General features: G+C 66.2%; 206 protein-coding genes and 7 tRNA genes (2 of these 213 running past the window's edge). 128 read left to right on the top strand and 85 right to left on the bottom strand.

Translation table 11 applies throughout. The annotated features are described in order from the left end of the window. Window positions 1-730 carry the 3' portion of an NAD(P)H-dependent glycerol-3-phosphate dehydrogenase gene (locus J7U46_RS05885; protein WP_282823886.1) on the top strand. It extends 281 nt beyond the left edge of the window, so 730 of the gene's 1,011 nt are visible here — the last part of the coding sequence; the start codon falls outside the window, past its left edge; the stop codon is at window positions 728-730. A gap of 9 nt (window positions 731-739) precedes the next feature. On the opposite strand, the gene trmL is transcribed toward J7U46_RS05885, so the two are convergent. Next, window positions 740-1,210 (bottom strand): tRNA (uridine(34)/cytosine(34)/5-carboxymethylaminomethyluridine(34)-2'-O)-methyltransferase TrmL, encoded by a 471-nt coding sequence (gene trmL, locus J7U46_RS05880; RefSeq protein ID WP_282823885.1) that lies wholly within the window; start codon window positions 1,208-1,210, stop codon window positions 740-742. Window positions 1,211-1,214: 4 nt separating this feature from the next. After that, complete coding sequence (locus tag J7U46_RS05875) at window positions 1,215-1,952, bottom strand: ComF family protein (protein ID WP_282823884.1); 738 nt, start codon at window positions 1,950-1,952, stop codon at window positions 1,215-1,217. Between the two features lie 94 nt (window positions 1,953-2,046). On the opposite strand from J7U46_RS05875, the gene J7U46_RS05870 reads away from it, so the two are divergent. The 7 genes from J7U46_RS05870 (at window position 2,047) to J7U46_RS05840 (ending at window position 7,910) form a co-directional block, all read left to right on the top strand. Then, a complete protein-coding gene (locus J7U46_RS05870) occupies window positions 2,047-2,886 on the top strand; it encodes a biotin synthase (RefSeq protein ID WP_282823883.1) in 840 nt (279 codons plus the stop codon). A 251-nt stretch (window positions 2,887-3,137) separates the two neighbouring features. After that, complete coding sequence (gene coxB / locus J7U46_RS05865; protein ID WP_282823882.1) at window positions 3,138-4,334, top strand: cytochrome c oxidase subunit II; 1,197 nt, start codon at window positions 3,138-3,140, stop codon at window positions 4,332-4,334. A 28-nt stretch (window positions 4,335-4,362) separates the two neighbouring features. After that, complete coding sequence (ctaD, locus tag J7U46_RS05860; protein ID WP_282823881.1) at window positions 4,363-6,000, top strand: cytochrome c oxidase subunit I; 1,638 nt, start codon at window positions 4,363-4,365, stop codon at window positions 5,998-6,000. A gap of 5 nt (window positions 6,001-6,005) precedes the next feature. Then, window positions 6,006-6,122: a cytochrome oxidase small assembly protein gene (locus J7U46_RS05855; RefSeq protein ID WP_282823880.1), complete on the top strand. Its 117-nt coding sequence runs from the start codon at window positions 6,006-6,008 to the stop codon at window positions 6,120-6,122. Between the two features lie 3 nt (window positions 6,123-6,125). Beyond that, a complete protein-coding gene (locus J7U46_RS05850; protein ID WP_282823879.1) occupies window positions 6,126-6,746 on the top strand; it encodes a cytochrome c oxidase assembly protein in 621 nt (206 codons plus the stop codon). Continuing rightward, window positions 6,743-6,976: a DUF2970 domain-containing protein gene (locus J7U46_RS05845; protein ID WP_282823878.1), complete on the top strand. Its 234-nt coding sequence runs from the start codon at window positions 6,743-6,745 to the stop codon at window positions 6,974-6,976. The genes J7U46_RS05850 and J7U46_RS05845 overlap by 4 nt, the downstream gene beginning before the upstream one ends. Before the next feature lie 49 nt (window positions 6,977-7,025). After that, window positions 7,026-7,910, top strand: a complete 885-nt coding sequence (locus J7U46_RS05840; RefSeq protein WP_282823877.1) for a cytochrome c oxidase subunit 3 — start codon at window positions 7,026-7,028, stop codon at window positions 7,908-7,910. Window positions 7,911-7,979: 69 nt separating this feature from the next. Here the strand turns inward: J7U46_RS05840 and J7U46_RS05835 are convergent, their stop codons facing one another. Beyond that, window positions 7,980-8,198, bottom strand: a complete 219-nt coding sequence (locus J7U46_RS05835; RefSeq protein WP_282823876.1) for a DUF2909 domain-containing protein — start codon at window positions 8,196-8,198, stop codon at window positions 7,980-7,982. Between the two features lie 33 nt (window positions 8,199-8,231). On the opposite strand from J7U46_RS05835, the gene J7U46_RS05830 reads away from it, so the two are divergent. Genes J7U46_RS05830 through J7U46_RS05810 form a run of 5 tightly spaced genes read left to right on the top strand, consistent with a single transcriptional unit; the run spans window position 8,232 to window position 12,262 of the window. Beyond that, the gene (locus J7U46_RS05830; protein ID WP_282823875.1) at window positions 8,232-8,945 is read left to right on the top strand and encodes an SURF1 family protein; all 714 of its coding nucleotides are present in this window, start codon (window positions 8,232-8,234) and stop codon (window positions 8,943-8,945) included. A gap of 7 nt (window positions 8,946-8,952) precedes the next feature. Next, on the top strand, window positions 8,953-9,612 hold the full coding sequence (locus tag J7U46_RS05825; protein ID WP_282823874.1) for a hypothetical protein: 660 nt from the start codon (window positions 8,953-8,955) through the stop codon (window positions 9,610-9,612). Between the two features lie 19 nt (window positions 9,613-9,631). Then, window positions 9,632-10,723 carry a COX15/CtaA family protein gene (locus J7U46_RS05820; RefSeq protein WP_282823873.1) on the top strand — a complete coding sequence of 364 codons (1,092 nt, stop codon included), beginning with the start codon at window positions 9,632-9,634 and terminating at the stop codon, window positions 10,721-10,723. 11 nt (window positions 10,724-10,734) lie between these two features. Continuing rightward, on the top strand, window positions 10,735-11,655 hold the full coding sequence (cyoE, locus tag J7U46_RS05815) for a heme o synthase (RefSeq protein ID WP_282823872.1): 921 nt from the start codon (window positions 10,735-10,737) through the stop codon (window positions 11,653-11,655). A 10-nt stretch (window positions 11,656-11,665) separates the two neighbouring features. Next, window positions 11,666-12,262: an SCO family protein gene (locus J7U46_RS05810; protein WP_282823871.1), complete on the top strand. Its 597-nt coding sequence runs from the start codon at window positions 11,666-11,668 to the stop codon at window positions 12,260-12,262. Between the two features lie 98 nt (window positions 12,263-12,360). Here the strand turns inward: J7U46_RS05810 and rpoH are convergent, their stop codons facing one another. The 4 genes from rpoH to ychF all read right to left on the bottom strand — a co-directional run bounded on the left by rpoH (window position 12,361) and on the right by ychF (window position 18,305). Next, window positions 12,361-13,272, bottom strand: coding sequence for an RNA polymerase sigma factor RpoH (gene rpoH / locus J7U46_RS05805; protein WP_282823870.1), 912 nt, complete (start codon window positions 13,270-13,272; stop codon window positions 12,361-12,363). A 119-nt stretch (window positions 13,273-13,391) separates the two neighbouring features. After that, window positions 13,392-13,919 (bottom strand): chemotaxis protein CheW, encoded by a 528-nt coding sequence (locus J7U46_RS05800; protein ID WP_282823869.1) that lies wholly within the window; start codon window positions 13,917-13,919, stop codon window positions 13,392-13,394. A gap of 33 nt (window positions 13,920-13,952) precedes the next feature. Continuing rightward, the gene (locus J7U46_RS05795) at window positions 13,953-17,117 is read right to left on the bottom strand and encodes a CHASE domain-containing protein (protein WP_282823868.1); all 3,165 of its coding nucleotides are present in this window, start codon (window positions 17,115-17,117) and stop codon (window positions 13,953-13,955) included. 96 nt (window positions 17,118-17,213) lie between these two features. Continuing rightward, window positions 17,214-18,305, bottom strand: a complete 1,092-nt coding sequence (gene ychF, locus J7U46_RS05790; RefSeq protein ID WP_282823867.1) for a redox-regulated ATPase YchF — start codon at window positions 18,303-18,305, stop codon at window positions 17,214-17,216. A gap of 112 nt (window positions 18,306-18,417) precedes the next feature. On the opposite strand from ychF, the gene J7U46_RS05785 reads away from it, so the two are divergent. The 7 genes from J7U46_RS05785 to J7U46_RS05755 all read left to right on the top strand — a co-directional run bounded on the left by J7U46_RS05785 (window position 18,418) and on the right by J7U46_RS05755 (window position 25,003). Continuing rightward, complete coding sequence (locus J7U46_RS05785; RefSeq protein ID WP_282823866.1) at window positions 18,418-19,545, top strand: FAD-dependent monooxygenase; 1,128 nt, start codon at window positions 18,418-18,420, stop codon at window positions 19,543-19,545. Between the two features lie 67 nt (window positions 19,546-19,612). Then, window positions 19,613-20,278, top strand: coding sequence for a DsbC family protein (locus tag J7U46_RS05780; protein ID WP_282823865.1), 666 nt, complete (start codon window positions 19,613-19,615; stop codon window positions 20,276-20,278). Next, window positions 20,278-20,718, top strand: a complete 441-nt coding sequence (locus tag J7U46_RS05775; RefSeq protein WP_282823864.1) for a DUF3429 domain-containing protein — start codon at window positions 20,278-20,280, stop codon at window positions 20,716-20,718. The genes J7U46_RS05780 and J7U46_RS05775 overlap by 1 nt, the downstream gene beginning before the upstream one ends. A 3-nt stretch (window positions 20,719-20,721) precedes the next feature. Further along, the gene (locus J7U46_RS05770) at window positions 20,722-22,458 is read left to right on the top strand and encodes a PDZ domain-containing protein (RefSeq protein ID WP_282823863.1); all 1,737 of its coding nucleotides are present in this window, start codon (window positions 20,722-20,724) and stop codon (window positions 22,456-22,458) included. Continuing rightward, window positions 22,443-23,579, top strand: a complete 1,137-nt coding sequence (locus J7U46_RS05765) for a DUF3108 domain-containing protein (RefSeq protein WP_282823862.1) — start codon at window positions 22,443-22,445, stop codon at window positions 23,577-23,579. Before J7U46_RS05770 ends, J7U46_RS05765 begins: the two co-directional genes overlap by 16 nt. Further along, window positions 23,576-24,367, top strand: a complete 792-nt coding sequence (locus J7U46_RS05760) for an enoyl-CoA hydratase (protein ID WP_282823861.1) — start codon at window positions 23,576-23,578, stop codon at window positions 24,365-24,367. Before J7U46_RS05765 ends, J7U46_RS05760 begins: the two co-directional genes overlap by 4 nt. A gap of 183 nt (window positions 24,368-24,550) precedes the next feature. Then, the gene (locus J7U46_RS05755; protein WP_282823860.1) at window positions 24,551-25,003 is read left to right on the top strand and encodes a hypothetical protein; all 453 of its coding nucleotides are present in this window, start codon (window positions 24,551-24,553) and stop codon (window positions 25,001-25,003) included. 76 nt (window positions 25,004-25,079) lie between these two features. Here J7U46_RS05755 and lysS read toward each other — a convergent pair whose 3' ends face one another. Then, the gene (gene lysS / locus J7U46_RS05750) at window positions 25,080-26,594 is read right to left on the bottom strand and encodes a lysine--tRNA ligase (RefSeq protein WP_282824995.1); all 1,515 of its coding nucleotides are present in this window, start codon (window positions 26,592-26,594) and stop codon (window positions 25,080-25,082) included. Between the two features lie 76 nt (window positions 26,595-26,670). Here lysS and J7U46_RS05745 point away from each other — a divergent pair, with 76 nt between their 5' ends. The 13 genes from J7U46_RS05745 (at window position 26,671) to J7U46_RS05685 (ending at window position 38,718) form a co-directional block, all read left to right on the top strand. Then, window positions 26,671-27,729 carry a Gfo/Idh/MocA family oxidoreductase gene (locus tag J7U46_RS05745; protein WP_282823859.1) on the top strand — a complete coding sequence of 353 codons (1,059 nt, stop codon included), beginning with the start codon at window positions 26,671-26,673 and terminating at the stop codon, window positions 27,727-27,729. 2 nt (window positions 27,730-27,731) lie between these two features. Beyond that, a complete protein-coding gene (locus J7U46_RS05740) occupies window positions 27,732-28,340 on the top strand; it encodes an acyltransferase (RefSeq protein WP_282823858.1) in 609 nt (202 codons plus the stop codon). Window positions 28,341-28,342: 2 nt separating this feature from the next. Further along, window positions 28,343-29,431 (top strand): DegT/DnrJ/EryC1/StrS family aminotransferase, encoded by a 1,089-nt coding sequence (locus J7U46_RS05735; RefSeq protein WP_282824994.1) that lies wholly within the window; start codon window positions 28,343-28,345, stop codon window positions 29,429-29,431. A 7-nt stretch (window positions 29,432-29,438) separates the two neighbouring features. Next, window positions 29,439-30,665, top strand: a complete 1,227-nt coding sequence (locus J7U46_RS05730; protein WP_282823857.1) for an oligosaccharide flippase family protein — start codon at window positions 29,439-29,441, stop codon at window positions 30,663-30,665. Beyond that, window positions 30,662-31,255, top strand: a complete 594-nt coding sequence (locus J7U46_RS05725) for an acyltransferase (RefSeq protein WP_282823856.1) — start codon at window positions 30,662-30,664, stop codon at window positions 31,253-31,255. The genes J7U46_RS05730 and J7U46_RS05725 overlap by 4 nt, the downstream gene beginning before the upstream one ends. Next, window positions 31,252-32,322, top strand: coding sequence for a glycosyltransferase (locus tag J7U46_RS05720; RefSeq protein ID WP_282823855.1), 1,071 nt, complete (start codon window positions 31,252-31,254; stop codon window positions 32,320-32,322). The genes J7U46_RS05725 and J7U46_RS05720 overlap by 4 nt, the downstream gene beginning before the upstream one ends. After that, window positions 32,319-33,533 carry a glycosyltransferase family 4 protein gene (locus J7U46_RS05715; RefSeq protein ID WP_282823854.1) on the top strand — a complete coding sequence of 405 codons (1,215 nt, stop codon included), beginning with the start codon at window positions 32,319-32,321 and terminating at the stop codon, window positions 33,531-33,533. Before J7U46_RS05720 ends, J7U46_RS05715 begins: the two co-directional genes overlap by 4 nt. Before the next feature lie 10 nt (window positions 33,534-33,543). Then, window positions 33,544-34,242, top strand: a complete 699-nt coding sequence (locus tag J7U46_RS05710) for a class I SAM-dependent methyltransferase (protein ID WP_282823853.1) — start codon at window positions 33,544-33,546, stop codon at window positions 34,240-34,242. 101 nt (window positions 34,243-34,343) lie between these two features. Continuing rightward, entirely contained in the window at window positions 34,344-34,598 is a 255-nt protein-coding gene (locus J7U46_RS05705; RefSeq protein ID WP_282823852.1) for a hypothetical protein, read from the top strand. A 3-nt stretch (window positions 34,599-34,601) separates the two neighbouring features. Continuing rightward, window positions 34,602-35,033: a TA system VapC family ribonuclease toxin gene (locus J7U46_RS05700; RefSeq protein WP_282823851.1), complete on the top strand. Its 432-nt coding sequence runs from the start codon at window positions 34,602-34,604 to the stop codon at window positions 35,031-35,033. Window positions 35,034-35,054: 21 nt separating this feature from the next. Beyond that, the gene (locus J7U46_RS05695; protein ID WP_282823850.1) at window positions 35,055-36,236 is read left to right on the top strand and encodes a DegT/DnrJ/EryC1/StrS family aminotransferase; all 1,182 of its coding nucleotides are present in this window, start codon (window positions 35,055-35,057) and stop codon (window positions 36,234-36,236) included. Window positions 36,237-36,240: 4 nt separating this feature from the next. Then, on the top strand, window positions 36,241-36,828 hold the full coding sequence (locus tag J7U46_RS05690) for a sugar transferase (RefSeq protein WP_282823849.1): 588 nt from the start codon (window positions 36,241-36,243) through the stop codon (window positions 36,826-36,828). Window positions 36,829-36,843: 15 nt separating this feature from the next. Next, on the top strand, window positions 36,844-38,718 hold the full coding sequence (locus J7U46_RS05685; protein ID WP_282823848.1) for a nucleoside-diphosphate sugar epimerase/dehydratase: 1,875 nt from the start codon (window positions 36,844-36,846) through the stop codon (window positions 38,716-38,718). Here J7U46_RS05685 and J7U46_RS05680 read toward each other — a convergent pair. Next, a complete protein-coding gene (locus tag J7U46_RS05680; protein WP_282823847.1) occupies window positions 38,702-39,796 on the bottom strand; it encodes a glycosyltransferase family 1 protein in 1,095 nt (364 codons plus the stop codon). The genes J7U46_RS05685 and J7U46_RS05680 overlap by 17 nt on opposite strands. A gap of 171 nt (window positions 39,797-39,967) precedes the next feature. Between J7U46_RS05680 and J7U46_RS05675 the strand changes: the two genes are divergently transcribed. The 5 genes from J7U46_RS05675 (at window position 39,968) to J7U46_RS05655 (ending at window position 44,943) form a co-directional block, all read left to right on the top strand. Next, window positions 39,968-41,230, top strand: a complete 1,263-nt coding sequence (locus J7U46_RS05675) for a hypothetical protein (RefSeq protein ID WP_282823846.1) — start codon at window positions 39,968-39,970, stop codon at window positions 41,228-41,230. A 73-nt stretch (window positions 41,231-41,303) separates the two neighbouring features. Then, entirely contained in the window at window positions 41,304-41,804 is a 501-nt protein-coding gene (locus J7U46_RS05670) for an acyltransferase (protein WP_282823845.1), read from the top strand. Continuing rightward, window positions 41,801-42,469: a class I SAM-dependent methyltransferase gene (locus J7U46_RS05665; RefSeq protein WP_282823844.1), complete on the top strand. Its 669-nt coding sequence runs from the start codon at window positions 41,801-41,803 to the stop codon at window positions 42,467-42,469. The genes J7U46_RS05670 and J7U46_RS05665 overlap by 4 nt, the downstream gene beginning before the upstream one ends. Then, window positions 42,466-43,716 (top strand): hypothetical protein, encoded by a 1,251-nt coding sequence (locus J7U46_RS05660; protein WP_282823843.1) that lies wholly within the window; start codon window positions 42,466-42,468, stop codon window positions 43,714-43,716. The genes J7U46_RS05665 and J7U46_RS05660 overlap by 4 nt, the downstream gene beginning before the upstream one ends. Window positions 43,717-43,779: 63 nt before the next feature. Then, window positions 43,780-44,943 carry a glycosyltransferase gene (locus tag J7U46_RS05655; protein ID WP_282823842.1) on the top strand — a complete coding sequence of 388 codons (1,164 nt, stop codon included), beginning with the start codon at window positions 43,780-43,782 and terminating at the stop codon, window positions 44,941-44,943. Between the two features lie 33 nt (window positions 44,944-44,976). Here J7U46_RS05655 and J7U46_RS05650 read toward each other — a convergent pair whose 3' ends face one another. The 11 genes from J7U46_RS05650 to J7U46_RS05600 form a co-directional block, all read right to left on the bottom strand. Continuing rightward, on the bottom strand, window positions 44,977-46,881 hold the full coding sequence (locus tag J7U46_RS05650) for an acyltransferase family protein (RefSeq protein WP_282823841.1): 1,905 nt from the start codon (window positions 46,879-46,881) through the stop codon (window positions 44,977-44,979). 56 nt (window positions 46,882-46,937) lie between these two features. Further along, entirely contained in the window at window positions 46,938-49,355 is a 2,418-nt protein-coding gene (locus tag J7U46_RS05645; RefSeq protein WP_282823840.1) for a secretin N-terminal domain-containing protein, read from the bottom strand. Next, window positions 49,352-49,876: a hypothetical protein gene (locus J7U46_RS05640; RefSeq protein ID WP_282823839.1), complete on the bottom strand. Its 525-nt coding sequence runs from the start codon at window positions 49,874-49,876 to the stop codon at window positions 49,352-49,354. The genes J7U46_RS05645 and J7U46_RS05640 overlap by 4 nt, the downstream gene beginning before the upstream one ends. Next, the gene (locus J7U46_RS05635; RefSeq protein ID WP_282823838.1) at window positions 49,873-50,358 is read right to left on the bottom strand and encodes a hypothetical protein; all 486 of its coding nucleotides are present in this window, start codon (window positions 50,356-50,358) and stop codon (window positions 49,873-49,875) included. Before J7U46_RS05635 ends, J7U46_RS05640 begins: the two co-directional genes overlap by 4 nt. Window positions 50,359-50,471: 113 nt before the next feature. Beyond that, window positions 50,472-51,557 (bottom strand): hypothetical protein, encoded by a 1,086-nt coding sequence (locus J7U46_RS05630; RefSeq protein WP_282823837.1) that lies wholly within the window; start codon window positions 51,555-51,557, stop codon window positions 50,472-50,474. Then, entirely contained in the window at window positions 51,526-52,539 is a 1,014-nt protein-coding gene (locus J7U46_RS05625) for a type II secretion system protein GspK (protein WP_282823836.1), read from the bottom strand. The genes J7U46_RS05630 and J7U46_RS05625 overlap by 32 nt, the downstream gene beginning before the upstream one ends. Then, window positions 52,536-53,261, bottom strand: a complete 726-nt coding sequence (locus J7U46_RS05620) for a type II secretion system protein (RefSeq protein ID WP_282823835.1) — start codon at window positions 53,259-53,261, stop codon at window positions 52,536-52,538. The genes J7U46_RS05625 and J7U46_RS05620 overlap by 4 nt, the downstream gene beginning before the upstream one ends. Continuing rightward, window positions 53,173-53,607, bottom strand: a complete 435-nt coding sequence (locus J7U46_RS05615) for a type II secretion system protein (protein ID WP_282823834.1) — start codon at window positions 53,605-53,607, stop codon at window positions 53,173-53,175. The genes J7U46_RS05620 and J7U46_RS05615 overlap by 89 nt, the downstream gene beginning before the upstream one ends. Continuing rightward, entirely contained in the window at window positions 53,604-54,134 is a 531-nt protein-coding gene (locus J7U46_RS05610) for a type II secretion system protein (protein WP_282824992.1), read from the bottom strand. Before J7U46_RS05610 ends, J7U46_RS05615 begins: the two co-directional genes overlap by 4 nt. Then, the gene (gspG, locus tag J7U46_RS05605; protein ID WP_282823833.1) at window positions 54,121-54,543 is read right to left on the bottom strand and encodes a type II secretion system major pseudopilin GspG; all 423 of its coding nucleotides are present in this window, start codon (window positions 54,541-54,543) and stop codon (window positions 54,121-54,123) included. Before gspG ends, J7U46_RS05610 begins: the two co-directional genes overlap by 14 nt. Window positions 54,544-54,599: 56 nt before the next feature. Continuing rightward, window positions 54,600-55,796: a type II secretion system F family protein gene (locus J7U46_RS05600; protein ID WP_282823832.1), complete on the bottom strand. Its 1,197-nt coding sequence runs from the start codon at window positions 55,794-55,796 to the stop codon at window positions 54,600-54,602. A gap of 359 nt (window positions 55,797-56,155) precedes the next feature. On the opposite strand from J7U46_RS05600, the gene J7U46_RS05595 reads away from it, so the two are divergent. From J7U46_RS05595 to J7U46_RS05580, 4 genes are all read left to right on the top strand, one after another. Then, on the top strand, window positions 56,156-58,042 hold the full coding sequence (locus J7U46_RS05595) for a hypothetical protein (RefSeq protein ID WP_282823831.1): 1,887 nt from the start codon (window positions 56,156-56,158) through the stop codon (window positions 58,040-58,042). A gap of 217 nt (window positions 58,043-58,259) precedes the next feature. Further along, the gene (locus J7U46_RS05590; RefSeq protein ID WP_282823830.1) at window positions 58,260-58,922 is read left to right on the top strand and encodes a hypothetical protein; all 663 of its coding nucleotides are present in this window, start codon (window positions 58,260-58,262) and stop codon (window positions 58,920-58,922) included. An 80-nt stretch (window positions 58,923-59,002) separates the two neighbouring features. Continuing rightward, complete coding sequence (locus J7U46_RS05585) at window positions 59,003-60,700, top strand: GspE/PulE family protein (protein WP_282823829.1); 1,698 nt, start codon at window positions 59,003-59,005, stop codon at window positions 60,698-60,700. 106 nt (window positions 60,701-60,806) lie between these two features. Beyond that, window positions 60,807-61,901, top strand: a complete 1,095-nt coding sequence (locus J7U46_RS05580; RefSeq protein ID WP_282823828.1) for a glycosyltransferase — start codon at window positions 60,807-60,809, stop codon at window positions 61,899-61,901. 34 nt (window positions 61,902-61,935) lie between these two features. On the opposite strand, the gene J7U46_RS05575 is transcribed toward J7U46_RS05580, so the two are convergent. The 7 genes from J7U46_RS05575 to J7U46_RS05545 form a co-directional block, all read right to left on the bottom strand. Continuing rightward, window positions 61,936-63,039 (bottom strand): glycosyltransferase family 4 protein, encoded by a 1,104-nt coding sequence (locus J7U46_RS05575; RefSeq protein ID WP_282823827.1) that lies wholly within the window; start codon window positions 63,037-63,039, stop codon window positions 61,936-61,938. A gap of 159 nt (window positions 63,040-63,198) precedes the next feature. Continuing rightward, window positions 63,199-65,157: an asparagine synthase (glutamine-hydrolyzing) gene (asnB, locus tag J7U46_RS05570; protein WP_282823826.1), complete on the bottom strand. Its 1,959-nt coding sequence runs from the start codon at window positions 65,155-65,157 to the stop codon at window positions 63,199-63,201. A 74-nt stretch (window positions 65,158-65,231) separates the two neighbouring features. Then, a complete protein-coding gene (locus J7U46_RS05565; protein WP_282823825.1) occupies window positions 65,232-66,239 on the bottom strand; it encodes a glycosyltransferase family 4 protein in 1,008 nt (335 codons plus the stop codon). Next, entirely contained in the window at window positions 66,208-67,464 is a 1,257-nt protein-coding gene (locus tag J7U46_RS05560; protein WP_282823824.1) for an O-antigen polymerase, read from the bottom strand. Before J7U46_RS05560 ends, J7U46_RS05565 begins: the two co-directional genes overlap by 32 nt. Window positions 67,465-67,466: 2 nt before the next feature. Further along, window positions 67,467-68,942: an oligosaccharide flippase family protein gene (locus tag J7U46_RS05555; RefSeq protein ID WP_282823823.1), complete on the bottom strand. Its 1,476-nt coding sequence runs from the start codon at window positions 68,940-68,942 to the stop codon at window positions 67,467-67,469. 19 nt (window positions 68,943-68,961) lie between these two features. Continuing rightward, window positions 68,962-69,999, bottom strand: a complete 1,038-nt coding sequence (locus J7U46_RS05550; protein WP_282823822.1) for a Wzz/FepE/Etk N-terminal domain-containing protein — start codon at window positions 69,997-69,999, stop codon at window positions 68,962-68,964. 123 nt (window positions 70,000-70,122) lie between these two features. Next, window positions 70,123-72,042, bottom strand: coding sequence for an SLBB domain-containing protein (locus tag J7U46_RS05545; RefSeq protein ID WP_282823821.1), 1,920 nt, complete (start codon window positions 72,040-72,042; stop codon window positions 70,123-70,125). Between the two features lie 211 nt (window positions 72,043-72,253). On the opposite strand from J7U46_RS05545, the gene J7U46_RS05540 reads away from it, so the two are divergent. Further along, entirely contained in the window at window positions 72,254-73,402 is a 1,149-nt protein-coding gene (locus tag J7U46_RS05540; protein WP_282823820.1) for a glycosyltransferase, read from the top strand. Window positions 73,403-73,428: 26 nt separating this feature from the next. Next, window positions 73,429-74,910, top strand: coding sequence for a DEAD/DEAH box helicase (locus J7U46_RS05535; RefSeq protein WP_282823819.1), 1,482 nt, complete (start codon window positions 73,429-73,431; stop codon window positions 74,908-74,910). Between the two features lie 9 nt (window positions 74,911-74,919). Here J7U46_RS05535 and J7U46_RS05530 read toward each other — a convergent pair whose 3' ends face one another. After that, window positions 74,920-75,684 (bottom strand): SAM-dependent methyltransferase, encoded by a 765-nt coding sequence (locus J7U46_RS05530; protein WP_282823818.1) that lies wholly within the window; start codon window positions 75,682-75,684, stop codon window positions 74,920-74,922. Then, window positions 75,681-76,280 (bottom strand): Maf family nucleotide pyrophosphatase, encoded by a 600-nt coding sequence (locus J7U46_RS05525; RefSeq protein WP_282823817.1) that lies wholly within the window; start codon window positions 76,278-76,280, stop codon window positions 75,681-75,683. Before J7U46_RS05525 ends, J7U46_RS05530 begins: the two co-directional genes overlap by 4 nt. Before the next feature lie 42 nt (window positions 76,281-76,322). On the opposite strand from J7U46_RS05525, the gene J7U46_RS05520 reads away from it, so the two are divergent. The 18 genes from J7U46_RS05520 (at window position 76,323) to acpS (ending at window position 92,514) form a co-directional block, all read left to right on the top strand. Beyond that, window positions 76,323-76,877, top strand: coding sequence for a DUF177 domain-containing protein (locus tag J7U46_RS05520; protein WP_282823816.1), 555 nt, complete (start codon window positions 76,323-76,325; stop codon window positions 76,875-76,877). Between the two features lie 243 nt (window positions 76,878-77,120). Then, window positions 77,121-77,306, top strand: coding sequence for a 50S ribosomal protein L32 (gene rpmF / locus J7U46_RS05515; protein ID WP_198100908.1), 186 nt, complete (start codon window positions 77,121-77,123; stop codon window positions 77,304-77,306). 248 nt (window positions 77,307-77,554) lie between these two features. Further along, the gene (gene plsX / locus J7U46_RS05510; RefSeq protein ID WP_282824990.1) at window positions 77,555-78,640 is read left to right on the top strand and encodes a phosphate acyltransferase PlsX; all 1,086 of its coding nucleotides are present in this window, start codon (window positions 77,555-77,557) and stop codon (window positions 78,638-78,640) included. After that, window positions 78,637-79,626, top strand: coding sequence for a beta-ketoacyl-ACP synthase III (locus J7U46_RS05505; protein WP_282823815.1), 990 nt, complete (start codon window positions 78,637-78,639; stop codon window positions 79,624-79,626). Before plsX ends, J7U46_RS05505 begins: the two co-directional genes overlap by 4 nt. A 23-nt stretch (window positions 79,627-79,649) precedes the next feature. Beyond that, a complete protein-coding gene (gene fabD / locus J7U46_RS05500; protein ID WP_282823814.1) occupies window positions 79,650-80,594 on the top strand; it encodes an ACP S-malonyltransferase in 945 nt (314 codons plus the stop codon). 7 nt (window positions 80,595-80,601) lie between these two features. After that, window positions 80,602-81,339, top strand: a complete 738-nt coding sequence (gene fabG, locus J7U46_RS05495; protein WP_282823813.1) for a 3-oxoacyl-ACP reductase FabG — start codon at window positions 80,602-80,604, stop codon at window positions 81,337-81,339. A 145-nt stretch (window positions 81,340-81,484) separates the two neighbouring features. After that, window positions 81,485-81,724 carry an acyl carrier protein gene (gene acpP / locus J7U46_RS05490; protein WP_282823812.1) on the top strand — a complete coding sequence of 80 codons (240 nt, stop codon included), beginning with the start codon at window positions 81,485-81,487 and terminating at the stop codon, window positions 81,722-81,724. 73 nt (window positions 81,725-81,797) lie between these two features. Then, a complete protein-coding gene (gene fabF, locus J7U46_RS05485) occupies window positions 81,798-83,042 on the top strand; it encodes a beta-ketoacyl-ACP synthase II (protein WP_282823811.1) in 1,245 nt (414 codons plus the stop codon). A gap of 13 nt (window positions 83,043-83,055) precedes the next feature. Then, window positions 83,056-83,517, top strand: a complete 462-nt coding sequence (locus tag J7U46_RS05480; RefSeq protein WP_282823810.1) for a hypothetical protein — start codon at window positions 83,056-83,058, stop codon at window positions 83,515-83,517. A 167-nt stretch (window positions 83,518-83,684) separates the two neighbouring features. Beyond that, window positions 83,685-85,169 carry a Do family serine endopeptidase gene (locus tag J7U46_RS05475; RefSeq protein WP_282823809.1) on the top strand — a complete coding sequence of 495 codons (1,485 nt, stop codon included), beginning with the start codon at window positions 83,685-83,687 and terminating at the stop codon, window positions 85,167-85,169. Between the two features lie 495 nt (window positions 85,170-85,664). Then, window positions 85,665-87,473: a translation elongation factor 4 gene (gene lepA, locus J7U46_RS05470; RefSeq protein ID WP_282823808.1), complete on the top strand. Its 1,809-nt coding sequence runs from the start codon at window positions 85,665-85,667 to the stop codon at window positions 87,471-87,473. Window positions 87,474-87,481: 8 nt separating this feature from the next. Then, window positions 87,482-88,447 (top strand): signal peptidase I, encoded by a 966-nt coding sequence (lepB, locus tag J7U46_RS05465; protein WP_282823807.1) that lies wholly within the window; start codon window positions 87,482-87,484, stop codon window positions 88,445-88,447. A gap of 37 nt (window positions 88,448-88,484) precedes the next feature. Next, window positions 88,485-88,850 (top strand): DUF4845 domain-containing protein, encoded by a 366-nt coding sequence (locus J7U46_RS05460; protein WP_282823806.1) that lies wholly within the window; start codon window positions 88,485-88,487, stop codon window positions 88,848-88,850. Between the two features lie 13 nt (window positions 88,851-88,863). Further along, window positions 88,864-89,568 carry a ribonuclease III gene (gene rnc / locus J7U46_RS05455; protein ID WP_282823805.1) on the top strand — a complete coding sequence of 235 codons (705 nt, stop codon included), beginning with the start codon at window positions 88,864-88,866 and terminating at the stop codon, window positions 89,566-89,568. 38 nt (window positions 89,569-89,606) lie between these two features. After that, entirely contained in the window at window positions 89,607-90,539 is a 933-nt protein-coding gene (gene era, locus J7U46_RS05450) for a GTPase Era (RefSeq protein ID WP_282823804.1), read from the top strand. After that, window positions 90,539-91,321, top strand: coding sequence for a DNA repair protein RecO (gene recO, locus J7U46_RS05445; protein ID WP_282823803.1), 783 nt, complete (start codon window positions 90,539-90,541; stop codon window positions 91,319-91,321). The genes era and recO overlap by 1 nt, the downstream gene beginning before the upstream one ends. A 13-nt stretch (window positions 91,322-91,334) precedes the next feature. Next, window positions 91,335-92,117, top strand: coding sequence for a pyridoxine 5'-phosphate synthase (locus tag J7U46_RS05440; protein WP_282823802.1), 783 nt, complete (start codon window positions 91,335-91,337; stop codon window positions 92,115-92,117). Between the two features lie 4 nt (window positions 92,118-92,121). Next, window positions 92,122-92,514: a holo-ACP synthase gene (gene acpS, locus J7U46_RS05435; protein ID WP_282823801.1), complete on the top strand. Its 393-nt coding sequence runs from the start codon at window positions 92,122-92,124 to the stop codon at window positions 92,512-92,514. Between the two features lie 21 nt (window positions 92,515-92,535). Here the strand turns inward: acpS and J7U46_RS05430 are convergent, their stop codons facing one another. Then, window positions 92,536-94,041, bottom strand: a complete 1,506-nt coding sequence (locus tag J7U46_RS05430; protein WP_282824988.1) for an oligopeptide:H+ symporter — start codon at window positions 94,039-94,041, stop codon at window positions 92,536-92,538. A 152-nt stretch (window positions 94,042-94,193) separates the two neighbouring features. Then, window positions 94,194-97,229, bottom strand: coding sequence for an Rne/Rng family ribonuclease (locus J7U46_RS05425; protein ID WP_282823800.1), 3,036 nt, complete (start codon window positions 97,227-97,229; stop codon window positions 94,194-94,196). A gap of 758 nt (window positions 97,230-97,987) precedes the next feature. On the opposite strand from J7U46_RS05425, the gene J7U46_RS05420 reads away from it, so the two are divergent. From J7U46_RS05420 to J7U46_RS05405, 4 genes are read left to right on the top strand one after another with little or no spacing between them, the layout of a single operon-like run. Beyond that, window positions 97,988-98,917 (top strand): RluA family pseudouridine synthase, encoded by a 930-nt coding sequence (locus tag J7U46_RS05420; protein ID WP_282823799.1) that lies wholly within the window; start codon window positions 97,988-97,990, stop codon window positions 98,915-98,917. After that, window positions 98,914-99,579 carry an HAD-IA family hydrolase gene (locus tag J7U46_RS05415; protein ID WP_282823798.1) on the top strand — a complete coding sequence of 222 codons (666 nt, stop codon included), beginning with the start codon at window positions 98,914-98,916 and terminating at the stop codon, window positions 99,577-99,579. The genes J7U46_RS05420 and J7U46_RS05415 overlap by 4 nt, the downstream gene beginning before the upstream one ends. After that, a complete protein-coding gene (locus J7U46_RS05410) occupies window positions 99,572-99,964 on the top strand; it encodes a Rieske 2Fe-2S domain-containing protein (protein WP_282823797.1) in 393 nt (130 codons plus the stop codon). The genes J7U46_RS05415 and J7U46_RS05410 overlap by 8 nt, the downstream gene beginning before the upstream one ends. A 37-nt stretch (window positions 99,965-100,001) precedes the next feature. After that, window positions 100,002-101,024 (top strand): S49 family peptidase, encoded by a 1,023-nt coding sequence (locus J7U46_RS05405; protein ID WP_282823796.1) that lies wholly within the window; start codon window positions 100,002-100,004, stop codon window positions 101,022-101,024. A gap of 9 nt (window positions 101,025-101,033) precedes the next feature. Here the strand turns inward: J7U46_RS05405 and J7U46_RS05400 are convergent, their stop codons facing one another. From J7U46_RS05400 to J7U46_RS05355, 10 genes are all read right to left on the bottom strand, one after another. Continuing rightward, window positions 101,034-102,086, bottom strand: coding sequence for a collagen-binding domain-containing protein (locus J7U46_RS05400; RefSeq protein ID WP_282823795.1), 1,053 nt, complete (start codon window positions 102,084-102,086; stop codon window positions 101,034-101,036). A 155-nt stretch (window positions 102,087-102,241) separates the two neighbouring features. After that, window positions 102,242-103,672, bottom strand: a complete 1,431-nt coding sequence (locus J7U46_RS05395) for an aldehyde dehydrogenase family protein (RefSeq protein ID WP_282823794.1) — start codon at window positions 103,670-103,672, stop codon at window positions 102,242-102,244. A 64-nt stretch (window positions 103,673-103,736) separates the two neighbouring features. Then, a complete protein-coding gene (locus J7U46_RS05390) occupies window positions 103,737-105,017 on the bottom strand; it encodes a DUF2325 domain-containing protein (RefSeq protein ID WP_282823793.1) in 1,281 nt (426 codons plus the stop codon). A 29-nt stretch (window positions 105,018-105,046) separates the two neighbouring features. Beyond that, window positions 105,047-105,703: an energy transducer TonB gene (locus J7U46_RS05385; protein WP_282824986.1), complete on the bottom strand. Its 657-nt coding sequence runs from the start codon at window positions 105,701-105,703 to the stop codon at window positions 105,047-105,049. Then, the gene (locus J7U46_RS05380) at window positions 105,703-106,500 is read right to left on the bottom strand and encodes an ATP-binding cassette domain-containing protein (RefSeq protein ID WP_282823792.1); all 798 of its coding nucleotides are present in this window, start codon (window positions 106,498-106,500) and stop codon (window positions 105,703-105,705) included. The genes J7U46_RS05385 and J7U46_RS05380 overlap by 1 nt, the downstream gene beginning before the upstream one ends. After that, window positions 106,500-107,573, bottom strand: a complete 1,074-nt coding sequence (locus J7U46_RS05375) for an iron ABC transporter permease (protein ID WP_282823791.1) — start codon at window positions 107,571-107,573, stop codon at window positions 106,500-106,502. The genes J7U46_RS05380 and J7U46_RS05375 overlap by 1 nt, the downstream gene beginning before the upstream one ends. Before the next feature lie 8 nt (window positions 107,574-107,581). Beyond that, window positions 107,582-108,436, bottom strand: coding sequence for an ABC transporter substrate-binding protein (locus J7U46_RS05370; protein WP_282823790.1), 855 nt, complete (start codon window positions 108,434-108,436; stop codon window positions 107,582-107,584). Next, on the bottom strand, window positions 108,430-109,530 hold the full coding sequence (locus tag J7U46_RS05365; protein ID WP_282823789.1) for a ChuX/HutX family heme-like substrate-binding protein: 1,101 nt from the start codon (window positions 109,528-109,530) through the stop codon (window positions 108,430-108,432). Before J7U46_RS05365 ends, J7U46_RS05370 begins: the two co-directional genes overlap by 7 nt. A 20-nt stretch (window positions 109,531-109,550) precedes the next feature. Further along, window positions 109,551-111,752: a TonB-dependent hemoglobin/transferrin/lactoferrin family receptor gene (locus J7U46_RS05360; RefSeq protein ID WP_282823788.1), complete on the bottom strand. Its 2,202-nt coding sequence runs from the start codon at window positions 111,750-111,752 to the stop codon at window positions 109,551-109,553. A gap of 76 nt (window positions 111,753-111,828) precedes the next feature. Further along, a complete protein-coding gene (locus J7U46_RS05355) occupies window positions 111,829-111,966 on the bottom strand; it encodes a hemin uptake protein HemP (protein WP_282823787.1) in 138 nt (45 codons plus the stop codon). A gap of 49 nt (window positions 111,967-112,015) precedes the next feature. Here J7U46_RS05355 and J7U46_RS05350 point away from each other — a divergent pair, with 49 nt between their 5' ends. The 3 genes from J7U46_RS05350 (at window position 112,016) to J7U46_RS05340 (ending at window position 112,992) form a co-directional block, all read left to right on the top strand. Then, window positions 112,016-112,165, top strand: coding sequence for a hypothetical protein (locus J7U46_RS05350; protein ID WP_282823786.1), 150 nt, complete (start codon window positions 112,016-112,018; stop codon window positions 112,163-112,165). Between the two features lie 18 nt (window positions 112,166-112,183). Continuing rightward, complete coding sequence (gene bfr, locus J7U46_RS05345; protein ID WP_282823785.1) at window positions 112,184-112,660, top strand: bacterioferritin; 477 nt, start codon at window positions 112,184-112,186, stop codon at window positions 112,658-112,660. A 95-nt stretch (window positions 112,661-112,755) separates the two neighbouring features. Next, window positions 112,756-112,992, top strand: a complete 237-nt coding sequence (locus tag J7U46_RS05340; protein ID WP_282823784.1) for a (2Fe-2S)-binding protein — start codon at window positions 112,756-112,758, stop codon at window positions 112,990-112,992. A 22-nt stretch (window positions 112,993-113,014) separates the two neighbouring features. Here the strand turns inward: J7U46_RS05340 and ureG are convergent, their stop codons facing one another. Further along, window positions 113,015-113,668 (bottom strand): urease accessory protein UreG, encoded by a 654-nt coding sequence (ureG, locus tag J7U46_RS05335; RefSeq protein WP_282823783.1) that lies wholly within the window; start codon window positions 113,666-113,668, stop codon window positions 113,015-113,017. Window positions 113,669-113,777: 109 nt separating this feature from the next. Between ureG and J7U46_RS05330 the strand changes: the two genes are divergently transcribed. Then, window positions 113,778-114,167, top strand: a complete 390-nt coding sequence (locus J7U46_RS05330; RefSeq protein WP_282823782.1) for a VOC family protein — start codon at window positions 113,778-113,780, stop codon at window positions 114,165-114,167. Between the two features lie 2 nt (window positions 114,168-114,169). Here J7U46_RS05330 and J7U46_RS05325 read toward each other — a convergent pair whose 3' ends face one another. The 6 genes from J7U46_RS05325 to J7U46_RS05300 all read right to left on the bottom strand — a co-directional run bounded on the left by J7U46_RS05325 (window position 114,170) and on the right by J7U46_RS05300 (window position 119,296). Further along, the gene (locus J7U46_RS05325; RefSeq protein ID WP_282823781.1) at window positions 114,170-115,387 is read right to left on the bottom strand and encodes a hypothetical protein; all 1,218 of its coding nucleotides are present in this window, start codon (window positions 115,385-115,387) and stop codon (window positions 114,170-114,172) included. Further along, on the bottom strand, window positions 115,384-116,103 hold the full coding sequence (locus J7U46_RS05320; protein ID WP_282823780.1) for an outer membrane lipoprotein-sorting protein: 720 nt from the start codon (window positions 116,101-116,103) through the stop codon (window positions 115,384-115,386). Before J7U46_RS05320 ends, J7U46_RS05325 begins: the two co-directional genes overlap by 4 nt. A 10-nt stretch (window positions 116,104-116,113) precedes the next feature. Then, window positions 116,114-117,346, bottom strand: coding sequence for an FtsX-like permease family protein (locus J7U46_RS05315; protein ID WP_282823779.1), 1,233 nt, complete (start codon window positions 117,344-117,346; stop codon window positions 116,114-116,116). Then, window positions 117,343-118,026, bottom strand: coding sequence for an ABC transporter ATP-binding protein (locus tag J7U46_RS05310; protein WP_282823778.1), 684 nt, complete (start codon window positions 118,024-118,026; stop codon window positions 117,343-117,345). Before J7U46_RS05310 ends, J7U46_RS05315 begins: the two co-directional genes overlap by 4 nt. Next, window positions 118,026-118,562, bottom strand: a complete 537-nt coding sequence (locus J7U46_RS05305) for a hypothetical protein (protein WP_282823777.1) — start codon at window positions 118,560-118,562, stop codon at window positions 118,026-118,028. Before J7U46_RS05305 ends, J7U46_RS05310 begins: the two co-directional genes overlap by 1 nt. Before the next feature lie 257 nt (window positions 118,563-118,819). Then, complete coding sequence (locus J7U46_RS05300) at window positions 118,820-119,296, bottom strand: hypothetical protein (RefSeq protein WP_282823776.1); 477 nt, start codon at window positions 119,294-119,296, stop codon at window positions 118,820-118,822. A gap of 157 nt (window positions 119,297-119,453) precedes the next feature. Here J7U46_RS05300 and J7U46_RS05295 point away from each other — a divergent pair, with 157 nt between their 5' ends. The 4 genes from J7U46_RS05295 (at window position 119,454) to J7U46_RS05280 (ending at window position 124,160) form a co-directional block, all read left to right on the top strand. After that, window positions 119,454-121,088, top strand: coding sequence for a gamma-glutamyltransferase family protein (locus J7U46_RS05295; protein ID WP_282823775.1), 1,635 nt, complete (start codon window positions 119,454-119,456; stop codon window positions 121,086-121,088). Between the two features lie 2 nt (window positions 121,089-121,090). After that, window positions 121,091-121,951 (top strand): GNAT family N-acetyltransferase, encoded by an 861-nt coding sequence (locus J7U46_RS05290; protein WP_282823774.1) that lies wholly within the window; start codon window positions 121,091-121,093, stop codon window positions 121,949-121,951. Window positions 121,952-122,256: 305 nt separating this feature from the next. Continuing rightward, entirely contained in the window at window positions 122,257-123,579 is a 1,323-nt protein-coding gene (locus tag J7U46_RS05285) for an MFS transporter (RefSeq protein ID WP_282823773.1), read from the top strand. Window positions 123,580-123,581: 2 nt separating this feature from the next. Next, a complete protein-coding gene (locus J7U46_RS05280; RefSeq protein ID WP_282823772.1) occupies window positions 123,582-124,160 on the top strand; it encodes a GNAT family N-acetyltransferase in 579 nt (192 codons plus the stop codon). Here the strand turns inward: J7U46_RS05280 and ugpQ are convergent. Then, entirely contained in the window at window positions 124,147-124,881 is a 735-nt protein-coding gene (gene ugpQ, locus J7U46_RS05275; RefSeq protein WP_282823771.1) for a glycerophosphodiester phosphodiesterase, read from the bottom strand. The two genes, J7U46_RS05280 and ugpQ, sit on opposite strands and share 14 nt — an antisense overlap. 254 nt (window positions 124,882-125,135) lie before the next feature. Here ugpQ and J7U46_RS05270 point away from each other — a divergent pair, with 254 nt between their 5' ends. Continuing rightward, the gene (locus tag J7U46_RS05270; protein ID WP_282823770.1) at window positions 125,136-129,053 is read left to right on the top strand and encodes an FAD/FMN-binding oxidoreductase; all 3,918 of its coding nucleotides are present in this window, start codon (window positions 125,136-125,138) and stop codon (window positions 129,051-129,053) included. Window positions 129,054-129,065: 12 nt separating this feature from the next. On the opposite strand, the gene J7U46_RS05265 is transcribed toward J7U46_RS05270, so the two are convergent. Further along, window positions 129,066-130,085, bottom strand: a complete 1,020-nt coding sequence (locus J7U46_RS05265; RefSeq protein WP_282823769.1) for a zinc-binding alcohol dehydrogenase family protein — start codon at window positions 130,083-130,085, stop codon at window positions 129,066-129,068. Window positions 130,086-130,179: 94 nt separating this feature from the next. Between J7U46_RS05265 and J7U46_RS05260 the strand changes: the two genes are divergently transcribed. From J7U46_RS05260 to J7U46_RS05195, 14 genes are all read left to right on the top strand, one after another. Then, a complete protein-coding gene (locus J7U46_RS05260) occupies window positions 130,180-131,097 on the top strand; it encodes a LysR family transcriptional regulator (protein WP_282823768.1) in 918 nt (305 codons plus the stop codon). 61 nt (window positions 131,098-131,158) lie between these two features. After that, on the top strand, window positions 131,159-133,495 hold the full coding sequence (locus J7U46_RS05255) for a Tex family protein (RefSeq protein WP_282823767.1): 2,337 nt from the start codon (window positions 131,159-131,161) through the stop codon (window positions 133,493-133,495). Window positions 133,496-133,609: 114 nt separating this feature from the next. Next, window positions 133,610-135,817 (top strand): TonB-dependent receptor, encoded by a 2,208-nt coding sequence (locus J7U46_RS05250; RefSeq protein WP_282823766.1) that lies wholly within the window; start codon window positions 133,610-133,612, stop codon window positions 135,815-135,817. 29 nt (window positions 135,818-135,846) lie between these two features. Then, window positions 135,847-136,917, top strand: a complete 1,071-nt coding sequence (locus tag J7U46_RS05245; protein WP_282823765.1) for a phospholipase — start codon at window positions 135,847-135,849, stop codon at window positions 136,915-136,917. A 221-nt stretch (window positions 136,918-137,138) separates the two neighbouring features. Next, complete coding sequence (gene thrS / locus J7U46_RS05240; protein WP_282823764.1) at window positions 137,139-139,046, top strand: threonine--tRNA ligase; 1,908 nt, start codon at window positions 137,139-137,141, stop codon at window positions 139,044-139,046. A gap of 70 nt (window positions 139,047-139,116) precedes the next feature. Further along, on the top strand, window positions 139,117-139,662 hold the full coding sequence (gene infC / locus J7U46_RS05235) for a translation initiation factor IF-3 (RefSeq protein ID WP_282824984.1): 546 nt from the start codon (window positions 139,117-139,119) through the stop codon (window positions 139,660-139,662). Between the two features lie 122 nt (window positions 139,663-139,784). Next, a complete protein-coding gene (rpmI, locus tag J7U46_RS05230; RefSeq protein WP_282823763.1) occupies window positions 139,785-139,988 on the top strand; it encodes a 50S ribosomal protein L35 in 204 nt (67 codons plus the stop codon). Window positions 139,989-140,017: 29 nt separating this feature from the next. Continuing rightward, a complete protein-coding gene (gene rplT / locus J7U46_RS05225) occupies window positions 140,018-140,374 on the top strand; it encodes a 50S ribosomal protein L20 (protein WP_282823762.1) in 357 nt (118 codons plus the stop codon). Window positions 140,375-140,500: 126 nt separating this feature from the next. Next, window positions 140,501-141,538 carry a phenylalanine--tRNA ligase subunit alpha gene (gene pheS, locus J7U46_RS05220; RefSeq protein WP_282823761.1) on the top strand — a complete coding sequence of 346 codons (1,038 nt, stop codon included), beginning with the start codon at window positions 140,501-140,503 and terminating at the stop codon, window positions 141,536-141,538. Window positions 141,539-141,587: 49 nt separating this feature from the next. Beyond that, entirely contained in the window at window positions 141,588-144,002 is a 2,415-nt protein-coding gene (pheT, locus tag J7U46_RS05215; RefSeq protein ID WP_282823760.1) for a phenylalanine--tRNA ligase subunit beta, read from the top strand. Between the two features lie 23 nt (window positions 144,003-144,025). After that, complete coding sequence (locus J7U46_RS05210; RefSeq protein ID WP_282823759.1) at window positions 144,026-144,400, top strand: integration host factor subunit alpha; 375 nt, start codon at window positions 144,026-144,028, stop codon at window positions 144,398-144,400. 34 nt (window positions 144,401-144,434) lie between these two features. Next, window positions 144,435-144,842, top strand: a complete 408-nt coding sequence (locus J7U46_RS05205; protein ID WP_282823758.1) for a MerR family transcriptional regulator — start codon at window positions 144,435-144,437, stop codon at window positions 144,840-144,842. A 36-nt stretch (window positions 144,843-144,878) separates the two neighbouring features. Beyond that, window positions 144,879-144,955, top strand: a tRNA-Pro gene (locus J7U46_RS05200). Window positions 144,956-145,603: 648 nt separating this feature from the next. Next, window positions 145,604-146,290, top strand: coding sequence for an SOS response-associated peptidase family protein (locus J7U46_RS05195; protein ID WP_282823757.1), 687 nt, complete (start codon window positions 145,604-145,606; stop codon window positions 146,288-146,290). Between the two features lie 125 nt (window positions 146,291-146,415). Here J7U46_RS05195 and J7U46_RS05190 read toward each other — a convergent pair whose 3' ends face one another. The 19 genes from J7U46_RS05190 to J7U46_RS05100 all read right to left on the bottom strand — a co-directional run bounded on the left by J7U46_RS05190 (window position 146,416) and on the right by J7U46_RS05100 (window position 167,312). Further along, on the bottom strand, window positions 146,416-146,955 hold the full coding sequence (locus J7U46_RS05190; protein WP_282823756.1) for a hypothetical protein: 540 nt from the start codon (window positions 146,953-146,955) through the stop codon (window positions 146,416-146,418). Between the two features lie 117 nt (window positions 146,956-147,072). Further along, window positions 147,073-147,585 (bottom strand): hypothetical protein, encoded by a 513-nt coding sequence (locus J7U46_RS05185; RefSeq protein ID WP_282823755.1) that lies wholly within the window; start codon window positions 147,583-147,585, stop codon window positions 147,073-147,075. Further along, window positions 147,569-147,733, bottom strand: coding sequence for a hypothetical protein (locus tag J7U46_RS05180; RefSeq protein ID WP_282823754.1), 165 nt, complete (start codon window positions 147,731-147,733; stop codon window positions 147,569-147,571). Before J7U46_RS05180 ends, J7U46_RS05185 begins: the two co-directional genes overlap by 17 nt. Further along, a complete protein-coding gene (locus J7U46_RS05175) occupies window positions 147,730-148,038 on the bottom strand; it encodes a helix-turn-helix domain-containing protein (RefSeq protein WP_282823753.1) in 309 nt (102 codons plus the stop codon). Before J7U46_RS05175 ends, J7U46_RS05180 begins: the two co-directional genes overlap by 4 nt. Window positions 148,039-148,047: 9 nt before the next feature. Continuing rightward, complete coding sequence (locus J7U46_RS05170) at window positions 148,048-148,278, bottom strand: helix-turn-helix domain-containing protein (RefSeq protein ID WP_282823752.1); 231 nt, start codon at window positions 148,276-148,278, stop codon at window positions 148,048-148,050. 122 nt (window positions 148,279-148,400) lie between these two features. After that, a complete protein-coding gene (locus J7U46_RS05165) occupies window positions 148,401-149,024 on the bottom strand; it encodes a hypothetical protein (protein WP_282823751.1) in 624 nt (207 codons plus the stop codon). A gap of 92 nt (window positions 149,025-149,116) precedes the next feature. Beyond that, window positions 149,117-150,568 carry a site-specific integrase gene (locus tag J7U46_RS05160; RefSeq protein WP_282823750.1) on the bottom strand — a complete coding sequence of 484 codons (1,452 nt, stop codon included), beginning with the start codon at window positions 150,566-150,568 and terminating at the stop codon, window positions 149,117-149,119. A gap of 257 nt (window positions 150,569-150,825) precedes the next feature. Next, window positions 150,826-151,470: a transporter substrate-binding domain-containing protein gene (locus J7U46_RS05155; protein WP_282823749.1), complete on the bottom strand. Its 645-nt coding sequence runs from the start codon at window positions 151,468-151,470 to the stop codon at window positions 150,826-150,828. A 147-nt stretch (window positions 151,471-151,617) separates the two neighbouring features. After that, window positions 151,618-152,802, bottom strand: coding sequence for a family 10 glycosylhydrolase (locus tag J7U46_RS05150; RefSeq protein WP_282823748.1), 1,185 nt, complete (start codon window positions 152,800-152,802; stop codon window positions 151,618-151,620). Window positions 152,803-152,867: 65 nt separating this feature from the next. Then, a complete protein-coding gene (locus J7U46_RS05145; protein WP_282823747.1) occupies window positions 152,868-155,768 on the bottom strand; it encodes a TonB-dependent receptor in 2,901 nt (966 codons plus the stop codon). A 309-nt stretch (window positions 155,769-156,077) separates the two neighbouring features. Beyond that, the gene (locus J7U46_RS05140; RefSeq protein ID WP_282823746.1) at window positions 156,078-156,941 is read right to left on the bottom strand and encodes an aldose 1-epimerase family protein; all 864 of its coding nucleotides are present in this window, start codon (window positions 156,939-156,941) and stop codon (window positions 156,078-156,080) included. Further along, on the bottom strand, window positions 156,932-158,041 hold the full coding sequence (gene ugpC, locus J7U46_RS05135; protein WP_282823745.1) for a sn-glycerol-3-phosphate ABC transporter ATP-binding protein UgpC: 1,110 nt from the start codon (window positions 158,039-158,041) through the stop codon (window positions 156,932-156,934). The genes J7U46_RS05140 and ugpC overlap by 10 nt, the downstream gene beginning before the upstream one ends. A 10-nt stretch (window positions 158,042-158,051) precedes the next feature. After that, window positions 158,052-159,605 (bottom strand): FAD-dependent oxidoreductase, encoded by a 1,554-nt coding sequence (locus J7U46_RS05130; protein ID WP_282823744.1) that lies wholly within the window; start codon window positions 159,603-159,605, stop codon window positions 158,052-158,054. Beyond that, window positions 159,602-161,074 carry a DUF4127 family protein gene (locus J7U46_RS05125; RefSeq protein WP_282823743.1) on the bottom strand — a complete coding sequence of 491 codons (1,473 nt, stop codon included), beginning with the start codon at window positions 161,072-161,074 and terminating at the stop codon, window positions 159,602-159,604. The genes J7U46_RS05130 and J7U46_RS05125 overlap by 4 nt, the downstream gene beginning before the upstream one ends. After that, on the bottom strand, window positions 161,071-163,509 hold the full coding sequence (locus J7U46_RS05120; protein ID WP_282823742.1) for a hypothetical protein: 2,439 nt from the start codon (window positions 163,507-163,509) through the stop codon (window positions 161,071-161,073). The genes J7U46_RS05125 and J7U46_RS05120 overlap by 4 nt, the downstream gene beginning before the upstream one ends. Continuing rightward, window positions 163,506-164,321, bottom strand: a complete 816-nt coding sequence (locus tag J7U46_RS05115; protein ID WP_282823741.1) for a carbohydrate ABC transporter permease — start codon at window positions 164,319-164,321, stop codon at window positions 163,506-163,508. The genes J7U46_RS05120 and J7U46_RS05115 overlap by 4 nt, the downstream gene beginning before the upstream one ends. After that, the gene (locus tag J7U46_RS05110) at window positions 164,321-165,190 is read right to left on the bottom strand and encodes a sugar ABC transporter permease (protein ID WP_282823740.1); all 870 of its coding nucleotides are present in this window, start codon (window positions 165,188-165,190) and stop codon (window positions 164,321-164,323) included. Before J7U46_RS05110 ends, J7U46_RS05115 begins: the two co-directional genes overlap by 1 nt. Beyond that, window positions 165,187-166,080, bottom strand: coding sequence for an ROK family protein (locus J7U46_RS05105; RefSeq protein ID WP_282823739.1), 894 nt, complete (start codon window positions 166,078-166,080; stop codon window positions 165,187-165,189). Before J7U46_RS05105 ends, J7U46_RS05110 begins: the two co-directional genes overlap by 4 nt. Next, complete coding sequence (locus J7U46_RS05100) at window positions 166,077-167,312, bottom strand: extracellular solute-binding protein (RefSeq protein WP_282823738.1); 1,236 nt, start codon at window positions 167,310-167,312, stop codon at window positions 166,077-166,079. The genes J7U46_RS05105 and J7U46_RS05100 overlap by 4 nt, the downstream gene beginning before the upstream one ends. Before the next feature lie 214 nt (window positions 167,313-167,526). On the opposite strand from J7U46_RS05100, the gene J7U46_RS05095 reads away from it, so the two are divergent. From J7U46_RS05095 to J7U46_RS05045, 11 genes are all read left to right on the top strand, one after another. Continuing rightward, window positions 167,527-168,255, top strand: coding sequence for a GntR family transcriptional regulator (locus tag J7U46_RS05095; protein ID WP_282823737.1), 729 nt, complete (start codon window positions 167,527-167,529; stop codon window positions 168,253-168,255). Continuing rightward, window positions 168,248-168,952, top strand: coding sequence for a putative N-acetylmannosamine-6-phosphate 2-epimerase (locus J7U46_RS05090; protein WP_282823736.1), 705 nt, complete (start codon window positions 168,248-168,250; stop codon window positions 168,950-168,952). The genes J7U46_RS05095 and J7U46_RS05090 overlap by 8 nt, the downstream gene beginning before the upstream one ends. 240 nt (window positions 168,953-169,192) lie before the next feature. Next, complete coding sequence (locus J7U46_RS05085; protein WP_282823735.1) at window positions 169,193-171,787, top strand: TonB-dependent receptor; 2,595 nt, start codon at window positions 169,193-169,195, stop codon at window positions 171,785-171,787. A gap of 52 nt (window positions 171,788-171,839) precedes the next feature. Next, the gene (locus J7U46_RS05080) at window positions 171,840-173,123 is read left to right on the top strand and encodes a serine hydrolase domain-containing protein (protein ID WP_282823734.1); all 1,284 of its coding nucleotides are present in this window, start codon (window positions 171,840-171,842) and stop codon (window positions 173,121-173,123) included. Further along, a complete protein-coding gene (locus tag J7U46_RS05075) occupies window positions 173,120-174,433 on the top strand; it encodes a DUF5009 domain-containing protein (protein ID WP_282823733.1) in 1,314 nt (437 codons plus the stop codon). The genes J7U46_RS05080 and J7U46_RS05075 overlap by 4 nt, the downstream gene beginning before the upstream one ends. After that, a complete protein-coding gene (locus J7U46_RS05070; RefSeq protein ID WP_282823732.1) occupies window positions 174,421-175,713 on the top strand; it encodes a hypothetical protein in 1,293 nt (430 codons plus the stop codon). The genes J7U46_RS05075 and J7U46_RS05070 overlap by 13 nt, the downstream gene beginning before the upstream one ends. Then, window positions 175,710-176,783 (top strand): SGNH/GDSL hydrolase family protein, encoded by a 1,074-nt coding sequence (locus J7U46_RS05065; protein ID WP_282823731.1) that lies wholly within the window; start codon window positions 175,710-175,712, stop codon window positions 176,781-176,783. Before J7U46_RS05070 ends, J7U46_RS05065 begins: the two co-directional genes overlap by 4 nt. A 2-nt stretch (window positions 176,784-176,785) precedes the next feature. After that, window positions 176,786-178,003, top strand: coding sequence for an AGE family epimerase/isomerase (locus tag J7U46_RS05060; RefSeq protein WP_282823730.1), 1,218 nt, complete (start codon window positions 176,786-176,788; stop codon window positions 178,001-178,003). Next, window positions 178,000-178,911 (top strand): carbohydrate kinase, encoded by a 912-nt coding sequence (locus tag J7U46_RS05055; RefSeq protein WP_282823729.1) that lies wholly within the window; start codon window positions 178,000-178,002, stop codon window positions 178,909-178,911. The genes J7U46_RS05060 and J7U46_RS05055 overlap by 4 nt, the downstream gene beginning before the upstream one ends. A 127-nt stretch (window positions 178,912-179,038) precedes the next feature. Then, on the top strand, window positions 179,039-179,662 hold the full coding sequence (mobA, locus tag J7U46_RS05050; protein WP_282823728.1) for a molybdenum cofactor guanylyltransferase MobA: 624 nt from the start codon (window positions 179,039-179,041) through the stop codon (window positions 179,660-179,662). Between the two features lie 58 nt (window positions 179,663-179,720). Beyond that, window positions 179,721-180,533, top strand: coding sequence for a hypothetical protein (locus J7U46_RS05045; protein ID WP_282823727.1), 813 nt, complete (start codon window positions 179,721-179,723; stop codon window positions 180,531-180,533). A 19-nt stretch (window positions 180,534-180,552) separates the two neighbouring features. Here the strand turns inward: J7U46_RS05045 and J7U46_RS05040 are convergent, their stop codons facing one another. Together J7U46_RS05040 and J7U46_RS05035 are read right to left on the bottom strand one after the other, a co-directional pair. Further along, window positions 180,553-181,380 carry a J domain-containing protein gene (locus J7U46_RS05040; protein WP_282823726.1) on the bottom strand — a complete coding sequence of 276 codons (828 nt, stop codon included), beginning with the start codon at window positions 181,378-181,380 and terminating at the stop codon, window positions 180,553-180,555. 111 nt (window positions 181,381-181,491) lie between these two features. After that, complete coding sequence (locus J7U46_RS05035; RefSeq protein ID WP_282823725.1) at window positions 181,492-183,672, bottom strand: sodium-translocating pyrophosphatase; 2,181 nt, start codon at window positions 183,670-183,672, stop codon at window positions 181,492-181,494. Between the two features lie 230 nt (window positions 183,673-183,902). Between J7U46_RS05035 and ppa the strand changes: the two genes are divergently transcribed. Continuing rightward, a complete protein-coding gene (gene ppa, locus J7U46_RS05030; RefSeq protein ID WP_282823724.1) occupies window positions 183,903-184,442 on the top strand; it encodes an inorganic diphosphatase in 540 nt (179 codons plus the stop codon). 45 nt (window positions 184,443-184,487) lie between these two features. Here the strand turns inward: ppa and J7U46_RS05025 are convergent, their stop codons facing one another. Beyond that, complete coding sequence (locus J7U46_RS05025) at window positions 184,488-185,675, bottom strand: GNAT family N-acetyltransferase (RefSeq protein WP_282823723.1); 1,188 nt, start codon at window positions 185,673-185,675, stop codon at window positions 184,488-184,490. Between the two features lie 11 nt (window positions 185,676-185,686). On the opposite strand from J7U46_RS05025, the gene J7U46_RS05020 reads away from it, so the two are divergent. Next, on the top strand, window positions 185,687-187,369 hold the full coding sequence (locus tag J7U46_RS05020) for an NAD+ synthase (protein WP_282823722.1): 1,683 nt from the start codon (window positions 185,687-185,689) through the stop codon (window positions 187,367-187,369). A gap of 40 nt (window positions 187,370-187,409) precedes the next feature. After that, window positions 187,410-187,748, top strand: coding sequence for a P-II family nitrogen regulator (locus J7U46_RS05015; RefSeq protein WP_233369985.1), 339 nt, complete (start codon window positions 187,410-187,412; stop codon window positions 187,746-187,748). 4 nt (window positions 187,749-187,752) lie between these two features. Here the strand turns inward: J7U46_RS05015 and J7U46_RS05010 are convergent, their stop codons facing one another. Genes J7U46_RS05010 through J7U46_RS04990 form a run of 5 tightly spaced genes read right to left on the bottom strand, consistent with a single transcriptional unit; the run spans window position 187,753 to window position 190,489 of the window. Next, window positions 187,753-188,133, bottom strand: a complete 381-nt coding sequence (locus J7U46_RS05010; RefSeq protein ID WP_282823721.1) for a diacylglycerol kinase — start codon at window positions 188,131-188,133, stop codon at window positions 187,753-187,755. Then, window positions 188,130-188,639, bottom strand: a complete 510-nt coding sequence (locus J7U46_RS05005) for an RDD family protein (protein ID WP_282823720.1) — start codon at window positions 188,637-188,639, stop codon at window positions 188,130-188,132. Before J7U46_RS05005 ends, J7U46_RS05010 begins: the two co-directional genes overlap by 4 nt. Next, window positions 188,636-189,421 carry a DUF3106 domain-containing protein gene (locus J7U46_RS05000; RefSeq protein ID WP_282823719.1) on the bottom strand — a complete coding sequence of 262 codons (786 nt, stop codon included), beginning with the start codon at window positions 189,419-189,421 and terminating at the stop codon, window positions 188,636-188,638. The genes J7U46_RS05005 and J7U46_RS05000 overlap by 4 nt, the downstream gene beginning before the upstream one ends. A gap of 13 nt (window positions 189,422-189,434) precedes the next feature. Beyond that, window positions 189,435-189,926, bottom strand: coding sequence for a DUF3619 family protein (locus tag J7U46_RS04995; RefSeq protein WP_282823718.1), 492 nt, complete (start codon window positions 189,924-189,926; stop codon window positions 189,435-189,437). Next, window positions 189,923-190,489 (bottom strand): RNA polymerase sigma factor, encoded by a 567-nt coding sequence (locus tag J7U46_RS04990; RefSeq protein WP_282823717.1) that lies wholly within the window; start codon window positions 190,487-190,489, stop codon window positions 189,923-189,925. Before J7U46_RS04990 ends, J7U46_RS04995 begins: the two co-directional genes overlap by 4 nt. A gap of 255 nt (window positions 190,490-190,744) precedes the next feature. Between J7U46_RS04990 and J7U46_RS04985 the strand changes: the two genes are divergently transcribed. From J7U46_RS04985 to pbpG, 7 genes are all read left to right on the top strand, one after another. Further along, window positions 190,745-192,535: an acetolactate synthase 3 catalytic subunit gene (locus tag J7U46_RS04985; RefSeq protein WP_282823716.1), complete on the top strand. Its 1,791-nt coding sequence runs from the start codon at window positions 190,745-190,747 to the stop codon at window positions 192,533-192,535. Between the two features lie 164 nt (window positions 192,536-192,699). Then, on the top strand, window positions 192,700-193,191 hold the full coding sequence (gene ilvN / locus J7U46_RS04980; protein ID WP_282823715.1) for an acetolactate synthase small subunit: 492 nt from the start codon (window positions 192,700-192,702) through the stop codon (window positions 193,189-193,191). 48 nt (window positions 193,192-193,239) lie between these two features. Further along, the gene (gene ilvC, locus J7U46_RS04975; protein WP_282823714.1) at window positions 193,240-194,256 is read left to right on the top strand and encodes a ketol-acid reductoisomerase; all 1,017 of its coding nucleotides are present in this window, start codon (window positions 193,240-193,242) and stop codon (window positions 194,254-194,256) included. Window positions 194,257-194,337: 81 nt separating this feature from the next. Next, window positions 194,338-195,183, top strand: coding sequence for a CDP-diacylglycerol--serine O-phosphatidyltransferase (gene pssA, locus J7U46_RS04970; RefSeq protein ID WP_282823713.1), 846 nt, complete (start codon window positions 194,338-194,340; stop codon window positions 195,181-195,183). A 221-nt stretch (window positions 195,184-195,404) separates the two neighbouring features. Then, window positions 195,405-197,093, top strand: coding sequence for a 2-isopropylmalate synthase (leuA, locus tag J7U46_RS04965; protein WP_282823712.1), 1,689 nt, complete (start codon window positions 195,405-195,407; stop codon window positions 197,091-197,093). An 11-nt stretch (window positions 197,094-197,104) separates the two neighbouring features. Beyond that, window positions 197,105-198,646, top strand: coding sequence for a 2-isopropylmalate synthase (locus J7U46_RS04960; RefSeq protein ID WP_282823711.1), 1,542 nt, complete (start codon window positions 197,105-197,107; stop codon window positions 198,644-198,646). Window positions 198,647-198,727: 81 nt separating this feature from the next. Then, window positions 198,728-199,756, top strand: coding sequence for a D-alanyl-D-alanine endopeptidase (pbpG, locus tag J7U46_RS04955; RefSeq protein ID WP_282823710.1), 1,029 nt, complete (start codon window positions 198,728-198,730; stop codon window positions 199,754-199,756). A gap of 22 nt (window positions 199,757-199,778) precedes the next feature. On the opposite strand, the gene J7U46_RS04950 is transcribed toward pbpG, so the two are convergent. The 4 genes from J7U46_RS04950 to hpnC are packed head-to-tail and all read right to left on the bottom strand — an operon-like array spanning window position 199,779 to window position 203,555. Next, entirely contained in the window at window positions 199,779-200,546 is a 768-nt protein-coding gene (locus J7U46_RS04950; protein WP_282823709.1) for an IclR family transcriptional regulator, read from the bottom strand. Then, the gene (gene hpnE, locus J7U46_RS04945) at window positions 200,543-201,892 is read right to left on the bottom strand and encodes a hydroxysqualene dehydroxylase HpnE (RefSeq protein ID WP_349239482.1); all 1,350 of its coding nucleotides are present in this window, start codon (window positions 201,890-201,892) and stop codon (window positions 200,543-200,545) included. The genes J7U46_RS04950 and hpnE overlap by 4 nt, the downstream gene beginning before the upstream one ends. Further along, complete coding sequence (hpnD, locus tag J7U46_RS04940; protein WP_282823708.1) at window positions 201,856-202,704, bottom strand: presqualene diphosphate synthase HpnD; 849 nt, start codon at window positions 202,702-202,704, stop codon at window positions 201,856-201,858. Before hpnD ends, hpnE begins: the two co-directional genes overlap by 37 nt. Continuing rightward, on the bottom strand, window positions 202,701-203,555 hold the full coding sequence (hpnC, locus tag J7U46_RS04935) for a squalene synthase HpnC (protein ID WP_282823707.1): 855 nt from the start codon (window positions 203,553-203,555) through the stop codon (window positions 202,701-202,703). Before hpnC ends, hpnD begins: the two co-directional genes overlap by 4 nt. Window positions 203,556-203,729: 174 nt before the next feature. Here hpnC and J7U46_RS04930 point away from each other — a divergent pair, with 174 nt between their 5' ends. From J7U46_RS04930 to J7U46_RS04875, 12 genes are all read left to right on the top strand, one after another. Continuing rightward, on the top strand, window positions 203,730-204,875 hold the full coding sequence (locus tag J7U46_RS04930; protein ID WP_282823706.1) for an efflux RND transporter periplasmic adaptor subunit: 1,146 nt from the start codon (window positions 203,730-203,732) through the stop codon (window positions 204,873-204,875). Between the two features lie 15 nt (window positions 204,876-204,890). Beyond that, the gene (locus J7U46_RS04925; protein ID WP_282823705.1) at window positions 204,891-208,031 is read left to right on the top strand and encodes an efflux RND transporter permease subunit; all 3,141 of its coding nucleotides are present in this window, start codon (window positions 204,891-204,893) and stop codon (window positions 208,029-208,031) included. A gap of 109 nt (window positions 208,032-208,140) precedes the next feature. Continuing rightward, a tRNA-Leu gene (locus tag J7U46_RS04920) sits at window positions 208,141-208,227 on the top strand. 23 nt (window positions 208,228-208,250) lie between these two features. Further along, entirely contained in the window at window positions 208,251-209,564 is a 1,314-nt protein-coding gene (gene tig, locus J7U46_RS04915; protein ID WP_282823704.1) for a trigger factor, read from the top strand. A 179-nt stretch (window positions 209,565-209,743) separates the two neighbouring features. After that, window positions 209,744-210,352 carry an ATP-dependent Clp endopeptidase proteolytic subunit ClpP gene (gene clpP / locus J7U46_RS04910; RefSeq protein WP_282823703.1) on the top strand — a complete coding sequence of 203 codons (609 nt, stop codon included), beginning with the start codon at window positions 209,744-209,746 and terminating at the stop codon, window positions 210,350-210,352. Window positions 210,353-210,466: 114 nt separating this feature from the next. Beyond that, window positions 210,467-211,732, top strand: a complete 1,266-nt coding sequence (gene clpX / locus J7U46_RS04905; RefSeq protein ID WP_282823702.1) for an ATP-dependent Clp protease ATP-binding subunit ClpX — start codon at window positions 210,467-210,469, stop codon at window positions 211,730-211,732. A gap of 92 nt (window positions 211,733-211,824) precedes the next feature. Next, on the top strand, window positions 211,825-214,236 hold the full coding sequence (lon, locus tag J7U46_RS04900) for an endopeptidase La (protein WP_282823701.1): 2,412 nt from the start codon (window positions 211,825-211,827) through the stop codon (window positions 214,234-214,236). A 129-nt stretch (window positions 214,237-214,365) separates the two neighbouring features. Further along, window positions 214,366-214,441 (top strand) — tRNA-Gly (locus J7U46_RS04895). 79 nt (window positions 214,442-214,520) lie between these two features. Continuing rightward, window positions 214,521-214,594 (top strand) — tRNA-Cys (locus J7U46_RS04890). A gap of 8 nt (window positions 214,595-214,602) precedes the next feature. Next, window positions 214,603-214,678, top strand: a tRNA-Gly gene (locus J7U46_RS04885). Between the two features lie 49 nt (window positions 214,679-214,727). After that, window positions 214,728-214,803, top strand: a tRNA-Gly gene (locus J7U46_RS04880). Between the two features lie 90 nt (window positions 214,804-214,893). Further along, a tRNA-Leu gene (locus J7U46_RS04875) sits at window positions 214,894-214,980 on the top strand. Window positions 214,981-215,000: 20 nt separating this feature from the next. On the opposite strand, the gene J7U46_RS04870 is transcribed toward J7U46_RS04875, so the two are convergent. Both J7U46_RS04870 and J7U46_RS04865 read right to left on the bottom strand, forming a co-directional pair. Next, window positions 215,001-215,573, bottom strand: a complete 573-nt coding sequence (locus J7U46_RS04870; RefSeq protein ID WP_282823700.1) for a GGDEF domain-containing protein — start codon at window positions 215,571-215,573, stop codon at window positions 215,001-215,003. A gap of 94 nt (window positions 215,574-215,667) precedes the next feature. Then, window positions 215,668-216,969, bottom strand: a complete 1,302-nt coding sequence (locus tag J7U46_RS04865) for an amidohydrolase family protein (RefSeq protein ID WP_282823699.1) — start codon at window positions 216,967-216,969, stop codon at window positions 215,668-215,670. 122 nt (window positions 216,970-217,091) lie between these two features. On the opposite strand from J7U46_RS04865, the gene J7U46_RS04860 reads away from it, so the two are divergent. Then, window positions 217,092-218,375, top strand: coding sequence for an MFS transporter (locus J7U46_RS04860; protein ID WP_282823698.1), 1,284 nt, complete (start codon window positions 217,092-217,094; stop codon window positions 218,373-218,375). 10 nt (window positions 218,376-218,385) lie between these two features. Here J7U46_RS04860 and murI read toward each other — a convergent pair whose 3' ends face one another. Further along, a complete protein-coding gene (gene murI, locus J7U46_RS04855) occupies window positions 218,386-219,177 on the bottom strand; it encodes a glutamate racemase (RefSeq protein WP_282823697.1) in 792 nt (263 codons plus the stop codon). A 186-nt stretch (window positions 219,178-219,363) separates the two neighbouring features. Here murI and J7U46_RS04850 point away from each other — a divergent pair, with 186 nt between their 5' ends. From J7U46_RS04850 to J7U46_RS04830, 5 genes are all read left to right on the top strand, one after another. Next, window positions 219,364-220,113, top strand: coding sequence for an electron transfer flavoprotein subunit beta/FixA family protein (locus J7U46_RS04850; RefSeq protein WP_282823696.1), 750 nt, complete (start codon window positions 219,364-219,366; stop codon window positions 220,111-220,113). A gap of 1 nt (window position 220,114) precedes the next feature. After that, the gene (locus tag J7U46_RS04845; RefSeq protein ID WP_282823695.1) at window positions 220,115-221,047 is read left to right on the top strand and encodes an FAD-binding protein; all 933 of its coding nucleotides are present in this window, start codon (window positions 220,115-220,117) and stop codon (window positions 221,045-221,047) included. A 77-nt stretch (window positions 221,048-221,124) separates the two neighbouring features. After that, window positions 221,125-222,912: an acyl-CoA dehydrogenase gene (locus J7U46_RS04840; RefSeq protein ID WP_282823694.1), complete on the top strand. Its 1,788-nt coding sequence runs from the start codon at window positions 221,125-221,127 to the stop codon at window positions 222,910-222,912. Window positions 222,913-222,935: 23 nt separating this feature from the next. Next, window positions 222,936-223,892 (top strand): nitronate monooxygenase family protein, encoded by a 957-nt coding sequence (locus J7U46_RS04835; protein ID WP_282823693.1) that lies wholly within the window; start codon window positions 222,936-222,938, stop codon window positions 223,890-223,892. Between the two features lie 69 nt (window positions 223,893-223,961). After that, the gene (locus J7U46_RS04830) at window positions 223,962-225,017 is read left to right on the top strand and encodes a hypothetical protein (RefSeq protein WP_282823692.1); all 1,056 of its coding nucleotides are present in this window, start codon (window positions 223,962-223,964) and stop codon (window positions 225,015-225,017) included. Here J7U46_RS04830 and J7U46_RS04825 read toward each other — a convergent pair. Then, on the bottom strand, window positions 225,014-226,210 hold the 3' portion of the coding sequence (locus J7U46_RS04825) for an ABC transporter substrate-binding protein (protein WP_282823691.1). The gene runs 378 nt beyond the window's last position; the window shows 1,197 of its 1,575 coding nt (coding positions 379-1,575); its start codon lies off the right edge, out of view; its stop codon occupies window positions 225,014-225,016. The two genes, J7U46_RS04830 and J7U46_RS04825, sit on opposite strands and share 4 nt — an antisense overlap.

Genomic DNA, 226,210 nt, shown 5'->3' with positions numbered 1-226,210 from the left:
CGTGATGTGGCTTTGCAAGGGCTTCGAGGCCGGCACCGGGCTCCTGGGCCACGAGATCGCCCGTGCCGTGCAGCCTCGGCTGCGCGTGGGCGTGCTCTCCGGCCCCAGCTTTGCACAGGAAGTGGCGGCCGGGCAGCCCACCGCCCTGGTCTCCGCCAGCGAGGATGCGGCCCTGGCCCAGCTCGGCTTGGAAGCCTTCCACGGCGAGCGCATGCGCGTCTACAGCTCAAACGACCCGGTGGGCGTGGAGGTGGGCGGGGCGGTCAAGAACGTGATGGCCATCGCCGTGGGCATTGCCGATGGCCTGCGCTTGCGCGCCGAGCGCCTGGGCAATGCCTCGCAGGCGCCGGGGCTCAACGCCCGTGCGGCCCTGATCACCCGGGGCCTGGCCGAGATGCTGCGGCTGGGCCAGAGCCTCGGCGCGCGCACCGAGACCTTCATGGGGCTCTCAGGCATGGGCGATCTGGTGCTGACCGCCACCGGCGACCTCTCACGCAACCGCCGGGTCGGCCTGATGCTGGCCGAGGGCCTGGACCTGACGCAGATCCTGCAGCGCCTCGGGCATGTGGCCGAGGGCGTCTACAGCGCGCCGACGGTGCTGGCGCGGGCCCGCAGCAAGGGCGTTGAGATGCCGATCACGGCCGCCGTGGTCGAGGTGCTGGAAGGGCGCTTGAGCGTGCTCGATGCCGTCGACGCCTTGATGGGCCGTCAGGCGCGCTCGGAGCACTGAAAGCCGGCTTCAGGCGGCGCCCTCGTAGTCGTTCTGACGCCAGGCCTCGAACACCGCCACGGCCACGCTGTTGCTGAGGTTGAGGCTGCGCTGGTCCGGCCGCATCGGCAGGCGCACGCGCTGCTCGGGCGGGAAGCTGTCGCGCAACGCCGGCGCGAGCCCGGCGGTCTCGGAGCCAAACACGAGGAAATCGCCGGGGCGCCAGGTCTGTTCGGCGAACGGATGACTGCCCTTGGTGGTGAAGGCGAACAGCCGCGCCGGATCGGGCTTCACGGTGTCGAGAAAGGCCTGCCAGCTGGCGTGACGCAGCACGGCCGTGTACTCGTGATAGTCGAGCCCGGCGCGCTGCAGCAGCTTGTCTTCCATCGAGAAGCCCAGGGGCTCGATCAGGTGCAGGCTGCAGCCAGTGTTGGCGGCCAGGCGGATCACGTTGCCGGTGTTGGGCGGGATCTCGGGCTGTACGAGGACGATATGGAACATGCCCTCATTGTGCCGGCGTGCGCGCCAGCACCCAGGCTTCGACGCGCACGGCGCCGGCCTGGCGCACGACGCGAGCCAGCTCGAGCAGCGTGGCGCCGGTGGTCATCACGTCGTCCAGCAGGGCGATGCGCGCGCCTCGCACCTCGGTCAGGCGCTCCGGGGCCACGGCGAAGCTGTGCTTCACATTGGCAGCTCGATCAGCAAGGGGTAGGCTGCTCTGCGATGGTCCTTGCTGCAGGCGCATCAGCAGGCCGGCATCGCAGCGCAGGCCGCGCCGGCGTGCCAGGCCCCGGGCCAGCTCGTGGCTCTGGTTGTAGCCGCGCTCGCGCAAGCGCTCCTGGCTGAGGGGCACGGCAAGCAGCCAGTCGGGCCTCTCGGCCAGTGCTGCGTCGAGCGCTTCGTCGAGGCGATCCAGCAAGGGGCGGCGCAACGCCAAATCTCGATGGAACTTGAAGCGCTGCAGCAACTGGTTCCAGGGGAAGGCGTAGTCCAGCGCCGCGATGCTCCGGTCCAGCGGCGGTGGCTGGTGCAGGCAGGGGGCGCATTGGCGCAGCGGGCCGAGCTCGGGCAGCCGGATGGCGCAACGCTCGCAGCGCTGGCCCGGGCGAACATGGGCTTGGAGGCAGGCAGCACAGATGCGCGTGGGCGACCATGCATGGCAGACCGCACATTGCCCCGGGCAGCGCGCCAGCAGCCGCTCCAGCGCTGCGGGTTTGCTGGGGGCGAGGGGCTCGGCCGGCATCGCCTCAATATACTTCCGGCCTATGACGGCGCCCCTGGTTTCTCCCCCCTCCGAACTAGCGACTGACAAGACGGTGGGCATTGATTCGTTGGCGGTGCGACATCAGCGCCGCCGCCTGCTGAAAGCGGCCGAGGCGCCCTGGCTGAATCGCGAGGTGTCGGGTCGGATGGCGGAGCGGCTGCAGGTGATCAAGCTTCAACCCGCCACCGTCATCCAATGGTCCGCCTGGCTCGGCGGCAGCCATGATGATCTGGCCCAGGCCTATCCGCAGGCGCGCCAAGTCTGGGTCGATCTGGATGAGTCCCGTGCGCCGCAAGCCGGCTTCGTGGACAAGCTGCTGCGCCGCAAGCTGCCTCAGCAGCTCCGGCCTGAGCAGGTCGAGCCCGGTGGTGCGGAGCTGCTGTGGGCCAATATGTGCCTGCACGGCAGCAGCCAGTTGCCCGCCTTGTTGCAAGCCTGGCAGCGTTCGCTGGCCGTGGACGGCTTTCTGATGTTCTCCTGCCTGGGGCCGGACAGCTTCGTCGAGCTGCGGCCGCTCTACGCGCGGGAGGGCTGGGGTGAACCGGCGCCGCCCTGGATCGACATGCACGACATCGGCGACGAACTGGTGCAGGCCGGCTTTGCCGACCCGGTGATGGATCAGGAACTCTTGACCCTGACCTGGAGCAGCCCCGAGAGCCTGCTGGCCGACCTGCGCGCGCTGGGCGGCAATGTCTCGCCCAAGCGATTTGCGGGCTTGCGCAGCCGGGCCTGGAAGCAGCGCCTCTTGCAGGCGCTCGAGGGGTTGCGCGGGGCGGATGGCCTGTTGCGGGCCAGGGTCGAGCTGATCTACGGTCATGCCTTCAAGCCGGCGCCAAGGGCCCGGCTGGCGGCCGAAACAGCGGTTTCGCTGGACGATATGAGGGCGATGGTGCGCAAACCAGGAAGGCGCTGAGCCATGTCAAGGGCTTCAAGACCACGTTGTGCTCATGGCCGTGGGCTAAAATGCGCGGCTGACCATTTGTGCGCCTCGCTGGACGGGTCAAGACCTGGCACGTCAGTCGGCATGTCGACCGGTAAATCAGCAGGGCGCCGCACGAGACAAAGAAGCCTCCTTGGGGCACCCTAGACGACGGATGTCGCTGTGGCCATCATGCATGGCCGCAGCGGCCTTCTTGGCTTGAAATTGAAACTGAAGTGACGACCATGAAAATGATGAACGAGCGAGTGCATCAAGTTGGGCGCCGGATCGGTCAGCTGGCGCTGGCCCTGGGCTGCACGCTAGCCGTCCAGGCGGCTCTGGCAGGCCCTGCGGTGAAAGACCTGCCGGGCGGCCCGGCCGTCAATCAGCTCAATCTGCATCCGCCGGTCACCAAGATCGCGACCGAGCAGATGTGGCTGCACAACTTCATGCTGATCATCTGCGTGGCCATCTTCCTGGCCGTGTTCGGCGTGATGTTCTATTCCATCTTCAAGCACCGCAAGAGCAAGGGCGCCGTGCCGGCGACCTTCCACGAAAGCGTGGCGGTCGAAGTGGCCTGGACCGTCGTGCCCTTCGTGATCGTGATCCTGATGGCCCTGCCGGCCACCAAGGTCGTGGTCGCCATGAAGGACACGACCAACTCGGACATCACCATCAAGGCCACCGGCTACCAGTGGAAGTGGGGCTACGACTACATCAACGGCGAAGGCAAGGACATCTCCTTCCTGGCCACGCTGGACACCGCCCAGCGCGTCGCCTCCGACTCCGGCAAGCCCGAAGCCGTCGACAACTACCTGCTGAAGGTTGACAACCCGCTCGTGGTACCGGTCAACAAGAAGGTGCGCATCATCACCACGGCCAACGACGTGATCCACGCCTGGATGGTGCCGGCCTTCGGCGTCAAGCAGGATGCGATCCCCGGCTTCGTGCGTGACACCTGGTTCAAGGCCGAGCAGATCGGCGACTTCTACGGCCAGTGCGCCGAGTTGTGCGGCAAGGAGCATGCCTACATGCCCATCCACGTGAAGGTGGTGTCCGCCGAGGACTACACCAAGTGGGTCGATGGCAAGAAGAAGGAAATGGCCGCCAAGGCAGATGATCCGAACAAGGAATGGAAGCTGGAAGAGCTGCTCGCCCGCGGCGAGAAGGTCTACGCTGCCAACTGCGCCGCCTGCCACAAGCCTGACGGCAAGGGGGCCGGCCCGATCAAGGCCCTGGACGGCTCTCCGGTCGTGCTGAGCGACGACAAGAGCAAGCAGATCGGCGTCCTGCTGAACGGTCAGAACAACCTGGCCATGCCCTCGTGGAAGCAGCTGAGCGACACCGAGATCGCCGCCGTGATCACGTACACCAAGAACAACTGGTCGAACAAGACCGGTCAGGTCGTGCAGCCCGCTGAAGTCGTGGCCGCCCGCAAGTAAGAACACCGGACGTCTTTAAGGAATCGACATGTCAGCAGTGCTTGACCCCCACGGTCACGACTCTCATGCCCACGGCCATGATCATCACGATGATCACCACGCCCCCACGGGCTGGCGTCGCTGGGTGTTCGCCACCAACCACAAGGACATCGGTACGCTGTACCTGCTGTTCGCCTTCACGATGCTGATGATCGGCGGCGTGCTGGCGCTGTGCATCCGTGCCGAGCTGTTCCAGCCCGGCCTGCAGTTCTTCAATCCGGAGCTGTTCAACCAGTTCACGACCATGCACGGTCTGATCATGGTGTTCGGCGCGATCATGCCGGCCTTCGTGGGCTTCGCGAACTGGATGATCCCGCTGCAGATCGGTGCCTCCGACATGGCCTTCGCGCGGATGAACAACTTCAGCTTCTGGCTGATGATCCCCGCCGCCATCATGCTGGTCGCCTCGTTCTTCATGCCTGGCGGCGCCCCCGCTGCCGGCTGGACGCTGTACGCACCGCTGACGCTGCAGATGGGACCCTCGATGGATGCCGGCATCTTCGCGATGCACATCCTCGGCGCCTCGTCCATCATGGGTTCGATCAACATCATCGTCACCATCCTGAACATGCGCGCGCCTGGCATGACGCTGATGAAGATGCCGATGTTCGCCTGGACCTGGCTGATCACCGCCTACCTGCTGATCGCCGTGATGCCGGTGCTCGCCGGCGCCATCACGATGACGCTGACCGACCGCCACTTCGGTACGAGCTTCTTCAGCCCGGCCGGCGGCGGCGACCCGGTGATGTACCAGCACATCTTCTGGTTCTTCGGTCACCCCGAGGTCTACATCATGATCTTGCCGGCCTTCGGCATCGTCAGCCAGATCGTCCCGACCTTCGCTCGCAAGCGCCTGTTCGGCTACGCCTCGATGGTGTACGCCACGGCCTCGATCGCCATCCTGTCCTTCATCGTGTGGGCCCACCACATGTTCGCCACCGGCATGCCGGTGACTGGCCAGCTGTTCTTCATGTACGCGACCATGCTGATCGCGGTGCCCACCGGCGTGAAGATCTTCAACTGGCTGGCCACGATGTGGCGCGGTTCGATGACCTTCGAGACCCCGATGCTGTGGGCCGTGGGCTTCATCTTCGTGTTCACGATGGGCGGCTTCACCGGCCTGATCCTGGCCATGGCGCCTATCGACATCCAGGTGCAGGACACCTACTACGTGGTGGCCCACTTCCACTACGTGCTGGTGGCTGGCTCGCTGTACGCGCTGTACGCCGGCGTGTACTACTGGGGCCCCAAGTGGGCCGGCGTGATGATCTCGGAGACACGCGGCAAGATCCACTTCTGGGGCTCGCTGATCACCTTCAACATCACCTTCTTCCCGATGCACTTCCTCGGCCTCGCCGGCATGCCGCGTCGCTATGCCGACTACCCGATGCAGTTCGCCGACTTCAACGCGATCGCTTCGGTGGGCGCCTTCGGTTTCGGTCTGATGCAGGTCTACTTCTTCTTCGCCGTGGCCGTCCCTCTGATGCGCGGCAAGGGTGAGAAGGCTCCGCAGAAGCCTTGGGAAGCGGCCGAAGGCCTGGAATGGGAAGTGCCGTCGCCGGCGCCGTTCCACACCTTCGAGAACCCGCCCAAGCTGGACCGCACGGCCACCAAGATCGTCGGCTGATCCCCATGGCCCAGACCCCTGAGCAACGTCGTGCCAACCGCCGCCTGGCTTTGATCCTGGCGTCGGTGGCCCTGGTGTTCGCGGTCGGTTTCGTGACCAAGATCGCCCTGTACGGTTTCTGAGCGATGGACAAGCGACCGCCCCAACGAAGCTGGCTTGAAGCCCTGCGCAGAGCGAATCTGCAGCTGGTCGGCAAGTTGTCAGTCGTGGCGGTGCTGATGTTCGGCTTCGCCTACTCGCTGGTGCCGCTGTACAACGCCATCTGTTCGGCCCTGGGCATCAATGTGCTGTCGCTCTCGGAGCGCCAGCACGCGGTCAAGGCCTCGGACCTCAAGAACACCCAGATCGACTACAGCCGCACCATCAGCATCGAGTTCGATGCCAATGCGCGCGGCCCCTGGGAGTTCAAGCCGGCCGTCAGCCGCCTGGAGGTTCATCCGGGCGAGCTGGCCACGGTGATGTACGAGTTCAAGAACGTGCAGAACCGCGTGATGTCGGCGCAGGCCATTCCCAGCTACGCCCCGAAGCAGGCCACGGCCCACTTCAACAAGCTGGAGTGCTTCTGCTTCAACGAGTACACGCTGGCGGCCGGTGAGGGCAAGCAGTGGCCGGTGGTCTTCGTCATCGACCCCAAGCTACCCAAGGACGTCAAGACCATCACCTTGTCCTACACCTTCTTCGAGGTGGCGGGCAAGAAGCAGGCGGCAGCGCCTGTGCTGAATGCGGCCAAGGGGCAGAAGTCGTGACGCAGGATCTGAAGGAAGCCACGCAACGGCGCGGCTCGTTTTTCCAGACGGTCAAGGCGATTGCCTGGGCCTTCTTCGGCGTGCGCCGTGGCGCCGACTATGACAAGGACGTGGCTCAGCTGAATCCGGTGCATGTGATCATCGCCGGCATCATCGGAGCCGTATTGTTCGTGCTGGCCCTGGTGCTGATCGTCCAGTGGGTGATCGGCAGCAGCGTGGCTGGCAGCTGAATTTGCAGTTTGATTGAACTACTGAAGCTTTAGTTCGAGGAGAAGAAAAATGTCGGCAGCGACCACCCACGGGAAAGCCCCGTACTACTTTGTGCCCGGACCCTCGCGCCATCCGGTCATGGCCGCCATCGGCCTGTTCTTCGTGATCCTGGGCGCTGGCCAGTGGATCAACGGCCACGACTGGGGCATGTACTCGCTGATCTTCGGTCTGCTGTGGTGGGCCTTCGTGCTCAAGCAGTGGTTCGGCGATGCCATCCGCGAAAGCGAAGGCGGCCTGTACAGCGAGCGCATCGACCTCTCCTTCCGCTGGAGCATGGGCTGGTTCATCTTCTCGGAGGTGATGTTCTTCGGTGCCTTCTTCGGCGCACTGTACTGGGCCCGCAACCACGCGGTGCCGGCCCTGGGCAGCCTGGACAACGCCATCCTGTGGCCCAACTTCAAGGCCCTGTGGCCCAGCGTTGCGGGCGCCGGCACGGCGGCTCCGGCCGGCATGGTCGAGGCCTTCCAGACCATGGGCCCCTGGCCCATCCCGACGATCAACACCGCGCTGCTGCTGACCTCCGGCGTCACGCTGACGATTGCCCACCACGCCATCCTGGCCGGCAACCGCAGCAAGACCATCACCTGGATGTGGGCGACCGTGATCCTCGGCATCGTGTTCCTGATCCTGCAGGGCTACGAGTACCACCACGCCTATGCCGAACTGAACCTGAAGCTGACCTCGGGCATCTTCGGTTCGACCTTCTTCCTGCTGACCGGCTTCCACGGCTTCCACGTGTTCGTCGGCATGCTGATGCTGCTGTTCATCACGCTGCGCCTGCACAAGGGCCATTTCACGCAAGACCGCCACTTCGGCTTCGAAGGCGCTGCCTGGTACTGGCACTTCGTGGACGTGGTCTGGCTGGGCCTCTACATCGTCGTCTACTGGATGTAATGCAGCTTCGAGTCTGCAATGAAGAAGCGCCGCATCTAGCGGCGCTTTTTTCATCGTGGGGCCGTCGGGCTATTTCGCCAGCGGCACGCCGGTCGGCTGAATCCAACCCATCAGATAGGCCAGCCAGATGAGCAGGAAAAGCAGCACCGACACGGCCACCCGCACCGCCAGCGCGCGCGCCATGCGGGCATCGCGGCCGGCGGTATTGCCCTTGCGCAGCATGAAGAAGCCGGCAGAGGCGAGGGCGCCCAGCACGGCGAGGAGGCCGATCACGATCAGGTATTTCATGGCTGCGGATTATTCCATCGAGGCTGAATCAATATGAGCGACAAACGGCGCTGGGTGGTGCTGGCTGCGACCTTGCTCGGCGTGGCCTTGACCGGCCGGCTGGGTTGGTGGCAACTGGACCGCGCCGCCGAGAAGCGCGCACTGCAAGCCTCGCTGGAGGCCGGCGAGAAGTCTGCGCCGCTGCCTGCCAGCGCCTTGCTGGAGTCGCCGCCGCCGCTGCAGCGCCGCGTGCAACTGCGCGGCCACTGGCTGGCCGACCGCACGGTGCTGCTCGACAACCGGCCTATGCAGGGGCGCAGCGGCTTCTACGTCGTGACGCCGCTGCAACTGGAGGGCCGCAAGCAGGTCGTGCTGGTGCAGCGTGGCTGGCTGGGCTTTGATGCTCAGCAGCGCAACCGCGCGCCCGAGGTGGCCACGCCGTCCGGCATCGTCGAGATCGAAGGGCGGGTGGCGGTTGCGCCGGCAAGGCTTTATCAGCTGGGTGAGGCCGCCACCGGAGCGATCCGGCAAAATCTCGACCCGGCCGCCTATGCCCGCGAAACCGGCCTGCCCATCCTGCCTTTGGCGGTCTGGCAGACCGTGGCCAGCGATGCAGCCGACACGCTGCCGCGCGAGTGGGCGGCGCCCGACCTCGGTCTGTCCAAGCACTACGGCTACGCCTTTCAATGGTTTGCGCTTGCCGCGCTGATCCTTTGTCTTTATGTCTGGTTCCAACTCCTCCGTCCCCGACGCCAGCACCATGTCTGAGAAAGCTATGAGCGACGAGCCCCTGAGCATGACAGTGCACAGCGCGCCGCAACCCGACCAGCGAGCCGCCATGACGCGCCGCGGCCGCTGGCAGGCCTTTGCCGTCATCCTGATCTGCGCGATGCCGGTGCTGGCCTCGTACTACAGCTTCTATGTGATGGGCCTGAGCGGCAAGGCCTACGGCGACCTGATCGTGCCCACGGTCGACATCCCCGAGGCCATCAGCCTGCGCGACCTCGAAGGCCAGCCCGTGACAGCCGCCAGCCTGAAGGGCCAGTGGCTGCTGACCGTGGTTCAGCCGGCTGCCTGCGACAAGGCCTGCGAGAACCAGCTCTACATGCAGCGCCAGCTGCGCGAGATGCTGGGCAAGGAGCGCGACAAGGTCGACAAGCTCTGGCTGATCCCCGACGACGAGCCGGTGCGCCCCGAGCTCCGCGAGATCCTGGCCAAGGGCGAGCCCGTGCACCTGCTGCGCGCGCCGCGCGAGCAGATCGCGGTCTGGCTGAAGCCGGGCAAGGACACGCAGCTGCAGGACCATCTCTACATCGTCGACCCGGTCGGCCGCTGGATGCTGCGCGAGCCGGCCAATCCAGACCCGGGCAAGATCAAGAAGGACCTGGACCGCCTGATGAAGGCCAATGCCGGCTGGGACAAGCCGGGCCGCTGAGCACCCGTCCGCATCAAGCATGTCCGGTTTCGATCTCTCTCCTTTGCTGAAGCTGCTGCTGGTCGGCGCCTTGCTCGGCGGCCTGCCGCTGCTCTGGCTGTGGCGGCGCCAGCGTGGCGTGGCCTTCGGCTCGCGCGCCTGGTTGCATGGCCTCGCCTTGCTGACGCTGTTCCTGACCTTTGACCTGGTGGTGTTCGGCGCCTTCACGCGGCTGAGCGATTCGGGTCTCGGCTGCCCGGACTGGCCGGGCTGCTATGGCCATGCCAGCCCGCTGGGCGCCAAGGAGCAGATCCATGTCGCGCAAACGGCGCAGCCCACCGGCCCGGTGACCCATGGCAAGGCCTGGGTCGAGATGGTGCACCGCTACCTCGCGAGCGCCGTCGGTTTCCTGATCCTGCTGCTGGCCGTCTTCAGCTGGCGCGGGCGCGCGAAATTCCAGCTGCCGCGCGCCGCGCCCTGGTGGGCCACGGCCACGCTCGTCTGGGTGCTGGTGCAGGGCGCCTTCGGTGCGCTCACAGTGACGATGAAGCTGTTCCCCGCCATCGTCACACTGCACCTGCTGTTCGGCCTCGGCCTGCTGGTGCTGCTCGCGGCGCAGGCCCAGCTCTATGCGCCCAAGCAGGTGGTGCTGAGCAGCGGCCTGCGGCGCGGGCTGATCGTTGCCTGGCTGCTGACCCTGGCCCAGGTTGCTCTCGGTGGCTGGGTCAGCACCAATTACGCGGTGCTGGCCTGCAGCGACTTCCCCAGCTGCCGGGCTGGCGACTGGTGGCCGGCGACCGACTTCTCGGCCGGCTTCACGCTCTGGCGCCACCTGGGTGTTGGTGCTGATGGAGACTGGCTTCCGTTCGAGGCACTGACCGCCATCCACCTGAGCCACCGCATCGGCGCCCTGGTGCTGACGCTGGCCCTGCTGGCCCTGATCTGGCGCCTGGCCGTGGCCGGCCAGGGCCGCTGGTCACGCCGGCTTGGCCTGGTGCTGGCCTTGCAGATCGCCACCGGCCTGTCCAACGTCGTGCTCGACTGGCCCATTGCCGCCGCCCTGATGCACACCGGCGGCGCAGCCCTGCTGCTGTCCCTGCTGAGCGTGCTCCTGATGCGCACAAAACAATAGACTCACGCCCTATGTCGTCCACCTCGACCTCCGCTGCCGCACCGGCCCTCAGCTCGCGCTGGCAGCAGTTCTATCAACTGACCAAGCCGCGCGTGGTGCAGCTGATCGTGTTCTGTGCCGTCATCGGCATGGCCCTGGCCGTCCCGGGTCTGCCGCAGGGCGCTGAATGGCTGACGGCGCTGGCCGCCACCGCCGGCATCTGGCTGGTGGCCGGCGCGGCTGCCGCCTTCAACTGCCTGATCGAGCAGCAGATCGACGCCAAGATGAAGCGCACCGCCTGGCGCGCTACCGCCAAGGGCGAGCTGAGCCGGGTGCAGACCCTGACCTTCTCCGCCGTGCTCTGCGGCATCGGCTCGGCCATGCTGTGGTTTTGGGTCAACCCGCTGACCATGTGGCTGACGTTTGCCACCTTTGTCGGCTATGCCGTGATCTACACGGTGATCCTGAAGCCGCTGACGCCGCAGAACATCGTCATCGGCGGTGCCTCCGGCGCGATGCCGCCGGTGCTGGGCTGGGCGGCCATGCGGGGCGACGTCGGCTCCGAGGCCCTGCTGATGTGCCTGATCATCTTCCTCTGGACGCCGCCGCATTTCTGGGCGCTGGCGCTGTACCGCACCGAGGACTACCGCAAGGCCGGCCTGCCCATGCTGCCGGTCACGCATGGCAGCGAGTTCACGCGGCTGCAGATCGTGCTCTACACCTGGATCCTGCTGGCCGCGACGCTGCTGCCCTTCCTGACCGGCATGAGCGGCAAGATCTATCTGGTCGCTGCGGTCGTGCTGGGCCTGCGTTTCTGCCATTACGCCTGGCGGTTGCGCAAGCAGTACTCCGACCAGCTGGCCCGCCAGACCTTCCTCTTCTCGATCTGGCATCTGTCGCTGCTGTTCGCGGCCCTGCTGATCGACCACTATGCGCAACTCTGGATCAGCTGAGACCTCACCCATGCATGCCAAGCGTCGAATGATTCTGGCCCTGGCGGCCGCAGCCACCTTGGGCCTGGCTGCCTGCCAGCCGGCCAAGACCGCCTTCCAGGGCGTGGACCTGACCGGCGCCGACTACGCGCAGGACCTGAAGCTGCCCGACGTCGATGGCCGCGAGCGCTCGCTGGGCGACTTCAAGGGCAAGGTGCTGGTGATCTTCTTCGGCTACACGCAATGCCCCGACGTCTGCCCGACGACGATGGCCGAACTGGCCCAGGTCAAGAAAGCCCTGGGCCCGGACGGCGAACGGGTGCAGGGCATCTTCGTGACCGTTGACCCGGAGCGCGACACGCCCGAGTTGCTGCGCGCCTACCTGGCCAGCTTCGACAAGAGCTTCGTCGCGCTGCGCGGCAGCCCGGAGCAGGTCAAGGAGGCGGCCAAGAACTTCAAGGTCTTCTTCGCCAAGGTGCCCGGCAAGCAGGAAGGCAGCTACACCATGGACCACACGGCCGCCAGCTTCCTGTTCGACGCGGCCGGCCGCGTGCGTGTGTTCTCGCGCTACGGCTCGGGGACGCAGGCCTTGACCGAAGACCTCAAGATCCTGTTGGCCGAGAAGTGACCCACCCCCGTACCGGCTTCGCCGGCCCCCTCAAGGGGGCACGCCCCTAGGCCCGGCAAAGCCGGATCCTGGGGCGCCGCTTGGTAAGAAAAGGATGGTCAGGCCGCCTCGGCCAGCGCCTTGCGCATCTTCTTCATCGCCGCGGCCTCGATCTGGCGGATCCGCTCGGCGCTGACGCCGTACTCGGCGGCCAACTCGTGCAGCGTCATGCCGCCGGACGAGTCGTCGTTCACCTTCAGCCAGCGTTCCTCGACGATGCGGCGGCTGCGGTCGTCCAGCACGGCCAGGGCGCGGGTGATGCCGTCGCCAGCCAGGGCGTCGCGGGCCTTGGACTCGATCACGCGGGTCGGTTCCTGGCTTTCATCGGCCAGGTAGGCGATGGGGGCGAACGTCTCGCCGTCATCGTCGGTTTGCGGCTCGAGGGCCACATCGCCGCCGGACAGGCGCGTTTCCATCTCCAGCACTTCTTCGCGCTTGACGTTCAAGGTGCTCGCGACCTGATCGATCTCGGCTTCGCTCAGCGTGTTGCGATGGGTCTGCTCCGCGCCTTCCTTCATGCTGTGCTTCATCGAGCGCAGGTTGAAGAACAGCTTGCGCTGGGCCTTGGTCGTGGCGACCTTGACCATGCGCCAGTTGCGCAGGATGTATTCGTGGATCTCGGCCTTGATCCAGTGCATCGCATAGCTGACCAGGCGCACGCCCTGGTCCGGGTCGAATCGCTTGACCGCCTTCATCAGGCCGACATTGCCTTCCTGGATCAGGTCGCCGTGCGGCAGGCCGTAGCCCAGGTACTGGCGGGAGATCGAGACCACCAGGCGCAGGTGCGAAAGCACCAGCTTTCCGGCGGACTCCAGGTCACCCCGTTCGCGCAGGTTGCGGGCGAAGCGGGACTCTTCTTCCGGCGTCAGCAGCGGAATGCGATTGACGGCCGTGATGTAGGCATCGAGATTGCCCAGCGAGGGCAGCAGGGCCCAGGGGTCGCGGACGGTGATGGCGTGGTTTGCGGTCATCTGAAGGGCCTCCTCTGAAGAGTCTTGGCACTAGGTTCCGCAAATATTAGCACTCTTCCGAGATGAGTGCTAAAGCCGGTGCGCCCCCGGGGCTTCGCCGGCTTGAAGCCCGTCAAAAACTAGTCAACCAGCCCGAAATCCGGGCTGGCGACCATGCCCTCGATGTCCATCAGGATCAGCATGCGCTCGCCGATCTTGCCGAGGCCGGTGATGTAGCGGGTGTCGATGGCGGCGCCCACCTGCGGCGGCTCCTTGATCTCGTCGGCCTGCAGTTCCAGCACATCGGAAACCGAATCGACCACGATGCCGACCACCCGGCCGATCACGTTCAGCACGATGACGACGGTGAACGGCGTGTACTCGGCTTGCTGGCCGAGGCGGATCCGCAGGTCGACGATGGGCACGATGACGCCGCGCAGATTGACCACGCCCTTGACGAAGCTGGGGGCGTTGGCGACCCGGGTCGGCGGCTCGTAGGAGCGGATTTCCTGGACCTTGAGGATGTCGATGCCGTATTCCTCGGCGTCGATGCGGAAGGTCAGGAATTGCTGGGAGGCCGCGCTGGCGGCCGCAGCACCGGAGGCGGCGGCCGCAACATTGGCGACCGCGCGCGAGGCTTGAGTGGTCAGTTCGGTAGACGAGCTCATGTCCTGTCGGGAAAGAAGTGGCCGTAAGAGCCCTTATTGTGAAGCAAGCGCAGGCCCGGCCAGCAGGCGGTCGAGCAAGTCCAGCAGGGCTTGCACATCGACCGGCTTGGTCATGTAGTCGGCCGCACCCGCGGCTTTGCAGGCCTCGATCTGCTCGGGCAGGGCATTGGCCGAGAGCACGACCACCGGCATGGTGGCGCCGGCGGCGCGCAGCCGCTGCAAGAGCTCCAGACCATGGATGTCGGGCAGCTGCAGATCCAGCAGCAACAGGTCGGGCTGCTCGCTCAGCACCGTTTCCAGGCCGCTCTGGCCGTCCACGCAAAGCTCCCAGCTGATCTGCGGCCGCTGCGCCAGGATGCCGCGCATCACCTCGGCATTGGTCGGGTTGTCCTCGATGTAGATCAGCCGACGCTGCTGGTGGTAGCGAGTGACGGCCAGTGCGTCAGGTGCCTTGGGTGGCGCGCTGGCTGCGCTGCTGGCTACCGGCAGCGTGAGTGTGAAGCGGCTCCCCAGGCCGGCGCGGCTCGTGGCCTGCAAGCTGCCGCCCATGGCCTCGGCCAGGCGCTTGCAGATCACGAGGCCGATGCCGGTGCCGGCCACCGTGCTGTGCTCGCGGCCCAGCCGGTTGAAGGGCTGGAACAGGCCGGCGAGTTGTTCGGCGGTGAGGCCGATGCCGCTGTCGGACACGCTCAGCGCCACCTGCCCGCCGGCCTGCAGCTCGCTGCGGATCTCGATGCGCCCGCCCTCGACGTTGTACTTGACGGCATTGCTGAGCAGGTTGATCAGGATCTGCTTGATGCGCGTGGCGTCGCCCTCGGCATGGCGGGCGTTCTCGGCCAGTTGTAGGTCGACCACCAGGCTGCGTTGCGCAGCGCTGGCTTGAACCATGGCCAGCGCCTCGTCCAGCAGGCGGTGCAGGTCCTGCGGCGCCAGCTCCAGACGCAGCGCACCGGACTCGATGCGCGAGAGGTCCAGCGTGTCATCGATCATTTCCAGCAAATGCCAGCCGGCCTGCTGGACCTGGGCGGACCAGCCCTGCTGGCGCGGGCTGAGCGGATGCTCCTGGTCCATTTCCAGCAACTGGGTGAAGCCCAACATGGCGTTCAGCGGCGTACGCAGCTCATGGCTCATGCGCGACAGGAAGTCGTTCTTGGCCCGGTTGGCCGCTTCGGCCGTCTCGCGGGCGCGCTCCAGTTCTTCCATCTTCAGCTGGTCGGTGATGTCTTCCACCACGCCAACGAGTCGCCGGCCCGCTTCTGCGCCGGCTTCCAGCGCCGACACGGTGACGCGCACATGGATCTCGTGCCCCAGCTTGTGCAGGTAGCGTTTGTCGCGCCGGTACATGCCGAGCTTGCCCTGCAGCAGCAGCCGGCCGAGGCGCAGGTCCTCGGCCCGGTCCTCCGGGTGGGTGAAGTCCACCGTGTGCAGGTGTTGCAGCTCTTCCAGCGTGTAGCCGACCAGCCGGCAGAAATGGGGATTGGCCTCCAGTGCGATGCCTTGCGCGTCGGCAATCACGAGGCCGATGGGCGTGGTGTCGAAGATGTTGCGGAAGCGCTGCTCGCTGTCCAGCAAGGCGGCGGCCGCCTGCTGGCGCTGCAGAACTTCCCGCTTGAGTTCGGATGTGCGGGCGCGCACCAGGTCCTCGATGCGCCGGGCGCGGCCGGTCACCGTCAGCAGCAGCAGGCCAAGCAGGGCCGTGCAGACCAGACCAATCAGGGCGAAGGGCAGGCCGCCGCCGCCCTCGACCACCGGCAGGCCTTGTGGCGCAAAGCCGATGATCTGCCACTGGCGGCCGCCGAAGCTCATATTGCGCAGGGTCTGGGGCATGGCTGGCGTCAGCTGCTCGCAGGCGGCCGGTCCGGCCAGCAGGCGGCGCGGCGCCAGCGGATCGGCATCCAGCAGGCACAGGCCGAGGTACTCGGGCAGCGGCGGCAGGGCCTTCAGCACCAGGTCGGGCCGCAAGGTCACGAAGGCGATGCCGCGCAGGGCCGCGCTGCGCTCGGCAGGGCTGTTCAGACTGCCGGAAGCGCCTTCGTACAAGGCCTGGTAGAGCACCACGCCGGTACTCGTTTCGGTGTCTTGCGAGAGCTGGAAACCGGCCGTGGCGCTGGCCAGACCACTGGCCTCGGCACGGGCCACGGCCTGGCGCGGGCCGGAAATGGAGCGGATGTTGACGCCCAGCGCGCCGCGATTGCGCGCCAGCGGCTCGATCAGGCGAATCGCCAGCATGTCCTCGTCGGGCGGCGTTTGCAGATCCCCCGGGCGGCCCCGGTCACGGGCCTGATAGCTGTCCAGGCCATCGGCCCTGGCGCTCTGCTCGAAGCCGGCCAGTTGGCGGCGCGGCACCCGTGGGGCCCAGCCAATGGCCAGCAGCGGGCCATTGCTCAGGAAGCCCTGCGTGCCGCGCTCGAAGTCTTCGCGGCCCATGCGGGGCGCCACCGTCATCAGCCCGCGCACGGCCTCGAGCGCCATCAGCGGTTCGCGCAAGCGGGCTTCCAGGGCATTGGAGGCATTGGCAGCCTCGCGCTCGAACAGGTTGCGGCCACGCTGCGCATCCCATTCCAGCACGCGCGTGGTGGCGGCAGCGAGCAGCAGGGTGCTCAGCAGCATGGGCAGGCCCACGCTCAGCCGGCGTGGCCGCCAGGCCTTGCGCGGCTGGCCGAGCAGGCTCAGGGCCATCGGCGCGGCGATCAAGAGGCCCAGCGTGTCGCCCAACCACCACGAGGACCAGGTATGGCCCCATTGGGCTGCCTCGATCCCGCCTATCAGCAGCAGGGCGCCGCTGCCCACCGTCGGGCTGATCAGGCAGGACAGCAGGCCGAGCAAGTAGAAGCGGACCAGGTCTGGCGGTTCGGACAGCACCAGCGGCTGCGCCACCCAGCGCCTGACCATCCAGGCACCGAGGCCGGCCTGCAGCATGGCCCCGAGGCTGATCAGGGCCGGCGCCAGCAGCCAAGGCAGGCCACGCTCCTGGCTCAGCATCACATTGGCCGCGAAGGCGCCCAGCGCCACGCCGGGCAGCATGCGCGGCCCCCAACCCAGCACGGCAGCGAGGGCGAGACCCGTGGAGGGGTAGAGCGGCGACGCGTACTCGGGCGGTATCGCCAGCTGCAGCGAAGCCAGCGCGACGATGGCGTAGGCCACCGCCAGGCCCAGCAGGCGGGCGAGGTCCCGGGGCAGCGTCTTGCGGTGGGGCATCGAGTGAGGCGGGCGCAGGTAGGAACTGTGCCGGAGCCTACACAAAAAAAAGCCGGCGCGAGGCCGGCTTTTTAGGCTGAAACGAGGCTTTGTTCGTCAGACGTTGAACAGGAAATTGAGCACGTCCCCGTCCTTGACCACGTAGTCCTTGCCTTCGGCGCGCATCTTGCCCGCGTCCTTGGCACCCTGTTCGCCCTTGAACTGGATGAAATCCTCGAAGGCGATGGTCTGGGCGCGGATGAAGCCGCGCTCGAAGTCGGTGTGGATCACGCCGGCGGCCTGCGGTGCGGTGTCGCCGATGTGGATGGTCCAGGCGCGCACTTCCTTCACGCCAGCGGTGAAGTAGGTTTGCAGACCCAGCAGCTTGAAGCCGGCGCGGATCAGGCGGTTCAGGCCCGGCTCGTCCTGGCCCATCTCGGCCAGGAACAACGCGCGATCCTCGTCTTCCATCTCCGACAGTTCGGCCTCGGTCTTGGCGCAGATGGCGACCACCGGGCCGTTCTGGGCGGCAGCGTATTCCTTCAGGCGCTCCAGGAAGGGGTTGTTCTCGAAGCCGTCTTCCGAGACGTTGCCGACGAACATGGCCGGCTTGGCCGTGATCAGGCACAGCGGCTTCAGGATGACCAGCTCTTCCTTGCTGAAATCGATGCCGCGTACCGGCTTGGCCTGGTCCAGCGCCGCCTGGCACTTCTCCAGCACCTTCACCAGCGCAATCGCGTCCTTGTCGCCAGCGCGGGCCACCTTGTTGTAGCGGTGCAGGCTCTTCTCGACGGTGCCGAGGTCAGCGAGACACAGCTCTGTCTGGATCACCTCGATGTCGGAGATCGGGTCGACCTTGCCGTTCACGTGGATGACGTTCGGGTCCTCGAAGCAGCGCACCACGTTGACGATGGCGTCTGTTTCGCGGATGTGCGAGAGGAACTGGTTGCCCAGGCCCTCGCCCTTGGAGGCGCCCGCCACCAGGCCGGCGATGTCCACGAACTCGACGATGGCCGGCACGATGCGCTCGGGCTTGACGATCTCCGACAGTTGGGCGAGGCGCGGATCGGGCAGTTCGACCACGCCCACGTTCGGCTCGATGGTGCAGAAGGGGTAGTTCTCGGCGGCGATGCCGGCCTTGGTCAAGGCGTTGAAGAGGGTGGACTTGCCGACGTTGGGCAGGCCCACGATGCCGCATTTGAGGCTCATGGCGGGGCTTTCTGGATGTCGGCTGCAGCCGATACGGTGACGCACAAGCTGCGCGAAGCCGGAGATTTTAGCCGCCCGGGCCGGGTTTCCCCGCCTGCCTACAATGGCCCCCATGGAAAGCAAGCAGCGATTCGGGGTTCTGGTGCGGGGAGAAGGCGCGGTCGGCCGCAGCCTGGCCCTGGCCCTGGCCGCCCAGGGCTTGCAGGTGGCCCTGCTCGGAGCGGACGAAGCCCCGGCGCGGCCCGATGACGTGCGCACCTATGCGCTGAACGCCGAGGCGGTGGCGCTCCTGAAGGACATCAAGGTCTGGGACGCGCTGCCGGCCGAGGCCCGCACGCCGGTCTACGACATGTGCATACGAGGCGACCAGGCCGGCGCCCAGCTCGATTTCTCGGCCTGGCAGCAGGGCCGCTCGGAGCTGGCCTTCATCGTCGACGCGGCGGCGCTGGACCAGCAGCTGTTGACGGCCCTGCGGTTCTCCCCCCACATCCAGCGCGTCAGCCAGCCGGTGCCGGCCGAACTGGAGGCGATCTGCGAAGGCCGCCACTCCAATGCCCGCGCCGCCCGTGGCGTGCAATTCGATCTCAAGCCCTATGCCCAGCATGGGGTGGCGGCGCGCCTCGTTTCGAGCCGGCCGCACCAGGGCATCGCCCATCAATGGTTCCGTGCGCCCGAGGTGCTGGCTCTGCTGCCGTTCGACCGGCCCGAGCCTGAGCACAGCTTCGGCCTCGTGTGGTCGGTGGCGCCCGAGCGCGCGGCCGAACTGCTGGCCATGGACGATGCCAGCTTCGAGCTGGCGCTGAACGAGGCCAGCGGCGAGGCGGCCGGCTGCCTGCGTCTGGCCAGTGCGCGCGCCGCCTGGCCGCTCAATCTGGCCCAGGCCTCCGAGGTCAGCGGCGAGGGTTGGGTGCTGCTCGGCGATGCCGCCCATCTGGTCCATCCGCTCGCTGGCCAGGGGCTCAACCTCGGCCTGGCCGATGTGGCGTGCCTGGCTCGTGTGCTGGCGCTGCGCGAGGCCTGGCGCTCCCTCGGCGATGCCCGCCTGCTGCGCCGCTACGCCCGCGAGCGCCTGTTGCCCACGCTGGCCATGGGTCACATGACCGACGGCCTGCAGCGCCTGTTTGCCAGCGAGGCGCCGGCGCTGCGCGTGCTGCGCAACGAAGGCCTGCATTTTTTGAACAAGCTGCCCCTGGTCAAGCGACTGCTCATTGACAAGGCCCTGGGGAATTTGACGACATGAGGAGATCGATTTGAAGTTCAAGCATGTAGTGGTTGCCGCGACCTTGGCCCTGATGGGGACCGGCGCCATGGCGAACGAGGCAGTCATTCGCAAGGCCTTGGCCGAACGCCTGCCCGATCTGCCCAAGCTCGATGAGGTCCGGCCGACCCAGATGCCCGGTCTGTGGGAGGTCCGCATCGGCCACGAAATCCGCTACACGGACGCCCAAGGCCAGTTCTGGATCGAGGGCGCGCTGATCGACCTCAAGAGCAAGAAGAACCTCACCGACGAGCGCCTGGCCAAGCTGATGCAGATCGACTTCGATCTGCTGCCGTTGAAAGATGCCATCGTCTGGAAGTCCGGCAATGGCAAGCGCCGAATGGCGGTGTTCGCGGACCCGAACTGCGGTTACTGCAAGCGCTTCGAGCGTTCGCTGCAGGAGATCAAGGATGTGACGGTCTATACCTTCGTGATCCCCATCCTCGGCGGCGACTCGCCGGACAAGACGCGCGCCATCGTCTGCGCCAAGGACCCGATGAGTACCTGGCGCAACTGGATGCTGGATGGCGTGGCTCCCGCCAAGATTGCGGCGGGCTCCTGCGACGAGGGCGCGGTGCAGCGCAATATCGCGTTCGCGCGCAAGCACCAGATCAGCGCCACGCCTGCGCTGTTGTTCGAGGACGGCGTGCGCGTGCCCGGCGCCATGTCGGCAGAGCAGGTCGAGCGCCGACTGCAGGCCGCGCCGAAGTCCTGATGACGGGCTCGCCGCTCAACCCGATTGCCACCCGCCTGGGCAATCTCGGGCTGGTCCCCTTCGTGCTGGGCATGGTCCTGGTCTGGCTGCTGCTGGACTACAACGAGGAGGCCCACACCTACGCCACCCTCGCGCTGTCGATCTACGCCGGCACCGTGGTGTCCTTCCTCGGCGGCATCCACTGGGGCCTCGGCATGCGGCAGGGCGTGCCCTCGCCGCAGCCCTTCGTCTGGGGCGTGGTGCCCGCCATCGTGGCGGCCATCGCGACCCTGATGCCGGCCTATGCGGGCCTCGTGGTGCACGGCGTGATGCTGATCGTCTGCTACCTGGTGGACCGACGGACCTATCCGGCGCTCGGTGCGGGCAGTTGGCTCACGCTGCGCTTCCGGCTCAGCCTGGTCGCGTCTCTGTGCTGTTTCATCGCTGCGGCCGGCGTCTGAACGATGGTCGACTTCCTGATCTCGGTCGAGGATGTTCGCAGCCACTATTTCCAGGTCGAGCTGAAGCTTGCGGCACCGCTGGCGCAGCAGGGCTTCAGCCTGCCGGTCTGGATACCGGGCAGCTACCTGGTGCGCGAGTTCTCGCGCCACCTGAGCGGCCTGCGCGCCGAGCAGCAAGGCCGGTCCATCGGCCTGCGCCAGCTCAGCAAAAACCGCTGGGAGGCCGACTGCCTGGCGGATGAGCCGCTCAAGCTCAGCTACCGGGTCTATGCCTTCGACACCTCGGTGCGTGCGGCCTACCTCGCGGCCGAGCGTGGCTTCTTCAACCCGAGCAGCCTGTGTCTGCGCGCCGAGGGCCATGAGGCCGAGCCGCAGCGCCTCAGCCTGCGTGGCCTGCCCGAAGGCTGGCAGGTCGGCACGGCCCTGGCCTTTGACGGCCAGCATTACCTGGCGCGCGACTACGACGAGCTGGTCGACCACCCGTTCGAGCTCGGTGCGTTCTGGCGCGGGCAGTTCGAGGTCGAGGGCGTGCCGCATGAGTTCATCGTGGCCGGCGCGCTGCCGGTGTTCGATGGCGACAAGCTGCTCGAGCAGGCGCGCCGCATCTGCGCCGCCCAGATCGCCTTCTGGCATGGCAAGCATCCCAAGCGGGCCGAGCTGCCGTTCCAGCGCTATGTCTTCATGCTCAACGCGGTGGAGGAGGGCTACGGCGGCCTCGAGCACCGCGCCAGCACGGCCCTGATTGCGCCGCGCCGCGACCTGCCGCGCCTCGGCAGCAGCGAGCTCAGCGATGGTGTGGTGCGCCTGCTGGGCCTGGTCAGCCACGAGTATTTCCACAGCTGGAACGTCAAGCGCCTGCGCCCCGCCGAGTTCGCGCGCTACGACTACGACGCGGAGAACTACACCGAGCTGCTGTGGTTCTTCGAGGGCTTCACCTCCTACTACGACGAGCTCTTCCTGGTGCGCGCCGGCCTGATCGACGAAGCCCGCTACCTGAAGCTGCTGGCCACCGCCATCAGCGGCGTGCTCGCCACGCCGGGCCGCCAGGTGCAGAGCCTGGCTGAGGCCAGCTTCGAGGCCTGGACCAAGTACTACCGGCCCGACGAGAACACGCCGAACGCGACCGTCAGCTACTACACCAAGGGTGGCTTGCTCGCGCTGGCACTGGACCTGTCGATGCGCGAGGCCGGCCATGCCAGCCTGGACGAGGTGATGCGCCAGCTGTGGGCGCAAAGCAGCGGCGGGCCCATCAGCGAGAACCAGATCCTGACCGTTGTGGCTGAACTGGCCGGTACCGAGTTGGCGGAGCAGCTGCGGCAATGGGTGCATGGCCATGCCGACCTGCCGTTGGCTCCGCTGCTCGACGTCCTGGGCGTGCACTGGGGCCTGGAGGCCGCGCCGCTGGCCCAGCGCCTCGGGCTGAAGCTGGGCGAGGGCCTGCAAGTCAAGCAGGTGCTGGCCGGCGGTGCAGCCCTGGTCGCCGGCCTGTGTGCCGGCGACGAGCTGATCGCCTGCAATGGCTGGCGGCTGCGCAAGCTGGACGACATCCTGCAGTTCCTGGATCCGCACGATGCGCTGCGGCTCACGCTGCTGGTCGGGCGCGAGCAGCGCGTGCTGAGCCTCGCGCTGCGCATGCCCGAGCCCAGCATGGCGCCGCCGACGGTGGTGAACCTCAGCCTGGCCGACAAGGCGCCCGCCGCCCGCGCCGAGACGCTGCGCCACGCATGGCTGGGAGGCTGAGCCGGCCGGCGCTGCGTCGCTGGGCTTTTGTGGCCTTGCTGCTGCTGGTGCTGTGCCTGCACTGGCGGCTGATCGATGAAGTGCAGGCCCTGCATCAGCGCTGGGCCGAGATGGAAGCCATGCCGCCGCGCCTGCAGGTGGCCTTTGTGCGCGAGCTGAGGGTGGCGGCGCCGCCTGCTGTCAAGGCCGTACGCACGCCGCTGCCTCAGTCGACGCCAGGTGTCGCGCCCGCGCTGCCAGCAGCTGGTGCCAGTGCGCCGTCGCTGGATGCACCGCTGGCCGACGAGCTGCCTGTGCCCGCGCCGCTGTCCGCGCCCGAACTCCTGGCATTGCCCGCCAGTGCCGTGGCGGCCGCCCCCGTTCCCGCTTCCAGCCCGGCCTCTGCCGTGGCCTCGGATGAGCCCGGCCCCGAATGGCCGGCCTCCACGCGGCTCAGCTACAGCCTGTTCGGCTACCGGGGGGGCGACGTGCATGGCGATGCCCAGGTCGAATGGATGCGCCAAGGACGCCGCTACCAGGTGCACCTGGACGTGGGCATTGGCCCGCGCCTCGCGCCGCTGGTCAGCCGCCGCATGAGCAGCGAGGGCGAGCTCGGCGCACGCGGCATCTCGCCACGCCGCTTTGACGAGGAGACGCGGGTGCTCTTCCTCGAGCGCCGCCGTGCCAGCCTGCTGTTCCAGCGCGGCCAGGTGCAACTCGCCAACGGCCGCAGCGAGGTCGCGCCGGCCGAGGTGCAGGACGCCTCCAGCCAGTTCGTGCAGCTGACCTGGCTGTTCCTCACCGGCCGCGAGACGGCGCGCCCCGGCCACCAGGTCCTGATACCGCTGGCCCTGCCGAACCGCCAGTACCCCGGCTGGCGCTACCAGGTGGTCGGCGAGGAAACCATAGACACGCCGATGGGCGCCTTGCCCACCTGGCACCTGCGCCCGGTGCAGCCGGTCGTGGGTGGTGATTTCAGCGTCGAGATGTGGCTCGCGCCTTCGCTGCAATGGCTGCCGGTGCGCCTCTTCATCCGGCAGGACGAGAAGACCTGGGTCGACCTGTTGCTGAAGGGCCCGCCGCTGCAGTCGGCCGCCCCGGAACCTATAGTTCAGCCCACCCCAAAGGAGAACCCGCGATGAGCAGCTATGAATGCATCCTGACCGAGGTGCGCGGCGAAGGCCCGCGCAAGACCGGCCTGATCACCCTGAACCGCCCCAAGCAGCTGAATGCGCTGAACGATCAGCTGATGGACGAGCTGGGCCAGGCCCTGCTGGCCTTCGATGCCGACGAGGGCATTGGCTGCATCGTACTGACCGGCTCCGAGCGCGCCTTCGCCGCCGGTGCCGACATCCCGACCATGCTGCCGCACAACTTCATGAGCGCCTTCAAGAGCGGCCTGATCTCCAAGAACTGGGAGACCATCCTGCAGGTGCGCAAGCCGGTGATCGCTGCGGTGGCCGGCTTCGCCCTGGGCGGCGGCTGTGAGCTGGCCATGATGTGCGATTTCATCATCGCGGCCGACACCGCCAAGTTCGGCCAGCCCGAGATCAAGCTCGGCATCGTCCCCGGCGCCGGCGGCACGCAGCGCCTGCCGCGCAATATTGGCAAGAGCAAGGCCATGGACATGCTCCTGACCGCCCGCATGATGGACGCCGCCGAGGCCGAGCGTGCCGGCCAGGTCTCCCGCGTGGTGCCGGCCGACAAGCTGCTCGACGAAGCGCTGGCCGCCGCCGAAACCATCAACGGCTTCAGCGGCCCCTCGGTGATGCTGATCAAGGAGCTGGTGAACCTGGCCTTCCAGGGCCCGCTGACCGACGGCGTGGCCATCGAGCGGCGTTATTTCCACGCGCTGTTCGGCACCGACGACCAGCGCGAAGGCATGACGGCCTTCCTCGAGAAACGGGCGCCCGGTTTCAAGCATTCTTGATTGCCAGAGCAGGGCGCCGCATTTCAACCCCGGGGATTGTTTGCGAATGTGGAATGACTACTTCCATTCTTGCTAGTGTTTTCCCGTAGGTCGGTTTTTTACAGTCTGGGCCATGGACGAAGCGAAGTCGCCGAGTTCAACAACCCAAAGGACCTGAAGAGGGTCCATGTAAAGGATTCGATCATGAGCAAGCTTTCGCAAATCACCGTCGCCGCCGCTGCCGCCCTGCTGTTCGCCGGTGCCGCTTCCGCACAAACCACCCGCGCCGAAGTCGTGGCCGAGCTGGCCCGTGCACAGGCGTCTGGCGAACTGGCTGCCCTGCAAGCCGGTTCGGACGGCCTCGGCTACCTGCAACCCCTGTCGACCAAGTCGGTCAAGACGCAAGCCCAGGTCGCCGCTGAACTGCAAGCTGCCCGCAAGAGCGGCGAACTGGCTGCCCTGCAAGCCCAGCAAGCCGGCGCTCCCCAGCCGCTGAAGACCGCCAAGCAAGTCGGCGGCCGTACCCGTGCCCAGGTCGTTGCCGAGTTGCAGCGCGCCCGTGAAACCGGCGAACTGGAAGTCCTGCAAGCCGAAGTCGGCGTGGGCATGCCGGCCCTGCGTGGTCTGAGCAGCACCCCGGTGGTTGCCGGCAAGTAATCAGCATCAGCCAGCGCTGAAATGAGAAAAGGGCGACCCGCAAGGGTCGCCCTTTCTGTTTTGGGGCTGTCGGTGATCAGCCTTCGCGGCGGAGTGCGGGGAACAAGATCACGTCGCGGATGCTGGGCGAATCGGTGATCAGCATCATCAGCCGGTCGATGCCGATGCCGCAGCCGCCGGTCGGGGGCATGCCGTATTCCAGCGCGCGGATGAAGTCGGCGTCGAAGAACATCGCCTCCTCGTCGCCGGCATCCTTGTTCGCCACCTGCGACTGGAAGCGCGCGGCCTGGTCTTCGGCGTCGTTCAGCTCGGAGAAGCCATTGGCGTACTCGCGGCCGGTGATGAAGAGCTCGAAGCGCTCGGTGATCTTGGGGTTGGTGTCCGAAGCACGGGCCAGCGGCGAGACCTCGACCGGGTAGTCGATGATGAAGGTCGGCTGCCAGAGCTTCTCTTCCACCACGGCCTCGAACAGGCCGAATTGCAGCTCGGGCAGGCTCCAATGGGCATGGACCTGCTCGCCAGCGGCCAGGATCTTTGCCTTCAGCACCTCGGCATCATCGGCTTCAGCGGCCGAGAGGCCGGCCACCTGGATCAGCGAATCGCGCACCGACAGGCGGGCGAAGGGCTCATCGAGGTGCACGTCCTTGCCGGCGTAGGTGACGCGGGCATTGCCGGTGGCAGCACGCGCGGCGTGGCGCAGCACCTCCTCGGTGAAGTCCATCAGATCATGGTGCGTCCAGTAGGCCGCATAGAACTCCATCATCGTGAACTCGGGGTTGTGGCGGACCGAGATGCCCTCGTTACGGAAGTTGCGGTTGATCTCGAACACGCGCTCGAAACCGCCCACCACCAGGCGCTTCAGGTAGAGCTCCGGCGCGATGCGCAGGTACATCTCCTGGTCCAGCGCGTTGTGGTGCGTGATGAAGGGCTTGGCGTTCGCGCCACCCGGGATCGGGTGCAGCATCGGCGTCTCGACCTCCAGGAAGCTGTGCTCGACCATGAAGCTGCGGATCGAGGACACGGCCTTGGAGCGGGCCACGAAGCGGGCGCGGGCGGCCTCGTCGGTGATCAGGTCCACATAGCGCTGGCGGTACTTCTGCTCCTGGTCGCTCATGCCATGGAACTTGTCCGGCAGCGGGCGCAGGCTCTTGGTCAGCAGACGCAGCTTGCTCACGCGCACCGACAGCTCGCCGGTCTTGGTACGGAACAGGGTGCCTTCGGCGCCGACGATGTCGCCCAGGTCCAGGTGCTTGAACTCGTCGTAGCTCTCTTCGCCGACACCGTCCTTGGTGACGAAGAGCTGGATGCGACCGGTGGCGTCCTGCAGCGTGCCGAACGAGGCCTTGCCCATGATGCGCTTGAGCATCAGGCGGCCGGCCACCGTGACCTTGACTTCCTGGGGTTCCAGTTCTTCGTTCGCCAGGTCGCCATAGCGCTGCACCAGGGGCAGGGCGCGGTGCTGGGGCTTGAAGTCGTTGGGGAAGGGAACGGCGGTCTTGGCGCGGATGGCGGCCAGTTTCTCGCGGCGCTCAAGGATCAGCTGGTTTTCTTCCTGAGGGGCAGGCGTATTCGGGGCGGTTTGCTGGGTCATCATCAACTCATTGAATTTGCAGCGATTTTAGGGCCCCCTCGTAGAATCTCCGGCTTCGCCTTCCCGTGGCCCTCGCATGAGCCCCAGCCTGCCCATCCTGAACCGACCCATCCGCTTCGCCCTGGTGGGCTGTGGCCGCATCTCAAAAAACCATATCGAGGCGATCACAGCTCATGGAGACGCAGCGCAGTTGGTGGCGGTTTGCGACAACAAGCCGGAGGCTTTGCAAGCTGCCGTGGCGCTGACCGGCGCCGCTGGTTTCACCTCGCTGGACGCCCTGCTGGCCGGTAGCGACGCTGACGTGATCGTGCTGGCCACGCCCTCGGGCCTGCATCCGCAGCAAGCCATCCAGGTGGCCCGCGCCGGCCGCCATGTGCTGAGCGAGAAGCCGATGGCCACCAAGTTCGAGCAAGGCATGGCCATGGTCCAGGCTTGCCGCGATGCCGGCGTCAAGCTCTTCGTGGTCAAGCAGAACCGGCTCAATAGCACGGTCCAGCGGGTCAAGAAAGCCATCGATGAAGGCCGATTCGGCCGCATCTACATGAGCACGGTCAACGTGTTCTGGACCCGCCCACAGGCCTATTACGACGCCGCCCCCTGGCGCGGCCGCTGGGACCTGGATGGTGGTGCCTTCATGAACCAGGCCAGCCATTACGTGGACCTGCTCGATTGGCTGGTCGGCCCGGTCGACAACATCCATGCCTACACCGCCACCCTGGCCCGCGACATCGAGGCCGAAGACACCGGCGTGATGAGCCTGCGCCTGCGCCACGGCGGCCTGGCCTCGATCAACGTGACCATGCTGACCTGGCCGCAGAACCTGGAAGGCTCGATCACCATCCTCGGCGAAAAGGGCACGGTCAAGATCGGCGGCACGGCCGTCAACAAGATCGAGCATTGGGCCTTTGCCGATGCACGCCCGGAAGACGCCGAGGTGCTGAGCGCCAGCTACGAGACGGGCAGCGTCTACGGCTTCGGCCATCCGCTCTATTACGACAACGTCATCAAGACCCTGCGTGGCGAGGCCAGCGCTGAGGTCGATGGCTACGAGGGCCTGCGCTCGCTGGAGATCCTGGTGGCGGCCTACCGCAGTGCGCGCGACGGCCAGCGTGTGGGCCTTCCCCTGGTGTTCTGAAGATGACTTTCTGGAAGCATGAATCTGCCATCGTCGATGACGGCGCACAGCTGGGCGAAGGCACCAAGGTCTGGCACTTCGCCCACGTGAGCCCAGGCGCCCGCATTGGCGCGGGCTGCTCGCTGGGGCAGGGCGTCTACGTCGGCAATGACGTGAGCATCGGCGACAACGTGCGCATCCAGAACAACGTCTCGGTCTACGACGCGGTGACGCTGGAGGACGATGTGTTCTGCGGTCCGTCCATGGTCTTCACCAACGTCTACAACCCGCGTGCCGCCGTGGCCCGCAAGAACGAGTACCGCCGCACGCTGGTGAGGCAGGGCGCCACGCTGGGTGCCAACTGCACCATCGTCTGTGGAACCACGATTGGCGCTTATGCATTCGTCGGCGCTGGTGCTGTCGTCAATGCGGACGTTGCGCCATTTGCCCTGGTGGTCGGCGTGCCTGCACGCCAGATTGGCTGGATGACCCGGCATGGGGAGCGGCTTGACCTGCCTCTCGCTTTGCCCACCGACACGGACCTTTGCTATGCCGAGTGCAAGCAGACCGGCGATGTTTATCGACTGGGGCCTGATGGCGTGGCCCTGGCTCGCCAAGGAGATCGTTCTTGAGCATTCCCTTCATCGACCTCAAGGCCCAGTACCAGGCCTTGCGCGATCCCATCGCCGACCGCATGCAGAAGGTGCTGGACCATGGCCAGTACATCATGGGCCCCGAGGTCAAGGAGCTGGAGGAGAAGCTCGCCGCCTTCGTGGGCGTCAAGCACTGCATCACCGTTTCCAGTGGCACGGAGGCCCTGCTGATCGCGCTGATGGCGATGGACTTCAAACCTGGCGATGAGGTGATCACCACGCCTTTCACCTTCGCCGCGACGGTTGAGGTCATCGTGCTCTTGGGCGGTGTGCCGGTCTATGCCGACATCGAGCCCGACACCTGCAATATCGATGCGAGCAAGATCGAAGCGCTGATCACGCCGCGCACGCGAGCCATCATGCCGGTCAGCCTCTACGGCCAGGTCTGCGACATGGACGAGGTCAATGCCATCGCGGCCCGCCACGGCAACATCCCGGTGATCGAGGACGCGGCACAGAGCTTCGGCGCCAGCTACAAGCACAAGAGGAGCTGCGGCCTCTCGACCTGGGGCGCCACCAGCTTCTTCCCCAGCAAGCCCTTGGGCTGCTATGGCGATGGCGGCGCACTGTTCACCGACGACGACGCGCTGGCCCAGGCGGCCCGCGAGATCCGCATCCACGGCCAGAGCCAGCGTTACACGCACACGCGCGTCGGCGTTGGCGGCCGCATGGACACGCTGCAATGCGCCATCGTGCTCGCGAAGCTGGAGCGCTTCGAGTGGGAGTTGCAGCGCCGCCGGGAGATCGGTGCGCGCTATCAACAGCAGCTCGCCAGCCTGCCGCTGCAGCGCCTGGCCGTGCGTGCCGACCGGGACTGCGTCTGGGCCCAGTTCACCGTGATGGTGGAGGGCCGTGCGGAGTTGCAGAAGGCCTTGACCGCCGCCGGCATCCCCACCGCCATCCACTATCCCAAGCCGCTGCACCAGCAGCCGGCCTACGCGCGGCCCGACCTCAGCCTGCCGCAGTCCGAGGCTGCGGCCGCCCGCGTGATGAGCCTGCCCATGAGTGCCGACCTGAGCGAAGCCCAGCAGGACGCGGTCATCGCGGCCCTGGCGCAAGCCCTCGGTTGACTTGCCGATGACAGAGAAGGGGCTGCTGCGCAGCACGCTGACCCTGCTGGCTGGCGGTGCCTTGGCGCAGTTGCTGCCGCTGCTGCTCGGTCCTTGGCTGACGCGCCTGTATTCGCCGACCGAGTTCGGCCAGTTCTCCTTCGTCTGGACCCTGGCGACCAACCTCGCGGTGGTCGGCTGCGCGCGCTATGAATTCGCGCTGCCGCTGGAGCGCGAGGCCGGCCCCGCCGCCTTGCTGATGGGGCTGTGCGCGCGCGTGTTGCTCGGTGTGCTGGCCGTGTCTGCCGTGGTGGCCGGCGTGCTGCTGCTGGTGCAAGACCTGAGCCTGGCTTGGTGGCTGCCGCTGGCCGTGGCGGCCGGTGCGCTGACGCAGTGGCTGACGCTGTGGGCCACGCGGGCCGAGCGCTTCAAGGCGCTGGCGGCGGCGCGTGTGCTGCAGTACGGCGGCGGCTCGGCCGCCCAGGTCGTGCTGGGCCTCTTGCAGGCCGGCGCTCTGGGTCTGCTGCTCGGCCCCATCCTCGCCGCGCTGGCGGCCGCGCTGATGCTGAGCCGGCCCAGCCCCGAGGGCGGCTGGGCTGCGGTGTGGAAGCAGCCTGGCGAGGCCCTGAAGGCCATGGCGCTCAAGCATCGCGACTTCCCTCTGCTCAACACGCCGCACGCCTTTGCCGGCGCGCTGCAGGACAGCCTGGCCCTGATCCTGATCACCGCCTGGTCGGGCGAGGCCTCGGCCGGTTACTGGGCCTTGGCCCTGCGCTATCTGAAGGCGCCGGCCGGCCTCGTGGGTGGCGCCCTGTCGCAGACGCTGTACCCGCGCCTCGTGAGCGCTGCCACGCCGGCCGAGGGCCTCTATGCCGTGCGCCGCACGATGGCGGTGCTGATCGGCCTCGCCCTGCCGCTGATGATCGTGCTGCTGCTGTGGGGGCCCTGGCTGTTCGCCCGCGTGTTCGGCGAGCGCTGGGTCGATGCCGGCATGCTGGCGCGCGCGCTGGCGCCCTACATCGCCATGCATTTCATCGCCTCGCCGCTGTCGGTCGCCACCATGGCCTGGGGCGCGCAGGGCTGGGCCCTGCGGCTTGCGCTGGTGGGGCAGCTGATGTTTGTCGTCGGCCTGGCCGCAGGATTGAAGATCGGCGGCCTGATCGGCGCGGCCTGGGGCGTGTCGGCAGCGATGCTGCTCTACTTCAGCTACTTTTTCTGGTCGCTGGCGCATTGGAGGCATGAGGAACGAGCATGAGAGCGATCCTGAACCGTTGCCGGCGCCTGCTGTGGCGCAGTCTTTTCTACCGCATGGTTTTCGGCGAGCGCGGCGCGCGCGGCGAGTACCTGCCGCACACGCGCGTGGCGCCCAGTACCTGCATCGATGGCGAATCGGGCCTGCGGCTGGCCGACCATGTCTTCATCGGCCAGTTCAACTTCATCGACGCCACGGCGGGCCTGGACATCGAAGAGGGCGTTCAGATCACCAACTTCGTCTCCATCGTCACGCACAGCTCGCACCGTTCGATACGTCTCTTGGGTCGGGCCTATGTGGAGCACACGGGCCCGCCGCCCGGCTATCTGAAGGCACCGATCCGCATCGGCGCCTACAGCTTCGTCGGCCCGCACAGCCTGATCGAATCGGGCGCCAACATCGGCAAGGGCTGCGTGATCTGCGCCTATTCGCAGGTGCGCGGCGAGGTGCCTGATTTCGCCATCATGCAGGGCCAGCCGGCCGTGCAGATCGGCGATGTGCGCCACCGCGATGCCGAACTGCTGGGCCGCTATCCCTGGATGGCCGCGCACTACGAGGCCTGGGCCGGCGAGCTGCCGGACCTCCATCGATGAAGCTGGTCCTGATCGGTGATGGCGAGAGCCCGCACCTGCTCAAGTGGGCGCGGGCGCTGCAGCCGCGCGTCGAGCTGTGGGCGGCGTCGTCGCGCGGCTTCACGCCGGAGTTCGAGGCCCTGGTGCCGGCCGAGCGGCGGCTCGCCATGAACACCGATCCGGCCCACCGAGGCGGCAACATCGCCGTGCTGGCCAAACTGCCGATGCTGGGGCGGTGGTTGGCCCGGGTCGATGCAGACTGGCTGCATGCCCATTACCTCACCTCGCACGGCACGCTGGCCTGGGCGGCCAAGCGCGGCTGGCGGTTGCGCGCGCGCATCGCCGGCTCGGCCTGGGGCAGTGACATCCTGGTCACGCCCTGGCAGGGCGCCGCCTACCGCTGGCTGACGGAGCGCGTGCTGCGCGCCTGCGCGATCACCACCTCCGATTCGCGCCACATGGCGGCGCAGATGACGGTGCTGGGTGCGGGCGAGGTGATGACCTTCCCCTTCGGCCTGGAAGCCCTGCCCAAGCAGGGCGCGAAGAAGCAGCCCTGGCTGTTCTTCGCGAACCGGGGCCTGGAGCCTATCTATGCGCCCGAGCGTGTGATCACCGCCTTTGCGGCCGTGGCCGCGCTGCAGCCCGAGGCGCGTCTTGTGGTGGCCAATGACGGCAGCCTGCGTGGCCAACTGGCGCAGCAGGTGCGCGACCTGGGCCTCGCGGCCAAGGTCGAGTTCGTCGGCCGGCTCGATGCCAAGACGCAGGGCGGCTTCTATGCCCGTTCCTGCTGGTACCTGAGCCTGCCGCAGAGCGACTCGGTGGCGGTCTCGGTGCTGGAGGCCATGGCCCATGAATGCCTGCCGATACTCTCGGACCTGCCGGCCAACCACGAGCTGGTGGGCGAGGGTGCCGGCCAGGGCCTGATCCTGCGCGACGATGCGGCCCTGCCTTCGCAACTGGCGAGCCTGGCGGACCCGGCCGCAGCGGGCGCTGCCAACCGTGCCTGGGTGGCCGAGCACGGCCTGTTCGCCCCGGCCGTCGACCGATTTCTTGAACGTCTGAAGCACATCGAAGGGAAAGCCCCTTGAGGCTCTTGCTGATCAATCACTACGCCGGCTCACCCGAGCTGGGCATGGAATACCGGCCCTACTACCTGGCGCGCGAATGGGTGCGCCAGGGCCACCAGGTGCTGATCCTGGCGGCCTCGTTCTCGCATGTGCGCAGCACCCAGCCGAGCAAGATGGGCGAGGAGATCGACGGAATCTCCTACTGCTGGTATCCGACCCCGAAGTACCAGGGCAATGGCCTCGGCCGCGTGCGCAACATCTGGTCCTTTTGCCGCCAGGTCAGCGGCGACGCCGAAGCACTGGCGCGCGAGTTCCGGCCCGATGCGGTGATTGCTTCCTCGACCTATCCGATGGACATCTGGGTGGCGCGCAAGGTCGCGCGGCTTGCCAAGGCCAAGCTGGTCTACGAGGTGCACGACCTCTGGCCACTGTCGCCCATCGAGCTCTCCGGCATGTCACCGCGCCACCCGTTCGCCATGCTGTGCCAGAAGGCGGAGAACGATGCCTACCGTGACGCGGACCTGGTGGTGTCCATGTTGCCCAAGGTGCATCAGCACATGGCCTCGCATGGCCTCGATTTGAAGAAGCTGCACATCGTGCCCAACGGCATCACGCTGGACGAATGGGAAGGCGAGGGCGAGCCGCTGAACGCCGAGCTGGCGGCCCACCTGGCCACCCAGAAGGCGGCCGGCCGCCTGGTGCTGGGCTATGCCGGCTCGCATGGCCTGCCGAATGCGCTGGACGTGCTGCTCGACGCTGCCAAGCTCTTGAAGGACGCGCCGATCAGCCTCGTGCTGGTGGGCGGCGGCCATGAGAAGGCGCGGCTCGAAGCCCGCGTGCGTGACGAAGGCCTCACGAACGTGGCGATGTTCGCGCCCATCCCCAAGCGCCAGATCCCTTCCTTGCTGCACCACTTCGACATCGCCTACATCGGCTGGCAGCGCACGCCCATCTACCGCTTTGGCATCGCGCCGAACAAGCTGATGGACTACATGATGGCCGAGCGCGCCGTGCTGCACTCGGTCGAGGCTGGCAATGACCCGGTGGCCGAGGCGGCGGCCGGCCTGACCGTGCCGCCCGAGGACGCGCAAGCCGTGGCCGAGGGCGTGCGGCGTCTGGCGGCGCTGAGCTCCGAGCAGCGCGCCGCCATGGGCCTGCGCGGCCGTGCGTTTGTGCTGGCCAATCACACCTACCCGGTGCTGGCCCAGCAGTTCCTCAATGCCTTGAACTAGGCCCGACCCAATGAATCAAGAGCGCCAGCAGGAGATTGCCGCCATCGCCGAGCGCTATGCGCGCCGCGACGCGGGCGACCGCTACAGCCTGCTCAGGCCCGAGGTCTGGCAGATGCTGCAGGAGCGCGAACGGGCGCTGCTGAAGCAATTGGCACAGCGCCCTGGTCGGCCGCAGGACTGGCGGCTCACCGAGGTCGGCTGCGGCGCCGGCGGCAATCTGCTGGAGCTCTTGCGCACCGGCTTTGCGCCCGAACATCTGTGCGGCATCGAGCTGCTGCAGGAACGCTTCGACATGGCGCGGCGCGTGCTGCCGCCGGCCGTGCAATTGCGGCTCGGAGATGCCACGCAGGCCGGCATCGCACCGGCCAGCCAGGACTTCGTCTTCCAGTCCACCGTCTTCTCCTCCATCCTCAGCGATGCCGTGCAGCAGCAACTGGCCGACGCCATGTGGCGCTGGCTGAAGCCCGGCGGTGCCGTGCTCTGGTACGACTTCATCGTCGACAATCCGCGCAATGCCGATGTGCGCGGCGTGCCGCTGCGCCGGTTGCGCGAGCTGTTCCCTGACGGCCGGGTCAGCAGCCAGCGGCTGACGCTGGCGCCGCCGCTGGCGCGCCTGGTGTGCCGCCTGCATCCGGGCGCTTACACCGTCTTCAACAGCATTCCCTGGCTGCGCACCCATGTGCTGGCGATCTTGCAAAAGCCCGAGTAGCCCGAGTAGCCCGAATAGCCCCAATGACCCGATTGGCCTGAACGGCCCGGACGCTAGAATTGCATCAGTGCATCACCGCATCAGATGCAGGAGAAGGCCTCATGCGCACCACACTCGAGATTGACGATGACCTGCTGCGAGCCGCCAAGGAGCTGGCCCGGCGCGAGGGCGCGACCGCCGGCCAGGTGGTTTCGCGGCTGTTGCGCATGTCGCTGACCGGTGCGGCTCCGGCTGCTCCGGGCAAGAAGGCCGGGCGGCGCACGGTGGTGGCCGGCTTCGAGCCCTTTGCCGCCAAGCCGGGCGTTGTCACCAGCCTGGAGCAGGTGCAGGCCCTGCGCGATGCGGAAGGGCTCTGAGCCGTGCGATCGCTGCTGGACGTCAACATGCTGGTGGCCCTGCTCGATGCGGGCCATCTGCACCATGGCCCGGCCATGGACTGGTTTGCCGCCAACCACGACAAGGGCTGGGCCTCCTGCCCGCTGACCCAGAACGGTTGCCTGCGCGTGCTCTCGCTGCCGGCCTATCCCAACAGCCAGCCGGCGGCCCAGGTGGCCGCGCGCCTGGCCCAGGCCGTGGCCCATGGCTCGCATGAGTTCTGGCCCGATGCGCTGAGCCTGCTCGATCCGACGCTGCTGCAATGGGATCGTGTGCTGAGCTCGCGCCAGGTGACGGACCTGTATCTGCTGGCGCTGGCCGTGTCGCGCAATGCGCGCCTGGTAACGCTGGACCGCAGCATCCCGCTGCAGGCCGTGCGCGGTGCTCAGAAAAAGCACCTGCTCGCGCTGGACTGACAAGAATCGAGAAGACCCGCCATGAGCGACACCCCGGCACAACCTTTCCTGCCTTTTGCCCTGCCCGAGATCGGCGAGGACGAGATCAACGAGGTGGTTGACACCCTGCGCTCCGGCTGGGTCACGACCGGCCCCAAGGCGCGCAAGTTCGAGCAGGACTTTGCGGCCTTTCTGGGTGAGCCGCAGCTCGAGTGCATCTCGGTCAACTCGGCCACGGCGGGCCTGCACCTGGCGCTGGAAGCCATCGGCATAGGCCCCGGCGACGAGGTGATCACCACCACCCACACCTTCACCGCCACCGCCGAGGTGGTGCGCTACCTGGGTGCCGACGTGGTGCTGGTGGACATCGACCCGGCCACGCTGAACATCGACCCCAAGCTGGTCGAGGCCGCGATCACGCCGCGTACCAAGGCCATCGTGCCGGTGCACTATGCGGGCCTCGCGGTGGACATGATTGCCATCCTCGACATCGCCCGCAAGCATGGCCTGCGTGTGGTCGAAGACGCCGCCCATGCCCTGCCCACCACCATGGAGAAGGAGCTGATAGGCACCATGGGCAGCGATGCCACGGTGTTCAGCTTCTACGCCAACAAGACCATGACGACGGGCGAGGGCGGCATGCTGGTGACGCGCAATGCCGAGCTGGCCAAGCGCGCCAAGGTGATGCGCCTGCACGGCATCAACCGCGATGCCTTCGACCGCTTCACCGCCAAGGTGCCGAGCTGGTACTACGAGATCGTGGCGCCGGGCTTCAAGTACAACCTGACCGACATCGCCGCCGCGCTGGGCATCCACCAGCTCAAGCGCATCCCGGCCTTCCAGGCCCGGCGCGAGCAGATCGCGCAGCAGTACCTGGAGGCTTTTGCCGATTTGCCGCTCGTGATGCCACCTCTGCCCATCGAGGGCGACACGCATTCCTGGCACCTTTTCGTGCTGCGCCTGGCGGACGATCTCGAGATCGAACGCGATGTCTTCATCGAGCAGATGTATGCCCGTGGCATCGGCTGCAGCGTGCACTACATCCCGCTGCACCTGCAGCCCTACTGGCGCGACCGCTATCACTTGCGTCCCGAGCAGTTCCCGCATTCGCAGAAGGCCTACGAACGCATGCTGAGCATCCCGCTCTACACGGCGATGACGGAGGCCGACGTGCAGCGCGTGATCACGGCCGTGCGCGAGATCGTGCAGGGCGCCGGCGCCTGAGGCCATGGCCAAGCGAGGCTTCGACATCGTCTGCGCCGCGTTGGGCCTGGCGCTGCTGGCGCCGGTGCTCGTCGCGCTCGCGCTGTGGGTCAAGCTCGATTCGCCCGGCCCGGTGTTCTTCAGGCAGGAGCGGGTGGGTCGCCATGGCCGCAACTTCCTGATCCACAAATTCCGCACGATGCGCGTGGACAACGCCGGCCCGCAAATCACCATCGGCGCCGACCCGCGCATCACCCGCAGCGGTGCCTGGCTGCGCCGCTACAAGCTCGACGAGCTGCCCCAGCTGTGGGACGTGCTGCGTGGTGCAATGAGCCTCGTGGGCCCGCGGCCGGAGGTGCCCAAATACGTGGCGCTGTATCCGGAGGAGCTGCGTCGCCTGGTGCTCTCGGTGCGACCCGGCATCACCGACCCGGCCTCGCTGCGCTATCGCAACGAGAGCGAGCGCCTGGCGGCGGCGGCCGACCCGGAGCGCGAATACATCGAGGTCGTGATGCCCGCCAAGCTGGCGCTCGCGGCCGACTACGTGCGCGAGGCCAGCCTCGGTGGCGACCTGCGCCTGATCCTCTCGACCCTGGCTGCGCTGCGGCGCTGACCGAAGAAGCAACCCATGTTCTGGCTCTCCCTCGACGCCTTCCTGACCCGCATCCGCCGCTGGCGAGAGCCGCTGTCGCTGCTACTGGACGCGGCGGTGATCGCGCTGGCCTGGCAGGCCACCTATCTGTTCCGCCTCGGCTTCGAGCGCTGGCTGTCGGCCCGCCCCGGCTATGACGCGCGCGTGCTGGCGGCCCTGGTCCTGCTCTATGTGATCGTGCTGTGGAGTCTGCGCGTGCCCAAGGGCATGTGGCGGTTCAGCGGCTTCGGCGAGGTCAAGCGATTGCTGCTGGCCTGCGCCATTGCGGGCGGCCTGGGTGCCGCGGCCGTGCAGATGCTGGAGCTGCGCGCCGTGCCGCGCTCGGTGCTGGCCTTGCATCCGCTGTTCTGCGCCATTGGCCTGGCGATGATGCGGCTCGGCTACCGCATGCTCTACGAACACATGCGTGGCCGCATCAGCGGCAGCGCTACCGAGACCCGCCGTGCCCTGGTGATGGGCGCTGGCGATGCCGGCCGCCTGCTGGTGGCGGGCATCCAGCACCAGGGCTGGGTGGTGGTGGGCCTGCTGGACGATGACGCCGCCAAGCGGGGCATGCGCGTCGGCGGCATTCCGGTGCTGGGCCGGCTCGATGAGGTGCAGGCGCTGGCCGAGCGCCATGGCATCACCCACGTGGTCGTTGCCATGCCGGGTGCCGAACTGGCTCAGCGGCGCCGAGCGCTGGATCTCGCAGGGCGCACCGGCCTGCATGTGCTGACCGTGCCCAGCAGCGTCGAGCTGCGCCAGGGCAGCAAGCCCGAGCAACTGCGCGACATCGAGCCCGAGGATTTGCTCGGCCGCGAGCCGGTGCAGCTGGACGAGGCCGGCATCAGCGAGGCCATCTCGGGCAAGGTGGTCCTGATCACCGGCGCCGGCGGCAGCATAGGCGGCGAGCTGTGCCGGCAGGTGGCGCGCTTCGGGCCGGCCCGTATCGTGCTGTACGAGCTGAGCGAGTTCGCGCTCTACACGATAGAGCAGGAGCTCTCGCAAAGCTTCCCGCTGATCTCGCTCACGCGCCTGGTCGGCGACGTCAAGGACCTGGACCATCTGCGCCTGACCTTCAAGCGCCAGCGGCCGCAGATCGTCTTCCATGCTGCGGCCTACAAGCATGTGCCGCTGATGGAGCAGGACAACGCCTGGGCCGCACTGCGAAACAACACACTGGGCACGTATCACGCGGCGCTGGCGGCGGCCGAGGCGGATGCCGAGCGCTTCGTGCTGATCAGCACCGACAAGGCGGTCAACCCGACCAATGTGATGGGCGCCACCAAGCGCGCGGCCGAGCTGGTGATCAGCCAGCTGGCGCGCCAGGGCCACAAGACCCGCTTCATGGCGGTGCGCTTTGGCAACGTGCTGGGCTCCAGCGGCAGCGTGATCCCGAAGTTCAAGGAACAGATCGCCAAGGGAGGGCCGGTGACCGTGACCCATCCCGACATCACCCGCTACTTCATGACCATCCCCGAGGCGGCGCGCCTGGTGGTGCAGGCGGCTGCTTTGGGCGAGAGCGGCCAGGTCTATGTGCTGGACATGGGCGAGCCGGTGAAGATCGTCGACCTGGCGCGGGACATGATCAGGCTGTCGGGTCACGGGCTGGACGAGATCCGCATCGTCTTCAGCGGTCTGCGGCCCGGCGAGAAGCTCTATGAGGAGTTGCTGGCCGACAGCGATACCAGCGTGCCCACCTCGATTCCCCGCCTCAGCATTGCGCGCCTGGACCAGCACGCAGTCGGTGTGCCGGTGCTGGACTGGCTGTCTGGAGTGACACGGGCCGCCGCCGATGCAGGAGGCATCGAGGACGCCCGGGTGCGCGACCTGTTGTGTGTGGTGGTGCCCGAGTTCAGCTCGCCGAGGTAGGCGACAGCATTTGCCGCAGCTTCTTCGCGCTGCCTTGCCAGGAAAAGCGACCGGCGCGGGCCAGGCCGGCGCTGCGCAGACGAGCGGGTAGCCCAGGGTCTGAACAGAGTGATTCCATGGCGTTGCGAATCGATACCTCATCAAGCGGGTCGACGAGCATGGCAGCGGCGCCGCAGACCTCGGGCAAGGCGGCGCTGTTGGATGCCATCACCGGGCAGCCGCAATGCATGGCCTCAAGCGGTGGAATGCCGAAGCCCTCGTAGAGTGAAGGAAACACCAGTGCCGTGGCGTGCTGGTACAGGCTTCTGAGCTCCTCGTCGGAGACCGGACCGCAACGCAAGAGGCCCGGTTCGTCGGCCTCCGCTTCGCTCGATCGGAAGACCAGCGAGTTGCTTCCGCCAACCAGCACCAGCGGGACTTGATCCCTGCCACGCCAGGCCGCGTGCGCGCGTAGCAGGCGCGACAGGTTCTTCGTGGGGTTTGCACTGGCTACCGCCAGGAAGAAGGGGCGCCCGAGCAAGCCGAGCCGTGCGACGAGCCTGTCGTCTGCACTGAAGCCCAGGATGTGCTCACCGCTCCCGGGAACGACCTCGAATCGAGCTTGCCCCAGCCGTTCGCTCAGCCGTGCGGCTGAGAACGCAGAAGGGGTGAGCAGGCCGTGGGCCTTTCTGCTCAACCGACGAAACAGAAATCGGTACCAGGTGGCAAAGGCCCGTGTATAGGCCTCCGGGTGGTCGAACACCGCAGCGTCGTGCAGCATGCAGACCTGCCGCCTGCCGAAGCAGGGTGCCGATCCTGCGAGGCTCAGCAGTCGACCGTCGCGTGCGGCCCAGGGCAGCGCTACCTGCTCCCAGGCATGCAGGCTGCGCACGAGTGGCCCACCCAGTCGGCGCAACTCGATGAAACGCAGGGCGGGCAGGTTCGGGCTCCCGTGCGGTACCAGCAGCACCCACCGTTGCGCTGGTTGCTCCAGGTGAAGCAGCTGATCCAGTGCCAGGACCAGATTCAGGGCGGCACGCTGCACGCCCGTCATCTGCTGCGCAGTGAATTTTCCGTTGATGTAGATGATGTCGGCCATCGTTGCAGCGGGCTCAGGTGGCGGCCCTGGTGCCCATAGAATGCGGGTCGTCGTTGGTGTCGCGGTTCGCTCAGATGCCGCAGCGCAGCAGACGAACAAACTCCAGCCCCTGCTCCCCCGGGGGAACAGGCCGGCTTTCGGCGGTCCGTCAGCGCGGCTGCCATACAACCCATGACGATTGTTGCAGCGCGCATCAGCAGTACCCGCTCCGGCATGATATGGGGACTGCTACTGTTCTTCCTGGAGGCCGTTCAAGGCTTGCTCCTGCCCTCGCTGTTCAGGCTCGTGCTGGGCCCGGATGCTGCCGCTGCCTGGATCGTGCTGGCCAGCAGCACTGCGCTCATCGCGCTGGCATGTGCCGCTCACGGGCCCGCTGTTGTCCGCGGCATTTCTGCGCGACTGGGCGCCGGTGTCCAGGGCGGCTTGCTGCCTGCCAATTGGTACCAGTTGCGCCGCCGTCTGGCGCTTGCGGGAATGGGTTTGCTCCTGGCCGCACAGTTGCTGTTTCTGGCCTTGGGCGCCGATCCGCTGGAACACCTGGGTCAGCACGGCGGGTTGGCATTGCTGCTGCTGTTCCTCGGCCAGCATCTTCGCCTGCTCGCCTTCAACAACTTCATGGCGTTGAACGGCCTGCGTGAGACCGGTCGCGACAAGCAATTGCTGCTGACCGCCAGCGTTTCCGGCCTGATATTGATTGGCTTGGTGGCCTGGTGCCGTCCGTCGGTCCTGTTGTTCGGCCTGGGCTATCTGTGTGTGCAGGCCTGGCTGCTGTGGGCCTCAAACCGCGCTTTGCAGGGGCGGCTGGATTCCGGGGGGGCGGTCAGCCTGGCTGGAAGACGGGAGGCTGCGGGCCTGCTGCTGCTGGCCTTGGCGGGCTACCTCAACATGGGGTCGGATGTGCTGGTTGGATCACATCTGCTGCAGCCTGAGGAGCAACTGCGCTACGTGGTGGTGTCGCGGGCCTTCTATGTGCCGGTGGCCGTGGTCGGCCTCTGGTGTCAGCTGCGCTTTCCGTTCTGGAGTGCTCTCGATGCTGGCTGGGCCGCCTGCCTGGCCGAGATCCGGCAGATCGCCGGGCTGTTGTTGTTCCCCATGATCCTCATGCTGGCGGCTGCCATTGCGTGGCTTGAGCGTGTGTCTGAACCGGCTGACGAGCTGAATGCGATCTGGGTGTGCGGGGTGCTGTTCGTGTGCAGCTATGCGGCCAGCTTGACCGTCTGCCTGGGTCAGGTCTTGCTGGCGCGAGGTCGAAAGTCCTTCGTCTGGTTCGCTGCGCCTGCGGGCTGCCTGGCGCCCGTGCTGGCGGCGGGAGCAGCGCAGCTTTGGGGTGCGGGAGCATTCGTGTCGGGATATCTGGCCAGCAATCTCATGTTGCTGCTGGTCCATGCGGGCTTTGCCATGGCGGCAGGAAAGGGGATGTCGAGGCATGCTTAAGTGGGTACTTGGCGTGGGCCGCAGCTTGCTATCAAGGCCCCGGGGACTGGCGTCCTGCGGCGAGGCGGCGCGCATGAATTTCCCCCGCCGCTTGCGCGGTCGTACCGGCATCAGCTTCGGCGACCGCGTCCGGGTCGACAGTCACGGCTGGATCGAGGCCATCCATTGCTACGGAGCGCAGCGTTTCCGGCCCCGCATCGCGATTGCGCGCGACGTCGCGATAGGGCGGCATGTGACCATCACGGCCGTGAATGACATCAGCATTGGCGAAGGCTGCCTCCTCAGCGAAGGTGTGTACATTTCCGACCACTTCCACGACGTCATGACGGCGGGGACCAGCCCTCTGGTCGAGCGGCCGCTCGTCGAGCGGGGGGCGGTTCACATCGGGCCGAGATGCTTCATCGGTTTCAGAGCCTGCGTATTGCCTGGCGTCACCTTGGGGGAGGGCTGTGTGGTCGGGGCGCAGGCCGTGGTGACCCGCTCCTTTCCTGCAGGCAGTGTGCTGGCTGGCAGTCCGGCTCGACTGCTGCGCACCCTGTCGATGGAACCCCTGCGAGGCCATCAGAATCCATGATCAATTCATCCATTGCCCCGCAATCAGAGGCCTTTGACGGCTACTACCAGACAGCCCGGCTCGAGTTGCTGGATCTGTTGGGGGAACACGGGCCGCTTCGGGCGCTCGAAATCGGCTGTGGCGCAGGTGCCAATCTGGTGGAGCTGAAGCGGCGCTGGCCCGACTGCACCATGACGGGCCTGGAGTTGCGCCCCGATGCAGCGCAGATTGCGCAGGCCTCGGGCGCGATCGATCTTGTGTTGCAGTCCAACGTTCTGGATGAGCGGCTCTCGCTTGATGAAGGCGGCTTTGACCTGGTGATACTCAGCCATGTGCTCGAGCATTTCGCGCAGCCTGAGTTGGTACTTGAGCGGGCGCAGCGCTGGTTGGCGCCGGGCGGCCGGCTGCTGATCGCGCTGCCCAACGTTCGGCACATCTCGGTCCTGTTGCCGCTGGCTCTGAAGGGGGAGTTCCGCTATCAGGCCTCAGGCATCCTGGACCAGACGCACCTGCGCTTCTTCACCCGGCGCAGTGCCGAGCGCTTCCTGACGGCGCAGGGCCTGCGGCTGTTGCGCACGGCCCCGGAGTTTGGTGGCAGCAAGTCCCGGTGGCTTCAGCGGCTCAGCCTGGGCGCGGCCAGCGATCTGGCGGCCTATGCCTACAACTTCCTGGCGGTTCGGGCATGACGACATCCTGCTGTGTCACCGTGGTCGCCGGCAACTACCTGGCCTATGCAGCGGTTCTGGCTGCCTCGCTCAGGCAGCACGACGAGGCTTGGCAGTTCCAGGTTCTCGTGGTCGAGCGGGCCAGCCCGGGCCTGCGCGCGCTGGCCGCGTCGCTGAATCTGTCGGTGGTCTTCGTGGACGAACTGGGCCTGCCAGATCTGGAACGCCTCGCCTACAAGTACGACATCCTGGAGCTGAGCACGGCGCTCAAGCCCAGCTTCCTCAAGCGGGTGTTCTCCCAGGGGTTTGACCGGGTCGTCTACCTCGATCCCGACATCCGGCTCTACGGCGATCTTGGCCCCGTTCGGGAGGCGCTTGACGGAGCAGCCATCGTGCTCACGCCGCACATCCTCAGCCCCTTGCTGGATGGACGTCGCCCCTCGGAAGTCGATTTCCTTCGCAACGGGGTATTCAATCTCGGCTTCATTGGCCTGGCCAAACATGAGCAGACCTCAGCCATGCTCGACTGGTGGGAGGCCCGATGCCTGGGTTTGGGCTTCAACGATCCGGGCTTCGGCACCTTCGTGGACCAGAAGTGGGCGGACCTGATGCCCGCACTGTTCGAGGCGACGCGGATACTGCGCCACCCTGGCTGCAACGTCGCCTACTGGAATCTTCACGAGCGGCAACTGGCTCGGGCCGCCTCGGGCGTTCTGGTGAATGGCCGCCCGCTGGTCTTTTTCCATTTCAGCGGCGTCGATGCCGCACAGCCTGAGCATCTGTCCAGGCATCAGGATCGATTTGATCTGGTGGCCGGAACGCCGCTCGCGGAGCTGGTGGGCGGTTATTGCGAGGCGCTGCTGGCCGCCGGGCATGCGCAGTTGCGCCAGCACCCCTACAGCTTTGCCTGCCTAGACGACGGTACGCCGATCAGCCCCACGATGCGCCGCGCGCTACTGTGCAGCGTGGGGCAGGGCGAGGCCCAGCCCTTCCGTACTGCCAGTGAGTTCCAGCGTCGCTTGCGTGCCAGCGGCATCGCGCATCGGGGCGATGCAGGCAAGCCCGAGGTCGTGAATACCCGCAACCTGCATCGCCAGGCGGGACGCCAGCGATGGGTGGACCGGTCGGTGCGCTTGCTGGCGCGGCTGTTCGGCCCGGAGCGAACCCTGATGCTTCTGCGCTACGCGGCCGTTCTCACGCGGGAGTCTCATTTCGCCAGCGTGCTGCTGGGTGTTGCCCAGAGCTACGAGCATCGCGAGAAGCGCTAACCCCCGAACGCAGGCCTGCGGCCGGACCGGAAGGCAGCCGGAACGGCCACATACAATGTCCGCTTGCCCCTGAAACCCTTCATGTCCTTTTCAATTCGGCCTCTGCACGTCGGCAAGTTTGTTCCTCCGCCCTACGCTGGCATGGAGACTCATGTCGACACCCTGCTGGATTCGATCAGCGGGCAGTCGCAGGCCACCCTGGTCGCGAGTGAGCCGAGCGCGGGCATGGGGCGTCCGTCTGAGCCCACGGCCTACAAGGTCATCCCGGTGCCCTACTACGCCATGCTGGCGTCGGTGCCAATCTGCCCTGGCATCCTGGGGGTTGTTCGCACTGAACTCGAGTCCGGGCGCTCCAACCTCCTGCACGTGCATGCACCCAATCCCTGGGGCGATCTTGCGGCGATCCGGGCGCCAAAGAGCACGCCGGTGGTCATCACATGGCACAGCGACATCGTGCGCCAGCGTGCATTGCTGAAGCTCTATGGACCTATTCAGCAGCATGCCTTGCGTCGTGCCGATCGCATCGTGGTGTTCACTCCCAAGCATTACGACAGCTCGCAGCAACTCAGGAGCGAGGAACTGCGCCGCAAGGTTCGGACGGTACCCATCGGCATCGACTTCTCCAAGCTCGACGCTGTGGCGCCCGACGCTGAAGCGATGGCATCGTTGAAGCAATGGATCAATGGCCGCGCGGTGGTCCTCAGCGTTGGCCGCCACGTCTACTACAAGGGCTACCAGTACCTTCTGGGAGCGCTGGCACGCCTGCCCAGCGACGTCGCCCTGCTGATGGTGGGCGCGGGGCCGCTGACCGGGGAGCTGGTTCGTTATGCGGAACAGCGCGGGCTTTCCGGGCGTGTCAAGTTCCTGGGTGAGGTGAAGCAACCGGCCTTGGTCGCGGCACTGACCCTTTGCGACGTCTTCTGCCTGCCCTCGATCGAGCAGTCCGAGGCCTTTGGCATCGCCAGCGCGGAAGCCATGGCCTTCGGCAAGCCGACGGTGGTTTGTGAGCTGGGCAATGGCGTCAACTATCTCAACCGCGATGGAGTGACCAGCCTGGTCAGCCCGCCGCGAGACGAGCGGGCACTCAGTGATGCACTCGCTCAGCTGCTGCGTGACGACGGCATGCGGTTGCGAATGGGTCAGGCCGCACGCGAATGGGTGCGCGCCGAGTTCGGCGTTGAGGCCATGCGCGACGGCACGATCGACCTGTATCGCGAACTGCTTTGAGGCTTGGGCCGCTGCGTCCGATCAGGCGAGGCCCTACCTGCCGGCCTGACGCCCGGCCTCCGAATCGATCAGCGCCTTGACCAGTACTACAGAGGCCGGCCCCGTAAGGTGAGCGCTGTCCCAACTGGTCGGCAGGGTCGCGCCGTCTTCACCGATGACGCTGAGGCAGCCCTCCGAATTGCAGAGTGCGTCCAGCGCTGAAAAATAGCTCAGACCCAGTTGTCGGGCCTGGCTCTTCATGAGCCGCTCCGCTGTCATCACACTGGCATCCCGTCCAAGCGGGATGCGGCTGGCTGCTTCGCCTCGCGAATCAAGCGTGGCGGCTGCGAGTCCGGGAAGTCCACCTGGCCAATACGGTACGGGGCCCACGAGGACGATCTGTCTCACGCCCAGGGCGCGCAAGCGGGCCACCGTTTGCGTCAGTTGAATTCTTGGATGCCGGCGCCAGTCGGCCGCCAGCAGAACCCGCTGCGGAGCGAACTGCTCGATGCGCTGCAGCAGGTGGGCATTCGCTGCGGCGCAATCCGGGTGTTGCGCGCTGCGGTAGTTGAGGACCGGCGGGCATCCTGCGGTCGTGATCTGCAGCAGCTCCGCCCATTGCTCGCTGCGAGCTTGCAGGCCGGGCCAGAGGTGGGCGGCATGCGAATCTCCCCACAGCAGCCATCGGTCTTGACCCTTGCCCTCGGCGATGCATCGGCCCATGCGGGAACTCGGGTCCTGAGGGTCCAGGAAGCAGCTGCCAAGGCGGTAGGCCGAGCGGTAGTCGAATTCGAACTGGAGCAAGGCCTTCTGTGCCGGGGTGGCCGGGCGCATCAATCCGTGGTTGAGGTAGCCAAGCGTGGCGGCAATGAGCAGGGGCACGCTGACGAGGGCTGCAATCCGGAATGTCCGCTGCGGCGTCCAGGCAGCGCGCCGGACAGGCATTTCAACCCAGCGTGTCGTCACCAAGCCCAGGCCGACGGCAGCCGTCAAAAGCAGCAGGGTGAGGGGCCAGGCCAGCTCGGCCTGGTCGAACCGAACATGGCCCAGGCTCAGGATGGGTTGATGCCACAGGTAGATGCCGTAGGAGGCCGCGCCCAGCGATGTCAGCGGCCGTATCGACAGAAGGCGGCTCGTTGCTTGCCCCGGAGCCGCGCACAGCAGCAGCAAGCTGGCCCCGAGCACGGACAGCAGCATGAAGGGCAGTGGCCGGTGGGCTTCGGCGTTGTAAAGAACCAGCGTTGCCACGATGAGCAGCAGGCCGACTGCCGCTCCGATCGGCGCAATACGCATCATGCGTAGCCGCCACTCACCTGGTGTGCCCGTTCCTGACAGGGCAACGGCCACCAGGGCGCCTGCCATCAACTCCCAGGCCCGCGTTGGCAGCAGGTAGAAGGTCGGCACGGGCTTGGCTGTCCAGCCCACAACCGACAGCGCGAGTGAGCCGCCGGCAATGAGCGACAGCAACAGCAGGCGCCTTGACCTGGCCCACGAGGCGGTGCCGATCAGCAGCAGGGGGAACAGGAGGTAGAACTGCTCCTCGACACCCAGGCTCCAGGTGTGCAGCAGCGGCAGTACCTCGCCGCCCTGCGAGAAATAGTCGGTCTGCCGCCAGAACCAGAGGTTGGAGCAGAAGCCCAGCACCGCGAGCATCGAGGCCCAGTAGGCGCGCAGCTCGCCCGGTGTCAGCCAGAGGCAGGCGAACAGGGTGGTGGCCATCACGACCAGCAGCAGCCCGGGCAACAGACGGCGCAAGCGGCGCGCATAGAAGCTGCCAAGCCCGAAAACGCCGCCCGACTGGTCGGCCAGGATCATGCCCGTGATCAGGTAGCCACTGATCACGAAGAACACGTCCACGCCCAGGAAGCCGCCGGTGAAGCCGGGAACATCGGCGTGGAACAGCAGCACGGCAAGCACGGCAATGGCCCGCAGGCCATCGATTTCGGGGCGATGCTTCACAGCAGATCCTTGCATGGGCAGCACGGCAGCCGAAGAGGGGCGCCGGTTCCGAACGGCTATTGCTTGGGCTTGCCCAGCAGCTTCTGGATCTCTTCAAGGACCTTGGGGTCCGTGACTACCTTGCCACTCGCCCCGGCCGGGAGTGGCTTGCCAGCAGCCGCAGGCGCTTCGGTCCCAGGTTTGTCCTGGGGCTTGCCAGCTTCGGTGCTGCCGCTGCTGCCCGGCGTTGGCGTAGCGGGCAGGGTCTGCGTGGGACGGCTGGTGATCACGCCATCGTCGACCGGGCCCGGCGCCGTACCGGGCTTCTTTCCTGGCGCAGGCTCCTGCGCTGGCTTGGCGGGCTGGGCCTGCTGCGGCTGCGCCGGGGTGCTGTCGCGCGCTTCCGAGGCCGACGGTGCAGCAATGGGTTCCTTGGCAACCCGCGCCGTCTTCAGGTCCTTGGCCCAATCGCCGAAGGTGGCTTGAATCGCCTGCGTGATTTCCTCCGCCTCGTAGTCATCATTGACGACATAGGGCGTGATCATGACCAGCAGCTCGGTCTGCTTGGCGTTCGCGCTCTGCGAGCGAAACAGGGCACCGATGCCCGGGATGTCCTTGAGCAGCGGCACGCCGGAGGTCGAGTCGCTTTCGTCCTTGGAGATCAGGCCTCCCAGCAACACGGTGGAGCCGTCACGCAGGGAGAGCTTGGTCTCGATGCGCCGGGTGGAGATCGTTGGCGATGCGGAGACGCCGGTCTGCGTCGTGGCCGCCGAGCTGACTTCCTGCGACACCTCGAGGTCCAGCCGGTTGCCGGAATTGATGACCGGGCGCACCTTGAGGATCACGCCGGTCTGCTTGTATTGCACCTGGTTCAGCACGCCGACCTGCTGAGAACTGCCCGCCCCAGGGAAGCCGCTGGTCACACCGGTCGTCTGCTGACTGGTGATGATGGGCACCTCGTTGCCGACCTGGATGGTGGCCGTCTCGCCGTTGCGTGCCAGCACCTTGGGGTTGGAAAGAATGCGCGCCTGAGAATTGGTAGCCAGGGCGTCCAGTGCTCCGAGAACCTGCCCGGCGCCGTTGATGTAGGCGAGATTGAGACCGTTGCCACCAATCTTTGCCGATTGCGTGGGCACGCCCACCCCAGACTTGTTCAAGGTCCATTGCACGCCGAGGCTTTCCAGGGCGCCACGCTGAACTTCGGCGACCACGACCTCGATCATCGCGGACTTGGTCGGCCGGTCGAGGTCGCGCAGCAGGTCCTTGATCTGCTGCTGCTCCTCGGCCGTGCTGCCCTTGAAGATCAGGGTGTTGGTCGCGTTGTTCACGACCACACGTCCATAGGCTCGCTGCGTGGCCGCCCCTGCGGTGCCGGTGGCCTGGGCGCTGCTACCGCCCAGCAATTCGCCCAGCGTCTTGGCAAGCTCCTGCGCGTCGGCGTACTTGACGGGGTAGGTGAACAAGGCATTGGAACTGGCGCCGGTCGGTGCGCGATCCAGCTCCTTGGCCCACTGCTCGACGTGAGTCATCACGGCGTTGGAGCCGGCGAAGACGAGCACGCTCGATATGGCCGGTATCGGCATCACGACGACCGCAGCGCTGCCCGTGCTGCCGCTGTTGGTCACCGCGTAGCCTTGGGCTGTGAGCACCTCAACCAGCCGGTTGGACAGGTCGGTGGCGCTGGCATAGGCAGGGGTGATGCGGCGCGCTATCCGGCCACGCATGCGCGGCTGATCGAATGACTCGATCAGATCCAGTGCGGTGCGCAGGTCGGCCTGCGTGCCCGACAGCAGGAAGGCATTGCGCGCAACGTCCTCCTGCAGGGTCACCTTGGTGCCGAGGATCTGGCGCAGCCACTGCGACATCTCCGCGGGGCGGACGGTATCGAGCTCGACGTACTGGAACGCGGGTCGGAACGGGTCCGAGCCTTCCGGCACCGATTTGCCCAGTTGGACGCGCGTGGACGGATTGCTCGCGTTGGCTTCGGGCGTGACGCGAATCAGCCCGTCGAAGTCGACCACGCTGAGGCCATAGGTGCGCAACAGGCTGGTGGCAACGCTGAGCATGCGGCGCTTGGTCAACGGCCGGGATGTCTTGAAGGTGACCGGGTCCGTGCGCGAGGTGACGGCCGGGTCCAGCGAGTAGGCGCGCTTGAGCACATTGCCGTACAAGATCTGGAGGAACATCGGCAGCGGCGTCTGCTCGATGGCAATCGAGACCTCCTCATCGTCACCCTGGAGCGTACCGCCGGCGGGCTGGGCCTCTTCACGCGAGGGCACGGCGGCAGGTGGCGTCGGCATCGCGGTAATGCCGGTCGAGGTGGCCTGCGCGGCAATCTTGGTGGCGCTCAGGCTGCCATCGGCCTTGGGGCTGTGCTTGAACTCGACCGGCCCCGGAAGACTGCTGGGCTGAATCGCACAGCCACCGAGTAGCAGCGTCAGCAGGCTGGGAACCGCCAGGCGCTTCGGGGCAAGGGGGCGAAGTGGAGATTTCATCTTGACGCAATGTAGGAGAGCACCAGTTCACGACGGCCACGTTTGAGCGTGACATCTTCTTCGGAAATGGCTTCGATGCGGTAGTCGCCGGGCAGTTTGTCGCCGACGCGGAAAAACTCAGGCTCGCTCTTTCCCTCGCGCAGCACGATGAGGCGCCAGGCGCCCCCGGTTGCACTGGCGCCGATCAGCCGCCAGCTTGGCGGGGTCAACGGTGGATCCCTGGGCGCAATGGGCTCGCGCAGGCGGAACTCCCACAAAGGCCAGGTTGCCTTCGCAGCGGCTTCAGCGCCGGCAGGCTGGGGCTGCGCGGGGCGCGCTGCCGCCTTGGGGGCGGAGGCCGAACCCGCGGAAGTCGTGACCGGTTCGGCGCTGCCGGTCGGGCTGCGCGTCGCCAGCAGGTAGCCGCCGGCCGCCGCTGCCGATGCGGCCAGCGCCAGGGCCAGGAGATAGCCGCGGAGCCAACGGCCCTGCACGCCGGTGTCGTCTCCGCTCACTGCGTCTTCATTCATGGTGCCGGTCATGACTTGGTCGGTGGCCGCATGACCAGTCGTTCAACGTCCATCTCGAAGCTGTTGCCCTTGACCACGACCCCGTTGACCTTCCATTGCATGCTGGTATCGGTGGCGAAGCCCTGGTACAGAGCCTGGACCTCGTCTGTCTTGAAGCTGCCTTGCAGGATGGCCCTTGCCCTTGCTACGCCCAGCGCGGCGAGCTCGTCGCCGGCCTTGCCCTGCTGGCTGGCTGAAAGATTGGCCGAGCCCGTCTGCTCCGCCAGCCTGATGGTGCAGCTGAGGTGGGCGAGCTCACATTTCTGGCGCAGGTCGTACACCAGCTTGGCCCGCACCATCTGGTCGCTATCACCGTTGAGCAAGCGCGCCTGCAATTGCTGCCTGGCGGCCTCCAGCAGCCTGGCCTCTTCCTTGCGCGCGCTGATCTCGACGGCCGATCCGCGCTGCACGCGCGCGGCGGCAGCCTGCTGTTGAAGTTCAAGCGGTTCCGTCATCAGCCGCAACTCATCGGCGCCTACCCACAGGCAGATGGCTGCAGCCAGGGCGATCAGGCGCCAAAGACCCGCCCCCGAATTCGGCGTTGCGGTGGATTCGTGCATGCTCGAAATCACTTGATTGGGGTGCGCGCTGGCTCGCGCGCCTCGGGGGGTGGGGACAGCAGGGCCATGAAGCCGGGCGCCTGGAAGTTGAAGGTTGCTTGCGACAGGTCGACGTTATCGCGCAACTGCACGTCGTTGACGCCCGGTATCGCGGTGAGTCCCGAGAGCAGTCTGGGCAGATCGATCTCACCACCCGCCGAGCGAGCCGCGACCCGCACCTCCTGGCCCCGAATCTCGAGCTCGGAGATCACCACGCCGTTCTGCTCCAGAACCAGCCCTAGCTTGTCCAGCAGCGTGTCCAGGCGAATGCCCGCGCCTTGCTTGGAATAGCTGTCTATCCAGTGGGAATCCGTCGAGTTCGACTTGCTCAGCGACAGCAGGTTGCCCAGCTTCCTGTCGGCTTCTTCGGCCTGGCTTTCCAGCTCGGCCACCTGACGCACCATGCCCAGGTAATTGCCACCTCGGAATGCGGCATACGTGGTTGTCAAAAGCAGGGCCAGGCCGCAAAGCATCGATCCGAACTTCTGCGCATCGATGCTGCGCGTGATCTGTTCCGCAGTGGCACCCGCCAGGCCCGCCCCGCCCAGAAGCTCTCTTGCCCAAGGGCGCAACTGCAGGGGCGGGTCGGACTCGGGCGAGCTTGGCTTCTGAGCCGGCGCCCAAGTGGACCCGACGATGGCGCCGTTCGAGATCGTGAGACGGTCCGTGCCGGCGCTGCTTTGGACCTCGTGCACACCGTCGCTCACAGGCGGCTTTGTCAGCAGTGGCTCGACGATGCGCTTGAAATCCTTGTCCCCCAGGCCTGCCGCGTGGAGTGCGTCGGACACCTCGGTCTCGTCCCAGAACCAGAGCATCAGTTGTGAGCCGACGACCGCAGCGTTGCAGCCATAGCGCGCGAAAGGCGCCAGGCGGGCAGCCTGCGTGCGTGCGAACTTCGAGCGCTCATGCCAGGCGAGCCCTGTACAGGGCACGGACTCGAACACGCACAGGCTGCGCGACAGTATCAGCGTGGGCCGCCAGGTCTTGCGCGGCAGCGGTGACAGGCGCGCGCCTTCCTGGGCGTCAGTTCGCAAACGGTAGGCGAGATGCAGCATCTAGGTTGGTACGGTCACGTTCCGGAATTCGAAAATCAACGGCGGGCATGCGTGCGCCCGGGCGGGGCCTGTCGGCCAATCTGCTCGGATAACGCAATTCGTGAATACGCCAGGGGCCGCCGTTGCGCTGAGGTGTCAGCTCCAGCTCGTACTCGAGCGTCCATTCTACCGAAGCCTTCTCGTGATGAACCCGCAGGACTTCCCCTGCAAACCCGCCGCCGACGATGTTGAAGGGGTTGGACGGATCCGCGCCCTCGGTCTGGATTTCCAGGCTGGGCAGGCCGTCGGCACGGGCGTTGACCAAGGCCCGTGCTGAGGCCTCAGTCAAGCCATCGGCCAGCAGCAATTCGTAGGGCGACGTGTTGCGATTGGCAAAGCTGTCGCCGCGGACGGTGACGAAGTTGTCGCATCCGGCAGCGTTCCAGCGCGGCCTGATCTCCGCGAACCCGAACACCCGCCACAGCTCGTCGCGGCTGAGCAGTTCGGCATTCCTGGGCGCGACGAGGTCGCGGCTTCGGTATTCGAAAGTCTCGGCACCGTTGATCCGTTTCAGCGAATCGGCATCCACATAGTCGGCCAGCGCGTCGGCCAGCGACTGAGCCTGGGCTTCGCTGGCTCCGCAGCGCTGCAGCAGTTTCAGTAGGCGCTGTGCATTCGGGCGATTCAGGTTGACCAGCCCGCGCGTGTCCTGCAGGGTCACCCACTCCGTGTCCGAGACCTGCGTGAGGCGGCCGTCGACGAACAGTCGGCCACGCTCGCTGTCCAGGGAGCTGCGCTGAGGCGCGGCCGTCGATGCAATAACGGCGATCCGGCTGCTGGTGCTGATGAAGGCCTGTTCGGCTGACAGGCGGTCGCGCAACAGTCGCACATTCAGTGCCATATTGCGGGTCAGCGTGGCGACAGAAACGGCGATCACGGCAAGGCCTGCCAGGACCCAGAGCACGATGACCAGGGCGAAGCCGCGCCTCTTGCGTGCGTTCACTTCTGGAACTCCCAGATTGGCTTGGCCGGCCCTTCCTGCTTGGCGGTCTCGCCCTGGAATCCGTACCAGATCAGCACCTCACCGCTTTGCGGGTTGCGGATCAACATGGCTCTGGGTAGCACCTCGGCATCGACCCCGACGGTCGGCCCGGCCGGCCATTGCCCCAGCGTCTGGCCGGCGCGGTTGACGAAGGCGAACTCGGCGGCGCCGTCAAAGCGGGCAACGACCTGGTTGCTGCGGCCGCCTGCATCGAGTCGCAATTCGGTGAGTGGCTGCTGCCCTGTGCTCGAGCTCACGCCGATATCCGGCTGGATGCGCGTCAGGCTGAGGCCGAACTCAGCGACCCCAACGGACTGCGAATCGATGCCTAGCGTGCTGAAACCCTTGATCCGGTCGCTAGTGCCTGTCAGCGGGGGGGTGTTTGTTTCAAATGGGGCCGTCAGGTTCGCAAGCATGTTCGACAGGGACCAACCCGCTGCCCAGCGTCCATGCAGGGCGCTGGATGAGGCCTGCGACGCGCGGACGATCTGGGTGACCTGATTGACGGCCTGGGAGACCAGGGTCATCAGCAGGCCGAGAATCATCATGGCTACCAGCAGCTCGACCAGGGTCATGCCGCGAGCGCGCGAGCGCCTACTTGAAGGGCATGTCACGCCGGACCTCCGTGGTCTGTCGCCAGCCGGCGAGGTACAGCGTCTGCCGCGTAGGTGCCGCGCGCTCATGCGCCATCAGGACCTCGACCTTGTAGAGCTGGACAACGTAGTTGCCTGTTCCGCCCGCTGCGCGGCGCACCGGCGCTTCCACGCCTTCCGGCTGAGACTGCCAGCTCAGTTTCACGCCCTTCAAGCCAATGCTTCCGCTGGGGTTGGACATGGGGTTCAGGCCGCGCAGGAACTCCATCGCGCTCAGTTCGCCAAACAACTGCTGCTGCTCGACGTTGAGTCTGGCCAGCCGGCTCGCCGTCTGGCTGACCCAGTCGAACAGGACGACCGCGCTGGTGCTGAAGATCACCATGGCGGCCAGCACTTCGATCAGGCTGATGCCGGCCTGACGGCGAGCTTTGATCATCGCTGACGTCCTGTGCCCGATGTGGCGGGCGCGCTCGGGTCAGGTGCCCAGTTGATCCGGCAAATCGGCCCGTTGATGCTGACCACCAAGCGGGCTTCATGGGAGGTCTTCAGCGCCACGAGGCCGGGTTCGCAAAGCCCGTCCGCCCGGAAGACGGCGGGCGAAATCCGGGAGATGGACCAACCGGCAGGCAGGCTGACCTGGGCGCGCGTCTGGCCCAGCGGCGTGGGGCGCAGTGCTATTGCATCGCCCGGTGAAAAGCTGGTGGCGTCAAGCTGCAGCGTCCGCTTGCTGGCGCCTGCGGAAAAGGCGGCGGCCTGCAATGCCTCGACCACGGCACTGGCTTCCGACTGCGCGAGCAAGGAATCATGCCAGCGCTGCATGGCTGGCAAGGTGACACTGGTGATCATGCCAAGCAGCACCATGACCACGACGATTTCCAGCAAGGTGAAGCCCGCCTGGGCCGTGTTGGCGGCCGCTAGGGGCCAGGGGCTCGAGCGAAAGCGTGCCTGTTCAAAGAGACACATCGGCATTGATGCCTTCGCCACCTTCCTTGCCGTCGGCTCCCAGGGACATGATGGTGTAGGGCTGCCCCGCTTCGCCAGGGACCTTGTAGATGTAAGGCCTGCCCCAGGGGTCCAGGGGGAGTTTGCCGGTGAGGTAGGGGCCTCGCCAGAGAGAGCGCTGCGGTTCATTGGCCGGTGGCTCGACCAGCAGGTTCAGCCCTTCGCTGGCGGTCGGCAGCATGCCGATATCAATCTGCAATATGCCCAGGGATGTCGACAGCGACTTGATCTGCGTCTTGGCGGTCTGCACCTTTGACGTGTCAACCCGGCTGAACAGGCGCGGCCCGACGATGCCGGCCAGCAGGCCGATGATGACCATCACCACGAGCATCTCGATCAGCGTGAAGCCGCTGGTGCGCTGGCGGCGCAAGGCGGCAGTGAGACGGGCGCGTGCGGCGGAATTGGAGTTCGGGTAGGAGAGATGCATCAGAGCACGTTGGTGAGGCTTGTAATGGCAAGCATGACGGAGATCATGATACCGCCCAGCACTATGGAGATCGCGAGGATGGTGATCGGCTCCAGCAGCACCAGAAAGCGCTTCAGACGCAACTGGCTCTGGTTGGTGTGGATGCGGGCGAGCGAGGTCACCGTCTGCGGCAGTGAGCCCGCGCGCTCGCCCACGCGAATCAGATTCAGGCCGGCGGCATCGAGCAGGGTGTGGTCGGCCAGGGCCTGGCTGAGTGCCTTGCCGCCCCTGACATCGGCAAGCGCCAGTGCGGCCTGTGCCCGCATGCTGCGGTGTCGCAGCGTCTCGTTTGCCTGGGCCAGGGCCATCAACAGTGGCACCTTGCTGGTCAGAAGTACGGCAAACAGGGACGACCAGCGCGACAGCTCGGCGTGCAGGGTCCATGGGCCGAGCACGGGCATCCGCCCGGCCTGCTCCCAGGCCCAGTCGCGCATGTGTTTCTGCCGGGCGGCCCAGGCGAACCCGAACACCAGGGCAGCCAGTGCCAAGCCGACCAGGACCTGATGCTGTGTGAGCCACATGCCGGTGCCCAGCACCCAGCGGCTCAGGGCGGGCAGTTCGGCCTTGGGGTTGTCCAGGATGGAGGCGAAGCGGGGCACGACGAACACAAACATCACCAGCGTCGAGAGGATCCCGCTGCCCACCAGCACCATCGGGTAGAGCATGGCATTGCGCGCCTCTTGCTGGAACTTTTGCTCGGCCTCGAGATGGGTGGCTGCCGACCTGAGCGCGGCGGCGAGCTTCCCGGTGGCCTCACCCGACCGTATCAGCTGCACCGCGAACTCGGGCAGCTTCAGTCCGCTGCTCTCCAGCGCCTGCGAGAACGCCATGCCGCTGCGAATGCTCCGCAGCGCCCGCGTCAGCGGATGGCTCTCGGCCTGCGACTGCGCCAGCGTGGCCACCGCCTCGGCAAGCGGCACGCCGGCGTCGAGGAGCGTGGCGAGCTCGTCGACCAGCCGGACCAGTGCCGCCGCGTTGAGCTTGACACCGGCGGGCGACGCGCCATGAGTGCTCTTGTTGCCCGCAGCCTTCACCGAGACGACCTGCAGTTGCATGCCCTGCAGCTGCTCGACCGCGGCTTGCTCTTGCGGGGCGCGCAAACTGCCCGTGCGGCGCTGGCCATTCGAATCTAGGGCGACGTAGCGAAATTCCTGCATGGGTCAGGTGGTGGCGCTGCAAAAACTTGGAGAGGGGCGCAATGGTAAGGCCTGCCCGATACTCCCAGGCGGCGGCCAGGTGGCCCCTGGCCTGTTGTCGTTGTGCAACGATGCCCCGGTTGAAAGCCAGAAATTTGCAGGACAAACCCGCAGAATGGGCCCGGCCTAGGGTTCGCTCCTTGAATTTTTTGCACTGTGGCTTGCCGGCTCCCAAAAATCTGGCATAGACTCGCCGCCGACAACGCACTCATCAATCAACTACTCCGTGTAGATTGAAGGCGGCTGTTGAAAGCGGTAGAGCTCACCGAGTGGGGGGGCACCGTTGTTTAACCAAACATGAGGTTCATCTAATGAAGCCAATGAAGAAACTGCAAGTTGCCGTCGCTGTGACCGGTCTGTTTGCTGCTACCGGTTCCGTGATGGCTGCGTCCATCAGCCAGTCGGGCGTGACGATTGCTCGGGAAGTGATTTCCAAGACCAACAACGCCCAGAAGCTGCGCGCTCCGTCGGTCACGTTCAACTACGACAACGGCCCCACCGCCAACGCCGCTTCGAGCCAGGACTTCAACGTCACGCTGCAACTGGGCGGCGCTGGTACCCCGACCTGGGACGCGACCCAACTGCCGACGCACAAGTCGATCTCGGCTAACCGTCGCAACAACGGCGGCACCAACGTGATCATCACGGCCGCTGGCGGCACCGCTGGTGGTGCATCGGGTCTGGAACTGCTGGGCGTTGACGTCGTCACGGCCAACACGCTGCGTTATCGCTTCCGCCTGGTGAACAACACTGCGGCGTCGGTGAACCTGGGCGACCTGCAGATCGCTTTCAACACGGTCAACCCGCTTGACGCTCCTGCTGCCACCGACTACGCCCAAGTCACGACTCTGAGCAACTCGATCAATGCGATCGTCGGCTCGACCATCGGCACCGGCGGCACCTCCACCGGCGCTTGCGGTAACGAAGACACCAGCATCACCGTCACGGCCCGCAACTACATCGGCTCCGGCGATGGCGTGATCGGCGAGTCCACCGCTGCTGGCGTGCTGAACAACGGCTACATCCTGTTTGCTCAAGCCCTGAACATCCAGGTCGGCAAGGGCGTGGCGGTCAACCGCTCGACCAACCCCAACCTGTCGAACAACGTTCTGACGACCGACGCCGCTGGCTTCGGTACCACGACCGTGATGCCCTTGGGCTTCGTGAAGTTCACGAACAAGGCTGGCCTGGACGCTTGGGATACCTCGATCGCTGGCAAGTACTACAAGTTCCGCGACAGCGGCAACGCTGCTGACGCTGGTGAACTGCCGGCTGCCGTGGCCCTGAATACCGATGGTGACATCGACCTGCCGGACACCGGCACCGCCCTGCAAGTCAAGATCCCCTCGACGGTTGGCTTCGCTTCCGGCTCCGTGTTCTCGATCACCAACAACCCGTACTGCACGACCGGTGCATCCGGTGCTGCTGGCACGAGCTCGGGTGCCAATGGCGCCGTGACCTACTCGGCTGACGGCTTGCTGGCTACCGTGACTTTCACGGCTGCCAACCTGTCGGCTGCAGCCAACAACGTCGTCACGACGCTGCTGGGCTCGACCGGTGCTACCGGCGCGGCTCCTGGCTACGTTGCCACGACCGACCGTTACTACGTCTGCATGACCGTGCCCGGCAATGCGCTGATCCCGAACTCGGCCTTCAATGGCGTGACCGCCACGCTGCTGAAGCAAACGACGTCGGACGAGCAGGCCAACGTGTCGTGCCCGGGCGACTTCGCCAGCCTGGGTGGCGGCATCAAGATCGACGTGCGCAACTACCTGCCGTACAACGGCGCGACGACCGAATGGACCAGCTTCGTTCGTATCATCAACAACAGCGAAACCACCACCGCAGACCTGACCGGCCAGTACATCCGTGCTGACGGCAAGTACGGCCTGTGGGGCTCGCTGGGTAGCCTGCCGGCCCGTGGCGCCAAGTACTTCAGCGCCAAGGAAATCTCGGACGCACTGGTGAACGCTTCGACCGAAGCCGGCGCCGACAACACCGGCCCTGGCGGCATCAACGGCAACAATACGCGTCTGCGTATCTCGTCGGCTGCTGCCTCGACCCTGCGCGTGCAGAACTACTTCTACAACAACCGTACCGGTCAGTTGCTGGAAGCTTCGAGCGCCCAAGGTGCTGACTTCGTGAACATCGAAGCTTCGAGCCGCGACCACATCGACCAAGATGCGCAAACCGGTATCAAGAAGTAATCGATAGCTCATGTTTGGTTTGGAAAGGGGGGCTTCGGCCCCCCTTTTTTATTGCCTGTCTGTTTTGAGCTGAACCCCGGTTAGGTATGCCACCCGCTCGCTTTCAAGGCGCGGATGCGCGGCCTCAATCCGCATCGGGTGCCGTGGTGTAATAAGCGCCTATTCATGCAGTTGCAGGGTCATGCCCTGCCCGGACAAAGGTGCCCCTGGCGTGAGAATGAATGTTTTGCTGACTCGCCGAGCGCTGCTGCGAGTGCTTCGACGTGCCTTGCTGCTTGGCTTGATGCCGGGCTTCGCGGTTGCCCAGGTTCTGCCGCCGGCGGTGGCGACCGCCAGCAATGTGGATGGCGTGTATTCGGCCCTGGGCGCGCTCAAACCTGAGGCCTCGGGACATCTCAGCCTTGATCTTCCGGAACTGGCGGTTGCCGGACCGGTCAAGGCGCGCGTGTCCAGCGAGCTGCCCGGCACGGTCTGGCTGCTTCTGCTGCGGGGCCGCAGTGGGGCGGCCGCTCAGGGGGGGGCGGCGGCTGAACCGGCCCTGCTGGCCGCGCTCCCGTTCAAGGCGGGTGAAGCGGCGCAAGGAGAGCTTGAAATTCAGCTGAACAAGACTGAGAGCTTCACCCTCATGGCGCAGGTACGCGGGCGCTGGTTCGTGACCCATCGGCAGGTCAAGGTCGGCCTGCCACCGGCGAAGGCACGCGCCGCCAAGAGCGATGCAGCGGCGCGGGTTGCCCAGGCAACCAAGCCGGACCCGGCAAGCACCGCTGCGCCGGCATCGCCTGCGCCTGCGGATGCCGCCCAACCATCAGCCGCAGCACCAACTGCTGCACCAGCTGCTGCGCCAGCCGCCGCATCGGCTGTCGCGTCGGCACCGCGCTGACGCCTCATATTTTTGCCTCGCCTATGTCCGTAGATTCCCCCGTGCAGTCCCCGAATCAAGCAAGCCTTGGTGCTGCAGCAATGCCGGCACGACCGGACGGCGAGTTGCTTCTTCAATCATTGCTGTCCTCAGGGCTTGTTTCCAGCGAGGCGGCAGAACGCGCCAGGGTGCTCGGTCGAGAGGCCGGCCTCAGCCTTGCGCAGGCGATGCTGCGGCTGAACGCTATTGCGGAGTTGCCGCTCTATCAGGCGCTGTCCGCTGCGGCAGGCATGCCCCTGTTGGATGAAGAGCCCTGGGAGCCGGCGCGGCTGGCCCAAGGCATGACCTCGGCGGTCGAGGCGCTCGGTTTGTCGAGGGCCTGGCTGGAGCTCAAGGGGGCGCTGGTGATCCGCTCGACCGCTGCGAGCGGGGAGGGGTGGCTGGTCGCGCTGCGGGATCTGCCGCAGGATGAAGTGCGCGAGGTATTCAATCGGAAGGCCCGAGCGCTGGCCGTACCTTTCGAATGGCGCTTGATACTGCCTTCCCAGTACGAACAAGTGCTGCGCAGCAAGAGCCTGGGTGACGAAACTTCGGTGGGCGGCGACGACCTGCGGGCCCTGCGTGAACTGGCCGAGGAAGGGCCGACCGTCGAGCTGGTCAATGGCGTGCTGTCGCAGGCAGTGACGCAGCGTGCCTCCGACGTGCATTTCGAACCAGGTGAGCACGAGTTCGTGGTGCGCGTGCGGGTTGACGGCGACATGCTCGAGCAGGCCCGCTACGGGAGGGACCGTTTTGATGCGGTTGCCTGTCGCTTGAAGATACTGTCCAGTCTCGATATTGCCGAGCGGCGCCTTCCGCAGGATGGCCGCATCAGTGCCAGGGTCAACGGCGAGAGTTTCGACATCCGCGTCTCGGTCTTGCCTGGCGCTACAGGCGAGTCCATCGTGCTGCGACTGCTGCGCCAGGAACGCAAGCCCACCCGGCTTCAGGACCTGGGCATGACACCTGCGCATGCGCGCATGTTCGAGTCCTGGAGCAGCATGCCTAACGGCATCGTGCTGGTGACAGGGCCGACCGGCTCCGGCAAGAGCACGACCCTCTATACCGCTCTCGAGCTGGCCAACGACCGCAGCAAGAAGATCATCACCGTCGAGGATCCGGTCGAATACAAGATCAAGGGCATCACGCAGCTGCAGGTCAATGCCGACATCGGCTTCACTTTTGCAGCCGCACTGCGTTCGATTCTTCGGCACGACCCGGACACGATCTTGCTGGGGGAAATTCGCGACGAGGAAACGGCACGGATCGCCATTCAATCGGCGCTGACGGGGCACCTGGTGCTGTCGACGCTGCACACGAACAGCGCCATCGGCGCCATCACCCGGCTGGCGGACATGGGCATCGAGCCGTTCCTGTTGGCAGCGAGTATTCGCGGGCTGATGGCTCAGCGCCTGGTGCGACGTCTTTGTGAACACTGCGCGCTCCCCGATGAGCAGCCGGACGAGGCGCTGAGGGCATTGCTGGCCCGCACCGGGCTGGCTGAAGGGGCAAAACCTCGACGGCCCGTGGGATGCGTGCAATGCGCGGGCACCGGGTATCTGGGGCGGCTGGCGGTGTACGACTTGATCGAGGTCTCGCCCCAGCTGGCCCACCTGATCGCTCAGGGTGAGCCTGAATCAGCGCTGCTCGCAGCGCTGGGCCGAGGCGGAGAGGATGGCCTGTTGGTCAGCGGCATCGAGATGGTGGCGCGAGGACAGTCAACGCTGGCCGAGGTTCTGCGCGCAAGCGGCGGCGCCTAGGGGCACGGTCGACTGTGGTTGCAGCAGGTTGCGCCGGCCTGGGCGGCAACCGAAAGGGCCCCTGTCGTCCAAGGAGGCTGCACGACCCTCGGCAGAGATATTGCAAATGAAGTTACTGATCGCGATCAACAGCCTCGCCACCGGCGGCGCGGAAAAGCTGTTGCTGGACTCGATTCCCGAGTACATCCGGCGGGGCGTCGAGGTCGATCTGCTGCTGCTCGACGGCACGGACTCGGCCTTTCTGGGTGAGCTCAAGCTGCGCGCTCCGCATTGCCGAGTGATCTCTCTGGGGCATGGCAGTTGCTACCGACCCTGGCTCGTGCTGCAGATCGTGCCCATCCTGCGTCGGTACGACATCGTCAACGTCCATTTGTTCCCGGCCTTGTACTGGGTCGCCTTGGCCAAGTTGCTGAGCCGTTCGGCGACGAAGCTGGTCTACACCGAGCACAGCACCTCGAACAAGCGGCGCAACGGACGGCTGCTGGGGGCAATCGACCGCTTCATCTATCGCCGGTACGACCGGGTGATCTGCATTTCCACCAGCGTGAAGGACGCACTGCGCCAGCACCTACGGTCGGGTGATGCAAAGCTGGTCACCATTCCGAATGGTGTGGACCTGGGCCAGCTGCATCGCGCTCAGCCCTTTGCCGCCGCAGAGCTCCCGCTGCTGGCTGCCGGCAAGCGGTTGCTGCTCCAGGTTTCCAGCTTCATCTATCCCAAGGACCAGGCCACGCTGATTCGGGCGCTGCCCCTGCTGGCGGAATCGGTCGAGCTGGTGCTGGTTGGCGTCGGAGCGATGCAGGACGAATGCAGGCAACTGGCCATGCAGCTCGGGGTTGCCCATCGCGTGCATTTCCTGGGCGTGCGTCTGGATGTCCCGCGTTTGCTCAAGTCCGTCGACGTCGTGATCCTGTCGTCGCGGCATGAGGGGCTTTCGCTGTCCTCCATCGAGGGCCTGGCCTCGGGCAAGCCGTTTGTGGCGTCGGATGTGCCGGGGCTGGCGGACATCGTGGCCGGGGCCGGCGTCCTGTTCCCGCAGGGCGATGAGCGTGCCTTGGCGCAGGCCATCACGGCGCTGCTGGATGACGACGTTCACCGAGCGGCCGTGGTCGCGGCTTGTGTCGAGCGCTCGCGCCCCTATGGCATCGATGCGATGCTGGAGCAGCACCTCGCCCTGTACGCCATGGCCGCAGATTGGTGACCGGACGGCCTGTCCGTTGCGCCAGCAAGCCGGCCTACGGCTCGCCGAGCAACTGGACGTAGGTCCGCAGCACCAACTGCTCGTCGAAGTTCTCTTCGACGAAGCGCCGTCCCTTGCGGCCCATCAGCAGGCGCTGCTCCGGCGAGAGATTGAGCATGCGTCGCATCGCCGCCTCCAGGGCGCCCGCGTCGCGAACCTTGCACAGAAAGCCGGTTTCTCCGTCGAGCAGGGTGTCGCGGCAGCCCGGCGCATCCGTTGTCACCACGGGCTTGCCCATGGCCGCGGCTTCGAGCAGGCTGCGAGGCACGCCCTCGCGATAGGACGGCAGCACGACGCAGCTGGATCGCTGCAATTGCGGCCTTACGTCGTCGACCTGTTCAACGTGCTGTATCACCCGCTCGGCCAGCCATGTGTCCAGCTGCTTGCGGCTGATGGCCGCAGGATTGTTGGAATGCGATGAGCCGAGCAGGGCGAATTCAACTTGCGGGTGGTCGCCAGCGATGCGCCGCGCGGCATCAACGAACTCGACCACGCCCTTGTCACGCAGCAGCCGGCCCACAAACAGGAAGCGAAATGGCTGGGGCTCCTCGGCGCTGGCACTGGCGGTGAATCTCTCCAGATCGACGCCGGAGCCCGGCACGCGCACGCTGCGGGCCACGGGCACGATGCCGCTGCCCACGAAGCGATTGAGGTCGTCCGAGTTCTGAAACACCACCCGGCGGGCATGGCGGAACGCGATCCGGTACAGCACGCCAACGATGGCCGTCAGCGGACTTGGCTGGATGAAGGCGCGGCCGAGGCCGGACACGTTGGGAATGAAGCGAATCGGCAGTCCGTAGGTCGCCAGCCCGCTGTAAATGTTGGCCTTGGGGGTGTAGGACAGCACGGCGTCGATCCGCTCGGACCGCAGCAGGCGGCGCAGCGTGACGATGCTCGAACTGTCGGCAATCGGGTTCCTGCCTGCACTGGAGAGCCGCCAGGGGCGGAACTCAAAACCGGCGGCCTTCAACTTGTCTTCGTAGCCATCGGAGGGGCCGATGAAGATCGGCACATGCCCGCAGCTGCTCAATTCGCGCGCCAGGGCAAGCCGGAAGTTGTGCAGATACCAGGCGGAGTTGGCAACGATGGCGACTCTCAACGCAATCTGCCCCCGCTATGCAGTGGGCTGGGCCAGCGGCTGCAAACGGCATCGTCTGCTGCAGCGCCGATCCAGGCGGTGTTGCAGTGTTTGGCGTTGGTGTGGCGGACCATGTTCATGCGGACTGCATCGTTGCTGAATTGTGCCATCGCGGCTCGGCTAGGCCGCGCTACCGAGCTCGGCAGCGTCGATCCAGGCCTGCAGCATCAGCACGTCCCAGAGCAGGTGCTGCCAGTTGCGGCGGCCGTCCACATGCTCCTGCCACTTGGCGCGCACCTGGACAACGTTCAGCAGGCCCTGACTGCGCAGGCGCTCGGGTGCCAGCAGGTATTCGGCCCAGTCGCGCAGGGGCCCGCGCAGCCATTGATCCAGCGGCACGCTGAAGCCCTGCTTGGGCCGGTCGATCAACTCGCGTGGCACGTGCCGGTACAGCACCTGGCGCAGCAGCCATTTGCCCTGGCCATCGCGCAGCTTCATCGACATGGGCAACTGCCAGGCGAACTCGACCACACGGTGGTCCAGGAAGGGCACGCGGGTTTCCAGGCTGCAGGCCATGGCCGCCCGGTCCACCTTGGCCAGGATGTCGTCCGGCAGGTAGGTGAGCTGGTCCAGCAGGCACATCTGCTCGATGGGGCTGGCATCGCGCTCCAGCAGGCTGTGGCTGTCGAGCTGGCTGCTGGCCTCCACGCTGCCCAGCACCAGCTCACTCGGGCGCTGCCAGTGCGAGACCAGGGCGCGGTACATCTCGTCGATGGAGCGGCTCGGCAGCACGCTGCCGGCGAACTTGTGGATCTTGTCCCCGAAGGCTGCATGATTGCGCAGCGAAGGCTTGGCCATGGCGGCCACGTCGCGGACGCGGTCCCAGCCCGCCGGGCTGATCTGCAATGCCAGTGCTGCGGCCGCCTGCCGCAGCGGCACCGGGATTCGCGACAGCTTGTGCCACACGCGATCCGCCAGCAGGTAGCGGTTGTAGCCGGCGAACAGCTCGTCGCCAGCGTCGCCCGACAAGGCCACGGTCACGTGGCGCCTGGCCATCTGGCTCACCAGGAAGGTGGGGATCTGCGAGGAGTCGGCGAAGGGCTCGTCGTAGAGCGTGGGCAGCCGGGGGATGACGGCCAGGGCATCGGCCGGGCTCACATAGAGCTCGGTGTGATCGGTGCCCAGGTGAGCCGCGACGGCCTTGGCGTGCACGGCTTCGTCGTAGCCATCGGCATCGAATCCAATCGAGAAGGTCCGCACCGGCCTTGTGCTTTGCGCCTGCATCAGCGCGGTGATGGTCGATGAATCGATGCCGCCGGAGAGAAAGGCACCCAGCGGCACATCGGCCACCATCTGCGAGCCGATGACCTGCTTCAGCAGGGACTCCAGCCTGTCGGTCGCCTCGGCGTCGCTCAGCCTGCTGGGCTGCTCACGGCCCGCCTTGGCGACCGCTTCCAGCGACCAGTAGGCCTGCGGCTGCGGCACCTCACCCGGCTTGAGGGTCAACCAGTGGCCGGGCATCAGCTTGAAGATGCCCCGGTAGATGCTATGCGGCGCCGGCACGGCGTTGTGCCGCATGTAGAGCGCCAGCGCATTGCGGTCGATCTCCGCCTGCCAGCGCGGATGAGCCCTCAAGGCCTTCAGCTCCGAGCCGAAGACGAAATCTCCGCACGGCAGCTGGCCGTAGTAGAGCGGCTTCTCGCCCATGCGGTCGCGTGCCAGTATCAGTTGCCGATGTTCGTGATCCCAAACGGCGATCGCGAACATGCCAACGAGGCGGCCCAGCGTGCTGCCGACGCCCCAGCGGCTGAAACCGGCCAGCATGGTCTCGGTGTCGGAGTGGCCGCGCCAGTCATGGGGTGCCAGTTCCTTGCGGAGCTCGGCGTGGTTGTAGATCTCGCCGTTGTAAATCAGCGTGTAGCGACCGCAGGCCGAATGCATGGGCTGGGCGCCTTGAGGCGACAGGTCGACGATGGCGAGCCGCCGATGGCCGAGTGCCACCTGCCCGGTGCTGTCGGCCCAGGCGCCGCCGCTGTCGGGCCCGCGGTACGTGATGGCCGAGGCCATTTGCTGTGCCTGGTCCAGCAGTTGATCCTGGGGCCCGGGATGGCGGGCGATGAGTCCTGCGATGCCACACATGAGATTCAGCTAGCTAGTAAAGGACGAGGTCAGCGTTGAAGGAAAGGGCGTCTGGCAGGCCGATGCGGGCGCTGTCAGCGCAGGCCGTGCAACAACTCGGCCAGCCTGGCGCTGATCACGGCGCGCGAATAGTGTCGCTGAACCACCTGCCGCCCCATGCCGCCCATGCGAGTCCGCTCTGCCTCGGAGCGCAGCAGGCTGTCCATCGCCTGCAGCCAGTCGTCGCTCGAGGTGGCGGCAAGCCCGCTCTGCCCCAGCGCCAGCACTTCGGAGTTCATGCCCACCGGCGAAACGACCACCGGCAGGGCGCAGGCCATGTAGGTCAGCATCTTGAAGCTGCACTTGCCGCGGGCCCAGAGGCTGTCCTCCAGCGGCATCAGGCCGATCGAGAGTTCCTGCAGCGACTCGACCTCGGTGGCCGGGCTCCAGCGCACGAACTCGACGCGCTCGGCAGGCAGGCTGCTGAACGCCGGCGGCCGGTCGGCGATGACACGCAGCGTCAAGTCAGGATGCATCTGCAGCAGGGCCTTCAGAGCGGGCTCGATGGCGTACAGGTACGGAAATCCGCTCGAGCTGCCCGACCAGCCGATGAGGGGCCGCGCCGGCCTGCTCGCGCCCGGCACGAAGCGCTCGGTGTCGACGGCTGTCGGCAGCACGGTCACGGGGCCGTGCTGGCCAAAATGCTCGGCAAGAAACTGGTTGCCGCAGATCGTGAGAGCGGCCCGGCGCGAGATGCGCGTGGCGGAGCTGCCGCGCGTGCCGAGGAAGATGGCATCGTCCACGTCGAAGACCATGCGCTCGGGCAGCAGGTACTCAGCTGTCACCAGCGTGGACACCAGGTGGCGCTGCAGCAGGCAGAGGTCGGCCTGGCTGCGGGCCTTCAGGGCCCGGGCGGTCGCATCGGCCAGTGTGGCCAGCCCCCAGAACGGCCGCTGCAGCCGGCTGCGCGGCGGGTAGGCACCGAAGCGGGCGTGCAAGGTTTCGACCCGAAAGCCAGCGTTGGACAGAGCCTCGACGTGCTGCGTCCACCGGAAGCGTGTACTGGGGGCATCAACGCCCTGCGTCAGGCCCAGCAGTCTCACGTTTGCTGCGGAAGATTCGGGGGAGGAGTACACAGACGAGCCAGGTTTTGATGACGAAGTTCAGCAGCGGCAGGAAGCTGTCGAGGAAGATGCTGAGCACGACGGCGCCGAACAGGAAGCCGGCCAGCACCGCGTGGTACAGCCGGCCATCCTGCCTGAAGCGCTGGTGATGAAAGGCCGCCCAGGCACCGCAGAAGCACAGGATCAGCGCCGTGCCGAGCAGGCCGTACTTCGGGTAGGTCGAGAAGAAGATCGAGTAGACGTTGCCGATCCGATCGCCGGTCCCGAAGAACAGGAAGTCCTGGTGCAGCGGGCCCGGCTCGCACAGGCCGAAGCGCTCCAGGGCCAAGCAGGGCACGCGGAAGGGGTCCCAGCTCGGCGTGACCAGGGTCGGGTTCTCGAAATAGGCCGAGAACAGGATGGGGCCCTGAAGCGCGTAGTCGAAGAAGTTGAGCATGATCAGCTCGGCCACTTCGCCCACGGACACCGACTCGTCGATGCCGCCCTTGCCGACCAGCACGGCGCCGCCGCCGAAGATGAGCAGGAACATGCCGGCCAGCGTCATCGCCGTCTTGAGCGTGATGCGGGGTCCCAGCATGAGCCGGAAGTAGATCAAGGCCAGCACCAGCTGGACCAGGGTCGAGCGGCCGTTGGTCAACAGGTTGGTGACGACCCAGGGCGCGCCCACGAGCAGGGCCCATCCGCCGTGCAGGCGCTTGGACAGCACGCCCACTGCGAGCACGGGAATGACGATCATGCCGAGCACCAGGTAGTTGCCGACCAGGGAGCCGGTGGTCACCTCGTCGTAAACGCTCTTGATGCGCAGCTGGTAGGCGATCACCAGGATGTCGTCGGTGTCGCCGGCGATGGCCTGGATCTCGCTCAGCCACAGCGGCAGCATCACCACATGGATGAGCAGGGCGCAAATGGCGAGGGCGCGGTAGTTGACCTGCAGGCGTTCTGCAAGCGGCGCAGCTCGCGGGCCGATCTCGGTCGCTAGCCTGGAGCCGAGGCAGGCACCGGCCGAGAAGATCAGCACGCCGCTGAGAAACAGCAGCAGCGAGGCCGGTGCCACCGGGTAGAAACCAAAGGGCTGCGCGATCTGCACCAGGACCAGGGTGACGCCCCAGACGCTGGGCATTGCCACGGCAGGGTGCAGGCCGTCGCGCAGGACTCGCCACAGGACCAGCGCAGACAGGAGCAGGATCAGTCCGACGATGGCCATGCTCATCCCTCCACGGGACCGCTCGGCTGAGCGTTGGCGCGGGACCGCAGGCCCGCCAGATCAACGATCCAGGCCGTTGCCAGGAAGGCAGGCAGACAGGCCGCCAGGCCCATCAGACCCGCGATCAGCGAGGGGCCTCGATCCCCGATGGCCAGCGCGGCCGAGACGGCAGCGCCGGCGCAAAGCAAGGCCTTGAGCACCTCGGCACCCAGGGCCGGCATGAGGCCTGAACGCCGGCCCAGCCCATAGCTGAGGCAAGCCGCGAGGCTGAAGGAGGTCAGGGCCGCCATGGCCGCGCCACGTGCGCCCTGGCTCGGGACCAGCAGCAGGTTGAGCGCCACGTTGCTGGCCATCATGACGATGTTGACCGCGAGCTGCGTGCTGGTGCGCTTGAGCAGCTGAAAGGGAATGTCGAGGACAAAGCTCTTGAACCCTGCCACCGCCACGGCAGCGGCGACCCAGGGAACGATGAGCCCGGCGTCGCCACGCATCTCGGCGCCGAACAGCACGGCGGCAATCTGCTGGGCCAGCACGATGAAGAGGCTTGCGATCAAGGCTGCGGCCAGCAGCAGGCGGCCTGCCAGCTTGCCCAGACCTGGGCGCGCGGCGTCTGCGCCAGCTCGCTCCCAGGTCGCCGCCAGCATCGGGAAGGCGGCCAGATAGAAGGCATTGAGCGCCGCGCCGGCGGTTTGCTGAGCGAGGTCGTAGCCGGCCGCGTAGCCGGCCACAGCGGCCGGCCCGTGCCAGGCCGCGATGATGAAGCGGTCCGTGTAGTCAGTGGCCATGGTGCAGACATAGGTCATGGCCAGCGGCGCGCCATAGCGCAGGAACTGCCCCTGCAGGCCCGGACCCTGGGTTGCCGTACGAAGAGCACCAAGCACCGGCACACCCAGCGCCAGGCAGACGAGCAGGGCTGCCGCGGCATAGGCAGCGAGGGCGAATCCAGTGCCGCCACCCGCGAGCAGCAACGCGGCTGTCAGCATGAGCGCCCCGGCTGCGCGTGCCGTTGTCAACTTGCCGTAGCGCCCAGGCTCGCCACGCGCATTGGCCAGCTGAAGCTGAAGGTTGAACCAGCCCATGCTCAGTACGCCCACAGCGAGGACGAGGACGAAGAGCCCCTGCTCCTGGCGTCCGAGTACGGCCAGGCCGCCCGCGAGCAACAGTGCTGGCAAGCCGGCGACTGCCGCCACCATCAGCCATTGGCGGGCGACGCCGGCGACGAGCACCTGCGGTGCCGCAGCATGGGCCGCATAGAACCGGCTGGCGGCCGTGTTCAACCATTGAAACAGGACGGTCGAGGCCGCGCCGATGATGGCGATACCCAGCGCATAACGCCCGTATTGCTCGGCCGAAAGCAGGCGGCTCAGCACGGCCAGGCTGGCCAGCGCGAGAACGCCGTTGACGGCGCGCACACCCAGATAGGTGATCGTGTGCCGCAGCGCGTCGCCGTGACCGGCGTTGTTCTTTGGACGGGGCATGGAGAGGCGAACGCCCCGATCAGTTCTTCCGCCGGCGCAGTGCCTTGCTCGTCAGCAATTCGAAGGCGCACAAGACCACGAGGGCGCCGAGCGTCGACAAGATGCCGACCACCGAGCGCTTGGGCTTGGACTTGCGCTCGGGAGGCGTGGCCGAGTCGATGACCTGGATGAGGACCCCGTCCCGGCTCTCCTCGACCTTGGCCACCTCGTACTGCTTCGCGAACATCTCGACCAGCAACTCGTTGTACTTGTAGTCGCGATAGGCGTTGATGTAGGTCGGCTGACGCTGTGCGTTGCCGGGGGCCTCCAGACGTGACAGCTGCTGGCGCAGCGTAGCGACAACACTGCGCTGTTGTCTCACTTCGGGGGCCGCATCGGTCATCGACTGGCCGAGTGCCATCAGCTTGGCTTCTGCCGCCGTCAGTTCCGTCTGGAGGCGCGCATAAGACTCCGCAGCGGCCTTGGGCTCGGAGCGCAGCACGCCTTCGGTGAACCCGGTGGCGTGCAGGGCCTCCTGGGCCTTGGCCAGTCCGTCGCGGGCTTTCAGCAATTGCTTCTCGAAGAAGGCCCGCTTCTGCTGGGCTTCGGTCAGGTCCATGCTCGAAGCCATGGTCCTGAGCTCGTCCACAAAAGCGTTGGCCATGCGCGCGGCGCGCGCAGGATCATGGTCGTCCACTTCGAGCGTGATCAGGCCGTCCTTCTTGCCAACGGACATGCGCACATTGGTGCTCAGCTCCTTGCGCGTATCGACCCGGTATTTCTCGTCGTAGAGCGACATCAGCTCGAACTTGTCGATGATCTTGTCCATCACCGTCACGCTCTGCATCAGGCTGATGTACTGATCCGCAGGGGTCTTGAGCCCGGCGAACGAGCCGACGAGACCGGACAGCGCTCCCATCGAGGCCATGGCGGCCAGGCCGGCGCTTTGTTGCGGCTGTGGCGGCAGGAACTGCGTGCGCGCGGTGAAGGTTGGCGGGACGATGAAGCTGATGCCCAGGCCCACGACGCCAATGGCCAGGGACTTGGCTGCGAGGCCGCGCCACTTCGGCAGCAGCACAGCGGCAACATCGCCCCAGCTAATGCTGGGCAGGCTGGGGGATGGGGCTTTGACGGAGTCCGTCGCTGTTTCAGCGGAAGTGGCCACGGCTGTAGTTGGTAGGTGTTGCGTTGCGGGCCGCTATCAATTGCGGAACGACTTGAGCGCGGCGGCGCCGATGCCGAACTGATACAGGATCTGCGTCCATTCCTTCGCGTCCTGCACGAAGGTCGTCTTGTTGAGTTCCTCGGGCACGAAGATGGTGTCACCTGGATGGGCCTGGATGGCCTCCAGGGCCGACGAGCCGCTGAACCATCCGCTGCTGCGCTGGCGGGCGCTCACCACGCTGCCGTTCGGTCGCACCACGAAGATGCTGGAGGTGTCGGCGCCACGTGTGGGGCCGCCGGCCAGGCGCAGGAAGTCGCCAATCGAATGGCCGTCCTTGAACAGGAAGCTGCCACCGTTGAACACGCTGCCGAACACGCTGATCGAAGTCGGCTGCGCCGGCAGCAGGATGCGGTCACCGTCTTCCAGCGGCAGGTTGGGCAGTGTCGTCGAGGTGGGCGTCAGCTGCAGCACGATGCGGCCGTTGGGGCGGGCTTCCCGCAGTCGCGCGAGCAGCAGATGGGAGCCTTGGGCGCGGTTGGACTGCGCTGCAGCCTCTTCGGCACCCATGGTCTTCTGCGTCGTGGCAGAGCGCGCAAACTCCGTCTCCAGGTCGCGCAGGGCCCGCTCGTAGTTCTCCTGCTGGCTGAGGCGAACACTCTCGCGATTGAACTCGGTGCCGAAGACATAGGCGTTGGCCGTGAATCCGCCGGCGGCGGCGACGGCGTCATTGATGCTGCTGCCGGGCGGCAGGATGTATTCGCCCGGCCTCGCCACCTCGCCCTCGACGCGCACGCGCTTGTTCTGCCGCTGCTTGGGCAGCGCCACCTCGATCGCGCTGTAGGCGCGCAACAGGTCGCCGTCGCGCAGTTCCAGCTTGCCCTTTGCGGGCAAGGCCAGCTCGACGATGCGGGTGTCGCTGCGGCTGTCGAGGCGTTCAACGCTCAGTCGCGAGCGATCAGCGACGGCCGTGAAGCCGCCCGCCATCTGCAGCAGGTCCTCGACGGACTCCCCCGGCCTGAGCTCGAAGATGGCCGCCTTGTTGACACTGCCTATCAGCGCGGCCTGGGGGCCCACCGGCGCGATGTAGATCACGTCTCCGGCCTGCAGCGTGCGGTCGGCCGAGCTGTCACCCTTGATCAGCAGGGAGTAGAAATCGAAGTGAGAGATGGTCTTGCCTTGCCGGCGTAGCTCGATGTTGCGGAAGCTTCCTGCGTCGGAAGGGCCGCCTGCATTGATCAGGGCTTGCGTCAGCGTGCTCAGGCTACTGACGGTATAGGCACCCGGGCGGGTCGTGAACCCGGTCATGTAGATCTTGATGCTGCGGAGCCGGTTGAGGCTGGTGCTCAGCTGGAAGTTCTTGAAGACCTTGGCCACCTGCCGCGAGATGACGTTGTCGAGCTCGGCATAGCTCACGCCCGCAACCAGCACCGGCCCCACACGGGGAATCGTGATGCGCCCCGAGCGGTCGACCTGCAACTGCAGATCACCTTCGACCGAGCCCCAGAGCGTGAGGGTCAGTTCGTCTCCCGGCGTGATCAGGTAGTCGGGCGGAATCTGCGGTGAGGCTTCCTGCATCTGGCTGCCGCTCTCGCGGTCGCGGTCGCGGCCGACCAGCATGAGCTCGCTGCCAAATCTGCGAATTTCGGGCGCGCCATCGGCCAGGTCGCCAGCGGCTTGCTGGACGTACTTTTCGAAGTCGCTGCGCGGCGCAAAAGCATCCCGCTGAAGCGGGTCCTGGCTGTTGCGGCGATTGCCTTCGCCCTGACCAAACTTGCGCTCGCGGTCGTTGCCTGTTTCTGAGCGTTGGCGTCCTGGGGCGCTCGTGTCGTCGCTGGAGCGCGAGCCGGTCTGCCGCTGCGTGCTCGTTCCGAGCTTGACCGGACCGCTTCCCGAGGTTTCTGCGCTCGTCCCCGTGGACCGGCTCGACTGCGCCGAGGCGCCGCAGACCATGGTCATGACGGCCGTTGCCAGCAGCAATGCGCGGACGCCAGGCACGCGCCACGCGGCCCGTTCGCCGCTTGCCGACGATGCACTCCGGTGCGTTCGCGAACGCACGGAATCAAACAGATGGGTAGTGGTCACGGGCAGCAAGTCACTCGGTTGAAGGCTGCGCATTCTAGCGGCCGCCCGGCTGGTAATCAGTGGCTCGCCGCTACACTCCGGGCCGATGCTAAATGTGCTTTTCCCCTTCTTGGTGGCCGCTGTCGTCACTCTGCTTGTCGTCAGGTCAGCCAGAAGCCACGGGCGTTTTTCGGCCGATGCCGATCTGTCCGGACCGCAGAAGTTCCATGCGCGTCCGGTACCTCGGGTCGGGGGCATCGGGATCCTGCTGGGCATGCTGGCTTGTGCGGTCTACATGTGGCTGACCGCCGCACCCGAGCAGGCATGGTTCGGCCTTGGGCTGGCCCTGTGTGGACTTCCCGCGTTCGCGATGGGCTTGACCGAGGACTTGACCAAGTCGGTGTCGCCGGCCAAGCGCTTGCTCGCCACCGGCTTGTCGGCGGGGTTGGCCGCCTGGTTCCTGGGTGCGCAGATCACCCGGACCGATTTGCCCGGCCTGGATTGGCTGGTGGGCTTTGTGCCGGGCGCCATCCTGATCACCGTCTTCGTGATCGCTGGCGTGGCGAATGCGTTCAACATCATCGACGGCTTCAATGGGCTGAGCTCGATGTGCGCGGTCCTGATCCTGCTGGCGATAGCACTGGTCGCCCATGACGCTGGCGACGCGGTGCTTGCGGCCTGGGCCCTGGCGGGCGTCGGGGCCATCCTCGGCTTCTTTGTCTGGAACTTTCCGGCCGGCTTGATCTTTCTTGGCGATGGTGGGGCCTACTTTGTCGGCTTCCTGGTCGCCGAGCTCGCGGTGCTGCTCATTCATCGCCAGCAGCAGCTGTCGCCGCTGTTCGCCCTGATGGTCTGCATATATCCAGTGTTCGAGACGGTCTTCTCGATCTACCGGCGCAGGTTCATTCGCGCGGTCCCGCCTGGTCTGCCGGATGGCATTCACCTGCATTCGCTGGTTTACAGACGCGCGGTTCGCTGGGCGGTGGGCGCGCGCGACGCCAAGCTGGTGACGCGCCGCAATTCGCTCACTGCGCCTTACTTGTGGATGCTTTGCATTGCATCCCTGGTGCCCGCCGTGCTGTTCCGGCATTCGACGCCGCTGTTGGCGGCCTGCATTCTCCTCTTTGGTTGCGTCTATGTGGCCATCTATTGGCGCATCGTGAGATTCAGGACGCCGCGCTGGCTCGTGCTGAGCCCGGTGGTGGGCCGTCGCCGTGCCTTGAAGCGGCGCAGGACGCGGCCCGAAGGGCCCTGAAATCTCGTTACGGCGATAATGCGGGCATGCTCAATGCCCAAACCCCTGGCGAGGCCGATGTGCCCGTGCCCGCGCGCTTCGACACGCTGCCCCTGGATCCCAAGCTGCTTCGCGCTGTAGCCGACTCCGGCTACCTGATGATGACGCCGATCCAGGCCAAGGCGATTCCCATCGTGCTGGAGGGGCGCGACGTGATGGGCGCAGCCCAGACCGGCACCGGCAAGACCGCCGCGTTCTCGATCCCGCTGCTGCAGCGCATGCTCAAGCATGAGAACAGCAGCGCCTCGCCGGCCCGCCATCCGGTGCGCGCCCTGGTGATTGCCCCGACGCGCGAGCTGGCCGACCAGGTGGCCAACAACGTCAAGGCCTACGCCAAGCACACCAACCTGCGCTCGGCCTGCGTGTTCGGCGGCATCGACATGAAGCCGCAGACCCTGCAGCTGAAGGCCGGCGTCGAGGTGCTGATTGCCACGCCGGGCCGGCTGCTGGACCACATCGAGGCCAAGAACTGCGTGCTCAACCAGGTCGAGTACGTGGTGCTGGACGAAGCGGACCGCATGCTGGACATCGGCTTCCTGCCGGACCTGCAGCGCATCCTGAGCTACCTGCCCAAGACCCGCCAGACCCTGCTGTTCTCGGCCACCTTCTCGCCCGAGATCAAGCGCCTGGCGCAGAGCTATCTGCAGGACCCCATCCTGGTCGAGGTGGCCCGCCCCAATGCCACGGCCACCACGGTGGAGCAGCGCTTCTTCAGCGTTGCTGAAGACGACAAGCGCCAGGCCGTGCGCCAGATCATCAAGGAGCGCTCGCTGACGCAGGCGATCGTGTTCGTCAACTCCAAGCTGGGTGCCGCTCGCCTGGCCCGCTCGTTTGAGCGCGATGGCCTGCGCACCGCCGCCCTGCATGGCGACAAGTCGCAGGACGAGCGCCTGAAGGCCCTCGAAGCCTTCAAGCGCGGTGAGGTCGACCTGCTGGTCGCTACCGACGTGGCCGCCCGCGGCCTGGACATTGCCGACCTGCCGGCCGTCTTCAATTTCGACGTGCCCTTCAATGCGGAAGACTATGTGCACCGCATCGGCCGTACCGGCCGCGCTGGCGCCTCGGGCCTGGCCGTGACCCTGGTGGATCGCGACGATGCACGCCTGGTCGCCGACATCGAGAAGCTGACCAAGCGCAAGATCGACCTCGACCCGCTGGAGATCGAAAGCGAGCGTCCGCGCCGTGCGCCGCGCCGTGATGCCGAGGAGCGGGAGTACGCCGCAGCAGCGCCGTCGCCTGTGGCCTCCGCGCCGCGCAGCAGCTACCGCGCGCCCTCGGCGCCGCGTGATGCCTTCTTCGACAAGCCCTACGAGGCCAGCGCCAGCAACGAGCCGCCGGCCTGGGAGAAGAATGCGGCGCAGCCAGCCGTCAAGGGCGTGTCCAGCAATATCAAGCCGAAGAAGAAGGTCGCCGCCCTGTTCGGCGCCAAGAAGCCGACGCTGGCCGAGTCGAGCCCGGAAACGGCCTGATCGGCCCGATCAGGCCAGCAGTGCGAAGACTGCCGGCACCTTGTCCGGCAATCCGCGTGGCTGTTGACGCCATTGCGCCACGGTGGCGCTGCGGGTCCAGCCCCCCTTGAGGCTCAAGCCGCAGCTGACCGAGAGCCGCGTCTGAGGTTTCAGGCTGGCCAGCAGGGCCTGCAGGAGGGCCTCATTGCGGTAGGGCGTCTCTATCATCAGCTGCGTCTGCGACTGGCGCTGCGAGAGTTGCTCCAGCTCGCGGATACGCGCCGCCCGTGCCGACGCTTCGACTGGCAGGTAGCCGACGAAGGCAAAGCTTTGGCCGTTCAGGCCGCTGGCCGACAAGGCCATCAGCAGCGAACTTGGGCCGCTCAGCGGCACGACCTCGACGCCTGCGGCATGGGCGGCCGCCACCAGGCGCGCGCCCGGGTCGGCCACCGCAGGCAAGCCTGCCTCCGAAATCAAGCCCAGGTCATGACCTTGCAGGGTCGGCGCCAGCAAGGCCTGCCAGGCCGCGCTGTCGTCGCCGGCCGGCTTGCCACCGCCCTTGGATGGGCGCGGCAACTCGTTGATCTGCAGCTCCTGCAGCGGCTTTTGAAGCGGACAGATCGCGTCGACCCGCTTCAGAAAGGCGCGCGTGGTCTTGGCGTTCTCAGCTGCCCAATGGGCGATGCCGGCAGCCTGCTGCAGGGCCAGGTGCGGCAGCACGTCCTGCAGCGGCATCTCGGCGCCCGGCACGCCGAAATCCAGCGTGTTGGGCATCAGGATCAGGCAGCCCTTCATGTGCTGGCCAAGGGGTTGATGCCAGCCTCGCGCAAAAGTGCGCAAGTGCGTATCAGCGGCAGGCCGATCAGGGCGGTCGGGTCGTCGGATTCGATGGCGCTCAGCAGGCTGATCCCGAGGCCCTCGGACTTGGCGCTGCCGGCGCAGTCATAGGGCTGCTCGGCGCGGAGGTAGGTTTCGATTTCTGCGTCCGTCAGGTCCCGGAAGCGCACCACGACTGGGGCCAGGTCTTGCCCCGCAAAGCCTCGCGACTGGCAGACGACAGCAACGGCCGTCTGGAACACGATCTGCTTGCCGCGCATGGCTTGGAGCTGGGCCACGGCCCGCTCATGCGTGCCGGGCTTGCCAATGGGCTGGCCGTCGAGATCGGCAACCTGGTCCGAACCGATCACGACGGCCTCCGGATGCAGGGCTGCCACGGCACGGGCCTTGGCCAGTGCCAGGCGCACCGCCATAGCGGCGGGCGCTTCACCGGGCAATGGGGTTTCATCGACCTCGGGCGATTGAACGGTGAAGGCAATGCGCAGGCGCTCGAGCAATTCGCGCCGGTAGCGCGAGGTCGAAGCGAGGATCAGGGCAGGGGGGCTTTGGAGCATGGGCGGATTCTCCCATCGGGGTCGCGCTCTTACACTTGAGGCATGAAAGAACGAGTTTTTGATCCCCGCAAGCTCGACGTCGCCGCCTTCGCGCGCGATGCCGCCAGCCTGCAAGGCGAATGGCCTGCCACCAGCCTGGAGCGCCTGGCCGATGCCGCTGCCGCCGAGGCGCCCGCGAGCCAGTGGCCGGCCGTGAGCTGGTCGGTCGAGGGCGAGCTGCGCGAAGTGCGTGGCGAGAACCAGCCCTGGCTGCATCTGAAGATCGGCGCCAGCGTTCAGCTGACCTGCCAGCGCTGCCTGAAAGCGGTGGGCGAGACGCTGGCATTGGAGCGCAGCGTCCGCTTCGTCAAGGACGAGGCTTCGGCCGCCGAACTGGACGTAGACAGCGAGGAAGACGTGTTGGCCCTGCAGCGTCACCTCGACCTGGCCGAGCTGATCGAGGACGAGTTGCTGCTGGCCCTGCCGCTGGTGCCTCGTCATGAGATCTGCCCGCAGCCGCTGCCTGTTCCCGCCGAGGACGCTGATCTGATCGAGGAAGAGAGGCCCAACCCGTTTGCCGCCCTGGCAGCGCTTAAAAAAGGCGGTGGCACGCAGTAGCGAATGGGGCAGGGCTTTGGGATCATCCGAAGCCGTGCTAGAATCGCGGGCTTTCCCGGGTCCTAGAGTCATGGGTTTCAGCAAGAGCGGCAAAAGCCGGCCTTCTTGAAGCCGCCAGCGCATAGTGCGCAAGGCAATGAACAGGGGTCCGGAGTTGCCCAGGCGACGGTGGCAGGCAGAGTTGCCAAACCAATCGTGTTGCCAACAGTACCAGCCTCAAACCGCTAGCCGCAGGAGAAATTCATGGCCGTTCAGCAAAACAAGAAGTCGCCTTCCAAGCGTGGCATGCACCGCTCGCACAATGCCCTGGTGAACCCGGGCACCGCGATCGAGCCGACCACCGGTGAAGTGCATCTGCGTCACCACATCAGCCCCAATGGCTTCTATCGTGGCCGCAAGGTCCTGAAGACCAAGGCTGACGCCGCCTGATCTGACTTTCGTCAGCCTTGCGCGCTTTCGCGCGCAAGGCTCATGAAGCGGTTCATTGGCGAACAACAAGACCCGGCCTGCTAGCCAAACAGCAGGGCTGGGTTTTTGTATTTCTGGCCCCATCCTCGATGCGGGTGGGCCCGCTTGCCGCAGCACTGACGCTCGCGTAAGGTCTGCGGCTTCGCGGGCCAAGCTTCCGCGCTGACAAGATTTCGATGAACTCAATGGTGGATTCAAGCGCAGGCGGCGTGGTGCGCCTGGCGGTCGACTGCATGGGCGGCGACCACGGCCCCTCGATCACGCTGCCGGCCTGCAAGGCCTTCCTGGAGCGCCATCCGCAAGCCGAGTTGCTGCTGGTTGGCAAGCCCGAGGCCTTGGCCGAGGCAGCCGGCTGGCCGCGCTGCCGCATCGTGGCGGCCAGCGAGGTCGTCGAGATGGACGATCCGGTCGAGGTGGCCCTGCGCCGCAAGCGCGACTCCTCGATGCGTGTGGCCATCAGCCAGCTCAAGCTCAGTGATGACGGTACGAGCGCTGCTCAGGCCTGCGTCTCGGCTGGCAACACGGGCGCATTGATGGCCGTGTCGCGCTACGTGCTCAAGACCATGGACGGCATCGACCGCCCGGCTTTGGCCACCGTGATGCCCAACCAGAAGGGCGGCTTCACCACGATGCTGGACCTCGGCGCCAATGTGGATTGCGAGGCCGAGCACCTGCTGCAATTCGCCATCATGGGATCCGCCCTGGTGCAGGCTGTCGATGGCAAGGTCGATCCGAGCGTGGGCCTTTTGAACATTGGCGAAGAGCAGATCAAGGGCAGCGAGACCATCAAGCGTGCCGGCGAGATGCTGCGTGCGGTGTCGGCGGCGGGCCAGTTGAACTTCTACGGCAATGTCGAAGGCAATGACATCTTCAAGGGCACGGCCGACATCGTGGTCTGTGACGGCTTCGTCGGCAATGTCGCCCTGAAGACGGCAGAGGGCCTGGCCTCGATGTTGGTCGGCTTCATCAAGGAAGAGTTCAAGCGCGGTGTTTATGGCAAGTTGGCGGCCGTTGTCGCCCTGCCGGTGCTGAATCGCCTGAAAGCCCGCGTTGACCACCGCCGCTACAGCGGCGCGGCCCTGTTGGGTCTGCGCGGCCTGGTGTTCAAGAGCCATGGCTCGGCCGATGCCTTCGCCTTCGAGACGGCCTTGAACAGGGCTTATGATGCGGCCCGCAACCGGCTTTTGGACCGGGTTCACGATCGCGTGGTCGAGACGATGCAGGCCTGCCCCAAGCCGGCAGCCGCCGCCGACAGCGCTGGAGACAAGGCGGCCTCCGCCGCCCACCCCGCATGACATCACCGCTTCCTCGCTATTCCCGTGTGCTCGGCACGGGCAGCTACCTGCCTCTCCAACGTGTCACCAATGCCGACCTGGCCCAGCGCCTGGCGGCCGATGGCATCGAGACCTCGGACGAGTGGATCATCGAGCGCACCGGCATCCGCGCTCGCCATTTCGCCGAGGCTGGTGTCACCTCGAGCGAGCTGGCGCTGCCGGCGGCCCTAGCGGCCATCGAGGCGGCGGGCGTCACTGCCGACGAGATCGACCTGATCATCGTCGCCACGTCCACGCCGGACATGGTGTTTCCGTCCACCGCCTGCCTTTTGCAGGCCAAGCTCGGCATCGCTGGCTGCGCGGCCTTTGACGTGCAGGCCGTCTGCTCGGGCTTCGTCTATGCAATGACTGTGGCCGATTCGATGATCAAGAGCGGCGCGGCGCGCAAGGCCCTGGTGGTCGGCGCCGAGGTGTTCTCGACCATCCTCGATTTCAAGGACCGCACGACCTGCGTGCTGTTCGGCGATGGCGCCGGTGCCATCGTGCTCGGCGCGAGCGAGACGCCGGGCATCCTGGCGACCGAACTGCATGCCGATGGCCGCCATGTCGACCTCCTGTGCGTGCCTGGCCAGGTAGCCGGCGGCGTTGTGACCGGCCATCCCTTCCTGAAGATGGACGGGCAGGGCGTGTTCAAGCTGGCCGTGGGTGTGCTCGACAAGGTGGCCCGCTCGGTGCTCGAGAAGGCCGGCCGCACCGAGGCCGACATCGACTGGCTGATCCCGCATCAAGCCAATATCCGCATCATGCAGGGCACGGCGAAGAAGCTGAAGATGTCGCTGGACAAGCTGATCGTCACTGTGGACGAGCATGGCAATACCTCGGCTGCGTCGATCCCTCTCGCACTGGACGCTGCCGTTCGAAGCGGCAAGGTCAAGCCAGGTGACACCGTGATGCTGGAAGGCGTGGGCGGTGGCTTCACCTGGGGCGCTGTGCTGCTGGACCTGTAATAAAAGTTCGAGAAGATACCGATATGAGCGCTGCTGCATTTGCATTCGTCTTCCCCGGCCAGGGTTCGCAGGCCGTGGGCATGCTGGACGCCTGGGGCGACCATCCTGAGGTGGCCCGGACGCTGGCCGAGGCCTCGTCTGCGCTGGGCGAAGACATCGGGGCGCTGATCAAGAACGGCCCCAAGGAACAACTGGACCTGACCACCAACACCCAGCCTGTGATGCTGACCGCCAGCATCGCCTGCTACCGCGCCTGGATCGCCGAGACGGGCCTGGTGCCTGCCGCCGCCGCTGGCCATTCGCTCGGCGAGTACACGGCTCTGGTGGCCTCGGGCGCGCTGAGCCTGGCCGATGCGCTGCCGCTGGTGCGCTTCCGTGCGCAGGCGATGCAGGAGGCCGTGCCGGTGGGCGTGGGCGCGATGTACGCGATCCTGGGTCTGGACGGCGAAGCGGTCCGCGAAGGCTGTGCCAAGGCCGCGGCCGAGAGCGGCGAAGCGATCGAGGCCGTCAATTTCAATGACCCGAAGCAGACCGTGATTGCCGGCAGCAAGACCGGTGCCGAGAAGGCCGCCGAGATCCTGAAGGCCGCTGGCGCCAAGCGCGCGCTGCCGCTACCGGTATCGGCGCCTTTTCACTCGAGCCTGATGAAGCCGGCCGCCGAACGGCTGCGCGAGAAGCTGGCTTCGGTGAATTTCGGCGCCCAGGCTTTCCCGGTGATCAACAACATCGACGTGGCCGTCACCGGCGATGCCGATGCCCTGCGCGACGCGCTCTACCGCCAGGCCTTCGGCCCGGTGCGCTGGGTCGAGGTGGTGCAGGCCTTGAAGGCCCGTGGCCTCACCCACATCATCGAATGTGGCCCCGGCAAGGTGCTGGCTGGCATGGCTAAGCGCATCGATGCCGAGCTCGTCAGCGCCACGGTGCTGGACCCGGCTTCGTTGATCGAGGCCAAGAACCTGCTGGGTTGAACCGAACATGACAGACACCAAACAAGTCGCGCTGGTCACCGGCGCCAGCCGTGGCATCGGCCGCGCGATCGCACTGACGCTCGCTGAGCGTGGCTACACCGTCATCGGCACGGCCACCACCGAATCGGGCGCGGCTTCCATCAGCGAGGCCTTGGCTGTTCATGGCGGCCGCGGCATCGCGCTGAACGTGAACGACGCGCCGGCCGTGGATGCCGCCATCGACGAAATCGTCAAAGCCCATGGCGGCCTGCAGGTGCTGGTCAACAACGCCGGCATCACCCGCGACACCCTGGCCATGCGCATGAAGGACGAGGACTGGGACGCCGTCACGGACACCAATCTGAAGGCCGTGTTCCGCATGAGCCGCGCCGTGATGCGCACGATGATGAAGCAACGCTATGGCCGCATCATCAGCATCACCTCGGTAGTGGGCGCCTCCGGCAATGCCGGTCAGGCCAACTACGCGGCGGCCAAGGCTGGCGTGGCGGGCATGACCCGCTCGCTTGCCCGTGAACTGGGCAGCCGTGGCATCACCGTCAATTGCGTGGCCCCAGGCTTCATCGCCACCGACATGACGGAAGTTCTGCCCGAGGCCCAGAAGGCAGCGCTGCTGGCGCAGATCCCGGTCGGCCGCCTCGGCGAGCCCAAGGAAATCGCCGAAGCCGTGGCCTTCCTGGCATCGCCAGCCGCCGCCTACATCACCGGCACCGAACTGCATGTCAATGGAGGCATGTTCATGAACTGAGGCGGGCGCATTCCGCGCCTGCCCACCGGTTTCTGCCCGGCCGGTGAAGGGCTCTTGCTGGCAGCGTTCCCCTTGAACTAGGGGCGTGCCTCTAGAGGCCTTAGAATCCCGGGCTGTTCCTTTGCAAACCCCTCCTGGAGGAGTCATGAGCGATATCGAAGCACGTGTCAAGAAAATCATTGCCGAGCAACTCGGCGTGCCTGAAGCGGATGTGACCAATGAGAAGGCCTTCGTGGCCGATCTGGGCGCCGATTCTCTGGACACCGTGGAACTGGTGATGGCTCTCGAAGACGAGTTCGGCATCGAGATCCCCGACGAAGAAGCCGAGAAGATCACCACCGTGCAACTGGCGATCGACTACGCACAAAAGGCCCAGAAGGCCTGATGAAGCAAGCCGGCTGCGCGCGAGGCCGCTTCGCGCGGTGGCGCAGCCAACCGTCAACTGATTTCCGTACCGCATGAGCCGTCGTCGCGTTGTCGTTACCGGACTTGGTCTGATCAGCCCCGTGGGTATCACGGTCGCTGAGGGCTGGGCCAACATCCTGGCGGGCCGCTCCGGCATTGACCGCATCACCCGCTTCGATCCCAGCAACTTCGCCTGCCAGTTCGCCGGCGAGGTCAAGGGCTTCGACGTGGCCGCCTACATGACGAGCAAAGAAGCTCGCACGATGGATACCTTCATCCACTACGGATTGGCGGCGTCCATTCAGGCGGTGCAGGACGCGGGCTTGCCCACCAGGGACCAGTTGACGGAAGAGCAGGCCGAGCGCATCGGCGTGCTGGTGGGATCCGGCATCGGCGGCCTGCCGATGATCGAGGAAACGCACAGCGAACTGGTGAACCGCGGCCCGCGCCGTGTTTCGCCGTTCTTCGTGCCGGCCTCGATCGTCAACATGATTTCCGGCCATGTCTCGATCAAGTACGGCTTCCAAGGCCCGAACCTTGCCATCGCGACGGCCTGCACCACCGGTCTGCACGCCATCGGCGAAGCGGGCCGGATGATTGAATACGGCGATGCCGACGTGATGATCGCCGGTGGCGCTGAATCAACTGTTTCGCCGCTGGGCATCGGCGGGTTCGCGGCCGCTCGCGCGCTCTCTACCCGCAATGACGACCCCAAGACCGCGTCCCGTCCCTGGGACAAGGATCGCGACGGCTTTGTGCTGGGCGAGGGCGGCGGCGTGCTGGTGCTCGAAGAGTACGAGCATGCCAAGAAGCGCGGTGCCAAGATCTATTGCGAACTGGTCGGCTTCGGCATGGGTGCTGACGCGTACCACATGACCGCGCCCAACGTGGACGGCCCCAAGCGCTCGATGAAGGCCGCGCTGCGCAACGCCGGCCTCAATGCCGATCAGGTCCAGTACATGAACGCGCACGGCACTTCCACGCCGCTGGGCGACGTGAACGAAACCAATGCGATCAAGTTGGCCTTTGGTGACCACGCCAAGCAGATGGTGGTCAGCTCGACCAAGTCGATGACCGGCCACCTGCTGGGCGGCGCCGGCGGCATCGAGTCGGTCTTCACCGCGCTGGCGGTGCACAACCAGATCGCTCCGCCGACGATCAATATCTTCAACCAGGATCCCGAGTGCGACCTGGACTACTGCGCCAACGAGGCGCGGCCCATGAAGATTGAATATGCCGCCAAGAACAACTTCGGCTTCGGCGGCACCAACGGCACGCTGATCTTCAAGCGGGTCTGATGCCCCGACGGCGATGCAGCCCCTGCTGCGCCACCCGCCTTCCTTTTTGCTGACGCCTGGCCGCGATCCTGCCTGGAGCCTGCTCAATGCAGGCTGTGCCGGCATGGGCGCGGCCGCACTGTTGTTGGCCTTGTCCCTGCACTGGGGCGCTGGCGTCTGGTGGGCTGCGCCCCTGGTGCCGCTGATAGCGGCAGCCTGGTGGCGCTGGGCTGCGCCGCGCGTGCGCCATCTGCGCTGGGATGGAGAGGCCTGGCAGTTGCAAGCCCGCTCAGGCGAAGAGATCGTGGTGCAGGTCATCCCGGCGCTGGATTTCGACAGCTGGCTGCTGTTGCGTCTGGCCGGCCCGGGCTGGCGTGCGGCGCTGGTGCCGCAGTATCTGGCGCTCAGCCAGCACCGGCATGCGGCCGAGTGGGGGCTGCTGCGCGCGACCTTGCATGCCGAACGTGCGACCAGCAAGGCCGGAGCGGTGCTGTGACTAACGACCCATCCGGAGCCTGGTGCGATGCTGGCTTCGGCCGCCGCCTTGCCCCGTCCTTTTCCGGTTCCCTCATCGTGCTTGCATCACCGGCAACAAGGCAGCAACGCTCAACCGCGACAACCGTGCCTCATCCCTCAAGCTCCAGTCCTGAACCCTGCAAGACGATGAAGACCAGCCTCGACACCCGTACCGCCGGCAAGCCCTGGGGCCTGGCCCTGGCGCTTTCCGTGATGACGCTCGCCGCAGCACTGACGGCGCTGCCCGGCACCAGCCATGCGCAGCGGGCGGGCCTGCCCGATTTCACCGAGTTGGTCGAGAAGACCGGGCCGGCCGTGGTCAATATCAGGACCACCGAGAAGGCGCGCACCGTCGAATCGACCGAGACCAGCGAGCTCGTGCAGGAGATCAACGAGCTGCTGCAGGAACTGCAGCGCCGCAACGGCGGGCAGTCGCCCAAGCAGCGCCGGGGCAATCCGCGAGGGGAGGACGAGGATCAGCCGCAGCGCAGCGGCGTGGCTTCCGGCTTCATCCTCAGTGCCGACGGCGTGGTGATGACGAATGCCCACGTGGTCGAGGATGCCGACGAGGTGCTGGTCACGCTCAACGACAAGCGTGAGTTCAAGGCCCGCGTCATCGGCGTGGACCGCCGCAGCGACGTGGCCGTGCTCAAGATCGAGGCGAGCGGCCTGCCGACCGTGAAGATCGGCGATGTGGGCCGGCTCAAGGTTGGCGAATGGGTGATGGCCATCGGCTCGCCATTCGGCCTCGAGAACACGGTGACGGCGGGCATCGTCAGCGCCAAGTCGCGCGACACCGGTGATCTGCTGCCGCTGATCCAGACCGACGTGGCCATCAACCCCGGCAACTCCGGCGGCCCGCTCTTGAACATGCGTGGCGAGGTGGTGGGCATCAACTCGCAGATCTACAGCGAGTCCGGCGGCTTCATGGGCATCTCGTTCGCCATCCCCATCGACGAAGCCATGCGCGTGGCCGACCAACTGCGCAGTGGCGGCAAGGTCAGGCGCGGCCGCATGGGTTTGCTGCCGGACGACATCAGCAAGGAAGTCGCCGAGGCCATCGGCTTGGGCAGCAAGGCCCGTGGCGCGCTGGTGCGCAATGTCGAGCCCGGCAGTCCTGCCGAGAAGGCCGGCATCGAGGGCGGTGATGTGCTCACCAAGCTCGATGGCAAGCCCATCGAGCGCGCCATCGAGCTGCGCCGCATCGCCGCCGCCACCCAACCGGGCAGCAGGGTGGCCGTCCAGGTGTTCCGCCGTGGCGCCTACAAGGATCTGCAGGTGGTGCTGGGCGAGGTTGATGACGACGATGCAGCCAACAGCAAGCGTGAGGCCAGCCCCGAAGCTGGTGGACCTGTCAACGCGCTGGGCCTCAGCCTCGGCGAGATCGGCGAGAGCCAGAAGCGCGAGCTCAAGCTGCGCGCCGGTGTGCGGGTGGAGTCGGCCGAAGGGCCGGCAGCGCGCGCCGGCCTGCGCGCCGGCGATCTGATCCTCGCGGTCGACAACGTCGAAGTGAGTGGCGTCAATCAGCTCCAGCTCCAGTTGGCCAAGCTCGACAAGGCCAAGACGATCAGCATGGTGGTGCGCCGGGCCGATACCGTGGCCATCATCCTGGTCAAACCAGGCAAGCCCTGAGACTGGCCGTCCTGGTGCCCGACAACCCAGCGCGGCGCCGGGTCTTTCCATTTCGTGGGAGTGGCTGGATCCAGATTCAAGTTGGCATGCGCTTACATCCCAAGGCGGCGGACCGTGATTCCTGCCTTGATCAGCTAGAATTGGTGCCTTTGGAGCCGCCATATGCGGCTTCTCGTCGCAATCCGCGACCGTTCCAGCGCAATTGGCGGCCTGCGCGCCAGCTTGTGAATAATCTGTGGATAAATTTGCTGTTGGCGGCCTGCAACGGCGGGAAATCCGGGTTCTGCGCGGTTTCCAGCCCAGGCCTTTTGGCTACAATGAAGGCCCAACAAGCAGTTGCCATTAGTTTTGTTGGAAGGCGCGTCACCGTTTCGACGTGCCTTTTTTTTATGTTCGGCGCGGCCCTTTCAGGGCCTTCACATCGCCTCGCGATATGAGCCTTCCATGCAACGGCCAAGCCGTTGAAGCTCCAGCTCACGCGTTGCTCAAGTGTCCATGAATCACATCCGCAATTTCTCCATCATCGCCCACATCGACCACGGCAAGAGCACGCTGGCGGACCGGATCATTCAGCGTTGCGGTGGCCTGTCGGACCGCGAGATGGAGGCGCAGGTGCTGGACTCGATGGACATCGAGCGCGAGCGCGGCATCACCATCAAGGCGCAGACCGCTGCGCTTCAGTACAAGGCCAAAGACGGCAAGGTCTACAACCTGAACCTGATCGACACGCCGGGGCATGTGGACTTCTCGTATGAAGTCAGCCGCTCGCTGTCGGCTTGCGAAGGCGCGCTGCTGGTGGTGGACGCCTCGCAGGGCGTGGAAGCGCAGACGGTTGCGAACTGCTACACGGCGCTGGACCTCGGCGTCGAGGTCGTGCCGGTGCTGAACAAGATGGATCTGCCCAACGCCGATCCAGACAACGCCAAGGCCGAGATCGAGGACGTGATCGGCATCGACGCCGACGACGCGATTCCCTGCAGCGCCAAGACCGGCATGGGCATCGACGAGATCCTCGAAGCCGTGATCGCCAAGATGCCGCCCCCGAAGGGCGAGGTCGAGGCGCCCTTGCGCGCCATGATCATCGACTCCTGGTACGACGCCTATGTGGGTGTGGTGATGCTGGTGCGCGTGGTCGACGGCACGCTCAGGAAGGGTGAGCGCATCCGCATGATGGCCTCCGGTGCCGTCTACCCGGCCGACAACCTGGGGGTGTTCTCACCCAAGTCGGAGAGCCGTGACGCACTGCATGCAGGCGAGGTGGGCTTCATCATCGCCGGCATCAAGGAGCTGCAGGCCGCCAAGGTCGGCGACACCATCACGCTGGAAAAGAAGCTGCCCAACAACCTCGGCCCCGCCGAAGAGGCCCTGCCTGGCTTCAAGGAAATCCAGCCCCAGGTTTTTGCCGGTCTGTACCCGACCGAGGCGAGTGAGTACGACTCGCTGCGCGACGCGCTGGAGAAGCTCAAGCTGAACGACTCCTCGCTGCGTTACGAGCCCGAGGTGTCGCAGGCGCTGGGCTTTGGCTTCCGCTGTGGCTTCCTGGGCCTGCTGCACATGGAGATCGTGCAGGAGCGCCTGGAGCGTGAGTTCGACCAGGACCTGATCACCACCGCACCCAGCGTGGTTTATGAGGTGGTGATCGGTGACGGCACGGTGATCGAGGTCGAGAACCCGAGCAAGATGCCCGAAGTCGGCCAGATCCAGGAGATCCGCGAGCCCATCGTCACCGTGCATCTCTATATGCCGCAGGACTATGTCGGGCCGGTGATGACGCTGGCCAACCAGAAGCGCGGCCAGCAGATCAACATGGCCTACCACGGCCGCCAGGTCATGCTGACCTACGAGATGCCGCTGGCCGAGATCGTGCTGGACTTCTTTGACAAGCTGAAGAGCGTGTCGCGCGGCTATGCCTCGATGGACTACGAGTTCAAGGAGTACCGCGCCTCCGACGTGGTCAAGGTCGACATCCTGATCAACGGCGACCGCGTCGACGCGCTGTCCATCATCGTGCACCGCGCGCAAAGCCAGTATCGCGGCCGCGCGGTGGCAGCCAAGATGCGCGAGCAGATCCCGCGCCAGATGTACGACGTGGCGATCCAGGCGGCCATTGGGGCCAACATCATCGCCCGCGAGAACATCAAGGCGATGCGCAAGAACGTGCTGGCAAAATGCTACGGCGGCGACATCACGCGCAAGCGCAAGCTGCTCGAAAAGCAAAAGGCCGGCAAGAAGCGAATGAAGCAGATCGGTACCGTCGAGGTGCCGCAAGAAGCTTTCCTGGCCATCCTCCAAGTGGACGACTGATCAACACAATGACAGCCCTGACCGGACTTCTCTACGCCGTCTTGATCGCCTATGTGGGCGGCTGGCTGGCGGGCCAATGGACCGCCAATTTCGCCCTGCTGTTGTTCCTGCTGACCTCGGTCACCGGCCTGTACTGGCTGGCAGAGCGCTTCTACTTCAAGCCCGGCCGCGAGCGTGCGGCAGCGCAGTTGCTCGCCAGCGATGCGCAGCGGCGCGAGTCGCTGGCGGCTCAGGGCATCCAGCGCGTCGATGGCGATGTGGAAACCGCCCGTCAGGAAATCCTTCGCCAGCCCTGGTGGCTGGACTGGACCGCCGGCCTGTTCCCGGTGATCCTGGTTGTCTTCCTGCTGCGCTCCTTCCTGGTCGAGCCGTTCAAGATCCCGTCGGGCTCGATGGTGCCGACGCTGCGCGTCGGTGATCTGATCCTGGTGAACAAGTTCCACTACGGCATCCGCCTGCCGGTGATCAACAAGAAGATCATTGCCAACCACGATGTGCAGCGCGGCGATGTCATGGTGTTTCGCTTCCCACCCAATCCCAGCATCGACTACATCAAGCGCGTGGTCGGCGTACCTGGCGACGAGATCGCGTATCTCAATCAGAAGCTCTATGTGAACGGCAAGCCCGCGGAGGTTCAGCCCAAGGGTGATTTCTACGACGACGACGCTGCTGTCTACCGCCCGCACTTCAACGAGATGCTGGGCCCCGTGAGCCACGAGATTCTGGTCGACGCCGCGCGGCAGCATGCTTTCATGCCGAAGGGCGCCTTCCCATTCCGCGAGAATTGCCGCTACACCTTTGAAGGCGTCACCTGCAAGGTGCCTGAGGGCCATTACTTCATGATGGGCGACAACCGCGACAACTCTGAAGATTCGCGCTACTGGGGATTCGTGCCCGATGAGAACATCGTCGGCAAGGCCTTCTTCGTGTGGATGAATTTCGGTAACCTCAAGCGCATCGGCAGCTTCCACTGAAGTGCCGACCCCTATGCAACAGAAAGGAACCCGCTCGATGCTGCAGCGTCATTCCGGTCGTCGTCAGCGAGGCATCAGCCTCTTCGGCCTGCTGTTCTGGGGCGTCTTCCTGGCCTGCGCCGCCGTGGTCACGGCCAAGGTCGTGCCGACGGTGATGGAGTACTACACGATCCAGCGCGCCGTCGACAAGATCGCGGCCGGCAACCCGGCGACGGTGCCCGCGGCGCGGGCCGAATTCGAGCGCATCAAGTCGGTCGAGTACTCGATCCAGAGCATCAGCGGTGCCGATCTCGAAATCAGCAAGGAAAACGAGAAGGTGCGCATCAGCTTTGCCTACAACCGCGAGATCGACCTGTTTGGCCCGGCCTACCTGCTGATCAAGTACGAAGGCCGTTCGCGCTGAGCCTTTCTTCGCCATGAGTTCCGCCTCGCTCGACGCGCTGCAGAAGCGCCTCGGCCACCGCTTTTCCGACCTCGGCCTGCTGCAGCGCGCGCTCACGCACCGCAGCTTCGGTGCCGACCACAACGAAAGGCTGGAGTTCCTCGGCGACGCCGTGTTGAGCCTGGCCATTTCCAGCCTGCTGTTCGAGCGCTTCGCCGGTTCCGACGAAGGCGACCTGACCCGCATCCGCGCCCATCTGGTGCGCGAGGACAGCCTCTACAAGCTGGCCCTCGGCCTCGGTTTCCCGCAGGTGCTGCGCATGTCCGAGGGCGAAGCTCGGGGCGGCGGTGCCCAGCGGCCCTCGATCCTTGCTGATGCGATGGAGGCCGTGATTGGCGCCACCTTCATCGACGGCGGCTACGAGGCGGCCCGTGAACTGGTGCGCCGCATCTTTGGCGATCAGATCGAGGGCAGCACGAACGCCAGCGAGCACTGGGGCAAGGACGCCAAGACAGCGTTGCAGGAATGGCTGCAGGCCCGCAAGCTGGCCGTTCCCAGCTATCGCATCGCCGAGACCCGGGGCCAGGCCCACAACCAGACCTTCCGCGTGGAATGCGCCGTGCCGGCGCTGGCCCTGACCTCCAACGGTGAGGGCCGTTCGCGCCGCGCCGCTGAGCAAGACGCCGCGCGGCGTATGCTTGATGACCTGATCTCCCGCGACAAGCCGAATCCCGCTTGAGCGTCTGATTGAACGAGCGGCCTCGCGGCCGTCACACCATGACTGAATCGAACCCGCCGCTGCCTCCCTCCACCGAAGGCGCGAATGAACTGCCGCAGCGCTGCGGCCTGATCGCCATCGTCGGCCGGCCCAATGTCGGCAAGTCGACGCTCCTGAACGCCCTGGTCGGCCAGAAGGTCAGCATCACCTCGGCCAAGGCGCAGACCACGCGGCACCGCATCACCGGCGTGCGCACGGTCGAGGAGGCGCAGTTCGTGTTCGTCGACACGCCCGGCTTCCAGACCAAGCACAACGCCGCGCTGAACCGCAACCTGAACCGCACGGTGCATGGCGTGCTCGGCGACGTGGACCTGGTGCTCTTCGTGGTCGAGGCCGGCCGCTTCGGGTTGGATGATGCCAAGGTGCTGTCCCTGCTGCCCGAAGACAAGCCGGTCGTGCTGATCGCCAACAAGCTCGACGCCGTGCACCGCCGCGCCGAGCTGGCGCCCTGGCTCAAGAGCATGCAGGAGCGCCGCAACTTCAGCGAGTTCATCCCCATCTCGGCCAAGAAGGCGGCCGACGTGGCGCGGCTCTTCAAGATCCTCAAGCCCTACCTGCCCGAGCAGGGCTGGTTCTACGACGAAGACGCGCTGACCGATCGCAGCGAGAAGTTCCTCGCCAGCGAAATCATCCGCGAGAAGCTGTTCCGCCTGACCGGCGACGAGCTGCCCTACACCTCGACTGTCGTCATCGACAAGTGGGAAGACGAGGGCGAACTGCGCCGCATCTCGGCCTCCATCGTTGTCGAGCGTGATGCCCACAAGGGCATGGTGATCGGGCAGGGCGGCGAGCTGCTCAAGCGCATCGGCTCCGAGTCGCGCCAGGAGCTGGAGCATCTGATGGATGGTCGCGTGTTCCTCGAGCTGTGGGTCAAGGTGCGCTCCGGCTGGGCCGACACGGAAGAGCACTTGCGCTCCTACGGCTACGAGTGATGAAGGGGCGTGCCAGCCGCGTCCCCAGCGTCCAGCAGGCCTTCGTCCTGCACCACTACGACTGGAGCGAGTCCAGCCTGATCCTGGACCTGTTCACGCGTGAGCAGGGCCGGCTGGCCGTGGTGGCCAAGGGCGCCAAGCGGCCCTATTCGCAGCTGCGGGCGGTGCTGCTGCCGTTTCAGCGCATCCTGGTCGGGCTGTCCAAGCCGGGCAAGGCGACGGAAGAGGGGGCGCCCGAGGTCGTGACGCTGCGCACGGCCGAATGGGCCGGCGGCAACACGCTGCCAGGCGGCGCGGCACTCTTCAGCGGCTACTACCTCAACGAGCTCTTGCTCAAGCTGCTGGCGCGTCAGGACCCGCATCCGGCGCTGTTCGATGCCTATGCGGCCACGCTGCCCGAGCTGCATGACGCCGAGGATGCGCAGTCGCAGGCCGCGCTGCGCGCCTTCGAGCTGCGTCTGCTGTCCGAGCTGGGCCTGCTGCCAGACCTGAGCCTGGCCACGCTGACCCAGCAGCCGCTGGATCCGGCGCGGCGCTATGCCTTGTCGGCCGAGTCCGGCGTGATCGCCGCCAGCGACGATTCGGCCCTGCTCAGCGGCTCCAGCCTGGTTCAATTGCAGGCGGCGCTGCTGCACGGCAGCCCCGCCGCGCTGCGCCAGGCCTGCCAGGACGACCTGCCGGCCCTGAAGACGGTACTGCGCGGCCTGCTTCTCTATCATCTGGGCCATCGCCCCTTGCGCACGCGGCAAGTGATGTTGGACCTGCAGAACCTCCTGAATTGACTGACTCACCAAGATGAACCCACTTGTCGCTCCTGACGCATCTGGCCACGGCGGCCGCTGCGCCCTGTCGGTCAATGTCAACAAGGTGGCCTTGCTGCGCAACACGCGGCATCTGGTCATTCCGAACGTGCTGCGCGCGGCCGAGCAATGCCTGCTGGCCGGCGCCCAAGGCATCACGGTCCATCCACGGCCCGATGCCCGCCATATCCGCACACAGGACGTGCACGAGCTCGCGGCCTTGCTCAAGACCTGGCCCCAGGCCGAATACAACATCGAGGGCAACCCGACACAGAACCTGATGGACTTCGTGCGCGAGCTGCGGCCCCATCAGGTCACCTTCGTGCCCGACAGCGAGGACCAGTTCACCTCCGATCACGGCTGGAACCTGCCGGCCGACATGGAGCGGCTGCAACCCTTGATCGCCGAGTGCAAGGCCTTGGGCGTGCGCGTGAGCCTCTTCATGGACCCGCTGCCCGCCGCGATGCCGTTCGTGGCCGAACTGGGCGCCGAGCGCATCGAACTCTATACCGAGACCTTCGCGAGCAGCTTTGGCACGCCGCGCGAGGCCGAGGTGCTGGCCGGCTTCACGGCCACGGCGCAAGCGGCGCTGGCCGTGGGCCTCGGCATCAATGCCGGCCACGACCTCAACCGCGAGAACCTGACGAAGTTCCTGCAAGCCGTGCCTGGTGTGCAGGAGGTGTCGATCGGCCATGCGCTGATCGCCGATGCGCTGGAGCTGGGCTACACCGAGACGGTGCGCGAGTACCAGCGCAGCATCCAGCGCGCCTACGGCTGATCCCATGATTTACGGAATAGGCACCGACATCTGCGACATCCGCCGTATTCGCGAGACGCTGGAGCGGCGCGGCGAGCGCTTTGCCGAGAAGGTGCTGGGCCCGCATGAGCTGGCCGTGTTCCGCGAACGGCGGGCCAAGGTGGAAGCGCGCGGCGTGGCCTACCTGGCCACGCGCTTCTCTGCCAAGGAGGCCTTCTCCAAGGCGATAGGCATGGGCATGCGCATGCCGATGACCTGGCGCGCCTGCGAGATCGTCAAGGCCGCGAGCGGCAAGCCCGAGATCCGTCTGCATGGCGAACTGGCCGCCTGGTTCGAGGCCAAGGGCTTGAGGGCCCATGTGACGGTCAGCGACGAGAGCGAGTACGCCGCGGCCTTTGTGGTGGTCGAGACCCGCTGAGCAGCGGGCCTCGCCGCCGCATCACTTCCTGTAGTTGTCCTGCAAGGGGTAGCGCCGGGCATAGAGCCCGAACAGTGCCGCCGCCACCAACGCAAAGCCGGCGAAGAAGAACATCTGGAAGGCGGTCACGCTGGTGCCGGTGCTCTTGATGTAGTCGGTCACGGCCTCGCCCTTGACGCTGGAATTGGCCAGCAGCACCCACAGGTTGCCGATGGTGACCGAGAGGTTCCAGAAGCTGGTGATCACCCCCTTCATCGCCAGCGGCGCCTGGCTGTAGGCGAACTCCAGGCCGGTGGCCGAGACCAGCACTTCGCCGAAGGTCAGCAGGGCATAGGGCAGGATCTGCCACAGGATGTTCATGCTGTGGCCATCGTCGATCCACAACTGGATGCCGCCCACCACGATCCAGGCCAGGCCCGAGAAGGCGATGCCAGCGCCCATGCGGCGAAGCGCAGTGATCTTCAGACCCAGGCGGTTCAGTAGCGGGTAGAGCACCACGTTGTTGAACGGGATCAGGATCATCACCAGCGCCGGGTTCAGCGCCTGCATCATCGAGGACTGGAACCATTCGGGTTTGGTCATCTGGTCGGCCTGGAGGATCCAGGTCGATGCCTTCTGGTCGAACAGCGACCAGAACGGCGTCACCAGCGCGAACAGCACCAGCAGGCGCAGCACGGTACGGACGGCGTCGACGGCGGCTTCGCCATGCTTGGGCGTGGCGCGAGGCAGTTCGATCCACGCGCCGATGCCGCCAAAGCCCATCACCAGCACCAGGGCCGAGCACAGCGCGGCCACGATGCCGATGTCCTTGTAGAAGCTCAGGCTGGCCGCTGCCAGCAGCACGCCGACGATGGCCACGGCGCGGCCGGTGCCGCCCTGGCTCAGGGCCGTGCGCACCACCTTCAGGAAGCTGTTCGGGTCCTCGTGGGCCGTGGGCTTCACGTGGATGTATTTCTTGCGGCCCGACCAGAAGATGATCGTGGCGATCAGCATGAAGATGCCCGGAATGCCGAAGGCCACGCTGGCGCCGAATTCCTTCAGGAAGATCGGCATCAGGAGCGAGGCGAAGAAGGAACCGAAGTTGATGATCCAGTAGAAGCCGTCGAAGACCTTCTGGGCCAGCGAGCGGTTGCTCTTGTCAAACTGGTCGCCGACGAAGCTGCTAACCAGCGGCTTGATGCCGCCCGACCCGAGGGCAATCAGGAAGAGGCCGGTATAGAAGCCCTGCAGGTTGTTCTCGAACACGGCCAGGAAGGCATGGCCCACGCAGTACAGCAGGCTCAGCCAGAAGATGGTGTTGTACTTGCCGAAGAAGCGGTCGGCCAGCCAGCCACCGAGCAGCGGAAAGAAGTAGACGCCGATGACGAAGGTGTGGAACACATCCTTGGCCTCGCCCTTGCGCAGCGGCTCCGGGATGGACAGCAGCAGGCTGGTCATCAGGAACACGGTGAGGATGTTGCGCATGCCGTAGAAGCTGAATCGCTCGCATCCCTCGTTGCCGATGATGTACGGAATCTGCGGCGGCATCTTGGGCGCGCTGGCAGCCTTGCTGCTGGGGTCTAGGGCGATGGTCACGGCTTGTCTCTCTGTATGTAGTCAGGTGATGCTTGTGGCGATCATGTGAAAACGCCGCCGGGCGTTGACCCGGCGGCGCGTATTTTGAGTCAGATCGCAGGCGATCAGCTCTGGGCCTCAAAAGGCAGCTTGATCTGGCTGAGATCCTTCTTGGTCTCGACCAGGACCAGCGGTCCCTCATCGGGCTGGACCACCGGCGGCCGCTCGCGCGGCACGCGGACCGGCTTGGGCTCGGCAGCGATGGCGGCCTGGACTTCGCGGATCTTGTCGGCATCCGAGTTCACCCATTGCAGACCGGCGGACTCGGCCACGGCGTGCAGTGAGTCGACCGGCAGCTCGAAGCGTTCCACCGGTGCTGCTGCGGCGAGCTTGGCGGTTGTATCGGGCGGCGGTGCGACGGGCGACGGGCCATCCGGCGGCGGCGCGACCGGTGCGGTGACCGAATCCGGCGGCGGTGCCGTCGGGCCGTCAGGCGGCGGCGCGGTGGGGCCATCGGGCGGGGGCGCCGTCGGGCCATCCGGCGGCGGTGCGGTCGGCGTATCGCCGTCGCCATCACCATCGCCACTCAGGTACACCGGGGCCGGAGCACCCAGTTCCAGCTGGGTCGGTGCGGCACCGTCAGCGCTGCTGCCGTCTTCACGGCGCTCGCGGCGGTAGCGGTCGCGGCTGCGACGGCGGCGGCCGTCGCGGCCTTCTTCGCCACCTTCGGCGGGCGTGGCAGGCGCGTCGCCATCGGTCGCTGCGGCTGCTTGCGCCTCGTCGCCAGCGGCATTGCCTGCAGCGGCCTCTGTGCCTTCAGCACCTTCAGGTTGAGCGGCCTGGCCTTCGCTGCCTTCCTGGCCACGGTCGCGGCCACCACGGCGGCGGCGGCGGCGGCCCTGGCGCTCTTCGCTGCTCGCTTCACCAGCGGCGGCTTCGATACCGTCGGGTTGGGTGTCGGCAAAGGCCGGGTTGTCGATCAGCGCTTCGGGCTTACCGGCCAGCTCAGCTTGAGCAGCTTGGGCGCCGGTCTCGACCGGACGCTCGTTGCGCTCACCGCGCTGGCGGCCGCCGCGTTCGCCGCGCTCGCCACGCTCAGCGCGTTCACCACGTTGCTGCTGCTCGCCGCGAGCCTCCTGGCCCTCGGGCTTGGCGGCGTCGCCACGGCGGCCGCGCTGGCCCTCGTTGCGGCCGGCTTCGCCACGGGCTTCCTGCGGCTTGGCATCACCACGGCCGCCACGGCCGCCGCGACCCTCACCACGTTCCGCGCGCTCACCGCCGCGCTCGCTGCGTTCACCTCGCTCGCCGCCACGGCCACCGCGCTCACCACGGCCACCACGGCCTTCGCCGCGCTTGCCGTCCTTGCGCTCACCAGCGGGCTTGGCTTCAGCCGGTGCCTTGACGGGCTCGGCCACCGGAGCCGGCTCGCCGCCAAAGACCTTCTTCAGCCAGCCCATGAAGCCGCCGCCAGCGGCCGGAGCGGCCACCGGGGCTGCCACCGGCGCAGCGGCCTTGGCCACAGGTTCCGGCTTCGGCAGGGCGATCGGTGCGGGCGACTCGGGCAGGATGCCCTTGATCACCGGCTCCTGCTTGCTCTTGCCCTTGTCGTCGCCACCACGGCGGGTGATGCCGACCTCATCGGTCGACTCTTCGATCATGGTGTAGCTGGCCTGCAGGTTTTCCAGACGCGGGTCGTCGTGGCGCAGGCGCTCCAGCTTGTAGTTGGGCGTCTCGAGATGGCGGTTCGGCACCAGCAGCACGGTGACGCGCTGCTTCAGCTCGATCTTGGTGATCTCGGTCCGCTTCTCGTTCAGCAGGAAGGAGGTCACTTCCACCGGCACTTGAACGTGCACGGCGGCCGTGTTGTCCTTCATCGCTTCTTCCTGGACCATGCGCAGGATCTGCAGCGCGCTGGACTCGGTGTCGCGGATGTGGCCCGTGCCATTGCAACGCGGGCAGGTGATGTGGTTGCCTTCGCTCAGCGCTGGGCGCAGGCGCTGGCGGCTCAGTTCCAGCAGGCCGAACTTGCTGATCGAGGCGAACTGAACACGGGCGCGGTCCTGGCGCAGCGCATCGCGCAGGCGCTGTTCGACCTCGCGGCGGTTCTTCGACTCTTCCATGTCGATGAAGTCGACGACGATCAGGCCGCCCAGGTCGCGCAGGCGCATCTGGCGCGCGATTTCATCTGCGGCTTCGAGGTTGGTGCGGGTCGCGGTTTCCTCGATGTCGCCGCCACGGGTGGCGCGGGCCGAGTTGACGTCCACCGAGACCAGGGCTTCGGTGTGGTCGATCACGATGGCGCCGCCCGAAGGCAGGTTGACGGTGCGGCTGAAGGCGGTTTCGATCTGGTGTTCGATCTGGAAACGGCTGAACAGCGGCGCGTCGTCGCGGTAGCGCTTCACGCGATGACCCTGGTCGGGCATCACGTGGTTCATGAACTGGTGGGCCTGTTCGAACAGGTCGTCGGTGTCGATCAGGATCTCGCCGATGTCGGCCGTGAAGTAGTCGCGGATCGCGCGGATCACCAGGCTCGATTCCTGGTAGATCAGGTAGGCGCCCTTGCCGCCCTTGGACGCGTCATCGATCGCGCTCCAGAGCTTGAGCATGTAGTTCAGGTCCCACTGCAGCTCGGCGGCCGAGCGACCGATGCCGGCAGTGCGGGCGATCAGGCTCATGCCCTTGGGGTACTCGAGCTGGTCGAGGTTTTCCTTCAGTTCTTCGCGGTCTTCGCCCTCGATGCGACGGCTCACGCCACCACCACGCGGGTTGTTGGGCATCAAGACCAGGTAGCGGCCCGCCAGCGACACGAAGGTCGTCAGGGCAGCGCCCTTGTTGCCGCGCTCTTCCTTCTCTACCTGGACCAGCAGTTCCTGGCCTTCGCGGATGCAGTCCTGGATGCGCGCGCTGCGCACGTCCACGCCTTCGCGGAAATACTGGCGGGCGATTTCCTTGAAGGGCAGGAAACCATGGCGGTCTTCGCCGTAGTCGACGAAACAGGCTTCGAGCGAAGGCTCGACGCGGGTCACGACCGCCTTGTAGATATTGCCCTTGCGCTGCTCACGGCCTTCGATTTCGGTCTCGAAGTCCAGCAGCTTCTGGCCATCAACGATTGCAAGACGCCGCTCTTCCTGCTGCGTCGCGTTGATCAACATACGCTTCATACATCACTCCTCGCGCGCCGGCTGTATGGCTTGGCGCGCAGCATGCCGTCGCCTGACCGGAGGCCGGCCAGGGCGACTGTTCGATGCATGCGCTTTCGTGAGGAACCGAGGAAGGAATCGCCCTGGACTGGTGCTGATCGAAGCCGGGCTTCGCTTCAGCGACGCAGCGTTGGCGCGTGCGTGACGACAGACGGCGCAGTAGCAGGGTCCCGTTGACGCAGCGCTCTTGGCGCTGCGGCCCGGCCACGGCCGAGGGCTGCGCCGGCAAGAGGCCGGGGCAGCGCGCGAAGGCGGTGGGGGGTGGGGGGATTCGTGCTCATGGCGCGGACTGTTGGACGCTGCCACCAGGCGGTCGAACGAATCGTCGACCGGCCTGACGGCTCAAAAAACCTTTGTCTGATGCCGCCCTTGCTCACAGGCGAGGCCGGCATGGCTCGTTCTTCTCTACTTGCGCTTCGGGTGCTACGCCGCTCGCCGCCTGCTCACTTGGGGAGCAGGCCCGCTTGCCGCGATGGCACCTTGCATCACCGGGTTGTTTGACCAGGCAGGAACTTGCGTTCCTTCCCTAGTCGCCACTGTCAGCTTTCAGCGTTTCCGTGCTGCTCGCACGGCTAAAATCTGAAAAATCAAACACTTAGAGCGGACTTGTGGTCAGCAACATTATACGGGCCAAAACCCAGCGCCCCGCCGCTGCGAAGCAGGCCCCGCCACCCGTCCCAGCGACAAACAGCACCCCGGACAAACCCCAGGTTCGCCGCGTGATCGTGGACGAAGGTTCGGCCGGCCAGCGTCTGGACAACTTCCTGCTGCGCGAGTTGAAGGGTGTGCCCAAGACCCATGTCTACCGCGTGATCCGCGCCGGCGAGGTGCGGGTGAACAAGGGCCGCGCCCAGGCCGACACCCGGCTGGAGATCGGCGACGAGGTCCGCGTGCCGCCGGTGCGCCTGCCCGAAAAAGCAGCAGCGCCGGCCGTGCCGCCCCGGGAATTCCCCATCGTCTTTGAAGACGAGCACCTGATCGCCCTCAACAAGCCGGCCGGCGTGGCCGTGCATGGCGGTTCGGGCGTCTCCTTCGGCGTGATCGAGCAATTGCGCCAGGCAAGGCCGACGGCCAAGTTCCTGGAACTGGTGCACCGCCTTGACAAGGAAACCTCCGGCCTCTTGCTGATCGCCAAGAAGCGCAGTGCGCTGACCGCTCTGCAGGACCAATTCCGCGAGCGCGAGACCGGCAAGACCTATGCGGCCCTGGTGATCGGCGAATGGGCCGCGAACAAGAAGGTGATCGATGTGCCGCTGCTGAAGTTCATCGGCAGCGATGGCGAACGCTGGGTGAGGGCGGTCGAGAACTCGCTCGATCCGCAGGCCGAGCAGGCCAAGCGCTCGATCAGTCTGGTGCGCGTCGCCCAGAAGCTCAAGGGCTACAGCCTGCTCGACGTGACCATCAAGACCGGCCGCACCCACCAGATCCGCGTGCACCTGGCCCATGCGGGCCACCCCATCGTCGGCGACCCCAAGTACGGTGACTTCGAAGCCAACCGCGCCATCGCCCGCGGCCCGCTGAAGTTCGACCGCATGTTCCTGCATGCCAAGCGCCTGCAGTTCACGCACCCGGCCAGCGGCGAGACGATAGAGCTGCAGGCCGAGTTGCCGCCCGAGTGCGCGGCGCTGGTGAAAGCGGTGCAGCCATGAGCAGCCGGCCGCAGCGCTTCGACCTGATCGTCTTCGATTGGGACGGCACGCTCTACGACTCGACGGCGCTGATCGGCCAGTGCATCCAGCGGGCGGCCGCCGACCTCGGCCTGCCCGTGCCCACGGACGAGCAGGCCAGCTACGTGATCGGCCTGGACCTCTACCAGGCCCTGGCCCATGCGATGCCGACGCTGCCGCGCGAGCGCTATCCCGAACTGGGCCAGGCCTTTCGCCGCCACTTTTTTGCGGCTGAAGACCAGCTGAGCCTGTTCGACGGGGCGCTGGACCTGCTGCGAGCGCTGAAGGCCCGCCACCACTGGCTGGCCGTGGCCACCGGCAAGAGTCGCAACGGCCTGGACCGGGTGTTGCAGGCGCCCGATTTGCAAGGCCTGTTCGACGGCACCCGGACGGCCGACGAAACCGCCGGCAAGCCCGACCCGACCATGCTCTTGCAGCTGATGCGCGAGTTCGGCGCCGAACCCGAGCGCACCTTGATGATCGGCGACACCAGTCACGACCTGCTGCTGGCGCAAAACGCCGGCACGGCCAGCCTGGCCGTCGGCTATGGCGCGCATGACCCTGCCGATCTCACGTCATTCGGCGCGCTGCATATTTGCCATTCCGTTCCTGAACTGCAGCGCTGGCTGCTCGAACATGCCTGAATCAGAAGACCACAAGCCCGCGGGCTTGCCGCTCTGCGCCTCGAGCGAGCTGGAGGAGCGCGGCCGCGCCCACAGCTTCGACGTGTTGCAGTACCGCCAGCCGGCGCGCGCCTTTGCCTTGCGCTTCGAGGGCCAGGTCGTGGCCTACCTGAACCGCTGCGCCCATGTGCCCACCGAGATGGACTGGCAGGAGGGCGAGTTCCTCGACGCGGACAAGCAATACATCATGTGCTCCATCCATGGTGCCGTGTACGACCCGCTGAGCGGCCGCTGCGTCACTGGCATGTGCGGCCGCATCGGCCTGACCAAGATCGAGGTCAGCGAGAGGGAAGGCCAGGTGTATTGGTATCCTTCCCGCGACACCAAGCCGGTCTTTGAAGACTGATTTGTTGATCGATTGATTGAATGAACGACCGAGCACCATGAGCGACGACCTGCCCCAGCCCCTTCCCGATCCGAAGCCGGAGGCGGCCGCACAGCAGTCGGCCGCCGCCACCGGTACAGCCAGCGCAGCCAGTGCATCAGGCCATGAGCAACTGCTGGCCCAGTTCGCGCTGAGCTACCTGGCCGACCGCCGCAGCGAGCGCCGCTGGCGCGTGTTCTTCCGCCTGGCCTGGCTCGGATTCTTCCTGTTCCTCGCCTGGCTGCTGTTCTTCTCGCAGCGCCATCCAGGCGGCGCACCGAGCACCCCGCACACGGCCCTGATCGAGCTGCGCGGCGAGATCGCTGTCGACACCGAGGCCAGCGCGGAGCTGATGCTGTCGGCCTTGAAGAACGCCTTCGAAGACCAGGGCGCCGAGGCCGTGGTGCTGCGCATCAATTCACCGGGCGGCAGCCCGGTGCAGGCCGGCATCGTCTACGACGAGATCAAGCGCCTCAAGGCCATCCATCGCAAGAAGGTCTACGCGGTGGTCGAGGAAATCTGCGCGTCGGGTGCCTACTACATCGCGGCAGCAGCCGACGAGATTTACGTGGACAAGGCCTCCATCGTCGGCTCCATCGGCGTGCTGATGGACGGCTTCGGCTACACCGGCCTGATGGAGAAGCTGGGCGTCGAGCGCCGCCTGCTGACCGCCGGCAGCAACAAGGGCATGCTGGACCCGTTCACGCCGATGTCGGCCCAGCAGCGCGGCTATGCGCAGGCCATGCTGGACCAGATCCACGGCCAGTTCATCGCCGTGGTGAAGGAAGGCCGCGGCAAGCGCCTGAAGGAAACGCCGGAGACCTTCTCCGGCCTGTTCTGGAACGGCGAGCAGGCCGTCAAGATGGGCCTGGCCGATGACTTCGGCAGCCTGGACTACGTGGCGCGCGAGGTGGTCAAGGCCGAGGAGGTCATTGACTACACGCCGCGCGACAACGTGGCCGAGCGCCTGGCCAAGCGCTTTGGCGCGGCCATGGGCGAGGGCGCCGTCAAGGCGCTGCGAAACGTCGCCCAGGTTCGCTAACGGCTTTTTTCAGCGCGCTCGGCGGCGCAGCGCGAACAGCATCGCGGCAAGGGCCGCTGCCACCAGGGCCAGGCCCTGCGGCTCGGGCACGCGGGCCGGCGGCGTTTGCTGGCGTGTGGGCTCGTAGCCGATCTCGATGGTCGACAGCATGTTGTTGGCCACGACCGTGCCCTCCCAATGGCCGGAGCTGGCGGCCACGATGTCGGCCTGCTGGGCCAGCAACATGCCGTAGCCCGAGTGCAACTCGACCTTGTCGGCGTTCATCACATTGAAGATCAGGCGGTCGGCAAAGGCCGAGAGATTGCTGCCCACGTAGTCGAAGCCGAACTTCACGGTGCCGCTGGCCGTCAGGTTGATCAGGATGTAGTCGTCGCTGTCGAAGCTGCTGGCATCCAGCGTGAAGGGCTTGAGCAGGTTGTCGGCGATGTTGAATACCTGCAGGCCAGCACCCGCCTGGGCTGTGCCGCCACGCAGGCCGAGGTCCCAGCCGCGCGTGATGTTGCCGGTGTTGGCCAGCGCGCCGAGCTCGTTCGAGAGGCCGCGCAGCAGCACGCTGGTGTCCGTGAACATCTGCTGGATCGCAGCAGAGTCACCCTTGCTGAGCGCCAGTTGCTTGTTGGAGCCGCGGTCTACGCCGCCGTAGACGCCCGTGCCTTGCTGCACGCCACCGGCCAGCCAGGCGGCCTCGGTCGGTCCCATGCCGGCGTTGTTGTTGACGCTGGCGTTGGTGGGGCCGTTGTAGATCGCGCCGTCGCGGATCTTGACGTTGCCGCCGACCACGAGGCTCGCCGCATTGCTGCCGCTCGCGCCGCTCGGCGAGGGGTTGCGGTAGCCGACCGAGATGCTGTTGATGTCGACATTGCCGCGCACGGCCAGGCGACCTTCGACGTCGGAATGCGCCGTCAGGTTGCCGAAGAAGAAACCGCTGTACTCGGCTGCCGCACCGAAATTGACCACCGGCGAGGCCTGTGCTGCCGTGGCTGCAGCCAGCAGCATGCCGGCGCAAAATGCGTTGATGGCGCGCAGCCGTGCTGCGCCAAGCCTGGACTGACCTGTCTTCATTTCCCTCTATCCCTCATCCGCTGTTGTTGTGTCGCAAGCTTTGCGATCGACGCGAATTCTAGGAATCTGAGGGTCCGCAAGCCTCCCCCGACATCGGGTGAGGCCTGGTCTCAATCGTGCGCTATCGCACGTTTCGAACGCTGCGGGGCGGCCTCTCAGGCCTGGATGTAGCTGGTCTTGACGCTGGTGAAGAACTCGGTCGCGTAGCTGCCTTGCTCGCGCGGCCCGTAGCTCGATCCCTTGCGGCCGCCGAAGGGCACGTGATAGTCCACGCCGGCAGTCGGGCAGTTCACCATCACCATGCCGGACTGCGAGTGGCGCTTGAAGTGGCTGGCGTATTTCAGCGAGCCGGTGCAGATGCCGCTGGACAGGCCGAAGGGCGTGTCGTTGGCGAGCTGCAGGCCGTGTTCGTAGCTGTCGCAGGGGATCAGGCTCAGCACCGGGCCGAAGATCTCTTCCTGGCAGTGACGCATCGCGTTGTCGCAGTCGCCGAACAGGGCGGGGCTCAAATAATGACCAGGTCTTTCCAGGGTTAGCAACTCACCTCCTGCCAGCAGGCGCGCGCCTTCGTTGCGGGCGATGGCGATGTAGTCCAGGTCCTGCTGCAATTGGCTAGCATCCACGACCGGGCCGATCTGCGTCTCGGCCTTCAGCGCATGGCCCACGCGCAGTGCACGCGTAGCCTCGGTCATGCGCTCGGCGAAGCGGCTGTAGATCGAGCGCTCGACGATGATGCGGCTCGAGGCCGTGCAGCGCTGGCCGGTCGAGTAGAAGCCGCCCTGGATGGCGCAGTTCACGGCCTGTTCGAGGTCGGCATCGGCCAGCACCAGGAGTGGGTTCTTGCCGCCCATCTCGAGCTGGAACTTGGCGCCGCGCCGCACGGCCGCCTGCGCCACGCGCTGGCCTGTGGCCTGCGAGCCGGTGAAGCTGATCGCGGCCACGCGGCGGTCGTCCAGCAGGGCTTGGCCTACCACCGAGCCGGGCCCCATCACCAGGTTGAACACGCCCGTCGGCAGGCCGGCGCGCGAGATGATTTCGGAAAGCGCCCAGGCCGAGGCCGGCACCAGTTCAGCCGGCTTGAACACCACGCAGTTGCCATAGGCCAGGGCCGGCGCGATCTTCCAGGCGGGGATGGCGATGGGGAAATTCCAGGGCGTGATGATGCCCACCACACCCAGCGGCTCACGCGTCACCTCGATCTCGATGCCGGGCCGCACCGAGGCCAGCTTGTCGCCCCGCAGGCGCAGCGTTTCCTGGGCAAAGAACTTGAAGATGGCCGCCGCGCGGCCGACCTCGCCAATCGCTTCCGGCAGGGTCTTGCCTTCCTCGCGGGCCAGCAACTGGCCCAGCTCCTCGCGGCGGGCCTGGATCTCGCTGCCTATGCGGTCCAGCGCATCGGCCCGCAGCTGGGGGCTGCTCAAGCCCCAGGCCGGCGCGGCTGCGTAGGCCGCAGCAATCGCAGACTCGGCCTGGGCAGCATCGGCCTGCGCGTAGTGGCCGATCAGGTCCTCGGTGTCGGACGGATTGATGTTGGGGCGGGCGGCGACGCCGTCCAGCCATTGGCCGGCGATGTAATTGGCTTGCATGGCGCTCTTCTCTTGATCGGAATATTGCAAATATATCTAATTGCAAGACAAGCCAGCCGCGTGGCTAGTTCGGACTGGGCAGCGATTCGCTCGCCGTCTCCTTGCTGCCCAGCCCGCCGAGCGCGCGCTGCAGGCTGCTGGCACTGGGTTTGTCGACGAAGACGCAGCGCTTGCCGTGGCGCTTGCAATGGTCCTTCACACGCCAGTAGGCGTCGTGGCTGATGCAGCCGGTCTGGCAGATCACGAGGTCGGCGGCCGCGAGGCTGGCGTCGAGCTTGGCCACGGCGTCTTCCTCGCCGCCATCGTGATGCAGGAAGCGGCCGCCAGTGCGCTCGATCAGTTGCCGATAGATGGGCACCACCGATTGCCGGCCGCCCACGCACAGCACGGCGCGCTCGCTCAGCTCGGGCAGGGCCTGCTCGTCGTCGGCCAGGCCGGGTGAGGCCGGGACCGAGGCCAGGGCTTGATGTGCTTCTTCGGCGCGGCGGCGTTCGCGCTCCTGCTGCTGCTGAGCGATCAATAGGGCACGCTCCAGCTCGTGGATGCGTGCGAGCTGCAGGCGGATCTGCTCGGCCTGCTCCTGGCGATGGCGCAGGCCCGGCACGGCTGCTTCGAGCTGCTGCAGCTCCTCGCGCAGGCCGGCCAGCAAGGTGTCGCGGCCAAGCAGCTCTGCGCGCAGGCGCAGCGCGTCGGATTGCAGGCGCTCGACCTCCAGCGCCCGCTCCTGCGTGAGGCGGGTGTTGCGGCTCTGCGCCTGCGCCAGCTCGCGGCCCAGCACGCGGTTCTCTTCCTCCAGCGCATTGAGGCGGGCCAGGTCGGCGCGCTCGGCGCTGCCCACCTGGTGCTGGATCATGTGGATGTCACGCAGCACCAGCTCTTGCAGAGCGTTGTCGCAGCGCGCATGCGTGAGCGTGGCCCACAGCGCACCGGGCACGTCGTTGCCATGCTGGGCGGCAGCCCACCAGCGGCCCAGCGCCTCGCTGCTCTTGTGCTGGGCCGCGAGCCGCAGGGCGATGGCGTAGCGCTGGTCCAGCTCCTTCTGCAGCAGCTCAGCAATGGCGGAGCGGCGGTTGCAGTCGTTGATCGCGCCGCAATGCAGCTCGTAGTCGCCGGCCATGGCCAGGCCTCCGAGCACCTTGGCCAGGCGCCGGCGCAAGAGCGGCATCGGCAGGCAGACGCCGATCACCGGGCACAGGGCCTGCGAAGGCAGCTCCCACAGCCGGCGCCGGCGCGAGCCCTGCTGGCTCACCGCCGCCGGCACCGGCCGAGGCCCTGGGCCCGCAGGGCTATCGGCCTCGCTGGGCAGGCGGCTGAAGATGTTGCCGTTCTTCTCTGAGTCGCACATGGGTTTTCTCCTCCTCTGGAATCAATCGCTCAATGCAGGGCGAAGCGGATCGGGTACTCGACCCAGGCCGCCAGCCGCTGCTCGCCGCGCCGGGCCGGCAGGTAGGGGCAGGCCAGTGCGATCTGGCGAGCCGCTTCATCGAGCAAGCGCCAGCCGCTGCCGCCCTGGACCAGCACCTCGGCCGCGCGGCCCTGCTCGTTGACCTGCACCCGCAGCAAGACCTGACCCTGCACACCGCGCTCCCGCAGCAGGGCCGGGTAGTGGCGCTCGACGCCCCGGGCGCTGCAGCTGCCGTGCTCGGGCGGCAGCGAGGCGGGCTGGTAGCGGCTTGAGGGCGGTGCTGGCTCGGCGTTGGCGGGGGTGGCGGCGGGCGCCGTCGTCACTGCCACTGCCACTGACATGGCCGCGAGGGCAACAGCGGGCGGCGCCACCTGCAAACCTGCGGGCTCGGCGCTGGCGCTGATCTGGAACTCGGGCGCCGGCAGTGGCGCAGGCAGGGCCGGCATTGGCAAGCCCGGCTCCAACTGCGTTGGCATGAGCGTCGGTGCAGGTGTGGCGGGCGCAGGAATCAGGCGCGTGGTCAGCACGGCGGCCTCGGCCTTGGATGGCCGGTGCTGGCCCGACAGGGCGAGCAGCAGCACCAGGCCATGCACGGCCAAGGTCACAGCCAGGCCGGCCTTGTTCATCACGCGGCCCGCGCCATCGAGGGGCCTGGGCTGGCCAGCACGGCCATGCCTTCGGCATCGCGCAGCAGGCGCAGGCGCACGCCGTAGAGCTGCTCCAACAAAGGCAGGCAGGCGGGCACGGCATCGCAGTCCGCGAGGATGCGGCCCTTGCGCAGCAGCCACAGGCGCTCGAAGTGGTTGAGCGCGATGTTCAGGTCGTGCAGCACGGCCACCAGCGCGTGGCCGCGTTCGGCGGCGAACTGCTGCATGGCCTGCATCAGCTCCAGCGTGAGGCCGGGGTCCAGCGCGGCCAGCGGCTCGTCGAACAGCAGCAGGCCGGCGCGCTGGTCCCAGGCCTGGGCGAACACGCGGGCCAGTTGCACGCGCGCCTGCTCGCCGCCGGAGAGGCTGTCGAAGCGCCGCCCCGTCAGATGCGCGGCCTGAGCCTGCAAGAGCGCGAGCTCCACGATGCGCGCTTGCTGCGTCTGCCGTGCCTCACCGCCGAGCGTCACGCGGCCCAGGGCCACGACCAGCTCCACCGGCAGGCCGAAGGCCACCGCATGCGATTGAGGCAGCACGGCGCGCCGGCGCGCCAGGGCCGCGACCGACCATTCGCTCAAGGGGCGGCCCTCGAAGACCAGCTCGCCGCTGGCCGGCGCCAGCTCGCGCGCCAGCAGCTTCAGCAGCGTGGACTTGCCCGCGCCGCTGGGCCCCAGGATGGCCACGCGCTCGCCCGCTTGCAGCGTCAGCCGGAAGGGCCCGAAGCGCTGCTGGCCGAGCAAGAGCGTTGCGTCGTTCAGGTTCATCAGCGCGCTCATCAGGCACTCCCCGTCCGGCGCATCGCGCCGCGCAGCAAGCCGAGGAACCAGGGCGCACCGATCAGCGCGCTGAAGACGCCCACCGGCACCTCGGCCGGGCTGGCCACGGTGCGCCCGAGGGTGTCGGCAATCAAGAGCAGCAGGGCACCGCTGAGCATGGCCACCGGGATCACGCGGCGCAGGTCGGCGCCTACGAGCTGGCGTGCCAGGTGGGGCGCCATCAGGCCGATGAAACCTATGCTGCCGCACCAGGCCACAGCCAGGGCGCTGAGCAAGGCCAGCAGGGCGATGGCACGCACGCGCAGGCCCTGCACCTCGATGCCCACATGGGCGGCCGCGGCCTCGCCCAGGGCCAGGGCATTGAGCTGCTGCGCCAGGCGCAGCGCGGCCCAGCCGCCGCCGGCCAGGGCCAGGACCATCACGCCAGCCATGGCCCAGTTGGCGCCGGCCAGCGAGCCCAGCGTCCAGAAATTGATCGCCCGCAACTGCTCGTCGTTCGCCAGGTTGCTGCACAGGCCGATCAGCGCAAAGCACAGGGCCTGCAAGGCCAGGCCGGTGAGCAGGAGCCCAGCGATCGAGCCCGGTGCCAGCCAGCGAGCCATGCGTTCCAGGGCGAAGCAGACCGTCAGTGCGCCGACGAAGCCGACCGCCGGCAGCAGCCACATCCGCAAGGCCGGCGGCAGCGCGAACTGCAGGCTGGCGAACACCGTCAGCGACAAGGCCACGGCGGCGCCGGCACCGCTGCTCACGCCCAGCAAGCCGGGGTCGGCCATCGGGTTGCGGAATAGCGCCTGCGCCAGCGACCCCGCCAGGGCCAGCGCGGCGCCCACCGCCATGGCGAGCACCAGGCGAGGCAGGCGCAGCTGCCACAGCACATGGGCGCTGCCGCTGAAGCCGTCGCTCTCGACCCAGGGCGGCAGCAGCCAGTCGCCGAGCGGAATCGGCAGCGCGCCCAGCTGCGCGCAGGCCACGGCGGCCAGCAGCGTCAGCAGACCCAGCGCAAGGACCGGCGAAGGGCGGGGCCAGCGCCTAGCTGGCGCGGCCATGCCGCCAAGGGTCAGGTCTTGCTTCATGCCCGGGTTCATGCCTGGTGCAGCGACTCGGCCAGCTTGGGCAGCAACTGCGGCAGGCGCGGGCCGAAGCCCAGCAGGGCCAGCGCGTCGAAGGCGACGACGCGGCGTGCGCGGCCGGCCGGCGTCATGGCGAGGCCCGGAGCCTGCAGGAGCGGCGCGATGCCGCCGGCGGCTTGCAGGCCTTCGCTCGTGGTGAGGATCACGTCCGGCGCCGCAGCAATCGCAGCCTCGGGTGTCAGCTGCTTGTAGCCGCTCACGCCCGACAGCGCATTGCGCACGCCGGCGTAGCCAAGCATGGCGTCTGCTGCCGTGCCTTCGCCCGCGATGCGCAATTGCGCCAAGCTGTGCGCCAGCACGAAGAGCACGCGCGGCGGCTTGCTGGCTTGGCTGAGCTGCTGCACGCGCTGCTGGCTGCTCGCCCATTCGGCGCACAGGCGTTCAACAAGAGCGCGGGCCTGCGTCGTGCGGCCGAGCAGCTCGCCGACACGATCGATGCGGGCCAGCAGGCCTTCGAATCGGTGCTCCGAGCGCAGGATGTGCAGCGGCACCTTGGCCAGCTCCAGCTGGCGCAGCACAGCGGGCGGGCCGGCATCTTCGGTGGCGAGTATCAAGGTGGGAGCGAGGGCCAGCAGGCCCTCGGTCGACAGCGTGCGCATGTAGCCGACATCAGGCAGCGAGCGCGCGATGGCGGGGTAGACCGAGGTGCTGTCCACGCCGACCAGCGAGGCCTCGGCGCCCAGTGCGTAGACCACTTCGGTCAGCGAACCGCCGACACTGACCACGCGCTGGGCCGGCGCGGCCACAGACGGTCGCAAGGCAAGCGCTGCCGGCGCCAGCGCCAGCAGCGCGCGGCGGGTCAGCATGCCGCCTCCAGCGGCGTCGTGTCGCAGAGGCTTTCCAGCAGCTCGCGCCAGTCGCAGCGCTCGGCCTGGCCGGGCTTGCGCTCGCCGAAGAACTGGGCGATCAGCTGCTGCTTCGCGTCGAACAGTTCCAGCGAGCAGACCAGGCCGTCGCTGGTGGGCTTGCGCACCAGCCAGGCGCTGGCGATGTGGTCCTCGCGCAGGTGCAGGTTGAAGCCAGGGTCCAGCACATTGAGCCAGGGGCCCATCACGGCCACGCGCTTCACCGGGCCGCTGTGGATCTGGATCATGCCGGGGTTGCCGACGAAGCACATGAGGGGCACGGCCTCCTGCGCCGCGCGGGTCAGCAGCTCCTGGGCGCTGGCGGCTGCGAGCGGCTGGACGAACCTGGCATCGGCGAGCCGCAGAGCCTGGGTGCGCGAGACACCGAAGCGCTTGAGCAGGCCGAAGAACTCGTGCGTGTCGCGCAGCGAGGCCCAGGCCTGGCGGAAGGCCGCGACATCGATCTCCGCATCGGGCTTCTCGGCCGCATCCGACCAGGCGGTGCCCAGCGCCATGCCGGGCTGCTGGTCTTCGGCCAGGAAGAGCTCGACCAGGGACTCGAAGGCCGCGACCTCGGTGCCCGGCCGCAGGAAGATCTTGTGCACCGCCTGGCCGGCGGGATCGAAGAACTGCAGGCTGCGCCGGATCGCGCCGTCGGCGAGGCGCTCGGTGACCGCAAAGCCATGGGCCCATTGGGCATAGAACACGCGCAGGTCGATGGCGCCGCCCAGCACGAGGCCCACGCCATGCTGCGTGCTCGCATGGGCGTAGACGCCGACCTTCTCGTGCACGCAGGATTCGTTGCGCGTCAGCGCCATCAGCTCGCCCAGCGGCTCCAGCGATTCGATCAAGAGGCTCCATTCCTCGCGCAGGCGGCGGGCCTGCAGCGGCGACTGGCTGGATGCGAACTCGCCGCAATGGGCAGCGATCAGCTCGCCTTCGGAGATGTCCAGCCGCGCGGCGATGTCGCGATGGCGAGCGGGTCTGGCGGCGTCCTGGGCTTGCTGGCGGGCATTGGCAAAAGCTTGGCGGAGGGGGGCAAAGCTGGCTTGCATGGTCTGGTTCCTTTTCTCGATCAGAAATCGGCGCGCAGCGAGAGCTGCAGCTGGCGGCCGGGGGCGGTGTAGCCGTCGAGCACGGTGCTGGTGGCGGCGATGCCGCGCACGTCGGACCAGCGCCAGTACTTCTTGTCGGTGAGGTTGGTGACGAAGGCCGCGAGGCGCAGCGTCGGGCTGATGCGGTAGCTGGCGCCCAGGTCGATCACGTCGTAGCTCGGCGGCAGGAAGTTGGTCGCCGTGCTGCTGCGCGAGGCGGGTTTGGCGGCGCTGTGCAGCCAGGCGGCCTGCAGATCCCAGTCGCCGATTTCCCAGCGGGCGGCGAGGTTGGCGCGCGTCGGCTGCACGGTGTCCAGCTGCGTCTGCACGCCGGCGCGCTCGCTGTGGCCCCGCGTCTGCGAGATTGCGCCGCTGAGGCTGAGACCGGCCAGCGGCTGCCACATCAGGCGCGCCTCGGCGCCGCGGATGCGGGCGGTGGCGAGGTTGACGTACTGGAACACCAGCGGATTGCTGGTCGTGCCTGCGCCGCTGATCACCTCCTGGCTGATGAAGTCGCGGTAGTGGTTGTCGTAGGCGCTCAGCTGCCAGCGCAGCGTCTCGGCCAGCTTGCCGCGCAGGCCCACTTCCAGGCTGTTGGCGTGCTCGGGTTTCAGGTCCGGGTTGCCTATGCTGCGGTAGCCCTGGGTGGGGTTGGCGAAGCCGTTGTTGACCTGGTCCGGCGTCGGTGCGCGGAAGCCCAGGGACCACTGCGCGTAGGGCTGCAAGCCGGGCGAGGCACGCCAGATCAGGCCGAGGCGCGGCGTCACCGCCTGGTCGGACAGGGCCACCACGGCACCACCGGTGTAGCCCTCGGCCTTGGGCTTGAGCGAGTAGTGTTCGAAGCGCAGGGCCGGGATCAGGCTGAAGTCGCCGGCCTCGATCTCGTCCTGCACAAAGGCGCCGGCCAAGGTGTAGTCGGTGTCGGGGAAGGGCTTGTTCGGGAAGCTCTCGCCGGCCGGCGGCACCGTGCCATCGCGCAGGCCGGAGATGCGGTTGCGGCTGAGGTCCAGGCCGTAGCTGAGGCGCTGGCCGCTGAGCTGCGTCTGGCCGACGCTGGAGAGACCGATCAGCTTCTCCTGGTAGTGGCCGTCGCGCGTGCGGTCGGCGGAGATGTAGCGGTCTTCGTAGGCGTACTGCCGCGTCTTGCTGTCTTGCGCATAGACCGTGGTCTTCAGCGACTGCAGCCACTCGGCGTTCAGGTCTTCGTAGCGGTGCTCCAGCGAGAAGCGCTGGCGGTCGAGCTGGTCGTTCGCCTGCAGCGAGACCACGGCGGTGGGCGTGGCGGTGCTGAAGCTGGCGGCGCGGGCGCTGATCACGTCGGTGTCGGTCTTGCGGCGGCGCGCTTCCAGCGTGGCCATCAGCCGCTGTTTTGCGTCGATCTTCAGGCCCAGCTTGCCCATCACCGTGTCGGTGTTGATGTCGGACGGGTTCGGTGCGGTGCGGCTGCTGTTGAGGGCATGGTTGTCGCCCTGGTTCTCGGTCTCATGGCCGCTCCGGACCGTGGCCATCACGAGGCCTTCCCAAGCGCCTGCCGAGGCGGCGAAGGCGCCGGTGAGCTTCTTCGAGTGATCGGTGCTCAAGGCGCCTGCCGTGAGGAAGCCGGCCTGCGTCTTGCCATTCACCAGCAGGTCGGACGGCGACAGCGTGCGCAGGCTCAGCGCGCCGGCCAGGCCGTCGCTGCCGAACTGGGCCGAGGCCGGGCCGCGCAGCACTTCCGCGCCGGCCAGCATGTCGACATCCACGTAGTCGGCGCGGCCGCTGGCGAAGGCACCGAAGCTGAAGCTCTGCGGCATGCGGATGCCGTCGATCATCATCAGCACCTGGTTGCCTTCGAGGCCGCGGATATTGATGCCCTCGTTGCCACCCCGGCCGGTCGAGGCGCCGGCGGCAGTGAAGCGCGGTGCGACGGCGCGTACGGCGATGTCGACCTCGTTTTCCAGCAGGTCCTTGAGGTCGCGGGCCTCGCGTTGCTGCAGGCGTTTCTTGTCGTAGACCGTCACCGTGCTTGGCACGGCATCGGTGCTGCGTTCGGTGCGGGTGGCGCTGACCGTCAGCTCGCCGAGGCGGGTGGGTTCAGCAGCGGGCGCGGCGGGGACGGTGGCGGGAAAGGGGGCGGTCTGGCTCTGTGCAGAACCGAAGAGGGCGGCGAGCGCCAGCGCGACCGGAGTCTTGCGCGACAGCATGGGCGAGTCCTTGTGAGGTGACTGGCACGGGCTGGCGCAGGCTGGCTGGTGCGGTGATGACAGGTGAACGTAAGGGCTACTTGGTCAGGATCAGCTTGCCCAGGGTGGTCAGGCGCAGGCGGTAGACCTGGCCGGCATGCTCGATCTCGACCTCGCGGCGGCCCTGCAGCAGGGCCTGGCTGCTCAGGCGCGGCGCCGTTGCAGGAGGCGCCATGGGCCGAGGGCTGGGGGCGGGGATTGAAGTGGACATGCAGGCACTATAAATGAGAATGATTCGCAAGTGCAACAAAACAAATGGCGATGTCCAGATCGGCGTCGATGCCGATGCGATTGCGAAGGCGTCGCAGTTCGGCTGCGGCGGTGGGGACATGTGGTCGGCGGACCAGCGACCGACGCACAATCGCGCGGTTTGATTCCTCGTGGAGAACAAGATGCAAGGCGACGCCAAGGTGCTGGAGTTTCTGAACGCCCAGCTGAAGAACGAGCTGACCGCCATCAACCAGTATTTCCTGCATGCCCGCATGCTGAAGAACTGGGGCCTGATGCGGCTGGCCAAGCATGAGTACGAAGAGTCGATCGAGGAGATGAAGCACGCCGACAAGCTGATCGAGCGCATCCTGCAGATCGACGGCCTGCCCAATCTGCAGGACCTGGGCAAGCTCTACATCGGCGAGTCCGCCGTCGAGACGCTGGATTGCGACCTGCGCATCGAGACCGGCTCGCTCGCCGAGCTGAAGGACGGCATCGCCCATTGCGAGGCGGTGCGCGACTATGTCTCCCGCGAGATCCTCGAAGACATCCTCAAGGACACCGAGGAGCACATCGACCACCTGGAAACCCAGATCGGCCTCGTGGCCCAGCTCGGCGAGCAGAACTGGTTGCAAAGCCAGGTCGGCGAGGGCAGCTGAAGCCCTCCATCCGGCGGGGTGTTGCGAACGTGATTGAGAAGGGTTCGCATTTGCGATAGACTGCGGGCATCCCCTCTGGATTGCCTCGCAGCCCCATGATCGTTTGCCTCTGCCACCGCGTTTCCGATCGCGACATCCGCCATGCCGTGGCCTCGGGCGTGCGCAACTTCGAGCTGCTGCAGGATGAAACCGCCGTGGGCTCGGCCTGCGGCAGCTGCCTGGATTGCGCCCGCGAGGAATTCGATGCGGCGGTCAGCCGCTGCCACGGCGCCGCGCACTGCGGTGGCGAAGCGGCCACCCCGCGCCGCGTCATCGCGCTGCAGCCGGCCTGATCAAGCCCGGCCCACCGCCGGCTCAGGCCTTCAAGAGGCCCTTGGTCTCGATGAAGGCTATCACCTGATCCAGCCCTGCACCGGTCTTCAGGTTGCTCATCACGAAGGGTCGCGTCGGCCGCATGCGCCGGGTGTCGGCCTCCATCACTTCCAGATTGGCACCCACATAGGGCGCCAGATCGGTCTTGTTGATCACGAACAGGTCGCTCTTGGTGATGCCGGGCCCGCCCTTGCGCGGAATCTTCTCGCCGGCAGCCACGTCGATCACGTAGATCGTCAGGTCCGACAGCTCGGGGCTGAAGGTGGCGGCCAGGTTGTCGCCGCCGCTCTCGATGAAAACGATGTCGGCATTGGGGAACAGGCCCAGCATGCGGTCCACCGCCTCCAGGTTGATCGAAGCGTCCTCCCGGATCGCGGTGTGCGGGCAGCCGCCGGTTTCCACGCCCATGATGCGCTCCGGCTCCAGTGCGCCGGCCACGGTCAGCAGGCGCTGGTCTTCCTTGGTGTAGATGTCGTTGGTGACCACCACCAGCTCGTAGCGCTCGCGCAGCGCCTTGCACAGCACCTCGACGAGCGTCGTCTTGCCCGAGCCGACCGGCCCGCCTACGCCCACGCGCAGGGGTGGCAGCTTGCGGGTGCGGCCGGGAATCTGGTGCAGGGGGGAAGAGGTGCTCATGGTCGTCTCGCAAAGGCTGAATGGCAGATCGCCAGACTTCAGCAAGTATGGTGCCAGCCCCATGTTTTCCCGCTGCCTGGGCGGGCCTCACCAGGTGCAGCATCGGGGCATGAGCACCGCCATCCACAGCCCCGCCCTGGGCGACATCGGGCAGATCGCCATCACCGTCAGCGACGTGGAGCAGGCCCTGGCCTTCTACCGCGATGCGCTGGGCCTGCGCTTCCTCTTCAGCGCCGGGCCGCAGCTGGCCTTTGTGCAGGCCGGCAGCGTGCGGCTGATGCTCAGCACGCCGCAAGGTGCTGGCGCGGTGGGCGCGAATTCCACGCTCTACTTCAATACGCAGGACCTCGAGGCGAGCTATGCCGCCGTGGGCGCGCGCGGCGCGCGTGCGGAGTCGGCGCCGCACCTGATCGCCAAGATGCCGGACCACGAGCTGTGGATGGCCTTTGTGCGCGATCCCGACGGCAACCTCGTCGGCCTGATGGAAGAGCGGCGCTAGGCTCAGAACGAGCCGGTGGCTGCCAGGTAAGCCAGGCGCCGCGTCGGCAACTGCGCGATCACGCTGCCGGGGCTGCCGCCGTAGTGGCGCAGGCCGGCATCGAGGTGCCAGCGGTCGCCGTTCCAACCCAGTGCGGCGCTGGTGATGCGGCCGCCATCGCCGGGCGTCCACAGCACATCGACCGAGGGTTGCCAGGCCTCGTGCGTCCACGCGAGGCGGGCGAAGGCGTTGCGCCGCCTGAGGCTGGCGTTGCCAAAGCCCGAGGCCTGCCAGGCCAGGTTGCCGGCCACCGCAGCCGCTGGCGCTCGGCCCGCCAGCGAGAGCAGCGCGGCATTGCGAGCCTGCCAGTCGTTCCATTGCGCGCTGCTCGGCGCACGGCCGTCCCACCAGGCTTCCAGCATCAGGCTCAGCTTGTTCTCGCCAGTCCAGCTGCCGCCGATCAGGGCCTGGGTGGCCGCCCCATCGCGCTGCAACTGCCAGGGGCTGCTCGTGGCGAGCAGGCCGGTGATGGGCCGCATGCGCCACACATCGCTGTGCTGTAGCGCCCGCAGCGAGCCGTGCAGCTCGGTGCTGTCGCCGAACACCGACGACACCGCCATCCCGACGCTGGCGCCGGTGCGCTCGCCCAGCCGCGCGAACCCGTGCAGATCGACCGCTCCCTGGCGCTGGTAGACACGCAAGGCCAAGGCCTGCTCATCGCCCGAGCGAGCCTCGCGCCCGGCCTGGGGGTTGACCCAGACCAGGCTCCAGGCTGTTTCTGCCGTGAAGTACTCGGCCTGCACCAGCGGCCGGCCCCGGTTCATCGGCGAGAGCAAGGTGTGGCGTTCTTCCTGGGCCACCACGTCGTTGGGGCGAAAGGCAAAGCCCACGTCCCAGGCCACCAGCTTGCGGCCGGCGCTGAACTGCCAGCCCGCCCATTCGCCGGAGGCGTAGAGCTCCTGCACGCTGGCCCGGCTGCTGGCGGGGCCGCCTTTGGGCCGGTTGTGCTGCAGATAGAGCGCGCCGGTCAGCGGCCCTTGCTGAGCCCGCAACTCGGCCTCGATGACGGCGGCAGATCGCGGCGGCGGCGCGATGCCGGGGAGCAGGGCCTGAGCCGCCGCCAGCAGGCCGCCGCTGTTCGCATCGCGCTGCTGCCATTGCGGTCGCAACTGGCCTGAAACGTCGGCCTGCGCTGCAGCAGCACTCAGCGAGAGGGCAAGGAGTGCGACGTATCGCCTCATTCGAGCACCGGGCTGCGCGCCAGGAACATCGGGTTGAACCAGCCCTCCGGTACCTGGCGGTCCTTGCGCGCCAGGTAATGCAAACGGGTCAGCTTGCGGCTGCCGAGCGAGTCCTGCAGCACCATCTCGGTGACCTGGTTGCGCTCCAGCACGAAGCGCGCAGTCTTGGCGAGCTTCTCGGACTGCACATAGAGCTCGGCCGTCAGTGGCTCGTGCCGGGTCTTGCCCAGCCACAGCTCGATGCGCTGGTAGCTGACGCCACGCCGCTTGGCCTTGAGCCGCAGGTGCCAGCAGGCCGCGGCCTCGCAGCGCTCCTCGCCGACCAGCTCGCCTTCGTAGTCGTCGCTCCAGGACTGCGTGGCCACGTCGCCGGTCGAGGCGTCACCCAGCAGCTTTTGCGTCGGCGTGATGCGCATGGGCCGCTGGCTGCCGGGCATCACGAGCCAGAAGTCGTCCCCCAGCATCAGCACCTTCTGGCCCTTCTCGGCCGGGCTTTGCATGAGGACGAGGGAGCGGCGCTCGGGCCCGGTGATCACGGTGTAGCGGCGTTCCTTGTCCAGGCTGCCATCGGGCTTGCTGACCTCGACCCGGGTGTCGATCTGCTGCTGGCCGCCGCCCCGGAAGGCATCGGCGTTCTTCAGCATCGTGGCCACGTCGGGCGTGGCAGCCTGGGCCAGTGGCGCGATCAAGGCGAGGGCCATCAGAAGTGTTTTCATGGGGAAGTCCTCAGGTATGGGCCAGGGCCGTGACGATGGGCAGGCGCACCGTCTTGCGTGCGACCCAGGCCGAGGCCAGCAGGGCCAGCAGCAACATGGCGCCGAGCGTGATCGCATAGAGCGGGCCATCGATGGCGATGTTCAGCGGGTAGCCTTTGGAATAGCCGGGCGGCGGCGGCATGTTCACCGGCATCACCATCAGCAGCAGGCTGAGACCCAGCGACAGCGCCGCCCCCAGCAGGGCGCCACCGCCGCCGAGCAACATGCCCTCCAGCGCCAGCGTGCGCTGCAGCTGGCCTGGTAGCGTGCCCAGCGCGCGCAAGGTGCCGATCTCGCGGGTGCGTTCGATGATGGCCATGGCCATCGCGTTGCCGACCACGAAGATCACGATCACCGCGATGATCAGGCCCAGCGCGCCAAAGATGCGGTCGTAGAGCTGCTTGACACTGTGGTAGAACATCGCCTGATCGAGCCAGGTACGCACCGTCAACGTGGGCGCCAGCGTGCGGATGCGTGCCTGGGCGCCATCGGTCGCCTCCATGTCCTTCAGGAACACACCCAGCGACGAGACCCGCGTGGTGTCCAGCAAGGCCTGGGCGCTCTTCACGTCGATGTAGAGCGAGCGCTTGTCCATCTCGGCAATGCCCGTCGAGAACACGCCCTGCACCTGCACGTCGATGGCGTTCATCGCGCCAGCCGTGGTGCTGGCCAGCAGGGTCAGGCTGTCGCCTGGTTTGGCCTTGAGGCTCTTGGCCAAGCCCTCGCCCAGCATCACGGCCATGCGCTGGTCGCCGCTCAGCACGGCGCCTTGCTTGATCGAGAGGAAAGGCCCCTTGATCGCGAACTCCGCATCGGGGTCGATGCCGGCCGCCATCATCACGGTGGACTTGTCGCCATTCGATATCAGGCCGGTGAACTCGACGCGCGGCAAGACCTGGCGCACGTCGGCATCCAGCCGCAGGCGCTGGCGCAGATCCTCCCAGGCTTCCAGGCCATGCTGCAGCGGCTGGTCCTCATCCTTCGTGAACTGCTCGGCGGTGGCGATGACCAGGTGCCCGGTCGAGCGGGCCGAAGACTGTGCGAGGCTCTGGTAGGTGAAGATCGCAAAGCCCCCGGCCAGCAGCAGCGCGGCGGTGCCGAGTGCGGCGATGGCCAGCGTCACGGCCGAACGGCGGCCATTGCGGCGCGTGTTGAGCCAGGCGAAGTGCAGCCATTTCGTTGCAGCCTTGATCGCAGCCTTCATTGCAGCTTCTCCTCGATACGGCCGTCGTGCAGGGCCACGATGCGGTCGCAGCGGCGAGTCAGGCGTTCGTCGTGCGTGGCGATCAGGAAGGCCGCACCCTGGCTGCGGCTCAGGTCGCGCATCAGCGCCAGCACCTGCTCGGCGGTTTCGGAGTCGAGGCTGGCCGTGGGTTCGTCGGCAATCACCAGGCGCGGCCGCTTGACGAGGGCGCGGGCAATCGCCACCCGCTGCCGTTGGCCGCCGGACAGTGCATCGGGCTTGTGCTGCGCATGTTCGCTGAGCCCCACCGATTCGAGTGCCGTCGCCACGCGGGCTTTGCGCTCCTTGGCGTCCAAGCCAGCCAGGAACAGCGGGTAGTCGACGTTCTCGGCCGCTGTCATCACCGGCACCAGGTTGAAGCCCTGGAACACGAAGCCGATGGCATCACGCCGCAGCAGCGTGGCCTCGCGGTCCCTGCGCAGGTTGACCGGGTCGCCGCCGAGCAAGACCTGACCCTCATCCGGCCCGTCGATCAGGCCGCAGAGATTCAGGATGGTGCTCTTGCCGCTCCCCGAGGGGCCGGTCAGCGCAAGCAATTCACCGCCTTGCACACTCAGGTCCACGCCGCGCAGCGCCGGCACGCGATGAATACCCAGGCGGTAGGTCTTGCGCACCTGGCGCAATTCGATCACCGGGTTCATCACTGGCCGTCCTTGGCCTGCTTGGCGGCGCGTGCGCGCACCGCCTCCTTGAAACCGGCCGGCGATTGCGCGAACAGCGGGCTGGCCTGGATCTCGGCCAGCAGCTTGGTGCCGCGTGGGCTGCGGTTGAACATCGGGGGCAGGGCCAGGAAGGTGTTGGCCGCGACAAAGCGGGTCTCCAGCGACAGCGGCGTGCCGCGATGCAGGGCCTGGTCATGCGAGGGCTGCAACAACTGCAGTGCCTTGTCGATCTGGGCCAGGCCGTCCTCGGCATGGCTCATCTTTTTCCAGGGCAGCAGGGCGGCGCGGGCGCGCAGCGCCGTGGCCGCGCCGGTGTAGGCCATCAAGAGCGGGTTGCCCGGCTCGGCAGCCAGCAGCTTGCTGAACTGCTCTACCGCAGCCTCGACGCCGGCATCGTCGCGCTGGGCGATCTGAAACTGCTGGAAGGCTGCATTGATTTGAGCGTCGGTGGCGGCTGCTGCGCTGCCCAGCAGGAAGCTGAGAGAGAGCAGCAGGACGGGGAGGCGAGCTTGCACGTTGGATCTCCGAGGTGGTTGTCGATGCAGCCAGTCTCGGGATCGCGTCGCAGGGCCGCCACGCGCTTGCGACGGATGAGGGCGGCGCAGCGCCAAGCGTTGCCGGCGCGGCGCGAGATGCAGCCGCTCCGCACCCCAAAAAGAGAAGCTCCGCGAGCCTTGCGGCATCGCGGAGTTGTCCTAGATTCTGGATTCCTGAGGGGCGGCTGACGCTGGACCGTTACGCCCGCCGCCCCAGGGAAATCAAGAAAGCTTGCTTACTTGGTCTGCGGGGCTGCAGCCGTGGTCATGGCCGGCTTGGTGTCGGCCGGGGCTTTGGCGGCGGGCTTGGCTTCGGCCTTCACCTCGGCTTTCACGTCGGCCTTCGTCTCAGACTTCACCTCGGCTTTCACTTCAGTCTTGGCCTCGGTCTTCGCCGCGTGCTTGTGGGCCTTGGCGTGCTTGGCCGCCGGTTCGGCCGTGGCTGCCGGTGTGGCGGGCGTGGCCGGCGCGGCAGCCGTGGTCACGGCAGGCGTGGCAGCGGGCGTGGCCTTGACAGCCGGGGTGGCGGCCGGAGTGACTGCCGGCGTAGTAGCCGTCGTTGCGGCGGGGGCGATGGTGCTCGGGGTTGCGGCGGTTGTTGCAGGCTTTGCCGCCGGGGTGCTCGCAGTTGCGGGGTTAGCCGTTTGTGCCAGCGCCAGGTGACCGGTGAAAGCCAGCAGGGCGGGGATCAGTGCGGTCTTGAGAGCATTCATCAGGATTTCTCCGTCGGTTGTGAAAAGGTACGTGCACAACGAGGCCTCTGGGGCAGGAGTTGACCCCATGCGGTCGGCGTTGCAATGCGTTACACCGCCTGCTGAAGCGGGCGCAGAATCGCGGCCACATGAATAGAGCCAACAGGAGCAGCAGGTGATGACGCAGCAGGGCAAGCGGATCGGAGACTTCGACTGGTCGGCCGGCTATGCCAGCCAGCGCGCGCCGCTGTTCGCTCGCAATGTGGTCTCGACCTCGCACCCGCTCGCGGCCCAGGCCGGCCTGCGCATGCTGGCGCGCGGCGGCAATGCCGTTGATGCGGCCGTGGCTGCTGCCGCTTGCATGACGGTGCTGGAGCCTTGCAGCAATGGCCTCGGTTCCGATGCCTTCGCCATCGTGTGGGACGGCGAACGCCTGCAAGGCCTCGATGCTGCTGGCGCTGCGCCGGCCGCCTGGTCGTGCGAGTTCTTCAAGGATGCAGCCGGTGCGCCGCCCAAGCGCGGCTGGGGCAGTGTCACGGTGCCGGGCGCCGTGGGCGGCTGGGTGGCCTTGAGCGAGCGTTACGGCAAGCTGTCCTTCGCCGATCTGCTGGAGCCAGCCATCGACATCGCCGAACGCGGCTACGCCGTGCCCGTGGTCGTGCAACGCAAATGGGCGCTGGCGGCGCAGATCAGGGATCTCGCAGGCCAGCCCGGTTTTGCCGAAGCCTTCTTGCCGCGCGGCCGGGCGCCGCAGGTCGGCGAGCTGTTTGCGCTGCCCGGTGCGGCGCGCACGCTGCGCCTGATCGCGCAGAGCCGTGGCGAGGCTTTCTATCGAGGCGAGGTGGCGGCGGCTGTCGAGACCTTCGCCCGACAGACCGGCGGTGCGATCACGGCCGCCGATTTCGCGGCCTATGCGCCGCAATGGGTGGAGACCATTTCCCAGCGCCATGCCGGTTGCGAGCTGCACGAGCTGCCGCCCAGTGGCCAGGGCATCGCCGCGCTGATCGCGCTGGGCCTTTTGCAGCACCACGAGCTGCGCGCCCATGCGGTCGACAGCGTGGCGGCCCAGCACCTGCAGATCGAGGCGATGAAGCTGGCGTTTGCCGACACCTACCGCTTCGTGGCCGACCCGCGCGCGATGGCGCTGACGGCGGCCGACTTGCTGAATCCTGACTACCTGGCCGAGCGGGCGCGCCTGATAGCTCCGGACCGCGCCCAGGATTTTGGCCACGGCAACCCGGTGCGTGGCGGCACCATCTACCTGAGCGCTGCCGACGAGAGCGGCATGATGGTCAGCTTCATCCAGAGCAACTACATGGGCTTCGGCTCGGGGCTCGTGGTGCCGGGCTATGGCCTGTCCTTGCAGAACCGGGGCCATGGCTTCTCGCTGGAGCGCGAGCACCCGAACTGCGTGGCACCGGGCAAGAAGCCTTTCCACACCATCATCCCGGCGATGCTGATGCAGGAGGGTCGGGCGCGCATGAGCTTCGGCGTGATGGGCGGCCACATGCAGCCGCAGGGTCATCTGCAGACCTTGGTCCGCATGCTGGACTACAGCCAGCATCCGCAAGCCGCCTGCGATGCGCCGCGCTGGCGCTTCAACCAGGGCCTGTCCATCGACGTGGAGCCGCAGATGCCTGCCAGCACCGTGGAAGGCCTGCGTGCGCTCGGCCACCAAATCGGCAACAGCCACGATCCCGCGCTGGACCTGGGCGCGGGCCAGTTCATCTGGCGGCTGGGTGAGGACCCGGCGGTCGATGGCTACGTCGCGGCCAGCGATCCGCGCCGCGATGGTGCGGCGGTGGGGTTCTGAGCATGGGCTTGCTGGAACGACTGTCCCTCGGCTGGCGCACCGACCTGATCTTTGCGCGCTTCGAAGGCGTGATCGAGGAGCGCGGCGATTGCATCGTCGTGCGCACGCCGGCCAATCCGCTGTACTACTGGGGCAACTTCCTGCTGCTGCCGGTGCCGCCGCGCGACGACGGGCTCGCGCACTGGCTGCAGCGCTTCGACGAAGAGGTGGGCTGCCACACGCGCGAGTCGGGCCACGTGGCCCTTGGCTTCGACGCGAGCCGGCCTCATGAGCCGCTGATCAGCTGGCAGCGCGCCGGTTTCGAGATCTTCGAGAGCGTGGCCTTGAAGCTGGAGCCGGGGCAACTGCGGCCGGGCGCGCGCGACTTGCCCATGGGTTTTCATTTCGCGCCGCTGGACCTGCAGGACCCGGCTCAGCTCGAGGCAGCGCTGAACCTGCAATGCACGGCCAACGAGGCCGATGCCATGGGCTATGAGCGCATGGGCTACCGCGAGCACCGCTTCCGCCAGCTGCAGCGCTATGCGGCCATGGAGGCCGCCGGCCTCGGCCATTGGCTGGGCGTGTGGCGAGGCCATGAGTTGGTGGCGGACTGTGGCCTGTTCCGCGATGGCCGCGACGGCCAGCTCGGCCGCTTCCAGCATGTGACCACGCATCCGGCCTGGCGCCGCCGCGGCCTGTGCACGGCCATGGTCGAGGCGGCCTGCCGCTTTGGCTTCGAGCAACAGGGATTGCAGATGCTGGTGATGTGTGCCGACCCGGCCGAGGTGGCGATCAGCATCTATGAGTCGCTGGGCTTTGTGCGCGAGTGCCGTTACTTCGGCATGCAGCGTCGGCCCTCGCGGGATGCGCTGCCCGTCACCTGACACCTGAAACTTGATCGAATGTCTTTCGTCATGCCGGCGCTGTCGCTGCTAGCATCGCCAGGCTTCTCGCACCTCAAGACCATGACCAAGCTGCTCGACCGCAACCGATGCCCGGCACCCGCTGCCGCCGGCCTGCGCTCGTCCGGGCCTTGCATCACGCCTCATGGTCGGCCGTCCGCGCCGCATTGAGCCGGCGTCCACGGTCTTTTCGCTTCCCCCGCTTCTTTCCTGTTACTGTTTTCGGCTGCGGCCCTGTGTGCGACCTCATGAGGGTCGGTGCCGGCCGTATCCTGGAGTGAATCATCATGCTGAGCTGGCTTCTGCCCTGGTATGCGCGTTTGAAACGGGCGCTGACCCTGCCGCCCACCGATCTGCTGCGCGACCGCGTCTACCGCCGCCTGTGGAGTTCCATCCTGATCAGCTCGCTGGGCGGGCAGATCACCATGCTCGCGCTGCCGCTGACGGCGGCCGTGCTGCTGGAGGCCTCACCCACGCAGATGGGCCTTTTGACCTCGATGGAGATCGTGCCCTTCGTGCTGTTCTCTCTGCCTGGCGGCGTGTGGCTGGACCGCGTGCGCAAGCTGCCGGTCTATGTGGCCGGCGAGACCCTGCTGGCCGTGACTGTTGCCACCGTGCCGCTGGCCGCCTGGATGGGCTGGTTGAGCATGGGCTGGCTGTACGCGGTCGGCTTCGTGCTGGGCTGCGTCTACACGGTGGCCGGCAGTGCCGCGCAGATCGTGCTGACCCAGGTCGTGCCGCGAGAACGCCTGGTGGAGGCCCACGCGAAGAATGCGCTGGCTTCCTCGGGCGCCGAGGTGGCGGGGCCAGGTGTGGCCGGTCTCTTGATCCGCTTGCTGGGCGCTCCCATGGCCCTGGCCGTCGATGCCATCCTGGTGCTTGTCTCGGCCCTGATACTGCGCGGCATCAAGGTCGAGGAGCATGTCGCGGCCAAGGGCAGCGGCGCCGACTTTTGGCGTGACCTGAAGGCGGGCGTGAGCTTCGTGCGCCGCCAGCGCCTGCTGGTCAGCCTGGCCTGCGCGGTGGGCGGCTGGCAGATGTTCCACAACGGCGCCCAGGTGGTGCAGATCCTCTTCGCCACCCGCGTGCTCGGGTTGACGGCGCAGCAGGTCGGCCTGTCCTACGTGGGCTTGGGTGCCGGCACGGTGCTGGCCAGCGTGTTCGGCCACCGGCTCTCGCACCGCATCGGCCCGGGGCCCAGCCTGGTGCTGGGCTTCGCGGTCTGCGGCGTCGGCTGGCTGGCTCTGGCTCTGGCGCCGGTCAATGCACTGGGCGTGGCGGTCTTTGCCTTCATGCTGTTCGCCTTCGGCATCGGCGCGGTGCTGATCTTCATCAACTTCCTGTCGCTGCGGCAGGCCGTCACGCCCGCGCCTTTGCTGGGGCGCATGACCAGCACCATGCGCTGGCTGATCCTCATCCCCGCCGGCCCCGGCGCCTTGATCGGCGGCTGGCTGGGCGAGCATGTGGACCTGCGCGCAGCCCTGCTGTTCTCGGGCCTCGGTGCCTTGCTGCTGGCCGTGCTGGCCTGGCGCAATGCCACCATCCGCGGCGTGCGCGAGTTGCCCAAGCTGGGCAGCGCGCAGGAGCCTGAACTGCAGCCGAGCAAATGACGATGACCGACCCTGTGCTGATCGAAGTGCCCGAGAAGATCGAGACCGAACGCCTTGTGCTGCTGGCGCCGCGCGCGGGCGTCGGGCCGGCCTTGAACGAGGCGGTCATCGAAACCCTGGATCAGCTCAGGCCCTGGATGCCGTGGGCGCAGCATGCGCCCTCGGTCGATGAGACCGAGGGCGTGGTGCGCCGCCAGTGGGCGGCTTTCATCCTGCGCGAGGACCTGCCCTTCCAGATCTATAGCCGCGAGCCCCAACGCCGGCGCTTGCTGGGAGCGACCGGGCTGCACCGCTTCGACTGGGCGGCTCGGCGCTTCGAGATCGGCTACTGGCTGCGCCGGAGCAGCGAGGGCCAGGGTCTGATGAGCGAGGCGGTGAACGGCCTGGTCGCCATGGCCTTCACGCAGCTGCGTGCCCGGCGGCTGGAGATCCGCTGTGACGAGCGCAATGCACGCAGCCGCGCCGTGGCCGAGCGCTGCGGTTTCCAGCTGGAATCGGTGATGCAGGATCAGGCGGTCGATGTGGCCGGCGAGCCGCGCAACACCTGCGTCTACGTCAAGCGGGCCCTCAAACCGGGCTGAAGCTGTCGACCCGGTCGGTGATGATGCCGTCCAGGCCATTGGCGATCAGCCATTGGGCGACCGACTCGTCATTGACCGTGTAGACCAGGGCCTTCATGCCGAGGGCGTGGATGGCCTGGACCATGGCGCGGTCCATCAGCGCGTAGTTGGTGATGACGGCGCTGCACTGCAGGGCCTTGGCTTCGTCGGCCCAGGTGGCGCGCATGGTGTCGAGCAGCAGGCCGCGTGGCAGTTCTGGCGCAGCCGCCTGGGCGGCGGCCACGGCGGCGGGCTTGAAGGAGCTGAGCAGCGGTTGCCGCGCATCGCCGGCCCAGAGCTCGCGCACGGCCAAGGCCACAACGCGGCCGGTCTCCTCGTCCTGGCCCGGGTTGGGCTTGAGCTCCAGGTTGAGGCCGTAGCCATTGCGGCGGCAGAAGGCCGCCACGGCTTGCAGGCTGGGGATGGGTTCACCGGCAAAGGCCCGGCTGTGCCAGCCGCCGGCATCGAGCCGGCTCAGTTCATGCCAGCTCAGGGCGCCGGCCGGGCCGCGGCCCGAGGTCGTGCGGTTGAGCCTGTCGTCGTGCAGCAGAAAAGGCTGGCCGTCGCTGCTCAGTTTCACGTCGCATTCGAAGGCGCGGTAGCCGTGCGCGGCGCCTATGCGGAAGGCGGCCAGCGTGTTCTCAGGGGCCAGCTTGCCGGCACCGCGATGGGCGATCCAGAAGGGAAGGGGCCAGGCTTGCATGGAAGGCTCTCGTGCGTGGATGCGCCACTCTATTGCATCAATGCCCCGCCCGGGCGCTGGCCATGCTGCACTGCGGTAGGATCACGGCCCGACGACCGCTGGGCTTCTTGCATCCCCGAGACGCCCGGCAGCGACCTGCAGCACCGGCGCATCGGACCGGCCAAGCGGGCGCTCTGCCGGCTCCACGAACCCTGGTGCCGGGCTTGCCAACAGTGCGAGGGTCGGCGACCTTTTGATGGAACGACCAGGCCGCCATGAACGCTCCGCATCCGCTGATGCCCTCCGAGATTGCCGCCGCTGCCAACGATGCAGCGCTGGATGCCGCACCGCCGCGGCTGCGCGAGATTCCCTACAACTACACGTCGTTCTCCGACCGCGAGATCGTCATCCGCCTGCTTGGGGAGCCCGCCTGGGGCACGCTGAATGAGCTGCGCGAGGAGCGCCGCACCGGCCGCTCGGCCCGCATGCTCTACGAGGTGCTGGGCGACATCTGGGTGGTGCAGCGCAACCCCTATCTGCAGGACGACCTGCTCGACAACCCCAAGCGCCGCCAGCTGCTGATCGAGGCGCTGGAGCACCGCCTGCACGAGGTGGAGAAGCGCCGCAACGCGAGCGACGCGAAGCGCGACGCCGCCGTGGGCGAGCTGCTGGCTGCCGCCCGCCAGGCCGTGGCCGAGTTTGCCGCGCTGTTCGAGCGCACGGCCGAGCTGCGCCGCCGCACGAACAAGCTGCTCGGCAAGCGCACGGCCAAGGACAACATCAAGTTCGACGGCCTGTCGCGCGTGGCCCATGTGACCGATGCGACCGACTGGCGCGTCGAGTACCCGTTCGTGGTGCTGACACCCGATTCCGAGGCCGAGATGGCGGGCCTGGTGGCCGGCTGCATCGAGCTCGGGCTGACCATCATTCCGCGCGGCGGCGGCACCGGCTATACCGGCGGTGCTGTGCCCCTGGTCTGGAACAGCGCGGTGATCAACACCGAGAAGCTCGAGGCCCTGCGTGGCGTCGAGATGCTGCAGCTGCCGGGCCTCGACAAGCCGGTGGCCACCATCTTCAGCGAGGCCGGCGTGGTCACGCAGCGCGTGTCCGATCTGGCCGAGCAGCATGGCTTCGTGTTCGCCGTCGACCCGACCTCGGCCGAGGCCTCCTGTGTGGGCGGCAATGTGGCGATGAACGCCGGCGGCAAGAAGGCCGTGCTGTGGGGCACGGCGCTGGACAACCTGGCCAGCTGGCGCATGGTGACGCCCGAGGCCAAGTGGCTGGAGGTGGTGCGCCTCAACCACAATCTCGGCAAGATCCATGACGTGGAGACGGCCAGCTTCGAGCTGCGCTACTACGACGCCTCGGGCAAGAAGCTCGAACGGACCGAGCGCCTCGACATTCCCGGCCGCACCTTCCGCAAGGAGGGCCTCGGCAAGGACGTGACCGACAAGTTCCTCGCCGGCCTGCCCGGCATCCAGAAGGAAGGCTGCGACGGCCTGATCACCAGCTGCCGCTGGATCGTGCACCGCATGCCCAAGCATGTGCGCACCGTCTGCCTGGAGTTCTTCGGCAACCCCAAGGACTGCGTGCCGTCCATCGTGGACATCAAGGACTTCATGTTCGCCGAGGCCAAGAAGGAGGGCGGCGCCATCCTCGCCGGCCTCGAACACCTCGATGACCGCTACCTGAAGGCCGTGGGCTACGCCACCAAGAGCAAGCGCGGCGGCCTGCCCAAGATGGTCTTGATCGGCGACATCGTCGGCGACGACGAAGACCAGGTCGCGCGCGCCACCTCCGAGGTCGTGCGCCTGGCCAATGGCCGCAGTGGCGAGGGCTTTGTGGCCGTCTCTGCCGATGCGCGCAAGAAGTTCTGGCTGGACCGCAAGCGCACGGCCGCCATCTCCAAGCACACGAACGCGTTCAAGGTGAACGAGGACGTGGTGATACCGCTGGAGCGCATGGGCGAGTACACGCTGGGCATCGAGCGCATCAACATCGAGCTCTCGCTGCGCAACAAGCTGGCCCTGGCCGATGCGCTGAAGGCCTTCTTCGCGCAGGGCCGCCTGCCGCTGGGCAAGACCGACGACGCGAGCGAGATCCCGAGTGCCGAGCTGCTGGAAGACCGCGTGCAGCAGGCGCTCGCGCTGCTGACCGAGGTCGGCGCGCTGTGGCAGCAGTGGAAGGACGGGCTCGACGCCGTGCCGACCGACGGCGGCCGCTCCTTCTTCGACCAGCTGCAGGACAAGAGCCTGCGCGCCTCCTGGCGCACGCAGATCCTCAAGCCGCTGCAGAGCATCTTTGCTGGCGGTGCCTTCGCGGCCATCGTCGAGGAGTGCAAGCGCATCCACAAGGAGGTGCTGCGCGGCCGGGTCTGGGTGGCCCTGCACATGCATGCCGGCGACGGCAATGTGCACACCAACATCCCGGTGAACTCCGACAACTACCAGATGCTGCAGACGGCCCATGAGGCCGTGGCCCGCATCATGACCCTGGCGCGCAGCCTCGATGGCGTGATCTCGGGCGAGCACGGCATCGGCATCACCAAGCTGGAGTTCCTGTCGGATGCGGAGCTGGCGCCCTTTGCGGGCTACAAGGCCAAGATCGACCCCGAAGGCCGCTTCAACAAGGGCAAGCTGCTGCGCCTCGGTGGCCCGGATTCGCTGACCACCTTTGCCGACCTGACCAATGCCTACACCCCGAGCTTCGGGCTGATGGGGCACGAGTCGCTGATCATGCAGCAGAGCGACATCGGCGCGATCAGCGATTCGGTCAAGGACTGCCTGCGCTGCGGCAAGTGCAAGCCGGTCTGCGCCACCCATGTGCCGCGCGCCAACCTGCTCTATTCGCCGCGTAACAAGATCCTCGCCACCTCGCTGCTGGTCGAGGCCTTTTTGTACGAGGAGCAGACGCGCCGAGGCGTCTCGATCAAGCATTGGGAAGAGTTCGAGGACGTGGCCGACCACTGCACGGTCTGCCACAAGTGCGCGAACCCCTGCCCGGTCAAGATCGACTTCGGCGACGTGACCATGAACATGCGCAACCTCTTGCGCAAGATGGGCCAGAAGAGCTGGCGCCCCGGCAATGCCGCCGCCATGTTCATGCTGAACGCCACCAACCCCGAGACCATCAAGCTGGCGCGCACGGCCATGGTGGGCGTGGGCTTCAAGGCCCAGCGCCTGGCGCATGACGTGCTGAAGACCTTCGCGAAGAAGCAGACGGCCGCGCCGCGCGCGACCCTGGGCCCGGCTCCCGTCAAGGAGCAGGTGATCCACTTCATCAACAAGAAGCTGCCGGGCGGCCTGCCGAAGAAGACGGCGCGCGCGCTCTTGGACATCGAGGACAAGGACTACGTGCCCATCATCCGCAACCCGGCCGCCACCACGGCCGAGACGGAGGCCGTGTTCTATTTCCCCGGCTGCGGCTCGGAGCGCTTGTTCTCGCAGGTGGGCCTGGCCACCCAGGCCATGCTCTGGCATGCAGGTGTGCAGACGGTCTTGCCGCCGGGCTATCTGTGCTGCGGCTATCCGCAGCGCGGCTCGGGCCAGTTCGACAAGGCCGAGAAGATGATCACCGACAACCGGGTGCTCTTCCACCGCGTGGCCAACACGCTCAACTACCTGGACATCAAGACCGTGGTGGTGAGCTGCGGCACCTGCTACGACCAGCTGCAGGGCTACAAGTTCGAGGACATCTTCCCGGGCTGCCGCATCATCGACATCCACGAGTACTTGCTGGAGAAGGGCATCACGCTCAACTCCAGCCAGGCCTACCTGTACCACGACCCCTGCCACAGCCCGATGAAGCTGCAGGAGCCGATGAAGACCGTGAAGGCCCTCGTGGGCCCCGAGGTGGTGAAGAACGAGCGCTGCTGCGGCGAGAGCGGCACGCTCGGCGTGACCCGGCCCGACATCTCGACGCAGATCCGCTTCCGCAAGGAAGAAGAGCTGCGCAAGATGGAGGCCGAGTTGCGCGACAGCGGCAAGGTGGCGGCGGCCGAGAACCTCAAGATCCTCACCAGCTGCCCCAGCTGCCTGCAAGGCCTCAGCCGCTACGGCAACGACCTGCAGAACGGCTTGCTCGAAGCGGACTACATCGTCGTGGAGATGGCCAACCAGATCCTTGGCAAGGACTGGATGCCGGACTACGTGGCCAAGGCCAACGCAGGCGGCATCGAGCGTGTGCTGGTTTGAGCCCTGCGGGGCTTAGAAGCCCTGCAGCACCAGCTTGCCCCGCGTGTGCTGGCCTTCCAGCAGCGCGTGGGCACGCTTGAGGTTGGCGGCATTGATGGGCCCGAGCACCTCGGCCAGCGTGCTGCGCAGCTCGCCGGCATCCACACGGCGCGCCACTTCGGCCAGCAGCTTGCCGACCTCGGCCATGTCGTGTGTGCGGTGCAGGCCGCGCACGAACATCATTTCCCAATGCAGGGACAGGGCCTTGCCCTTCAGGGCCATCACGTTCAGGGCCTCGGGCGCGAAGTCGTCGATCAGAGCGAGGCGGCCCTGCGGCTCGAGCACGGCCACCAGGTCGGCGAAGTGCTGCGGCGTGTGGCTGAGGCTCGCCACGTAGCGCACCGGCGCGACGTTCAGCGCTGCGACCTGTGGCGCCAACGGCTTGCTGTGGTCTACCACATGATGGGCGCCCAGTTCGCGCAGCCAGTCGGCGGATTCCGGGCGCGAGGCGGTCGCAATGATGGTCAGGTGCGGCAGGGCGCGCGCCAACTGCAGAAGGATGGAGCCCACGCCGCCGGCTGCGGCGGTCACCAGGAGGCTCACGGGCCGCTCTGGCTTGGCCTGTACTTGCAGGCGTTCGAACAGCAATTCGTAGGCGGTGATCGCGGTCAGGGGCAGGGCGGCCGCCTCGGCGTCGCTCAAGGTCTGCGGCGCCAATGAGGCCAGGCGATGGTCCACGGCCTGGAACTGGGCGTAGCTGCCGGGCTTGTCGATTTCGCCGGCGTACCAGACGCGGTCGCCGATCTGGAAGCCGGTCACCTCGGCACCGATGCCGCGGACGGTGCCCACGGCATCCCAGCCGAGCAGGACCGGCGTCTTGCCGTCGCTGCTGGGCCGGCCCATGCGGACCTTGGCATCCACCGGATTCACGGCGATGGCTGCGATCTCGACGAGCAGGTCGTTCGGGCCAGCCTGCGGCTGCGGCAGTTCGAGGTCCAGCAGCGATTCGGCGGCGGCGATGGGCAGGGACTGGAAATAGCCAACGGCTTTCATGGGTGACTCCTTTGTGGGTCGGTGGTTGCGATGACCGCCATGTTCCGCCTGGTTCGCTTTCAGATAAACGGGACTGGGTTAGCATCAGTTTCAAATGAAAATTGAAAATACCGACGAGCTGCGCCTGCTGCTGGAATGCGCCCGCGGCGGCAGCCTGACCGCCGCGTCCAAGGTGATGAACATCACCCCGGCGGCGGCCAGCGCCATGCTGAAGAAGCTGGAAGCTCGGCTGGGCGTGCGCCTGATGGAGCGCAGCACGCGGGCCTTGCGCCTTACGGCAGCCGGCGAGCAGTTGCGCGACTACGGTCAGCGCGCGCTGGAGCTGCTGGACGAAGGCCTGACCGTGATCAGCGAAGGCCACAGCGTCGCCCCGCAGGCCAAGCTGCGCGGCCGCATCCGCATCAGCGCGTCCAGCGATTTGACGAGGCGCCAGCTGCTGCCGCTGTTGGACAGTTTCATGGACAGGCATCCGGCGGTTGAGCTGCACCTGAGTGTCAGCGACTCGATGCTGGACATCTACAAGGACGAGGTGGATGTGGCGATCCGCTACGGCCTGCTCGCCGATTCCAACCTGGTGGCGCGCAAGCTGACCGAGGTGAAGCGGCTCGCCGTGGCCAGCCCCGGCTACCTGAAGCAGCACGGGCGGCCCGGGCATCCCAGCGAGCTCGCGAATCACGAATGCCTGACCTTCAAGATCCGCAACCGCGCCGAACGGCAATGGCGGTTCCGCCAGCGCATGGAGCCGGGCTCGACCGAGCTGAGCGTGCCGGTGCATGGCCGGCGCAGCACGGACGATGGCGGCATCGCCCACGGCTGGGCCCTCGATGGCCTGGGTGTGATCTACAAGAGCGAACTCGACGTGCGCGACAGCCTGAAGAGCGGCGCCCTGGTCAACCTCTTCCCCGACTGGGTCGGCGACCGCCTGCCGGTGCATGCGGTGATGCCCAGCCAGCGCTTCATGCCGCAGCGGGTGAGGGCACTGATCGACCATCTGGCCTTGGGCCTGGCCTGAAGGGAGCTACGGGGCGCTGTGGCAAACTCCCGCGCTTCCTTTTTCCCGGTTTCCAGACGTTTTGGACAAGATCCTTCTCCAGATTGCCGCCGAGCTGAAAGTCCGCCCGGCCCAGATCAATGCAGCGGTCGAGCTGCTCGACGGTGGCGCCACCGTCCCCTTCATCGCCCGCTACCGCAAGGAGGCCACCGACGGCCTGGACGACAGCCAGCTGCGCGACCTGGAGTCGCGCCTCGGCTATCTGCGCGAGCTGGAAGAGCGCCGTGCCGCCGTGCTCAAGAGCATCGACGAGCAGGGCAAGCTCACGCCCGAGCTGCGCGCCGCCATCGAGGCCGCGCCGACCAAGCAGGAGCTGGAAGACCTCTACCTGCCCTACAAGGTCAAGCGCCGCACCAAGGGCCTGATCGCCCGCGAGGCGGGCCTCGAGCCCCTGGCAGACAAGCTGTTTGCCGACCCTGCGCTTGATCCGATGGCCGAGGCGGCTGCCTTCCTGAACCCCGACGCTGGCTTTGCCGACGCCTTCGCGGTGCTCGACGGCGTGCGCGATCTGCTCAGCGAGCGCTGGGCCGAGGATGCGGTGCTGATCGGCAAGCTGCGTGAGTGGCTGTGGGAAGAAGGCCTGTTCCAGTCCAAGCTGATGGACGGCAAGGACGAGAACAACCCGGACGTTGCCAAGTTCCGCGACTACTTCGACTACGCCGAGCCGATCCGCACCGTGCCTTCGCACCGCGCGCTGGCCGTGTTCCGCGGCCGCACGCAGGAGTTCCTCGATGCGAAGCTGAGCCTCGACGAGGTGCTGGTGCCCGGCCAGCCGGGCCTGGCCGAAGGCCGCATCGCCCGCCATCTCGGCTGGAGCCATGCCAAGCGGGCCAGCGACGAGCTGATCCGCAAAACCGTGGCCTGGACCTGGAAGGTCAAGCTGGCAATGAGCCTGGAGCGCGACCTGTTCTCGCGCCTGCGCGAAGCGGCCGAGGCCACGGCCATCAAGGTGTTCGCCGAGAACCTGCGCGACCTGCTGCTGGCCGCGCCGGCCGGCAAGCGCGTGGTGATGGGCCTGGACCCGGGCATCCGCACCGGCGTGAAGGTGGCTGTGGTCAGTGACACCGGCCGCGTGCTGGACACGAATACGGTCTATCCGCACGAGCCGCGCAAGGACTGGGAAGGTTCGTTGCACACGCTGGGCCGCCTCGTGGCCACGCATGGCGTGAACCTGATCGCCATCGGCAATGGCACGGCCAGCCGCGAGACCGACAAGCTGGCGGCTGACCTGATCAAGCGCATCCAGCAAATCGCGCCGGAAGCTCAGATCGAGAAGGTCGTCGTCAGCGAGGCCGGTGCTTCGGTCTACTCGGCCTCCGAATTCGCCTCCAAGGAATTGCCCGAGTTGGACGTGAGCCTGCGCGGCGCCGTGTCCATTGCCCGCCGCTTGCAGGATCCGCTGGCCGAGCTCGTCAAGATCGACCCCAAGAGCATCGGGGTCGGCCAGTACCAGCATGACGTGAACCAGAGCGAACTGGCCAAGACGCTGGACGCGGTGGTCGAAGACTGCGTGAATTCGGTGGGCGTGGACCTGAACACGGCGTCGGCGCCGCTGCTGTCGCGCGTGTCGGGGCTCTCGGCGGCCGTGGCGGCCAGCATCGTGCGCTGGCGCGATGCCAATGGCTCGTTCAGGAATCGCAAGCAGCTGCTGGATGTGACGGGCCTCGGCCCCAAGACCTTCGAGCAGGCGGCCGGCTTCCTGCGCATCCGGGGTGGCGACAACCCGCTGGACCTGTCGGGCGTCCACCCCGAGACCTACCCGGTGGTGCAGCGCATGCTGGACCAGATCGGCCGTCCGGCCGCCGAGGTGCTGGGCAAGAGCGACGTGTTGCGCACGCTGCGGCCCGAGGCCTTCGCCGATGAGAAGTTCGGCGCGATCACGGTCAAGGACATCCTGGCCGAGCTGGAAAAGCCGGGCCGCGATCCGCGCCCGGACTTCAAGGTGGCGCGCTTCAACGACGGCGTCGAGGACATCAAGGACCTGCAGGAGGGCATGGTGCTCGAGGGCACGGTCTCCAACGTTGCGCAGTTCGGTGCCTTCGTCGACCTGGGCGTGCACCAGGATGGGCTGGTCCACGTGAGCCAGCTCTCGAACAAGTTCGTCAATGACGCCCGCGAGGTGGTGAAGACCGGCGACATCGTCAAGGTCAGGGTGCTGGAGGTCGATCTGGCCCGCAAGCGCATCTCCTTGACGATGAAGCTGGATGCGGCGCCGCAGGCGCGTGGGGCCGCCAAGAGCGCGGACAACAGCTTCCGACCGGCGGCGCGCAATGAGCGCTCGGGCGGCAATCGCCCGCAGGCGCCCGCGGCGGGCAACGCCATGGCCGAGGCCTTTGCCAAGCTGCAAGGACGCCGTTGACGTCGCATCCAGGCGCTTGGGCCCCGCATTCCTGCAATTGATCGCATCCAGACTGACAGGGTTTATGCGGATCGCTATCGTGCCGCCCCAGTTCAGTGTTCTACGGAGCAGTACATGTTGACCAACAAGAAACACGCCATCGCCGCCGCTTGCGCTCTGATGGTTTCAGGGGCCGTTCTTGCGCAGGAGGGTGGCCCGCAAGGCCCCGGTGGCGACGGCCAGCCGCGCCCGGGTGCCAAGCTGGAACGCGTGGAAATCAGCGCCCGGCCGCAGAGCGATACCGACCTGCGCCGCAAGTCGCAAGTGGCCAAGCAGATCTACGGCCGTGAGGAACTCGACAAGTTCGGCGACACCAATGTGGCCGACGTGCTCAAGCGCCTGCCTGGTGTCAACGTGTCCGGCGGGGCTCCGCGTATGCGCGGCCTGGGCAGCGGCTATACGCTGATCCTGCTGAATGGCGACCCGGCGCCTCCGGGCTTCGACCTCACCCAGCTGGATCCGGCTCAGGTCGAGCGCATCGAAGTCACCAAGGGTCCGAGCGCTGACCAGAGCGCCCAGGCCGTGGCCGGTGCGATCAACATCATCCTGAAGGACGCGCCCAAGATCACGCAGCGCGACCTGCGTCTGAACATGGGTTACAGCGCCGTGCGCCCCAGCGTCTCAGGCTCCTACACCTATGGCGAGAAGAAGGGCGACCTCGGCTACACGCTGCCGATCTCGCTGTTCTCCTGGCGCAACCAAAACGAATCGACCACGACCCGCGCAGCCACCGGCTCCAACGGCCAGCCCTCGGTGATCACCCAGCAGCAAGTGCAGAACGGCTGGGGCACGGGTTGGAACGCCTCGCCGCGCATGAACTGGAAAATCAGCGACGAAGAGAACCTGACGGCCATGGCCTTCCTGCAGCAGGGCCGCTGGCACTTCAATCCGGAGTACGAGACCATCCTCAAGTCGGGCCTGCCGAGCGAGGACTACAACAGCCGCAACATCGGCACCTTCCGGATGGCGCGCGCCAACCTGCAGTACAACAACCAGCTGAGCGAGACGCGCCGCATCGAGATCAAGGCCGGTGGCCAGGACGTGCACGGCACGTTCAACAACACCGTCTACGACAATTTGCAGCGCGGTTCGGTCGGCGACAACACCGACCGCAACTTCACGCAGGCCGGCAAGTTCGCCCAGATCCTCAACGACGAGCACAGCCTCGCCGTGGGCTGGGACCTGGAATGGCGCAAGCGCGACGAGACGCGCTTCGTGACCGTCGGTGGCAAGGCCCAGTTGCCGGGCGTGGACGGCCTGCCGTTCGCCGCCACCATCCAGCGCCAGGCCTTCTTCGTCCAGGACGACTGGGAGATCTCGCCGCAATGGTCGGCCTACCTCGGCCTGCGCACCGAGCGCATCGTGACCGAGAGCGCGGCCGTGGGCGATGCCGAGCGCCGCAACACCAGCAGCGTCACCACGCCGCTGCTGCACATCAACTACAAGCTCGACCCCAAGGGCCGCGACCTGATCCGCACCAGCCTGACGCGCAGCTACAAGGCTCCGAACCTGAACCAGCTGCTCGCCCGTCCGGCCATCTCGGGCCTGTACCCGGATCCGAACACGCCCAACACCTACCTGTCGCCGGACTTCATCGGCAACCCGAACCTCAAGCCCGAACTGGCCACAGGCCTGGACGTGGCCTACGAGAAGTACCTCACGGGCGGCGGCATGATCAGCGTCGGCGGCTTCTACCGCCGTGTGAACGACCTGATGCGCAACGTCACGACGCTGGAGGCGCCGGGTTCGACGCTGAACGTGTCGGCGACACAGGCGCGCTACGTCAATCACCCGACCAACTTCGCGCGCGCCGAGACGGCGGGCCTCGAGTTCGAGATCAAGGGCCGTGCTGGCGAGCTGCTGCCCTCGGTCTTCGAGACCAAGCTGCCGCTGAACCTGCGGGCTTCGCTGAACTACTACAAGTCCAAGGTGCAAGGCCTGCCCGGTCCTGACAACCGCCTCGACGGCCAGCAGCCCTGGTCGGTCAATGCCGGCTTCGACTACCGCCTGAGCGGCCTGCCGGTGAACATGGGTGCCAACGTCAGCTTCACGCCGGGCTACCTGACGACGCAGACGCTCACGCAGTCGATGGAGCAGACGCGCAGCCGCGGCTTCGACATGTTTGCGCAGTGGACGCTCAGCCGCACGAGCTCGATCCGCATGTCGGCCAACAACCTGTGGCCGGTGGACACCCGCTCGACGACCTTCGTGACGAACGGCTACAGCCGCACCGAGCGCAACGGCCGTGCGCAGTTCGGCGTGAGCTGGGAGCAGAAGCTCTAAATTCTGGCGGAACTCATAAACTGCGGTGCATGCAAGCACTGCAACTCTACGCGGGCCCTCGGGCCCGTTTTCGTTTGGCCGAACGCGGTTTGCGTCCGGATGATGTGAGCATCATTCCAGCGGCGGCGGGCGGGCCCAAGGGCCTGATCCTGAACGCGCTGGACCGCCACATCTTCGGCCCTTGGCTCGGCGGCAGCAAGCAAGAGGTGCACCTGCTGGGCGCCTCGATTGGTGCCTGGCGCATGGCCACGGCCTGTCTCGGTGATGCCGAGGCGGAGTTCACTCGCCTGGCCGAGGAGTACGCGCATCAGGACTACGACCACGCGCCGGGCAAGCCGCCGACGGCGGCCTCGGTATCGCAAGGCTTCGGTGCCAAGCTCGACGAAGTCTTCGGTGGCCGCGAGGGTCAGGTCTTGAGCCATCCTCGCTACCGGCTTCATCTCTTCACCTCGCGGGGGCGCCATCTGCTGGGCCGGGAAGGGCGGCTTCGCACGCCGCTGGGCTACATGGGCGCCTTCGCCACCAACCTGGTGTCGCGCCGTGCGATGGGGGCCTGGCTGGAGCGCGTGGTGTTCTCCGACCTGCGCTCGCCCTTGCCGCTGCTCTTGAAGGACTACCGCAGCCGCCAGGTGGCGCTCTCGATCCGCAACCTGCAGCAGGCCTTGCTCGCCAGTTGCTCCATCCCGTTCTGGCTGCAGGCCGTACACGACATCCCCGGCGCGCCGCGCGGCGCGTACTGGGACGGTGGCATCACCGACTATCACCTGCACCTGGACTATGCGCAGATGCTGGGCGATGGCCTCGTGCTGTACCCGCATTTCCAGCGCCGCGTGGTGCCGGGCTGGCTGGACAAGGCCTTGAAGCATCGCCATGCGCCCAGCGCCTTCCTCGATAACGTGGTGGTGCTGGCACCGAGCGAAGGCTTCGTGAAAAGCCTGCCGCGCGGCAAGCTTCCCGACCGGGCGGACTTCCAGCACTACGGCGACGACGTGGCGGCGCGCGCTACGGCCTGGCTGCGCGCTGTGCGCGAAGGCGAGCGCCTGCGTGACGAGTTCACGGCGCTCTGCGAGCAGCCCTCGATCCAGGCCTTGCCGCTCTGATCCAAAGCTCGCCTACAATCGGGGCTCGATTTCTTTTCTTCAAGCAACAAGGGCGAGAAAGGCACGATGGTTATGACACCGCGAACTACGACCACCCCCACAAAGGTTTAGTCGGCCGCGGCTCATCACGTCTTTTCGCTGCTTGAAACAGCAGCACCCCAGTCAAAAGCGCGGTCCAGTGGCCGCGCTTTTTGCTTTTCAGAACACGGAGTGTTGACATCATGATTTCCATCCAATTGCCCGACGGTTCCAAGCGCGAATTCGAAGCGCCCGTCACGGTCGGCCAGGTGGCCGCCTCCATCGGTGCCGGCCTGGCCAAGGCGGCGCTGGCCGGTCGCGTCGACGGCAAGCTGGTCGACACCAGCCACCTGATCTCGGCCGATGCCCAACTGGCCATCGTGACCGACAAGGACGCGGACGGCCTGGAAGTCATCCGCCACTCGACGGCCCACCTGCTGGCCTATGCGGTCAAGGAGCTGTTCCCGGAGGCCCAGGTCACCATCGGCCCGGTGATCGAGCATGGCTTCTATTACGACTTTTCGTACAAGCGTCCGTTCACGCCGGAAGACCTGGCGGCCATCGAATCGAAGATGAGCGAGCTGGCCAAGAAGGACGAGGCTGTCACGCGCTCGGTGCTGCCACGCGATGAGGCCGTCAGCTACTTCAAGAGCATCGGCGAGGCGTACAAGGCCGAGATCATTGCCAGCATTCCGCAGGGCGAGGATGTCTCGCTCTACGCCGAAGGCAAGTTCACCGACCTGTGCCGCGGCCCCCACGTGCCGTCCACTGGCAAGCTCAAGCACTTCAAGCTGATGAAGGTGGCCGGCGCCTACTGGCGCGGTGACCACAACAACGAGCAGTTGCAGCGCATCTACGGCACGGCCTGGGCCACCAAGGACGATCTGCAGAAGTACCTGACGATGCTGGAGGAAGCCGAGAAGCGCGACCACCGCAAGCTCGGCAAGGAACTCGACCTGTTCCACATCGACGAGCATTCGCCCGGTACCGTGTTCTGGCATCCCAAGGGCTGGACGGTCTGGCAGGAGGTTGAGCAGTACATGCGCCGCGTGTACCGTGACAACGGCTACCTGGAGGTCAAGGGCCCGCAGATCATCGACAAGTCGCTGTGGGAGAAGACCGGCCACTGGGACAAGTACCGCGAGAACATGTTCACGACGGAATCGGAGAAGCGCGACTACGCGCTGAAGCCGATGAACTGCCCCGGCCACATCCTGATCTTCAAGCAGGGCATCAAGAGCTACCGCGACCTGCCCCTGCGCTTCGGTGAGTTTGGCCAGTGCCACCGCAATGAGCCCACCGGAGGCCTGCACGGCATCATGCGCGTGCGCGGCTTCACGCAGGACGACGGCCATATCTTCTGCACGGAAGAGATGATCCAGGCCGAGGTTCAGTCCTTCACCAGCCTGCTGCAAAAGGTCTACAAGGACTTCGGCTTCACCGAGATCCTCTACAAGCTGTCGACGCGACCCGAGAAGCGCATCGGCACCGAGGAAAGCTGGGACAAGGCCGAGGCCGCCCTGGCCGAAGGCCTGAAGGCCTCGGGCTGCGAGTTCGAGTACCTGCCGGGCGAGGGCGCCTTCTACGGCCCCAAGATCGAGTACACGCTGAAGGATGCGCTGGGCCGCCAGTGGCAGTGCGGCACCATCCAGGTGGACCCGAACATGCCCGAGCGCCTGGATGCTGACTTCGTCGGCGAAGACGGCGCGCGCCACCGCCCCATCATGCTGCACCGGGCCATCGTGGGCAGCCTGGAGCGCTTCATCGGCATCCTGATCGAACAGCATTCCGGCGCGCTGCCGGCCTGGCTGTCGCCGGTGCAGGTGGTCGTCGCCAATATCACGGACGCCCAGGCCGACTACGTGGCTGAGATCGTGAAATCGCTGCAAAAACAAGGGGTTAGGGCCTCGGCGGATTTGCGGAACGAGAAAATCACGTATAAAATCCGCGAGCATTCTTTGCAGAAGGTTCCGTTCATCCTTGTCGTCGGAGACAAGGAGAAGGCAAACGGAGCCGTTGCAGTGCGCGCCCGAGGCAACCAAGACCTGGGTGTGATGTCACTGGCAGACTTCCAATTGAAGCTGTCGGAAGCCATCACTTCCAAGGCCTGATCAGGTTAGTTCCAGGGCGCGCTTTCGTTCTTGTCGGGCCTCGCCTTGGGTCCATTGAAAGGTAAGCACCATCGCTACTTTTGCTGACCGTCGAGCTATTCCTGAGCGAAAGCATCGGCTGAACCGTGAAATTCTTGCTCCCGAAGTCCGCCTGAACGGCCCGGAAAACGAGCCCATCGGTGTGGTGAGCATCCAGGAAGCGCTGCGCATGGCCGGCGACCTGGATGTGGATCTGGTCGAGATCTCTGCCACCGCCAACCCGCCCGTGTGCCGGTTGATGGACTACGGCAAGTTCAAGTACCAGGAGCAGAAGCGCGCTGCCGAGGCGAAGTCCAAGCAGAAGATCATCGAGATCAAGGAAGTCAAGTTCCGCCCGGGTACGGACGAAGGCGACTACCAGATCAAGATGCGCAATCTGCGCCGCTTCATCGCCGAGGACGGTGACAAGGGCAAGGTGACCTTGCGCTACCGCGGCCGTGAAATCACCCACCAGGACATCGGTATGCGCCTGCTGGAGCGAATTCGCGACGAGTTGGCAGACGTATCGGTGGTCGAGAACATGCCCAAGCTGGAAGGCCGGCAGATGATCATGGTGCTTGCACCAAAGAAGCGCTAAGCGTTTCTCACAGTTCCAGCCCGTCGATCTGGTCGTCGGCGGGCTTATTAGTCTCCAGAGGCCAAGAAAGTACGTCGGGGAATCGACGTCGCCCCTGGGACGCACTTAAAAGGAGCAATTAAATGCCCAAAATGAAGACCAAGAGCAGCGCGAAGAAGCGTTTTCGCGTTCGTCCGGGTGGTACCGTCAAGCGCGGTCAGGCGTTCAAGCGCCACATCCTGACCAAGAAGTCCACGAAGAACAAGCGCCAACTGCGCGGCACCGTGACTGTCCACGAAACCAACATGGGCCACATGGCTCAGATGTTGCCTTTCGCTGGCCTGTAATCCCACCATTTAACTAAAGGAGATTTAATATGCCTCGCGTTAAACGTGGTGTTACCGCTCGTGCCCGTCACAAGAAGGTCCTGGCTCTGGCCAAGGGCTTCCGTGGTCGTCGTAAGAATGTCTTCCGCATCGCCAAGCAGGCGGTGATGAAGGCAGGCCAATACGCCTACCGTGACCGCCGTGCCAAGAAGCGCGTGTTCCGTGCGCTGTGGATTGCTCGTATCAACGCAGCAAGCCGTGGCCTGGGACTGACCTACAGCAAGTTCGTTGCTGGCCTGAAGAAGGCCCAGATCGACATCGACCGCAAGGTCCTGGCTGATCTCGCCGTCAACGATCCTGCTGGTTTTGCCAGCATCTTCAACAAGGTGAAGGCCGCTCTCGCTTAATTGCCCGCCTGCCGCTTTGGCGGCAGCGGCTGCCCCGGTGCAAACCGGGGCGCGCCCTTTAAAGGCCGACACCTCTGGTGCTCGGCCTTTTCTCATTTGCTTTCCGAACAGAACGATCGCCCCGCGATGAACGATCTCGATCAATTGCTGCAACAGGCCCAGACGGAATTCGCCGCCGCCGCCACGCCCGCCGACCTCGAAAACGCCAAGGCGCGCTTCATCGGCAAGTCCGGTCGTGTGACCGAGCTGATGAAAGGCCTTGCCGCGCTGCCGATCGAAGAGAAGAAGACCCGCGGTGCGGAAATCAATGTGCTGAAGACCGGCATCGAAGCCGCACTGACCGCACGCCGCCAGGCCCTGGCCGACGCGGAGCTGGCGATCCAGCTGAAGGCCGAGGCGCTCGACGTGACGCTGCCCGGCCGCGCGCGCGGTACCGGTGGCCTGCACCCCATCACGCGCGCGATGGAGCGCATCGAGGCCATCTTCGGCTCCATGGGCTTCGACGTGGCCGATGGCCCGGAGATCGAGAACGACTGGTTCAACTTCACGGCGCTGAACACGCCGGAAGACCATCCGGCCCGTTCGATGCACGACACCTTCTACATCGAAGGCGGCCATGTGCTGCGCACGCACACGAGCCCGATGCAGATTCGCTATGCGGTGCAGCACGTCAAGAAGCACAAGCACCTGATCGACGCCGGAAAGGCGATGCCCGAGATCCGCGTGATCGCGCCGGGCCGCACCTACCGCGTGGACAGCGATGCCACGCATTCGCCGATGTTCCACCAGGTCGAAGGCCTGTGGGTGGGCGAGAACGTGTCGTTCAAGGACCTGAAGTCGGTCTACGTGAACTTCATGCACCAGTTCTTCGAGACGACGGACATGGACATCCGTTTCCGTCCGAGCTACTTCCCGTTCACCGAACCCAGCGCCGAGATCGACATGATGTTCGGCTCCGGTCCCTTGAAGGGCCGCTGGCTGGAGGTCTCGGGCTCCGGCCAGGTGCATCCGCAGGTGATTCGCAATATGGGCCTGGACCCTGAGCGCTACATCGGCTTCGCTTTCGGCTCGGGCATCGACCGCCTGGCCATGCTGCGCTACGGCGTCAACGACCTGCGCCTGTTCTTCGACGGCGATCTGCGCTTCTTGACCCAGTTCAAGTAATGCAGTTCAAGTGAAGAACAAAGCAACAAGACGCTAGAGAGTAAAGAACATGCAATTCCCCGAGTCCTGGCTGCGGAGCTTCTGCAACCCCGCGCTGAACACCCAAGAGCTGGCCGAGCTGCTGACCATGTCCGGCCTGGAAGTCGAAGAGCTGCGCCCGGTGGCGCCGCCTTTCCATGGCATCGTCGTGGCCGAGATCCTGACGGCCGAGCAGCACCCTAACGCCGACAAGCTGCGCGTCTGCACGGTGAATGCCGGCGGCACGGAGACGTTGCAGATCGTCTGCGGCGCGCCGAATGCGCGCGCCGGCATTCGTGTGCCGCTGGCCACCATCGGCGCCGAGCTGCCGCCTGGCGAAGACGGCAAGCCCTTCAAGATCGGCAAGGGCAAGCTGCGCGGTGTGGAGAGCTTCGGCATGCTGTGCTCGGCCCGCGAGCTCAAGCTCAGCGAAGACCATGGTGGTCTGCTGGAGCTGGCAGCCGACGCGCCCATCGGCCAAAACATCCGCGAGCACTTGAAGCTCGACGACACGCTGTTCACGCTGAAGCTCACGCCGAACCTGGCGCACTGCCTGAGCGTCTACGGCATCGCCCGCGAAGTCTCCGCATTGACCGGCTCGCCGCTCTTGAAGCCCGAGTTCGCGCCTGTGGCCGTCAAGCATGACGCGCAGCTGCCGGTGAGCATCGAGGCAGCCGACCTCTGCGGCCGCTTCTCGGGCCGCATCGTCCGCGGTGTCAACACCCAGGTGCAGACGCCGGCCTGGATGGTCGAGCGCCTGGAGCGCTGTGGCCAGCGCTCGGTCTCGCCGCTCGTGGACATCTCGAACTACGTGATGTTCGAGTTCGGCCGTCCGAGCCACATCTTCGACCTCGACAAGATCCACGACGGCCTGGTCGTCCGCTGGGCCAAGCAGGGCGAGACGCTGAAGCTCTTGAATGGCAGCACGATCGAGCTCGACGAAACGGTCGGCGTGATTGCCGATTCGAAGGAAGTCGAATCGCTGGCCGGCATCATGGGCGGCGACGCGACAGCGGTGTCGGACGACACCAAGAACGTCTATGTCGAGGCCGCCTTCTGGTGGCCCAAGGCCGTGGCTGGCCGCTCGCGCAAGTTCAATTTCTCGACGGATGCGGGTCACCGCTTCGAGCGCGGTGTCGATCCGGCGCAGACGGTCGAGCACATCGAGCGCATCACGCAGTTGATTCTCGAGGTCTGCGGTGGCGAGGCCGGCCCGATGGACGACCAGACCACGCAATTGCCGGCGCGCAAACCGGTCACGCTGCGCGTGGCCCGTGCCGCCAAGATCATTGGCATGCCGCTGACGCAGGCGCAGTGCGCCACGGTGTTCCAGCGGCTGGGCCTGGAGTTTACGGAAGGCGAGGGCACGCTGACGGTCACGCCGCCGAGTTGGCGCTTTGACATCCTGATCGAGGAAGACTTGATCGAGGAAGTGATCCGCGTGCTGGGCTACCCGAATCTGCCCGACACGCCGCCGCTGGCGCCCGTGGTGGGCAAGGTGCGCTCGGAGTCGCGCGCCTCGGTGCACGCGCTGCGCCACGCGCTGGCCGGCCGCGACTATTTCGAGACGGTCAATTTCAGCTTCGTCGAATCGCGCTGGGAGCAGGAGCTGGCCGGCAATGCCAACCCGATCCAGCTTTTGAATCCGATTGCTGCGCCGCTGGCCGTGATGCGCACCAGCCTGATCGGCAGCCTGGTGCAAGTGCTGCGCTACAACCTGACCCGCAAGGCGCCACGCGTGCGCGTGTTCGAGATCGGCCGTGTGTTCCTGCGTGATGCGTCCATCATCGAGAGCGACAGCACGATTGCCGGCGTGCGCCAGCCCATGCGCGTGGCCGCGCTGGCCTGGGGCGCGGCCGATCAATCGCAGTGGTCGCAGCGTGACCGCGCGGTCGACTTCTTCGATGTGAAGGGCGACCTCGAAGCGCTGTTCGCGCCGCGCCAGCTGCAGTTCGTGGCGGCTGAGCATCCTGCCTTGCATCCGGGCCGCAGCGCCCGCGTGTTGCTGGACGGCCGCGAGATCGGCGTGGTCGGCGAGCTGCATCCCAAGTGGCGCCAGGGCTACGAGCTGCCGTCGGCACCGGTGCTGTTCGAGCTGGACCTGGATGCCGTGCTCGCGCTGACCCTGCCCAAGGGCCAGGGCGTGCAGCGCCAGCAGTCGGTGCTGCGCGACATCGCCGTCATCGTCGGCGAGCAGGTCACGCACGACGCGCTGATCGGCACGATCAACGCGGCGCATGACGGCCTGATCCGCTCGGCCAAGCTGTTCGACGTGTTCAAGCCCGCCCAGGCCAATGCCGAGATGCAGGCCGGCGAGCGCAGCATGGCCGTGCGCCTGGAGTTGCTGGACGAGGAAACGACGCTGACCGACGAACGCATCGAGCAGGCCGTGGCCCGGGTGCTGGCGGCGCTCGGCGAAAAACTCGGCGCACGCCTGCGCGGCTGATTGGTGGAGGAGACTGGAGAACCATGAGCGACGACCAAGAAGACATCAAGCCCCTGGGCGGTGTGGTGCTCCTGCCGAGCCTGGAGACGCCCACGCTGACCAAGGCCGAGCTGGCTGACCTGCTGTTCGACAAGCTGGGCCTGAACAAGCGCGAATCCAAGGACATGGTCGAGGCCTTCTTCGACATCATCCATGCGACCCTGGTTCGAGGCGACGACGTGAAGCTATCGGGCTTCGGCAACTTCAACATCCGCCGCAAGGCGCCGCGCCCGGGCCGCAACCCGCGCACCGGCGAGTCCATTCCCATCAAGGCGCGCAACGTGGTCACGTTCCACGCCAGCCACAAGTTGAAGGCCCAGGTACAAGGCGATGCACCTGCCGGGGAAGACTTCGAGTAGAGTCTGACCTCCCAACCTGAAGCCCTTGATTTCAATGGAGAAAGCGCTCCCAGCCATCCCAGCCAAACGCTACTTCACCATCGGTGAGGTGAGCGAGCTGTGCGGTGTGAAGCCCTATGTGCTGCGCTACTGGGAGCAGGAGTTCACACAGCTGCGGCCGATGAAGCGACGGGGCAACCGGCGCTACTACCAGCACCATGAAGTGCTCTTGATTCGCCGCATCCGCGACCTGCTGTACGACCAGGGCTTCACCATCAGCGGCGCACGCAACCAGCTCTCCGACCTGGGCGCGGCGCGCATGGAATCGCTGCAGGATTTCGAGCCCGATGCGGAGATCGGCGAGGAGCCCATCGAGGTGCCGTTGCCCCACAGCGGCGAGCAGCTGTCGATGGGGCAGCTTCGTCAGGAACTCAAGGCGATCCGCGAGACGCTTCTTCTCTGAGTGGCCTGAAAATCGTATATACTCTTACGCTTCAGTCGGGGCGTAGCGCAGCCTGGTAGCGCACTTGCATGGGGTGCAAGGGGTCGCGAGTTCGAATCCCGCCGTCCCGACCACTGAATAGCGAGAAAAATCAAAGGGTTAGATGCGAAAGCGTCTAGCCCTTTTCTCCTTTCTGGCCGAAGGTGTGAGTGCTGGCAACAGAATGGGCAACAGAATTCCGCGCCCTAGAGCAAGTCGATCTGCTGATCCACTTGTCGATCAGGCTCTGGACCGGCGACGCTTGGCCGAAGGTAGGCGGCTGATGTTGGATATGGGCTGCTCGGCCATCCTGTATTGCCTGCCGAAAAGATCGGCCATTCGTCTGGACCATTCGGGCAGTTACGAACCTCACAGCTTCCAGGAACGCGCATCGCGAAAGGGTCGCGCTTCAGCGCCTCGGCTTCAGTAAATCGGCAAGTGCTCTTGCGCAGCTGTCCGAAGTCGTTGCGCATCATCCAGAGCCAGAACTCAGTAGGGGTGGGCATTCCTTCAGTTTGACTTTGCGCTGGCTCAGGACGTGAGCCAGGGCTGATTTGCCACGCCTAGGGGCATTCCAGACAAGTGCGGCAGGGCGATCCCGCCAGGCTCCACGATGGCAGCCTGTTTGGTCCGGCCCGTTGGTGGAAGAGGGATGGAGGCCAACTGCCCTAGGCCCTGCCGCGCCGGAAGCGTAGTGGAGTCACCCCCACCGGCCATCCATAGGCCTGTGTACAGTCATTGCCATGTGCAATCTCTACAACGTCAGCCCCAAAGAAGAATTTGAGCGCTATGTGCGCAAGCAGTTCCGTCTTGGCTGGGAGCCTCGCACGGTTGGCCCTTTCCAGCATGGCATTTTCATCCGTGCGGGTGAAGGTGGCGGCGTTGAAGCCGCTGACGGTCAGTGGGGCATGATTGCGCCAAGAAGCAAGGCGAGGCGCCCAGACTCCAGGGCAATCCTCACCAACAACGCGCGCATCGAGTCGATTGCCGAGCGCTTCACCTATCGTGACTCATGGAAGGCCGGGCGCCGCTGCCTGATTCCAGCGATTTGGTATCAAGAGCCGAACTGGGAGACAGGCAAGAACATTTGGTGGCGATTGCAACGCGCTGATGGTGCGCCGTGGGCGCTGGCAGGCATTTGGTCTGAATGGACTGATCCGGCCACTGGCGAGATCGTCCCCAACTTCAGCATGATCACATGCAACTGCGACGGCCATCCGTTGCTTGGGCGCCTTCACAAGCCAGACCCCAAGTTACCCGACGACGCGCAGGACAAACGTGCTGTTGCACATATTGCGCCTGAGCACTGGGAGCAGTGGCTACATGGGTCCGCTGACGAAGCGGTGGCGCTAATTCGCCCCCAGCCGATTGAGGCATTCGATCTGGCCGATGCTCAGCGAACTGACCAAGCAATTGCTGAGATGCGGTGAGCCTGCCTGCCAGGCGACGTTTGAATTCCCAATTCAATGGGGGATTTTTTCTCTGCGTGAGATGCCGTGCGGTCACGGCTCAAGGGCTGACGGACTTTTAGCCCCCCCCTGGCCGGGGCTGCTGATCAGCGCCGAACGAAGGCAGGAAACCTCTTGACCATGTAGCGAACCAGCGCGGCGTCGCGCTGTTCCTCACAAACCAGGATGACGTTCAAGAGCTTGTCAAAGGTCCGGCGGTGCATTCCCTTGGGCCGTTGCCAGTTCTCGCCTAGCTGACGCTCTGCCTTGCGTTGCTTGCGCCAAGCACGCCCCATCTCATCCTCAGTCTGGCTTGCATAGGCCACGCGCCCACAGCGCCGGCACATGAAAGAGGAATTGCGTAGGTAGAGCACGCCCACGCGGCGCCAGCATCTTGGACATTGCCACCAAGGCCGTGAGCCTCCGAAGTGGCAGGGCGTGCGGACAGTCCGTAGCTCCTGATGGATGGGCTCGCCGTTGCTATTGAAGTTCAGCCGCACGCAGTCTGCCGTGGTGGCAATTCCGATGCTGCCCACTTCCTCGCCGGTGTAGCTGTTGGACCAGCGCCAGGTAAAGAACGCCCCGCCCAGCAGCTTGCGCCGCGCCAGGTCTTGAATGTCGAGCCTCAGGCAGTTCTCTGCTTTCACATGCCAGCCCGGCCGACCCGCCCCATATCTCATGCCTCCTGTTCGCATGTGCCACCTCCACAGATTCCGAAATCAATAGGAAAAAGGGAGCCGAAGCTCCCTGTTTGTTTTGCAGGCTCAGTGCCCATTGCTTGCAGCCTCGTACTCACTCATCCAGGCATCGTGTACAGCTTCTTGTTGAATACCTTGTGTTTTGCTTTTCTGTACTGGGCTGTTCTGTACTAAGGACTCGCGTCCGAGTCGCGGGATAGGCGCCGCCCTACCCGTGGGTGAACGATTGCGGCCTTTGTTGGTCTTTGCTGCGCCTGCCTTGCCACCCTCGGATTGCCGCTTTTTGCGCTCGTCGAGGTGCGCGCGGTAGTCGTCAAGTTCGGGGCAGCGGATCAGGCCATCGTCGAAGGTGAAAAAGGCACTCACGCCGGCAAGCGCCCGTTCCACCTGTGCAACGTCATAGCCCAAGACCCGCGCCAGCATGGGCGTGGAGTCGGGCAAGCTGCCGTTCACCCAGCACTCCAGCCGCATCGTGTAGAGCAAGCCCCGTTCCTCCAGGCTCAGGACTCTGTACTCGGTGCGGGCCATCATGCTGGCGGCGTACTCCTGAAACGCTGGCGCGTCACGGTGCTGGGCCATGCCCTGCCTCTTGCGCCAAGCGCTCCAGAAACTGCCATAAGCCCCATAGATCGATCATCGCCATGCCGGCAAGGTCAGGCCCTATGCCGTACTGCGGGTAGTGCGCCAAGAGGCTTTCCAGTCGCTTCAGCCAATCGTTCGGCGTCATGCTGCTTGCTCCTGGCTGGCCTCTCGGAGCAACACGTACTTGCCCAAGCTGTGCTTCACGCCGGCTTCGGTCGTGACGGTCTCGCGCATCGTGATGATGTTGTTGCCGGCTTGGCGAAGTTCCTTGATGCGTGCGGGCGGGTGGTACACGTCCAGGCCCCGGGATAGCTCGTAGGTCGTGAGCGGGAACAGTCGCAGGGCGGCCAAAGTACGCCGGGCTTGGGTATCGGCGTCGGTACCCTTAAACTCGTCGCGCAAAGCTTTGAGGGCCGCTTCCTTTTCGGGGGTGGTCTTTTTTTCGTCCATATCGCCCCCTTACTTGCCTTGAGCCTGAAGCCAGGCTTGCACTTCGCCAGCACGGAAGCGGGTTGCCCTAGCGCCAAGCTTCACCGGCTTCAACTCTCCGGCCTTGATGCGCTCATAGATCGAAGTCTTGCCCAAGCCGCTGAGGGCCTGAACAGTCCGCAGGTTCAGGAGTGCGTCACTAATTTGCGCTGCGTGGAGCGGTTGCTCAGTGCGGGCGCGGGGTTGGATATTGCTCGACATGGTTCAACTCCTTGCGGCAACGGCCGCGAATTAAGGAGGTTCCATGCTGAATTCGCGCCTCGTCAGCTTTGGGCAAGTGCCCAAGGCAAATGGGCGGCTCCTTAGACGAGAGAGGCAATTGCCTATTTCGACCGAGCTTCCACAGCTGCAGGAATTCGCTTGAGATGATCCTCAATCGTCGATTCACCGAGGCGAAGCCCAAGTAGATCAGCCATGTGCTTGATGGTCGCCGCCGCGGCTGCAGGGCGGGAATGGTCAATCTTCGCCTCGTGGCAAAGCACTGAAATTATGGTCAGCAGTGTGTTGCGTTCTTTCGTACCCAAAGGCCGACCTAAGTCCTCTCGGCCAACCTTGGGGACCTCGGCCGGCGGCGCCAAAGTGCTTGCATCGTTCAGTGAAGGGAGGTCGCACTGAGTACGCTGGAAACCATTTACTGTATACCTTCGCAGTTTCTCAACGTATCGGACGAGGTGCACGTGTTCTCGTTCGCGATAGCGAATATGCACGACATGTGCAAGGCCAACGTATATAAAGGCGATTACTCCCAAACCGAGTAATCCTCCTCCAACAAAATAAAGCCAGGAATTCTGAACACCCAGGCTAAGACTCTTGACGAGCAGCAATACCCCGATGGCAATCGATAATATCGCCGCAAAAGGCAAAAGCGCTATAAATTCCGAAAGGTGCGCCAAGTAAATGCGAGCCCCATCGGGAAGTTCGTATTCGTCAGTCTTCGATTCGTCCATGCGCCCCTCGCGCACCCCTGAAAGGATCGCAGCGCCAGCCCGTCAGGGAAACGGGTTTTCGGGGATCAGCCTAGGCGCGACGAAATCTGACTTTACGCTGCCCTAACGCCTTCCATGGTGATGACGTTCGAGGGCTCAACCGTACCTGTCACCAAGGCCGTGAGTTTTGCCCCCAGCGCATCAAAGGCACGGGCCTGTTCCACTGGCCGGCGGTTGCGAATGTAGGTGCGGCGGACTCGGCTCTCGATTACGTGGTTCAGGCATTCGTCGATCACGTCGCCGCTGATGCCCAGGTCTGCCATGAGCGTGGCAGCGGTGCGGCGCAAGTCGTGTGCTGTCCAGCGGCCGCCGGGGAGCTTCAGGGTCTCGCAGTTCTTGCTGCGGTGTTGCAGACGTTTCTCGGGTGGTCGCTGGCGGTCTGCCAACTGCTTGCCGAAGCTCTTAACGTCCACCGGTCCTTTGCCGCAAGTGTTGGGAAATACCCAGCGCACAGGTTTGCCGTCCTCGTCTTTTTCCTTGAGGGCAGCCAAGGCGGTGAACTGGGTCAGCGCGAACGCGGATAGGTGGATGACGTGATCGCGGCCATTCTTTGTTTCTGGCAAGTACCACTTGCCGGAGTCCAGATCCACGTTGGCCCACTCTGCGTTCATTGCCTCGCCCACGCGCACGCCGGTCGCCAAGATCAGCCAAATGGCGGCAACGCTTCGCGGATTCATGCGGGCAGCGGGAAGGGCTGCGGCCAAGGTCTTGATCTCGTCGGCGTCTAGGGTGCGTTCGCGCTCCGTCTCTTGACCGCCAGCGTCGCGCTTGGTCACGCTGTCCAGCGGGTTGCGCTCGATCATGTCGCGGGCCAGGGCGAAGCGAAACATCTGCTTCAAGGCGGCCAGCAGCACGTTGGCAGTGCGTAGCTTGCCAGCGGCCGTGACTTCATCCAGCAGCGCGAGCACATCGGACTTGCGCACATCGGCGACGGCCACGCTGCCCAAGGTGCTGAAGATGCGACGCTCGAACTGTTGGCGAATGTACGCGCCGCCATCTTTGCGGCCGCTGCGCTTTCCGTCACTGCGCACATGTGGGGCCAGTTCCACCCGGGCCCAATGGTCGAAGAGGTCGCGCACGGTGATGCGGCGGCGGGACTGCTCGGCGGCTTCAGCGGCACGAGCGGCTTCCTCTGCAATCTGCTGTTGCCGTAGGGCTCGGGGGTCGTGGCCTTGGGAGCGTTGCTTCCACAGCCGCTCGGCCTCGTCGCGTGCGTCTGCAAGTGTCTTGGATGGGTAGTGGCCGGCGGGATCGTCCGGGAACATGCGATGCCACTGCTGTGCCTTGGTAGCGGGATCGGTCAGGCGCAGGTACCAAAAGGCGCCCGACTCTCGATTGCGTAGGTACAGGCCCCCGCCGTCATGCAGCGGCGTTGCCTTCTTGCTCTTCGTGTAGGCACTCACGGCCTTGTCGGTCAGTACCTTGAGCTTCGCTGTTCTCGCCATCGCTACCCCTTTACATTCTGTTCCGGCAACAGAATGGGCAACAGAATTCTGCCGGCTCATGGCGGACTTTGGCAAGCGGCGTTGAACGATGAGACTCAGTAAGTTGTTGAATGTAAAGGGTTGTTTTGAGGCTGACTGGAGTGTCGGCGGACGCCAGCAAACGAATCTTATATTGCATGGGGTGCAAGGGGTAGCGAGTTCGAATCCCGCCGTCCCGACCACTGAATAGCGAGAAGCCAAAGGGTCAGCAACGAAAGTTGCTGACCCTTTTCTCCTTTTGGCTTCAGCCTATGGAGGCTGGCGGTGGCCGCAAACAATCACCGCCCGGCCCTGCTCAGCGTGGCGCGGATTTTCTCAGCGACCTTGGGGTCCAGATCGCGCCGGGCAAAGAGGTCGACCCGACGCTTGCCGAGCACGATTTCTGGGCCCAGCTCGGATCGTGCGATGCCGGTCTCGCGTGCATAGTGGTCCAGCACTTCGCGGGTCAGGCGCAGGCCGTCCAGGCGGCCCAAGGCGAGCATGCGCATGCCGTTCGAGAAGCCGATCACGTCCACCAGTTCGGGGCGCTGACGCGGGAGCTTGGCCAGATCCTGGCAGCCGCCGCGGGCGCGACCAATCAAATGATTGGACAACTCGGCCACAGTTCTCGCAGGCTTCTTTGTGCTGGTCACCACCAAGGAATCGACGACCAGCACGGTACCCAGGTCTTGGGCCACCTTGTCCACCGCTTCGGTCGAGAAGCCTATCGTCAGGTCGGCTTCACCGCTTGCCAGGCTGCCCGCGATCCGAGCAAACGGCATGATGCGGAAGCTGACTTGCAGGCCGGCCTGATGCACCAGGTCTTGCGCCAGTTGCACGTAGGGCCCAGAAGGAGCCTCGTCGGGGCGCGTGATGACATACGGGGCAACGTCGAACAAGGCGACCTTGAGGGGCGCCTTCGCAGCCGCCATCGCCGGCAGCAAGGCGCAAACGAGGAAGGTGCAGGAAAGGGCGCGCATCGCCCGGCCATGGTAGCAAGCCCCCCTGCCGGAATGCGGCCGCCAGCGCGAGGGGCGGGGCTCCTCCATGCTTGCGGCTGTGGCCTGCGGCATCGGACACCGGCGACGACCCTAGCGATACAACTTCTCTAGCAGCTCGCGTCGAGGCAAGAGGCCTTCGCTGTGGAAGAACACCTCGCCCAGAATGCCTTCGCGCCGATTCTCTTCGATCATCTGTTGCAGCAGTTCGGGGGGCGCGACGTAGTCGCGGCCCAGCGCCAGCAGCAGCCCCGGGAAGACCTTCTGCCGCTGCTCGGGGCAGAGTTGCTCACGCGCCAGCTTGCGCAACTCTTGCTGGTAGCCTTCGATGTTGTAGCGGTAGAGCTGCGGTGACAGGCTGTCCACCCAGCCTCGCTTCATCCAGGTGGGCCAGTCTTGCAGGTACTCCTCATAGCCCCACGGGTAGGGGCTGGGCGACATGCTGATCTGCATGCTTGGCCGGGCTGACTTCACGGCCTTGTGCAGCCGCTCCATGAAGCCGTTGAGCTGGGCGGCACGCCAGGCCAGCCAATGTGGATCCTTGGCGTCATCGGGCGGCGCCTTGCCGCCGTGCTCACGCTGGTAGCGGGCCACCGTCTCGGGGTTGTAGCCGCCTTCCGTGGCCATGGCCGGCAGGCGGTCGTCGCCCTGGATGCCGTCGATGTCGTAGCGCTGCACCGCTTCCATGATGACGCTGAGCACGAAGTCCTGGACTTCCCGATCTAGCGCATTCATCCAGCGGAAGCCGTTCTTTTCGACCGGCTTGCCCTGCTTGTCGAGGGCCGCCCAGTGGGGCCTGGCCTTGATGATTTCGGCGCCGGGGCCGCCCTTGAAGTCGCTGACGAAACCGAACTCGAACCAGGCGTAGACCTTCATGCCCTTGCCGCGTGCGGCCTCGATCAGTTCCTGCAGGGGATCACGGCCGCGGACTCTCTCGCTGATGGTGATGCCGGTGAGGCGATGCATCACGGCGCTCGGATAGAGCGTGCGGCCCTGGTTCCACATCGCTGTGTAGATCGTGTTGATGCCCAGGCGCTGGAATTCCGCCAACTGCCGCTCCATCTCTGCCTTCGAGTCGAAGAAGTGGGTGTGCTCGGGCGTGGCGATCCACACGCCGCGCTGCGGGCTTGGGGTCGATCGAAGGGGCGCGGGCGCGATGCCGGCCTGTGTCGTGGCGGGGCAATCCGGAGCGGCCTGCGCGGCCGTGGCAAGGGCCATGCAGGCGGTGAGGAGACGTCGAGTGAAGCGCATGATGTTGCAGGGTTGGGCGTGCAGCATGCCAGGATCAAAAAAGCGGGGCACGTGGCCCCGCATCAAGTCCCCAGGAATGCTGCGGATGGTTTTCAGAACTTGGCGCGCAGGTTCAGGAAGAACTGGCGGCCGCTCTCATGCCAGTAGCCCGGCGCGTTCTCGGTCACGAAGAAGGTGTGGCGCACCGGGTTAGTCAGGTTGTTGCCATCCAGATGGATGCTGATCTCCTTGCTGAAGCGATAGCCGATCGAGGCCGACAAGCTGCCGGCGCCCTTGTAGTAGTGCAGGCCATTGACCTGGGTCACCACGCCTCCGCTGGTCAGGGGCACATTGGTGCCGTTGCCGATGAAGCCGATCGAGTAGTCGGTGCGGTAGTTCCAGGCCAGGCTGGCGCTGAACTTGTCGTCCTCATAGAAGCCGCGCAGGTTGTAGGTCCACTTCGAGGTCCCCAGCATCTCGACGCCATCCTGGTCCTTGGACTTCACGTAGGTCGCGTTGCTTCCGAACCCGAAGCCGCCTCCCACCGGCATCTCGAGCGCGAGCTCGGCGCCCTTCAGCTGGCCCTTGACGCCGATGCGCGAGGACACGTCATAGGTGCTGATGGCATTCGTGCTGGTGTTGAAGAAATCGACCTTGGAGGTGCCGGTCTTCACATAGTTCTGCAGGTTCTGCGAGAACACGCCGCCCGAGATGTAGGCACGGGGCGCAAAGTACCAGGCCAGGGTTGCGTCGACGTTTGTGGCGGTCACCGGCTTGAGCAGCGGGTTGCCGGACGAGCCAGTCAGCAGGGTGTTGTTGAGCGAGATTGCACCGGCCAGCTCGTTGTAGTTGGGGCGACCCAGGCTGCGCGATGCCGAGGCCCGCGCGATCAGGCTGCGGTCTAGCTGCCAGCGCAGGTTTAGGCTCGGCAGCAGGGCGTTGTGGCGCGTGGTCACCAGCTGCGGGAGGTAGGTGGCGAAGCGCGAGCCCACGATGGCGCCCGGCACCGAGCAAGGCAGCGTGGGCACGCATTGGCCGGCCGCCGTGCCATTGGGCAGCGCCTGGTAGGAAAGCGAATCCACCTTGGTGAAGGCGGCGCGCACGCCGGCATTGCCGCTGATGGCGTTGCTCAGCTCGAAGTCGCTCATCAGGTAGAGCGCCTCGTTCGCTTCCTCGACTTTGTAGCCGCTGGTCCAGGTCTTGCCGGCGACCGGGTCCCAGTTGACGTACTGGTTGGCGAAGGCCTGGATCTGCGAGGCGTCGTAGCGGAACAGGTTGCGCGGGAAGTTGGCATCCAGTCCGCCGCCCCAGTTGGCGGGATAGGTGGTGGCCGGCGCCGGTAGCGCGCCATTGGGCACGATGTTGGGCGTCGTGGGCAGGACCGTGCCCGGATAGACCGGCAGGTTGCCGGCATTGACGAGCGAGAAGTTGCCGACCGAGATGAAGGGCGAGGGCGAAGCCGGCAGGCCGCTGGCCAGATCCTGGGCGTTCCAGCGGGGGGCGATCACGTCGTAGGTGCGGGTGTGCTTGGAGAAACGACCGCCCCACTTGATGGCCGTGATGACCGAATGCCCCGGCCGGTAGTCGGCATCCAGGTGCAGATAGCTCTCCTTGTCGCTGGAATCCACGGCCGCGCCGGTATTGCTGGCCTGTGAGTAGCTCGAAGGCTTGCTCATGTCGATGGGCTTTCCGTCCACCGAGCTGTACATCGCATAGTCGGTCGGACGCGTCGTATTGATGTTGTACGACATGTTCGGATTGACCAGCACGAAGGTCAGGCTGGGCTGCGAGTTCGTCTTGCCGCGGCCCTCGGTGTAGCCGGCGCGCGCGCGCAGCGTGAGTGCGTCGTTGGCCTCGAACTTCAGGTCCAGGTCGTAGAAGGAGCTGAGCGACTTGGCGCCTTCGCGCACGTTGTGGTCGAACTCGAAGCCGCCGATGCGCTGGTTGGGGCTCAGCGTGGTCGGCCGTTCAAGCTTGGCGCTGGTGATCACATCGCCGTCGACCTTGGCGTCCTTGATCAGCCAGCCGGCACCGACCAGGCCGGTTGGCAGGGCGAAGGCCGAGCTGTTGTAGTTGTCGGCCTTGAGTTCGGCGCGGAAGGCGCTGAGGTTGGCTTCCAGCTGCTTGCTGGGCTTGAACTGCAGGCCAACGTAGCCGCCGCTGCGCTTGCGCACGCCCTCGAACAGGGCCGAGTTCAGGCTGCCCGGCATGCGCTTGCCAGCCAGCGCGGCGTTCCCCGAGGCCGTGGCCTGGGCGGCCGTGATCACGCCGAAGCTGAAGGTTTCCTGACCATCGCGGCGCAGGTGGCGGTCTTCCTTGAAGAGCTGGGCCAGCACGCCGAAGGTGTTGTCGTTGTTCTTCCAGGCCAGCAGGCCGGAGAGCTGCGGATCGGTCTTTTCAGGCAGCGAAGCGTAGACGGCGCCCACGGCCACCTCGCCACTGAGCTGCTTGCGGAAGTCCAGCGGCTTGCGCGTGATGATGTCCACCGTGCCGGCGATGCCGCCTTCGGTGATGTCGGCGCGCTGGGTCTTGTAGACGATGGACTGGCCGATCAGCTGCGAGGGCATCAGGCCGAAGCCCACGCTGCGACCGCTGCTGCCCTGGTCGCCCACGTGCCAGTCGCCCGAGGAAAGCGCGTGGCCGTTGATGGTCACCAGGTTGAGGTTGGGGCTGGTGCCGCGAATGGCGATGCGTTCTGCCTCGTCCATGGCCAGCGCGCCGCCGTACTGCACGTTCACGCCAGGCAGGCGCGACAGCGCATCGGCAATGTTCTTGTCGGGCATCTTGCCCACGTCTTCTGCGGTGACGACCTCGATGTTGGTGTCGGCGTCGCGCTTGGTTTCAAGCGACTTTTGCAGCGAGGCACGGATGCCGGTGACGACCACCTGCTCCAGCTTGCTCTTGTCGTCTTCCTTCTTCGTCGCGGGGGGCTGCTGAGCCTGGGCTGTTTGCGCCGTCAGGATGAGTCCCATCAGGCAGATGGCTTGGCTGATGCAATGGGGCTGAAACTTCATTCCGTGTCTCTCCATGGTTGTTCAAGCGTGGCCCAGCACTCGTGTTATTGGCCTGAAATAAAGTAGACCATAAACGTACCATTATTGAGACCCCAGGAAATCCCGAAGCAGGGTGATCCGTTGCTATTTCAGTATTCTTTGCGACGGGCCAGTGTGACAGCCTCGCGGGCAATTCAGTCAATGGAATGAAATTGGCCTAAGTATGGCCTTGAATGTATTGAAATTGGATTGGTTTCTGGTCGGCTCTTCCGGCTCTTCCGGCTCTTCTGGCTCTTCTGGCGCTTGCGCGGCGGGCCGGCGTGGGTCGGCCTAGGTGACCGTGCCGACCAGTTCGACCCGGTAGCCGGTGGCGAAGCGCTGCCCGGCGGCGATGCGGATCAGCCCCGGCTTCTCCGCCAGCTCGAGCGAAGCCCGCGCATCCTCATCGACGCCGAACCACGGCTCGATGCACAGATAGGCAGCGGCCGGCCGGGCCCACAGACCCAGGTGGGGTGCGCCGCCGGTATGCAGGCAGAGCCTCGTGCCACGCTCACGATGGCGAAGCGTCAGTCTGCGTGAGCGGATGTGTTTGAAGATCAGCGCATCGTCGTCGAACAGCCGGGGGCCAAGCCTGATCGCCTGGGCCGCCTCGAAATGCAACGGGCCCGGTTCGGTGGCGAGAAGTTCACCGTCCAGGCGATAGACCTCGGGCAGCTCGGCCTGGTCGAACAACAGCTGCCAAGCGTCGAGCGGCCCCGCACCGAGCGCAAAGGCCGGGTGTGAGCCGAGCGTGAAGGGCAGCATCTCGCTGCCTTCGTTGCGGATTTCGTAGTCCACACGCAGGCCGTCGGCCTGCAGCGTGAAACACACCTGCAGACAGAAGCGGAAGGGGTAGGCCTCGTAGGTGGCCAGGTTGTCGCGGAGCTGCAGCAGCAGGCGGTGGTCGCGGCGTTCGAGGCAGTCGAAGCGCTGCTGCGCCGCGAAGCCGTGGATCGGCATGGCATGGAATCGACCCGCATGCCTGAAGCCACGCCCCTTGAGTCGCCCGACGAAGGGAAACAGGATGGGCGCGCTGTGGGGCCAGACCCGCGCCTCGTCCTGCCACAGGTACTCGTCGTCGCCGCACTTCAGGCTGCGCAGCTCGGCGCCTTGCACATCAACGCGCGCCGAGAGCCTGCCCAGCGTTAGACGCATGCGGTCAGTCCGCGCTTGCTGGCGCTGATGCTGCGGCCTTCGGCGTCGAAGGCATAGAGCCAGTCGGCCTGCGGGCGCAGATGCAGGACCTGGCCGGGCTGCAGCGGCAGCATGGCCGGCACGGCGACGCAAAGGCTTTGCCCGTTCAGGCTCAGGTGGGCGTAGCTGCTCGAACCGAGACGTTCGACCAGACGAAGCTCGGCCGCCAGGCCGCCATCGGCCAGTTGCGCATGCTCTGGGCGCAGTCCGAGGCGGATGGGCGTGCCGACAGTCACCGCAGCATCGGGGCGGAGCATGAACGACCAGTCGCTGCCGTCGGTCAACCGTGCGGTGGCCCGCTGACCAACAACGGCCACAAGCTGTGCCGGCAGGAAGTTCATGGCCGGTGAGCCGATGAAGCCGCCGACGAACTCATTGCAGGGGTCGGCATAGAGCGCCATCGGGCTGCCCACCTGCTCTACGCGCCCGGCCCGCAGCACCACGATCTTGCTGGCCAGCGTCATGGCCTCGACCTGATCATGGGTGACGTAGACCATGGTCTTGCCCAGTTCGCGGTGCAGGGCCGCAATCTCCAGCCGCATGCGCAGGCGCAGCTCTGCATCGAGATTGGAGAGCGGCTCGTCGAACAAGAAGATGTCCGGCTCCTGCACCAGGGCCCGGCCGATGGCCACGCGCTGGCATTGCCCGCCCGAGAGCTGGCCGGGCTTGCGGTCCAGGTAGGGGCGCAGCTGCAGGATGTCGATGGCGCGCTCCAGCTTGGCGGCGATCTGGGCCTTGGGCGCGCCGCGCATGCGCATGCCGAAGCTCAGGTTCTCGGACACCGTCATGTGCGGGTACAGCGCATAGCTCTGGAACACCATGGCGACCGAGCGGCTGCTGGGGGCGGCGTGGGTCACGTCGCGCCCGGCGATGCGCACGCTGCCGCTGCTGGCTTCTTCAAGACCGGCGATCAGGCGCAACAGGGTGGACTTGCCGCAGCCGGAAGGGCCGACGAAGACGACGAACTCGCCCTGGTCCACGCTGAGGTCAATGCCGTGCAGGGTCTGGATCGTGCCGAAGCGTTTGTCCAGCTTCTGAATCTCTAGGAAGGAGGAGGCCATGGTGTGCGGGTCAGGAAAGTCGGGCCAGCAGCTTGGCGTCCCAGTGCTGGGGTATGCCTTGCTCGGTCAGCCGGGCCCGGAAGCGCGCGACGCTGGCGGCGTCGGCATGAATCTGAGTCGGGGTCAGGTCTTGCTGCAAGGCGAACGCCGCGAGGCTGCCTGCCACCTCGCCGATCAGCCACTCGGCCGGATGGACCCGGGTGCAGGCATTCACCAGGTGGCTTACGCCAAGGTTCTTGCAGGCAGGCAGCAGGTTGTCGCAGTCGGCCGGAACGAAGCAGCCCAGCGGCAGCTCGAAAGGTTGCACATGGGCATTCAGGCCCTGGCTGCTGACGCAGGTGGGATGCATGTCCATCATGTACCAGGCGATGCCGACGCTGTTGGTCCGCTGCATCGGCTGTTGCACGTCCTGCTGTGCGAGGCAGGTCAGTCCGACGATGCGGCGCGACTCGCGCACATAGACCTGCTGAGCCAGGCCATCGGCGCTGCCGAGCATGTCGGTCGCGGGCTGCAGTTCCGGATGGCCCTGGCCGCCGTCCGTGCGCGGCGCCTCGGTCTGCAGCCAGTGCAAGAGGCACAGCGACAGCTCGCGCGCCGCGGCCTCAACCTCGGCCTCTGGCACTGGGCCGTCGAGCAGCGGATGCAGGCCATAGTCGTTCTGGGCCCAGTTGATTAGCGAGACCTCGTCGCGCGCGTCGTGCCACTGGTGCGAGGCCACGACGCGGCGGTAGCGCCAGAGGTCGAGGCAGGGGTCTTGCGGATCGCTGGAAGCGAACAGCTTGAACTGGCGCGACTCGCCCGGCGCGCTGCCCGGAATCCAGTCGCTGAGCAGGGCATGGCCGTAGTGCGGCAGGTGATGAGCGCGCCAGAAGGCGTAGCTCACGGGTGCGGCAATCACCGGCCCTGGCCTCGCATGGCGGCGCAGCGCGATGACATGGGTGACCGGCTGCTGGTCCAGCGGGTTGGCGACCTCGGGTGCCAGTGTTTCGCCGAACTCGCTGCGCGCCTCCTTGCCGAGGCGATAGGGCAGGCCAGCCAGCTTGAGCAGGGCGCCGGTGTCGGTGGCATCGAGGAAATAGCCGGCGACCAGCTCGCGGCCATCGCGCAGGCTCACGAGTTCGATGCGCCGGCCTGAGCGATGGGCAGCCGCTGGCGCCGCGCCGCGCAGGATCTGCAACAGGCCGCTGTCCACCAACGGGGCCAGCAAGCGCTCGAAGTAATCGGCCGCCAGCTGCGGCTCGAAGCACAGCCGACTGACCCAGCCGTCGCCCGGGTTGCAGCCCTCGGTCATTGCCGTGCGGTCGACGAAGCCGGGCGTGTTCAGGTACTGCGCGCGGATGGCGGCGCGGAACTGCTGGTAGCTGCGGCTGGCGCCGCCGTGCTCGATCAGCCGGTGCTCGTCGGGCGGCACGCCTTGGGCCGTCATCTGCCCGCCGAGCCAGGGGTGTTCGGCCACCAGCACGACACGGCGGCCGGCGCTGGCGGCAGCCCAGGCGGCCAGCACACCGCCGAGGCTGGCACCGATCACGGCGATCTCGCAGCGCAACGAGGCCGTCGCGCTCATGGCTGCAGCTCCAGGCCGATCTCGAAGCTGCGGTCCCAGGGCAGGTAGCAGCGGCTGACATGGCCGGGCAGGCCCATGGCGCGCAGCCAGGCTTCGGTGGCGGGCATGACCAGTTGCTGCGCTGCAGCCAGAAGCTCGGCGTCCGACAGCCTGGCTTCATCGACCTCGTTGCGCAGCTGCTGCCGCAGGTGCGCCTGGTACAGATAGTCCTCGGCCAGCCTGAGCGCCGTGTTCAGTCGATTGGGCATGCAATGCAGATTCGTTCGGGCCAGCACCAACTGCGCCAGCAGGCCGCCGAGGCTGTTGCTCGCCGTGTTCCAGCCGGCGTAGCCCGCGAGCCTGGGCAGCAGCTGCCGGGAGGCCAGGGCTTCGACCAGGTCGGGATCGCCGCCATTGGCGTAGGCCAGGTCAACGATGGCGACAGGCACGCCGGACGCCCCCAGCCCGTCCAGCCAGGTCGCCGTGGGCGGCTGGGGCGAGGGCAGGGGCAAGCGCATGGCCCAGTCACCCTGGGCCGGGCCGCTGCTGTGCAAGGCCAGCAGCAGGTCCGCGGTCTCTCCAGGCTGGACCAGGCGGGCGCCCACGGCCTCGATTTGGCTGGCCAGCGACTCCAGCACCGGTCGGTCCTCATACCGGGCACGTAGGGTCGCAACATGCCGGGGGTCGCTGCAGCTCAATGCAACGCGCAGTGGCTCGGCCGCGCTCAGCCGGCTCGCCATGTGGGCGGCGAGCGTGTGCATCACTTCGTCGGCACCGGGATAGATGAGCACGCGATCAACCAACTGGCGCTCGGTGACCAGGGTCTGCAGCTGACGCCGCTCCGCGATGTTGAAACCGTACTCGGCCGTGTCGTCCTGCGGCAGGACCAGGCGGTCGATCACGCCTTCTTCGATCAGGTCCAGCAAGGCCATGTTGATGGCGAAGTTGCGCGACCGGGTCGCGAGGTAGTCGGCCCGGATCTCGGCGGGAATGGCGGCCTCGGCCTCGGCAGCCAGCGCGGCGGCAGACGCGTCACCGGTCTGCCCGTGCTTGTCGGTATGGAAGGACCAGGCCCACAGCTGCTCGCCATGCTGGGCCCAGTAGGGCTTCTCTTCTTCGGCCACGTTGTTGTTGGAGATGCGCATCGTCGCCGCGAAGGCATAGATGGGGCGCCGGGGCGCGCGCTGCCTGAGCCGATGCAGAAGGGACAGCCGTGGCAGCAGGGCGTTCAGCTCCTCGCTGATGAAGCGCGACGGGACCAGTCCGCCGTAGACCAGCATGTCGATCGAGACGATCACCCCTGCTGCGTCATAGGCCTCGCGCTCCAGCCAGGTGGCGATGCCGTCCCGATGGGCGGGCTGGCGCAGATGGCCCAACTCGGCCACTTCGGGCAGGCGCAGCTCCCAGCCGCCAGCAGCGACGAGGGCCTGGACCTGCTGGCGCACGACGGGCCGGCCATCAACGGGCAGGCCGACAAGAATCTTCTTCATGGCGTAAACGTGGCAATGCCGAAGGCAGGGACCGAGGCGAGGGCCTCGCTGCCAGGGTTCCAGACGCGCAACTCGCGAGCCTGGCCCTGGCGGCGCAGGCTGCTCGTTTGCAGGTCGGGATGGTCAAGCTGATAGGGAGTGCGCCACCGGTCCGAGTGCCCGCGCAGGCACAGCACCGGGCGACGCAACGCGCGGGCCTGACCCAGCAGCGCCAGGCTGCCGGCTTCATCGAGCAGGTTCAGGCGGAAATCGAATCGCTGCGGGCCCAGGCACTGGGCCTCGGGCGTGGCCAAGTCGGGGCCGGCGCCGACGCCGCGCGTCACCAAGTCGCGCCGCGACAGCCAGCCAACGCTGCGCACCAGGGTCACGGCCAGCGCCTGCTGTTCGCCGAGGGCGACGATCTCGTACTCCTGCATCGCGCGGTGAGCCAGGTTCACACGACCCGCCGCGATGGCGCTGTGGCTGGGGTTGACCGCGGGCGGCATCTCGCGCCGCGATGGGGTCGCTGGATAGTCGGCCAGCACCACCGGGCGGCGCTGCCAGGCGAAGGCACCGTCGCTCCAGCTTTCGGTGATGGTGCTGGCCAGCGGCAGGACCAGGCGGCTGCGCTGATCCTGCGCGTGGTTGTTCCAGTCCAGCTGGGCGTCGATGCAGCGGCTGTCGCCAAGCAGGCGCAGGCGCAGCAGGCCTTCGCAGTCGACCTCGTCGGCCGATGGGCCCTGGCGTTGCGCGTCCAGCGAGGCCGGCAGGCATGCGCTGATGGCGAGAACCATTTCCTGCACCGCACCGCAGCGGCGAGCGCTGACGAGGGTGAATCGCCGATGCTGGCGCTGCTCGGGCTGTGGCGGCGGCGAGAAGTTGTAGCTGTCGCCGGCGTCGAGTTCGCTGCCTATCCAGAGCGGTTGTGTGCAGCCGTCCGCATGGATTTGCAGCTCGCCGTCCTCATTCAGGGCGATGCGGTAGTGCGGATTTCCAATCTCCTGGAGGCCTTGTTCTGGGCGGGTCGCAGTGATCTTGTTAACCCACAGTTGGCGTGTCTCAAGTCCAGCCAGCGGACATTGCAGCGCCACCTCGTAGTGATGGCCGTTCAGCGGATCGGGGAAGTCGTCCAGCGGCGAATGGAACTGATGGCCGGCCGTCACCTTCAGCACCGCCGAGTTCAGCAGGTGGCCCGCCAGGTCGCGGACCCCCAGGTCGCCCGCCGCTTCTCCAGCCAGGAACAGCCTGACCGTGTGCCAGTCTTCGCTGGCCTGCGGCACCGGATTGAACAGCGTGATGCTCGCATCGTCGACGAAGGGGCCGGGCTGCACCGCGCGCTCGTCGCTGACCATGCCGGCAGCCACCAGGGCTTGATGACGAAGGCCATCCAGGCGCTGCGCCAGCTGCTCGAAGCGCGAGACCATCTCGCGGTGCACCGTGTCGGCGCTGCAGCCGCAGATCGAGTCATGCGCCTGCTGCTGCAAGAGCGTGCGCCAGCATTGTTCCAGCGCGCGCGCCGGCAGCGGCACGTCGAGCATGGCGTAGAGCGGCTCGATCTCGCCGAGCAAACGGTCCTCGGCCTGCTGGTGCGCCAGCTTCAGGTAGCGGCGGGTGGACAGCACATCGGGCAGGACATAGGCCTGGGTGTTGTCGCGCAGCTCGCCGTGGACCTGGGGTCGCCGGCCGGCCGTGGCGGCCAGCACGCGCTCGGCATGGGCTTGCAGGCCTTCCTGCACCAGCTCGTACTGCGCCTGGTCGGCATTGAAGGCGGCCATGCGTTCGGCCAACTCCGCATGCGGCAGCAGGTGATCGCCGCCCTGGGTCAGCAGCAGGTTGGGGCTGAGCGCCCGCCCTTCGATCTGCTGCAGGTAGCGCTCCAGCGCCGACCGCCAGTCGTCCACGTTGAATGGGTGTTGGTAATAGCCCTGAGTGAGGAAGAGCGAGCCGACCGTCGAGCCATCGAGCGCCACCCAGTCGAACTCCGAATGCGGCGTGTCGATACCGCGCCAGAGCACGGCCGAGGCGATGCCGAATTGGCGCAGCAACTGAGGCATCTGGGCGATGTGGCCGAAGCTGTCGGGCAGGTAGCCGACGAGCTGGCAATTGCCGTGGCGGCGCGCGTCGGCCATGCCGATCTCCAGGTTGCGCCACAGCGATTCGCCGCTGCACAGGAACTCATCGGCCATCACATACCAGGGGCCGAGCGCGATGCGGCCAGCGCGCACCAGGCGCAGCACACGCTCGCACAGCTCGGGCTCGCCATGGGCCAGCAGGTCTTCCAGCGCAGCGACCTGGCCGTCGAACAGGAACTGCTCGAGCTGGCCAGCTTCCAGCTGATCGGCCACGCGTTCCATCACGCGCATCAGGCGCGCCACGAACTGCTCGCGGCTGAAGTACCACTCGCGGTCCCAGTGCGTCTGGACAACGACGCCCACTCGCTTCTTGGTCGAAATCATTCTTTCACCGCGCCTTTCAGCGCTCCGTCAATGAAGTAGCGCTGGCTGAAGGCAAACACGGTCAGCACCGGAATCAGCGAGAACACCGCGCCGGCAGCCACCAGGCGCCAGTCCAGCGAGAAGGTGCTGGAGAGCCGGTTCACGCCCAGCGGCAGCGTGAACAGCGAGGGCTCGTCGATGATGATCAGCGGCCACAGGAAATCGCCCCACACGGCGATGAAACTGAACACGGCCAGCGTCGCCAGGCTTGGCCGCACCAGCGGCACGAACACGTACCACCAGACGCGCCAGAGGCTCACGCCTTCCATCACCGCCGCTTCTTCCAGCGAACGCGGCACGCCTTCGAAGGCCTGCTTCATCAGGAAGATGCCGAAGGCCGTGCAGGCGTGGGGCAGCAGCAGGCCCAGCAGCGAATTGCGCAGGCCGAGGTTCACCGCGAGCTCGTAGACCGGGATCATCAGCAGCTGGAAGGGCATCATCATCGAGGCCAGCAGGGCCGCAAAGATCAGGGCCTTGCCCTTGAAATAGAGGCGCGCGAGCGCGAAGCCCGCCAGCGAGGAAAACAGCAGATTGCAGCCCACGGCCAGCACCGCCACCAGGGCACTGTTGCGCAGGTAGGACCACAGCGGCTGGCTCTGCAGCACGCGCTCATAGTTGGCCAGCGTTGGCTCGGCCGGCAGCAGCGAGGGCGGGTAGGCGAAGAGGTTCTCGCCCGGGCCCTTCAGCGAGGTGGACAGCAGCCACAGGAAGGGGCCGACGGTGAGCACGGCCCACAGGCAGAGCACCAGGTAGCGAAGCAGGGCGCGATGCATCAGTGTTTGCGCTTCAAGAGGCGCAGATTGATCAGCGAAAGAACGAGCGTGATGCAGAACAGCACCACACCAGCCGCGGAAGCCAGGCCCATCTCGAACTCGGAGAAGGCGGTCTCGTAGATGAAGTAGACGAGGGTCTTGCTGGCATCCATCGGGCCGCCCTGCGTCATCACATAGATCTCCTCGAAGACCTTCATCGCGGCGATGGAGGACATCACGGCAACCACCGCCATCGAGGGGCGCAGCAGCGGCAGCGTGATGTGGATGAACTGCTGCCAGCGGTTCACGCCCTCGACTTCGGCCACCTCGTAGAGATGGCGCGGTATGGCCTGCAGGCCGGCCAGGTAGATCACCATGTAGTAGCCCATGCCGCTCCAGATGGTCACGGCCATCACGGCGAACAAGGCATTGCCCGGGTCGGTCAGGAAGGCCACCGGCTCGGCGACCAGGCCGCTGGCCTGCAGCACATAGTTCAGCAGGCCGCGCTCCTCGTACACCCATTTCCAGATCAGGCCCGAGATCACCAGCGATGTGATCACCGGCAGGTAGAACAGCGCGCGGAACAGGCGCACACCGGGCAATGCCCGGTCGACCAGCACAGCCAGGCCAATGGGCGCGAACACCAGCACCGGAACCACCACCAACAGGTAAAGCAGGCTGTTGCGCAGCGCAGACCAGAAGAAGGGGTCGGCCGCCAGGCGCTTGTAGTTGGCCGCCCCCACCCATTCGGCCGGCGTGATCATGTTGAAGCTGGTGAAGCTGGTCAGCAGCGCCTGCAGTGCCGGGTAGAGCACGAAGCCGCCGATCAGGCTGCAGGCGGGCAGCAGGAAGAGGTAGGGCAACAGGCCGTGGCGTCCGCGGGTGCTCATGGGCGCGCTTCCAGTTGATCGAACAGATGACGAGCCGCGCCGAACACGCCGGCACGGTTGCCCAGTGCTGCAGGAAGGACCGGCAGGGTCAGGTCTTGCAGCGCTGTCTGGAGTGGCGCCCACCAGAGCGCTTTCGCATCGAGCAGGCCGCCGCCGAGCAGCAGCACGTCCGGGTCCAGGGTCCAGCGGATGCTGTGGATCTGGGCGGCGAGCTGCGCCACCCACAAGGTGAGCGCTTGCTCGGCGATGGCGTTCAGGGGCTGCTGCAGCACGGCGCGAGCGCCCGCACCAGCCGGCAGTTCGCCGCCCAGTTCGCGGTAGAGGTTGGCGAGCCCGGTGCCGGAGACCAGGGACTCGACTGGCCGCCACTGGCCTTGGTGCTGCAGCCGCGCGCGGCCGAAATGGCCGGCGACATGGCCGCTGCCGCTGTGGACCCGGCCGTTCAAAGCGATGGCGCCGCCGAGGCCGGTACCGAGCGTCAGCATCACGGCATTGGCCTTTTGCTGCTCGCGCAGAGCGCCCCAGGCCAGCTCGCCCGTCAACGCGGCGTGCACGTCGTTGAGCGCATGCACTTGCAGCGCGGGGAAGTTCGCCCGCAGATCGGTGCCAGCCCAGCCGGGCATCGCATCGGTGGCATCGACGACGCGGGCTGTGGCTGGATCGATTACGCCGGCGGCTGAGATGCCCAGGCCCGCGGCGGGTGGCAGGTTTGCAGGCAGGTCGTCGAGCGCCGCGCGCATTGAAGTCAGTATGGCGGACGAGCCAGCAGCAGCGTTCGTCGGCCGCTCGGTGAGCGCCAGCAGTTCGCCGGCGGGGCTGATGGCGGCGGCCAGGATCTTGGTGCCGCCCACATCGAGTGCGAGGGCGCAGTGTTCTTCAACAATGCTCATGCCTGGCATCCCAGCAACTGTGACCATTGCCGGCCGACATCGGCCAGCGCTTCGTCGCGCCCCTTGCGGCCCAGCATCACGGCCTGCAGGTTGCGCGCGTAGTTGCTGCGCAGCTTGTTGTAGTTGCGAAGCGGCGGCACCTGCACCTCGCCGGCCTGCACATGCTGGGCCGAGAGCGCCCGGGCCTGGCCCAGCAGGTCGCTGGCGTCGGCGGCCGTGAACAGCGGGTCTGCATAACTGGCCCGGGTCGAGGGCAGCACCGGCACGCGGCGGGCGAAAGCCAGCTGCTGCTCCGGCGCTGTGACGAAGCGCGCGAAGCGGAAGGCCAGGTCCCGGTTCCTGGAGGCGGCCGGCACGGTGAGGTTCATCGCGGCGATGCCCGGCTTGCGGCCCGCTGCGCGCATCTGCGGTGCGGCCACGATGTCCCGGTAGACCTGCGGATTGTTGTTGCGGATGAAGCTGAGGAACTGCATGCCGCTGGAGACGACGGCCACATGGCCGGACAGGAACATCTCCACCGCCTTGCGATGCCCCTCGCTGACGACGTTGCGCGGCGTGAGGCCTTCTGCATAGAGCCGGCGGTAGAAGTCGAAGACCTCAGCCCCCCGGCTGTTGATGAAGCCGGCGCCGCAAGCGCGCGCGTCCAGCAGATCGGCTCCCATCGCCACCAGGGTCTCCAGCGGGCTGGAGCCGTCGAGCGCCGGGAAGTAGGCGAAGGCGCCGCGCTGGCGCTTGATGGACGGCGCTGCGGCCAGCAGATCCAGGTGGCTGACGGGCAACTTGCCGTCGAGCAGGCGCTTGTTGATCAGCGTGAGGTTGGTGCTCAGGTACCAGGGTAGGGCGAAGCAGCGGCCCGCCAGGCGATTGGCCTCCCAGGCGGCCGGTAGGTAGTCGGCCCGCTCGCCGGGGCTCAGGTGTTCCTCGGGATCGGCCAGCGCGCCGAACTCGGCCAGCTTGGCCGAGAACTGCGGATTCAGGTTGACCACGTCCGGGCTGGAGCGGGCCGCGATGGCGCCCAGCAGCTTGCGCTCGGTCTCGGCCCAAGGCAGGTCCACCCATTTGACGGTCACCCCCGGGTTCAGGCCTTCGAAGCGCTGAATCAGGCCGAGCACGTAGTCGTCCAGATGAGGCGACAACTGCATGGTCCAGAACTCGAGGCGCCGGGCGGGCGGGGCTGCCATGGCGCTGCCGCCAGCGGCCAGGCCGGCTGAGAGGCTCAGCCGGAGTGCCATTCGGCGCGTGACGGAGTCGTTGTAAGACAAGGCTGGCCTATGAATTTGGTCTATTAATGGTACACAATTGGTCGACGAAAACCAGCCGAGATTGGTCATTTCGGCTGGGTATCTACCCTAGTTGTCTAGATTATTCGGGGCCTTTAGTCTCCCGATCGATCAAGATTTAGACCAAAAATGAACCAATAGCCTGGATTGGTCGACAAGGAATGCAATGGACAGAGCACAAAAGCGCGAGCAGCTTCGGCAGAACCTGCTGGGACTGATCGAGCAGAACAGCGATGGTGGTCGCCTGCCGCCCGAGCGCGAGCTGAGCGAGCGCTTCGACGTCGCGCGCGAGACCTTGCGCCGCTGCCTGCGTGAGCTGGAGGCGGAGGGGCTGTTGAATCGCAAGCAGGGCGCCGGCACCTTCGTGTCGGGGCAGCCGGTGGTGAAGCGCCCGCAGCTGATCTCGTTCTCAGAAGACATGCGTGCGCGCGGTCTGCAGCCGTCGAGTGAGTTGTTGTCCACGGCGGTGGTCGGCGCGGGGGCCAAGCTGGCCAACCGGCTCAAGCTGATGCCGGGCTCACCGTTGGTGGAGATCCGCCGACTGCGCATGGCCAACGACGAGCCCATGGCGCTGGAAACCGTCTACCTGGCGCAGTCCCGGTTGCCGAACTTTGATCCGGCTACGCTCAAGTCTGGATCGCTGTACGAGTTGCTGGACAAGCACTACGGCCTGCAGATCCGTTCGGCCCACCAGCAACTGCAGGCCACGGTGCTCACGGTCGAGGAAGCCGAGCTGCTGGAAGTGCCGGCCTTCTCGCCGTCGCTGCTGGTGGAGCGCACGGCTTACTCCAACAAGGGCGAGGTCGTCGAGTACGGCAAGAGCCTGTATCGCGCCGACCGCTATCGCTTCGAGGTCAATGTGCTGCGCGATGGCGAGGAGCCTGGTCTTGACTGAGCAGGCTCAGCAGCAGCGGCTGGCGAAGTTGCAGTCGCTGGACGGCAGCGTCAAGGGGGGGCTGGTGGTGTCATGCCAGCCGGTGGAGAAAGGTCCGCTGGACGATGACGAGGTCGTGCTGCGCCTGGCCCAGGCGGCGCTGCATGGCGGTGCCTGCGCGGTGCGCATCGAAGGCGCGGCGCGGGTGGCGCGGGTCCGGCAGGGCATCTCGGCGCCGGTCATCGGCATCGTCAAGCGCGACCTGCCGGATTCGCCGGTTCGCATCACGCCGCTGCAGGAGGATGTGCAGGCCCTGGTGGCGGCGGGCGCCGACGTGATCGCAGTCGATGCCACGGCGCGGCAGCGCCCCGATTCCGTGCGCGATTTGCTGGTGGCGATCCACGCCAGCGGGGCGGTGGCCATGGCCGACTGCTCCAGCCTGGACGACGCGCGCGCTGCCGCCGCCCTCGGCTTCGACATCGTTGGCACCACGCTGTCGGGCTATACCGGCGGCGAGGTGCCGGCCGAGCCCGACTACGAGCTGCTGGCTGCGCTCAGCCGCGAGCATCCGCGGGTGATGGCTGAGGGCCGCTACAACACGCCGGAGCAGGCCGCCAAGGCCATCACGCTCGGGGCCTGGGCCGTCACCGTCGGCACGGCCATCACACGCACCGAGTCGGTGGCGAGCTGGTTCAGCTCGGCGCTAGACCGAAGCTGACGAGGAGCCTGACTTGAAGGTTCAACGCGAAGTGATCGCATGGCGCCATTGCTGCCTCAGCAGCCATGCCGTGCGGTCTGGTCTGGAGCATTAGCTGCAGCGCTCCAGGCAGCGTGCCGTGTGCCGGCGCGCTGCCTCGCCGCGCCCATGCAGGTGCGGCGTTGTTCGTCAGCGCCGGTGTGCCGCTGCTCCAACGAGTGCGGCCCGGTAGGTTGCATCCAGACCCGAGAGATTCGCATCATGAGCCTTGCTAAGAAGATGACACCCGTTGCTGCTGCGGCAGCCCTGTTCGCCTTGAGCGTCAACGCTGCTGCGCAGACTGCGCCAGCGCCCACCCCGGTGCCCCAGGTCAAGCCCGAAAAGTCGGAAGACCAGAAGGCTGAAGAGGCCAACAAGACCCAGCGCAAGCCGACCGAGAAGCTGGAGACGGTCACTGTCACCTCGGGCAAGCGCGCCGAGGCAGCCCACCGCATTCCGTACAACGTCTCGGCCCTGACCGAAGACCAGCTGCGCGAAGAGAACATCACCGACTTGAAGAAGCTAATCAGCCAGAGCGAGGCGATCAGTGCACCGGGCAACAGCGCCCGCTTTGCCGACTCGGTGACCGTGCGGGGCCTCAACGTTTCGGCCGTCAATGCCAACAACCTCGAGCAGTTCGTGCGCTCCACGCTGTCGTACTACATGGACGACACGATGCTGCCCAACATCGGCTACCGCATCAAGGACATCGCCCGCGTCGAGACTCTGCTCGGCCCGCAGGGCACGCTGTATGGCGCCGGCAGCCTCGGCGGCACGGTCCGTTACGTGACCAACAAGCCCAAGCTCGGCAAGGCCGAGTCGCGCCTGTCGACCTCGATCTACCAGACGCAGTACGGCGGACTGTCGAACGACACCGACGCCATGTTCAACCTGCCGCTCGGCGAGGACCTGGCCCTGCGCGGCTCCTTCGCGCGGCTGAACGAGAAGGGCTACACCGACCGCGTGTCCAACCCGCCGTGGCGCACGGGCACCTGGGCCTGGACGAGCCAGCCGGATCCCCAGACCAATGTCTACAAGGACGATGACTGGCAGCGCGCCAACAGCGGCCGCATCGCGCTGCTGTGGCGTTTGAAGCCTGGCCTGGAACTGACGCTGTCGCATGCAGAACAGAGCCAGCTTGCGCACGGCACCAGCGGCGCCAGCCTCTATCCGGTGCGCATCGCCAACGCGAAGACGCCGGCGGAGATCGATGCCGCCTGGCGCCTGAACCTCTCGCCTTGTTCGGGCACGGCCTGCATCTACACCGACCGCGCGAAGACGCCGTTCGTGGTGGACGACCACACCATCCTGTCGCGCTATCCCGAATGGGCCGACCGCGACTTCAAGCTCGACAGCCTCGACCTCGACTGGGACCTGGGCTGGGCGAAGCTGCATGTCAACAGCTCGCGCTTTGCTGATGCGCGCACCGGGCAGGCCGACTATGCGAGCCAGGGTAATGCCTTCTACAACTGGTTCACCGCCGGCAATGTGCGCAAGTCCAACAACTCGCTGTACATGACCTATGACAACAGCTACAGCGGCACATCCAGCGAACTGCGCCTGACCTCCAAGGGCGAGGGGCCGCTGAACTGGATCGTCGGCGCCTTCAGCACGACGCAGAACCGCAACTGGCGATTCGACGAAATCTTCCCCGGCATCGACAAGCTGCCGGCGCAGGGCGATTTCTACGGCATCAACAGGCCGGCTGTCGGCGGCAAGACCGACTCCGGCTATGCCGAAGACCTGGGCAGCCGCTACAAGGAGACTGCCGTCTACGGCGAGCTGAATTACGCGCTGACCGACAAATGGCGCGTCATGGCTGGCGGCCGCATGTTCAGCTACAGCGACCAGGGCAATGCGCTGATCCGTGACTACGCCGGCGAGCTGGCTGACACAAAGACGAACAGCAAGTCCGAGGGCAGCAACAAGAGCTACTTCAAGCTCAACAGCAGCTACCAGTTCACCGAGGACTTGCTGGGCTATGCCACCTACTCGCAGGGCTTCCGGCGCGGTGGCAACAACAGCTTCCGCGACTTCCCCAAGCAAAATCGCCTGGTCGCCGCCGACACCCAGTCCTACCAGCCCGACACCACGGACAACTACGAGCTGGGCCTGAAGGGCTTCCTGTTCAACCGCCAGCTCTACCTGCAAGCCAGCGTCTACCGGATCGACTGGAAGAACGTACAGACCTATTACTCGCAGGGCTTGCCTGATCCCTTCGGCCTGGGCATCGACTTCCCGCTCAACGGCACGGTCAATGGCCCCAACGCTCGCTCGGAAGGCCTGGAGTTCAGCGCGCGCTATCGCGTGAACGAGAACTGGCAGCTGAACTACAGCTCGGCCACCACGCGCGCCAAGTGGGTGACGACCAAGCAGAAGTGCACCTACGCGGCGAACAACCGTCCGGGCAGCGCTGGTGATCCGGACGGACCGGACTGCCGCGTCTGGGAGGCTGGTGGTCAGCTCAACGGCGCGCCGAAGTGGAAGCACAACTTCGGCGTCCGATACAACACCACGGTGTTCGGCGATTACGACCTGTCGGCCGGCCTCTCGGCCCGCTACGTGGCCAAGATCGGCAATGACCGCACCGACTCGGTCTCTGAGACGCCGCCGCTGTTCTACCCGGCCTACACGCTCTACAACGCCAATGTGGGCGTCTACATGGGCGACTGGTCGGCCACGCTGTGGGTGCAGAACATTGCCAACACGCGTGCGCAGGTCTCGGTGCAAAGCCTGGGTGACACCATCATGGGCACGCGGATGATCTACAGCACGCCTCGCACCGTGGGTCTGAACCTCTCCTACAACTTCCGTTGATGAGGCACCGGGGCCGGGTCGCAAGGCCTGGCCCCGACGCCAGGAGAAGCTCATGCTCTCGCGAAGAACCATTCCTTACCGGCCCGACCTGGACAGGCGGCGATTGCTCGCCTTGCCGCTGCTGGGCGCTGTGCCTGCATTCGCGCAGGCAGACGAACTGCAGGCCATCCTCGACGACAAGACCTACCCGCTGGCCAGCCTCTCGGTGCTGGTGCAGCGGCAGGGCACGACAGTGTTCGAGGGCCATGTGGGACGCCGCCATATCGCGCCGACCGGCAAGGGGCGAGACCTGCCGGCGAGCTCGGACACCTTGTTCCGCATGGCCTCGGTGTCCAAGCTGGTCGTGGCGCTGGCGGCCATGCGCCTGGTCGAGGGCGGACGGCTCGCACTGGATGCAGACATCGGCGAACTGCTCGGCTATTCACTGCGTCATCCGCAGCATCCGAAGTGCGCCCTGACCGTGCGCCTGCTGCTGAGCCACCGCAGCAGCCTGCTCGACGACGGTGACAGCTACGCCGATTCCAGCCTGACGCTACAAGAGCAGGTGTCGCGCGGCCTGCGCTGGTCCGGGCCCGCGCCGGGTCTGCACTTCGAATACTGCAACTTCAATTACGTGGTACTGGCCTGCGTCATGGAGCGGGCCAGCGGCATGCGCTTTGATCGCCTGATGCAAGAGGAGGTGCTGGCACCGCTGGGCATGCAAGGCAGCTTCGATGCCAGCCAGTTGCCCCCTTTCCAACTGGCCAATCTTGCGACGCTGTATCGACAGGACGAGCGTGGACACTGGGTGCCACAGGCGGACGACTTCCAAACGGTCGCTCCCAAGCCTGCGCCGGTCCCGGCTCACTACCCGCTCGGCAGCCGAGGTGCGCTGTTTGGTCCACAAGGTGGGTTGCGCACGCGCGTCCGCGACCTCGCCACGGTGATGGCCATGCTGAATGCGGGCGGGCTGCATCGCGGCCACCGGTATCTGCGCCGGTCCAGCGTGGATGCCTTGCTCAGCGAGCAATGGCGTCACGATGAAAGCATGGGCAATGGCAACAACCTCGACGGCCTGTTCCAGGCGTGGGGGCTGGGGCTGCAGCATTTCATCGACCGCAGCAGGGCGTCCTGGGGCGACCGCCTCGTGCCTGGCGGCGGCCTGCAGGCCTGGGGCCATCTCGGTGAGGCCTATGGCCTGCTGTCCGGCATGATCTTCGAGCCGCGCCGGCAGATCGGCGTGATCTATGCGATGGGCGGCACGAGTGGCGATGGCAATGCGCTGCACGGTCGCTATTCCAGCTTCTCTCCCTGGGAAGAAAAGCTGCTGGCGCTGCTCTGGAGGCAGGTGCTGTGACGGCGCCCCGCGATGCATTGCTCGATGCCTTGCGCGGCGTGGCCGTGCTGGGCATGGTGCTGTCCGGCAGCATTGCCTTCGGCGATGCGCTGCCGGGCTGGATGTTCCATGCCCAGGTGCCGCCGCCATTGCACAAGTTCGTGCCGACGCAGCCCGGCATCACCTGGGTGGACCTCGTCTTTCCCTTCTTCCTGTTCGCGATGGGCGCCGCATTGCCGCTGGCGCTTGCCTCGCTCAAGAGCGATCTTGTGGCGCTGACGCTCATCGTCAGGCGCTTTGCACTGCTGCTGTTCTTTGCCCTGTTCACACAGCACATGAAGGCGGAGCAGCTGTCGGCGCTGCCGGGCTGGATGGCGCAGTCGCTGGCGCTGTCGGCCTTCGTTCTGCTGGGTCTGCTGCTGGCGCCTGCCGCGCGCTGGTTGAAGGGGGCTGCCTGGGCTTTGAGCCTTGGCTTGCTCGCCACGCTGCCCTTCCATGGCGGGGCCGGCTTCCAGTGGGGCAAGAGCGACATCATCCTGCTGGTGCTGGCCGACATGGCCTTGTTTGGCGGGCTGCTGTGGTGGTTCACACGGCGGCGGCCGGTGCTGCGCCTGGCGCTCTTGCCGCTGCTGGCGGCGTTGCTGCTCGGTCGGGCTCTCAGCGGCAGTTGGAACGCGGCAGTGGCCACCTTCACACCGGCCCCCTGGGCCTACCAGTTCTACTACCTGAAGTACCTGTTCATCCTGGTGCCCGGAATGTTTGCCGGTGAATGGCTGAAGCAGGGGCAGGGCGCCGCCGCGCCACGCTGGTGGGGGGCTGTGGCCCTGCTGCTGATCGTGGCCAACGTCAGCCTGCTCTATGCGCGGGAACCACTGGCGAATTTGCTGCTCAGCGCCGGCCTGCTGGCGCTGATGGCGTGGCGCCTGCCGTGTGACGCGATCTTCAATCGGCGCTGCCTGCTGGCGGGTGGGTATCTGTTGATGCTGGGCCTGGCGCTGGAGGCGCTGGAGGGGGGCATCCGCAAGGACAGCTCCACCTTCAGCTACTACGCCGTGGGCAGCGGCCTGGCCTTCTTCGCCCTGCTGGCACTGCGCAGCGCGCCGGCGCGGCTCTCAAACGGGCTGGCCGTGCAGGGCCGCAATCCCTTGCTGGCCTATGTGGCGGGGAGCCTGGTCATCCTGCCGCTGTTGCACCTGACGGGCCTTCACGCAGCCTGGAGCAGCCTGAACGCCAACTGGTGGCAGGGCCTCGCCAAGGGTGTCCTGTTCACCGGCGCGGTGGCCGCGTTGACCTGGGTTTGCACACGCAAGGCTTGGATATGGAAAAGCTGATCTCGACCCTTGGCTTGCTGCTGTTGGTGGCCGGCTGCGCGGCGCCGGAGAAGCGTCACAGCCCCGCGGAGCTGCAGGCCTATCGCACGCAGGACTTCCGCTGGCCCGCTGCCGCGCATGCGGCGGAGAGCATCATGCTGGCGCAGGAGCGCGCTCGTCTGCCCGCGCGCCTGGCCGATCCCGCGCAGCTGCCGACGGCGATGAGTGCCATCATGCTTTTCAACATCGAGGCGGAGGCGGGCAGGGCGCCCTTGCTGGCCGCCTTGCCTGAGCTGGCTGCGCAGCCGCCGGAACACCAACGCGCGCTGCTGACGGCGGCGCACACGCTGTATGCCAAGGAGGCCGCGCCGCTGCTGTGGCCGCTGCTGCCGCAGCTCGCCGAGCCGCGCGAATTCGCCATCGCTGCCTACACGATCCTGAAGGCCGATGCGGCCGCGGTGCCGCTGTTGCGAGAAGCGCTGCGCGAGCGCCAGGATTGTTGCGAGGACCCGCGCCTGCAGGCCTTGCAAGGCGCACTGTCGCCGATTCCCGTCAACGCGAAACCAGAGCTTGCCGAGCTGCTCGCGGCGCCGCTGAAGCGCGGCCTGCCGGTGGTCTTCAGCCTGCAGCGGCCCGGCCGCGAGCGCATGGGCCTGGCCCTGGTGCGCGGCGCCGACGGGCGCTTTCAGCGCGGCACGGACGGCCAGGTCCTGCAGATCGCGCAGCTGGCGCTCGCGCGCAGCGCCCTGCCCGGCACCATCACCTTCGGCAATACGCCAAGCGGGCTCTATACGGTGCGCGGCGCGGGCACGGCCAGCAACCCCTGGATAGGGCCGACGCCCTACCTGCAGTCCATGCTGCCGATGGAGGCCAGCGTGGCCGAATTCCTGCATGAGCCCGAGCGCGGCCGGGCCTGGAGCGAGGCCGTCTACAACGCGCTCATTCCGCTCGCCTGGCGACCGGCGCTGCGCGAAGCCTGGCTCGCCGGCCAGGCCGGGCGGAGCGAGATCCTGATGCATGGCTCGACGATCAACCCGGCCTATTACGCTGGCGAACCCTACTTCCCTGGCACGCCGTCTGCGGGGTGCCTGGTGACGGCCGAGCGCTGGAGCGACATCGACGGTCGCTTGCTTGCCAGCGACCAGTTGCGCCTGGCGCAGGCCTTCAGCGCCGGGGGCTCGGACCAGGGCTATCTGGTCGTCGTGGAGCTGGCGGGCGACGGAGCCGTGCAGCTGGACGACTCACTCAAGGCGGCGATCTCTGCTGCGGAACGAATTCAGCATTCATTGAGGACACAGTGACCCCAAAGATCCGACTCCTGTGCTGGGCAGCGGTGCTCGCACTGCCTGTTTCGGCGGCGCTGGCCGAGCCCGTGCCGAAGGCGCTGGTGCAGACCAGCGGTCGCATGGTCGAGCAGGCCGACGGCGGCTGGCTGTCGACCTGGCCCGGCGTGAACTGGCGGCTGCGCTTCCGTGGCGATGCAGTGGGCGTGCGGCTGGACGACGCGGGCAATCACTGGGTGCTGGAGATCGACGGACAGCCGCGCCTGCAGATCGCGCCGGCCAGCGGGCCGCGCACTGTCTGGCTGCGCGATCTTCCGCCGGGCGAGCACCAGGCCCTCTTGGTGAAGCGGACCGAGTCGCCGCGCGATGTGGCGCGGGTGCTGGGTTTCGAGCTGGCAGCGGAGGCCGAGGCTCTGCCGCCGCTGCCGAAGCCGGCCGAGCGCATCGAGTTCATCGGCGACTCCTACACCGCGGCCATGGGCAATGTCTCGCCCGGCCGGGCCTGCACCGGGCCGGAGATCGGCGCCCGGACCGACATCACCCAGGGCTTTGCAGTGCTCGCCGCACGCAGCCTGGGCGCCGAGTGGCAGATCCATGCCAAGTCCGGCATGGGCCTGGTGCGCAACTGGGCCGGCGGCGTGCCGAACGAAACGCATGGCACGCATTACGCCAGGGCCTTGCAGACCGACCCGGCCAGTCAGCCCGCCCCGGATTGGCTGCCGCAGACCGTGGTGATCGGTCTCGGCACCAATGACTTCTCCACGCCGGTCAAGGACGGCGAGCCGCGTGACGCCGCGACGCTGGAGCGTGAGTTCCTGCAGGCCTATCGCAGCTTGCTGGCATCGGTGCGGGCCCGCTATGGCGACCCGCGCATCCTGATGCTGAGCCTGCCCTTGCCCGGCAATGGCGACAAGCTGCGGCCCCTGGTCCAGCGCCTGCTCGATGAACAACTGGCCGCTGGCCATGTGCGTGTCGGGCTGCTGGACTGGGGCAAGCTCAATGGAGGCGGTTGCGGTTCGCATCCCGACGCCGGCGACCACCAGCACATGGCCGAGCTGCTGCTGAACCGATTGCAAACGCTGAAGTGACGATGAACTACCCTGACTTCCGTGATCCCGGCACGCTGGATGCCCACATCCGCCACACGATGGACTTCTACCGTCCGCGCAGCGTAGATGCCAGCGGCGGCTTCTTCCATTTCTACATGAACGACGGCACGGTCTACGACGCCACGACCCGCCACCTCGTCAGCAGCACACGCTTCGTCTTCAACTGCGCGATGGCCGTGCGCCGCTTCTGCCGTGCCGATGACCGTGCGGCCCTGATGCATGGCCTCACCTTTCTGCGCGAGGCGCATCGCAGCCCGGCCACCGGTGGCTACTGCTGGCAGCTGCGCTGGGAAGGCGGTCGTGCCGAGGTGCTGGACGGCACCAACCACGCCTATGGCCTCGCCTTCGTGATGCTGGCCTATGCCCATGCACTGATGGCGGGCGTAGCTGGAGCAAAGGCTTGGATGGACGAGACCTGGGAGCTGATGGAGACGCGCTTCTGGGAGCCTTCGGCCGGTCTGTATGCCGACGAGGCCAGCGCCGATTGGCAGACCCTCTTTGCCTACCGCGGGCAGAACGCCAACATGCATGCCTGTGAGGCGATGCTGGCGGCCTTCGAGGCCACGGGCGAGCAGCGCTACCTGCATCGCGCAGAGACGCTGGCTCGCCACATCACGTTGCGCCAGGCAGCGCTGGCCGGTGGCTTGATCTGGGAGCACTACCGCGCCGACTGGTCGGTGGACTGGGACTACAACCGCGACGACAAGAGCAACATCTTCCGTCCCTGGGGCTATCAGCCCGGCCACCTGACCGAATGGGCCAAGCTGCTGCTGATCCTGGAGCGCCACGGCGCGCAACTGCAGCAGGGCAGTGACTGGCTGTTGCCGCGTGCCCGCGAGCTGTTTGACACGGCGATGCAGGCGGCCTGGGACGGCGCGCACGGCGGGCTGTTCTACGGCTTCGGCCCCGAGCATGAGATTTGCGATGCCGACAAGTACTTCTGGGTCCAGGCCGAGAGCCTGGCTACCGCCGGACTGCTGGCAGCGCGGACCGGCGATTCCAGGTACTGGGCTGATTACGAGCGCCTGTGGCGCTACAGCTGGCTGCACTTCGTGGACCATGAACACGGCGCCTGGTATCGCATCCTCAAGCCCGACAACAGCGCCTATAGCGACGAGAAGAGTCCCGCCGGCAAGACCGACTACCACACCATGGGCGCCTGCTACGAGCTGCTGAACGTGCTGGAGGCGCGGCGATGAGCGTGGGTCCGCTGCCCGGCTTCGTTGCCTTCGGCGAGGCGCTGACCGATCTGATCCGCGTGGACGCCAGCCACTGGCGGAGCTGCGACGGCGGCGCGCCATGGAATCTGGCGCGCGCCATGCAAGGCCTGGGCGTCGCGAGCGCCTTTGCCGGCGCCGTCAGCCGCGATGTGTTCGGTCAGTCCCTCGTGAACGCGAGTGTCGAGGCGGGATTGGATCGGCGCTACGTTCAGCAGCTCGACAAGGCGCCCTTGCTGGCCATCGTGCACGAGACCCGTCCGCCCCAGTACTTCTTCGTGGGTGACGACAGCGCGGACCTGCACTTCGACCCGGCCCGCTTGCCAAAGGGCTGGCGAGAGGCGCTGCGCTGGGCCCATTTCGGCGGCATCAGCCTGGCGCGTGAGCCGTTGGCGGGGCGATTGCTCGAGCTCGCGGAGGCGCTCAAGCGGGATGGCAAGCGGGTCAGCTACGACCCCAATTTCCGCGCGGCCCTGGCGGCCGGCTATGCCGGCGCGGCGGAACGGCTGTGCCGAATTGCCGACGTGATCAAGGTGTCCGACGAAGACCTGCTGGGCCTCTTCCCCGGCCGCTCCGTGGACGAGGGTGTCGCGCAACTGCGCGCCTGGAATCCCCAGGCCTGGCTGATGGTGACGCGCGGAGCCCAGGGCGGCGAACTGCTCAAGGACGACGCGCGATGTGAGGCCAGGCCGCCGGCGATCAAGGTGGTGGACACGGTCGGTGCCGGCGATGCTTCGATGGCCGGCCTGCTGTTCAGCCTGCTGACGCGGCCGGTCGGGCCCGTTCAGTCACATCTCCAATTCGCAATGGCGGCGGGCGCTGCTGCTTGCACCCGCGCGGGGCCGGTGAGCTTGTCGGTGGAGATCGTGGAGGCGCTTCTGCTGCGGTGAGCTCACGCCTTGCCGGTCGGCGCGTCCATTTTGGGGCCCGTCAGCTTAGGGGAGGGTGTCCTGCAAGTCGCGGCACGGCCACCTTGATCGGCCACAATCGGCAGCGTGTCAAGCGACCAGCCTCACCATGCCCGCCAGCATTGATCCACGCTCGATCACCGGATTGCTGCTCGCCGGCGGGCGGGGCAGCCGCATGGGCGGCCGGGACAAGGGTTTGCAGCCCTACCGAGGCCGGACGCTGGCCCAGCATGCGCTGCAGCGGCTGGCCCCGCAGGTCGGCGCCTTGCTGATCAGCGCGAACCGCAATCTGAGTAGCTACGCGGCCCTGGGCGCGCCGATCTGCAGCGATGCGGAACCCGACTATCCCGGACCGCTTGCGGGCTTTCTGAGCGGCCTGGACCTGTGCCGCACGCCCTATCTCGTGACCGTGCCCTGTGACTCGCCGCTGTTCCCGCTCGACCTGGTGGCGCGCCTGTCTGCGGCGCTGCAGGCGAGTGGCGCCGAACTCGCCATCCCCATCACGCGCGAGGCGGACGGCACGCTGCGGCGGCACCCCGTGTTCTGCCTGATGAAGGGCAGCGTGCGCCCCGGTCTCGAAGACTATGTGGTCAGCGGTCGCCGCAAGCTTGAACTCTGGGCGCGCTCGCAGCGCTGCGTCGAAGTGCCTTTCGAGGACGCCCAGGCCTTTGCCAATATCAACACCCTGGACGATCTGCAGGCCTTGAAGGGTGCCGAGCCACCCCTGAGTTAGGGATGCGCTCCGGGCGGGCGCTGCACCATGCTTGCCGGGCCTTCCTACGGAGCTCTGCATGCCTGGCTTGACCACCGCCCTGCGCAACGAGTACCAGCAGCTGTTCGACAGCTGCCAGATCCAACCCGAGCGCCAGACGCTCTTGAACCAGATGGCGCAGCAGATGCGCAATGGCGAGGCGCGCTATCGCGGCGTGGCCGATCCGCTCAGCATCCCCTGGTATGTGGTGGCCGTGTTGCACGCGATGGAGGGCGGCCTCGACTTCAAGCGCCACCTGCACAACGGCGACCCGCTGACCGCGCGCACCGTGCAGGTGCCGGCGGGCCGGCCCAAGCAGGGCACGCCGCCCTTCAGCTGGGAAGACAGCGCGAACGATGCGCTGCGCCTCGAGAAGTACGACAGCTGGAGCGACTGGAGCGTGCCGGGCATTCTCTACAAATGGGAGGGCTACAACGGCTGGGGCTATCGCAGCTACCACCCGGAGTGCAAGACACCCTACCTGTGGAGCATGACCAGCCACTACAGCCGGGGCAAGTACGTGCAGGATGGCACCTGGTCGCCCACGGCGGTCAGCAAGCAGGTAGGGGCGGCCGCCTTGCTGCGCCGGCTGGCCGAGCTCGGCGTGGTCGATGCCGCTTCGCATGCGGCGACCGACAAGGACGCCAAGCTGGCCGAGGCCCTGGCCAAGAGCGGCGGGGCGCTGCGCTACTCACCGTCCAAGATGTTGCCGGGCGCGCTGGAACTGCAGCAGTTCCTGAACCGCTTTCCGGGCATCTTCCTGCGCGAGGACGGCAAGCTCGGGGACCGCAGCTCGGAGGCCTATCTGCAGGTCTTCGGACACTACCTGCAGGGCGATCCGCGCGGCGCCTGAACGCTGGGGACGGGCCGGCTCAGGCTTCCAGCCGGATGCGGCGCTCGCTCAGGAAGTTCTGCGCGAGCGTTGAGCCCGGTTGCAGGCGCTGCCCGATGTAGAGCTCGCGGCGGCGCTCGGAGATCTGGCTGCGCAGGCGGCTGGCCATCACGGCGAGTGGGCGCAAGCCCTTGGTCTCGGCCTTGCTGACGGCCTGCCAGAGGCGGTTCAAGGGATGCTCCTGCAATTGGCGCTGGCGCAGTTGCACGACGCTCAGGCGCTCCTGCACGATGTGCTCGGCGCGGCGCAGCCAATCCAGCCGGGGCTGCATGTTCTCGCCACTCACACGCACGGCGTCTTCGCCAGCGGCAATCAAGAGGTTCTCTAACGCCTGGCGGTCTTCACGCGCATAGGCGTCGTTCACGGCCATCATGCTCACGAGGGTGCGCTGGCGCTCGGACTCGCCGAGCACGCGGTCGGGATGCAGGCGCATGGCGGCGCGGCGGTACAGCTGCTTGAGGCTGGGCGGCTCGCCGGGTGCGCCAGAGGCGCTGGGCTCGGGCGGCAGGCCCGGGGGCGGCGGCAAGGGCGCAGCCAGGGCCGGCATGGCGGCGTGGGTGATCTTGGGCGGCGGGGCGATGTCACCGCCGCCAAGGCCGAGCACGATGCGCTGCAGCTGGCCTTCCACATGGTCCAGCTCCTGGTACAGCGAGCCCAGCTCGCCCTGGTAGCGCTGCATGAACTGCAGCAGCGTGGCGCGCAGCAACTGGTAGTCCTGCTCCTGGATGGCCAGGTAGCGGCGCAGGTCGGCCAGCGCGTTCTGGCGGCGGGCCAGTGCGTGGCGCGACAGGGCCAGACCTTCATTCATCACGCAGGGCTCTCCAGGACATGGGACGTATTTTCACCCGAGAACAAGGGCCCAGAAATAGATACAGCCCCTAGAAGGGGCTGTTCAGGTCGGGTCAGGCGAAAGCGCGTGTTACTGCGAAGCGCCCGAAGCTGGTGCCGCAGGAGCCATCGGAGCGGAAGCCGCTTCCATGGCCGCCGGGGCGCTGGCCGCGACGGCCATCGGCTCATGCGCTGCCGCCTTGGTGCTGGCCGCCGTCATCGGCAGCAGGGGCACGATCAGGAGGGCCACGATGTTGATGATCTTGATCAAGGGGTTCACTGCCGGGCCGGCGGTGTCCTTGTACGGGTCACCCACGGTGTCGCCGGTCACTGCCGCCTTGTGGGCCTCGCTGCCCTTGCCGCCGTGGTGGCCGTCTTCGATGTACTTCTTGGCGTTATCCCAGGCGCCGCCGCCGGTGCACATCGAGATGGCCACGAAGAGGCCGGTCACAATGGTGCCCATCAAGAGGCCGCCGAGCGCTGCCGGGCCCAGGGCCAGGCCGACGATCACCGGCACGATCACGGGCAGCAGCGAAGGCACGATCATTTCCTTGATCGCGGCCGTGGTCAGCATGTCGACGGCCGTGCCGTACTCGGGCTTGCCCGTGCCGTCCATGATGCCCTTGATGGTGCTGAACTGGCGGCGCACTTCCACCACCACCGAGCCCGCAGCGCGGCCCACGGCCTCCATCGCCATGGCACCGAACAGGTAGGGGATCAGGCCACCGATGAAGAGGCCCACGATCACGTTCGGGTCGCTCAGGTCAAACGCCACCGAGAAGCCGCGGCCTTCCAGCGAGTGCGTGTAGTCGGCGAACAGCACCAGGGCGGCCAGGCCGGCGGAGCCGATGGCATAGCCCTTGGTCACGGCCTTGGTGGTGTTGCCCACGGCGTCCAGCGGGTCGGTCACGGCACGCACGCTGTCTGGCAGCTCTGCCATCTCGGCGATGCCACCGGCGTTGTCGGTGATGGGGCCGTAGGCGTCCAGGGCCACGACGATGCCGGCCATGCTCAGCATCGAGGTGGCGGCCACGGCGATGGCGTACAGGCCGCCAAGCTTGTAGGCCACCAGGATGGCCACGCAGACGAACAGCACCGGCCAGGCGGTGGAACGCATGGAGACGCCCAGGCCGGCGATGATGTTGGTGCCGTGGCCGGTGGTCGAGGCTTCAGCGATGTGCTTGACGGGCTGGTACTGCGTGCCGGTGTAGTACTCGGTGATCCAGACCATGGCGGCCGTCAGCACCAGGCCGACGGCGCAGGCGCCGAACAGCGCGTTGGCCGAAACGACGGTGCCGCTGGTCAGTGTCAGGCCGTCAGGGAACAGGCGCTGGGTGATGAAGTAGAAGGCGATCAGCGACAGGCCGCCGGCCCAGGCGAGGCCGGTGTACAGCGCCGGCATCACATTCTTCATGCCTGGCTTGGCCCGGACCATGCTGCAGCCAATGATGGAGGCGAGGATGGACACGCCACCCAGCACGAGTGGGTAGATCAAGGCATTGATGGCCCCCGCTCCCGCCACCATCAGCGCGCCCAGCGCCATCGTGGCGATCAGGGTCACGGCATAGGTCTCGAACAGGTCGGCCGCCATGCCGGCGCAGTCGCCGACGTTGTCGCCCACGTTGTCGGCGATCACGGCCGGGTTGCGCGGGTCATCCTCGGGGATGCCGGCTTCCACCTTGCCCACCAGGTCGGCGCCGACATCAGCGCCCTTGGTGAAGATGCCGCCACCCAGGCGGGCGAAGATCGAGATCAGGGAGGAGCCGAAGGCAAAGCCCAAGAGCGGCTTCAGCGAGGTCGAGTCGATGTGCTTGCCGCCCTCGCTGATGTGCCAGAAGAACAGGCCGACACCCAAGAGGCCGAGGCCCACGACCAGCATGCCGGTGATGGCGCCGCCCTTGAAGGCGACGCTCAGCGCCGGTGCCATGCCCTTGGTGGCGGCCTGTGCCGTGCGTACATTGGCCTTGACCGACACGTTCATGCCGATGAAGCCGCAGGCGCCCGACAGAACGGCGCCGATGACGAAGCCCACGGCCGTGGTCTTGTCCAGGAAGACGGCGATCAGGATCGCCAGCACCACGCCCACGACGGCAATCGTCTTGTACTGCCGGGCCAGATAGGCCGCAGCACCTTGCTGGATGGCCGCTGCAATCTCCTGCATGCGGGCATTGCCGGCGTCCTGGCTCAGGATCCAACTGCGTTGAACGAATCCATATATGACTGCGGCGACGCCACAGGCCAGCGCGAAATACAGCGCTACATCTGTCGACATGAACAGGTCTCCTCGGTTGTCTCTTCCGTTGGGAACTCACGCCTGCAGTCATTCCGCCCAAGTCGGAGGGCCGCCAGGTCGTCCGGCGCATGCTAAGGAAGCCGCCCCAGGATCGGCCCCGTGTTTACCAGCGAAATGCGGGTAAACGAGATTGGGTTTGCGCCACGTCAGGACAGGGCAAGCGGGCACCGTAGAATTCGGGTTTCCCCTGGCATTACAGAAGAACCGCGATGAGCCTGCACAACGTGACCCCCGGCGCCAAGGCGCCCGAGCAATTCAACGTCGTCATCGAGATCCCGATGAACGCCGACCCGATCAAGTACGAAGTGGACAAGGAGAGCGGTGCGCTCTTCGTCGACCGCTTCATGACCACGGCCATGCACTATCCGTGCAACTACGGCTACATCCCGCGCACGCTGTCGGACGACGGCGATCCGGTCGATGTGCTGGTGATCACGCCCTTCGCCCTGACCCCCGGCGTGGTGGTGACCTGCCGCGCCATCGGCGTGCTGAAGATGGACGACGAAGCCGGCGGCGATGCCAAGCTGCTGGCCGTGCCCACCTCGAAGATCCTGCCGATCTACGACCACTGGCAAAAGCCCGAAGACATCAACCAGATGCGTCTCAAGGCCATCCAGCATTTCTTCGAGCACTACAAGGACCTGGAGCCGGGCAAGTGGGTCAAGGTGCAGGGCTGGGAAGGCCCCGAGTCGGCCAAGGCCGAGATCGTCGCCGGCCTGGAAAACTACGCCAAGGCGCAGCAGAAGTAATCCGCTTTCGCGCTGAAAGCTCAAGCGCCCCTTGAGGGCGCTTTTTCATTGCGTATCCGGGGCGAGGGTCCCTGCCTTGAAGGGCTGGTGCTCTTCCAGTTCGTTCACATAGCCGCGCATAGCTTGACCCTCGCGGGCCAGGAACTCGGCCACCGCATCGCTGAAGTCGGGGTGAGCCAGCCAGTGTGAAGACTGCGTGGACACCGGCAAGAGCCCGCGCGCCATCTTGTGCTCGCCCTGGGCGCCGCCCTCGAAGCGGCGATAGCCGTTCTCGATGCACCAGGCCAGCGGCTGGTAGTAGCAGGCATCGAAATGCAGGCAGGGAATGGGCTCGACGGCGCCCCAGTAGCGGCCGAAGGCGGCGCCACGTCCGGGGTCCAGGGCGAGGAGTGAGGCCGCAACGGGCAAGCCGTCGCGCCTGGCGATGAAGAGCAGCCAGTTCGCGGCCATCGTTTCGCTCATCAGGCGGAAGAAGTCGCGCGTCAGATAGGGCGTGCTGTGGTGCGCTCGGTAGGTGAGCTGGTAGCAGCGGTAGAAGAAGTCCCAATCCCGTTCGGCAATGGCCGCGCCTTCGAGGGCTTCGAAGCTCACGCCAGCCTCGCGCACCCGGCGCTGCTCCTGCTGGATCTTCTTGCGCTTGTCGCGCTGTAGCGCGGCGAGAAAATCCTGGAAGGCGGCGAAGGGCTCGGGCTCGCGCTGCGTCCAGTGGAACTGCACGCCCTCTCGTTGCAGCCAGGCCTGTTCCTCGGCAGCGGCGTGGTCCAGCGGGGTGCCGAACAGCAAATGGACCGAGGACAGGCCTAGCTGCTCGGCCAGCGCTCGCAGGGCGTGGACGAGGAGGGTGCGCGCCTCGTCATTGCGAGCCAGCAGCCGGCTGCCTGGAACGGGCGTGAACGGCACGGCCACCAGCAGCTTGGGGTAGTACTCGAGCCCGTGGCGGCGGTAGGCATCGGCCCAAGCCCAGTCGAACACGTATTCCCCGTAGCTGTGCGACTTCAGCCAAACGGGGCAGGCCGCCAGCAGCTCATCGCCTTCCCAGATACCGATGAACTGCGGCTGCCAGCCGGTGTCCGCCGTGGCGCTGCCGGACTGATGCATCGCCTGCAGGTATTCAAGCCGCATGAACGGCGTGGGCTGCGCCTGGGCTCCGAGCAGGGCGTTCCAGGCGGGCAATGGCAACTCGGCCGGGTCGGCATGAACCCGGATGACATAATTCTCCGAGCTAGTTTTCATGCTCCCAATCCATGTCCCTGAAAGTCGCGCTGGCGCAAATCAATGTCACTGTCGGTGACCTCGCAGGCAATGCCGGCAAGATCGTGGAATGGGGCCGCCGCGCCCACTCGGCCGGCGCGAAACTGCTGCTGACGCCCGAACTGAGCTTGTGCGGCTATCCGCCCGAAGACCTGCTCCTGCGCCCGGCCTTCATCGAGGCCTGCGACGAAGCCTTGAAGGGCATTGCGACGGCCTTGGCCGATTGCGAGGGCTTGCATGTGGTGGTGGGGCATCCTTATCAACGCGAGGGCGATCTTAGGTCGCGCAGCCTGAGCGTGCCGCGTCGCTTCAACGCGGCCTCACTGCTCGCAGGGGGGCAGGTCTTGCGCACCTATTGCAAGCGCGAGTTGCCGAACTACCAGGTCTTCGACGAGCGCCGCTATTTCGTCTCGGGCCGGGATGCGGGCGAGGAGCCACTGGTGTTTGAGGTCGAGGGGCGGCGCTTTGGTGTGCTGATCTGCGAAGACGCCTGGTTCGATGAGCCAGCCCGTGCCGCAAGGGCTGCTGGCGCTGAGGTGCTGTGCGTCTTGAATGCATCACCCTTCCATGTCGGCAAGGTCGAGGAGCGCGAGCAGCGCATGGCCGAGCGCGCGCGCGATGTCGGGCTGCCGCTGCTGTACTCACATCTGGTCGGTGGCCAGGATGAGGTGGTGTTCGACGGCGCCTCGTTCGCCTTGGACCGCGAAGGCCGCGTGGCCAGCCGTGCTGCGATGTTCGAAGAGGCGATGCCGCTGATCGAATTCGATGCGCAGGCGACGCCTTCTGGCGAACTCGTGCCTGTGCCTGAAATGGAAGCGCAGGTCTGGGGCGCGCTGGTGCTGGGCGTGCGCGACTACCTCGGCAAGAACGGTTTCCCGGGCGCCTTGATCGGCCTCTCCGGCGGTATTGACTCGGCCCTGGTGCTGGCCATCGCCGTCGATGCACTGGGCGCAAACAAGGTGCGGACGGTAATGATGCCTTCGCCCTATACCGCCGATATCTCCTGGATCGATGCGCGCGACATGGCCGAGCGCCTGGGCGTTCGCTACGACGAAAAATCCATCGTGCCGATGTTCGAGGCTTTCAACGCGACGCTGGCCGACGAGTTTCAAGGCCTGCCGCTTGATGCCACCGAGGAGAACATCCAGGCGCGCATCCGCGGCACGCTCTTGATGGCCCTGTCGAACAAGTTCGGCTCCATCGTGTTGACCACCGGCAACAAGAGCGAGATGGCGACTGGCTACTGCACGTTGTACGGCGACATGGCCGGGGGCTTTGCCGTGATCAAGGACGTGGCCAAGACGCTGGTGTTCCGCCTCGCCAACTGGAAGAACCAGCAGCCGACGATGCGTGCGGACGGGACCATCGGCCCGGTCATTCCCGAGCGCATCATCACGCGGCCGCCTTCGGCTGAATTGCGTCCGGATCAGAAGGACCAGGACAGCCTGCCGCCCTATGAGGTGCTGGATGCCATCCTCGCGATGTACATGGAAGAAGACCGCTCGATCAGCGATATCGTCGCCGCCGGCTATGCCGTGGCTGATGTCGAGCGGGTGACGCGGTTGATCAAGCTCAACGAGTACAAGCGCCGCCAGGCGCCGGTGGGCATCCGCATCACCCACCGGGCTTTCGGACGCGATTGGCGCTACCCGATCACGTCCAGGTTCCGTGCTTAAATCCAGGCCAACCCCCAGTCACTCGCCGGAGCCCAACGCCATGAAGCAGATCACCGCCATCATCAAACCCTTCAAGCTCGACGAGGTGCGCGAAGCGCTGGCCGAGGTGGGTGCTTCGGGCCTGACGGTCACCGAGGTCAAGGGCTTTGGCCGCCAGAAGGGCCACACCGAGCTCTATCGTGGCGCCGAGTACGTGGTGGATTTTCTGCCCAAGGTGAAGGTCGAGGTCGTGGTCAAGGACGACGAGGTTGACCGCTGCATCGACGCCATCCTGAAGGCCGCCAAGACCGGCAAGATTGGCGACGGCAAGATCTTCGTCACGCCGGTGGAGCAGGTGGTGCGCATCCGTACGGGTGAGACGGACGAAGCGGCCGTCTGAACGCTCAGTGGGTCAGGCGCTGCCACAGCGCCGTGCCCCAGATGCCGCCGCACAGCGTCAGCGCGATGAAGACCGCAGCACTGCCGATGTCCTTGGCGCGCTTGGACAGTTCATGGCGGTCGAAGGAGATGCGGTCGATGGCCGCTTCGACGGCCGAGTTCAGCAGCTCCACGATCAGCAGCAGGGCCAGGCAGCCCAGCAGCAGTGCGATCTCGACCCAGTTGCTGCCGAGCCAGAAGGCGACAGGCGTCGCAACGACACACATCCAGGTCTCTTGTCGGAAAGCGCTCTCGCCCGTGTAGGCGGCGCGCAGGCCTTCGATCGAGTAGCCGGCCGCATGGATGATGCGGTCGATCCCGGTGCGGCCCTTGTGCGGATTGCTCATGGTTTTGTCTTCACCGGGAGCTGGGTGATCAAGCGCGTGCCGCACAGCGTGTCGTGCAGGAACTGACGCTCGGGCTGTAGGTAGCTGACCAGCGCGTAGGCGATCACTCCGGCGATCATGCTGCCGAAGATGGCGCCCAGGCCGTGCAGGCCGAACAGGTAGACGCTCGCGAGAGCGGGCATGAACCACAGCCAGGACAGCAGGTAGCGGGCTGCCGCGCGGGCCTGGGTGAGCGGCTGGCCATCGCGGGTCAGTACCCGCACATGCCAGGCCTTCATCGCCACGGTCTGGCCACCACGCGACCAGAACCAGGTGAAGTAGACGCCCAGTACGAGGAACAGAAAGGCCTGCAGGCCATGCTGGCCTTGCATGGCGTTGCGTTGCTGGGTCAGGGCGGAATAGAGATAGCCGGCCACGAAGACCACGCCGAACAGCAGCACGCCTTCATAGATGAAGCAGGCCATCCGTCGGGCCAGGCCCGGCAGTTGCGGAGTCGGCTCGCTCATCGCGCAGGGGCCGAGGCAGGCTTGGGCAGCAGGGTCTTGGGATCGACCAGGCTCGGGTCGGCGATCAGCTTCGGCATGCCTGGCATCTGATGCAAGGGCGGCGTGGGCGCCTGGGTGATCAGCACCGTCGTGGCGCCGGGCTTGGCCTGCAGCACGGAGGGCGCGACCGGCCGGCCGCTGGGCGCTGCCGGGGCAACGGGCACCAGATTGGATTTGGAACCTGCACCAGGCGCGGGCGTGGCAGCCGTGGCGCTGGCCTTCTGGGCCACTTTCAGCGCAGCTTTGTCGGCGAGTTCCTGGCGGCGTTCGGGCGGCAGCGATTGGTAGGCCTCCCACTTGGCCTGTCGGTCGTCAGCCTTGATCTGCTGAACGCCCTGGAACCCGGTGCGAGCTTGCTGGCGCTCGGCTGCACTCATCCGTGCCCACTCGGCCATGCGTTGCTGGACGCGTTGCTGCTCCTCGAGCGGCAGCGTGCCATAGCGGCCGGCAACTTCCAGCCATTTGCCCTGGCTCGCGATGTCGAGACTGTCCCAATCCTTCTCAAGCGGCGCCAGCACGCGCCGGTAGCTGTTGCCCAGGTTGCGCCAATGGCTGCCGGCGCTCAGGGCCGGCTTGCTGGCGGCCTGGGCCGGAGGCATGGCCTTGGCCGCACTGGGTACTTCGGCAGGCGCAGGCGCCGATGCCGCCTCGGCCTGAGCCAGGGCGGCATCAATGAGCGCTGCGTTCAGCAGCAGTGCGAGGGTAGGGAGGGAAAATCGATGTGCCAGCGGCCGACGCGTCATAGGGTTGGGCTCGTCACTCTTGCTTTTGTTGCTGCTGTTGAGGCGGCTGTTGTTGCGGCGCTTGCTGCTGGTCTTCCTGCAGGTATTCGCGGAACCCCGGATCGCTGTAGGCGGCCGGCGGCAGCTTATCAGCCAACAGCTTGGTGTCGACCTCGGCGGTTGCCGTGATCTGTTCATACCATTCGCTTTGCTGGATCAGCAGCAGGCCGGCGGCCAGCAGCAGCAGCGGCAGGACGGTGGCCAGCTTGAGCCAACGCGGCGAGCGGGCGCCGCCCGACAGCGCCAGGGCACCGCCACCGACGTTCAGGACCTGCTCGGCCGCGGCAGTAGCCAAGGCCCGTTCGCGGCGTGCCTTGGTCAGTGCTTGCTCTCGCGCAAAGCGAAGCCGCTCCGAAATGTCGGCTGGCAGACCATCGGCCTGCTGGTCGAGCCCGGCTGCTACGCGCAGCGCGAAGCGTGACACCAGTTGGTCCGGGTCATGGGTCGTTTGGCGTGGCTGGTTCATAGTGTGATTCCCTTGGCTTTCAGCGATTTCGCGAGCGAATGCACCGCTCGGGAGCAATGCGTCTTGACGCTGCCTTCCGAGCAACCCATGACGGAGGCTGTCTCCGCGACATCGAATTCCTCCCAGTAACGCAAGAGAAAAGCTTCGCGTTGACGGGCGGGCAACTCGGCCACTTCTGCCTCGATCACTTGCAAGATCTGGGCCTTGGACACTTCGTCTGCCGCACTCAGCGCGCCCATGGCCCCATCGCCGGTTTCCAGCGATTCAAGCAGATTGAAGTCGTCGTCGGGATCCCCTGACTCGAAGTCCGACATGTTCGACATGACCGCTCTGCGAACTTTCTGGCGACGGAAATAGTCCATCGTCGCGTTCGACAGGATGCGCTGAAACAGCAGCGGCAGTTCCTCGGCCGGGCGGTCGAAGTACTTCTCGGCCAGCTTGATCATCGCGTCCTGCACGATGTCCAGCGCCGCATCGTCGTCGCGGACCATGTAGGCCGTGCGCTTGAAGGCACGGCGGTCGACGCTGCGAAGGAAGTCGTTCAGTTCTTTATCGGTGGCCAAGGGAATTCGGGCAGGGACCCAGCACTGGCAAAGGGTGGCGATTATTGCATTGCGAAGGCTCACCCTAGGGAATGCGAGGGGGTATCAAGCGATTCTGTGCATAATGCTGCTTCGCACAATGAGTTTTTGGTCTCAAGCTGGCCGCCCGACCGGGGCGCCTCGTTTCTGATCGCGCAGGTTCCGAATCCACCTCACGAGGGTGCGAGAAGGAGCACCGATGGTTTTTCGTTAGAGAAATTCACAAAGGTTCGAAAAATGGACATGTCTGCCGCGGACATCAAGCGTGCAGCGACCGTGGATGGTCGCGCACAGCCGCAAATCAATTCCCCCTCCTCGGAGCCCAACGGCTCTGAAATCCTTGTTCGCTGCCTTCAGGCTGAAGGGGTCCGGTACCTCTGGGGCTATCCGGGCGGCGCAGTGCTGTACATCTACGACGCACTGTACAAACAAGACACCATCCAGCACGTCCTGGTGCGCCACGAACAGGCCGCCGTGCATGCCGCCGACGGCTATGCCCGCGCGACAGGCGACGTCGGCGTTGCCCTGGTGACTTCGGGTCCGGGTGTGACCAATGCCATCACCGGCATTGCCACCGCCTACATGGATTCGATCCCCATGGTGATCATCACCGGCCAGGTGCCGACGCCGGCGATCGGCCTCGATGCCTTCCAGGAATGCGACACCGTGGGCATCACGCGCCCCATCGTCAAGCACAACTTCCTGGTGAAGGACGTGCGCGACCTGGCTGTCACGCTCAAGAAGGCTTTCCACATCGCCCGCACTGGCCGTCCCGGCCCGGTGGTGGTGGACATCCCCAAGGACGTGTCGCAGGCCAAGGCCCACTTCCAGTACCCCACGCATGTGGAGATGCGCTCCTACAACCCGGTGCGCAAGGGCCATTCCGGCCAGATCCGCAAGGCGGTGCAGCTGCTGATGCAGGCCAAGCGGCCCTACATCTACACCGGCGGCGGCGTGATCCTCGGCGAGGCTTCGAAAGAGCTGCGCGAGCTGGTCGAACTGCTGGGCTACCCCTGCACGAACACGCTGATGGGCCTCGGCGCCATGCCCGCGAGCGACCCGCGCTTCCTCGGCATGCTGGGCATGCATGGCACGTATGAAGCCAACATGACCATGCAGAACTGCGATGTGCTGCTGGCCGTGGGCGCGCGCTTCGACGACCGCGTGATTGGCAACCCCAAGCACTTCGGTTCGGTGGAGCGCAAGATCATCCACGTGGATATCGACCCCTCGTCGATCTCCAAGCGCGTGCGCGTCGACATCCCCATCGTCGGCGACGTGAAGGACGTGCTGCAGGAGCTGATCCATCAGATCAAGGAGGCGCAAGCCCGCCCGGATTCGAACGCGATCAATGCCTGGTGGAGCCAGATCAATGAATGGCGCCGCCGCGACTGCCTGGCTTACAAGTCGTCCAGCGAAGTCATCAAGCCGCAGATGGTGGTCGAGACGCTCTGGAACATGACCAAGGACGACGACACCTACATCACGTCCGACGTTGGCCAGCACCAGATGTGGGCCGCACAGTTCTATCGCTTCGAGCAGCCGCGCCGCTGGATCAACTCCGGTGGCCTCGGCACGATGGGCGTGGGCCTGCCGTATGCGATGGGCATCAAGCTGGCCAAGCCGCAGGCTGATGTGTTCTGCATCACCGGCGAGGGTTCGATCCAGATGTGCATCCAGGAGCTGTCGACCTGCAAGCAGTACAACACGCCGGTCAAGGTCGTGTCGCTGAACAACCGCTACCTCGGCATGGTGCGGCAGTGGCAGGAGCTGGACTACGGCAAGCGCTACTCGCACAGCTACATGGAAGCGCTGCCGGACTTCGTCAAGCTGGCCGAGGCCTATGGCCATGTGGGCCTGCTGGTCGAGAAGCCCGGCGATGTCGAGGGCGCGCTGCGTGAAGCGAAGCGCCTGAAGGACCGCACGGTCTTCCTGGACATCCGCACCGATCCGACCGAGAACGTCTGGCCCATGGTCCAGGCGGGCAAGGGCATCTCGGAAATGCTGCTGGGCTCCGAAGACCTGTGAGGCGCTGAAGCTGCCGAGCAACCCGGGCGTTACCGCGCCCGAGCTGACCCGGTGGCAGATGTGCCGCTCAGCGGACCACCCAGCAATCCCACCATCGAAGAGCGTGGCCAAGAGCCGTCGGTTACCGCCGCCGGCTTGAAGAGCGCGAAGGACGAAGATTCATCATGAGACACATCATTGCTTTGCTCATCGAGAACGAGCCGGGGGCGCTTTCGCGAGTCGTGGCCCTGTTCTCTGCACGGGGCTACAACATCGAAAGCCTGACCGTGGCGCCGACCGAGGATCCCTCGCTGTCGCGCATGACCATCGTCACCACCGGCTCGGACGAAGTGATCGAGCAGATCACCAAGCACCTGAACCGCCTCATCGAGGTGGTCAAGGTGGTCGACCTGACCGAAGGCAACTACACCGAGCGCGAGCTCATGCTGATCAAGGTGCGCGCGGTCGGCAAGGAGCGTGAAGAGATGAAGCGTACCGCCGACATCTTCCGCGGCCGCATCATTGACGTGACAGAGAAGACCTACACGATCGAGCTGACCGGCGATGCCGAGAAGCTCGACGCCTTCATCGATGCGATCGACCGCGCCGCCATCCTCGAGACGGTGCGCACCGGCGCCAGCGGCATCGGCCGCGGCGAGCGCATCCTGCGCGTCTGAACGAATTCCCGACCCCACACACTGAACCGCTTTTTCCTGGAGACCGACATGAACGTTTATTACGACAAGGACGCTGATCTGAGCCTGATCAAGGGCAAGAACGTCACCATCATCGGCTACGGCTCACAAGGCCACGCCCATGCGCAAAACCTGAACGACAGCGGCGTCAAGGTCACCGTCGGTCTGCGCCGTGGCGGCGCCTCCTGGGCCAAGGCCGAGAATGCCGGCCTGAAGGTCGCCGAGATCGCCGAAGCCGTGAAGGCCGCCGACGTCGTCATGATCCTGCTGCCGGATGAGCAGATCGCCAGCGTCTACACGGCCGAAGTCGAGCCCAACATCAAGCAAGGTGCTTCGCTGGCCTTCGCTCACGGCTTCAACGTGCACTACGGTCAAGTCACGCCGCGCGCTGACCTGGACGTCTGGATGGTCGCTCCCAAGGCTCCAGGCCACACGGTGCGCGGCACCTACACTCAAGGTGGCGGCGTGCCTCACCTGATCGCCGTGTACGCCGACAAGACCGGCAAGGCGCGTGACCTGGCCCTGTCCTACGCTTCGGCGAATGGCGGTGGCAAGGCCGGCATCATCGAAACCAACTTCCGCGAGGAAACCGAGACCGACCTGTTCGGCGAGCAAGCCGTGCTCTGCGGCGGTGCCGTCGAGCTGATCAAGGCTGGTTTCGAGACGCTGACCGAAGCTGGCTACGCGCCTGAAATGGCCTACTTCGAGTGCCTGCACGAGCTGAAGCTGATCGTTGACCTGATCTATGAAGGCGGTATCGCCAACATGAACTACTCGATCTCGAACAACGCCGAATACGGCGAGTACGTGACCGGCCCCAAGGTCGTGACCTCGGCCACCAAGGACGCAATGCGCCAGTGCCTGAAGGACATCCAGACCGGCGAGTACGCCAAGAGCTTCATCCTCGAAAACAAGGCTGGCGCGCCGACCCTGCTGTCGCGTCGCCGCCTGACGGCCGAGCACCCGATCGAGCAGGTCGGCGAGAAGCTGCGCGCCATGATGCCCTGGATCAAGAAGAACCGCCTGGTGGACCAGTCCAAGAATTAAGAGGATTCCCTCCAGCGAAAGCCGCGCCGCCCCAGGGCCGCGCGGCTTTTTTCATGGCGGCCTGCGGTATCCTCCCGCCCCATGACCGATCAGAAATCCAATGCCCGCCCCGATGGGGACGACGAAGACGTCGAGACGCACGAGCCTGCGCGTCCACGCCGCAAGGGCATCTACATCCTTCCCAATCTCTTCACGCTGGCGGCGCTGTTCAGCGGCTTCTATGCCATCGTGATGGCCATTGGCGGGCGCTTCGAGCAATCGGCCTATGGCATCTTTGCCGCGATGGTGTTGGACAGCCTGGACGGCCGCGTCGCCCGCATGACCAACACGCAGTCCACCTTCGGCGAGCAGATGGACAGCCTCTCCGACATGGTGTCCTTCGGCGCCGCACCGGCCCTGATCATGTATTCCTGGGCTTTGCAGGGTCTCGGCAAGTGGGGCTGGTTCGCCGCCTTCGTCTACATCGCTGGCGCCGCGCTGCGCCTGGCTCGCTTCAACACCAACATTGGCGTCGTCGACAAGCGCTTCTTCCAGGGCGTGCCGAGCCCGGCAGCTGCGGCGCTGGTGATCGGCCTCGTTTGGGTGATGGACGACGCGGGCTACAAGAACATCTACAAGGATCCGTCGCTGGCCTGGGTGGCTTTCGGCTTCACGCTGTACGCCGGCCTGACCATGGTGACGAACGCGCCGTTCTACAGCTTCAAGGACGTGAGCTTCAAGCGCTCCGTGCCCTTCATCGTGATCGTGGCGATTGCGCTGGGCATTGCGTTGATCAATATCCATCCGCCTTCGGTGCTGTTCGGCGTGTTCTGCCTGTACGGCCTGTCGGGCTATGTCGTGTACGCGTACAAACGCATGAAGGGCAAGCCGGTGAGCGTGATTGCCACATCGACCGATGAGCCCGACGAACAAGGCCTTCACCGCTGAATCGGCGGCAAAAGCTCTGCTATATTCGCTGCCCATGAACACGTTTGCCGTGACCGCGCTGCTACTACTAGTCGAACCTCGGGTTCGCTGATCGCGCACGCACGTACCAAACAAGCGTTTTTGATCTCAACGGCCCGTATGCAACCCGCAGCGGGCCGTTTGCTTTTTCTAGTCTGCTGGTTGCAAACCTCGATTTTTTCGATTTGCCAGGAAGCACGACCATGTTGAAGCAACCGAACACCAAGTACCGCGCCTTTGCCCCGATCGGCCTCACCGACCGCACCTGGCCGGACGCCCAGCTGACGCAAGCCCCGATCTGGCTGAGCACCGATCTGCGCGATGGCAACCAGGCCCTGATCGAGCCGATGGACGTGCAGCGCAAGTTGCGCATGTTCGAGATGCTGGTGCGCATCGGCTTCAAGGAGATCGAGGTCGGTTTCCCATCGGCCTCGCAAACTGACTTCGACTTCGTCCGCCTGCTGATCGAAGAAAACCTCATTCCCGAAGACGTGACGATCCAGGTGCTGACGCAGGCGCGCCAGCCGCTGATCGAGCGCACGTTTGAATCGCTGCGCGGCGCCCGCAAGGCCATCGTTCATCTGTACAACGCCTGCGCGCCGGTGATGCGCAAGGTCGTGCTGGGCCTGGATGAAGACCAGATCGTCGAGCTGGCCGTGACGCACACGCAGCTGATCCGCCGCCTGGCCGAGGCGCATAGCGAGACCGAGATCGGCTTCGAGTACTCGCCCGAGATGTTCTCCGGCACCGAGCTGGCCTTCTCCAAGCGTGTGGTCGATGCGGTGACGGCAGCCTGGGGCGCGACGCCCGAGCGCAAGGTCATCATCAACCTGCCGGCCACTGTCGAGCATTCGACGCCCAACATCTTTGCGGACATGGTCGAGTGGATGCACCGCCATGTGGAGCGCCGCGATGCCATCATCCTGTCGATCCATCCGCACAACGACCGCGGTACCGGCACGGCCGCCGCCGAGTTCGCGCTGATGGCGGGCGGCGACCGCATCGAGGGTTGCCTGTTCGGCAGCGGTGAGCGCACCGGCAATGTCGACATCGTCAACATCGCCTTGAATCTCTACACGCAAGGTGTCTCGCCGGAGCTCGACTTCTCTGACATCGACGAGGTGCGCCGCTGTGCCGAGCACTGCACGCAGTTGCCGGTGCATCCGCGCCATCCGTATGCCGGCGACCTGGTCTACACCTCGTTCTCGGGTTCGCACCAGGATGCGATCAAGAAGGCCTTCGCCGCGCGCAAGGAAGGCGATATCTGGGTCATGCCCTACCTGCCGGTCGACCCCAAGGACCTGGGTCGCAGCTACGACGCTGTCATCCGCGTCAACAGCCAGTCGGGCAAGGGCGGCATCTCCTACCTGCTCGAAACCGAGTACGGCGTGGAGCTGCCGCGTCGCCTGCAGATCGAATTCAGCCAGGTGGTGCAGGCCGTGATGGACGACAGCGGCAAGGAGCTCAGCGCCGCCGATATCTGGCGCATCTTCGATCGCGAGTACGGCGTCAGCGAAAGTCCCGCCCTGCATCCGGTCACGGCCGAGGTGGGCGAGGGCCGTGTGAGCCTGCGTGCCCAGGCCGATCTGGGCGTTCGGCGCGTGCAGGTGCAAGGTGAAGGCACTGGACCCATCGACGCTTTCATCAACGGCCTGAATGCCCACATCACTTCGACCGTTCGGGTGTTGGACTATCACGAGCATTCGATCGGCAGCGGTGCCGATGCCAAGGCCGTGGCTTACCTTGAGCTGCGCGTCGGCGATGCGCTGACGGTGTTCGGCGTTGGCATCGATGCCAATATCGTGTCGGCCTCGCTGAAGGCGATTGCATCCGGCCTGCGCCGTGCGTCGCAGCGGGGTCAATTGAAATTTGCTGCCAGCGTGGCAGCCTGAGGAGCGTGGCAATGTCCCAGCAACTGATCATCTTCGACACCACCTTGCGCGACGGCGAGCAATCGCCTGGCGCCTCCATGACCAAGGACGAGAAGCTGCGCATTGCGCGCCAGTTGGAGCGGCTGCGGGTCGACGTGATCGAGGCTGGGTTTGCAGCCTCCAGCAATGGCGACTTCGAGGCCGTGCGAGCGATTGCCGATGTGATCCGCGAGAGCACGGTCTGTTCCCTGGCCCGCGCCAACGACCGCGACATCGCCCGCGCGGCCGAGGCGCTGAAGAGCGCGGCCCGCTCGCGCATCCACACCTTCATCGCCACAAGCGAGCTCCACATGGAGAAGAAGCTGCGCATGACCCGCGAGCAGGTGCTGGAGCAGGCCAAGCTGGCCGTGCGCTTTGCTCGCAACCTGTGCGGAGATGTGGAGTTCTCGCCCGAGGATGGCTATCGTTCCGACCCGGAGTTCCTGGCGCGCGTGGTCGAAGCCGTGATCGCGGAAGGCGCGACCACGATCAACATCCCCGACACCGTGGGCTATGCCATCCCCGAGCTCTACGGTAATTTCATCAAGCGCCTACGCGAGCGAGTGCCCAACTCGGACAAGGCCGTCTGGTCGGTCCACTGCCACAACGATCTGGGCATGGCCGTGGCCAACTCGCTGGCCGGCGTGCAGATCGGTGGCGCCCGCCAGGTCGAATGCACGATCAACGGCCTCGGGGAGCGCGCCGGCAACTGCTCGCTCGAGGAGGTGGTGATGGCGATCAAGACGCGCCGCGATTACTTCGGCCTCGATCTGAACATTGACGCCTCCCAGATCGTGCCGGCCTCGCGCATGGTGTCGCAAACCACCGGTTTCGTGGTGCAGCCCAACAAGGCCGTGGTCGGTGCCAATGCCTTTGCCCATGCCTCGGGCATCCATCAGGACGGCGTGCTGAAGGCGCGTGACACCTACGAGATCATGCGCGCCGAGGATGTGGGCTGGAGCGCCAACAAGATCGTGCTGGGGAAGCTCAGCGGCCGCAACGCCTTCAAGCAGCGCCTGCAGGAACTCGGCATCCAGCTGGAGTCCGAGGCGGAGGTCAATGCAGCCTTCCTGCGCTTCAAGGACCTGGCCGACCGGAAGAATGAGATCTTTGACGAGGACATCCTGGCCCTCGTGATGGACGAATCGGTCGCGGCCGAGCAGGAGCATTACCGGCTGCTGGCCCTGGCCCAGCGCTCCGAAATGGGCGAGCGGCCGCATGCCCGGGTGGTGTTCGCTGCCGGCTCGGTCGAGCATGCGATGGAGAGCGACGGCAACGGCCCGGTCGATGCCACCCTGCGCGCGATCGAGCAAGCCGTGCAAAGTGGCGCAGAAATGATCCTCTACTCGGTGAACGCCATCACCAGTGGCAGTACAGAATCCCAGGGCGAGGTCACGGTCCGTTTGCAGCATGCGGGCCGGGTCGTCAATGGCGTCGGGGCCGACCCCGATATCGTGGTCGCATCGGCCAAGGCATATTTGAGTGCCTTGAACAAGCTGCAGAGCAAAACCGAGCGCGTCGCAGCGCAAGGTTGAACTTGAAGAGTGGCGGTTAAGTTTTTGATCTGACTGGAATTTTCAGGAAGGATCAAATAGACTGCCGCCCTGACCCTGGGGATGCATTTGAAGACTTTTGCCACCTTCGTTTCGTCGGCCGTCTTGAGCGGTTGCCTGCTGGCCCCGTGCTTGCTGATGACCACCCAGGCCGAAGCCGCCACGAACAACAGCAAGACGAATGGCAAGACGGCCACGGCGCAGCAAAACGTCCGCAAGGCCAAACCCGCCACCCGCACGCCGCGCAAGGCGGCGGTCGTGGCTGCTGCAGCGGCGGCCCCCACTTTCGGTCAGCTCTATGGTTTGCACGCGGTGGACGATCCGCTGGACCTGAAGTCCAGCGTGGCCCTGGTCATGGACCAGGACACCAACGAGGTCCTGTTCTCCAAGAACCCGCAGGCGGTGCTGCCCATCGCCTCGATCACCAAGCTGATGACCGCCCTGGTGGTGGTCGAGGCCGGGCTGCCGCTGGACGAGAAGCTGACCATCAGCGACGCCGACAAGGACACCGAGAAGGGCACGGGCTCGCGCCTCGCAGTGGGCACCACGCTGCCGCGCGGTGAGCTGATGCACCTGGCCCTGATGGCCTCCGAGAACCGCGCCGCCCATGCGCTGGGCCGCAACTATCCGGGCGGCCTCGATGCCTTCGTGGCCGCCATGAATGCCAAGGCCCGTGAGCTGGGCATGGACGACACCCACTATGTGGAACCGACGGGTCTCTCGAGCCGCAACCAGTCCAGCGCCAAGGACCTGGCCGCTCTGGTCAAGGTGGCGCATGAGGTGCCGCTGCTGCGCGAATACTCCACCTCCAAGGCCCACAGCGTGACCGTGGGCCGCCGCCAGATGGCCTTCCGCAGTACCAATGGCCTGGTCAGCAGCCGCGACTGGGACATCGGCCTGCAGAAGACCGGCTTCATCAACGAGGCCGGCAAGTGCCTGGTGATGCAGGCCCAGATGGCGGGCCGCAAGCTGATCATGGTGTTCCTGGATTCCACCGGCAAGTACGCCCGGATCGGCGATGCCGAACGGGTGCGCAAGTGGATCTCTACCAACCCGACCGCTTCGGCAGCGAGCCTCAGCAAGGTCGAGTAAGGGCCTCAAGGCCCGGGTTGCCTCAGCCCCGGTAGCCCAGCGCCGACGAGATCTGTGCGGCGATTTCCTTCAGCCGCGAGCTCCAGGCTTCTTCCAGCCGGTCGGCCGGTGCCGAGATCGACAGGCCGGCCACCAGCTTGGCCTGGTCGTCGTAGATGCCGGCCGCCATGCAGCGCACACCCAGCTCCAGTTCCTCATCGTCACGCGCAATGCCGCGCTGACGCACCAGGGCCATCTCGCGCTCCAGGGCGCCAATCTCGGTGAGGCTGTTCTTGGTGTGGCCGGCGAGGCCCGTGCGGGTGGCGTAGGCGCGGACGCGCAGCGGATCGTCGCTGGCCAGGAAGAGCTTGCCGACCGAGGTCAGGTGCAGCGGCGCTCGGCCGCCGACGGCGCGGACCACCTGCATGCCCGAGCGCTCGCTGTAGGTGCGCTCGATGTAGACGATCTCGTCGCCCTGGCGTACCGAGAGATTGACCGGCTGGTGGGTGAACTTGTGCAGCTCGCGCATGGGCCCGAGGGCCGCGTCGCGCACGTCCAGCCGGGCCTTGACCAGGTTGCCCAGCTCCAGGAGACGCATGCCCAGGCGGTAGCTGCCGGCCTCGGGCCGGTCGACGAAGCGGCCTATGGTCAGGTCGTTGAGGATGCGGTGCGCGGTGGAGGGGTGCAGGCCGGTCGATTCACTGATCTGCTTCAGCGAGACCGGATCCTGGTGGCTGGCCAGCACGTCCAGCAGGGCAAAGGTGCGTTCCAGCACCTGGATGGCAGGCGCGGCGAGCTCTTTGTTTTTCATGCCGTGATTGTGGTCGATTTCCTGCCCGTTTTACATGGCGAAATGACCACATCGGCAGCCGCGAGGCCGGCGCGGACAGCGCCTTCCAGCGTGGCCGGGTAGGGGCCGGCCACGTAGTCGCCGACCGCCAGCAAGCCGGGAGCGATTTGCATGCCCGGCCGGATCAGCCCGGGCGTGCAGGCAAAGGTGGCGCGCTTCTCGGCCAGCACGCGGACGCGCCCGATGGGGCCCTGCCAACCGAGCGCCGCGCGGGCCTGGGCTTCCACGGCGTCGCCGGTCGCCGCGAGGCCGGCATTGACCCAGGCCTCGGCGCCACTGATGACGAAGGCAAACAGCCCCGGCTGGCCGCTCAGCTGGCCCTGGTCGAAGGCGAACTGAGCCGGGGCCTCGGCCGACTCCTTCAAGGCGACCATGGGCGCGGGCAGGCGGCTGCCGAGTCGGCGCAGGTAGACGGTGATGATGGGCTCGTAGCGCAGGCCGCGCGCCTGCACGGCCCAGCCCGGCGCGATGGCCTCGGTGAGGCGGGCTGCCTCGTTCGGCGGGCAGGCCAGCAGCACCGCATCGAAGTCCTCGCCATCGACTTGCCAGCGGCCCTCGCCAAGATCCATCAGTGCCTGGACGCGCTGGCCCAGACGCAGGCTGGCGCCCTGTGCCTGCAACCAGCGGGCTGCCGGTGCAGGCAGCAAATCGCCGAGTGGCCGGCGTGGCAGCAGCAGGTCGGCCGACCCGGGCCCGCTGAACAGCGCGTCCTTCAGCACGCGTAGAAAGACCTGGGCGCTGGCTCTATCGGCCGGCGTGTTGAGAGCGGCCACGCACAGCGGCTCTACCAGGTCTTGCAGCACCGGGCGCGGCAGGCCGGTGCAGAGCTCGGCCACGCTGAGACGGGGCGCACATCGAAAGCCCTGGAGCAGCCAGGCCGTGCTGCGGGCCAGCAGGGCAAGCCGCGCTGGCCAAGGCCAGCGCCGGTAGCTCAGCACGCCGCGCAGGAAGGAAATCAAGGGTTGGCCGCCCGGCAGGCGCAGGCCTTCGTGATCGGGATAGCGCAGGCGCAGCGGCGTGCGCAGCAGCAACTGATCGGGATCGGCGCCAACGCGGCGCATCAGGGCCAGCGTGTCGCGGTAGGCACCGATCAGGATGTGCTGGCCGTTGTCGAGCAGCGGCAGCTCTTCGCTGACGCTGCGGGCTCGGCCGCCCAGTTGCGCGGCCATCTCGAACAGCGTGACCTGTGCCCCCGATTCGGTGGCCCGCACCGCCGCAGCCAGGCCCGCCCAGCCGCCGCCGATGACGGCCACCCGGCACGCCGGCTGCATCAGCGGCCGCGCCAGTTGGTGAGCATCGCGATCCACAGCTTGCGCAGCGGTGTCAGCGAGATGCGCTGGTGCAGCACCTGGAAGTGCTCGGCCTCGATCTCGCGCAGCAGGGCGCGGTAGATATTGGCCATCATCAGGCCGGGCTTTTGCGGCTTTCGGTCGGCTTCCGGCAGCAGGGCGAAGGCCTCGTCGTACAAGCGGTGCGCGCGCTCGGCCTGGAACTTCATCAGCGCCGTGAAGCGCTCGCTGTAACCCCAGGGACGCTCGCGCTTGAGGATCTCGTGCGCCTTCACGTCGAACTGTTGCAGCTCGCTGACCGGGAGGTAGATGCGGCCGCGGCGCGCGTCGTCGCCGACGTCGCGGATGATGTTGGTCAGCTGCATGGCCTGGCCGAGCTTGTGGGCGTAGGCCGTGGTCTGGGCATCTTGCTGGCCAAAGATGCGCGCGGCCACCTCGCCCACCACGCCGGCCACCAGGTGGCAATAGCGCTGCAGGCCGGGGTAATCGAGGTAGCGGGTCTGGTCCAGGTCCATCTGGCAGCCTTCGATCACGGCGGTCAGGTGCTCGAGACGGATATCGAAGGGCCCGCAATGTGGCATCAAGGCCTTCATCACCGGATGCTGGGGCTGTCCGGCGAAGGCGCTGGCCGCTTCCTTGCGCCACCACGCGAGCTTGGTGGCGGCGACGCCGGCGTCCTGGGTTTCATCCACCACGTCGTCGACCTCGCGGCAGAAGGCGTAGAAGGCGGTGATGGCGGCGCGGCGCGGCGGCGGTAGAAAGAGGAAGGCGTAGTAGAAGCTCGAGCCGCTCTTGGCCGCCTTGTCCTGCACATATTGCTCGGGGGTCAAGAACGGGCCTCCAGCAGGAGGCTTTGCGGCCGTCGCATGCGCAGGGCGCGCCAGAGCATGGGCAGGCTGTCGAGGGAGCGCAGGGCAGGGCGCTGCTGCAAGGTGGCGAAATCCATGGCGGCGATTTTCTCAAGAATCCTGAGGCCGCCCTGAACCACCAGCCGCAGCTCCCAGCCGGCGCGGCCGGGGATCTGGTGGACCAGCGGCGCGCCGGCCTCCATCAGCTCGCGCGCCCAACTGCAGAGCTCGGCCAGCACCGCACGGCTGTCCGCTGAATCCTGGCCTCGCAGCCAGTCTTCGGTGTTCATGCCTTGCCGCGCCAGGTCGCCGGCCGGCGCATAGCAGCGGCCGTTCGGTATGTCGCGGCTCGGGTCCTGCCAGAAGTTGATCAGCTGCAGGCTGGTGCAGATCGCGTCGGAGCGGCGCAGCGCCTCGGCATCGTTGATGCCGTACAGATGCAAGAGCAGGCGGCCGACCGGATTGGCCGAGCGCCGGCAATAGTCCAGCAGTTCCAGCCGGTCGGCATAGCGGGTCTTGTGCAGGTCCTGCATGAAGGCATCGAGCAGGTCGTCGAGCAACTGCAGTGGCAGGGCGTGCTGACGATAGATCGGCGCGAGGGCTGCGAACACGCCGGCCCAGCGCGCTGACCGAGCCTGGCCGGCGGCCATGGCGTAAAGATCGGCCCGGTAGTCCCGCAGGTCCTGCATGCGTTCTGAGGCGCTGGCATCGCCTTCGTCGGCCAGGTCGTCGGCCGTGCGCGCGAACCAGTAAATGGCGGCAACGGCCGGCCGCAAGGGCGGTGGACACAGCCAGGAAGCAACAGGAAAGTTTTCGTAGTGCTCTATGCTCACGAGCGGCATTGTGTGTGCATTTGCGAACGCCGAGTTGTCGCTGGCGCCCCCTTCGGCGGGTTTGACAGTGGTGTGGGCGCTGCATACATTACTGACCAATTAGTCAGTTACTGCGGGGCGGACTGCAGCGGGCATGGGCTCGGGCATGCCGAGCCCGCGATTCACGAGGTTCTCATGCCCAAAGTTCGAACTGCCCTCGTCCTGCTCGCCCTGACCGTCTTGGCGGCCTGCAGCAAGCAGGCGGCTGCCCCCGAGCCCGAGCGTTCGGTGCGGACTCAGAAGCTGGACAGCGGCAGCGCCGGCATGGTGCTGGAGTTCGCCGGCGAGGTGAAGGCGAGGACCGAGTCGCGCCTGTCCTTCCGGGTGGGCGGCAAGCTGCTGAGCCGCAAGGTCAATGTGGGGGATGCGGTGCGGCCCGGCCAGGTGCTGGCCCAGATCGACGCGCAAGACCTGGTACTGGCCCAGGACGCCGCCAAGGCCGCCGTGCTGGCCGCCCGCGCCAACCGAGACCAACTCGGCGCGGAGCTGAAGCGCTTCATGGAATTGCGCGACCAGGGCTTCATCAGCGCTGCCGAGCTGGAGCGCCGCGACACCGCCTTCAAGGCCGCCCAGGCCCAGCTTGACCAGGCCAAGGCCCAGGCCGGCGTACAGGGCAATCAGGCCGGCTATGCGCAGCTGGTGGCTGATCACGCAGGAGTGGTCACGGGCGTCGATGCCGAGCCTGGCATGGTGGTCGGCGCCGGCACGCCCATTGTGCGTGTGGCCGAGGACGGGCCGCGTGACGTGGTGTTCGCGGTGCCCGAAGACAAGCTGGCCCTGCTGCGTGCTGCGGCCAGCCAGGTCGGAGCCCTCAAGGTGCGCCAATGGGGCGAAGGTCAGGCCAGCCAGGCGCTGACGCTGCGCGAGGTGTCGGCGGCGGCCGATCCGGTCACGCGCACCTTCCTGTTCAAGGCCGACGCCGGCCGCGACAGTGGCCTGAAGCTGGGACAGACGGCTACGGTGCTGCTGGAGCTGCCGCGCACCACCAACATCATCAAGCTGCCGCTTTCGGCCGTGCTGGAGCAGCAGGGCAAGACCAGTGTCTGGCTGCTCGATGCAGCCACGATGACGGTCAAGCCGCAGCCGGTGCAGGTGGGTGGCGTGGACGGCAACGAGGTGGTGATCGCCAGCGGGCTCAGCACCGGCCAGGAGGTGGTGATTGCCGGCGTGCATGTGTTGACGCCGGGCCAGAAGGTGCGTCGCTATGAAGCGCCAGGCAAGCCGGCCGCCCTGCCTGCCGCCCTGCCAGCTCCATCGGCGTCTGCCGCAGCTTCGCGCTGATCGGAGAGCCCAGGCATGAGCAGCACTCCGAACCGCGCTCCGGGCGCTTCGCACTTCAACGTTTCGCGCTGGGCGCTCGAGCATCCGGCGCTGACGCGCTACCTGATGATCGTGCTGATGGTGATGGGCTTCGCCGCCTATTTCCAGCTCGGCCAGGATGAAGACCCTCCGTTCACCTTCCGCCTGATGGTGGTGCAGGCCTTCTGGCCCGGCGCCACCGCCCAGCAGATGGCCGAGCAGGTGACAGACAAGATCGAGAAGACCCTGCAGGAGGTGCCGTACTCCGACAAGATCCGCTCGTACACCAAGCCCGGTGAATCGCTGACCATCTTCCAGCTGAAGGACAACTCGCCGCCCAAGGAGGTGCCCGAGGTCTGGTACCAGGTGCGCAAGAAGATTGGCGACATGCGCCAGACGCTGCCGCAAGGCGTGCTGGGCCCCGGCTTCAACGACGAGTTTGGCGATGTCTACGGCTCGATCTTTGCGCTCTCGGCCGAAGGCTTCACGCACGAAGAGCTGCGCCAGCATGCCGACAAGGTGCGCAGCGAGCTGCTCAAGGTGCAGGACGTGGCCAAGGTCGAGACCTTTGGCGTGCAGCCCGAGAAGCTGTTCATCGAAATCTCCCACAAGCGCATCGCCGAGCTGGGCCTGGATCTGAACCAGGTGATCGGCCAGCTGAATGCGCAGAACGCGGTCGAGGGCGCCGGCGTGCTCAATGCCGGCAGCAGCAACCTGCAGGTGCGCGTGGCGGGGCAACTGACCTCGGTGGAATCGCTGAAGGAATTCCCGATCCGCGGCATCAATCCGGCCACCGGCACGGCCAGCACGATCAAGCTCGGTGACATCGGCACCGTCAAGCGCGAGTACGTGGATCCGCCAGTGGTCAAGGTGCGCCATCAAGGCAAGGAAGTGATTGCCCTCGGCATCTCGATGAGCAAGGGCGGAGACATCATCACGCTTGGCAAGAATCTGCAGAAGGCGGGCAAACAGATCCGCGCCAATCTGCCGGCCGGCATCGAGCTGCAGCAGGTGCAAGACCAGCCGCAGGCCGTGGCCCGCTCGGTCAACGAGTTCGTGCATGTGCTGATCGAGGCCGTGGTCATTGTGCTGGCGGTGAGCTTCATTTCGCTGGGCCTGCACACGCGGCCGCTGCGCGTGGACATCTGGCCGGGCCTGGTGGTCGCGATCACCATCCCGCTGGTGCTGGCGATCACCTTTGTCACCATGTTCTATTGGGGCGTGGGCCTGCACAAGATCTCGCTGGGCTCGCTGATCATTGCGCTGGGCCTGCTGGTGGACGACGCCATCATTGCCGTCGAGATGATGGTGCGCAAGCTCGAGGAGGGCTACGACAAGATGCATGCGGCCACGTTCGCGTACGACGCGACAGCCATGCCCATGCTGACCGGCACCCTGATCACGGCCGTGGGCTTCCTGCCCATCGGCATGGCGCGCTCGATGACGGGTGAATACACCTTCGCCATCTTCGCCGTGACGGCGGCGGCGCTGGTGATCTCCTGGGTGGTGTCGGTCTACTTCGTCCCCTATCTGGGGGCGCTCCTGCTGAAGACGCACAAGCCCAAGGACGGTCAGGTGCACGAGCTGTTCGACACGCCGTTCTACAACCGCTTCCGCAAGCTGGTGGCCTGGTGCGTGGAGCACCGCTGGAAGACCATAGGCATGACGGTGCTGGTGTTTGCGTTGGGCCTCTTCGGCATGACGCGGGTGCAGCAGCAGTTCTTCCCGGACTCGAGCCGGCCGGAAATCCTCGTGGACCTGTGGCTGCCCGAAGGCGCGACCTTCCAGCAAAGCGAGCAGATGGCCAAGCGTTTCGAGGCGCGCATGATGGGCGAGCCAAGCGTGGCCTCGGTGACCACCTGGGTTGGCAGCGGCGTGCCGCGCTTCTACCTGCCCATGGACCAGGTGTTCCCGCAATCCAATGTCTCGCAGGTCATCGTGCTGCCCAAGGGCTTGCCGGAGCGCGAGGCTTTGCGCCAGCGGCTGCCGGCCCTGCTGGCCGCCGAGTTCCCCGACGTGCGTACGCGCATCAAGCTGCTGCCCAACGGCCCGCCTGTGCCCTATCCGGTGCAGTTCCGCGTGCTTGGCCAGGATGTCAAGACGGTGCGCGCCTGGGCCGATCAGGCCAAGGCCATCCTGCGTGCGAATCCGAACATGCGTGGCGTCAACGACAACTGGAACGAGTCGATCAAGGCGCTGAAGCTGGAGGTCGACCAGGACAAGGCCCGGGCCCTGGGTGTGACCAGCCAGGGCCTGGCGCAGGCCTCGCGCACGCTGTTGTCGGGCTCGGTGGTCGGCCAGTACCGTGAAGGCGACCGCCTGATCGACATCGTGCTGCGCCAACCGCCCGAGGAGCGCAACGCCATCTCCGATATCGCGAATGCCTATGTGCCGACGGCCAGCGGCCGAGCCATTCCGCTGACCCAGATCGCCAAGGTCGGCTTCGACTGGGAGCCGGGCGTGCTGTGGCGCGAAGGTCGCAGCTATGCGGTGACCGTTCAGGGCGACGTGGCCGAGGGCATGCAAGGGGCCACCGTGACCGGTCAGATCTGGCCCGAGCTGCAGAAGCTGCAGGCCAGGATGCCGGCCGGTTATCACATCGAGGTGGCGGGCGCGGTGGAGGAGAGCAGCAAGGGACAGTCGTCCATCTTTGCCGGCGTGCCGATGATGCTGTTTGTGACGTTCACGCTGTTGATGCTGCAACTGCAGAGCTTCTCGCGGGCGATGCTGGTCTACCTCACCGGGCCGCTGGGCATTGCAGGCGTTTCGCTCGCGCTGCTGCTGTTCAACCGGCCGTTCGGCTTCGTGGCAATGCTGGGCGTGATCGCGCTGATGGGCATGATCATGCGCAACTCGGTGATCCTGATCGACCAGATCGAGCAGGACCGCGAGCGTGGCGTGCCGGCCTGGAATGCCATTGCCGAGTCGGCCGTGCGGCGTTTCCGCCCCATCGTGCTGACGGCCGCTGCGGCCGTGCTGGCCATGGTGCCGCTGTCACGCTCGGTGTTCTGGGGGCCGATGGCGGTGGCCATCATGGGCGGCCTGATCGTCGCCACGGCACTCACGCTGCTGGCCTTGCCGGCCATGTATGCCGCCTGGTTCCGGGTGAAGCGCCCGACCGAGCCCTCCCGTATCTGAGGGGTGCTGATTTTTGGTTCGGTGAAGCGGCTACAATCGCCGGTTTGCCGAATCGCCACAGGCTTGCCGACGGATTCCTGATCCCCGGAAGCAGGCCTGAGACCACGCCGCGCGGGTGGCGAAATTGGTAGACGCACCAGGTTTAGGTCCTGACGCCTTCACCGGCGTGCCGGTTCGAGTCCGGCCCCGCGCACCAGCTAACTTTGTATTGAGTCCAACATGGCCGTTACCGTCGAAACCCTCGAAAAGCTCGAACGCCGCATCACGCTCACGCTGGCGGCCGCTGACATCAACAGCGAAGTCGAGAACCGTCTTAAGAAGCTGGCCCGTACCGTCAAGGCTGACGGCTTCCGTCCCGGCAAGGTGCCGATGAGCGTCGTGGCCCAGCGCTACGGCTACTCGGTGCAGTATGAAGTCATGAATGACAAGCTGGGTGAGGCTTTCTCCAGCGCCGCCAACGAAGCCAAGCTGCGTGTAGCTGGCGTGCCCCGCATCGCCCAGAAGGATGAATCGCCCGAAGGCCAGATGGCTTTCGACGCCACCTTCGAGATCTATCCGGAAGTCAAGATCGGTGATCTGGCCGGTGCTGAAGTCGAGCGCGTCAGCAGCGAAGTCAGCGACGAAGCCATCGACAAGACCGTCGAGATCCTGCGCAAGCAGCGCCGCACCTTCGCCCAGCGTGCTGCGGCTGATGTGGTCGTCGAAGGCGACCGCGTGACGGTGGACTTCGAAGGCAAGATCGATGGCGAGCCCTTCGCCGGCGGCAAGGCCGAAGCTTTCCAGTTCATGGTCGGCGAAGGCCAGATGCTGGAGGCCTTCGACAAGGCCGTGCGTGGCATGAAGTCGGGCGAGAGCAAGACCTTCCCGCTGCCCTTCCCGGCTGATTACCACAGCGCCGATGTGGCCGGCAAGGAAGCCGACTTCCTGGTTACGGTCAAGAAGATCGAAGCCCAGCACCTGCCCGAGGTGAACGAAGCCTTTGCCAAGGCCCTGGGCATCAAGGATGCCTCGATCGAAGCGCTGCGCGCCGACATCAAGAAGAACCTTGAGCGCGAAGTGAAGTTCCGCGTACTGGCCCGCAACAAGGCTGCCGTGATGGAAGCCCTGGTGTCGGTGGCCGAGCTGGACGTGCCGAACGCCCTGGTCGCCAGCGAAACCGAGCGCATGATCGCCAACGCCCGCGAAGACCTGAAGAAGCGCGGCGTCAAGGATGCCGACAAGGCGCCGATCCCTGAAGAGCTGTTCAAGCCCCAAGCCGAGCGCCGCGTGCGCCTGGGCCTGGTGGTCGGTGAGCTGGTTCGTTCGAACAACCTGCAAGCCAAGCCGGAGCAACTGCAAGCGCACATCGAAGAGCTGGCACAGAGCTACGAGAAGCCTGCCGACGTCGTTCGCTGGTACCTGAGCGACCGTGAGCGTCTGGCCGAAGTGGAAGCCGTTGTCGTTGAAAACAATGTCACCGACTTCGTGCTGGCCAAGGCCAAGATCAACGACAAGGCCCTGCCTTTCGACGAATTGATGGCCGCTGGTAACTGATCCAGCCCCGGCTGAATCAAACAGGGCGCCGCGCCGCAAGGTCGGCGCCCTTGTCATTTCGGCAAGGTCGGCGCCCTTGTCATTTCGGCGAGAACACCCCACCTGTCGTTTCCGGCAAGGGCATTGGCGAGCGGACATAATCCGGCCAGCAATGCGATGTTTCTAATTCGAGGATTTACATGAGCGCGCTTGAGACAAGCAACCTGGGCATGGTGCCCATCGTCATCGAACAGTCGGGCCGCGGCGAGCGCGCTTACGACATCTACAGCCGTTTGCTGCGCGAGCGCGTCATCTTCCTGGTCGGCCCGGTCAACGACGCGGTGGCCAATCTGGTGGTGGCCCAGTTGCTGTTCCTGGAGAGCGAGAACCCCGACAAGGACATCAACCTCTACATCAACTCGCCGGGCGGCAGCGTCTCGGCGGGCATGTCGATCTTCGACACCATGAACTTCATCAAGCCCCAGGTCTCGACCCTGTGCATGGGTATGGCGGCCAGCATGGGTGCGTTCCTTCTGTCGGCCGGCGCCAAGGGCAAGCGCTTCGCCCTGCCCAACTCCAAGATCATGATCCACCAGCCTTTGGGCGGCGCCCAGGGACAGGCCACCGACATCGAGATCCATGCGCGCGAGATCCTCAAGACCCGCGAGCAACTGAACCGCATCCTGGCGGAGCGCACGGGCCAGAGCCTGGAGAAGATCCAGCTTGATACCGAGCGCGACTACTTCATGTCGGCCGACGAGGCCGCCAGCTATGGCCTGATTGACCAGGTCATCACAAAACGCCCCTGAAACCCGCGTTTTGGTGCCAACTGGTGCCGGCTAAGGGCCCTTTTCTGCAAAAGGGCCCTATCTCCATTTGAACTATCATCAGTTCAGGCAGTCCCTGAAGGTTTGAGCGAATCCATGGCCGAGAAAAAAGGCAACTCCAGCGAAAAAGTCTTGTACTGCTCTTTCTGCGGCAAGAGCCAGCACGAGGTGAAGAAGCTGATCGCAGGCCCCTCCGTGTTCATCTGCGATGAATGCATTGAGCTGTGCAACGACATCATCCGCGACGAAGCGCCGGCCGAGACGCCGCAGGCGCGCGCCAGCAAGTCTGACCTGCCGGTGCCCAGCGAGATCAAGGCCAGCCTCGACAACTACGTGATCGGCCAGGACGTGGCCAAGCGCACGCTGTCGGTCGCGGTCTACAACCACTACAAGCGCCTGCGTCACATGACGGGCGCCAAGGACGGCATCGAGCTGTCCAAGAGCAACATCCTGCTGATCGGGCCCACGGGCTCGGGCAAGACGCTCTTGGCGCAAACGCTGGCCCGCTTGCTGAACGTGCCTTTCGTGATCGCCGACGCCACCACGCTGACCGAAGCCGGTTATGTGGGCGAGGACGTCGAGAACATCATCCAGAAGCTCTTGCAGAACTGCAATTACGACGTTGAGCGCGCGCAGCGCGGCATCGTCTACATCGATGAAATCGACAAGATCTCGCGCAAGGCCGACAACCCCTCGATCACCCGCGATGTGTCGGGCGAGGGCGTGCAGCAGGCCTTGCTGAAGCTGGTCGAAGGCACGATGGCTTCGGTGCCTCCGCAAGGCGGCCGCAAGCACCCGAATCAAGACTTCTTGCAGATCGACACGACCAACATCCTGTTCATCTGCGGGGGCGCGTTTGACGGACTTGAGAAGGTGATCCAGAACCGTTCCGAGAAGTCGGGTATCGGTTTTGGCGCCACGGTCAAGAGCAAGAGCGAGCGTCGCGTGTCCGAGGTGTTCCGCGAGGTGGAGCCGGAAGATCTGATCAAGTTCGGCCTCATTCCCGAACTGGTGGGCCGCCTGCCGGTGGTCGCCACGCTGGGCGAACTGACCGAAGACGCGCTGGTTCAGATCCTCACCGAGCCGAAGAATGCCTTGCTGAAGCAGTACCAGCACCTGTTCTCGATGGACGGTGTGGAACTCGAAGTGCGTCCCTCGGCCCTCAGCGCCATCGCCCGCAAGGCCTTGGCCCGCAAGACCGGCGCGCGCGGCCTGCGCTCCATCATGGAGCACTCGCTGATCGACACGATGTTTGAATTGCCCGCCCTCGATGGCGTGGCCAAGGTGGTCCTGGACGAGCACAACATCGAGGAGGATGCCAAGCCGCTGCTGGTCTATCGCGAGTCGAAGGCCAGCGCCTGAACCCCAACCGCATCGAAAGCCGCCCAGCCCCCGAGCGCTGACTTGCAATTGTTCTCTCAGGCCTCAGATCGGTCTGAGAAAGAGAGGTTTTCATGTCCGGTCATCCTGTACTGCCCGCTGAACCCATCACCCTGCCGCTGCTGCCGCTGCGTGACGTGGTGGTGTTTCCGCACATGGTGATTCCGCTGTTCGTCGGCCGCCCCAAGTCGATCAAGGCCCTCGAAGCCGCGATGGAAGCCGGCCGCCAGATCATGCTGGTGGCCCAGAAGGCTGCCGGCAAGGACGAGCCCAAGCCCGAAGACATGTTCGAGGTGGGTTGCGTTTCCAGCATCCTGCAGATGCTCAAGCTGCCCGATGGCACCGTGAAGGTGCTGGTCGAAGGCCTGCAGCGCGCCACCACTCAGCAAATTACCGATGGCGAGGAGCACTTCAGCGCAGACGTGCTGCCGATCCCGCCCGAGGTCGACACCAAGCCCGAGGTCGAGGCGCTGCGCCGTGCTGTGACGCAGCAGTTCGACCAGTACGTCAAGCTGAACAAGAAGATCCCGCCGGAGATCCTCACATCCATCGCTGGCATCGACGATGCCGGCCGCCTGGCCGACACCATCGCTGCGCACCTGCCGCTGAAGCTCGATGCCAAGCAGGCTGTGCTGGATCTGTCCGAAGTCACCAAGCGGCTCGAGAAGCTGCTGGACCTGCTCGAGCATGAGGTTGACATCCTGCAGGTGGAAAAGCGCATCCGTGGCCGCGTCAAGCGCCAGATGGAGAAGAGCCAGCGCGAGTACTACCTGAACGAGCAGGTCAAGGCCATCCAGAAGGAACTGGGCGACGGCGAAGACGGTGCCGACATGGAGGAGCTGGACAAGAAGATCCAGGCTGCTCGCATGCCCAAGGAAGCGCGCAAGAAGGCCGACGCGGAGCTGAAGAAGCTCAAGCTGATGTCGCCGATGTCGGCCGAAGCCACGGTCGTGCGCAACTACATCGACACCCTGGTCGGCCTGCCCTGGAGCAAGAAGACCAAGATCAAGCACGACCTCTCGCATGCCGAGGACGTGCTGAACGAAGACCATTACGGCCTCGACAAGGTCAAGGACCGCATCCTCGAATATCTCGCGGTGCAGGCGCGCGTCGACAAGGTCAAGGCTCCGATCCTGTGCCTGGTCGGCCCTCCGGGCGTCGGCAAGACCTCGCTCGGCCAGTCGGTGGCTCGCGCCACCGGTCGCAAGTTCGTGCGCATGGCCCTGGGTGGCGTGCGTGACGAAGCCGAGATCCGCGGCCACCGCCGTACCTATATCGGCTCGATGCCGGGCAAGGTGCTGCAGTCGCTGTCCAAGGTCGGCACGCGCAATCCACTGTTCCTGCTCGACGAGATCGACAAGCTGGGCATGGACTTCCGTGGCGACCCGTCGTCGGCCCTGCTGGAAGTGCTCGACCCTGAGCAGAACCACACCTTCGGCGACCACTACATCGAGGTCGATTTCGACCTGAGCGATGTGATGTTCGTGGCCACCTCGAACTCGCTCAACATCCCGCCGGCGCTGCTGGACCGGATGGAAGTGATACGCCTGTCGGGTTACACCGAGGACGAGAAGGTCAACATCGCCCAGCGCTACTTGCTGCCCAAACAGCGCAAGAACAATGGCGTCAAGGACGAGGAGATGGACGTCACCGAGTCGGCCATCCGCGGCATCATTCGCTACTACACCCGTGAAGCCGGCGTGCGCTCGCTGGAACGCGAGATCTCCAAGATCTGCCGCAAGGTGGTGAAGAGCCTTGCGCTGAAGGCCATCGAAGGCCAGGCGGTAGTCACCGACGAGAACCTGAACGACTTCCTGGGCGTGCGCAAGTACGACTTCGGCCGCGCCGAGAAGACCAACCAGGTCGGCCAGGTGGTCGGTCTGGCCTGGACCGAAGTGGGCGGCGATCTGCTGACCATCGAAGCCACGGCCATGCCGGGCAAGGGCAACATCATCCGCACCGGTTCGCTGGGCGACGTGATGAAGGAATCGGTCGAGGCGGCCCGTACGGTGGTGCGCTCACGCGCTCGCCGCCTGGGCATCAAGGACGAGCTGTTCGAGAAGCGCGACGTGCACGTTCACGTGCCCGATGGCGCAACGCCGAAGGACGGCCCTAGCGCAGGCGCCGCGATGACGACGGCCTTTGTCTCGGCCCTGACCGGCATCCCGGTCCGTGCGGACGTGGCAATGACCGGTGAAATCACCTTGCGTGGTGAAGTGACGGCCATCGGTGGCCTGAAGGAAAAGCTGCTCGCCGCTCACCGCGGTGGCATCAAGACCGTGATGATCCCGGAAGAGAACGTCAAGGACCTGCAGGACATCCCTGAGAACGTCAAGAACCAGCTCGAGATCGTGCCGGTGCGCTGGATTGATCGTGTGTTGGAGGTGGCGCTCGAATCGATGCCTGTGCCCTTGTCCGATGAAGAACCGGCCGTGGCTGCCAAGGCGGAAGCGGCCGTGGTTACGCCTCCGGCTGCGACTCATTGAGATTGACCAGCGCAAGACTCCCAAGTCTTGCGCGAGGCCTGAAATTCGGTATAGAATAGCTGCTTCAGCAAACGGCGCTGGATCTAAAAAGTCAGCGCCAAGCTTGCAAAAGCAGTGTTGAACACTTAAGCGGGTGTAGCTCAGTTGGTAGAGCGCGACCTTGCCAAGGTCGAGGTCACGAGTTCGAGCCTCGTTACCCGCTCCAGGCACATAGATGGGAAGCCCAGGCTTCCCATTTTCATCAGCACCACCAGATGTTGATGAGTTGTTTTGATGGATTCTCTGGCGCGGTAGCAAAGCGGTTATGCACCGGATTGCAAATCCGTGTAGGTCGGTTCGACTCCGGCCCGCGCCTCCAGAAAACATGCGGGTGTAGCTCAGTTGGTAGAGCGCGACCTTGCCAAGGTCGAGGTCACGAGTTCGAGCCTCGTTACCCGCTCCAGAAAACCGGTTCGCACCGGGTTTGGCGACACCAAATCGTCAGACGAAATGCGGGTGTAGCTCAGTTGGTAGAGCGCAACCTTGCCAAGGTTGAGGTCACGAGTTCGAGCCTCGTTACCCGCTCCAGTTGGAGTAGAAAAAGGGAAGCCCATGTGGCTTCCCTTTTTTGTTTGCATTTACCGGCGACGGTGATAATGCCGCAGGTCTTCGCGCGCAGCCCGGGTGGTGAAATTGGTAGACGCAGCGGACTTAAAATCCGCCGGCCGCAAGGTCATACGGGTTCAAGTCCCGTCCTGGGCACCATCAATGCAGGCCGAATGGCCTCACAAGCTGGGCCAGACGTCCGCTTGCACTTCCAGCCGCAAATGCCAGTCCGACGGCAGCGTGCCCGCCCAGACCAAGTTGCTGTGCGGTGGCAAGCGGCGCTTGGCGAAGGTCATGCGTGCGTCGGCCAGCGCCAGCAAGGTATTGGCCTGCCAGCCCTGATTGGGTGGGCTCGAGGCCGCGCCGACCGTCACGGTCAGCGGACGCAAGCCACCCAACTGTGCCAGCGCGCTGGCGATACGATCCCTCAGGCGTTCGCCCAGGTCGGCCGCAGCGCGCAGGCCGGTGTCGGGCAGTATCACGACGAACTCGTCGGCGCCCATGTAGGCCAGGCTGGCGCCACGCGGCAGCAATTGCTGCAGCAGCATGGCGAACTGTGTCAGCACCTGCTGGGCCTGTTCCGGCCCATGCTCGTCCTGATAGTCCTTGAAATGGTCAATGTCCAGGGTCAGCAGCGCCAGCGGATGGCCTGAGCTGCGGGAGGCCTGGGCCACGGCTTCGAGCGCCTCGTGCATGGCGGGTCGGGTCAGGACACCGGGCACGGCTCGCAGATCGGCATGTGCAATGGTCATGGGGATGCTCGGCTGTGGCGATGCCCCATGCTAGTCAGGCGGCATGCGGTCGCGCATGCTCCTTATCCCTCGGTCACGAGGATCCTGGCGCGGATCAGGGTTTGGGGCGGACAGCCTTCACCACCTCGCCACCCTTCATCACGAAGTCGACCTGGGTCAGGCGACTCACATCGGCCAGCGGATCCATGCTCATTGCAATGAGGTCGGCGAACTTGCCAGCCTTCAGGCTGCCGACGCGGTCATCCCATGCCATCAGCTTCGCCGCCTTGATCGTGGCGGCCTGGATGGCCTGCATGGGCGTCATGCCGTACTTGACCATGTAGGCGAACTGCTTGCCGTTGTCGCCATGCGGGTAGACGCCAGAATCGCTGCCGAACGCCATGGTTGTGCCGGCCTTCCAGGCCTTGGCAAAGCTGTCGCGCTGGGCCTGGCCGATCTGGCGCTCCTTCTCGATGGACTCGGGCAGCATGCCGGCCTTCTCGCCCTCGTTCAGGATGTAGTCGTCGTTGTAGATGTCGAAGACGAGGTTGGTGCCATGGGCCAGCGCGAGCTTGATGCCTTCGTCATCGATCAGGCTGACGTGCTCGACGGAATCAACGCCGGCCTTGATGGCCTCGGTGATGCCGCTCGCACCATGCGCATGCGCGGCCACCTTGCGGCCGAGCTTGTGGGCCTCCTGCACGATGGCGACCATCTCCTCAGGCGTGTATTGCAGGGCACCCGGCGTGTCGCCCTTGCTGAGCACGCCGCCGGTGGCGCAGATCTTGATCAGGTCGGCGCCGTACTTGACCATCTCGCGCACCTTGGCGCGCGCGGCCCAGGGGCCGTCGGCGACACCGCGGCCGGTGAACTTGTAGTCGGGCGGCAGCAGGTTGTCGTCGCAATGGCCGCCCTGGATGCCGAGGGCGTAGGCCGAGACCTGCATGCGCGGGCCAGGGAAATCGCCGTCGTTGATCGCATCGCGCAGGGCCACATCGCCGAAGCCACTGGCGCCTACGTTGCGCACCGTCGTGAAGCCGGCCATCAGCGTGAGCTTCGCTGCTCGCACGCCGTAAAGCGCAGCGCGGGTGTCAGAAATGCCAAGCTGCGAATAGCCTTGCTGCTTGGCATCCACTGTCAGATGGGTATGAACGTCGATCAGGCCGGGCAGCACGGTGCTGCGGCTCAGGTCTATCACCTGCGCACCCGCTGGAATCGCCAACTGGCCGGCTGCGCCCACCGCCTTGATCTTCTCGCCCTGCACCAGCAGCACCTGGTCGCTGAGCACACGGCCCGCTTCGACGTCGACCAGGCGGCCAGCCTTGATGGCGAGTACCGGAGGTTCGGCGGCCCATGTGGTGGCGGACAGAAGTGCAAGCGCGAGGGCCGCGAGACGGCTGGGGTTGGGCAGGTGCATGACGGAGGTCCTGAATGGCTAGCGGGAGATGATAGTGGCGCGCCTGCTATGCCACACTGCGGGCCGCGCCGCCGGGGGCGCCGTAGAGATCGATCTGCCAAGGATCTGCCAAGGAGTTGCGCGTGGGACTGTTTGACCAAGACTTGCTCAACGACGGCGTGAAGAAGCGCGAGGTCTTTGGCTGGTCCATGTATGACTTCGCCAACTCTGGCTACACGACGGTGGTGCTCACGGCGGTCTACAACGCCTACTTCGTCGGCGTGATCGCCGAGAACAGCCCGTCTGCCACCTTGCTGTGGACACTGCTGATCGCGGCTTCCAGCCTCATCGTGATGCTGACCATGCCGATGATTGGCGCCCATGCGGACCGCCATGCGGCGAAGAAGCGCCTGCTTCTGATCAGCACCGCGGGCTGCGTGGTCAGCACCATTGGCCTCGGGCTCGCGGGTCGCGGCGAGCTGTGGGGGGCAGGTCTTGCCGTGGTGATCTCCAACTGCTGCTACTCGTATGGCGAATCGCTGATCGCCTCCTTCCTGCCGGAGCTGGCGCGGCGCGATGCGCTGGGCCGTGTCTCGGGCTGGGGCTGGGCCTTCGGCTATTTCGGCGGCATGTTGTCGCTGGGCCTGAGCCTGGCCTATGTGCTGCATGCGCAGGCCAACGGCATTCCGGCGACCACCTTCGTGCCCATCACCATGTACATCACGGCCGGCGTCTACGCGCTGGCGGCCGTGCCCACCTTCCTGCTGCTGTGCGAGCGGTCGCAGCCCAATGACAAGCTGCCCGAGGCCTCAGGCCTCGCGCACCTCTGGGCCTCGTGGCAGCGCGCGCGGGCCTATCCGGAGTTTCTGCGCTTCTTGGCCTGCGGCACCAGCTACCAGGCCGGCATCTCGGTCGTGATCGCGCTGGCCGCGGTCTATGCCGAGCAGGCGCTCGGATTCAAGCAGTCAGAGACCATGGCCCTCGTGTTCCTGGTCAACATCGCCTCGGCCGTCGGCGCTTTCGGCTTCGGCTACTTCGAGGACCGCGTGGGCCACAAGCGTGCCCTCGGCATCACGCTCGCGGGCTGGATCCTGATGGTGAGCCTGGCTTACCTGGCCACCGGGCCGGCGCTGTTCTGGCTGGCGGCGATGATTGCTGGCTTGTGCATGGGTTCCAGCCAGAGCTGTGGCCGCGCGCTGGCGGGCAGCTTTGCGCCGGCTGCGAGCCTCGGCGAGTTCTTCGGCCTGTGGACCTTCGCCACGCGCCTGGCCGCCATCATCGGCCCCATGAGCTACGGCCTGATCACCTGGATGAGCGGCGGCAACCACCGTTTGGCGATTCTCGGCACAGGCCTGTTCTTCGTGCTGGGCTGGCTGATCCTGCGCGGCATCGACATGGAGCGCGGCATGGCCCGCGCTGCCGACTAGATCGCCAAGCTCAGACCGCCACGGCCTCGACGGCCAGATCGCCCCAGCCCAGGACCTGTTGCACGAAGCGCTGCAGGCTAGCGGCGTCGCCCGTGGTCTGCAGCCGCATGCTGGCGCCGGGCGCGCCATGAGTCCAGAGCCGCTCGGCCTGCTGGGCCACGGCGGTCTCGATGTTGAGCAACTGCACCTGCGGACCGAGGGCTGCCTGCAACTGCGTCTGGACCAGCGGGTAGTGTGTACAGCCCATCAATACGGTGTCGACCTGCGCCTCGCGCATTGGCGCGCACAGCTCGGTGATCAGCAATTGCAACTCTGCTGAACCGAGGTCGCCGGTCTCGATCAGGTCAACCAGGCCTGGGCAGGCTTGGCTGATCACCTGGGCGTTGCCGGCATGGCGGGCCAGCAGGTCCTGGTAGCGTGCGCTGGCGATGGTGGCCGGCGTGGCAAGCACGCCGATGCGACCGCTCTTGCTGGCGGCAACGGCCGGCTTGATGCCAGGCTCGGTGCCGACGAAGGGCAGGGCGGGCCAGTGCTGGCGCAGTGTCTGGATCGCATGGGCCGTCGCCGTGTTGCAGGCAACCACGATCAGCTCCGCGCCCGAGGCCCTCAGATGCTCGGCCAAGGCCAGGCTGCGCGCCTGAATGAACTCGGGGCTGCGCTGGCCATAGGGGGCATGGGCGGTATCCGCGACGTACAACAGCGGCACCTCGGGCAGTTGGCGGCGCAGTTCGCGCAACACGGTCAGGCCGCCGAGGCCGGAATCGAAGACGCCAATGCTGGGGGAAGGGGCTGCTGAGCTCATTGAGGGCGGCAGTCTACTTGCAGGCCGACGCTCGCTGGCGCGGCCATTCTTGTGTTTAAAATCGAACGATCGTGCTATTTTTCTGCGGTGCCCGTCTCCAAAAGACATCCGGGCGACTCTGGCGGCCGAACGGTGCCCCGTAGAATCCACTTAACGTTAACGTCAATCAGGCTCTGGAGTGCTGCCATGAAGGTATTGGTCCCTGTCAAACGCGTCGTCGACTACAACGTCAAGGTGCGAGTCAAGAGTGATGGCACTGGCGTGGATATCGCCAACGTCAAGATGTCGATGAACCCCTTTGACGAAATCGCCGTCGAAGAAGCCGTCCGCCTGAAGGAAAAGGGCGTGGTCACCGAGGTGATCGCCGTCTCTTGCGGCGTCACCCAATGCCAGGAAACCCTGCGCACCGCCATGGCCATCGGCGCCGACCGCGCCATCCTGGTCGAGACCGACGCTGAGCTGCAGCCGCTGGCTGTCGCCAAGCTGCTGAAAGCCCTGGTCGACAAGGAACAGCCGCAACTGGTGGTGCTGGGCAAGCAGGCCATCGACGACGATTGCAACCAGACCGGCCAGATGCTGGCCGCGCTGACCGGCATGCCCCAAGGCACCTTTGCCTCCAAGGTGGAAGTGGCCGACGGCAAGGTGGCCGTGACCCGCGAAGTGGATGGCGGCCTGGAAACCGTGAGCCTCAGCCTGCCGGCCGTGGTCACCACCGACCTGCGCCTCAATGAGCCGCGCTACGTCACGCTGCCCAACATCATGAAGGCCAAGAAGAAACAGCTCGACATCGTCAAGCCGGCCGACCTGGGCGTGGACGTGACCCCGCGCATCAAGACGCTGAAGGTTGAAGAGCCCGCCAAGCGCGGCGCCGGCGTGAAGGTGCCCGACGTGGCCACGCTCGTGAACAAACTGAAGAATGAAGCAAAGGTGATCTGAGATGACTGCTCTCGTTATTGCTGAACACGACAACGCCTCGATCAAGGGCGCCACGCTGAACACCGTGACCGCTGCCGCCGCTTGCGGTGGCGACGTGCACGTGCTGGTGGCCGGCGCGAACGCCGCCGCCGCTGCTGCCGCTGCCGCGCAGATCGCCGGTGTGTCCAAGGTGATCCACGCCGACGCCGCCCAACTGGCCGACGGCCTGGCCGAGAACCTGGCTGCCCAGGTGATCGCCATTGCCGGCGGCTACAGCCACATCCTCTTCCCGGCCACGGCCTCGGGCAAGAATGTCGCCCCGCGCGTTGCCGCGCTGCTGGACGTTGCTCAGCTGAGCGACGTCACCAAGGTCGTGAGCGCCGACACCTTCGTGCGCCCGATCTATGCCGGCAACGCCATCGCCACGGTGCAATCGAGTGATGCCACCAAGGTGCTGACCGTCCGCACCACCGGCTTCGACCCGGCCGCTGCCACCGGTGGCTCGGCCGCCGTTGAAAGCGCCGCTGCCGCTGCTGACAGCGGCAAGAGCAGCTTCGTTGGCCGCGAGGTCACCAAGAGCGACCGCCCCGAGCTGACCGCCGCCAAGATCATCGTCTCCGGTGGCCGCGCCCTCGGCTCCAGCGACAAGTTCAATGAAGTGCTGACCCCGCTGGCCGACAAGCTCGGCGCCGCCCTCGGTGCCTCGCGCGCTGCGGTCGATGCAGGCTATGCACCGAACGACTGGCAAGTGGGCCAGACCGGCAAGATCGTTGCACCCCAGCTCTACATCGCCGCCGGCATCAGCGGCGCGATCCAGCACCTGGCCGGCATGAAGGACTCCAAGGTGATCGTTGCGATCAACAAGGACCCGGAAGCCCCGATCTTCTCGGTGGCCGACTACGGCCTCGAAGCCGACCTGTTCACGGCGGTGCCCGAGCTGGTTGCCAGCCTCTGATTTCTTGCTGAACCGAGCTTGACCGGGCGCCCGACTTCAAAGGTCGCGGCGCCCTTTTTGCATCTGGAGACAAAGCCATGAGCTACCGCGCCCCCGTCAAAGACATGCTGTTCGACATGCAGCACCTTGCCGGCCTGCAGACCCTGACCGAGCAGATCCCCGCCTTCGCTGACTACGGCGTCGACACCGCCCAGGCGGTGCTCGAGGAATGCGCCAAGCTGAATGAAGACGTCGTTGCGCCGACCAATGTGGAAGGCGACAAGAACCCGTCCTACTGGAAGGACGGCCAGGTGTTCACCAGCAAGGGCTTCAAGGAAGCCTTCCGGCAGTTCGCCGAGGGCGGCTGGCAAGGCCTGCAGCATCCGGCCGAGTACGGCGGTCAGGCCCTGCCCAAGACCATCGGCGCCGCCTGCGGCGAGATGGTCAACAGCGCGAACCTGAGCTTCGCCCTGTGCCCGCTGCTGACCGACGGCGCTATTGAAGCGCTGCTCACGGCCGGATCCGACGAGCAGAAGTCCACCTACATCCCGCACCTGATCGACGGCAGCTGGACGGGCACGATGAACCTCACCGAGCCGCAAGCCGGCTCGGACCTGGCGATGGTGCGCACCCGCGCCGAACCGCAGGCGGACGGCACCTACAAGATCTTCGGTACCAAGATCTTCATCACCTATGGCGAGCATGACATGGCCGAGAACATCGTCCATCTGGTGCTGGCCCGCGTGGTCGGCGCGCCCGAAGGCGTGAAGGGCATCAGCCTCTTCATCGTGCCCAAGTTCATGGTCAATGCCGATGGCTCGCTGGGCGCGCGCAATGATGCGCACTGCGTCTCCATCGAACACAAGATGGGCATCAAGGCGAGCCCCACGGCTGTCCTGCAGTTCGGTGATCACGGTGGCGCCGTGGGCTACCTGATCGGCCAGGAAAACCGCGGCCTCGAATACATGTTCGTGATGATGAACGCGGCCCGCTTCGGCGTGGGCGTGCAGGGCATCGCCGTGGCCGAGCGCTCGTACCAGCATGCCGTGGCCTATGCGCGCGACCGCGTGCAGTCGCGCCCGGTCGATGGCTCGAAGCCGGCAGCGGCCACCATCATTCACCACCCCGATGTACGCCGCATGCTGATGACGATGCGCGCGCTGACCGAGGGCTCGCGCGCGATGTCCATCGTCGCGGCCGCGGCGTATGACGCGGCCCATCATCATGACGATGCCGAGACGCGCAAGCAGAACCAGGCCTTCTATGAATTCATGGTGCCCCTGGTCAAGGGCTACAGCACCGAGATGAGCCTGGAGGTGACGGACCTCGGCGTGCAGGTGCATGGCGGCATGGGCTTCATCGAGGAGACCGGTGCGGCTCAGTACTACCGCGATGCCAAGATCCTGACCATTTACGAGGGCACGACGGCGATCCAGGCGAATGACCTGGTGGGTCGCAAGACCACGCGCGACGGCGGCAACTTGGCCAAGGCCGTGGCCGGTCAGATCGAGAAGACCGAGGCCGAGCTGGCCCAGCGCGACTCGGCGGCAGCCAAGTCCGTGGCCAAGCGCCTGAAGGCGGCCCGTGAGGCCTATCTGGAGGCGGTCGATTTCATCGCCGCCAATGGCAAGGGCAATCCGAACGCGGCCTACGCCGGCTCGGTGCCCTACCTGATGCTGGCCGGTAATCTGGTGGCCGGCTGGCAGTTGGCGCGCTCGCTGATCGTGGCTGAAGACAAGCAAGCCGAAGACGCCGAATTCATGGCCGCCAAGATCGCCACGGCGCGTTTCTATGCCGAGCACATCCTGCCGCGCTGCGGCGCGCTGCGCGATGCCATCGTCGAGGGCGCCGACAGCGTCACGGCCATGGCCCTGGACTCCTTCTAAGCCTTCAAGACCCGGAGCTGTACGTGGCCCTGCCTCCCATCCTGCAAAACCTGCCCCTGCCCATCATCGGCTCGCCGCTGTTCATCATCAGCAACCCCAGGCTGGTGATTGCCCAGTGCAAGGCCGGCGTCGTCGGCTCGATGCCGGCGCTCAATGCGCGCCCGGCCGAGCTGCTCGAAGAGTGGTTGATCGAGATCACCACCGAGCTGGCCGCCTACAACGCGGCCAACCCGGACAAGCCCGCCGCGCCGTTCGCGATCAACCAGATCGTGCACAAGAGCAATGACCGGCTCGAGCACGACATGGCCCTGTGCGCCAAGTACAAGGTGCCCATCATCATCACCAGCCTCGGCGCGCGTGAAGACGTGAACGCGGCCGTGCATGGCTGGGGTGGCATCGTGCTGCACGACATCATCAACAACAAGTTTGCCAAGAAGGCGATCGAGAAGGGCGCCGACGGCCTGATCGCCGTGGCCGCAGGCGCTGGTGGCCACGCCGGCGTGAAGAGCCCATTCGCGCTGATCCAGGAAATCCGCGAGTGGTTCGATGGCCCGCTCGCACTGTCGGGCTCGATGGCCACCGGCGACGCGGTGCTGGCAGCGCAGGCCATGGGCGCCGACTTCGCGTACATCGGTTCTGCCTTCATTGCCACCGAAGAAGCGCGCGCGCCGGCCGAGTACAAGCAGATGATCGTTGACAGCAACAGCGACGACATCGTCTACAGCAGCCTGTTCACCGGCGTGCATGGCAACTACCTGCGTGGCTCCATCGTGGCCTCCGGCATGGACCCAGAGAACCTGCCCGAAGGCGATGTGAAGACCATGGACTTCGGCGGCGCTGGCGCCAAGAAGGCCTGGAAGGACATCTGGGGCAGCGGCCAGGGCATTGGCGCCGTGCGCGAGGTGGTGCCGGCGGCTCAGCTGGTCGCGCGCCTGGCCCGCGAGTACCAGGCGGCGCGCCAGCGCCTCAGCCTGGGCTGAGACCTCGCCGCCAGCCCCTGGGGCCGGCGATACTTCCCACTGCCGGCGCCTTGCCGGTGGTGGTGAAGCATGGCAGTACGAACGAGTTCTGAGACCGCACTGGCCGGCATCGAGGCCGCCCTGGCCGACGAGCGCTGGGCCGAGGCGCGTGATTCGGCTGCGGACCTGCTGGCGGGCGATGCAGACGATGGAATCAAGGCCCGGGCCCTGCTGCTCAGCGCCCGCGCGCTCTGGCATCTGGGCCAGATCGAGCAGGTGCTCCAGCATGCGCTGGACTCGGTCCTGCTGGCACGCGCACGGGACGACCAGGCGCTGCAGATCTCGGCGTCGACCCTGGCGACTTTTTCCTTGGCCGAGCTGGGCTGTGCCGATGCCGGGCTCCCGCTGGCGCTACGGGCGCTGCAAGCGACCGAGCGCGCGAACGACGGGCTCTACATGCTGCGGCCTGTGGCTTTGTCTTGTGCGGCCTATGTCCATGCTTGCCTGGCCCAGGCGCAGCAGTCGGAAGCCTTGCACATGGAGGCCTTGTCGCTGGCCCGTGAGGGCGGTTCGCCCGAGGGCCTGCACATGGCCTTCTGCAATCTCGCGCTGTCGCTGTCCTTGACCCACCGTGAGGCATTGCGCCGGCAGGACGCGTCACTGGCCCAGGTGGCCACGGCCTATGCGCAAAAGCACATCCCGCAGCTGCGGCGGCTGGCGCGCGACGAGCGGCTGGATCGCTGGCGTCGAGTCAGCCTGTTGCACGACTTGGCCGAACTGCTCGCCTTTTGCGGCAGCGTCAGGGAGGCCGAGGCCCTGTACCGCGAGTCACTGCAAGAAGCGGAGGGCCAGCTCACCGGCTACTACGCACTGAATGCCAAGGCCGATCTAGCCGAACTGCTGTCGGCCCAGGGCCGCCATCAGGAAGCTTTTGACTTGCTGGCCCCTGCCGTGGCGGAGGCCCAAGACATGCAGGGCGGCTACCGGCGCTGGCTGCTGGTGCTGCGCGCCTTGCTAAGCTGCTGCCAGGCCTTGGGCCTCGCTTCTGAGGCGCGGGAATTGCAGGCCCGGATGGCCGCGACCGAGCTTGAGTTCGCCGCCGTGCGCCAGCGGGTGCTGGCCCGGCTCGCCGCTGCAAAGCCCTAGCGCACCGAGGTGCGCCAGCTCTGCGGGTTGTCGTTGGCCCGGTGCGGCGCCTCCACGTTGGCGCGCATGGCCCAGGGCCGCATCTGGTGGTGCAGCGGGATGAAGAAGACCTCGTCCCGCACGCGCAGCAGGGCCTCGCGGATCTGGGCATTGCGCTTGACCACGTCGGTCTCGACCTTCATTGCATCGACCAACTGATCGACCTTGGCATCGCTGACCTTGGAGAAGTTGGAATGCCCATCGGGCCCGCTGGTGCGGGTGCGGATGATGTCCTGCAGCGTGTACTGGCCGTCGAAGGTGGCCACGCCCCAGCCGAGCAGGTAGAGCGCCGCCTCGCCGCGCTGGTAGGTCTGCGTGTGCTGTGACCAGGGCGCCGCAATCAGGCGCGCCTTGATGTCCAGCTTGGCCCACATGGAGACCACGGCCATGCAGGTCTCCTCGTCGTTCACATAGCGGTTGTTGGGACAGTGGAAGGGCACTTCGAAGCCCGAGCCATAGCCCGCCTCGGCCAGCAGAGCCTTGGCGCGCGCCAGGTCGGCCTTTGGCGGCACATCGATGTCGGGCGTGTTGCCGTTGACGCTAGGAGGCACCATCAGCGCCGCCGGTATCGAGTAGCCGCGCATGATGGTGCGCTTGATCGCCTCGCGGTCGATGGCGATCGACAGGGCCTCGCGCACCCGCCTGTCCTTGAAGGGATTGGCGCCCTTGATGCTGGCGCCCTTCAGTTCGTCGCTGCCCAGGTCCATGGCGATGAAGATGGTGCGGTTCTCGGCGCCATCGATCGCCTTGAGCCGCGCATCGGTCTTGAGCTTGGCCACGTCCTGCGTCGGCAGGTCGGTGAGCAGGTCCACGTCGCCCGAGAGCAGGGCGGCCACGCGGGTCGGGTCGGACTTGATCGGCAGGTAGGTCACCTCGGTGACGTTGCCGCGATTCTTGAGGTCCCACCAGTCTTCATTGGCCACCATGCTCATCTTCTGGTCCGGCTGCCAGCTGACGATCTTGTAGGGGCCCGTGCCCATGGCATTGCGCGAGGCGTAGCTGTCTTCCTTGGCCTTGTAGTCCTGCGTGTTCTGCGCCTTGTTCTTCTCGGCCCAGGTCTTGGACATGATGCGGAAGTTCGGCAGGTTGCGCAGCAGCAGCGGCGTGGGTGCAGAGAGCAGCAGGTCCACCGTGTGGCTGTCGATCTTCTTCAC

This window comes from Pelomonas sp. V22 (assembly GCF_030014915.1).
Taxonomy (GTDB): Bacteria; Pseudomonadota; Gammaproteobacteria; order Burkholderiales; family Burkholderiaceae_C; genus JAUASW01.
The sequence above is the reverse complement of the archived record's forward strand: the minus strand, read 5'-3'. Positions and strand labels throughout refer to the sequence as shown.

Excerpts from the sequence above, each read along its gene's own strand:
- J7U46_RS05415 (WP_282823798.1), top strand. The coding sequence starts at position 98,914 with ATGAGCAGCCGGCCGCAGCGCTTCGACCTGATCGTCTTCGATTGGGAC.
- J7U46_RS05800 (WP_282823869.1), bottom strand. The coding sequence starts at position 13,919 with ATGAGCTCGTCTACCGAACTGACCACTCAAGCCTCGCGCGCGGTCGCC.
- lepB (WP_282823807.1), top strand. The coding sequence starts at position 87,482 with ATGACAGCCCTGACCGGACTTCTCTACGCCGTCTTGATCGCCTATGTG.
- fabG (WP_282823813.1), top strand. The coding sequence starts at position 80,602 with ATGACAGACACCAAACAAGTCGCGCTGGTCACCGGCGCCAGCCGTGGC.
- J7U46_RS05165 (WP_282823751.1), bottom strand. The coding sequence starts at position 149,024 with ATGGACGAATCGAAGACTGACGAATACGAACTTCCCGATGGGGCTCGC.
- J7U46_RS05630 (WP_282823837.1), bottom strand. The coding sequence starts at position 51,557 with ATGCTGCATCTCGCCTACCGTTTGCGAACTGACGCCCAGGAAGGCGCG.
- J7U46_RS05755 (WP_282823860.1), top strand. The coding sequence starts at position 24,551 with ATGAGCAAGCTTTCGCAAATCACCGTCGCCGCCGCTGCCGCCCTGCTG.
- clpX (WP_282823702.1), top strand. The coding sequence starts at position 210,467 with ATGGCCGAGAAAAAAGGCAACTCCAGCGAAAAAGTCTTGTACTGCTCT.
- J7U46_RS05070 (WP_282823732.1), top strand. The coding sequence starts at position 174,421 with ATGGAAAAGCTGATCTCGACCCTTGGCTTGCTGCTGTTGGTGGCCGGC.
- ureG (WP_282823783.1), bottom strand. The coding sequence starts at position 113,668 with ATGAGCACCTCTTCCCCCCTGCACCAGATTCCCGGCCGCACCCGCAAG.
- J7U46_RS05040 (WP_282823726.1), bottom strand. The coding sequence starts at position 181,380 with ATGAATGAAGGTCTGGCCCTGTCGCGCCACGCACTGGCCCGCCGCCAG.
- J7U46_RS05290 (WP_282823774.1), top strand. The coding sequence starts at position 121,091 with ATGGGCTTGCTGGAACGACTGTCCCTCGGCTGGCGCACCGACCTGATC.
- J7U46_RS05505 (WP_282823815.1), top strand. The coding sequence starts at position 78,637 with ATGACATCACCGCTTCCTCGCTATTCCCGTGTGCTCGGCACGGGCAGC.
- J7U46_RS05045 (WP_282823727.1), top strand. The coding sequence starts at position 179,721 with ATGCCTGGCTTGACCACCGCCCTGCGCAACGAGTACCAGCAGCTGTTC.
- J7U46_RS05810 (WP_282823871.1), top strand. The coding sequence starts at position 11,666 with ATGCATGCCAAGCGTCGAATGATTCTGGCCCTGGCGGCCGCAGCCACC.
- J7U46_RS05460 (WP_282823806.1), top strand. The coding sequence starts at position 88,485 with ATGCTGCAGCGTCATTCCGGTCGTCGTCAGCGAGGCATCAGCCTCTTC.
- bfr (WP_282823785.1), top strand. The coding sequence starts at position 112,184 with ATGCAAGGCGACGCCAAGGTGCTGGAGTTTCTGAACGCCCAGCTGAAG.
- J7U46_RS04845 (WP_282823695.1), top strand. The coding sequence starts at position 220,115 with ATGACTGCTCTCGTTATTGCTGAACACGACAACGCCTCGATCAAGGGC.
- J7U46_RS05825 (WP_282823874.1), top strand. The coding sequence starts at position 8,953 with ATGAGCGACGAGCCCCTGAGCATGACAGTGCACAGCGCGCCGCAACCC.
- J7U46_RS05210 (WP_282823759.1), top strand. The coding sequence starts at position 144,026 with ATGAGCGACGACCAAGAAGACATCAAGCCCCTGGGCGGTGTGGTGCTC.
- J7U46_RS05600 (WP_282823832.1), bottom strand. The coding sequence starts at position 55,796 with ATGCAGGAATTTCGCTACGTCGCCCTAGATTCGAATGGCCAGCGCCGC.
- J7U46_RS05620 (WP_282823835.1), bottom strand. The coding sequence starts at position 53,261 with ATGAGCGCGCGGCACCTACGCGGCAGACGCTGTACCTCGCCGGCTGGC.
- J7U46_RS05760 (WP_282823861.1), top strand. The coding sequence starts at position 23,576 with ATGAGCAGCTATGAATGCATCCTGACCGAGGTGCGCGGCGAAGGCCCG.
- J7U46_RS05120 (WP_282823742.1), bottom strand. The coding sequence starts at position 163,509 with ATGATTTCGACCAAGAAGCGAGTGGGCGTCGTTGTCCAGACGCACTGG.
- J7U46_RS05395 (WP_282823794.1), bottom strand. The coding sequence starts at position 103,672 with ATGCAAGCCAATTACATCGCCGGCCAATGGCTGGACGGCGTCGCCGCC.
- mobA (WP_282823728.1), top strand. The coding sequence starts at position 179,039 with ATGCCCGCCAGCATTGATCCACGCTCGATCACCGGATTGCTGCTCGCC.
- era (WP_282823804.1), top strand. The coding sequence starts at position 89,607 with ATGACTGAATCGAACCCGCCGCTGCCTCCCTCCACCGAAGGCGCGAAT.
- fabD (WP_282823814.1), top strand. The coding sequence starts at position 79,650 with ATGAGCGCTGCTGCATTTGCATTCGTCTTCCCCGGCCAGGGTTCGCAG.
- J7U46_RS05745 (WP_282823859.1), top strand. The coding sequence starts at position 26,671 with ATGAGCCCCAGCCTGCCCATCCTGAACCGACCCATCCGCTTCGCCCTG.
- rplT (WP_282823762.1), top strand. The coding sequence starts at position 140,018 with ATGCCTCGCGTTAAACGTGGTGTTACCGCTCGTGCCCGTCACAAGAAG.
- ychF (WP_282823867.1), bottom strand. The coding sequence starts at position 18,305 with ATGAGCCTCAAATGCGGCATCGTGGGCCTGCCCAACGTCGGCAAGTCC.
- J7U46_RS05100 (WP_282823738.1), bottom strand. The coding sequence starts at position 167,312 with ATGGCACTCCGGCTGAGCCTCTCAGCCGGCCTGGCCGCTGGCGGCAGC.
- J7U46_RS05705 (WP_282823852.1), top strand. The coding sequence starts at position 34,344 with ATGCGCACCACACTCGAGATTGACGATGACCTGCTGCGAGCCGCCAAG.
- J7U46_RS05525 (WP_282823817.1), bottom strand. The coding sequence starts at position 76,280 with ATGCTCCAAAGCCCCCCTGCCCTGATCCTCGCTTCGACCTCGCGCTAC.
- J7U46_RS05595 (WP_282823831.1), top strand. The coding sequence starts at position 56,156 with ATGAAGAAACTGCAAGTTGCCGTCGCTGTGACCGGTCTGTTTGCTGCT.
- J7U46_RS05310 (WP_282823778.1), bottom strand. The coding sequence starts at position 118,026 with ATGAACCCGGTGATCGAATTGCGCCAGGTGCGCAAGACCTACCGCCTG.
- J7U46_RS05675 (WP_282823846.1), top strand. The coding sequence starts at position 39,968 with ATGACGATTGTTGCAGCGCGCATCAGCAGTACCCGCTCCGGCATGATA.
- J7U46_RS05010 (WP_282823721.1), bottom strand. The coding sequence starts at position 188,133 with ATGAGCAATCCGCACAAGGGCCGCACCGGGATCGACCGCATCATCCAT.
- J7U46_RS05020 (WP_282823722.1), top strand. The coding sequence starts at position 185,687 with ATGTCCCTGAAAGTCGCGCTGGCGCAAATCAATGTCACTGTCGGTGAC.
- J7U46_RS05730 (WP_282823857.1), top strand. The coding sequence starts at position 29,439 with ATGACAGAGAAGGGGCTGCTGCGCAGCACGCTGACCCTGCTGGCTGGC.
- J7U46_RS05480 (WP_282823810.1), top strand. The coding sequence starts at position 83,056 with ATGCAGCCCCTGCTGCGCCACCCGCCTTCCTTTTTGCTGACGCCTGGC.
- lon (WP_282823701.1), top strand. The coding sequence starts at position 211,825 with ATGTCCGGTCATCCTGTACTGCCCGCTGAACCCATCACCCTGCCGCTG.
- cyoE (WP_282823872.1), top strand. The coding sequence starts at position 10,735 with ATGTCGTCCACCTCGACCTCCGCTGCCGCACCGGCCCTCAGCTCGCGC.
- tig (WP_282823704.1), top strand. The coding sequence starts at position 208,251 with ATGGCCGTTACCGTCGAAACCCTCGAAAAGCTCGAACGCCGCATCACG.
- J7U46_RS05645 (WP_282823840.1), bottom strand. The coding sequence starts at position 49,355 with ATGAAATCTCCACTTCGCCCCCTTGCCCCGAAGCGCCTGGCGGTTCCC.
- J7U46_RS05330 (WP_282823782.1), top strand. The coding sequence starts at position 113,778 with ATGAGCACCGCCATCCACAGCCCCGCCCTGGGCGACATCGGGCAGATC.
- J7U46_RS04870 (WP_282823700.1), bottom strand. The coding sequence starts at position 215,573 with ATGACCATTGCACATGCCGATCTGCGAGCCGTGCCCGGTGTCCTGACC.
- J7U46_RS05260 (WP_282823768.1), top strand. The coding sequence starts at position 130,180 with ATGAAAATTGAAAATACCGACGAGCTGCGCCTGCTGCTGGAATGCGCC.
- J7U46_RS05775 (WP_282823864.1), top strand. The coding sequence starts at position 20,278 with ATGACGGGCTCGCCGCTCAACCCGATTGCCACCCGCCTGGGCAATCTC.
- J7U46_RS05390 (WP_282823793.1), bottom strand. The coding sequence starts at position 105,017 with ATGTGCGACTCAGAGAAGAACGGCAACATCTTCAGCCGCCTGCCCAGC.
- J7U46_RS05720 (WP_282823855.1), top strand. The coding sequence starts at position 31,252 with ATGAAGCTGGTCCTGATCGGTGATGGCGAGAGCCCGCACCTGCTCAAG.
- acpP (WP_282823812.1), top strand. The coding sequence starts at position 81,485 with ATGAGCGATATCGAAGCACGTGTCAAGAAAATCATTGCCGAGCAACTC.
- J7U46_RS05245 (WP_282823765.1), top strand. The coding sequence starts at position 135,847 with ATGCAAGCACTGCAACTCTACGCGGGCCCTCGGGCCCGTTTTCGTTTG.
- J7U46_RS05580 (WP_282823828.1), top strand. The coding sequence starts at position 60,807 with ATGAAGTTACTGATCGCGATCAACAGCCTCGCCACCGGCGGCGCGGAA.
- pheT (WP_282823760.1), top strand. The coding sequence starts at position 141,588 with ATGCAATTCCCCGAGTCCTGGCTGCGGAGCTTCTGCAACCCCGCGCTG.
- J7U46_RS05585 (WP_282823829.1), top strand. The coding sequence starts at position 59,003 with ATGCCGGCACGACCGGACGGCGAGTTGCTTCTTCAATCATTGCTGTCC.
- J7U46_RS05560 (WP_282823824.1), bottom strand. The coding sequence starts at position 67,464 with ATGGCCATCGTCGGACTGATCCTGCTCCTGTCTGCGCTGGTCCTGTGG.
- J7U46_RS04850 (WP_282823696.1), top strand. The coding sequence starts at position 219,364 with ATGAAGGTATTGGTCCCTGTCAAACGCGTCGTCGACTACAACGTCAAG.
- J7U46_RS05635 (WP_282823838.1), bottom strand. The coding sequence starts at position 50,358 with ATGACGGAACCGCTTGAACTTCAACAGCAGGCTGCCGCCGCGCGCGTG.
- J7U46_RS05350 (WP_282823786.1), top strand. The coding sequence starts at position 112,016 with ATGAGAATGATTCGCAAGTGCAACAAAACAAATGGCGATGTCCAGATC.
- J7U46_RS04840 (WP_282823694.1), top strand. The coding sequence starts at position 221,125 with ATGAGCTACCGCGCCCCCGTCAAAGACATGCTGTTCGACATGCAGCAC.
- J7U46_RS05710 (WP_282823853.1), top strand. The coding sequence starts at position 33,544 with ATGAATCAAGAGCGCCAGCAGGAGATTGCCGCCATCGCCGAGCGCTAT.
- J7U46_RS05005 (WP_282823720.1), bottom strand. The coding sequence starts at position 188,639 with ATGAGCGAGCCGACTCCGCAACTGCCGGGCCTGGCCCGACGGATGGCC.
- J7U46_RS05110 (WP_282823740.1), bottom strand. The coding sequence starts at position 165,190 with ATGAGCACCCGCGGACGCCACGGCCTGTTGCCCTACCTCTTCCTGCTG.
- rpmI (WP_282823763.1), top strand. The coding sequence starts at position 139,785 with ATGCCCAAAATGAAGACCAAGAGCAGCGCGAAGAAGCGTTTTCGCGTT.
- rnc (WP_282823805.1), top strand. The coding sequence starts at position 88,864 with ATGAGTTCCGCCTCGCTCGACGCGCTGCAGAAGCGCCTCGGCCACCGC.
- J7U46_RS05780 (WP_282823865.1), top strand. The coding sequence starts at position 19,613 with ATGGCGAACGAGGCAGTCATTCGCAAGGCCTTGGCCGAACGCCTGCCC.
- J7U46_RS05285 (WP_282823773.1), top strand. The coding sequence starts at position 122,257 with ATGCTGAGCTGGCTTCTGCCCTGGTATGCGCGTTTGAAACGGGCGCTG.
- thrS (WP_282823764.1), top strand. The coding sequence starts at position 137,139 with ATGATTTCCATCCAATTGCCCGACGGTTCCAAGCGCGAATTCGAAGCG.
- clpP (WP_282823703.1), top strand. The coding sequence starts at position 209,744 with ATGAGCGCGCTTGAGACAAGCAACCTGGGCATGGTGCCCATCGTCATC.
- J7U46_RS05180 (WP_282823754.1), bottom strand. The coding sequence starts at position 147,733 with ATGACGCCGAACGATTGGCTGAAGCGACTGGAAAGCCTCTTGGCGCAC.
- pssA (WP_282823713.1), top strand. The coding sequence starts at position 194,338 with ATGACCGATCAGAAATCCAATGCCCGCCCCGATGGGGACGACGAAGAC.
- J7U46_RS05370 (WP_282823790.1), bottom strand. The coding sequence starts at position 108,436 with ATGCTGACCCGCCGCGCGCTGCTGGCGCTGGCGCCGGCAGCGCTTGCC.
- J7U46_RS05080 (WP_282823734.1), top strand. The coding sequence starts at position 171,840 with ATGCTCTCGCGAAGAACCATTCCTTACCGGCCCGACCTGGACAGGCGG.
- J7U46_RS05855 (WP_282823880.1), top strand. The coding sequence starts at position 6,006 with ATGGCCCAGACCCCTGAGCAACGTCGTGCCAACCGCCGCCTGGCTTTG.
- asnB (WP_282823826.1), bottom strand. The coding sequence starts at position 65,157 with ATGTGTGGCATCGCAGGACTCATCGCCCGCCATCCCGGGCCCCAGGAT.
- J7U46_RS05315 (WP_282823779.1), bottom strand. The coding sequence starts at position 117,346 with ATGAAGGCTGCGATCAAGGCTGCAACGAAATGGCTGCACTTCGCCTGG.
- J7U46_RS05475 (WP_282823809.1), top strand. The coding sequence starts at position 83,685 with ATGAAGACCAGCCTCGACACCCGTACCGCCGGCAAGCCCTGGGGCCTG.
- J7U46_RS05695 (WP_282823850.1), top strand. The coding sequence starts at position 35,055 with ATGAGCGACACCCCGGCACAACCTTTCCTGCCTTTTGCCCTGCCCGAG.
- J7U46_RS05690 (WP_282823849.1), top strand. The coding sequence starts at position 36,241 with ATGGCCAAGCGAGGCTTCGACATCGTCTGCGCCGCGTTGGGCCTGGCG.
- J7U46_RS04995 (WP_282823718.1), bottom strand. The coding sequence starts at position 189,926 with ATGAACCAGCCACGCCAAACGACCCATGACCCGGACCAACTGGTGTCA.
- J7U46_RS05430 (WP_282824988.1), bottom strand. The coding sequence starts at position 94,041 with ATGCCGCCGCAGATTCCGTACATCATCGGCAACGAGGGATGCGAGCGA.
- J7U46_RS05195 (WP_282823757.1), top strand. The coding sequence starts at position 145,604 with ATGTGCAATCTCTACAACGTCAGCCCCAAAGAAGAATTTGAGCGCTAT.
- J7U46_RS05085 (WP_282823735.1), top strand. The coding sequence starts at position 169,193 with ATGAGCCTTGCTAAGAAGATGACACCCGTTGCTGCTGCGGCAGCCCTG.
- J7U46_RS05250 (WP_282823766.1), top strand. The coding sequence starts at position 133,610 with ATGTTGACCAACAAGAAACACGCCATCGCCGCCGCTTGCGCTCTGATG.
- J7U46_RS05025 (WP_282823723.1), bottom strand. The coding sequence starts at position 185,675 with ATGAAAACTAGCTCGGAGAATTATGTCATCCGGGTTCATGCCGACCCG.
- J7U46_RS05665 (WP_282823844.1), top strand. The coding sequence starts at position 41,801 with ATGATCAATTCATCCATTGCCCCGCAATCAGAGGCCTTTGACGGCTAC.
- J7U46_RS04925 (WP_282823705.1), top strand. The coding sequence starts at position 204,891 with ATGAGCAGCACTCCGAACCGCGCTCCGGGCGCTTCGCACTTCAACGTT.
- J7U46_RS05150 (WP_282823748.1), bottom strand. The coding sequence starts at position 152,802 with ATGCTGCACGCCCAACCCTGCAACATCATGCGCTTCACTCGACGTCTC.
- J7U46_RS05555 (WP_282823823.1), bottom strand. The coding sequence starts at position 68,942 with ATGCCCCGTCCAAAGAACAACGCCGGTCACGGCGACGCGCTGCGGCAC.
- J7U46_RS05640 (WP_282823839.1), bottom strand. The coding sequence starts at position 49,876 with ATGACCGGCACCATGAATGAAGACGCAGTGAGCGGAGACGACACCGGC.
- ctaD (WP_282823881.1), top strand. The coding sequence starts at position 4,363 with ATGTCAGCAGTGCTTGACCCCCACGGTCACGACTCTCATGCCCACGGC.
- J7U46_RS05130 (WP_282823744.1), bottom strand. The coding sequence starts at position 159,605 with ATGAGCGCGACGGCCTCGTTGCGCTGCGAGATCGCCGTGATCGGTGCC.
- acpS (WP_282823801.1), top strand. The coding sequence starts at position 92,122 with ATGATTTACGGAATAGGCACCGACATCTGCGACATCCGCCGTATTCGC.
- coxB (WP_282823882.1), top strand. The coding sequence starts at position 3,138 with ATGAAAATGATGAACGAGCGAGTGCATCAAGTTGGGCGCCGGATCGGT.
- trmL (WP_282823885.1), bottom strand. The coding sequence starts at position 1,210 with ATGTTCCATATCGTCCTCGTACAGCCCGAGATCCCGCCCAACACCGGC.
- J7U46_RS05520 (WP_282823816.1), top strand. The coding sequence starts at position 76,323 with ATGAAAGAACGAGTTTTTGATCCCCGCAAGCTCGACGTCGCCGCCTTC.
- J7U46_RS05440 (WP_282823802.1), top strand. The coding sequence starts at position 91,335 with ATGAACCCACTTGTCGCTCCTGACGCATCTGGCCACGGCGGCCGCTGC.
- J7U46_RS05400 (WP_282823795.1), bottom strand. The coding sequence starts at position 102,086 with ATGAAGACAGGTCAGTCCAGGCTTGGCGCAGCACGGCTGCGCGCCATC.
- J7U46_RS05535 (WP_282823819.1), top strand. The coding sequence starts at position 73,429 with ATGCTCAATGCCCAAACCCCTGGCGAGGCCGATGTGCCCGTGCCCGCG.
- lysS (WP_282824995.1), bottom strand. The coding sequence starts at position 26,594 with ATGACCCAGCAAACCGCCCCGAATACGCCTGCCCCTCAGGAAGAAAAC.
- ilvN (WP_282823715.1), top strand. The coding sequence starts at position 192,700 with ATGAGACACATCATTGCTTTGCTCATCGAGAACGAGCCGGGGGCGCTT.
- J7U46_RS04960 (WP_282823711.1), top strand. The coding sequence starts at position 197,105 with ATGTCCCAGCAACTGATCATCTTCGACACCACCTTGCGCGACGGCGAG.
- J7U46_RS05320 (WP_282823780.1), bottom strand. The coding sequence starts at position 116,103 with ATGAAAACACTTCTGATGGCCCTCGCCTTGATCGCGCCACTGGCCCAG.
- J7U46_RS05300 (WP_282823776.1), bottom strand. The coding sequence starts at position 119,296 with ATGAATGCTCTCAAGACCGCACTGATCCCCGCCCTGCTGGCTTTCACC.
- J7U46_RS05380 (WP_282823792.1), bottom strand. The coding sequence starts at position 106,500 with ATGAGCGCGCTGATGAACCTGAACGACGCAACGCTCTTGCTCGGCCAG.
- J7U46_RS05000 (WP_282823719.1), bottom strand. The coding sequence starts at position 189,421 with ATGACGCGTCGGCCGCTGGCACATCGATTTTCCCTCCCTACCCTCGCA.
- J7U46_RS04865 (WP_282823699.1), bottom strand. The coding sequence starts at position 216,969 with ATGCACCTGCCCAACCCCAGCCGTCTCGCGGCCCTCGCGCTTGCACTT.
- pheS (WP_282823761.1), top strand. The coding sequence starts at position 140,501 with ATGAACGATCTCGATCAATTGCTGCAACAGGCCCAGACGGAATTCGCC.
- J7U46_RS05610 (WP_282824992.1), bottom strand. The coding sequence starts at position 54,134 with ATGTGTCTCTTTGAACAGGCACGCTTTCGCTCGAGCCCCTGGCCCCTA.
- J7U46_RS05360 (WP_282823788.1), bottom strand. The coding sequence starts at position 111,752 with ATGCTGTCGCGCAAGACTCCGGTCGCGCTGGCGCTCGCCGCCCTCTTC.
- J7U46_RS05185 (WP_282823755.1), bottom strand. The coding sequence starts at position 147,585 with ATGGCCCAGCACCGTGACGCGCCAGCGTTTCAGGAGTACGCCGCCAGC.
- lepA (WP_282823808.1), top strand. The coding sequence starts at position 85,665 with ATGAATCACATCCGCAATTTCTCCATCATCGCCCACATCGACCACGGC.
- J7U46_RS05545 (WP_282823821.1), bottom strand. The coding sequence starts at position 72,042 with ATGACCATGGTCTGCGGCGCCTCGGCGCAGTCGAGCCGGTCCACGGGG.
- rpoH (WP_282823870.1), bottom strand. The coding sequence starts at position 13,272 with ATGACCGCAAACCACGCCATCACCGTCCGCGACCCCTGGGCCCTGCTG.
- recO (WP_282823803.1), top strand. The coding sequence starts at position 90,539 with ATGAAGGGGCGTGCCAGCCGCGTCCCCAGCGTCCAGCAGGCCTTCGTC.
- J7U46_RS05205 (WP_282823758.1), top strand. The coding sequence starts at position 144,435 with ATGGAGAAAGCGCTCCCAGCCATCCCAGCCAAACGCTACTTCACCATC.
- J7U46_RS05685 (WP_282823848.1), top strand. The coding sequence starts at position 36,844 with ATGTTCTGGCTCTCCCTCGACGCCTTCCTGACCCGCATCCGCCGCTGG.
- ilvC (WP_282823714.1), top strand. The coding sequence starts at position 193,240 with ATGAACGTTTATTACGACAAGGACGCTGATCTGAGCCTGATCAAGGGC.
- J7U46_RS05740 (WP_282823858.1), top strand. The coding sequence starts at position 27,732 with ATGACTTTCTGGAAGCATGAATCTGCCATCGTCGATGACGGCGCACAG.
- J7U46_RS04985 (WP_282823716.1), top strand. The coding sequence starts at position 190,745 with ATGGACATGTCTGCCGCGGACATCAAGCGTGCAGCGACCGTGGATGGT.
- J7U46_RS05175 (WP_282823753.1), bottom strand. The coding sequence starts at position 148,038 with ATGGACGAAAAAAAGACCACCCCCGAAAAGGAAGCGGCCCTCAAAGCT.
- J7U46_RS04830 (WP_282823692.1), top strand. The coding sequence starts at position 223,962 with ATGGCAGTACGAACGAGTTCTGAGACCGCACTGGCCGGCATCGAGGCC.
- J7U46_RS05765 (WP_282823862.1), top strand. The coding sequence starts at position 22,443 with ATGGCTGGGAGGCTGAGCCGGCCGGCGCTGCGTCGCTGGGCTTTTGTG.
- J7U46_RS05385 (WP_282824986.1), bottom strand. The coding sequence starts at position 105,703 with ATGAACAAGGCCGGCCTGGCTGTGACCTTGGCCGTGCATGGCCTGGTG.
- pbpG (WP_282823710.1), top strand. The coding sequence starts at position 198,728 with ATGCATTTGAAGACTTTTGCCACCTTCGTTTCGTCGGCCGTCTTGAGC.
- J7U46_RS04930 (WP_282823706.1), top strand. The coding sequence starts at position 203,730 with ATGCCCAAAGTTCGAACTGCCCTCGTCCTGCTCGCCCTGACCGTCTTG.
- J7U46_RS05035 (WP_282823725.1), bottom strand. The coding sequence starts at position 183,672 with ATGTCGACAGATGTAGCGCTGTATTTCGCGCTGGCCTGTGGCGTCGCC.
- J7U46_RS05295 (WP_282823775.1), top strand. The coding sequence starts at position 119,454 with ATGACGCAGCAGGGCAAGCGGATCGGAGACTTCGACTGGTCGGCCGGC.
- murI (WP_282823697.1), bottom strand. The coding sequence starts at position 219,177 with ATGAGCTCAGCAGCCCCTTCCCCCAGCATTGGCGTCTTCGATTCCGGC.
- J7U46_RS05365 (WP_282823789.1), bottom strand. The coding sequence starts at position 109,530 with ATGCAAGCCAGCTTTGCCCCCCTCCGCCAAGCTTTTGCCAATGCCCGC.
- J7U46_RS05615 (WP_282823834.1), bottom strand. The coding sequence starts at position 53,607 with ATGATCAAAGCTCGCCGTCAGGCCGGCATCAGCCTGATCGAAGTGCTG.
- J7U46_RS05830 (WP_282823875.1), top strand. The coding sequence starts at position 8,232 with ATGAGCGACAAACGGCGCTGGGTGGTGCTGGCTGCGACCTTGCTCGGC.
- J7U46_RS05820 (WP_282823873.1), top strand. The coding sequence starts at position 9,632 with ATGTCCGGTTTCGATCTCTCTCCTTTGCTGAAGCTGCTGCTGGTCGGC.
- J7U46_RS05680 (WP_282823847.1), bottom strand. The coding sequence starts at position 39,796 with ATGGCCGACATCATCTACATCAACGGAAAATTCACTGCGCAGCAGATG.
- ugpQ (WP_282823771.1), bottom strand. The coding sequence starts at position 124,881 with ATGCAAGCCTGGCCCCTTCCCTTCTGGATCGCCCATCGCGGTGCCGGC.
- J7U46_RS05340 (WP_282823784.1), top strand. The coding sequence starts at position 112,756 with ATGATCGTTTGCCTCTGCCACCGCGTTTCCGATCGCGACATCCGCCAT.
- J7U46_RS05405 (WP_282823796.1), top strand. The coding sequence starts at position 100,002 with ATGAGCGACGACCTGCCCCAGCCCCTTCCCGATCCGAAGCCGGAGGCG.
- J7U46_RS05375 (WP_282823791.1), bottom strand. The coding sequence starts at position 107,573 with ATGAAGCAAGACCTGACCCTTGGCGGCATGGCCGCGCCAGCTAGGCGC.
- J7U46_RS05145 (WP_282823747.1), bottom strand. The coding sequence starts at position 155,768 with ATGAAGTTTCAGCCCCATTGCATCAGCCAAGCCATCTGCCTGATGGGA.
- J7U46_RS05590 (WP_282823830.1), top strand. The coding sequence starts at position 58,260 with ATGAATGTTTTGCTGACTCGCCGAGCGCTGCTGCGAGTGCTTCGACGT.
- J7U46_RS05850 (WP_282823879.1), top strand. The coding sequence starts at position 6,126 with ATGGACAAGCGACCGCCCCAACGAAGCTGGCTTGAAGCCCTGCGCAGA.
- J7U46_RS05355 (WP_282823787.1), bottom strand. The coding sequence starts at position 111,966 with ATGGCGCCTCCTGCAACGGCGCCGCGCCTGAGCAGCCAGGCCCTGCTG.
- J7U46_RS05660 (WP_282823843.1), top strand. The coding sequence starts at position 42,466 with ATGACGACATCCTGCTGTGTCACCGTGGTCGCCGGCAACTACCTGGCC.
- J7U46_RS05840 (WP_282823877.1), top strand. The coding sequence starts at position 7,026 with ATGTCGGCAGCGACCACCCACGGGAAAGCCCCGTACTACTTTGTGCCC.
- J7U46_RS05785 (WP_282823866.1), top strand. The coding sequence starts at position 18,418 with ATGGAAAGCAAGCAGCGATTCGGGGTTCTGGTGCGGGGAGAAGGCGCG.
- J7U46_RS05795 (WP_282823868.1), bottom strand. The coding sequence starts at position 17,117 with ATGCCCCACCGCAAGACGCTGCCCCGGGACCTCGCCCGCCTGCTGGGC.
- ppa (WP_282823724.1), top strand. The coding sequence starts at position 183,903 with ATGAGCCTGCACAACGTGACCCCCGGCGCCAAGGCGCCCGAGCAATTC.
- J7U46_RS05140 (WP_282823746.1), bottom strand. The coding sequence starts at position 156,941 with ATGCGTCTAACGCTGGGCAGGCTCTCGGCGCGCGTTGATGTGCAAGGC.
- J7U46_RS05875 (WP_282823884.1), bottom strand. The coding sequence starts at position 1,952 with ATGCCGGCCGAGCCCCTCGCCCCCAGCAAACCCGCAGCGCTGGAGCGG.
- ugpC (WP_282823745.1), bottom strand. The coding sequence starts at position 158,041 with ATGGCCTCCTCCTTCCTAGAGATTCAGAAGCTGGACAAACGCTTCGGC.
- J7U46_RS05265 (WP_282823769.1), bottom strand. The coding sequence starts at position 130,085 with ATGAAAGCCGTTGGCTATTTCCAGTCCCTGCCCATCGCCGCCGCCGAA.
- J7U46_RS05530 (WP_282823818.1), bottom strand. The coding sequence starts at position 75,684 with ATGAAGGGCTGCCTGATCCTGATGCCCAACACGCTGGATTTCGGCGTG.
- J7U46_RS05725 (WP_282823856.1), top strand. The coding sequence starts at position 30,662 with ATGAGAGCGATCCTGAACCGTTGCCGGCGCCTGCTGTGGCGCAGTCTT.
- J7U46_RS05425 (WP_282823800.1), bottom strand. The coding sequence starts at position 97,229 with ATGAAGCGTATGTTGATCAACGCGACGCAGCAGGAAGAGCGGCGTCTT.
- J7U46_RS05835 (WP_282823876.1), bottom strand. The coding sequence starts at position 8,198 with ATGAAATACCTGATCGTGATCGGCCTCCTCGCCGTGCTGGGCGCCCTC.
- J7U46_RS05770 (WP_282823863.1), top strand. The coding sequence starts at position 20,722 with ATGGTCGACTTCCTGATCTCGGTCGAGGATGTTCGCAGCCACTATTTC.
- J7U46_RS05060 (WP_282823730.1), top strand. The coding sequence starts at position 176,786 with ATGAACTACCCTGACTTCCGTGATCCCGGCACGCTGGATGCCCACATC.
- J7U46_RS05105 (WP_282823739.1), bottom strand. The coding sequence starts at position 166,080 with ATGAGCATTGTTGAAGAACACTGCGCCCTCGCACTCGATGTGGGCGGC.
- J7U46_RS05125 (WP_282823743.1), bottom strand. The coding sequence starts at position 161,074 with ATGAAGAAGATTCTTGTCGGCCTGCCCGTTGATGGCCGGCCCGTCGTG.
- J7U46_RS05670 (WP_282823845.1), top strand. The coding sequence starts at position 41,304 with ATGAATTTCCCCCGCCGCTTGCGCGGTCGTACCGGCATCAGCTTCGGC.
- J7U46_RS05055 (WP_282823729.1), top strand. The coding sequence starts at position 178,000 with ATGAGCGTGGGTCCGCTGCCCGGCTTCGTTGCCTTCGGCGAGGCGCTG.
- J7U46_RS05410 (WP_282823797.1), top strand. The coding sequence starts at position 99,572 with ATGCCTGAATCAGAAGACCACAAGCCCGCGGGCTTGCCGCTCTGCGCC.
- J7U46_RS05015 (WP_233369985.1), top strand. The coding sequence starts at position 187,410 with ATGAAGCAGATCACCGCCATCATCAAACCCTTCAAGCTCGACGAGGTG.
- J7U46_RS05095 (WP_282823737.1), top strand. The coding sequence starts at position 167,527 with ATGGACAGAGCACAAAAGCGCGAGCAGCTTCGGCAGAACCTGCTGGGA.
- rpmF (WP_198100908.1), top strand. The coding sequence starts at position 77,121 with ATGGCCGTTCAGCAAAACAAGAAGTCGCCTTCCAAGCGTGGCATGCAC.
- J7U46_RS05160 (WP_282823750.1), bottom strand. The coding sequence starts at position 150,568 with ATGAGCCGGCAGAATTCTGTTGCCCATTCTGTTGCCGGAACAGAATGT.
- J7U46_RS05115 (WP_282823741.1), bottom strand. The coding sequence starts at position 164,321 with ATGCATCGCGCCCTGCTTCGCTACCTGGTGCTCTGCCTGTGGGCCGTG.
- J7U46_RS04950 (WP_282823709.1), bottom strand. The coding sequence starts at position 200,546 with ATGAAAAACAAAGAGCTCGCCGCGCCTGCCATCCAGGTGCTGGAACGC.
- J7U46_RS05280 (WP_282823772.1), top strand. The coding sequence starts at position 123,582 with ATGACCGACCCTGTGCTGATCGAAGTGCCCGAGAAGATCGAGACCGAA.
- leuA (WP_282823712.1), top strand. The coding sequence starts at position 195,405 with ATGTTGAAGCAACCGAACACCAAGTACCGCGCCTTTGCCCCGATCGGC.
- fabF (WP_282823811.1), top strand. The coding sequence starts at position 81,798 with ATGAGCCGTCGTCGCGTTGTCGTTACCGGACTTGGTCTGATCAGCCCC.
- J7U46_RS05270 (WP_282823770.1), top strand. The coding sequence starts at position 125,136 with ATGAACGCTCCGCATCCGCTGATGCCCTCCGAGATTGCCGCCGCTGCC.
- J7U46_RS05540 (WP_282823820.1), top strand. The coding sequence starts at position 72,254 with ATGCTAAATGTGCTTTTCCCCTTCTTGGTGGCCGCTGTCGTCACTCTG.
- J7U46_RS05325 (WP_282823781.1), bottom strand. The coding sequence starts at position 115,387 with ATGAGGCGATACGTCGCACTCCTTGCCCTCTCGCTGAGTGCTGCTGCA.
- J7U46_RS05170 (WP_282823752.1), bottom strand. The coding sequence starts at position 148,278 with ATGTCGAGCAATATCCAACCCCGCGCCCGCACTGAGCAACCGCTCCAC.